Origin of the sequence: Marinobacter sp. LM1, assembly GCF_042763285.1 — a bacterium.
Taxonomy (GTDB): domain Bacteria; phylum Pseudomonadota; class Gammaproteobacteria; order Pseudomonadales; family Oleiphilaceae; genus Marinobacter; species Marinobacter nauticus.
This window is the reverse complement of record NZ_CP114373.1, coordinates 1-230,686: the sequence shown is the minus strand read 5'-3', so window position 1 is coordinate 230,686 and position 230,686 is coordinate 1. Positions and strand designations below refer to the sequence as shown.

At 59.1% G+C, this 230,686-nt stretch carries 201 protein-coding genes, 2 tRNA genes and 2 pseudogenes (1 of these 205 cut by a window edge); 90 read left to right on the top strand and 115 right to left on the bottom strand.

Going from position 1 to position 230,686, the window contains the following annotated elements:
• Window positions 1–239: the 5' portion of an adenosylcobinamide-phosphate synthase CbiB gene (gene cbiB / locus OZ656_RS01025; RefSeq protein WP_278349790.1), read on the bottom strand. The gene continues 721 nt to the left of window position 1, outside the view; the window shows 239 of its 960 coding nt (coding positions 1–239); the start codon lies at window positions 237–239; its stop codon lies off the left edge, out of view.
• A gap of 114 nt (window positions 240–353) precedes the next feature.
• Here cbiB and cobT point away from each other — a divergent pair, with 114 nt between their 5' ends.
• Both cobT and OZ656_RS01015 read left to right on the top strand, forming a co-directional pair.
• Window positions 354–1,412 carry a nicotinate-nucleotide--dimethylbenzimidazole phosphoribosyltransferase gene (cobT, locus tag OZ656_RS01020; RefSeq protein WP_278349789.1) on the top strand — a complete coding sequence of 353 codons (1,059 nt, stop codon included), beginning with the start codon at window positions 354–356 and terminating at the stop codon, window positions 1,410–1,412.
• Window positions 1,413–1,416: 4 nt separating this feature from the next.
• Window positions 1,417–2,016, top strand: a complete 600-nt coding sequence (locus OZ656_RS01015) for a histidine phosphatase family protein (protein ID WP_278349788.1) — start codon at window positions 1,417–1,419, stop codon at window positions 2,014–2,016.
• Here the strand turns inward: OZ656_RS01015 and cobU are convergent.
• Window positions 2,000–2,530 carry a bifunctional adenosylcobinamide kinase/adenosylcobinamide-phosphate guanylyltransferase gene (gene cobU, locus OZ656_RS01010; protein ID WP_014420182.1) on the bottom strand — a complete coding sequence of 177 codons (531 nt, stop codon included), beginning with the start codon at window positions 2,528–2,530 and terminating at the stop codon, window positions 2,000–2,002. The genes OZ656_RS01015 and cobU overlap by 17 nt on opposite strands.
• Before the next feature lie 140 nt (window positions 2,531–2,670).
• Between cobU and OZ656_RS01005 the strand changes: the two genes are divergently transcribed.
• From OZ656_RS01005 to OZ656_RS00990, 4 genes are all read left to right on the top strand, one after another.
• Window positions 2,671–4,548 (top strand): putative nucleotidyltransferase substrate binding domain-containing protein, encoded by a 1,878-nt coding sequence (locus OZ656_RS01005; protein WP_011783821.1) that lies wholly within the window; start codon window positions 2,671–2,673, stop codon window positions 4,546–4,548.
• Entirely contained in the window at window positions 4,541–5,263 is a 723-nt protein-coding gene (locus tag OZ656_RS01000) for a 3'-5' exonuclease (RefSeq protein ID WP_153739778.1), read from the top strand. Before OZ656_RS01005 ends, OZ656_RS01000 begins: the two co-directional genes overlap by 8 nt.
• Before the next feature lie 61 nt (window positions 5,264–5,324).
• Window positions 5,325–5,903 (top strand): QsdR family transcriptional regulator, encoded by a 579-nt coding sequence (locus OZ656_RS00995; protein ID WP_011783819.1) that lies wholly within the window; start codon window positions 5,325–5,327, stop codon window positions 5,901–5,903.
• Window positions 5,904–5,986: 83 nt separating this feature from the next.
• Entirely contained in the window at window positions 5,987–6,610 is a 624-nt protein-coding gene (locus tag OZ656_RS00990) for a hypothetical protein (RefSeq protein WP_011783818.1), read from the top strand.
• Window positions 6,611–6,686: 76 nt separating this feature from the next.
• On the opposite strand, the gene OZ656_RS00985 is transcribed toward OZ656_RS00990, so the two are convergent.
• A complete protein-coding gene (locus OZ656_RS00985) occupies window positions 6,687–8,081 on the bottom strand; it encodes a sodium-dependent transporter (RefSeq protein WP_153739777.1) in 1,395 nt (464 codons plus the stop codon).
• A gap of 412 nt (window positions 8,082–8,493) precedes the next feature.
• A complete protein-coding gene (locus OZ656_RS00980; RefSeq protein ID WP_153739776.1) occupies window positions 8,494–9,366 on the bottom strand; it encodes a carboxylate/amino acid/amine transporter in 873 nt (290 codons plus the stop codon).
• Between the two features lie 168 nt (window positions 9,367–9,534).
• On the opposite strand from OZ656_RS00980, the gene OZ656_RS00975 reads away from it, so the two are divergent.
• A complete protein-coding gene (locus OZ656_RS00975) occupies window positions 9,535–10,974 on the top strand; it encodes an MATE family efflux transporter (protein WP_153739775.1) in 1,440 nt (479 codons plus the stop codon).
• Between the two features lie 145 nt (window positions 10,975–11,119).
• Here OZ656_RS00975 and OZ656_RS00970 read toward each other — a convergent pair.
• Window positions 11,120–11,347: pseudogene (locus tag OZ656_RS00970) on the bottom strand (diguanylate cyclase domain-containing protein); the annotation flags it as partial.
• Window positions 11,348–12,133: 786 nt separating this feature from the next.
• On the opposite strand from OZ656_RS00970, the gene OZ656_RS00965 reads away from it, so the two are divergent.
• Window positions 12,134–13,261 carry an HD-GYP domain-containing protein gene (locus tag OZ656_RS00965; protein ID WP_153739774.1) on the top strand — a complete coding sequence of 376 codons (1,128 nt, stop codon included), beginning with the start codon at window positions 12,134–12,136 and terminating at the stop codon, window positions 13,259–13,261.
• A 1-nt stretch (window position 13,262) separates the two neighbouring features.
• Here OZ656_RS00965 and fghA read toward each other — a convergent pair whose 3' ends face one another.
• Together fghA and OZ656_RS00955 are read right to left on the bottom strand one after the other, a co-directional pair.
• Complete coding sequence (gene fghA / locus OZ656_RS00960; RefSeq protein ID WP_153739773.1) at window positions 13,263–14,108, bottom strand: S-formylglutathione hydrolase; 846 nt, start codon at window positions 14,106–14,108, stop codon at window positions 13,263–13,265.
• Window positions 14,109–14,141: 33 nt separating this feature from the next.
• Window positions 14,142–14,573: a CBS domain-containing protein gene (locus OZ656_RS00955; RefSeq protein ID WP_153739772.1), complete on the bottom strand. Its 432-nt coding sequence runs from the start codon at window positions 14,571–14,573 to the stop codon at window positions 14,142–14,144.
• Window positions 14,574–14,771: 198 nt separating this feature from the next.
• On the opposite strand from OZ656_RS00955, the gene OZ656_RS00950 reads away from it, so the two are divergent.
• Together OZ656_RS00950 and OZ656_RS00945 are read left to right on the top strand one after the other, a co-directional pair.
• On the top strand, window positions 14,772–16,133 hold the full coding sequence (locus OZ656_RS00950) for a sodium:alanine symporter family protein (protein ID WP_022993418.1): 1,362 nt from the start codon (window positions 14,772–14,774) through the stop codon (window positions 16,131–16,133).
• 184 nt (window positions 16,134–16,317) lie between these two features.
• A complete protein-coding gene (locus OZ656_RS00945) occupies window positions 16,318–16,971 on the top strand; it encodes a peroxiredoxin (RefSeq protein ID WP_022993419.1) in 654 nt (217 codons plus the stop codon).
• A gap of 61 nt (window positions 16,972–17,032) precedes the next feature.
• Here OZ656_RS00945 and OZ656_RS00940 read toward each other — a convergent pair whose 3' ends face one another.
• The 5 genes from OZ656_RS00940 to OZ656_RS00920 all read right to left on the bottom strand — a co-directional run bounded on the left by OZ656_RS00940 (window position 17,033) and on the right by OZ656_RS00920 (window position 21,116).
• A complete protein-coding gene (locus OZ656_RS00940) occupies window positions 17,033–18,259 on the bottom strand; it encodes a YncE family protein (RefSeq protein ID WP_206854073.1) in 1,227 nt (408 codons plus the stop codon).
• 179 nt (window positions 18,260–18,438) lie between these two features.
• Window positions 18,439–19,221, bottom strand: coding sequence for a MetQ/NlpA family ABC transporter substrate-binding protein (locus tag OZ656_RS00935; RefSeq protein ID WP_011783807.1), 783 nt, complete (start codon window positions 19,219–19,221; stop codon window positions 18,439–18,441).
• 19 nt (window positions 19,222–19,240) lie between these two features.
• Window positions 19,241–19,918, bottom strand: coding sequence for a methionine ABC transporter permease (locus tag OZ656_RS00930; protein ID WP_014420171.1), 678 nt, complete (start codon window positions 19,916–19,918; stop codon window positions 19,241–19,243).
• Window positions 19,918–20,925, bottom strand: a complete 1,008-nt coding sequence (locus tag OZ656_RS00925) for a methionine ABC transporter ATP-binding protein (protein ID WP_014420170.1) — start codon at window positions 20,923–20,925, stop codon at window positions 19,918–19,920. The genes OZ656_RS00930 and OZ656_RS00925 overlap by 1 nt, the downstream gene beginning before the upstream one ends.
• A gap of 44 nt (window positions 20,926–20,969) precedes the next feature.
• On the bottom strand, window positions 20,970–21,116 hold the full coding sequence (locus tag OZ656_RS00920; RefSeq protein WP_286714157.1) for a hypothetical protein: 147 nt from the start codon (window positions 21,114–21,116) through the stop codon (window positions 20,970–20,972).
• On the opposite strand from OZ656_RS00920, the gene OZ656_RS00915 reads away from it, so the two are divergent.
• Both OZ656_RS00915 and OZ656_RS00910 read left to right on the top strand, forming a co-directional pair.
• Complete coding sequence (locus OZ656_RS00915) at window positions 21,106–21,336, top strand: hypothetical protein (RefSeq protein WP_286714158.1); 231 nt, start codon at window positions 21,106–21,108, stop codon at window positions 21,334–21,336. The two genes, OZ656_RS00920 and OZ656_RS00915, sit on opposite strands and share 11 nt — an antisense overlap.
• 12 nt (window positions 21,337–21,348) lie before the next feature.
• Window positions 21,349–21,930, top strand: coding sequence for a hypothetical protein (locus OZ656_RS00910; protein WP_273030788.1), 582 nt, complete (start codon window positions 21,349–21,351; stop codon window positions 21,928–21,930).
• A 25-nt stretch (window positions 21,931–21,955) separates the two neighbouring features.
• Here OZ656_RS00910 and OZ656_RS00905 read toward each other — a convergent pair whose 3' ends face one another.
• Together OZ656_RS00905 and OZ656_RS00900 are read right to left on the bottom strand one after the other, a co-directional pair.
• Window positions 21,956–22,567, bottom strand: a complete 612-nt coding sequence (locus OZ656_RS00905) for a hypothetical protein (RefSeq protein ID WP_011783800.1) — start codon at window positions 22,565–22,567, stop codon at window positions 21,956–21,958.
• 142 nt (window positions 22,568–22,709) lie between these two features.
• Window positions 22,710–24,197, bottom strand: a complete 1,488-nt coding sequence (locus tag OZ656_RS00900; protein WP_278349787.1) for an amidase — start codon at window positions 24,195–24,197, stop codon at window positions 22,710–22,712.
• 97 nt (window positions 24,198–24,294) lie between these two features.
• On the opposite strand from OZ656_RS00900, the gene OZ656_RS00895 reads away from it, so the two are divergent.
• On the top strand, window positions 24,295–25,062 hold the full coding sequence (locus OZ656_RS00895) for a sulfite exporter TauE/SafE family protein (protein WP_278349786.1): 768 nt from the start codon (window positions 24,295–24,297) through the stop codon (window positions 25,060–25,062).
• On the opposite strand, the gene OZ656_RS00890 is transcribed toward OZ656_RS00895, so the two are convergent.
• Window positions 25,059–27,413: a GGDEF domain-containing protein gene (locus tag OZ656_RS00890; RefSeq protein WP_379944887.1), complete on the bottom strand. Its 2,355-nt coding sequence runs from the start codon at window positions 27,411–27,413 to the stop codon at window positions 25,059–25,061. The genes OZ656_RS00895 and OZ656_RS00890 overlap by 4 nt on opposite strands.
• A 177-nt stretch (window positions 27,414–27,590) precedes the next feature.
• On the opposite strand from OZ656_RS00890, the gene OZ656_RS00885 reads away from it, so the two are divergent.
• The 11 genes from OZ656_RS00885 (at window position 27,591) to OZ656_RS00835 (ending at window position 35,698) form a co-directional block, all read left to right on the top strand.
• Entirely contained in the window at window positions 27,591–28,388 is a 798-nt protein-coding gene (locus OZ656_RS00885; protein WP_141066763.1) for a MotA/TolQ/ExbB proton channel family protein, read from the top strand.
• Window positions 28,375–28,770, top strand: a complete 396-nt coding sequence (locus tag OZ656_RS00880) for a biopolymer transporter ExbD (RefSeq protein ID WP_014420161.1) — start codon at window positions 28,375–28,377, stop codon at window positions 28,768–28,770. Before OZ656_RS00885 ends, OZ656_RS00880 begins: the two co-directional genes overlap by 14 nt.
• On the top strand, window positions 28,767–29,177 hold the full coding sequence (locus OZ656_RS00875) for a biopolymer transporter ExbD (RefSeq protein ID WP_022993429.1): 411 nt from the start codon (window positions 28,767–28,769) through the stop codon (window positions 29,175–29,177). Before OZ656_RS00880 ends, OZ656_RS00875 begins: the two co-directional genes overlap by 4 nt.
• Complete coding sequence (locus OZ656_RS00870) at window positions 29,174–29,929, top strand: TonB family protein (RefSeq protein ID WP_199451568.1); 756 nt, start codon at window positions 29,174–29,176, stop codon at window positions 29,927–29,929. Before OZ656_RS00875 ends, OZ656_RS00870 begins: the two co-directional genes overlap by 4 nt.
• Before the next feature lie 315 nt (window positions 29,930–30,244).
• Window positions 30,245–31,093: a formate/nitrite transporter family protein gene (locus OZ656_RS00865; protein WP_113879592.1), complete on the top strand. Its 849-nt coding sequence runs from the start codon at window positions 30,245–30,247 to the stop codon at window positions 31,091–31,093.
• Window positions 31,094–31,151: 58 nt separating this feature from the next.
• The gene (locus OZ656_RS00860; protein ID WP_141066760.1) at window positions 31,152–32,891 is read left to right on the top strand and encodes a bifunctional protein-serine/threonine kinase/phosphatase; all 1,740 of its coding nucleotides are present in this window, start codon (window positions 31,152–31,154) and stop codon (window positions 32,889–32,891) included.
• A 207-nt stretch (window positions 32,892–33,098) separates the two neighbouring features.
• Window positions 33,099–33,617, top strand: a complete 519-nt coding sequence (locus tag OZ656_RS00855; RefSeq protein WP_199451567.1) for an Hcp family type VI secretion system effector — start codon at window positions 33,099–33,101, stop codon at window positions 33,615–33,617.
• A 320-nt stretch (window positions 33,618–33,937) separates the two neighbouring features.
• Window positions 33,938–34,447 (top strand): hypothetical protein, encoded by a 510-nt coding sequence (locus OZ656_RS00850; RefSeq protein ID WP_199451566.1) that lies wholly within the window; start codon window positions 33,938–33,940, stop codon window positions 34,445–34,447.
• 1 nt (window position 34,448) lies between these two features.
• Window positions 34,449–34,784, top strand: a complete 336-nt coding sequence (locus OZ656_RS00845) for a hypothetical protein (RefSeq protein WP_199451565.1) — start codon at window positions 34,449–34,451, stop codon at window positions 34,782–34,784.
• A gap of 180 nt (window positions 34,785–34,964) precedes the next feature.
• Window positions 34,965–35,423, top strand: a complete 459-nt coding sequence (locus OZ656_RS00840) for a hypothetical protein (RefSeq protein ID WP_228285423.1) — start codon at window positions 34,965–34,967, stop codon at window positions 35,421–35,423.
• Complete coding sequence (locus OZ656_RS00835) at window positions 35,420–35,698, top strand: type II toxin-antitoxin system HicB family antitoxin (protein ID WP_199451564.1); 279 nt, start codon at window positions 35,420–35,422, stop codon at window positions 35,696–35,698. The genes OZ656_RS00840 and OZ656_RS00835 overlap by 4 nt, the downstream gene beginning before the upstream one ends.
• Here the strand turns inward: OZ656_RS00835 and OZ656_RS00830 are convergent.
• From OZ656_RS00830 to OZ656_RS00795, 8 genes are all read right to left on the bottom strand, one after another.
• Entirely contained in the window at window positions 35,673–38,942 is a 3,270-nt protein-coding gene (locus tag OZ656_RS00830; RefSeq protein WP_379944886.1) for a type I restriction endonuclease subunit R, read from the bottom strand. The genes OZ656_RS00835 and OZ656_RS00830 overlap by 26 nt on opposite strands.
• Before the next feature lie 54 nt (window positions 38,943–38,996).
• Window positions 38,997–39,266 carry a type II toxin-antitoxin system BrnA family antitoxin gene (gene brnA / locus OZ656_RS00825; protein ID WP_199451562.1) on the bottom strand — a complete coding sequence of 90 codons (270 nt, stop codon included), beginning with the start codon at window positions 39,264–39,266 and terminating at the stop codon, window positions 38,997–38,999.
• On the bottom strand, window positions 39,256–39,519 hold the full coding sequence (locus OZ656_RS00820; protein ID WP_199451561.1) for a BrnT family toxin: 264 nt from the start codon (window positions 39,517–39,519) through the stop codon (window positions 39,256–39,258). The genes brnA and OZ656_RS00820 overlap by 11 nt, the downstream gene beginning before the upstream one ends.
• Window positions 39,520–39,561: 42 nt before the next feature.
• Window positions 39,562–40,203, bottom strand: a complete 642-nt coding sequence (locus tag OZ656_RS00815; RefSeq protein WP_228285422.1) for a type IV toxin-antitoxin system AbiEi family antitoxin domain-containing protein — start codon at window positions 40,201–40,203, stop codon at window positions 39,562–39,564.
• Between the two features lie 54 nt (window positions 40,204–40,257).
• A complete protein-coding gene (locus OZ656_RS00810) occupies window positions 40,258–41,316 on the bottom strand; it encodes a restriction endonuclease subunit S (RefSeq protein WP_379944885.1) in 1,059 nt (352 codons plus the stop codon).
• A gap of 88 nt (window positions 41,317–41,404) precedes the next feature.
• Entirely contained in the window at window positions 41,405–42,349 is a 945-nt protein-coding gene (locus tag OZ656_RS00805; protein ID WP_153741791.1) for an IS5 family transposase, read from the bottom strand.
• Window positions 42,350–42,386: 37 nt separating this feature from the next.
• Complete coding sequence (locus OZ656_RS00800) at window positions 42,387–42,761, bottom strand: hypothetical protein (protein ID WP_379944884.1); 375 nt, start codon at window positions 42,759–42,761, stop codon at window positions 42,387–42,389.
• Complete coding sequence (locus OZ656_RS00795) at window positions 42,758–44,866, bottom strand: N-6 DNA methylase (protein ID WP_278351346.1); 2,109 nt, start codon at window positions 44,864–44,866, stop codon at window positions 42,758–42,760. The genes OZ656_RS00800 and OZ656_RS00795 overlap by 4 nt, the downstream gene beginning before the upstream one ends.
• A gap of 190 nt (window positions 44,867–45,056) precedes the next feature.
• Here OZ656_RS00795 and OZ656_RS00790 point away from each other — a divergent pair, with 190 nt between their 5' ends.
• Complete coding sequence (locus OZ656_RS00790; protein ID WP_199452017.1) at window positions 45,057–45,719, top strand: hypothetical protein; 663 nt, start codon at window positions 45,057–45,059, stop codon at window positions 45,717–45,719.
• A gap of 1 nt (window position 45,720) precedes the next feature.
• Here the strand turns inward: OZ656_RS00790 and OZ656_RS00785 are convergent, their stop codons facing one another.
• A complete protein-coding gene (locus OZ656_RS00785) occupies window positions 45,721–48,396 on the bottom strand; it encodes a nitrate reductase (RefSeq protein ID WP_278351347.1) in 2,676 nt (891 codons plus the stop codon).
• A 476-nt stretch (window positions 48,397–48,872) separates the two neighbouring features.
• On the opposite strand from OZ656_RS00785, the gene OZ656_RS00780 reads away from it, so the two are divergent.
• The 3 genes from OZ656_RS00780 to OZ656_RS00770 all read left to right on the top strand — a co-directional run bounded on the left by OZ656_RS00780 (window position 48,873) and on the right by OZ656_RS00770 (window position 52,256).
• On the top strand, window positions 48,873–50,237 hold the full coding sequence (locus OZ656_RS00780; RefSeq protein ID WP_278351348.1) for a CmpA/NrtA family ABC transporter substrate-binding protein: 1,365 nt from the start codon (window positions 48,873–48,875) through the stop codon (window positions 50,235–50,237).
• 13 nt (window positions 50,238–50,250) lie between these two features.
• On the top strand, window positions 50,251–51,243 hold the full coding sequence (locus tag OZ656_RS00775) for an ABC transporter permease (RefSeq protein WP_278351349.1): 993 nt from the start codon (window positions 50,251–50,253) through the stop codon (window positions 51,241–51,243).
• A 152-nt stretch (window positions 51,244–51,395) separates the two neighbouring features.
• On the top strand, window positions 51,396–52,256 hold the full coding sequence (locus OZ656_RS00770; protein WP_278351350.1) for an ABC transporter ATP-binding protein: 861 nt from the start codon (window positions 51,396–51,398) through the stop codon (window positions 52,254–52,256).
• Window positions 52,257–52,300: 44 nt separating this feature from the next.
• On the opposite strand, the gene OZ656_RS00765 is transcribed toward OZ656_RS00770, so the two are convergent.
• Entirely contained in the window at window positions 52,301–53,599 is a 1,299-nt protein-coding gene (locus OZ656_RS00765; protein ID WP_278351351.1) for a nitrate regulatory protein, read from the bottom strand.
• A 346-nt stretch (window positions 53,600–53,945) separates the two neighbouring features.
• Here OZ656_RS00765 and OZ656_RS00760 point away from each other — a divergent pair, with 346 nt between their 5' ends.
• From OZ656_RS00760 to nirD, 3 genes are all read left to right on the top strand, one after another.
• Complete coding sequence (locus tag OZ656_RS00760) at window positions 53,946–55,175, top strand: NAD(P)/FAD-dependent oxidoreductase (protein ID WP_278351352.1); 1,230 nt, start codon at window positions 53,946–53,948, stop codon at window positions 55,173–55,175.
• A 27-nt stretch (window positions 55,176–55,202) separates the two neighbouring features.
• Window positions 55,203–57,716: a nitrite reductase large subunit NirB gene (gene nirB / locus OZ656_RS00755; RefSeq protein ID WP_286893584.1), complete on the top strand. Its 2,514-nt coding sequence runs from the start codon at window positions 55,203–55,205 to the stop codon at window positions 57,714–57,716.
• 169 nt (window positions 57,717–57,885) lie between these two features.
• A complete protein-coding gene (gene nirD / locus OZ656_RS00750) occupies window positions 57,886–58,254 on the top strand; it encodes a nitrite reductase small subunit NirD (RefSeq protein ID WP_022993440.1) in 369 nt (122 codons plus the stop codon).
• A gap of 10 nt (window positions 58,255–58,264) precedes the next feature.
• Here nirD and OZ656_RS00745 read toward each other — a convergent pair whose 3' ends face one another.
• Entirely contained in the window at window positions 58,265–58,930 is a 666-nt protein-coding gene (locus OZ656_RS00745; protein ID WP_153739757.1) for a nitroreductase, read from the bottom strand.
• 136 nt (window positions 58,931–59,066) lie between these two features.
• On the opposite strand from OZ656_RS00745, the gene OZ656_RS00740 reads away from it, so the two are divergent.
• A complete protein-coding gene (locus tag OZ656_RS00740) occupies window positions 59,067–60,944 on the top strand; it encodes an MFS transporter (protein WP_023011991.1) in 1,878 nt (625 codons plus the stop codon).
• A gap of 101 nt (window positions 60,945–61,045) precedes the next feature.
• Window positions 61,046–62,413, top strand: a complete 1,368-nt coding sequence (locus tag OZ656_RS00735) for a wax ester/triacylglycerol synthase family O-acyltransferase (RefSeq protein WP_011783747.1) — start codon at window positions 61,046–61,048, stop codon at window positions 62,411–62,413.
• On the opposite strand, the gene OZ656_RS00730 is transcribed toward OZ656_RS00735, so the two are convergent.
• Both OZ656_RS00730 and OZ656_RS00725 read right to left on the bottom strand, forming a co-directional pair.
• A complete protein-coding gene (locus OZ656_RS00730) occupies window positions 62,414–62,821 on the bottom strand; it encodes a TM2 domain-containing protein (RefSeq protein WP_022993443.1) in 408 nt (135 codons plus the stop codon).
• Window positions 62,822–62,928: 107 nt separating this feature from the next.
• Window positions 62,929–64,035 carry an AraC family transcriptional regulator gene (locus OZ656_RS00725; protein ID WP_011783745.1) on the bottom strand — a complete coding sequence of 369 codons (1,107 nt, stop codon included), beginning with the start codon at window positions 64,033–64,035 and terminating at the stop codon, window positions 62,929–62,931.
• A gap of 219 nt (window positions 64,036–64,254) precedes the next feature.
• Here OZ656_RS00725 and OZ656_RS00720 point away from each other — a divergent pair, with 219 nt between their 5' ends.
• Complete coding sequence (locus OZ656_RS00720; RefSeq protein ID WP_114434371.1) at window positions 64,255–65,148, top strand: metal-dependent hydrolase; 894 nt, start codon at window positions 64,255–64,257, stop codon at window positions 65,146–65,148.
• Window positions 65,149–65,161: 13 nt separating this feature from the next.
• Here OZ656_RS00720 and OZ656_RS00715 read toward each other — a convergent pair whose 3' ends face one another.
• The 7 genes from OZ656_RS00715 to OZ656_RS00685 all read right to left on the bottom strand — a co-directional run bounded on the left by OZ656_RS00715 (window position 65,162) and on the right by OZ656_RS00685 (window position 75,820).
• On the bottom strand, window positions 65,162–67,909 hold the full coding sequence (locus OZ656_RS00715; protein ID WP_278351355.1) for a LuxR C-terminal-related transcriptional regulator: 2,748 nt from the start codon (window positions 67,907–67,909) through the stop codon (window positions 65,162–65,164).
• Window positions 67,906–68,976 (bottom strand): DUF2156 domain-containing protein, encoded by a 1,071-nt coding sequence (locus OZ656_RS00710; protein WP_278351356.1) that lies wholly within the window; start codon window positions 68,974–68,976, stop codon window positions 67,906–67,908. Before OZ656_RS00710 ends, OZ656_RS00715 begins: the two co-directional genes overlap by 4 nt.
• Window positions 68,977–69,096: 120 nt before the next feature.
• A complete protein-coding gene (locus tag OZ656_RS00705) occupies window positions 69,097–69,873 on the bottom strand; it encodes a class II glutamine amidotransferase (RefSeq protein ID WP_278351357.1) in 777 nt (258 codons plus the stop codon).
• Between the two features lie 319 nt (window positions 69,874–70,192).
• Window positions 70,193–71,299 (bottom strand): GGDEF domain-containing protein, encoded by a 1,107-nt coding sequence (locus OZ656_RS00700; protein WP_278351358.1) that lies wholly within the window; start codon window positions 71,297–71,299, stop codon window positions 70,193–70,195.
• 91 nt (window positions 71,300–71,390) lie between these two features.
• Window positions 71,391–72,206, bottom strand: coding sequence for an SDR family oxidoreductase (locus tag OZ656_RS00695; protein WP_272998959.1), 816 nt, complete (start codon window positions 72,204–72,206; stop codon window positions 71,391–71,393).
• A gap of 129 nt (window positions 72,207–72,335) precedes the next feature.
• Window positions 72,336–72,941: a 5'-deoxynucleotidase gene (gene yfbR, locus OZ656_RS00690; RefSeq protein WP_278351359.1), complete on the bottom strand. Its 606-nt coding sequence runs from the start codon at window positions 72,939–72,941 to the stop codon at window positions 72,336–72,338.
• Between the two features lie 26 nt (window positions 72,942–72,967).
• The gene (locus OZ656_RS00685; RefSeq protein WP_286714168.1) at window positions 72,968–75,820 is read right to left on the bottom strand and encodes a DUF748 domain-containing protein; all 2,853 of its coding nucleotides are present in this window, start codon (window positions 75,818–75,820) and stop codon (window positions 72,968–72,970) included.
• Between the two features lie 178 nt (window positions 75,821–75,998).
• Here OZ656_RS00685 and pdxH point away from each other — a divergent pair, with 178 nt between their 5' ends.
• From pdxH to OZ656_RS00660, 5 genes are read left to right on the top strand one after another with little or no spacing between them, the layout of a single operon-like run.
• Complete coding sequence (gene pdxH, locus OZ656_RS00680) at window positions 75,999–76,634, top strand: pyridoxamine 5'-phosphate oxidase (RefSeq protein ID WP_153739752.1); 636 nt, start codon at window positions 75,999–76,001, stop codon at window positions 76,632–76,634.
• A complete protein-coding gene (locus tag OZ656_RS00675; protein WP_278351362.1) occupies window positions 76,603–77,367 on the top strand; it encodes a 4'-phosphopantetheinyl transferase superfamily protein in 765 nt (254 codons plus the stop codon). Before pdxH ends, OZ656_RS00675 begins: the two co-directional genes overlap by 32 nt.
• A 10-nt stretch (window positions 77,368–77,377) precedes the next feature.
• The gene (locus OZ656_RS00670) at window positions 77,378–77,962 is read left to right on the top strand and encodes a DNA-3-methyladenine glycosylase I (protein WP_206854126.1); all 585 of its coding nucleotides are present in this window, start codon (window positions 77,378–77,380) and stop codon (window positions 77,960–77,962) included.
• A 57-nt stretch (window positions 77,963–78,019) separates the two neighbouring features.
• Window positions 78,020–78,325, top strand: a complete 306-nt coding sequence (locus tag OZ656_RS00665; protein WP_023011984.1) for a DUF6482 family protein — start codon at window positions 78,020–78,022, stop codon at window positions 78,323–78,325.
• Window positions 78,322–78,777 (top strand): DUF3429 domain-containing protein, encoded by a 456-nt coding sequence (locus tag OZ656_RS00660; RefSeq protein ID WP_011783731.1) that lies wholly within the window; start codon window positions 78,322–78,324, stop codon window positions 78,775–78,777. Before OZ656_RS00665 ends, OZ656_RS00660 begins: the two co-directional genes overlap by 4 nt.
• 1 nt (window position 78,778) lies before the next feature.
• Here the strand turns inward: OZ656_RS00660 and OZ656_RS00655 are convergent, their stop codons facing one another.
• The 8 genes from OZ656_RS00655 to OZ656_RS00620 all read right to left on the bottom strand — a co-directional run bounded on the left by OZ656_RS00655 (window position 78,779) and on the right by OZ656_RS00620 (window position 89,195).
• Complete coding sequence (locus OZ656_RS00655; protein WP_114434377.1) at window positions 78,779–79,771, bottom strand: RNA polymerase sigma factor RpoD/SigA; 993 nt, start codon at window positions 79,769–79,771, stop codon at window positions 78,779–78,781.
• Between the two features lie 240 nt (window positions 79,772–80,011).
• Window positions 80,012–81,469: an aspartate kinase gene (locus tag OZ656_RS00650; RefSeq protein ID WP_023007837.1), complete on the bottom strand. Its 1,458-nt coding sequence runs from the start codon at window positions 81,467–81,469 to the stop codon at window positions 80,012–80,014.
• A 50-nt stretch (window positions 81,470–81,519) separates the two neighbouring features.
• A complete protein-coding gene (gene ectB / locus OZ656_RS00645) occupies window positions 81,520–82,788 on the bottom strand; it encodes a diaminobutyrate--2-oxoglutarate transaminase (protein ID WP_014420132.1) in 1,269 nt (422 codons plus the stop codon).
• A gap of 181 nt (window positions 82,789–82,969) precedes the next feature.
• The gene (ectA, locus tag OZ656_RS00640; protein WP_153739748.1) at window positions 82,970–83,485 is read right to left on the bottom strand and encodes a diaminobutyrate acetyltransferase; all 516 of its coding nucleotides are present in this window, start codon (window positions 83,483–83,485) and stop codon (window positions 82,970–82,972) included.
• A gap of 149 nt (window positions 83,486–83,634) precedes the next feature.
• The gene (locus OZ656_RS00635) at window positions 83,635–84,591 is read right to left on the bottom strand and encodes a hypothetical protein (RefSeq protein ID WP_278351363.1); all 957 of its coding nucleotides are present in this window, start codon (window positions 84,589–84,591) and stop codon (window positions 83,635–83,637) included.
• Between the two features lie 21 nt (window positions 84,592–84,612).
• Window positions 84,613–86,016 carry a sodium:solute symporter gene (locus tag OZ656_RS00630; protein WP_278351364.1) on the bottom strand — a complete coding sequence of 468 codons (1,404 nt, stop codon included), beginning with the start codon at window positions 86,014–86,016 and terminating at the stop codon, window positions 84,613–84,615.
• Window positions 86,017–86,047: 31 nt separating this feature from the next.
• Window positions 86,048–87,019: a radical SAM protein gene (locus OZ656_RS00625; RefSeq protein WP_278351365.1), complete on the bottom strand. Its 972-nt coding sequence runs from the start codon at window positions 87,017–87,019 to the stop codon at window positions 86,048–86,050.
• A complete protein-coding gene (locus OZ656_RS00620; RefSeq protein ID WP_278351366.1) occupies window positions 86,985–89,195 on the bottom strand; it encodes an FAD-dependent oxidoreductase in 2,211 nt (736 codons plus the stop codon). Before OZ656_RS00620 ends, OZ656_RS00625 begins: the two co-directional genes overlap by 35 nt.
• Window positions 89,196–89,444: 249 nt before the next feature.
• Between OZ656_RS00620 and OZ656_RS00615 the strand changes: the two genes are divergently transcribed.
• From OZ656_RS00615 to OZ656_RS00605, 3 genes are all read left to right on the top strand, one after another.
• Window positions 89,445–90,062 (top strand): RNA polymerase sigma factor, encoded by a 618-nt coding sequence (locus OZ656_RS00615; RefSeq protein ID WP_273030847.1) that lies wholly within the window; start codon window positions 89,445–89,447, stop codon window positions 90,060–90,062.
• Window positions 90,056–90,316 (top strand): zf-HC2 domain-containing protein, encoded by a 261-nt coding sequence (locus tag OZ656_RS00610; RefSeq protein ID WP_228224465.1) that lies wholly within the window; start codon window positions 90,056–90,058, stop codon window positions 90,314–90,316. The genes OZ656_RS00615 and OZ656_RS00610 overlap by 7 nt, the downstream gene beginning before the upstream one ends.
• A 94-nt stretch (window positions 90,317–90,410) precedes the next feature.
• Complete coding sequence (locus tag OZ656_RS00605) at window positions 90,411–91,019, top strand: TetR/AcrR family transcriptional regulator (RefSeq protein ID WP_273030848.1); 609 nt, start codon at window positions 90,411–90,413, stop codon at window positions 91,017–91,019.
• A 1-nt stretch (window position 91,020) separates the two neighbouring features.
• On the opposite strand, the gene OZ656_RS00600 is transcribed toward OZ656_RS00605, so the two are convergent.
• Window positions 91,021–91,872: a UDP-2,3-diacylglucosamine diphosphatase gene (locus tag OZ656_RS00600; RefSeq protein ID WP_206854141.1), complete on the bottom strand. Its 852-nt coding sequence runs from the start codon at window positions 91,870–91,872 to the stop codon at window positions 91,021–91,023.
• A 133-nt stretch (window positions 91,873–92,005) separates the two neighbouring features.
• Window positions 92,006–92,632 carry a YbhB/YbcL family Raf kinase inhibitor-like protein gene (locus OZ656_RS00595; protein WP_121208084.1) on the bottom strand — a complete coding sequence of 209 codons (627 nt, stop codon included), beginning with the start codon at window positions 92,630–92,632 and terminating at the stop codon, window positions 92,006–92,008.
• Between the two features lie 248 nt (window positions 92,633–92,880).
• Between OZ656_RS00595 and OZ656_RS00590 the strand changes: the two genes are divergently transcribed.
• Complete coding sequence (locus tag OZ656_RS00590; RefSeq protein WP_014420117.1) at window positions 92,881–94,191, top strand: NAD(P)/FAD-dependent oxidoreductase; 1,311 nt, start codon at window positions 92,881–92,883, stop codon at window positions 94,189–94,191.
• Window position 94,192: 1 nt separating this feature from the next.
• Here OZ656_RS00590 and OZ656_RS00585 read toward each other — a convergent pair whose 3' ends face one another.
• Complete coding sequence (locus OZ656_RS00585; protein ID WP_278351367.1) at window positions 94,193–94,993, bottom strand: class III extradiol ring-cleavage dioxygenase; 801 nt, start codon at window positions 94,991–94,993, stop codon at window positions 94,193–94,195.
• A 15-nt stretch (window positions 94,994–95,008) separates the two neighbouring features.
• Window positions 95,009–95,452 (bottom strand): DoxX family protein, encoded by a 444-nt coding sequence (locus tag OZ656_RS00580; protein ID WP_153739739.1) that lies wholly within the window; start codon window positions 95,450–95,452, stop codon window positions 95,009–95,011.
• A 165-nt stretch (window positions 95,453–95,617) separates the two neighbouring features.
• Here OZ656_RS00580 and OZ656_RS00575 point away from each other — a divergent pair, with 165 nt between their 5' ends.
• Window positions 95,618–96,526: a LysR family transcriptional regulator gene (locus OZ656_RS00575; RefSeq protein WP_278351368.1), complete on the top strand. Its 909-nt coding sequence runs from the start codon at window positions 95,618–95,620 to the stop codon at window positions 96,524–96,526.
• A gap of 122 nt (window positions 96,527–96,648) precedes the next feature.
• On the opposite strand, the gene OZ656_RS00570 is transcribed toward OZ656_RS00575, so the two are convergent.
• Window positions 96,649–96,722: transfer RNA gene (locus OZ656_RS00570), tRNA-Gly, on the bottom strand.
• A 72-nt stretch (window positions 96,723–96,794) separates the two neighbouring features.
• Here OZ656_RS00570 and OZ656_RS00565 point away from each other — a divergent pair.
• The 3 genes from OZ656_RS00565 (at window position 96,795) to OZ656_RS00555 (ending at window position 99,678) form a co-directional block, all read left to right on the top strand.
• Window positions 96,795–98,507, top strand: a complete 1,713-nt coding sequence (locus OZ656_RS00565) for a potassium/proton antiporter (RefSeq protein ID WP_011783702.1) — start codon at window positions 96,795–96,797, stop codon at window positions 98,505–98,507.
• A 119-nt stretch (window positions 98,508–98,626) separates the two neighbouring features.
• A complete protein-coding gene (locus OZ656_RS00560) occupies window positions 98,627–99,184 on the top strand; it encodes a murein L,D-transpeptidase family protein (protein ID WP_153739736.1) in 558 nt (185 codons plus the stop codon).
• 212 nt (window positions 99,185–99,396) lie between these two features.
• The gene (locus tag OZ656_RS00555) at window positions 99,397–99,678 is read left to right on the top strand and encodes an Lpp/OprI family alanine-zipper lipoprotein (RefSeq protein WP_011783700.1); all 282 of its coding nucleotides are present in this window, start codon (window positions 99,397–99,399) and stop codon (window positions 99,676–99,678) included.
• 65 nt (window positions 99,679–99,743) lie between these two features.
• On the opposite strand, the gene OZ656_RS00550 is transcribed toward OZ656_RS00555, so the two are convergent.
• The 8 genes from OZ656_RS00550 to OZ656_RS00515 all read right to left on the bottom strand — a co-directional run bounded on the left by OZ656_RS00550 (window position 99,744) and on the right by OZ656_RS00515 (window position 107,993).
• Window positions 99,744–100,532, bottom strand: coding sequence for a slipin family protein (locus tag OZ656_RS00550; protein ID WP_153739735.1), 789 nt, complete (start codon window positions 100,530–100,532; stop codon window positions 99,744–99,746).
• Between the two features lie 27 nt (window positions 100,533–100,559).
• Window positions 100,560–102,026: a nodulation protein NfeD gene (locus tag OZ656_RS00545; RefSeq protein WP_379944883.1), complete on the bottom strand. Its 1,467-nt coding sequence runs from the start codon at window positions 102,024–102,026 to the stop codon at window positions 100,560–100,562.
• A 21-nt stretch (window positions 102,027–102,047) separates the two neighbouring features.
• Window positions 102,048–102,800 carry an SDR family oxidoreductase gene (locus OZ656_RS00540; protein WP_041654424.1) on the bottom strand — a complete coding sequence of 251 codons (753 nt, stop codon included), beginning with the start codon at window positions 102,798–102,800 and terminating at the stop codon, window positions 102,048–102,050.
• Between the two features lie 24 nt (window positions 102,801–102,824).
• A complete protein-coding gene (locus tag OZ656_RS00535; protein ID WP_153739733.1) occupies window positions 102,825–103,874 on the bottom strand; it encodes a L,D-transpeptidase family protein in 1,050 nt (349 codons plus the stop codon).
• A 52-nt stretch (window positions 103,875–103,926) separates the two neighbouring features.
• The gene (locus OZ656_RS00530; RefSeq protein WP_011783695.1) at window positions 103,927–104,496 is read right to left on the bottom strand and encodes a TMEM165/GDT1 family protein; all 570 of its coding nucleotides are present in this window, start codon (window positions 104,494–104,496) and stop codon (window positions 103,927–103,929) included.
• Between the two features lie 230 nt (window positions 104,497–104,726).
• The gene (locus OZ656_RS00525) at window positions 104,727–106,118 is read right to left on the bottom strand and encodes a DHA2 family efflux MFS transporter permease subunit (RefSeq protein ID WP_278351372.1); all 1,392 of its coding nucleotides are present in this window, start codon (window positions 106,116–106,118) and stop codon (window positions 104,727–104,729) included.
• A gap of 3 nt (window positions 106,119–106,121) precedes the next feature.
• On the bottom strand, window positions 106,122–106,547 hold the full coding sequence (locus OZ656_RS00520) for a MarR family transcriptional regulator (RefSeq protein ID WP_278351373.1): 426 nt from the start codon (window positions 106,545–106,547) through the stop codon (window positions 106,122–106,124).
• 162 nt (window positions 106,548–106,709) lie between these two features.
• Window positions 106,710–107,993 (bottom strand): MFS transporter, encoded by a 1,284-nt coding sequence (locus OZ656_RS00515; protein ID WP_278351374.1) that lies wholly within the window; start codon window positions 107,991–107,993, stop codon window positions 106,710–106,712.
• Between the two features lie 245 nt (window positions 107,994–108,238).
• Between OZ656_RS00515 and OZ656_RS00510 the strand changes: the two genes are divergently transcribed.
• The 4 genes from OZ656_RS00510 to OZ656_RS00495 all read left to right on the top strand — a co-directional run bounded on the left by OZ656_RS00510 (window position 108,239) and on the right by OZ656_RS00495 (window position 113,066).
• Complete coding sequence (locus tag OZ656_RS00510; protein ID WP_278351418.1) at window positions 108,239–109,141, top strand: YafY family protein; 903 nt, start codon at window positions 108,239–108,241, stop codon at window positions 109,139–109,141.
• A gap of 9 nt (window positions 109,142–109,150) precedes the next feature.
• A complete protein-coding gene (locus OZ656_RS00505; protein ID WP_278351375.1) occupies window positions 109,151–110,911 on the top strand; it encodes an ExeM/NucH family extracellular endonuclease in 1,761 nt (586 codons plus the stop codon).
• 96 nt (window positions 110,912–111,007) lie between these two features.
• The gene (locus OZ656_RS00500; protein WP_379944881.1) at window positions 111,008–111,898 is read left to right on the top strand and encodes an alpha/beta fold hydrolase; all 891 of its coding nucleotides are present in this window, start codon (window positions 111,008–111,010) and stop codon (window positions 111,896–111,898) included.
• Window positions 111,899–112,022: 124 nt separating this feature from the next.
• Complete coding sequence (locus tag OZ656_RS00495) at window positions 112,023–113,066, top strand: AraC family transcriptional regulator (RefSeq protein WP_022991831.1); 1,044 nt, start codon at window positions 112,023–112,025, stop codon at window positions 113,064–113,066.
• 1 nt (window position 113,067) lies between these two features.
• On the opposite strand, the gene queE is transcribed toward OZ656_RS00495, so the two are convergent.
• On the bottom strand, window positions 113,068–113,724 hold the full coding sequence (queE, locus tag OZ656_RS00490) for a 7-carboxy-7-deazaguanine synthase (protein WP_278351376.1): 657 nt from the start codon (window positions 113,722–113,724) through the stop codon (window positions 113,068–113,070).
• On the bottom strand, window positions 113,724–114,389 hold the full coding sequence (gene queC, locus OZ656_RS00485; protein WP_379944880.1) for a 7-cyano-7-deazaguanine synthase QueC: 666 nt from the start codon (window positions 114,387–114,389) through the stop codon (window positions 113,724–113,726). The genes queE and queC overlap by 1 nt, the downstream gene beginning before the upstream one ends.
• Before the next feature lie 152 nt (window positions 114,390–114,541).
• Between queC and OZ656_RS00480 the strand changes: the two genes are divergently transcribed.
• Window positions 114,542–115,054, top strand: coding sequence for a hypothetical protein (locus OZ656_RS00480; protein ID WP_022991828.1), 513 nt, complete (start codon window positions 114,542–114,544; stop codon window positions 115,052–115,054).
• Here the strand turns inward: OZ656_RS00480 and OZ656_RS00475 are convergent.
• Window positions 115,023–115,259 (bottom strand): hypothetical protein, encoded by a 237-nt coding sequence (locus OZ656_RS00475; RefSeq protein ID WP_014420082.1) that lies wholly within the window; start codon window positions 115,257–115,259, stop codon window positions 115,023–115,025. The genes OZ656_RS00480 and OZ656_RS00475 overlap by 32 nt on opposite strands.
• A 551-nt stretch (window positions 115,260–115,810) precedes the next feature.
• On the opposite strand from OZ656_RS00475, the gene OZ656_RS00470 reads away from it, so the two are divergent.
• Entirely contained in the window at window positions 115,811–116,083 is a 273-nt protein-coding gene (locus tag OZ656_RS00470; protein WP_031209774.1) for a hypothetical protein, read from the top strand.
• A 34-nt stretch (window positions 116,084–116,117) separates the two neighbouring features.
• Here OZ656_RS00470 and OZ656_RS00465 read toward each other — a convergent pair whose 3' ends face one another.
• Genes OZ656_RS00465 through OZ656_RS00455 form a run of 3 tightly spaced genes read right to left on the bottom strand, consistent with a single transcriptional unit; the run spans window position 116,118 to window position 120,641 of the window.
• Window positions 116,118–116,531 carry a response regulator gene (locus tag OZ656_RS00465; RefSeq protein ID WP_011783682.1) on the bottom strand — a complete coding sequence of 138 codons (414 nt, stop codon included), beginning with the start codon at window positions 116,529–116,531 and terminating at the stop codon, window positions 116,118–116,120.
• Between the two features lie 26 nt (window positions 116,532–116,557).
• Window positions 116,558–117,103 carry a hypothetical protein gene (locus OZ656_RS00460; protein ID WP_222534168.1) on the bottom strand — a complete coding sequence of 182 codons (546 nt, stop codon included), beginning with the start codon at window positions 117,101–117,103 and terminating at the stop codon, window positions 116,558–116,560.
• Window positions 117,093–120,641 carry a 7TM diverse intracellular signaling domain-containing protein gene (locus OZ656_RS00455; RefSeq protein WP_278351377.1) on the bottom strand — a complete coding sequence of 1,183 codons (3,549 nt, stop codon included), beginning with the start codon at window positions 120,639–120,641 and terminating at the stop codon, window positions 117,093–117,095. The genes OZ656_RS00460 and OZ656_RS00455 overlap by 11 nt, the downstream gene beginning before the upstream one ends.
• A gap of 101 nt (window positions 120,642–120,742) precedes the next feature.
• Between OZ656_RS00455 and OZ656_RS00450 the strand changes: the two genes are divergently transcribed.
• Window positions 120,743–121,747 carry a hypothetical protein gene (locus tag OZ656_RS00450; protein ID WP_278351378.1) on the top strand — a complete coding sequence of 335 codons (1,005 nt, stop codon included), beginning with the start codon at window positions 120,743–120,745 and terminating at the stop codon, window positions 121,745–121,747.
• A gap of 4 nt (window positions 121,748–121,751) precedes the next feature.
• Here the strand turns inward: OZ656_RS00450 and OZ656_RS00445 are convergent, their stop codons facing one another.
• The 3 genes from OZ656_RS00445 to OZ656_RS00435 form a co-directional block, all read right to left on the bottom strand.
• Window positions 121,752–121,982, bottom strand: a complete 231-nt coding sequence (locus OZ656_RS00445) for a hypothetical protein (RefSeq protein ID WP_041656059.1) — start codon at window positions 121,980–121,982, stop codon at window positions 121,752–121,754.
• A gap of 162 nt (window positions 121,983–122,144) precedes the next feature.
• A complete protein-coding gene (locus OZ656_RS00440) occupies window positions 122,145–123,431 on the bottom strand; it encodes a serine hydrolase (RefSeq protein ID WP_278351379.1) in 1,287 nt (428 codons plus the stop codon).
• Window positions 123,432–123,502: 71 nt separating this feature from the next.
• Window positions 123,503–124,726: a sensor domain-containing diguanylate cyclase gene (locus OZ656_RS00435; RefSeq protein WP_153739727.1), complete on the bottom strand. Its 1,224-nt coding sequence runs from the start codon at window positions 124,724–124,726 to the stop codon at window positions 123,503–123,505.
• A gap of 135 nt (window positions 124,727–124,861) precedes the next feature.
• On the opposite strand from OZ656_RS00435, the gene OZ656_RS00430 reads away from it, so the two are divergent.
• The 5 genes from OZ656_RS00430 to OZ656_RS00410 are packed head-to-tail and all read left to right on the top strand — an operon-like array spanning window position 124,862 to window position 129,690.
• A complete protein-coding gene (locus OZ656_RS00430; protein WP_227548776.1) occupies window positions 124,862–125,242 on the top strand; it encodes a cytochrome c5 family protein in 381 nt (126 codons plus the stop codon).
• A 2-nt stretch (window positions 125,243–125,244) separates the two neighbouring features.
• Entirely contained in the window at window positions 125,245–126,654 is a 1,410-nt protein-coding gene (locus OZ656_RS00425) for a D-arabinono-1,4-lactone oxidase (protein ID WP_379944878.1), read from the top strand.
• Between the two features lie 2 nt (window positions 126,655–126,656).
• Window positions 126,657–127,961, top strand: a complete 1,305-nt coding sequence (locus OZ656_RS00420) for a DSD1 family PLP-dependent enzyme (protein WP_199452046.1) — start codon at window positions 126,657–126,659, stop codon at window positions 127,959–127,961.
• Between the two features lie 60 nt (window positions 127,962–128,021).
• On the top strand, window positions 128,022–128,492 hold the full coding sequence (gene ybaK / locus OZ656_RS00415) for a Cys-tRNA(Pro) deacylase (protein WP_199452047.1): 471 nt from the start codon (window positions 128,022–128,024) through the stop codon (window positions 128,490–128,492).
• 4 nt (window positions 128,493–128,496) lie between these two features.
• Window positions 128,497–129,690 carry a cation:proton antiporter gene (locus OZ656_RS00410; protein ID WP_121208062.1) on the top strand — a complete coding sequence of 398 codons (1,194 nt, stop codon included), beginning with the start codon at window positions 128,497–128,499 and terminating at the stop codon, window positions 129,688–129,690.
• A 75-nt stretch (window positions 129,691–129,765) separates the two neighbouring features.
• Here the strand turns inward: OZ656_RS00410 and OZ656_RS00405 are convergent, their stop codons facing one another.
• From OZ656_RS00405 to OZ656_RS00350, 12 genes and pseudogenes are all read right to left on the bottom strand, one after another.
• The gene (locus OZ656_RS00405) at window positions 129,766–132,009 is read right to left on the bottom strand and encodes an NADP-dependent isocitrate dehydrogenase (protein ID WP_011783670.1); all 2,244 of its coding nucleotides are present in this window, start codon (window positions 132,007–132,009) and stop codon (window positions 129,766–129,768) included.
• A gap of 465 nt (window positions 132,010–132,474) precedes the next feature.
• Window positions 132,475–132,732: pseudogene (locus OZ656_RS00400) on the bottom strand (acetoacetate--CoA ligase); the annotation flags it as partial.
• 77 nt (window positions 132,733–132,809) lie between these two features.
• A complete protein-coding gene (locus OZ656_RS00395) occupies window positions 132,810–133,067 on the bottom strand; it encodes a bacteriocin immunity protein (protein WP_106694168.1) in 258 nt (85 codons plus the stop codon).
• Window positions 133,067–134,626 (bottom strand): S-type pyocin domain-containing protein, encoded by a 1,560-nt coding sequence (locus tag OZ656_RS00390; RefSeq protein WP_278351381.1) that lies wholly within the window; start codon window positions 134,624–134,626, stop codon window positions 133,067–133,069. Before OZ656_RS00390 ends, OZ656_RS00395 begins: the two co-directional genes overlap by 1 nt.
• 174 nt (window positions 134,627–134,800) lie before the next feature.
• Window positions 134,801–136,789 (bottom strand): acetoacetate--CoA ligase, encoded by a 1,989-nt coding sequence (locus OZ656_RS00385; protein WP_278351382.1) that lies wholly within the window; start codon window positions 136,787–136,789, stop codon window positions 134,801–134,803.
• A 16-nt stretch (window positions 136,790–136,805) separates the two neighbouring features.
• Window positions 136,806–137,585 (bottom strand): 3-hydroxybutyrate dehydrogenase, encoded by a 780-nt coding sequence (locus OZ656_RS00380; protein ID WP_022991813.1) that lies wholly within the window; start codon window positions 137,583–137,585, stop codon window positions 136,806–136,808.
• 56 nt (window positions 137,586–137,641) lie between these two features.
• On the bottom strand, window positions 137,642–139,012 hold the full coding sequence (locus OZ656_RS00375; RefSeq protein WP_022991812.1) for a TRAP transporter large permease subunit: 1,371 nt from the start codon (window positions 139,010–139,012) through the stop codon (window positions 137,642–137,644).
• 17 nt (window positions 139,013–139,029) lie between these two features.
• Window positions 139,030–139,647, bottom strand: coding sequence for a TRAP transporter small permease subunit (locus OZ656_RS00370; RefSeq protein WP_014420064.1), 618 nt, complete (start codon window positions 139,645–139,647; stop codon window positions 139,030–139,032).
• A 78-nt stretch (window positions 139,648–139,725) separates the two neighbouring features.
• Window positions 139,726–140,811, bottom strand: coding sequence for a TRAP transporter substrate-binding protein (locus OZ656_RS00365; RefSeq protein WP_014420063.1), 1,086 nt, complete (start codon window positions 140,809–140,811; stop codon window positions 139,726–139,728).
• A gap of 322 nt (window positions 140,812–141,133) precedes the next feature.
• Window positions 141,134–142,579, bottom strand: a complete 1,446-nt coding sequence (locus tag OZ656_RS00360; RefSeq protein ID WP_379944875.1) for a sigma-54 interaction domain-containing protein — start codon at window positions 142,577–142,579, stop codon at window positions 141,134–141,136.
• 103 nt (window positions 142,580–142,682) lie between these two features.
• Window positions 142,683–144,785, bottom strand: coding sequence for a 3-hydroxybutyrate oligomer hydrolase family protein (locus OZ656_RS00355; protein WP_278351383.1), 2,103 nt, complete (start codon window positions 144,783–144,785; stop codon window positions 142,683–142,685).
• Between the two features lie 253 nt (window positions 144,786–145,038).
• Entirely contained in the window at window positions 145,039–145,401 is a 363-nt protein-coding gene (locus tag OZ656_RS00350) for a DUF6164 family protein (protein ID WP_273030880.1), read from the bottom strand.
• A gap of 87 nt (window positions 145,402–145,488) precedes the next feature.
• Here OZ656_RS00350 and OZ656_RS00345 point away from each other — a divergent pair, with 87 nt between their 5' ends.
• From OZ656_RS00345 to OZ656_RS00330, 4 genes are read left to right on the top strand one after another with little or no spacing between them, the layout of a single operon-like run.
• A complete protein-coding gene (locus tag OZ656_RS00345) occupies window positions 145,489–146,901 on the top strand; it encodes a DUF2868 domain-containing protein (RefSeq protein ID WP_278351384.1) in 1,413 nt (470 codons plus the stop codon).
• The gene (locus OZ656_RS00340) at window positions 146,898–148,328 is read left to right on the top strand and encodes a GTPase/DUF3482 domain-containing protein (RefSeq protein WP_278351385.1); all 1,431 of its coding nucleotides are present in this window, start codon (window positions 146,898–146,900) and stop codon (window positions 148,326–148,328) included. Before OZ656_RS00345 ends, OZ656_RS00340 begins: the two co-directional genes overlap by 4 nt.
• 50 nt (window positions 148,329–148,378) lie before the next feature.
• The gene (locus OZ656_RS00335) at window positions 148,379–148,774 is read left to right on the top strand and encodes an ectoine synthase (RefSeq protein ID WP_224850686.1); all 396 of its coding nucleotides are present in this window, start codon (window positions 148,379–148,381) and stop codon (window positions 148,772–148,774) included.
• 11 nt (window positions 148,775–148,785) lie between these two features.
• Window positions 148,786–149,988, top strand: coding sequence for a CynX/NimT family MFS transporter (locus tag OZ656_RS00330; RefSeq protein WP_278351386.1), 1,203 nt, complete (start codon window positions 148,786–148,788; stop codon window positions 149,986–149,988).
• Window positions 149,989–150,018: 30 nt separating this feature from the next.
• On the opposite strand, the gene OZ656_RS00325 is transcribed toward OZ656_RS00330, so the two are convergent.
• A complete protein-coding gene (locus OZ656_RS00325) occupies window positions 150,019–151,194 on the bottom strand; it encodes a type III PLP-dependent enzyme (protein WP_278351387.1) in 1,176 nt (391 codons plus the stop codon).
• Between the two features lie 170 nt (window positions 151,195–151,364).
• On the bottom strand, window positions 151,365–152,183 hold the full coding sequence (locus OZ656_RS00320) for a RimK family alpha-L-glutamate ligase (RefSeq protein WP_199452055.1): 819 nt from the start codon (window positions 152,181–152,183) through the stop codon (window positions 151,365–151,367).
• 153 nt (window positions 152,184–152,336) lie between these two features.
• Here OZ656_RS00320 and OZ656_RS00315 point away from each other — a divergent pair, with 153 nt between their 5' ends.
• The gene (locus OZ656_RS00315) at window positions 152,337–152,702 is read left to right on the top strand and encodes a DUF6746 family protein (protein ID WP_113879427.1); all 366 of its coding nucleotides are present in this window, start codon (window positions 152,337–152,339) and stop codon (window positions 152,700–152,702) included.
• Between the two features lie 63 nt (window positions 152,703–152,765).
• Here OZ656_RS00315 and hrpB read toward each other — a convergent pair whose 3' ends face one another.
• The 7 genes from hrpB to OZ656_RS00280 form a co-directional block, all read right to left on the bottom strand.
• Window positions 152,766–155,240 carry an ATP-dependent helicase HrpB gene (gene hrpB, locus OZ656_RS00310; RefSeq protein WP_278351388.1) on the bottom strand — a complete coding sequence of 825 codons (2,475 nt, stop codon included), beginning with the start codon at window positions 155,238–155,240 and terminating at the stop codon, window positions 152,766–152,768.
• Window positions 155,241–155,283: 43 nt separating this feature from the next.
• Window positions 155,284–156,486 (bottom strand): YbfB/YjiJ family MFS transporter, encoded by a 1,203-nt coding sequence (locus OZ656_RS00305; RefSeq protein WP_121208049.1) that lies wholly within the window; start codon window positions 156,484–156,486, stop codon window positions 155,284–155,286.
• Between the two features lie 82 nt (window positions 156,487–156,568).
• Window positions 156,569–157,225, bottom strand: a complete 657-nt coding sequence (locus OZ656_RS00300) for an SCO family protein (RefSeq protein WP_141066722.1) — start codon at window positions 157,223–157,225, stop codon at window positions 156,569–156,571.
• A gap of 32 nt (window positions 157,226–157,257) precedes the next feature.
• A complete protein-coding gene (cyoE, locus tag OZ656_RS00295; protein WP_014420047.1) occupies window positions 157,258–158,178 on the bottom strand; it encodes a heme o synthase in 921 nt (306 codons plus the stop codon).
• On the bottom strand, window positions 158,175–159,281 hold the full coding sequence (locus tag OZ656_RS00290) for a heme A synthase (RefSeq protein ID WP_278351389.1): 1,107 nt from the start codon (window positions 159,279–159,281) through the stop codon (window positions 158,175–158,177). The genes cyoE and OZ656_RS00290 overlap by 4 nt, the downstream gene beginning before the upstream one ends.
• Window positions 159,282–159,296: 15 nt before the next feature.
• Window positions 159,297–159,938: a hypothetical protein gene (locus tag OZ656_RS00285; protein ID WP_273030897.1), complete on the bottom strand. Its 642-nt coding sequence runs from the start codon at window positions 159,936–159,938 to the stop codon at window positions 159,297–159,299.
• Window positions 159,919–160,668 carry an SURF1 family protein gene (locus OZ656_RS00280; protein ID WP_011783647.1) on the bottom strand — a complete coding sequence of 250 codons (750 nt, stop codon included), beginning with the start codon at window positions 160,666–160,668 and terminating at the stop codon, window positions 159,919–159,921. The genes OZ656_RS00285 and OZ656_RS00280 overlap by 20 nt, the downstream gene beginning before the upstream one ends.
• Window positions 160,669–160,765: 97 nt before the next feature.
• Between OZ656_RS00280 and OZ656_RS00275 the strand changes: the two genes are divergently transcribed.
• Entirely contained in the window at window positions 160,766–160,969 is a 204-nt protein-coding gene (locus OZ656_RS00275; RefSeq protein WP_011783646.1) for a twin transmembrane helix small protein, read from the top strand.
• 11 nt (window positions 160,970–160,980) lie between these two features.
• Here OZ656_RS00275 and OZ656_RS00270 read toward each other — a convergent pair whose 3' ends face one another.
• The 4 genes from OZ656_RS00270 to coxB are packed head-to-tail and all read right to left on the bottom strand — an operon-like array spanning window position 160,981 to window position 165,260.
• Entirely contained in the window at window positions 160,981–161,868 is an 888-nt protein-coding gene (locus OZ656_RS00270) for a cytochrome c oxidase subunit 3 (RefSeq protein WP_023011942.1), read from the bottom strand.
• 16 nt (window positions 161,869–161,884) lie between these two features.
• Window positions 161,885–162,481: a cytochrome c oxidase assembly protein gene (locus tag OZ656_RS00265; RefSeq protein ID WP_141066718.1), complete on the bottom strand. Its 597-nt coding sequence runs from the start codon at window positions 162,479–162,481 to the stop codon at window positions 161,885–161,887.
• A gap of 13 nt (window positions 162,482–162,494) precedes the next feature.
• Entirely contained in the window at window positions 162,495–164,078 is a 1,584-nt protein-coding gene (ctaD, locus tag OZ656_RS00260) for a cytochrome c oxidase subunit I (RefSeq protein ID WP_014420041.1), read from the bottom strand.
• Between the two features lie 57 nt (window positions 164,079–164,135).
• Complete coding sequence (gene coxB / locus OZ656_RS00255; protein WP_014420040.1) at window positions 164,136–165,260, bottom strand: cytochrome c oxidase subunit II; 1,125 nt, start codon at window positions 165,258–165,260, stop codon at window positions 164,136–164,138.
• Between the two features lie 188 nt (window positions 165,261–165,448).
• Between coxB and OZ656_RS00250 the strand changes: the two genes are divergently transcribed.
• From OZ656_RS00250 to OZ656_RS00240, 3 genes are all read left to right on the top strand, one after another.
• Window positions 165,449–166,795, top strand: coding sequence for an MATE family efflux transporter (locus OZ656_RS00250; protein WP_141066717.1), 1,347 nt, complete (start codon window positions 165,449–165,451; stop codon window positions 166,793–166,795).
• A gap of 191 nt (window positions 166,796–166,986) precedes the next feature.
• Window positions 166,987–167,634 carry a hypothetical protein gene (locus tag OZ656_RS00245; protein ID WP_031211724.1) on the top strand — a complete coding sequence of 216 codons (648 nt, stop codon included), beginning with the start codon at window positions 166,987–166,989 and terminating at the stop codon, window positions 167,632–167,634.
• A gap of 80 nt (window positions 167,635–167,714) precedes the next feature.
• Window positions 167,715–168,101: a DoxX family protein gene (locus OZ656_RS00240; RefSeq protein WP_014420036.1), complete on the top strand. Its 387-nt coding sequence runs from the start codon at window positions 167,715–167,717 to the stop codon at window positions 168,099–168,101.
• 2 nt (window positions 168,102–168,103) lie between these two features.
• Here the strand turns inward: OZ656_RS00240 and OZ656_RS00235 are convergent, their stop codons facing one another.
• Window positions 168,104–169,900: a diguanylate cyclase gene (locus tag OZ656_RS00235; RefSeq protein WP_228285480.1), complete on the bottom strand. Its 1,797-nt coding sequence runs from the start codon at window positions 169,898–169,900 to the stop codon at window positions 168,104–168,106.
• Between the two features lie 159 nt (window positions 169,901–170,059).
• Between OZ656_RS00235 and OZ656_RS00230 the strand changes: the two genes are divergently transcribed.
• Complete coding sequence (locus tag OZ656_RS00230) at window positions 170,060–170,290, top strand: DUF1653 domain-containing protein (protein WP_153739718.1); 231 nt, start codon at window positions 170,060–170,062, stop codon at window positions 170,288–170,290.
• A gap of 114 nt (window positions 170,291–170,404) precedes the next feature.
• Window positions 170,405–171,727 carry a Na+/H+ antiporter family protein gene (locus OZ656_RS00225; protein ID WP_278351390.1) on the top strand — a complete coding sequence of 441 codons (1,323 nt, stop codon included), beginning with the start codon at window positions 170,405–170,407 and terminating at the stop codon, window positions 171,725–171,727.
• A 58-nt stretch (window positions 171,728–171,785) separates the two neighbouring features.
• Here the strand turns inward: OZ656_RS00225 and OZ656_RS00220 are convergent, their stop codons facing one another.
• Both OZ656_RS00220 and prlC read right to left on the bottom strand, forming a co-directional pair.
• Window positions 171,786–172,037 carry a YheV family putative zinc ribbon protein gene (locus tag OZ656_RS00220; RefSeq protein ID WP_153739716.1) on the bottom strand — a complete coding sequence of 84 codons (252 nt, stop codon included), beginning with the start codon at window positions 172,035–172,037 and terminating at the stop codon, window positions 171,786–171,788.
• A 56-nt stretch (window positions 172,038–172,093) separates the two neighbouring features.
• Complete coding sequence (prlC, locus tag OZ656_RS00215; protein WP_153739715.1) at window positions 172,094–174,139, bottom strand: oligopeptidase A; 2,046 nt, start codon at window positions 174,137–174,139, stop codon at window positions 172,094–172,096.
• A 201-nt stretch (window positions 174,140–174,340) separates the two neighbouring features.
• Between prlC and OZ656_RS00210 the strand changes: the two genes are divergently transcribed.
• Window positions 174,341–174,880 carry a gamma carbonic anhydrase family protein gene (locus OZ656_RS00210; RefSeq protein ID WP_014420031.1) on the top strand — a complete coding sequence of 180 codons (540 nt, stop codon included), beginning with the start codon at window positions 174,341–174,343 and terminating at the stop codon, window positions 174,878–174,880.
• A 30-nt stretch (window positions 174,881–174,910) separates the two neighbouring features.
• Here the strand turns inward: OZ656_RS00210 and OZ656_RS00205 are convergent, their stop codons facing one another.
• From OZ656_RS00205 to OZ656_RS00170, 8 genes are all read right to left on the bottom strand, one after another.
• Window positions 174,911–175,228: a PA4642 family protein gene (locus OZ656_RS00205; protein ID WP_011783631.1), complete on the bottom strand. Its 318-nt coding sequence runs from the start codon at window positions 175,226–175,228 to the stop codon at window positions 174,911–174,913.
• Between the two features lie 124 nt (window positions 175,229–175,352).
• Window positions 175,353–176,186, bottom strand: a complete 834-nt coding sequence (locus OZ656_RS00200) for a flagellar motor protein MotB (protein WP_153739714.1) — start codon at window positions 176,184–176,186, stop codon at window positions 175,353–175,355.
• A 3-nt stretch (window positions 176,187–176,189) separates the two neighbouring features.
• Window positions 176,190–176,963 (bottom strand): motility protein A, encoded by a 774-nt coding sequence (locus tag OZ656_RS00195; protein ID WP_014420028.1) that lies wholly within the window; start codon window positions 176,961–176,963, stop codon window positions 176,190–176,192.
• A gap of 38 nt (window positions 176,964–177,001) precedes the next feature.
• Window positions 177,002–177,829, bottom strand: coding sequence for a shikimate dehydrogenase (aroE, locus tag OZ656_RS00190; protein ID WP_278351391.1), 828 nt, complete (start codon window positions 177,827–177,829; stop codon window positions 177,002–177,004).
• Window positions 177,822–178,748 (bottom strand): oxygen-dependent coproporphyrinogen oxidase, encoded by a 927-nt coding sequence (gene hemF, locus OZ656_RS00185; RefSeq protein ID WP_011783627.1) that lies wholly within the window; start codon window positions 178,746–178,748, stop codon window positions 177,822–177,824. The genes aroE and hemF overlap by 8 nt, the downstream gene beginning before the upstream one ends.
• Window positions 178,749–178,756: 8 nt before the next feature.
• Entirely contained in the window at window positions 178,757–179,329 is a 573-nt protein-coding gene (locus OZ656_RS00180) for an L-threonylcarbamoyladenylate synthase (protein WP_114434652.1), read from the bottom strand.
• A gap of 15 nt (window positions 179,330–179,344) precedes the next feature.
• Window positions 179,345–180,562: a DNA-processing protein DprA gene (gene dprA / locus OZ656_RS00175; protein WP_141066716.1), complete on the bottom strand. Its 1,218-nt coding sequence runs from the start codon at window positions 180,560–180,562 to the stop codon at window positions 179,345–179,347.
• A gap of 33 nt (window positions 180,563–180,595) precedes the next feature.
• Window positions 180,596–181,612, bottom strand: coding sequence for a LysM peptidoglycan-binding domain-containing protein (locus OZ656_RS00170; protein ID WP_011783624.1), 1,017 nt, complete (start codon window positions 181,610–181,612; stop codon window positions 180,596–180,598).
• Between the two features lie 464 nt (window positions 181,613–182,076).
• Here OZ656_RS00170 and def point away from each other — a divergent pair, with 464 nt between their 5' ends.
• The 6 genes from def (at window position 182,077) to glyS (ending at window position 189,544) form a co-directional block, all read left to right on the top strand.
• Window positions 182,077–182,583, top strand: coding sequence for a peptide deformylase (gene def / locus OZ656_RS00165; protein ID WP_198324811.1), 507 nt, complete (start codon window positions 182,077–182,079; stop codon window positions 182,581–182,583).
• A gap of 80 nt (window positions 182,584–182,663) precedes the next feature.
• Entirely contained in the window at window positions 182,664–183,599 is a 936-nt protein-coding gene (gene fmt / locus OZ656_RS00160) for a methionyl-tRNA formyltransferase (RefSeq protein ID WP_011783622.1), read from the top strand.
• Between the two features lie 2 nt (window positions 183,600–183,601).
• Window positions 183,602–184,903 (top strand): 16S rRNA (cytosine(967)-C(5))-methyltransferase RsmB, encoded by a 1,302-nt coding sequence (rsmB, locus tag OZ656_RS00155; RefSeq protein WP_141066715.1) that lies wholly within the window; start codon window positions 183,602–183,604, stop codon window positions 184,901–184,903.
• Window positions 184,900–186,303, top strand: a complete 1,404-nt coding sequence (gene trkA / locus OZ656_RS00150) for a Trk system potassium transporter TrkA (protein WP_014420019.1) — start codon at window positions 184,900–184,902, stop codon at window positions 186,301–186,303. Before rsmB ends, trkA begins: the two co-directional genes overlap by 4 nt.
• Window positions 186,304–186,437: 134 nt before the next feature.
• The gene (gene glyQ / locus OZ656_RS00145) at window positions 186,438–187,460 is read left to right on the top strand and encodes a glycine--tRNA ligase subunit alpha (protein WP_036149746.1); all 1,023 of its coding nucleotides are present in this window, start codon (window positions 186,438–186,440) and stop codon (window positions 187,458–187,460) included.
• A gap of 2 nt (window positions 187,461–187,462) precedes the next feature.
• A complete protein-coding gene (glyS, locus tag OZ656_RS00140) occupies window positions 187,463–189,544 on the top strand; it encodes a glycine--tRNA ligase subunit beta (RefSeq protein ID WP_379944873.1) in 2,082 nt (693 codons plus the stop codon).
• A 57-nt stretch (window positions 189,545–189,601) separates the two neighbouring features.
• Here the strand turns inward: glyS and OZ656_RS00135 are convergent, their stop codons facing one another.
• Window positions 189,602–191,047 carry a TrkH family potassium uptake protein gene (locus OZ656_RS00135; RefSeq protein ID WP_189383312.1) on the bottom strand — a complete coding sequence of 482 codons (1,446 nt, stop codon included), beginning with the start codon at window positions 191,045–191,047 and terminating at the stop codon, window positions 189,602–189,604.
• A 223-nt stretch (window positions 191,048–191,270) separates the two neighbouring features.
• On the opposite strand from OZ656_RS00135, the gene OZ656_RS00130 reads away from it, so the two are divergent.
• The 5 genes from OZ656_RS00130 to OZ656_RS00110 all read left to right on the top strand — a co-directional run bounded on the left by OZ656_RS00130 (window position 191,271) and on the right by OZ656_RS00110 (window position 195,781).
• Window positions 191,271–191,347 (top strand) — tRNA-Pro (locus tag OZ656_RS00130).
• A gap of 128 nt (window positions 191,348–191,475) precedes the next feature.
• Complete coding sequence (locus tag OZ656_RS00125; protein WP_141066713.1) at window positions 191,476–191,796, top strand: nucleotide pyrophosphohydrolase; 321 nt, start codon at window positions 191,476–191,478, stop codon at window positions 191,794–191,796.
• Between the two features lie 11 nt (window positions 191,797–191,807).
• Complete coding sequence (locus OZ656_RS00120; RefSeq protein WP_227548773.1) at window positions 191,808–194,003, top strand: DNA/RNA helicase domain-containing protein; 2,196 nt, start codon at window positions 191,808–191,810, stop codon at window positions 194,001–194,003.
• A 150-nt stretch (window positions 194,004–194,153) separates the two neighbouring features.
• On the top strand, window positions 194,154–195,293 hold the full coding sequence (locus tag OZ656_RS00115) for an ImmA/IrrE family metallo-endopeptidase (protein WP_141066711.1): 1,140 nt from the start codon (window positions 194,154–194,156) through the stop codon (window positions 195,291–195,293).
• Entirely contained in the window at window positions 195,290–195,781 is a 492-nt protein-coding gene (locus tag OZ656_RS00110) for a DUF4411 family protein (RefSeq protein WP_141066710.1), read from the top strand. Before OZ656_RS00115 ends, OZ656_RS00110 begins: the two co-directional genes overlap by 4 nt.
• 42 nt (window positions 195,782–195,823) lie before the next feature.
• Here the strand turns inward: OZ656_RS00110 and OZ656_RS00105 are convergent, their stop codons facing one another.
• Entirely contained in the window at window positions 195,824–196,342 is a 519-nt protein-coding gene (locus OZ656_RS00105) for a lipocalin family protein (protein ID WP_272998779.1), read from the bottom strand.
• 125 nt (window positions 196,343–196,467) lie between these two features.
• Here OZ656_RS00105 and OZ656_RS00100 point away from each other — a divergent pair, with 125 nt between their 5' ends.
• On the top strand, window positions 196,468–196,839 hold the full coding sequence (locus OZ656_RS00100; RefSeq protein WP_141066708.1) for a VOC family protein: 372 nt from the start codon (window positions 196,468–196,470) through the stop codon (window positions 196,837–196,839).
• A 42-nt stretch (window positions 196,840–196,881) separates the two neighbouring features.
• On the opposite strand, the gene OZ656_RS00095 is transcribed toward OZ656_RS00100, so the two are convergent.
• From OZ656_RS00095 to OZ656_RS00070, 6 genes are all read right to left on the bottom strand, one after another.
• Entirely contained in the window at window positions 196,882–198,003 is a 1,122-nt protein-coding gene (locus OZ656_RS00095; RefSeq protein WP_379944872.1) for an ABC transporter permease, read from the bottom strand.
• A 1-nt stretch (window position 198,004) separates the two neighbouring features.
• Window positions 198,005–200,734, bottom strand: a complete 2,730-nt coding sequence (gene rbbA, locus OZ656_RS00090; RefSeq protein WP_153739709.1) for a ribosome-associated ATPase/putative transporter RbbA — start codon at window positions 200,732–200,734, stop codon at window positions 198,005–198,007.
• Window positions 200,727–201,725, bottom strand: coding sequence for an HlyD family secretion protein (locus OZ656_RS00085; protein ID WP_022992636.1), 999 nt, complete (start codon window positions 201,723–201,725; stop codon window positions 200,727–200,729). Before OZ656_RS00085 ends, rbbA begins: the two co-directional genes overlap by 8 nt.
• 121 nt (window positions 201,726–201,846) lie before the next feature.
• A complete protein-coding gene (locus tag OZ656_RS00080; RefSeq protein WP_011783597.1) occupies window positions 201,847–202,239 on the bottom strand; it encodes a globin domain-containing protein in 393 nt (130 codons plus the stop codon).
• A 129-nt stretch (window positions 202,240–202,368) separates the two neighbouring features.
• On the bottom strand, window positions 202,369–204,621 hold the full coding sequence (locus OZ656_RS00075; RefSeq protein ID WP_379944871.1) for a helicase C-terminal domain-containing protein: 2,253 nt from the start codon (window positions 204,619–204,621) through the stop codon (window positions 202,369–202,371).
• Complete coding sequence (locus OZ656_RS00070; protein WP_379944870.1) at window positions 204,618–206,318, bottom strand: VRR-NUC domain-containing protein; 1,701 nt, start codon at window positions 206,316–206,318, stop codon at window positions 204,618–204,620. Before OZ656_RS00070 ends, OZ656_RS00075 begins: the two co-directional genes overlap by 4 nt.
• 156 nt (window positions 206,319–206,474) lie before the next feature.
• Between OZ656_RS00070 and OZ656_RS00065 the strand changes: the two genes are divergently transcribed.
• From OZ656_RS00065 to recD, 4 genes are all read left to right on the top strand, one after another.
• Window positions 206,475–206,942: a hypothetical protein gene (locus OZ656_RS00065; RefSeq protein ID WP_379944869.1), complete on the top strand. Its 468-nt coding sequence runs from the start codon at window positions 206,475–206,477 to the stop codon at window positions 206,940–206,942.
• A gap of 407 nt (window positions 206,943–207,349) precedes the next feature.
• On the top strand, window positions 207,350–210,943 hold the full coding sequence (gene recC, locus OZ656_RS00060; protein WP_379944868.1) for an exodeoxyribonuclease V subunit gamma: 3,594 nt from the start codon (window positions 207,350–207,352) through the stop codon (window positions 210,941–210,943).
• Window positions 210,940–214,665 carry an exodeoxyribonuclease V subunit beta gene (gene recB, locus OZ656_RS00055; RefSeq protein ID WP_278351400.1) on the top strand — a complete coding sequence of 1,242 codons (3,726 nt, stop codon included), beginning with the start codon at window positions 210,940–210,942 and terminating at the stop codon, window positions 214,663–214,665. The genes recC and recB overlap by 4 nt, the downstream gene beginning before the upstream one ends.
• The gene (gene recD, locus OZ656_RS00050) at window positions 214,662–216,914 is read left to right on the top strand and encodes an exodeoxyribonuclease V subunit alpha (protein ID WP_278351401.1); all 2,253 of its coding nucleotides are present in this window, start codon (window positions 214,662–214,664) and stop codon (window positions 216,912–216,914) included. The genes recB and recD overlap by 4 nt, the downstream gene beginning before the upstream one ends.
• Window positions 216,915–216,923: 9 nt before the next feature.
• On the opposite strand, the gene OZ656_RS00045 is transcribed toward recD, so the two are convergent.
• Window positions 216,924–218,717: an ABC transporter ATP-binding protein/permease gene (locus OZ656_RS00045; protein ID WP_278351402.1), complete on the bottom strand. Its 1,794-nt coding sequence runs from the start codon at window positions 218,715–218,717 to the stop codon at window positions 216,924–216,926.
• Between the two features lie 226 nt (window positions 218,718–218,943).
• Between OZ656_RS00045 and OZ656_RS00040 the strand changes: the two genes are divergently transcribed.
• The 3 genes from OZ656_RS00040 (at window position 218,944) to OZ656_RS00030 (ending at window position 222,956) form a co-directional block, all read left to right on the top strand.
• Window positions 218,944–220,716, top strand: coding sequence for an ABC transporter transmembrane domain-containing protein (locus tag OZ656_RS00040; RefSeq protein ID WP_141066698.1), 1,773 nt, complete (start codon window positions 218,944–218,946; stop codon window positions 220,714–220,716).
• 88 nt (window positions 220,717–220,804) lie between these two features.
• On the top strand, window positions 220,805–222,082 hold the full coding sequence (gene gabT / locus OZ656_RS00035; RefSeq protein ID WP_226596967.1) for a 4-aminobutyrate--2-oxoglutarate transaminase: 1,278 nt from the start codon (window positions 220,805–220,807) through the stop codon (window positions 222,080–222,082).
• A gap of 106 nt (window positions 222,083–222,188) precedes the next feature.
• Window positions 222,189–222,956, top strand: a complete 768-nt coding sequence (locus tag OZ656_RS00030) for a VC0807 family protein (protein ID WP_011783587.1) — start codon at window positions 222,189–222,191, stop codon at window positions 222,954–222,956.
• A gap of 100 nt (window positions 222,957–223,056) precedes the next feature.
• Here OZ656_RS00030 and gyrB read toward each other — a convergent pair whose 3' ends face one another.
• From gyrB to dnaA, 5 genes are all read right to left on the bottom strand, one after another.
• The gene (gyrB, locus tag OZ656_RS00025) at window positions 223,057–225,471 is read right to left on the bottom strand and encodes a DNA topoisomerase (ATP-hydrolyzing) subunit B (protein WP_153739698.1); all 2,415 of its coding nucleotides are present in this window, start codon (window positions 225,469–225,471) and stop codon (window positions 223,057–223,059) included.
• A 71-nt stretch (window positions 225,472–225,542) separates the two neighbouring features.
• Window positions 225,543–226,664: a DNA replication/repair protein RecF gene (gene recF / locus OZ656_RS00020; RefSeq protein ID WP_199452075.1), complete on the bottom strand. Its 1,122-nt coding sequence runs from the start codon at window positions 226,662–226,664 to the stop codon at window positions 225,543–225,545.
• Between the two features lie 104 nt (window positions 226,665–226,768).
• On the bottom strand, window positions 226,769–228,040 hold the full coding sequence (locus OZ656_RS00015) for an AarF/ABC1/UbiB kinase family protein (protein WP_278351406.1): 1,272 nt from the start codon (window positions 228,038–228,040) through the stop codon (window positions 226,769–226,771).
• Window positions 228,041–228,058: 18 nt separating this feature from the next.
• A complete protein-coding gene (gene dnaN / locus OZ656_RS00010; protein ID WP_278351407.1) occupies window positions 228,059–229,162 on the bottom strand; it encodes a DNA polymerase III subunit beta in 1,104 nt (367 codons plus the stop codon).
• 60 nt (window positions 229,163–229,222) lie between these two features.
• A complete protein-coding gene (gene dnaA, locus OZ656_RS00005) occupies window positions 229,223–230,686 on the bottom strand; it encodes a chromosomal replication initiator protein DnaA (RefSeq protein ID WP_031211714.1) in 1,464 nt (487 codons plus the stop codon).

The following is a 230,686-nucleotide window of genomic DNA, read 5'->3' as shown; positions in this document are numbered from 1 at the left end:
AGGAGGAATTGCAGAAAAATTGCCAGTACGACGGCTGGCATGACCGCTACCAGAGTTGCCAGCAGCCCCCGCAACCAACTATTCAGAGCGACCGTTTGCTGACCATTCAGGCTATGTTCCAGCAGCGACGCCCACCGGCCGAAACCCACCAGCGGATGCCATCGCCGGGGCTCACCAAGCAGGCTGTCCAACAAAACCGCAGCAGCGCACACCAGCACTGCAACCAAAAACGTATCCAACGCAGGTCTCCCTTAATGAATTGCCGGCAAGTCTAACCGACCGGTCACGAAACTTGACAGCCTTGCCTCCCGGTTAGACCATCCTCGGTTTTCCGCCCACAAGGACCCATCGCCATGGCACTGCCCGACAGCTGGCTCACGTCTCCCCCACGGCCCTCGGTTCAGCACACAGCGCTTGCCGCCGAGCGCCAGCAGGTGCTCACAAAGCCACCCGGCTCTCTCGGGCAGCTGGAACAGCTCGCCATCAGTCTGGCGGGCCTGCACGGCACCGACAGACCCAGCGTTGATCCGGTGCGAATGGTGGTGTTTGCCGGCGATCACGGCGTTTGCGCTGAAGGCGTTTCCGCCTTTCCTCAGGCTGTCACCGCCCAGATGATCGCCAATTTTGCCAGCGGCGGCGCCGCCATCAGCGTGATGGCCGAGGAACTCGGTGCCAGTCTGGAAGTGGTCAACCTGGGTACCGTTGGCGAAGTACCGGAATTACCGGGCGTCATAGATCAGATTATCGCCCCTTCCACGGCCAACATGGCAGAATCACCGGCCATGTCCTCTCACCAGGTTGAATCCGCGCTATCCAGTGGCGACGAAGCCGCCAGGCGTGCCGCAAACGTTGGCTGCCGCCTGTTTATTGGTGGCGACATGGGCATAGGCAACACAACCAGTGCTGCAGCACTGGCCTGTGCCCTGCTGGGGCAGCAGCCCACCACCCTCGTTGGCCCGGGCACAGGACTGAACTCCGAGGGCGTTGCCCGCAAGGCCCGCGTGGTTGAGAAGGCCTTGCACCGACATGGCCCCGACCGGGACCCGCTGACGGTACTGGCCTCTCTGGGAGGCTTCGAAATAGCCGCACTGACCGGCGCCATCCTGGGCTGTGCCGCGCGCCGGATCCCGGTGCTGGTGGATGGCTTTATTGTCTCTGTCGCCGCGCTGGTGGCCGTGCATCAACAACCGGGGGCACGGGAGTGGCTTCTGTTTGCGCATCGGTCAGCCGAACCCGGCCACAGTGCCGTGCTGGAGGCCCTCGATGCTTCGCCCCTGCTGAACCTTGGCATGCGCCTGGGCGAAGGCAGTGGCGCCGCCGTCGCCGTGCCTTTGCTGCGCGCCGCCTGCGCCCTGCATAACCGGATGGCCAGCTTTACCGACGCCGGTGTCAGCGGCAAAGCGGGAGAATAGCCCCATGACCACCACAGTGATCGACCTGATACGCCATGGCGAACCAGAAGGTGGCCAGATGTTCCGGGGCAGTAAAGACGACCCTCTGAGCAACAAGGGATGGCGACAGATGATAGCCGCCATCGCCGAGGATGATCAGTGGGATGCCATCGTCAGTTCACCCATGCAACGATGCCGACGCTTTGCCCAGCAACTGGCCGAGGAACACAGCATTCCACTGCACATCGAAGAAGATCTCCGGGAGATCGGCTTCGGTGAGTGGGAAGGGTTGACCGCAGAGCAGATCCAGGAGCGTTATGGGGATCACCTCAACCACTTCTGGCAGGATCCCATCAACTGCCTCCCCCCCGGCGGTGAAGCTGTGACAGATTTCTACCAGCGCACCATCGATGGCTTTAATCGATGGCAGCAAACACTTGCCAGCAAACGGGTCTTGGTGGTCTGCCACGGAGGCGTGATCCGCATGGTGCTGGCCAATGTATTGGGCATTCCGCTGGAGAGATCATTCACCGGCTTTGCCGTGCCTTACGCCTGCCGCAGCCGGATACAGGTGGACCAGTCCGAATTCGGTGTGTTTCGCAGCCTGATCAGCCACCAGCCTTGAGGGTAAGTGGCAAACCCGCCACGGCCATCACCACCTCATCACAACGCTGGGCCAGGGCCTGATTGAGCCAGCCCAGCTCATCCGCAAAGCGACGGGTCAGCGGATCCATGCCGATGGTCCCGAGCCCCACTTCGTTGGTCACAATGACCAGGGAGCCAGGATAGACCTCAACCGCCTCCAGAAAGGCCGCCCGTTCGGGCTGGAACAAGGCGCCGTCGGCAAACAGCAGATTGCTCAGCCACAGGCTCATACAGTCCACCAACAGCAACGGCGGTTCTCCCGGGCCGCTGGCATACTCTGATAATACCTGACCCAGGCGCAGCGGCTCTTCAGCAAGCTGCCAGTGGTCCGGCCGCAGTTCCTGGTGACGCTGGATACGCAGTGCCATTTCATCATCGCCTGCCGTCGCGGTCGCCACATAAACCACGTCGTCACCGGTCGCTTTGGCCCTCTGCTCAGCCAGCCCGGTCTTACCGGAGCGAATCCCGCCGGTTACCAGTAACTTGTTGACCATAAACCTTTCTCCAGCCCGCCCCATTCCGGTGCCAAGGTACACCAACCGGACAGACAACTGCTATAGTTTGGCCAGACTCCGGAAACGGCGGCACCGCAATCGCCGGCTTCAGAACAAGACCGATTAACCCTGGAGAACCCATGCAGGCCGAGCTGCTCGACATCCGCAACCACATCGCCCAACACGCTCCCTTCGACGAAATGCCCGAAGAACTGCTCGACCGCATCGTCACTGGCATCGAAGTGGCCTATTACCGGGCCGGCACCCAGATCCTTGAGCTGGGCCAGCAGAACTACTGGTTGCACTACATCCGCAGCGGTGCGGTGGAAATCTTCCGGCGCTCCGGCGAGCTATACAACCGCATCGGTGAGGGCGAAATCTTTGGCCAGTTTGGCCTGCTGCGCAATCAGAAAGTGCGCTTTCCGGCCAAAGCCATCGAAGACTGCCTGATCTACAAAATCCCCTACGAGACCTTCCAGCATCTGTGGGAAAACGACGAGAACTTCGCGGATTTTGTCGAGATTGAAGACCACAGCCGTCTGCGTTCGGCGGTCTCGCGCCGGCACAAATCCAACGAACTGATGTCCGCCAAGGTCACCCGGCTAATCGCCCGCGAGCCAGTCTCTGCCCCAACCACCGTGCGCCTTCAGGAAGCCGCCCGGATCATGACCGACAACGGCGTGTCGGCACTGCTGCTGATGGACGAAAGTGGGGATTCGCCCCGGCTCAAGGGCATCATCACCGACCGGGATCTGCGCACCCGGGCGGTCACCAACGCCCTGCCATCAGAAACCCCCATCAGCGAGATCATGTCCGAAGGGCTGATTACCATCAGCGCCCGCAGCTACATCTTCGAAGCCATGCTTACCATGCTGCACAATAACGTGCACCATCTGCCAGTCATGGAAGACCATGAAGTGCGCGGCGTTATCGCGCTGTCCGACATCGTCAAATACGAGAGCCAAAGCAGCCTGTACCTGGTGAGCAACATCTACCACCAGAACGACGTCAAAGGCCTGAAGAAAATCAGCCGCGAAGTGCGCGACAGCTTCGTGCGCATGGTGAATGAAGACGCCAACTCCCACATGATCGGCAGCGCCATGGCTGGCATCGGTCGAAGCTTCAGTCAGCGCCTGCTGGAGCTGGGCGAAGAAAAACTCGGCCCGCCACCCATCCCGTATTGCTTTATGGCTCTCGGCTCCATGGCCCGGGATGAACAGCTGGTGGTTACCGACCAGGACAACGCCATGGTGCTGGACGACAGCTTCATTCCGGAAGAGCACGACGAATACTTCCTGGCCCTGGCCAAATTTGTCTCAGACGGCCTGGCTGAATGCGGCTACACCTACTGCACCGGTGACATCATGGCCACCAATCCGAAATGGCGACAACCGCTGAGCGTGTGGAAGGATTACTTCACCGACTGGATCGACAACCCCAAAGCCGAAGCCCTGCTCAACAGCAACATCTTCTTCGACCTGGACGGCATCTACGGCGAAACTGACTATGCCGAACAGCTGAAAACCCTGATCGTGAACAAGGCCAGCAACAGCCAGCGCTTCCTTACCTTCCTGGCCCGCAATGCCCTGAACCGCACGCCGCCCCTGGGTTTCTTCCGCACCTTCGTCCTGGAAGAGGACGGCAAGCACCAGAAAACCTTCAACCTCAAACGCCGCGGCACCGCACCGGTTTCTGATCTCATCCGGGTGCACGCCCTGGCCTGCGGTTCCCGCTCCCAGAACTCCTTCGAGCGCCTGCGCGACATTGCCAAAACCAAACTCATGCTGGACGACGACGCCGGCAACCTGCGGGATGCCCTGGAATTCATCTCCATCGTCCGCATCCGCCATCAGGCCCTGGCCATCGAAGAGGGCCGCGACCCGGACAACAACGTGCGCCCGGAGGACCTGTCGCCATTTGAACGCAGCCACCTGAAAGACGCCTTCCAGATCGTCAGCAACGCCCAGAAATTCCTGCGCTTCCGCTATAACGCCGGGGGAGCCACCCGGAATGTCTAGCGTGATCAAAAGCGGCAACAGCAAGCAGAATTGGCCAGAGAACTACCGCAAAGGCGCCGAACAGGCGAAAGACGCCAGAATCCGCGCCTTCTACGAAGCCGGCTGCCCCAGTCCGGACACGCCTGTCCGGGATGTCCCCTTAGTGGCCCTGGACTTCGAAACCACTGGCCTGGAAGCCGACCAGCATTCCATCGTCAGCATCGGCCTGGTGCCCTTTACCCTGACAGGCATCCAGCTCGGCCAATGCTGGCACCAGGTGGTTCGCCCCAGACTGCCCCTGCACAAAACCTCTGTGACCATCCACGGCATTACCCACAGCGAAATCGAAAACGCCCCGGACCTGGAAGACGTACTCGACCCGCTGTTCGAACACCTCAACGGCCGAATCCCCGTGGTGCACTACCGCAACATCGAACGCCCGTTCCTGAACACCGCCCTGCAGTGGCGCCTGAACGAACAACTCCGCTTCCCGGTCATCGACACCATGGCCATCGAAGCCCACCTTCACCCAAACCGCAACCCAGGCCGCTGGCAGCAACTGATGGGCAAAAAACCGATCTCCATCCGCCTGGCCGACAGCCGGCTCCGCTACGGCCTGCCCCACTATGCTTCCCACAACGCCCTGATCGACGCCATCGCCACCGCGGAACTGCTACAGGCCCAGATCCTGCACCACTTCAGCCCGGAGACCCCCATTGGCGATCTGTGGGTGTGATGCCATAGCCCCAAGCCCCAGCAACCGATAGAATGTCCCCAAACCAGCCAAAGGGACCGAAGTGACCACACCAACCGCCAAAACCACCCCCCTGGACGCCTTTCGCCGCGCCAGAAGAATGTGGCTAAAAGGGGAAAAAATCAGCCTGGCTGCCCTCGCCGACGACCTCCACATCGGCCGCGCCACCCTGTTCCGCTGGGTTGGCAACCGCGACCTGCTGATTGGTGAAATCCTGTGGTCCCTGTACGAGCCCCTGTACAAAGAAGCCCGCGCCGTTACTCCCGGCCATGGCGTAGATTACGTGGTGGGCGTGTTCCGCCACATCAACATGACCATCCTGCACTTCGCGCCGCTGCGAAAGTTCCTGCATCAGGACCCGGAATACGCCCTGAAAATGCTCACTTCCTCCCACTCCACACTGCACGCCCGCACCGTGGAAGTGAACACCCGCCTGCTCAAAGACGAAGTGCGCGCCGGCCATCTGAGCCCACCCATGAACATCCAGAGCTTGTCCTACTTCATGGTACGAATCGCCGAGTCCTGCCTGTACAGCGACATCATTGGCGGCCGCGAACCCCGCGATGAAGAGCTTGAGGATGCCTGCACTGCCGTGCGCATATTGCTGGGCGGAAAGGTCTGAGCTCCTGATACCGCTGGAAACCTGGCCAGCCTGGGATTACTCTTTGCTGACAGTCACAGGAAATCACCAGCAAGGAGTGCACCATGAACCACCGCAACACCCAACCGCGCCTCAACGTGCTGCAAGCCGGCCTGCTGCTACTCAGCCTGGCCCTGGCACCGTTAGCCCACAGCGAAAACCTCACCGAAGACGATGTCACTTCCTTCATCGCCAGCATGGAAGCCATGCAGCCCCTGATCGACAAGCATCAGGACTTCATCGAATCCATCGAAGATCCAGCCGACGATGAGCGGGAAGTGGATTTCGCCCGGATGATGTCTTCGATGGTGGACGAAGTGAAAGGGCACGAAATGTACGATGACCTGGACGACCTGGTCGATGACTTCGGATTCTCCAGCCCGGAAGCCTGGGCCCGCAAAGGCGACCGCATCGTCAGCGCCTGGTTTGCCATCGAAATGGAAGCCCAGCCCGACATGGCACCGGATATCGCGGAGATGGAGCGCGCCATTGCCGAGATGGAAAACAATCCCGACATGCCCGAAGCCGCCAAAGCCCAGATGCGCGAAATGATGGAACAGATGATGGTGACCGTCAAAAGCGCATCCAGTGCGGCGAAGCAAGTGAGCGATGCCGACAAACGTGCTGTCCGGCCCCACGTAGAACGACTCAAGGCTGTGATGGAGCAGGACGAGAGCGACTACGAATAACACGCTCCCCAAAAACAAAACCCCGGTACTGTCGCCAGCACCGGGGTTTCTTTTTGCTGCCTGAGCAGCGAGGCGATCAGGCCGTCAGGTTGTAAACAAACACGATCGCCACGGCAATCGGCGTCACAAACCGGATCAGGTTGTACCACAGGCTGAACGCGCCACCCTGCAGCGCCAGGTCGCTCTTCAGCGATTCCTTGGCCACAAACCAGCCTACGAAAATGGCGGTCAGCAGGCCAGACAGTGGTAGCATGATGTTGGCGGTGAAGTAGTCCAGCAGGTCGAACACCGTCTTGCCTTCAAAGGCGGCGAACATGCCCAGCGGCGTCACATCAGACCAGACGTTCAGGGACAGAATGGAAACAATGCCCAGCGCCCAGCACAGCACGCCCACCAGAATAGCGCTGCCGGTGCGGGCCAGGCTGGTTTTCTCTTCAACCCACTCAACCACCGGCTCCAGCAGGGAAATGCCAGAGGTCCAGGCAGCAAACAGCAACAGAACGAAGAACAGGGTGCCGAACAGGCCGCCCATGGGCATGTTACCGAACGCCAACGGCAGAGTCTGGAAGATCAGACCGGGGCCGGCACCGGCTTCCAGGCCGTTGGCAAACACCACCGGGAAAATGGCCAGGCCCGCCAGCAGTGCCACCACAGTATCCATGATCGCCACACTGACTGCGGTGCGGCCGATGGAGACATCACGGCCCAGGTAGGAACCGTAAGCCATCATGATGGCCATACCCAGGCTCAGTGTGAAGAAGGCGTGCCCCAGGGCAACCAGTACGCCTTTGACCGTCAATGCCTCAAAATTCGGGGTGAACAGGAAACTAACCGCCTCGCCGAAATGGCCGGTCGTCGTCGCATAACCAACCACCAGCAACAGCAACAGGAACAGCGCCGGCATCAGGATGGTGACTGCGCGCTCCAGGCCGCCTTTCAAGCCCCGGGAAACCACCAGCACCACCAGCGCCATGAACACCGTGTGCCAGGCCAACAGCTGAATCGGGCTGCCCAGCAGGCCACCGAACAGCTCGCCCACAGATTCTGCAGTACCACCGGTGAAATCGCCCATGGCCGCGTGGCCAATGTAGGAGGCCGCCCAGCCACCGATGACCGAGTAGAACGACAGAATGATAAATGCAGCCAGCATGCCGACAATGGCCGAGACTCGCCAGGCCGGCGACGCCAGGTTGCGCTCCGCCACCAGCCGAAAACTGGTAATGGGGTTATGACGACCATTCCGGCCGATAAACACTTCCGCCATCATGATAGGAATACCGATGATGGCAATACAGAGCAGGTACACCAGAACGAAGGCACCACCGCCGTTCTCGCCGGTGACATAGGGGAACTTCCAGATATTACCGAGACCAACCGCGGAACCGGTGGCTGCCAGAATAAACGCGAACTTGGAAGACCAGAGTCCGCGAGCCCCGTTCCCGCTGTCTGCTGCGGAGTTGGACTGAGTCATGTGTTTGCTTCCTGTGCTTTTGGCTGAGGAAAATACGAATTGTCAGATCGCCCGGCACACGGCGTGCGGGCTATTGGGGCGGGATTCTGCCAGCACTGGCGGCATGATGCCAGTGCTGAGGGGCGAGCGCCGGGACAATTCATTGTTCCCGGCGCGGCCCGGGAATGCTAATCAGCGGGTTTTACTGACAAATCGGACAATCAGGTCTTTCGGACCGCCTGCCACCTAGACACAAAAATCTTTAACTACCTCGTGTATGCGTACCGTCGACTACCGGGTCCATTGGCCCGATAAAATTTAACGGCGACAGCTTAGTTATATATATATATCAATGAAATAGCGAATGGGTTACGCCGTGTCCTATTCGTGTAACGACAACAGGCCACGGCGCTTTAGAAAAAATTCAGGGAACTCAGGAGGATGCAGCCAGCTTTGCCCTGGGGTGATAGCGAGCATTCACCCACAAAGAGAATCCGATCACCACACCACCAACGGCCAGGCGCAGCAGATCTGCATCACGATTCCAGATCAGCAGATTGACCAGCAAGCCAGCCGGTACGAGGGCATTGTTCATCACCGCCAGGGTGCCTGCATCGACCTTGCAGGCACCGCGATTCCACAGGTACAGCCCCAGACCGGACGCCGCCAGGCCCAGCCAGCCAAGAATGCCCCACTGCAACGGTGTTGAGGGCAACTTGTCCGGGTTACCAAAAATCAGGAACGAGGGTAGCGCGATAACCAGTGCGCCCATGAAGAAGTAACCGAAAGTGCGATACCCAGGCAGCGCCAGAGGGTAACGTTGCATCACGTGCTTGTAGCCAACCTGGCCGGCAGCGAAGGTAAAGTTGGCCACCTGCAGCAGCAGGAACCCGGTGATGAAATCCTCACTGAGGCCATCGTACCGGATGATGCCGGCACCGAGTGTGGCAATGGCCGCAGCCAGCAACGCCACCGGTGAAAACCGGCGGGCCAGGGCATCATCCACCAGAGTCACGTACAGAGGCGTAAAAATCGTGAACAGCAGAACTTCCGGTACCGTCAGGTAACTGAACGAGCGATACAGGCACAGATAGGTGATGCCGAACTGCAGCATACCAGTCACCAGGATGCCCAGCTTCATACCGGAGGGAACACCGCGCCAGCGGGTAAACGGCAGGAACACCAGGGCTGCCAGCAAGACCCGGCTCAATACCGCGAAGTCGCTGTCTACACGGCCAGCCAGGAACTCGCCGATCAGGCTGAACGAAAAGGCCCAGAGCACGGTTACCAGAACCAGTAAGACCATTGATTGCATCACCCCTGTTGTATGCCGGGCGCCTACTTTACTGCTTTACGGTGGGTTTTGCAGCGGTGGCAAGCGGGGAAACCCCTATAAGCGGGAGTCTGCTGGTTGAGGTACCATGGCCGGTCCTGCACGAGTGCCACGTTACTATCCCGGAAAGACCAGAGCGCCATGGACGAAACCCATCAGCCATTACCCGAAGCCCGCCAGCCGCTGATTCAGCGCACGCTGGCCGAGTGGAAAACCCTGGCTATTCTGGGCGGCCCGATTCTGATTGCCCAGGTGGCGCAGATGGCCAATGGTGTGATCGATACCGTGATGGCCGGCCACGCCAGTGCCGAAGATCTCGCGGCCGTGGGTATCGGCAGCAGCCTGTGGATGCCCCTTTTCCTGTTCTTCATGGGCATGCTCGGCGCCTTGCAGCCGATTATTTCCGGCTACAACGGTGCCCGTACCACCCACAAGATCATGCCCGCCACCTGGCAGGGCATCTACATTGCGGCGGCCGGCACGGTGGTAATGGCGCTGTTGCTGACCAATGTCCACCCCGTCCTGGCCCTGCTGAAACTCGACCCGCACACCGCCGGCATCACCCAGGGTTATCTGGACGCCTTTGCCTGGGGCATTCCCGCCCTGCTGCTGATTAACGCCCTCCGGGGACTGACCGATGGCCTGGGTCATACCCGGGTCATCATGGCGTTTTCCGTGCTCAGCACCCTGATTAATTTGCCTCTGAACTACATCTTCATTTACGGCAAACTCGGGCTTCCCGCCATGGGTGGCATCGGCTGTGGCTGGGCCACATCCATCTCCAACGGTGTCGCTGCCATCGCCATGCTGATCTACCTGAACCGCAGCGAGACCTTCCGCCAGTTTCATCTGATTGCCGATTGGGTGAAGCCCGACTGGGCCGGCATTCGCTACATCCTGCGCATCGGCGTGCCCATCGGCTTCACCATCTTCGTGGAAGCCAGCATGTTTGCGGTAATTGCACTGTTCCTGGCGCCGCTGGGGCCAGTGGTGGTCGCCGGGCATCAGATTGCCCTGAATGTGGTGTCGCTGCTGTTCATGCTGCCACTGAGCATCGGCATGGCGCTGACCCTGCGGGTCAGCTTTCTGGTGGGTGCGAGGGCCCCGGATTCCGCCCGGCTGATCTCCCGCAGTTCGCTGATTCTGGCCTCGGCCATCGCGCTGCTGTTTGCCACTCTGCTGTTCGTATTCTCCGGCGCCATTGCCAGCCTGTATTCCGGCGATGCTGAGGTTCAGGCGGTCACCATTCGGCTGCTCACCTTCGCCGCCATGTTCCAGATTGCCGATGTTATCCAGGTAACCTGTATCAGCGCCCTGCGCGGCTACAAGGACACGCGCATTCCCATGTTCATCATGCTGTTTTCATTCTGGGGAGTGGGCCTGCCGCTGGGATATGTGCTGACATTTACCGACTGGGTATGGCCGGCGCTGGGCGCTGCGGGTTTCTGGGTAGGACTGACGGCCGGGCTGACCTCCGCCAGCCTGTTACTCGGCTGGCGCCTGTTTCATTACCAGCCTTCCACACCCGTTGATGAAGACACTCAGCCTGCAGCCGTGGGAACCGGCTCTGGCATGGGCTGACCAATATCCTCGGCATAGACAATCCGGTCACGCCCGGTTTCCTTGGCGGTGTACAGCGCGTTATCGGCCCGCCGGGGTGTTTCATGTATTTTCGGAGCACCTGCTGAAGATTGTTCATCACCGCACGCAGATTCACGCCATCAACGCCTGGCAGCAGCAATACAAATTCCTCACCGCCATATCGGAACAACTGATCGGAACGGCGGGTATTGCTCTCCAGCAGGGCCACCAGCTCGGTGAGCACATCGTCGCCCACGCCGTGGCCATATTCGTCATTGATCTTCTTGAAGTGATCAAGGTCCAGCAACACCAGAGCGTAGGGCAGGCCGGAACGCTCGGCATTGGCAGCGGCCACATCCAGCTCTTCATCCATGGAACGGCGGTTCTTTACGCCGGTCAGCGGGTCAATGGTGGCCAGTTGCTCCAGGCGCCTGCGCTGGCTGTGGTTGCGATGAGCAAAGACATAAGCGCAGGCACTGACCACAACGGCGGTCGAAGAAAACGACCACATCTGCTCCTGGCTACTGAATGCCAGCCCCACCACCATCATCGCCAGGATAGCGGACAGGTTGATACCCACGGCGATTCTCGGACCAACCAGGAAGAAAGAAGTGACCAGGCAGGGGTACAACCAGAATAACCCCGGATCACCCACGATGCTGCCCACTACCACAGCACCGTAGGATGAAATAATTGCCATGACCAGGCCCGTCCTGCGGGTATCTCCCGTTAACCAGGCATAAGCCATACTCGTCGCAATGCCGCCCAGGATCGCGCTATCCACCACACCCGCCAACAGGTTTCCCTGCATAAACCGCAGCACCGCAAACGGCGTGATGCCCACCAGCCCGCTGATGCCCAGCAAGGTAATGATGGATAAACGAAAATCGTTTTTCAGACGGTGAAACATGCAGCTCTGGATCCGACAAAAGTCTTATTTAGCATCCAAGAATAGCGCAAGCTTCTCAAACGGTCGTTCCAGGGCAACGATTCTTAACAAATCTACCACCAAAGGCGACATAACGTGACCTGCATCACGCTTTGCTTTTCTCTAATATTCCAATGTAATCCACTTTATAATCGTCCAGGCAACGATCATTAGCTTCAAACCTATTGGCCAGCCATACTATCGCGTACCGCCGGCAGAACCAGGAACATTGTGTCTAACTCACTGATAAGAATAGCCCCCGGGGCACTGACTATTGGCAAACCCCTGCCCTGGGACGTTTTCGACGCAGAAGGCAATATTCTTCTGCGCCAGGGCTATGTGATTCAGACCAACAGCCAGCTCGAGCAGCTGTTTGAAAGAGGGCGCTTCAAGCCCCGGAAGATCGAGCGACCGAAAGAGGAAACCTTTGAAGACCTGCGCCAGCGGAATCCGTTTGCAGAATACGGAGACTTGCTGACCACGCTGGAAGTCACACTTAACGCCATTACCTCGGAAGATCCCACCGCCCAGAAACGCCTGCTGGGTCTGTGTCGAATGCTGGATAAAACCTGCCAGGAGGCACCCGACGCCAGCCTGGCACTGGTGCACCTGTATTCCATCAGCCCCACCATCCATGAACAGATCCTGTTCTACGGCATCCTGTGCCATTCTATCGCACGCCAGTTCGGGCTGGAGGAAAAGCGGGCAACTGTGCTCACCGCCGCCGCGCTCACCGCCAACCTCGCGCTGGTGCCTGTGGCAGACCAACTCAACGCCTCCAATACGGTGTTGACCGATGATCAGCGGGCGGTCATTCGCAAGCACCCAGCCCGAAGCATTCAGGCGCTGACGTCGGCCGGCATCAATAACAAGCTGCTGCTACGTATCATTGCCCAACACCACGAACAGGCCGATGGCTCGGGGTACCCTGAAGGGCTCAGCGGTAGCGATATCCTTCCGGAAGCAGAAATCCTGGCCCTGGCCGAGCGCTATGTGGCGATGATCACCAAGCGCGCTTACCGTAACCGGATGAATATCACTGAGGCCCGCAAGCTCATCGCCACCCTGGCGGACGGCAAGTTCCGGCCGGCGATTCCACGCTCATTGCTACAGATACTTGGCGATCATCCGCCGGGCATGCTGGTCCGGCTGGTCAACAATGAGGTTGGTGTGGTCACCCGCCGGGCGGATCGTACCCGGGGACCTTTCGTGAAGGCGATATTCGGCCCCCGAGGCAATCGCTACAGCGGCACCTTTGAGCGCGATACCAGCCTGCTGGAATACAACATTCGAGCGCCGGAAGAGCCCGAGATCATGCCAACCATGGATTTCAGCATGCTCTGGGGCTTCCGCTCCTGACTCAGATCAGCCCCAGCGCCCGGGCATGATGGTTCAAGTGATCGTCAATGAACGAGGCGATAAAGAAGTAGCTGTGGTCATAGCCCCGATGCATACGCAGGTTCAGGTGATGATGAAACTTCTCACACACATCGGCCAGGGCATCCGGATTCAGCTGGCTGTCCAGAAACTCATCGGCCGTACCCTGGTCCACCAGTAGCGGCAGCCGTTCCTTTGCCGTCGGAATCAACATGGTGGCATCCCAGGCTTCCCACGCCGATTGATCGTCACCCAGGTATCCGCTAAACGCCTTCTGGCCCCAGGGGCAGGCCATGGGGTTGGCAATTGGAGCAAAGGCCGATACCGACTTGTAATACCCCGGGTTCTTCAAAGCCGCAATCAGAGCCCCGTGCCCTCCCATGGAATGGCCACTGACCGAACGTTCGCCGTTCAGCGGCAACTCGTTTTCCACCAGCTGCGGCAGCTCCTTGACCACATAATCATACATCCGGTAATGCGGCGCCCAGGGCTGCTGGGTCGCGTTCACATAGAAACCGGCTCCGGAGCCAAAATCATAGCTGTCATCCTCGCCGGGCAGATTCACGCCTCGGGGACTGGTATCCGGGCAGACAATGGCCAGGCCCAGCTTTGCAGCGAGTTTCTGGGCGCCGGCTTTCTGCATGAAATTCTGATCGGTGCAGGTGAGGCCCGACAACCAGTACAGCACCGGCACCTCTTTGGCCCGAGCACCCAGCGCCGCAGGAGGAAGAAACACCGCAAATTCCATGTCGCACTCCAGGGTAGCGGAGGTATGGCGATAGCGGCGGTGTTCCCCGTCGAAACAGACGTTGGTGGATAACAGGTCCATAGATCCCCCCGGAGTTAAAGATGTGGTTAGCGATCAGTCCTCAGCCCCGGCATAGCTGGGTTTGTCGATACTGAAACCGGACTTGGCAAATTCCGCCAGAATGGCAGTACGCGTTACGATACCAACCAGTTTGCCATGATCAACCACCGGGTACACTTTTGGCTTACCGGCTCCCAGATTCTGGGCCAGATCCACCACCGACATCTCCGGCGATACCGTCATCGGCTGCCGGAACATCACGTCATCCACAATGGGATCACCTTCGTGGTGGTAGTTGCTGACCAGCAGCGAGTGTATACAGTCCTGCTCCGAGACAAAGCCCAGCACACGGCGATGATCATCCACCACCGGCAAACCGGTAACATGATTGGCCAGAAGGGCTTTCACCACCCTGGTGACCGGCGTACCACAGCGTATCGGTTCAATGTGGTTCCACATCACTTCAGATATTTTCAATGAGCGCATCGACAACTTCCTTTCAGACAGAATAACGGTGCCCGATTGAGCACTTCCATACCCTAAACATAGGCAAAGCACACAGAAATGAAAAACCGGCGTTATGAAAACGGTTTACATCGGATAATTGTCGACTAAACTCAATGGGTTATGCCCTTTCAGGGCTCAATAATCCTGATTCATCCGTGGTAAACAGTGGGAGAACCCATGGAAGCCATTTCCAATTTTGTAAGTGAAATCAACGGACTGGTATGGGGCCCTCCCATGCTGGTGATGATTCTGGGCGTCGGCCTGTTTCTGAGTATTGGCCTGAAATTGATGCCGATCATGAAACTGGGCGCCGGTTTCCGCCTGATGTGGAGCGGCCGGGCCCGCGGTGACGAGGATGACGGCGATATTCCCCCGTTCCAGGCCCTGATGACCGCACTGTCTGCCACCGTGGGTACCGGTAACATTGCCGGTGTTGCCACCGCAGTCTTCCTCGGCGGCCCCGGTGCGCTGTTCTGGATGTGGCTCACAGCCCTGGTGGGCATGGCCACCAAATATTCAGAAGCCGTTCTGGCGGTTCGCTTCCGGGAAGTGGACGAGCGCGGCAACCACGTGGGCGGCCCCATGTATTACATCCGTAACGGCCTCGGCAGCAAGTGGGCCTGGCTAGGCATCCTGTTTGCGGTGTTTGCCTCTGTGGCCGCCTTTGGCATCGGTAACACGGTTCAGGCCAACTCCGTCGCCGATGTGCTGGAAACCAATTTTGGCCTGCCCCACTGGGTAACCGGTGTGATCCTGATGGTACTGGTGGGCATGGTACTGATTGGCGGTATCAAGCGTATCGGCCAGGTAGCCAGTGCGCTGGTGCCGTTTATGGCTGTGTCCTATGTGCTGATTGGCCTGATCGTACTGGCCATTAACGCCAACCAGATTCCGGAAGCCATCAGCATGGTATTCAGCTATGCCTTCAGCCCGGCTGCAGCCGAGGGCGGGTTTGCCGGTGCTGCGGTCTGGGCAGCCATCCGCTTTGGTGTGGCCCGGGGCATCTTCTCTAACGAAGCAGGTCTCGGCTCTGCCCCCATCGCCCACGCGGCAGCGCAAACCAAGAACCCGGTCAAGCAGGGCATGGTGGCCATGCTGGGCACCTTCATCGACACCATCATTGTCTGTTCCATCACTGGTCTGGTGATCATCACCTCCGGTGCCTGGACGTCCGGTGAAACCGGTGCCGCACTCACGTCCCTGGCCTTTGAAACCGGCCTGCCGGGCTTTGGTAACTACGTGGTGGCGATTGCCCTGGCGATCTTCGCGTTCACCACCATCATTGGCTGGTCTTTCTACGGCGAGCGCTGTATTGAATTCCTGTTCGGTGTGAAGGCCATTCTGCCTTACCGGGTACTGTGGATTGTGGCCATTCCGGTGGGCGCCACCATCAACCTGGGCTTTATCTGGCTGGTGGCCGACACCCTGAACGCCATGATGGCACTGCCCAACCTGATCGCCCTGCTGCTGTTGAGCCCGGTAGTGTTCCGACTGACCAGGGAGCACTTCGAGAAGCAGAAGGCTCTGGGCGTGGAGTAATACCCTGTCTATGCAAGACGCTCACAAGGATGTGAGCGATCCGTTGGATGCGCCAGATCAAGTCCCCCTTGTAACTGGCGCATCCATCACCACAGTTACTCGTATACACTGATCAGACAACAACGGCGGGCAACGCCGGCGCAATACACGAATTTGCCAACAACCGTGTCGAAGGAGAGTAAGTATGAGTCTGCGTCTTGGAGATACTGCACCCGATTTTGAACAGGATTCCACCGAGGGCCGCATTCGCTTTCACGAGTGGCTAGGCAATAGCTGGGGCGTGCTGTTTTCCCACCCGGCCGACTTCACCCCGGTGTGCACCACCGAGCTGGGCCTGACTGCCAAGCTCAAAGACGAGTTTGCCAAGCGTAACGTCAAGGCCATTGCCTTGAGTGTCGACCCGGTCGATTCTCACCACGACTGGATCAAAGACATCAACGAAACTCAGGGCTGCACGGTCAACTTCCCGATCATTGCAGACCACGACCGCCAGGTGTCCGAGAAGTACGACATGATCCACCCGAACGCCAACGACAGCCTGACCGTGCGTTCGCTGTTTATCATCGACCCGAACAAGAAGGTTCGACTGATCATCACCTACCCGGCATCCACCGGTCGTAACTTCAATGAAGTGCTGCGGGTAATCGATTCCCTGCAACTGACCGACGAACACCGCGTGGCCACACCCGGCAACTGGGAGAGTGGCAGTGATGTGGTGATTGTGCCGTCCCTGCAGGATGAAGATGAGATCAAAAAGCGCTTCCCGAAAGGCTACAAAGCCGTGAAGTCCTACCTGCGGATGACACCAGACCCACGCGCTAACTGGAGTGGTGACTGATCCACTCTGTTGCGTTGAAGTTATCCGAGGGCAGGTTCAAACCTGCCCTCTTCACCGGCACTTACCAATGTGCCGGTACCTGCCCTTCCCGAATCCTCTGAGGATGATCTCCGACATCGACCCGCGCCAATTCAGTCGCAGTATCGATATCAATCACTGACATCTGGTCGGTACCACTCCAGGAGACGTAACAACGGTCGCCCGCTTCATTGGTCGTTACCCAATAAGGCTTCTCGCCGAGGCCAGTCAGTAACTGATAATCAAACGTTTCGCGGTCCACGATCGCCAGGTAATCACTCATCGTACCTGCCACACACAGAGCATCTCCGTCGCCATTCATGGCAATGCCGTGGTGAGCCGAATCATTGATGTAGAGTTCCCGGGGCAGGTCCGGCACAAGATTGGGTAACTCGGCCAATCGGGTGACCACGCCTTCTTCCATGTCGTACTCCACAAAGCCGTGCAGGAACGACAACTGAAAATAGAAGAAACGTTCATCCGGAGTATGAGCCATGGGCCGGATGGCCGGGCTCAGCTTGCCCAGGCCGGCCGCCTTCAGCTTATCGGCAAAATCGAACTGTTCAATGATCTCCAGTGAGTTGGCATCCACCACCTGAAAGCGGCGCTCACCCTTGGTGAAATCCAACAGATTCTTGTCCAGCGGTGTGAATACATGGCCAATGCTGGCGTGGTAGATCTTGCTGCCATCCCGGGAATAGACATTCTCATGGGGAGAATTCCCGGTGGGGAAGCGACCAATCTCGTTCCCGGTATTCACATCCAACACGTGAACCACATTGCCGGTAGAGGCCGAAACTGCGACCCGGTTACCATCCGGTGACAGAGCCATGTGGTCGGAACGGTAGCCCTCTACCTGAAAACGCCAGGCGATTTTCCCGGTCCCGGTCTCAATGGCAACCACATCGGCAAAACTCGGACGGGAGACAATCAGCAGCCGGCCATCCGGGGAGCTGTACATATCGTCCACATACTGATCGTTACCTTCGCCAATCAGGTAACGTACCGCTTTGAAGAACACCAGTCGTATCGGGTTGAAGAGAATTTCAGTCATACGCTGGCGCTTGTCGGGGATGCCATTGATGCGCCCCAGGCTGGTATAGGTCTCGGCATCAATCACATCGATCATGCCTTCCCAGTTATTGCCAACAAAAATGACATCACGTGTGTTCTCCTGGGCCAGTGCTGGTGTACCGGCCAGCGCAAGAGACGACGCAAGCAGCAATGTCTGAATACCGCGGCGGGCACGAGACTGTTTCATTCGTATCATGGTGAGTTCTCCGAACTATTGTTTTTGCTATTTATCAACTCGGCGAACACTTGTACCTTTTTTGACCAATCGCGCACATGACGCAAGCGACAGCAACTGCGTCATTTCGGTCAATTCCAGGTATAAAAAAAGGACAGGTTTTACCCTGTCCTTTCGTGAGTGAGGCCTAACTGCCGGTATCAGAACGCCGGAACAACCGCACCCTCATACTTCTCCTTGATAAAGTCTTTCACCGCATCGGATTTCAAGGCATTGGCCAGCTTCTGCATGGCTTCGCTGTCCTTGTTGTCCGGACGGGCGACCAGAATGTTCACGTAAGGAGATTCGGAGCCTTCAATCACCAGAGCATCTTCAGACGGGTTCAGGCCCGCTTCCAGCGCGTAGTTGGTGTTGATCAGCGCCAGGTCCACCTGGTTCAGGATACGCGGCAGGGTCGCCGCTTCCAGTTCCTTGAAGTCCAGGTCTTTGGGGTTGTCGGCAATATCACGCGGGGTCGCAGTGATCTTGCTTTCGTCCTTCAGGGTAATCAAGCCCGCTTTCTGCAGCAACAGCAGAGCACGGCCACCATTGGTGGGGTCGTTGGGGATGGCCACAACCGCACCTTCTTTCAGCTCGTCCAGAGACTCGATCTTGCTGGAGTAGGCGCCGAACGGCTCCACGTGAACGCCGGTCACAGTCACCAGATTGGTGCCACGGCCGTCGTTGAACTCATCCAGGTACGGCTGGTGCTGGAAGAAGTTGGCATCCATACGCTTCTGATCAACCTGGATGTTGGGTTGCACGTAGTCGGTGAACACCTTCACATCCAGCTCCACACCCTGTTCCGCCAGGGCCGGCTTCACGAATTCCAGCAGCTCGGCGTGGGGTACCGGAGTCGCGGCCACGGACAGTTGTTCTGCCGAAGCAGCGGTCGAGAAGGTTGCAACAGCGGCCAGAGCCACCAGAGTTTTCTTCAGGTTCATAACAAATCTCCTGCGTTAATTATTTACGGCTGAAATACAGAACCAGGCGATCGCCCGCCATCTGCAACACCTGCACAAAGATCACCAGCAGGGCCACAGTAATCACCATGACGTCGGTCTGGAACCGCTGGTAACCGAACCGGATCGCCAGGTCGCCAAGGCCGCCGCCACCAATAACGCCAGACATGGCTGCGTAAGACACCAGAGTAATGGCCGTTACCGTAATGCCCGCGATAATGCCGGGAAGTGCCTCCGGCAGCAAGGCACCAAAGATGATTTGCCGAACATTCGCACCCATGGCCTGGGTTGCTTCAATAATGCCCCGGTCCACCTCCCGCAAGGAGGTTTCCACCAGGCGGGCAAAGAACGGAGCACCACCGGCCACCAACGGGGGAATCGCGCCGGCCACCCCCAGGGAGGTGCCGATCAGCATTACCGTGAACGGGATCATCACAATCAGCAGGATGATGAAGGGCACAGAGCGCAGCACGTTCACAATAAACGACAGGATGGCGTAGGCCACCGGCTGTTCCAGCAACTGACGCTTGCCGGTCAGGAACAACAGCACACCTATGGGCAAGCCAATCAATACGCTGAACAACAGCGACATGCCCACCATCACCAGGGTATCCCAACTGGCCCAGCCAATTTCGGCCCAGTCCACGTTCCCCATAAGGCTTTCCATCAAGGCTTCCATCAGCGCACCACCTCCACATGAACTTCAGCGGCTTCCAGCGCTTTCATGGCGACCTCCAGATCGCCGCCCACCAACGACAGGGTCAACTGGCCGTAGGGCGTGTCCTTGATGTGATCAATCCTGCCCGAGAGAATACTGAAATCCACACCGGATTCCCGGGCAACACTACCAAGCAACGGTTTGTACGTGGATTCCCCCTTGAACGTCAGTCGCAGAATACGACCCTCGGCTTTCTGCAGATCTTCCTGCAACTCATCGCGATCGACGTTTTCGCTTTCGAACACAAAATCCCGGGTGGTCGGGTGCTGGGGGTGCAGAAAGACTTCACTGACCGGCCCCATTTCCACCACACGGCCGGCATCCATCACCGCCACCCGGTCACAGACACGGCGCACCACATCCATCTCGTGGGTAATCAGCACAATAGTCAGGCCCAGTTCCTTGTTGATGTCCGCCAGCAGCTTTAGTACCGACTGGGTGGTTTGTGGGTCCAGGGCGCTGGTGGCTTCATCGCACAGCAAAATAGTCGGTCTGCAGGCCAGAGCGCGGGCAATGCCTACCCGCTGTTTCTGCCCGCCGGATAACTGAGACGGATATTTGTTGGCATGATCGCTCAGGCTCACCCGTGCCAGCAGCTCATCCACCCGACTGCGAATTTCAGCCTTGGAATAAATGCCCGCCAGCTTCATCGGGAAGGCAATATTGTCAGCCACCGTCTTGGACGACAGCAGATTGAAATGCTGGAAAATCATGCCCACTTTGCGTCGGAAGGCCCGCAACTCTGCGGCGCTGTAGCGGGTGATGTCCTCGTCGTCGATCAGGATGCGACCGCCGGTGGAGGGTTCCAGTTTGTTGATCAGTCGGACAAGGGTCGATTTGCCCGCGCCGGAGTGGCCGACGATGCCGAACACCTCACCGGTCTCGATGGTCATACTGGTGGGATGCAGCGCGGGGATCGCCCGGCCAGCCACCTGGTACGACTTTTCTACCTGGTCAAATACAATCACGATCAGTGCCTTGCAGATGCGTCGTTAAAACCGGCGATTATAGCCTATTCAGGGGGCAAACCCGAATCCCGCCCGGTGGCCGGCAGGTGGGTAGTTGCCCTTACACCAAAAGGTACCTGACAGACCCGCACCCAGGTCAGCACGGTCAGCCGGGCCATCACGCTGATCGGCTTTGATGCCGTGAAGTCCATGGCGATTTCGTCTCTGATTGTCGATTCCCTGCTTAAACGCAATGATCGCCCCCACATGCTGCGATGCCTGGCCAGGGCGATTCACGCCACGGTACAGGCCCGCTGCCTGATGCTCAAACGTACCGAGCACGCCCTTGAAGAAGTCTTTATCGGCGCTTTGCTGATGAACATCGGCGAGACACCCGCCGCCATCCGTGACCAGCTCAAGGTGAATGCCTAGGAGGCCACCAAAGTGGCGGTTTCTCTCGGCATCCCGCAAGTGACGGCCCTGCTGCCGGGCAACCAGGAGTCAGCCCCCGATGCCCAGGCCCCGGCCATGGACTCCGATCTGCAACTGCAGATTCTGCGGGAGCTGACCCAGACCCTGGCGGAAAAACCGGACATCAATGAGGTCTGCCAGTTAGTGATTGAGGGGATTCACCGGGCCATCGGCATGCAGCGCGTAGCCCTGTTGATGACCGACCGCTCCGGCGAACTACTGGTACCGCGCAAGGTAGGTGGCCGCGGCACCGAAGAATGGCGTGAGCACTTCATCATCAAGAAAGATGGCACCGGCCCGCTCGGGTCACTGCTACCCCATGGCCCCTGCGCCGTCTATGAACCGCGAAAGCAGACCGAAGGGGTGCCCTACGATCGCTGGCTGGGGAAAGTACCGGCGCTGACAGGTTCGCTGAAAGCCAAGGGCCGGTTGGTAGGTTTGTTCTACGCGGACAATGCGGCAGCAGGCTATGTGCCATCAGAACAACAATTGGCAGCGTTTGGCCACTTTATCCAGAACGCCCAGTTGTGTCTGACCCTGATGTCAGTACGCTGACATCAGGGTCAGCCTGGTACAAACACTAGTGCAGCGAGCGCATCTGCCTCGGATAGAGGGCCGCACTGACTTCCGGTTCTTCCAGCAGATCTGCCAGTTCCCGATCCACGTCGGTTTCCTCGCCCTCATCCGGCAGCGGCTCAAACAGGGTGCTCAGCCAGGAGGCCACGGACGGCGCGTTATCTCGGTCGTAGTCGGTAGACAGCGCCTTGATCCGGCGGAAGCCGATAATGCGTTGGTGACGCGGGTCGCGGATCTGCTCGAAACCCCGCCAGTAGATGCGATCACGGGTGTGAAGTTGGACGAACAGGGTATCGATGGGGCCATTATCGTCATCCCGGGCGTCGTCATCAGTCGCCGCCTGCTCAGGCTCGGGCTGGCCTTCGGCCGGTTTGCGGCGGATGGTGGTCCAGGCCGGATAGAGCACCGCAACTGCGTCGGCCTCCACATGTTCCCTGGCTGCTCTCAGAATAAGCCCCCAGCGAGCCTTGTCGGCATCAGTCTCCAGTGAGTTGATAGGAAGGTCGTAGCTCTGATCACTGGACAGGACGATCGCCATCATCGGGGCGTCCAGTTCCCCCATGGCTTCAGCCTGCGCTACGGATACCAGATCGTCGATTGCCATCGATTGGTTCATAAGATGCTCGCCTCCTCGATGCCATCAGGGTGGTCAGGAACCGGTGTCCCTGACTAACAGCATAGCCTGTTCCACATGGAAAGATAAACGTGGAGTTGGTCACCGCGGATCACAACCCCCGGAGAAGGTTTTTTCTTCGACCTCAGAAAGCATCCTCAAGGCGCTCGTAGTTGCTGAACCACGGATTCGCCTCTTCCAGTTGAGCAGCAACCTGCAGCAGGCGGTCTTCACCACCGTGGGCCGCCCCGAACTGCACCCCCACAGGCAGCCCGTCACGGGTCCAGTGCAGGGGTACCGACATCGCCGGCGTTCCCGTCAGGTTGGCCAGCTGGGTGAATGGCGTCCTGGCCAGGCTTTCCAGAGCCATCTGGTCCACCTGTCCACTCTTGTGCACCAACTTTCCGGCTTTCAGACCGAGCATCAGCCGGGCCACCAGTTTCAGGTGAGCCGGTGTGTCCATTTGCCCGATCCGGGCCGGTAACTGGCCGGTGGTGGGACACAGATAAAGATCAAAACGGTCGAAATAGGCCCCCAGAGCCCGGGCGAAATCGTTCCACTGCTGGCGCAGGCGAACATAGTCTGGCAGCGGCATGGTGCGCCCGAGCATGCCCAGCAGCCGGGTTTCCAGCTCAAAGTCCCGATCGATGGCGCCGAATTCGGTTTTCGCGCGCTCCATGAGGGCAGACACCTCACCGAAATAAAGCGCCAGGTAGCAACGGGCAAGGGCGAGTCCATCGAATTCCGGGCGGGCGTATTCTACGTTGTGGCCCAGGGATTCCAGCAGGCGGGCCGTTTCTTCGACTGCGGCGACACATTCCGGCGCCACCTCGGTGTCATAGGGTGACGAGGTAAATACGCCGATTTTGAGGCGGCCCGGTGACTGCTGCATCAGGTCCGCCCAGGGGGCTGATGGCTCTGGAATGGTAAACGGGTCGCCACTGGCCGGGCCGGACAGCACATCCAGCATCGCGGCGCTGTCCCGGACCGTGCGGGACACCACATGATCGGTAGACGCTCCGGTCCAGGCCTCACCGGCGTATGGGCCAACGGAAATCCGGCCCCGGGACGGTTTCAGCCCGAACAAGCCATTGTAGGCTGCCGGAATACGAATGGAGCCGCCACCATCGTTGGCACCAGCCATGGGCACAATGCCAGCCGCCACCGCAGCGCCGGAACCGCCACTGGAGCCGCCCGGCGTGCGCTCGGTATCCCAGGGGTTACGGCTGGGGCCCCACAGCGCCGATTCGGTCACTGCCTTGAGGCCGAATTCCGGGGTTGCCGTGCGACCAAGAAAAACCAGCCCAGCCTCCCGGGCACGGCGCACAAACTGGGAATCCCGCGTAGCGACGTTCTTCAGCAGAGCCCGGCTGCCGTATGTACAGGGATGCCCGGCCTGCTCCTGTGCCAGATCCTTGAGCAACAAGGGCACCCCGGCGAAGGGGCCCTCTGCAGAAAAATCCTGATCCATGGCCTCCGCAAACTGCGGGTGGCAGATGGCATTCAGGCGCGGGTTCACGGCGCTGGCACGGTCGATAGCGGCCTCGGTCACTTCCCGGGAGGTGACTTCACCCCGGCGAATCAGATCGGCCAGGGCCGTGGCATCGTAACGGAGATATTCGGACGGTTTCATTGGCAACCCTGCTTGTTGTTCTTCGGCGAAAGTCCCCTGGACATTCCCGTTATAAACCGGAAACTCAGGAGCTTACGCCAATACCAGAGTGAGTTCCATGAGCCTGATCGTGTTTCCGGAAGCCCTGAGCACCAGCGTGATTGTGTTCCTGCTGATGGCGTCAGCGGTTACCTCCATGATAACCGCCACCCTGGGCGCCGGCGGCGGTGTCCTGCTGCTGGTACTGATGGCATCCTGGCTGCCACCGGCGGCGATCATTCCTGTTCACGGCATGATTCAGCTCGGTTCCAACAGTGGCCGGGCCATACTGACCTGGCATCATATCGACTGGAAGGTGATCGCCGCCTTCGCCCCGGGGGTGCTGGCCGGTGCCGGACTGGGTGCCTGGTTGCTGGTCGATCTACCGGCTCATCTGTGGCAACTGAGCATTGCCCTGTTCGTGCTTTACCTGTGCTGGGGCCCCGGGTTGCCCAAGGCCTCTTTTGGCCCGTTCGGCGTGTTTATCGCTTCTGCCATCACCAGTTTCGTGAGTCTGTTCGTGGGCGCTACCGGCCCCCTGGTGGCCGCGTTTATCAAGCAGATTCACACCGACCGCTTCCGCACCGTCGCCACCTTTGGCACCGCCATGACCCTGCAGCACGCCCCCAAGGCCCTGGTGTTCGGCGTAGCCGGTTTTGTGTTTTCGGAGTGGCTGCTCTTTATTCTGGTCATGATCGCCTGCGGCTTTGCCGGCACCTGGCTTGGATTGCACCTGCTTAAATCCATCAATAACCGGTGGTTCCACACCGCCTTCAACATGGTACTTACCCTGCTGGCGTTCCGCTTGCTCTGGCAGGCAGCGCGTTCTGCTGGCTGGCTTGGCTAATGCCGGTCACCCTCGTCCGGCAGGGCAATGGATACCACACAGTTCCGGCCCCGGGATTTGGCGATGTAGCAGCCTTCATCAGCTCGTGCCATCGCCTCTTTGGGGCCGTTGTCGTGAGCTGAAACCGGCGTCAGGCCAATACAGACGGTGACGCCGAACTGGCGACCGTCGTGTCTTATTTTCAACGCCTGGACCTTTGCCCGGATACTTTCAGCCAGAGCTTCGGCCCGCGCCATACCACAGGCTGGCAACAAAATAGCGAACTCATCCCCCCCGAGGCGGGCTACCGTATCCGACTGGCGTACGGCCTGTTTGAACACCTCCGCCAGCCGCTTCAGCAGATCATCGCCAACCAGGTGACCACCTTCATCGTTGACTGGCTTGAAGTGGTCCAGGTCGATCATCATCAGTACCGCAGGCACCGGTTGCCCGGGCGCATCCGCCAGCGCCTTGAGCAATGAAGCGGTAAACGCCCGCCGGTTCAGCAACTGGGTCAGCGCATCGTGGGTGGCCTCCCAGGACAATCGCTCTTCTTCGCGCCGGCGTTCGCTGTCATCCCTGAGCACAAACACCAGCCGTTCCTGCCGCTCTCCTTTGCGCATATGCAGCATGGTCAGATCGATGTCGTAGATCCGTCCGGCCAGGTTTTCGAGGGTTACGTAGCGATTGTCGATTTCGTCTCCGGCCAGAAAGGTGTCGTAAACCAGTTCTTCATTGTCGTGGCGGATGGTGACGGATTCGAAAAAGTTATGGCCCACACAGTCATCTTCCAGCGCCAGAAAACTGCAGGCGGCGCCGTTGGCGTAGCGGATAGCCCCTTCGGTATCCACCATGAGCACCCCTTCCTGAAGCACGTCAAGAATCGAATCCGCCCGCTGCTGTTCCTCGCGAATGGCCCGTTCAAAGCGCATTTCCTGAGTCACATCCCTGACGGCGGTAATGGTACCAATGGCCTGGTCCGGCAGGTCGATCACCGAGGTAATGACATCCACCCAGACATAACCGGGCAGACGATAGGTTAGCAACCTCAGCCGGCTCCTGAAAAAGCTGCGGCGTACCAGAACATTGCGCCACCCTTTCATGGCCTTGTCCCGGTCTTCGCTGGCGACGGTTTCAATCAGGTAGCGATGGCGGAGCCAGTCCTCGGGGCGACCGACAATATCCAGAAACGCCGGGTTCACGAACTCTATACGGCCCAGGATATCAGTGTGTACGATGCCGATCGGTGCATTGCTAGTGAGGGACCGGAAGAAGGCCTCGCGTTCGGCCAGTGACCGGAAAATCTCATCCCGTTCCTGCCGCACCTGGTTGAAGACTTTGGCAACGTTGCGGATCTCCGACCCGCCCACCTCGGAAACAGGCTCCTCCCGCTCACCAGTGTGCCGCTGATATATCTGAACCCCGAGATTGCGCAACGGCGCCAACAGCCGGTAAAAGATCCAGAAAGCCAGGGGCGCCAGTATTGATACTACCGCCAGCAACGCCCAGCTGAAGCCACCGGTCATCCTCAGTGCCGGAGCAAAGGCCTCACGCTCGGGCCAGACCGCGGCCACAAACCATGGTACCAGCGCCATTTGCGCATAGCCGGTTATGGTCCCGGTTTTCCGGCCCGGATGATCGTGGGATGTGCCCTCGAAACCGGACATCGCCTGCAGTAAAGAGGGGGACGATTTGCTTACGGGCACCATCACCTCTCCCGACAGACCATCAGCAAGCACGATGCCGTTTTGCGTTATCAGGCGCAGATAGCCGGTCTGGCCCACCCGGACACTGGCAAATTCACTCATGAAATTGTCGCCCTGCAACAGAATCAGCCCGCCAATCATGCCGATGAATCGCTGGTTTGCATCAAACAGGGGCGCGGCCACCATAACGCCGGGCTGCTCATCAATTACGGTAATGTAGGGAGCGCTAATAATGGGCGACATCCGGCTGACCAGATCGGTGAAGTAGGGGCGCTGCGAGGCATTGAAACCGGGTACGTAATACGACGCCGGGGAAGCTGCCAGTAACCGACCATCGGCATCGAGAATAAAGGTGGCATCGAAAAGCTGGAGCAGGGCATCCTGATTACGCAGCAGGACCCGGGCCCGGTTTTCCAGCACGATCTCGGTAGAGGGGAAGCCTTCGGCCACCAATGTCAGTACATCCAGTCTTTCCGACAGCTTCAGATCCAGTTCCCTGGCGACCATTCCGGCAATGGTTTCCACTTGACCATACGCCATGTCCTCCAGCTCGGCCCGACTGAGCAGCCACCCGATGGCCGCAATGACAACCGCGGATGTCGCCACAAACACCACTACCAGGGCGACGGCTCGGTTTACCAGGCTGCCGAACCATTTTCTGACCAAATCAATCACTCCCGCTGCTCAGGCTCTCAGGCTCTGGGCGCCCATCATGAACACCAGATAGTTGCAAACGTCACCGAAAGTCTAACAAAGGCGGGCGGATACGTCAGATCGAGACTTGAAATTCTACTGATAATCGTTATTATTTATGTCTATTTTCGTCTCGCCGGGAATATCTGTATGGATTCCATTACTGCCACTTCCGCATCGCTGTTCGACCACGGGCCACTCGGCCAACTGGTCGAAATGGGCGGTCCAGTCATGATCGTTCTGATCGCCATAGCCGCCATTGGCGTGATCACGTTCTTCTACCTGATGCTGTTCGGAACCTTCTACGCCCCGCGATTTACCCGGAAGTTGCGCTACCTGGTTCAGCAATGGCAGGCATCCCCGGCCCAGACTTCCCCGGAAAAGATCAGAGCCGACGCTGGCTTGCTCGGGCGTACCAATCCACTGATGCATCTGCTGGTCAACACCATGACAGCCAGCAAGTGCAATCCGAATATCAGTGCTGTAAGGGAAACCGCCGTAAGGGATGCGCAAGCGGCGCTGGAACCTTTCGAGGCACCGTTAAAAATCATCGAAGTGATTGCCGCCCTGGCCCCCTTGCTGGGCCTTCTGGGTACCGTAATGGGCATGATGGAAGCATTCAGCGCGATGGCGGCGACCGATGGTCGCGCCAACGCCAGCCAGCTGTCCGGTGGTATCTATGAAGCGTTGACCACGACGGCCGCAGGCCTGGTAGTGGCCATTCCTTTTGCGGCGCTGGCGGCCTGGATCGAGTTCCGTCTGCGCCGGATTCACAAAACCATCAACAGTGCCCTTGTCAGCGTCTTCAACGTGTTGCCTGGCGACGAAACGGCCACAGCGGCAGACGTGGCCACACCGGCAGCCGAGCCCCGCCCTGAGAGGGCAGCAGAGGCGGACCGGAGTTATTCGGTCGGCGATAATCAGCGGCTGGCACATGCAGCTGGTTGACCCCCGGCCAAACCGCCCGATCCCCATCCGGATAACACCACTGATCGATGTGGTGTTCATCCTGTTGGTGTTCTTTATGCTTACCACCCGGTTGTTACCGGTAGATTATCTGGAACTGGCGAACAATACCGGCCAGCAGAGCAGTGCCACAGGCGCCCCCCTGCCAGAGCTCAGGGTCAATGCCAATGGCACGGTACGCTGGAAGAAGAAAGACTTCGACCTGGCGCAGCTGCTGTCGACGCTGAACGCTGAAGGGGTAAGCGAAGCCAATCTCGCCACTACGCCCGATACCAGCCTGGCCCATTTCACCCGGACCCTCAGTGCGCTGGATAACGCCGGCATTGAACCTCACTGGAAGCGTACAAACACGCCTGACTCATGACAGACCTGGTTCCACCTCCATCAACCTCCGGCAAGGGCCTTCTGGAACGTGTTGAAGATGCGTTGCTGCCCTTGATCAATCTGGTGTTTCTGCTGCTGATGTTTTTCATTGTAGCGGGACAACTTACCAACGAACCGCTGCCAGAACTGCCTGGTACCGAGCAGAGTCCGGAACAGCAGGCACCCGAGGCCGACATGATGGTTCAGGCCGATGGCCAATGGCAGGTCGAAGGCAAGCACCAGACCCGCGAGAGTCTGCTTGCCGCGCTTCCGGCTCCGGATGAGAACGTACCCTTGAAGATTGCGGCGGATCAAAGCCTGACCATGACCGAGCTGGAGGACTTGCTCAGGATTCTGGAAGAGGGCGGTTATTCGGAAGTTCTGCTGCTCACGGAGCCTGCCACATGACAACAGCAGGTCGGCTACCCAAGGCCCTGTTCCTGATCATCGCCATGATCGCAACCGCCCTTGCAGCGGTCCTGGCCACGCCCGAGGAAATCCTGGAGATGCCGGTTCTGGGTGACAGTGCCGTGAACACCGCCCCCGCAATCAAGATCAATCTCGCCGGCAGGAAATCGGTAGAGCCAAAACCGGAGGTCGCGCCGGAACCCGAACCGGCTCCAGAGCCAGAACCGCAGCCCAAGCCAGAACCCAAACCAGAGCCCAAACCAGAGCCAAAGCCGGAACCGAAACCTGAACCCGTGCCAGAACCAGAACCTGAGCCAATACCAGAACCTGCCCCCACACCGCAGGAGCCAGAATCCAGTCCCACCGAGGCCGTGGCAGAAAGCCCAGAACAACCTCAGGGCGAAGAAGCGGACAGTAACACCAACCAAAGCGCGGTACCTTTACAGAATGCCGGTCAGTCATCACAGGTAGACAGCTACCTGAGCAAGCTCAGCCGGCACCTGGCGCGCTATTACGAGTATCCTCGCCGTGCCCGCCGGCTAGGCCAGGAGGGTACACCGGTGATTGTCTTCGAGTTCCGGCGCGATGGCTCGCTGGTGGAACACTCGCTGCGCGACAGTTCCGGGCACTCATTGCTGGACGATGCTGCTTTGGCCATGCTGGCGCAAGCTGCGCCACTGCCAGCCGTGCCGGACTCCATGCGCGGCAAGTCCTTCACCTACGCTCTGCCAGTCCGTTTTAATCTGCGCTGACTCACTCCCTGCCAGGCACCAAGGAAAGGCAGGGCGCACTCTGCCGGTGCGCTGGCCAGCAATGCAGGCACCAAACCGCAACCGACGCCCCACTCAACCTGTTGATTTTTAAATCAAACCCTGAAAGCTTCCAACACTGGCACACTCTCTGCTCAGACATCCTCAGCAGATAGCCTGTTCATCTTCATTCAGGCTGCCCGCGCACATTCTGTTCAGACGACGGCGTCTACTCATTCCTGTCCCTACCAGGCAGGCAATGAGGGCGCCGTTTTTTGTTGGCTCCAGATAACCAGAAAGCGATCAGGGGAACACACTATGTCTTACATCATGCCTTCGGAGTTCGTCACCAAGATGGTGGACGCCGGTGAATCGAAAATCTACATGGCCACCCGGGATGTCCTGATCCGGGCCTTTATGGCCGGGGCCATCCTGGCACTGGCGGCGGTATTCGCCATTACCGTCGGCGTACAGACCGGCAGCCCGCTGGTCGGCGCACTGCTGTTTCCGGTCGGGTTCTGCATGCTTTATCTGATGGGGTTCGACCTGCTCACCGGGGTGTTCATGCTGACCCCGCTGGCCCTTCTCGACCGACGCCCCGGGGTGGATACCCGCGGCATCCTTCGAAACTGGGGCTGGGTGTTCCTGGGTAACTTCGGCGGCGCCCTGACGGTTGCCACCATCATGGCCTTTGTTTTCACCTACGGTTTCAACACCGAAGCCGGAGTGGTCGGGGACAAAATTGCCTCTATCGGCAAGGCCCGTACCCTGGGTTATGCCGAACATGGTGTGGCTGGCTGGTTCACCATCTTCCTGCGGGGTGTACTGTGTAACTGGATGGTATCCATGGGCGTGGTGGGCGCGATGATCTCCACCACGGTCCAGGGCAAGGTACTGGCCATGTGGATGCCGATCATGCTGTTCTTCTACATGGGCTTTGAGCACTCCATCGTCAACATGTTCCTGTTCCCGTTTGCGCTGATGATGGGCGGCGAGTTCAGTATCATGGATTACTTCATCTGGAACGAGATCCCCACCGTTCTGGGCAACCTGGTAGGTGGCCTGTCCTTCACTGGGCTGACGCTTTACGCCACCCACGTTCGCACCGCACCCAAGCGCACCCTGACAACAGACTACCGCGAACCCGTCAGCGCCCGCAGCGCCTGATTACCACTAAGGCCCCGCCGGTGCCGCACACACCGGCGGGCTTCAGTGGCTCATATTCATGTCCAACTGCGAACAGCTCACGATAGAAGCCGGACAATTCAGCAGCGCCGGCCGGAAACCCGCCAATCAGGATTTCCATGGCCTGCTGATACCCGACAATCACCAGCGCCACAGCAAGGGAATTGCGGCAGGAATCGCCGATGGCATCAGCTCCAGCAATGTCAGCCAGATCGCCAGTGAAGCGGCGGTGGCCGGCTTCCTGAGCGACTACTACTCAACCCCCGAGAGCTGGTCGGTGAAACAATCGGCCGAACGGGTGCTGAGGGCAAGCAATGCCTGGCTGCACGCCCAGACCCGACAAAGCCGATATCGCTATGACCAGGACCGGGGCTACGTCTGCACCTTCAGTGCCCTGGTTCTGAAATCCGCAACGGCGCACCTGTTTCATGTGGGAGACGCCCGTATCTACCGGCTTCAGGGCAACACGCTGGAACAACTCACAACCGACCACCGGGTCTGGCTTTCGGCCGAGGAAAGCTGCCTGAACCGGGCTCTTGGACTGAGCCCGCAACTGGATATCGAGTATCGCAGTCTCGCCCTGCACCGGAACGACGTGTTTCTGATGATGACCGATGGTGTTTACGAACGGCTCTCGGCCGGTGATATCACCCTTTGCCTTGCCGACAACGGGGACGATCTGGATCACGCCGCCCGGTCGCTGGCCCAACTCGCCCTGGAAAGGGGAAGTGAGGATAACCTGACGGTCCAGGTATTGCGGGTAACCCGGTTACCCTCTCGGACACAGGACACCAGCGCCCAGAAAGCCTATCGCGAACTGCCATTCGCGCGCGAGCCCGCTCCCGGTGAGGTGCTGGACGGCTACCGAATCATCCGGGCCCTGCATATCAGCAGCCGAAGCCACGTTTACCTGGCCAGGGATGAGAGGTCCGGGAAGCAAGCCGCAATTAAGTTCCCGGCGATGGAGTTGCGGCAGTATCCGGATGAGCTGGAGCGATTCGTTACTGAACGCTGGATTGCCCAGCGCGTTCAGAGCCCCCATGTGGTTGCCATCTTTGCCCCGGAGCGTCCGCAAAGTTGCCTGTATCTGGCTACTGACTTTGTAGAAGGTTGTACCTTGCGGCAATGGATGCTTGATCACCCGCAGCCAGATCTGGAAACCGTGCGACAACTGGCCGAGCAGATTATCCGGGGGCTCAGGGCCTTCCACCGGCTGGAAATGGTGCACCAGGATCTGAAACCCGAAAATGTCCTGATCACACCGGATGGCCGCGCCATGCTGGTCGATTTCGGAGCCACCCGGGTCGCCGGTCTGGAAGAAGCGGGCAAGCCTGCCGCTTGCTATCCGGTTGGAGCCGCCCTCTACTCGGCGCCGGAGCTCTTTCTCGGCGAACCCGGCAGCTGGCAGTCGGACCAGTACGCCCTGGGCGTGATTATCTATCAACTATTAACCGGGCGCCTGCCCTACCATACCGATGTACCCCGCATCCGCACTCGCAAACAACTACAGGCTCTGACATACCGGCCCGCCAGGGCCTGGCGTGAAGACCTGCCGCCGTGGCTGGATGCCACCCTGGCCCGGGCTACCCATCCGGAGCCCCATCGCCGCTACCCGGCGTTATCGGAACTGCTCTACGAACTCCGACACCCCGGACGAGACTGGCGTGCCCGACACCATCCACCTCTCATGGAGCGGCACCCGGTGCGTTTCTGGCAAGGCGTCTCGGCCCTGCTCCTGCTGGCACTATTAACCTCCCTGGCCAGTGGCTCCTGGAACTGAGCCCCGGGCCATTTATTGCCCAGCCAGCAAAAGCTCGCCCGCCCGCCAAGCAACGCCTTGCCCGAAGACACTCAGACATTGCCCGAACTCCACGTAACTAGTTGTTATATCGCTACATTCAACAACTGGCACGGCGATTGTTATCTATTATGCCGTCCAGGGAACATCCTTGGGACACTCATTCACAACATTGTCATGGAGCAGACTATGCCAACTCCTTGTTATATCAGCATCGAAGGCCAAACCCAGGGTAACATCACCGCTGGCGCGTTCACTTCCGATTCCGTAGGCAACATCTACGTTGAAGGTCATGAAGACGAAGTGCTGGTCCAGGAATTCAGCCACACCGTCTTGGTCCCAACAGACCCTCAGTCTGGCCAGCCTTCTGGACAGCGCGTTCATAAGCCTTTTGAGTTTACTGCAGCCCTGAACAAAGCCACCCCGCTGATGTACAACGCCCTGGCTTCCGGCGAAATGCTGCCGAAGGTAGAGCTCAAGTGGTACCGCACTTCGGTAGAAGGCAAACAGGAGCACTTCTTCTCCACCATTCTGGAAGATGCCACTATCGTTAATATCGACTGCAAAATGCCTCACTGCCAAGATCCTGGCAGCGCAGACTTCACTCAGTTGGTCACCGTTGCTCTGTCCTACCGTAAAGTTACTTGGGAACACACCGTAGCTGGAACTTCTGGCGCTGATGATTGGCGCGCCCCAGTCGAAGCCTAACCAATTCGGCGTCACCCAAGGCCTTGATTCAGGGCCTTGGGATCCTCAACTCCGAAGTAACCAGAAATGCTGCAATACCTTTCGGTTCTTTATTTTACTACTGTGCGATAAGATCTTGGCGGAAAAGCAGTTTGTGTATTGCCCGTTCAAACACTCATTAATAATCCGAGTCTTCAACGGGTAATAGCTGACAGCTATTTCGCGAGCAGGAAAGAGGCACCCTCATATCGGACTAGGCTAACCAGACCGCCGCAGTACCACCGCTCGCAATCACGAACCTGCCATTTTCTTTTAACAGTTAACCCAAAAGGACGTACTCAATGAAATTTGGAGCGATTCTATCCTTAACTATACTATTGACTGGGTGTGCAACCTCTCAAACCACAATATCTTATAGTGGCGAATTTAACCTTCAGGTTCCAACAAAGTTGCTTTCAGGATCCACCGTTTTCACTGCTGACGGATTATCAGTAGGATGGCCCGAGGGCAATTTAATTTCTGGGATCGTAATAACAAAAGAGCTAGAGTCTCTACCAAGTGACTTCGACCTAAAAGATTATCCAAAGTATCTTTTTAATATAAAAGATAAAACTGATCTTGATAAAAAAACTGCCGACATACTCAAGAACTCAACCATCGAAATTGATCATTCTTTTGGAATTGATAACCTCACTATAATATCAAAATTTGACACTGAAATTTATAGCGCTTGCAAAGATGAGAAATGCATTGCATTTATAATAAAAAACAATGTAACTGACCACCTATTATCAATTTATTCCCAAGGAATTACTGAAATAGAGTTTATTAGCTTAGCAGAAGGAATTTGAGATGCTGACCACTAGCGAAAAGGATGCGCTTTATATTTTAATAGCGGCAACTCTGGGCGATGATCTTTCGATTCGATCCCGAAAGTCCCAGTTTAACAATAGGACCGTTAATGTAGTTGAAGACATGATAATTGCAAACATGGATTGCAATGCTAATATGAGGGAACTTATTGTCAACTTATTGGACGGATCGTCCATGCTAACAAGGGGCTGGTTGAAAAAAATCCTCAAGACATCAAAAAACAAAATTAAAGAGATGGATCTACATGGATATGGCTGCTTGGTTTCGACAAAATCCAGATGGAAAAGTGCCATTATAACATCAGTTTTCTGGTAGCGCCCCGAACCAATACACCGATTTTTGAGCGCAGTGTGAGCAGCGCCAACATCTACAATGGACCAGATGGGTGCCAAACTTTTCGTCAACGTACGCATTAACATGATGTGCAAGCGTTTTCGCGCGGTTCAATTCAAGCCTCCTATTCTCGACTCTTTGAACTGAACAGGGATCCGTTTGATGCAGAAAACTATCGCTTTAGGGTTTGTGTTGGTCAGCCTGCTCTCTGGTTGTGCTACTACTGGCCAGACACCCATTGAGTTTCACACCTCCAATCACCTGACTTTTGAACTCGGTAGTGGTCGATTTAATACGATTGATGTGCAACCTTTTGAAACCCAGCTTTGGCTTGGTTCCGCAATGGTTGGTTCGTTGATGACCATGGAAACCAGTCCAGATTTTGATACCGCTGTCGACGAGGTCAGGCAAGGATTTAATGAAGCGCAAGGATCCTCCGGCAAGGTCGTTCAGCTGGATTTGGGTAACAGCGCCTACGGCTTCTCAGTCGCTGTCAATGGATACACCACTGCATTTATCGCCACCTCAAAACATCCAACTTCGTGGATTACCATCAGTACTCAGGATGACATTTTCGAAGAAGTTCTGTCTTCATTGTCTGTTAGCAAAACACGCGAATGATTTACCCTGTTTATGTTTGTTTAGGCGATGAAACAACTGCCCATGGTGCAGAGATACCAGATATCCCCGGATGTTTTGCTGCATCTGATGAGTGGGATGACCTACCGGCTCATATGCTTGATGCCTTTCGTTTGAGCATGGAGGGTACAGCAGAAGAGCCACCTGCACCCTCCACCATATCCTCACTTGAGGCGCGCTACGATTTTGAAGGGGGCATTTGGATGCTCTTTAATACAGAATCCGGGGAACTCAGGCCACCCACTTCCGACCACTAGCCGCAAACTCCACGACCAGCTCGAAAACGTTGTCACACTTTTCTTTGAAAGCCACACGGTCGTAGCTTTCCGGCAAATCCTTATCCAGCACTTCCTCAATGGCAGCCTTTACAGCTCGCTGAGTCTGACCATCCTTCCACCAATCCTGAACCAACACTTTCGGATGGCCCACCAACAACCGGATGATCAAATCCTTTGCAGCCAGCTTTACCCTCTGCTCCTCGGCTTTGGTGAGCTTGTCCTTCTTCAACAGGTCGTATATCTCCAGCTCATTCTCGCTGAGACCTTCACGGATATGCCGTTCTGATTCTTCCCGTATGTTGCCAACGTACTGGACCAGATCTTCATAGTACGCATCTGCAGAGGAGCTGCCGGAGTTGTACTTGTCGATGATCTCTTGCAACCGTTGGGCAAAGTCGGTCCGGGTGTGATTCTGCTCCAGAAGCTGCTGCAGTTTGTCTTCGATAAAGGCACGCAACTCTGCGATCTCAATGTGCTTGTACTCGGCTTTCTTGAAATCTTCACGGAGCTTATCGTAGTTAATCTTGCTCAGATCCCAGCCCTGGCCCTTCTGGACGATCTCATATTCCGCCCTGTGTTCCTTGATGTTGAAAGCCTCGGCATTGTCCACCACCACGCTCTCGTCCAGCAGTTCCGAGATCTTTTGACTGACTTCATCAATATCAGCCTGCTCCACCAGCGCATCCACCACGCCACGGAGGTACTGGATTGCCGCAATCCGCTGATTATCATGCTGCTGGAAGATTTCCGGCTTGCATGCCTCATACAGCGCCGTCACGGTGTTTTCGTACACGTTAAACTGCTTGCGCCAGTCGTCGTTACTCAGGAGGGTATCGGCCGCCTGGTTAAAGAAATCGATATTCTTGAAGGTATCCTGCTTCTCAAACACTGAATTCAGCTCGATATCCCGCTCCCGGCAGAACTCAAGTGTTTGGGCAACCGCATCATCGAGTAGTTCGAAGAGCTCGGACTTCTCCTGAACCGGCGGCTCCTCGCCATCCGCGCCCTGCGCGTAATCTTTCAGTGCTTTGCGCATGTTGCGGAACACGTTGTAGTAATCAACGATTTCGCCGTTTTTCTTCTCGACCAGGTCACCGCTGTGGCCTTTGACGCGATAGGAAGCCACCCGGTTAGCCCGGGCAATGGTCTGCATCAGGGTATGGCCCTTCATGGGCTTGTCGAGATAAAGCGTGGATACGGTGGGCGCATCGAACCCGGTTAGCCACATGGCGCACACGAACACCAGTTGAAGAGGGTGCTCCGGGTCTTTGAAGTTATACTCAACATCGTGCATGTGCTCATCAAGCTGCTCCAGACGCTTGATGTGCGGCTTGATATCCAGGCCCTGCTTTTCGAATTTCTCCTCGTCCGCTTTCGGATCACTGATCACTAGGGCCATCTCGACCGTTTTCATGTAATCCCGGATCTTCTTATAACGGGCCTTTTCGACCTCGTTGGCTGATTCTTTGATCAGCTTCAGCAGGCGTTTCTGTTCGTCTTTCCAGCGCTGCTGCACCTTGTCGTACATGCGCACGGCGGTGAACTTGTCCAGCGTGATGACCATGCCTTTGCCAAGATAACCACGGCGGGGAAAGTGATACACGATGTCCCGGGCAATGGTATCCAGGCGGTCGTCCCGCTTGATCACTTCCAGTTCACGGGCGTACTTTTTCTCCAGTTTTTCCTGCTGGGCGTCATCGAGATCTTCGTCTTCGAGCAATTCGTAGAATTCATCGCCCAGATCGTCGTTCTGGATCAGAACCTTCGGCACCCGTTTCTCATAAAACAATGGCACCGTGGCGTTATCTTCCATCGCCTGCTGGAAGTTGTACTCGGACACATAATCGCCAAACCAGCTGTTGGTCTTGCGATCACGACCCAGCAGTGGCGTGCCGGTGAAGGCGAGGAAGTGGGCACCTTTCAGGCCTGCCCGCATGTTCTCGGCAAGGTTCTTGTACTGGGTGCGGTGCGCCTCATCCACCATCACAATGATTTCCCGGTTTTCCTTTTCCGGGTCAAACAACCGGGGGTACTTCCGCCCCTTGTCGTACCGGAATTTCTGGATCAGGGTGAAGACCACCTTTTTGTTCTGACCCAGGAACTTGCGCATTTCCTCGGCGTTGGCGGGTTGTGCGGCATCTGCTTTCTGCACCGTTTCGGTGTTAAGGAAATTCCGGTAGATCTGACCGTCCAGATCCTGACGATCAGTCACCACCACAAAACTGAAGTTGCCCGTGGCTTTCCGGAAAATCTTGCGGGCGTAGAAAATCATTGAAAAGCTCTTGCCCGATCCCTGGGTGTGCCAGAACACTCCCAGTTTGCCAACGTGTTCCCGACGATTCAGGAAACGCTCATAGGCGTTGTTCACACCCAGGAACTGGTGATTCTGGGCAATGATCTTGGTTTCGCCTTTGTGGAAGAGGATAAAGTTTTCGACGTAATCCAGCAGGCGGGACTTTTCGCACAAACCGTCCGCGACGTGCTCCAGGCTGGTGGCCTGCTCGGTAATCTCCTTACGGTTTACCGCCTCCTTCTCACTCTCCACCCGGAACCAGTTAAAGAAGTGTTCCCAGCCAGCCGTGAAGCTGCCCACCCGGGTTTCCAGGGCATTAGATAGCACACAGAATGCATTACAGTGGAACAATTGGGGAATGTCGTGGTGGTAACTGCGCAGGTTGTCTTCGAAGGCATTGCGCAGCCGCACATTGGAGTTCTTCAGCTCGATAAAGACCAGGGGTAGCCCGTTAACATACAAAATGACATCCGGGCGACGGTAGGCGGCCTTGGGGGCCTGACCCACGGATTTGATCCATAGCTGGGAGACCGCCAGCCAGCGGTTCTGTTTCGGATCGTCAAAATGAACCAGCCGGACTTTCTGGTGCTGTTTGATGCCCCGCTCATCATCAAACTGGACGGGCACGCCATCCCGGATCAGGTCATACAGCTCCCGGTTGGCAGCAATCGGAGACATGGCCGCACGCCGGTTCATCACTCGTTCAATGGCTTCGTCGATCTTGCTTTCAGGGATATCGGGATTCAATGCCAGGCAGGCGGTTTTTAACTCAACCGGGAAAATCACATCCCGCTTATCGGCACGGTGAGAGCCATCGTTCAGTTCTTCCGGCTTTGCGGTATAGCAATCCAGCACATTGAAGCCATGAATGTGCTGAAGGCGCTGCAACAGCGCCTGCTCGATATTGTCTTCCGAAATAAAACTAGCCATCGGCCTGCCGACTCCATGGACCGGGTGGGTATTCTCCGGAGTTCTGCCGCTCCGTTAGTGGGCACCGCCTGCATTGTCCTGATTGAGTGGCTTGTTGGCTGCCTCCGCCTGCAAACGCTCAACCAACCAGACCTTGATGATAGATTGACGGGTAACGCCAATACGCGCGGCCTCCCGATCCAGAGACTCTACGACCCAGGCCGGAAAATCAACATTGATTCGCTTTTGTTCCTGATTCACGCGCCGTGCAGAAGACAGATCAAGATCCTCAACAACGTCCTGCTGGGCGTCATCAAACTTCTTGTCGAAATCTTTAGCTTTCATAAAGCTCAACCTCTTTTTTGCGGGAACGCCTGACCGAAATCAGGCGAATACGCCCTTCCCGGTATGTCACAACGGCCGACCAGTGCTTGCCCCCAATCTTGCCAATCAGAAGATAACGGAGCTCATCCACACACTTTGCTTTTATCTCCAGCAAATATGGGTCTTTCCACAACTGCTGAGCATCCACGAAATCAATGCCGTGCTTGTCCAGATTGGCCTGGCTTTTGGTTCCGTCAAATTCAAACACGTCCATGAGTACAAATTATTCCTTTTTTACTCAATCGACAAGAGAGTACTACAAGACCTTCACCGGCATCTCTCGTTTGGCTTCCAGATAGGGCGCCATCACATTGGCGACCCGGCAGATTCTGGCGTATTCCATCAGCTTGCCCGGTAGAAAGGTTTTACGAGTACGATAAAGCTCCAGCGCCTCCAGCACCACATCCATGCCGATGCGGTTGCGGAACTTGAAACAGTCCGCCAGGGTTTTCTCCGGGTCGTAGACGTGCAGGCTCATGCCGTCCACCTCTACCTGTTCAATGCCGGCACTAAAGGCCTGGCCGGAGAATCGGTAGCCGGCCACCGGCGGATAATCCAGAACCGGCAGGCGGGCATCACGCTCCACCGCCAGATGCACCTGATGGGGAATCTGGGTGGTGATGCCATGCCAGTCCAGCGCAGAAATCAGGCAAATCACGGCATTGGGGAAACGGGTAGCGGCGGCCACCAGATCCGGGTTTTCAATAGGAGGCAGGGCCGCCAGCCGGTACAGGCCGCGGCTGACCGGCTCAATCACCCCTTCGTCCCGAAGCTGATAGAACTGGTACCGACTATAGCCCCGGGCCAGCGCTTCGCTCAGGCGAAGCTGGCCGCCGTGCTGTCGGAACAGGGTTTGAAGTTGTGCCCGGGAGGATCGGGCAGAGTCGGAGTCAGACAAACTGTCACCACTTATTAATATCTGGTGACAGTTTGTCTGATTGCCATTGAGGGTTCAAGCGGCGGCTTCGGCGGCGTTGTCTGACTTATCACTCTGCATGGAAGGCGGAAACTGGATATTCAGGTTTTCCACGGAGAGTTTGCCGGAGATCAGGCGGGGGAGGAGCTGGTTTTTCGTATACTCCAACATATCGATTTGCTGTTCTAATTTCTCTATTTGCTCATAAAACGGTTCAACCAGCTTTACGAACTCTTCCACTGTCGGCGTATCTGGAACAAGATATTTCTGTTTTCCAATGAGATCGGGCTTCAGGTGCAGAACATTCGCACCATTGGCCAACTCCTTCAACGCTTCGGATATTCCGGAATAGCGCAGGTGGGCGTAGGTAAAAAGATCAGGCCAGGAAAATGCCGATATTTTCACAACATCCAGAGAGATGATGCCGTCGGTTTCTCCCAAATATGGAACACGGGCCGCTCGACCAATAACCTCACGGTTCTGAGTCATGTCGGTCACCGCCATAACAACATCACCACGATTCACCTGCTGCCGATCTCGGAACTCACCCCGGAAATATTTCAAACCGTTGCTTCTGTATCCACCACCACGATTGAAATTCTTGAGGTTGATGAAAGGCCGGCCACCATTCAAATGATCGGATATTTCTTCGCTGGAGTAGGACTTGCCCTTAACGACTTCAAACAAATCATCGCCCTGTGCCACCGCCCATGAGGCAGGAAGCCCCTTCTCAAATTCCGCCTCCTGCCACCCCGGAAATCGGAACCGCACAAACCACTCGCGGTAGATTTCCTCGGCCATGTTTTCCAGCAGGGTGATGCGGCGTTTGTTGTTTTCGATCAGGTCGTCATAGGCAGAGAGCAATCCCACGATCTTATTCTGAATATCAATCGGCGGAACCGGGACATTAATTAGTTTCACGATGTCCTGATTCAAGGAGGCCATGGTCGCCCCGAATGCACAAACCGCCATCATCCAGTCCTGATGGGCCTGCGTTCGTAAGAAATAGGAAATGAATTTAGGGTTTATTCTAGGGAGGGTCTGATTAACGCCTGATTTATCGCTGAATCGCTTTTCAACTCGAAAAAAAGCCATTCAAGCGCGATTTTGGCGTTATCACCCTCTGTTTTGTTCGATTTTTGCCTATTTCCCGCCGTTTTGGCGGAAAACAGGCGAACTGACCCTACGACAGCAGGTATTTTTCACCCATCAGCAGGTTGCTGAACGCAGCCAGCAAGTGCAATCGGTTACTGTTTTTGGCCAAGCCGCGATAGCGAACTTTGCTATAGCCAAAGACCTGCTTGATGTACCGGAATGGGTGTTCCACTTTGGCCCGGGCGCTGGCTTTGAGCTTCTCGGCCTTTAGCTTTCGGTCGTCCAGTTTTTTACGAGAACCGGGGCGCTTGGCAATGAACCAGGATACATTTTGGCGATCTTTATGCTCATCCCGCTTTTGAATGCCAAGATAACCGGCATCACCGAACACGCGCAGCTCGTCACCGTGAAGAAGGTTGCCGGCGGACACGATGTCGTGGACATTGGCAGCGGTGGTATCGATGCTGTGGATCAAGCCGAGCGTATCGTCCACGCCGATATGCATCTTCATGCCAAAGTACCACTGGTTGCCTTTTCTGGTTTGTCGCATCTCAGGGTCGCGCTGGCCGCTTTCATTCTTCGTGGAGCTTGGTGCAGAAATGATGGAAGCATCCACAATGCTGCCTTCACGCAGCATCAAACCATTTTTCTCCAGGTGCTTGTTCACCTCTTTGAACAACACCTTGCCAAGGCCATGGCGCTCCAGGAAATGACGAAACTTGAGAATGGTGGTTTCGTCCGGCAATCGGTCCAGCTTCAGGCCGGCGAACTGGCGCATGGATTCGATCTCATACAATGCGTCTTCCATGGCAGGATCACTGAGGTTATAGAACAATTGCATGCAGTGGACTCGCAGCATGGTCGGCAGCGGATACGGTGGCCGGCCAGTCTGGCCCTTGGGGTAATATAGGGCTACCTTCTTCTCCAACTGCTTCCACGGAATCAGCTTGTCCATCCGTTCCAGAAAAATCTCGCGGCGGGTTTTACGCTTCTTGGTCTGGTACTCGGCTTCGGAGAAGGTGATCTGATCCATGGTGGCAACGAATCCTGTGCAGTTGACGATGACCGTATTATCGCTGATTTTGAGACTTATTCAGAGCCTCCCTAGGTGAGTTGAACCTCAACCTCAGACAGTCAGAGCCCTGATACCAGCCTTCCTCCGCTTCAGTGATGAATCCATGTCTCTCTACAGCCCCTTTTCGACCGAACACAATGTCCTTCTGCATCAGTCTATGTGTGGGTAACTTCTCCGCAATCCGGTCATTAATAAACTCCAAATTCTCTTTGCGGAGATCTCCAAAACCGACATTTCGAACATTGATCACCGGATAACCATGATCAGAGTAATCACTCGCTTTAAGCTGAGTACCGAAAGGGCCGGTCTGAATTTCAGCTTCACCAGCGTTGATCAATTCACCTATTTTGACTATCGGGAAATCAATCATTTGCTCTCAACCAATGCCGCTATGTTCTTTCTGATCAAAGAGGCGAGAACCTCTGCGCTGGAATCCAATGACGTCAGCTCATCATTCATGTCTTCAATTCCAGTCAAAAACTCCTCTTCTGTTTTCCCATCCTCTTCAATCACCACCCCCACATACCGCCCCGGATTCAGGGAGTAATCCTGCTCTTTCACTTCCTCGGGTGTCGCCAATTTGCACAGCCCCGTCACATCCTCGTACTCGGCATTCGGAAAGCGCTCCTGCAGCCAGTGAATATGTTGGTAGTAGGCCTCGGCACTGCGAACTTCCTTGTGCAGCTCTTCCAGCGCCTCTTTCAGACGGCGAGCGTTGCGGTCGGAGGTGGCGCGCTTGCCGGCTTGTCTGGCTTCTTCGACTCTGGCCTTTTCGTGCTGGCGCACCACTTTGTCCAGTTGTTTCAGACCGGTGTGCAGTTGCTGGAAGAAGGGATCGAATGTCGCTCTCAATTGCTGCTGTTTGCGGTTGGCCGTTTCGATGGCCTCCGGCGTGGTCAGTTGCAGGTCAGCGGCTTGGATGTAGGCATCGCTGGCCTGCTGCAGGGCTTTCAGGCCCTGCCATTGGCTGACCAGTTCGCCCACGGCCTGTTTGCCCTGGGTGTCGTCCAGTACGTCCAGCAACTGCTGGCTGACCGGCTCCACTTTTTCACGGTTGGCCAGCAACTGCTCCATGCCTTTTCGGAAATAGCTGTCCACCAGCCGGATAAAGTCCGCCCGCTTGCCCTTGTGCAGCTTGCTGATGATGGCGATGTTCTGGACCTGTTCTTCGCTGAATTCCCGATGGGCCCGGTCGATCTGGGTGAAGATGTTGCGGGCATCGATGAACAGGATGCGGTCGTCCTGCTTGTTCTTGTCGAAGAACCAGAGGGTGGCGGGCAGGGTGACGGTGTAGAACATGTTGGACGGCAGGGTGAGCATGCCGTAGATCAGGTTGTTCTCGATCAGGGTCTGGCGAATGTCCGCCTCGCTGTGCCGGGCATCGGAGGCGGAATTGGCCATCACCAATGCCGCCCGGCCGCTGTCCGGGGTGTTGTTCTTCAGGGAGGTGGCGAACAGATTGATCCACAGGTAATTGGCGTTGGGGACGGTTTCCTTGCCCTTCTCGCTGGCTTTGGCCTTGGTTTTCTTTCGGGGCAGGCCGTAGGTATTGAAACGTGGATCGTCTTCCACCGAGGCCAGGGGCACGTCGTCCACGTTGAACGGCGGATTGGCCATCACGAAATCGAACTTTCCAAATCCGTCAAAGGGATTTTCGGTGTAGCTGTTGGCCTGGCGAATCTCGCCCCGCAGGCCGTTCACCGCCAGGTTCATCTTCGCCAGCTTGACGGTATCCAGGGTCTTTTCCTGGCCGTAGACGTAGAGCTGGTCTTCGTCGTGGGCTTCGCCCAGTTCGTCCAGTTTCCTGCGGTGGCGCTCCACAAATTGCTGGGACTGGACGAACATCCCGGCCGATCCGCAGGCTGGGTCGTATACCGTGCCATGGTGGGGTTCGATGATTTCCACCATCAGTTTGACCACCGAGGTAGGCGTGAAAAACTCGCCGCCTTTCTGGCCTTCGCTCAGGGCGAATTTGCCCAAGAAGAACTCGTAGATTTTGCCGAAAATGTCGCCATTGGCATCCGCCGGGATGTTGGAGAAGTTCTTAAGCAGTTCCGCCAGCAGGGTATTGCTGGTGCGGGTAAGAGCGAAGTATTCGTCCTTGGGCAGGATGCCATCCAGCTCGGGTTTGTATTTCTCGATGGCTTCCATGGCCTGTTTGATTTTTCTGGCCAGGTCTTCCTGCTCCGGCAGGCCCAGAAGGTAGTGGTAACGGGCATGGTCCGGAAGATAGAAACCGCATTTCTGAATGGCGATGTCGGAGATGGGTTTTTCCCGCCGGGTGCCCCTGAGTTCTGCGAACTCTTTGGTGATGTCCGGCTCGGCACGCTTGTACTTGTTGTCGGCGAATTTCAGGAAGATCAGGCCGAGTACCGGCGTGGCGTATTCGCTGGACTTGAGATCGGAGTTGGCCCGAAGGTTATCGGCGGCAGACCAGAGGTCGTCTTCAAGCTGTTTGAGCTGTTCGGCATTCATGGTGGAAAAACGTCTCCTGAAACTGCCACTACACAAAATGTGGAGAGACTCTAAACAACTCTGCCATCACGGGCCATAGCAATTTGTAAATTCGCTGGTTAGTCTATCCGTTCGAGCACGCTACTATTTTTTGACCCAGCCAGAATTCATGCCTCAACTATCTCCAAACTCACATGCCATCGGCACCCTCATGTGCCAGACCACCCGGGACATTCTCTGGACGCCGGCTGAAGGCTGGGTTCAGCAGGCAAATCCGGGCGCCGGGCTGGCATTGCGGGTCGGCTCGGGCCAGGCCACCTACCACCGTTTTGATCCTCGAAAGAAACAGCACCTGATTACCTACGGAGCCCGGATGATCGCCGCCAAGTATCAACCGGCCACCGCCCAGGGCTGGCTATCAACCCGTGAGATCCGTGGCCGGGGTTATTTCGGGGGCGAGGTAACTGTGCTGAACCTGTTGGCGCATACCTGCTGCCATGAGTTTGCCCATTTGCTGCAGCACAGTGCCGGGCAACGACATTACGGCTCCGTTCACAACCGGCATTTCTATGAAGCCCTGGACGAGCTGCATCATAGCGGTGCAGCAGACGCTACCCGACGGTACCTGTCCGGGCTGGCCAGCGACTGCGGGATAGCGCTAGCCAGTGCACCCTTTGAATTTCCGAGTCCCGCTGCGGAGAACCGGCACTGGCAGGTGGGGGATTCGGTGGTGTTCGGGGATGGCCGGCGCGAGAAGCGGGGCCAGGTGGTGCGCGTTAACCGCAAGACCTGCACGGTGACCGTCAGCCAGCATGCCCGGATCCTTCGCTACCGGGTGCCGCTGTCGCTGCTTAGGCGGGCGGCCGCGGCCTGACTCAGGCGGGTTCCCGAGCCCCGGTACGGGCCAGCAGGTCCTGGATCTCCGGCAGGCAGGAGCCACAGTTGGTGCCACACTTCAGGTGCTTACCCAGTGCTTCGGGGCTGGCCATGCCCTGTTCAATGGCCTGGGAAATCTGGTGCTCCCCCACGCCAAAACAACTGCAGATAATCGGTCCTGACGCTTCGCCTTCCACTGTGCCGGCCGCCAGTAACGACCGGCGTTTTTCCGGCGCCAGTTCACCGCTACCAAAACAACTGTCCAGCCAGTCCAGATCCGGCATGGTCTGGACACAGGGCTCAACCAGCAACACGGCATCCAGTCGATCGCCACTAAGCCAGGCAGCCCGATAACGCTGTCTCGCTCGGTCTTCCATGACCAGTTCCGGTTCGCGCGAAAAACACCGTTGCCCCCAGTCCCGCCAGTTCATGTCATGGCACCCGGCGAACCACCAGCTGTGACTGTGGGGCAAACGCTGGCGGCTCCAGTAGGCAAGAGCGGTGTGGTCCAACAAGGCATCGCCGGCATTACCCAACATCATCCTCGCCTGCCAGCGGGTCACCAGGGGCCGGATAGTCGCCACACCATGCTTGCCTTCTGGCTGACCGGAAATGGGATCGACAACCGGCCGGATCAGGCTGGACGCCAAAGCGGAGGAGGCAAACCGGCCATTCCAGTGGATGGGCACAAACACTTCACCAGTGCGCTGGCCGGTGCTGGCCCGGACCCGGCCAACGTAGCCCGCATTGCCCGGCCCACGCAGCACCGCCAGGGCACCTTCAATCAAACCAAAGCCGGCAATATCCGCCGGGTGCAACTCGATGAACGGCTCGCTGCGATGGGCAAACAGCCTGGGGGCCAGGGCCGTTCGGGTCATGGTATGCCATTGGTCACGGATTCGGCCGGTATTCACCACCAGCGGGTACCGGGGACCAGGTTGCTGCCCGGGCGGCAAACTGGACACGGGCACCAGTCGGGCCCGGCCATCCGGCGTGGGAAATCGCCCGTTCCCAAACAGCCGACGGGTTTGCAACCAGGCCCCGGGGCTTCCATCCGTGACCGGCCACTGCACCGGCGCCAGCTCGTCGTATTCCTGGTTGCTGAGTTGAGACAAGGCAGAGATATTGAACACCCGCTCGCCTCCATTACCATAGCCGGACAACACAGCATGTTCGCGAAAGATATCGGCAGGGCATGTGTAATCGAAAGCATGAGCATGGCCCAGCGAACAGGCAACGTCCCGAATAATCTGCCAGTCCGGCCGGACCTGCTCCGGCAGGGGCAGAAACCGGCGTTGGCGTGAAATGCGCCGTTCGGAATTGGTCACCGTTCCATCTTTCTCGCCCCAACCGGCAGCCGGCAAGAGAATATCGGCACACTGCGTGGTATCGGTCTGGGCCACACAATCCGAGACAATCAGAGTCTGGCAACGGGACAATGCCTGGTGAATACGTTCACTGCCCGGCAGGCTGACTGCGGGGTTGGTGCCCATCACCCAGAGGACCCGGATCTCTCCCCGATGGACTGCCTCGAACAGGTCCACCGCTTTATGGCCGGGACCACGGGCCATCTGCTCGCTGTGCCAGAAATCCGAAACCCGGAGCAAGGCGCCCGGGGTGTCATAATCCATATGGGCTGCCAGAGTATTGGCCAGCCCGCCAACTTCACGGCCACCCATGGCATTGGGTTGTCCCGTCAGCGAAAACGGGCTCGCTCCCGGTCGGCCCACCCGGCCAGTAGCCAGATGGCAGTTAATGATGGCGTTGGCCTTGTCGGTACCAGCAACCGACTGATTAATGCCTTGGGAAAACGCGGTCACTGTCCGTCCGGTGTCTGCAAACCATCGATAGAAACACTCCACCTCTTCTACTGCCAGATCGCAGCCCCTGGCTACCGCTTGCACGGAAGGCGCACAGGATCGGGCGATCGCCAGGGTTTCCTCGAAGCCGTTACAGTGCTCGGCAAGGTAGTCCTCCGCCAGGGCCCCGTGATCGTGCAGCCAGACCAACAGGCCATTGAACAACAGGGTGTCGGTTCCGGGGCGAAGCTGAAGGTGCAGATCAGCGAGATCCGCTGTCGCTGTCTTTCTGGGATCGATGACCACCACTCTCCGTCCCTGACGGCGCGCTGCACTCATTCGCTGGTACAGTACCGGGTGGGCCCAGGCGGCGTTGCTGCCCGCGAGCACCAGCAGGTCCGCCAGCTCAAGATCCTCGTAGCAACCGGGAACACAGTCCTCGCCAAAAGCACGCTTATGTGCCGCAACGGCCGAGGACATGCACAGTCTGGAATTGGTATCCACATGCGGTGTGCCGATAAACCCCTTTGCCAGCTTGTTGGCAATGTAATAATCCTCCGTGAGTAGCTGCCCGGAGAGATAGAAGGCCACGGATTCCGGGCCATACTCCCGCACAGAGTCGGAAATTGCCCCGGCGACCCGGTCAATGGCTTCCTCCCATGTCACCTCATAGCCTGCAACCTTTGGCACCAGCAACCGGTTGGCATCCTCCAGCGTCTCGTGTAAGGCAGAACCTTTGACGCAAAGCCGTCCGCCATTGGCCGGGTGCCGATGATCGCCTTCGACATGGCCAGGGGCTGCCAGAACACCGCAGCCAACACCACAGTAAGGGCAGGTGGTGGCAATAGAGTCCGCTGGCGTGTCGTGGTGTTTCATGGTGTTCCTCGCTCTTGAACCAAAAAAGCCCACCACCCGGTTTCCGTTTCCAGAGCCGGGGGGAGGGCTTCGTTGCCTGTGTTGTCTGCCATAAAAGAAAGCAATTAGGGGGCCAGCGCACGATTTGATGTCTCCAAGGGCCTTGAATGGCGCATGGTGCGCGTTTTGAAGCGACGTGCACCGTTAAACGACCTCCTTGAAAAGCCTATCGATGGGCGTTCACCTTGGTGCAAAGGGCGATTTTCTGCACCAAAACCACCCCCGCAAAGCACGGGCTTCCCCTGCTGGAACGACCAGGGCTCCCGCAACTTACTGAAATACATGAAGAGTCCTGGATGGCACGGCTTGTGCTGAGTGATTAGTGAACCATCACGACATCACAGCTCTCATTTACAGGCATCGGCGCCTGCTCTCCGGCAACGGAGGCAGGCGCTTTTTTTTGCGCGTCTGAAATGAGAGAACCGAGAGGCATCACGATGAAGACAGTGAACCATTATGTTCGACCTTTACTGACTGCCACCCTGATCGGCCTGAGTTCCCTGGCCCAGGCCGATATTGGCCCGGCGGAGAAACCCGATCTCAAGCTTGGCTTTATTAAACTCACGGATATGGCGCCCCTGGCGGTTGCCTGGGAACAGGGCTACTTCATGGACGAAGGGTTATTCGTAGAACTCGAAGCCCAGGCGAACTGGAAGGTGCTGCTGGACCGGGTCATCACCGGTGAACTGGATGGTGCCCACATGCTGGCCGGCCAACCTCTGGGGGCATCCATAGGCTATGGCACCCAGGCCGATATCATCACCGCCTTCAGTATGGACCTCAACGGTAACGGTATTACCGTGTCCAATGACGTCTGGGAAGCGATGAAACCAAACCTGGAAATGGAAGGCGATCATCCGGAACACCCGATTTCAGCCAGCGCGCTGAAGCCGGTGGTTGAGCAGACCCGCGCCAACGGCGAGCGCTTCCGCATGGGCATGGTGTTTCCGGTGTCCACTCACAATTACGAACTGCGTTACTGGTTGGCCGCCGGTGGCCTGAATCCCGGCTTCTACGCGCCCCAGCGCGGCGATACCAGCGGCACCATCCAGGCCGACGTGCACCTCTCCGTGACACCGCCGCCCCAGATGCCCGCCACCATGGAAGCAGGCACCATCCAGGGCTACTGCGTGGGCGAGCCCTGGAATCAGCAGGCGGTTTTCAAGGGCATCGGTGTACCGGTGATTACCGATTATGAAATCTGGCCCAACAACCCGGAAAAGGTGTTCGGAGTCACCGAAGCCTGGGCCGAGCAGAACCCCAATACCCACCTTCGGTTACTGCGGGCTCTGATCCGCGCAGCTTACTGGCTGGACGAAAACCAGAATGCCAACCGGGAGGCCGCCGTGGACATCCTTGCCCGCCCCAGCTACGTGGGGGCCGACAGGGAAGTGATTGCCAACTCCATGACCGGTACCTTCGAGTATGAAAAGGGCGATGTCCAGGAAGTACCGGATTTCAACGTCTTTTTCCGCTACCACGCTACCTATCCGTATCCGTCTGATGCGATCTGGTACCTGAGCCAGATGCGTCGCTGGGGCCAGATTCCCGAGGCCAAATCCGACGACTGGTATATGAAAACCGCAGCCCGGGTGTATCGGGGCGATCTTTACGCCGAAGCGGCCCAGTCACTGATCGAGGACGGCCTGATGACCGCCAGTGATTTCCCGGACTTCGCCCAGGAGAATTTCGAACGCCCCATGCAGGGTGAGCTGATTGACGGCGTCCCTTTCACTCCGCGCGAACCCAATGCCTACATCAACCGTTTCAGTATCGGCCTGAAAGGGTCGGAGACACCGTAAGGGAGGGCCTGACATGACGACGTTAAGCGCAAGAATCAGTCAGTCCATGGCCAGTGGCAGCCGCCAGCTACTTTCCGGTCTGCAACCGGGCGAGTGGCTCAGCCAGGGCAAGCAGCTGCTGTTACCACTGGTTGGTATTCTGGTCTTCCTGGGCTTCTGGCATCTGGCCGCGCCAAAGGTGGAAACCTCCCTGGGGGCCTTTCCCGGCCCGGTGCAGGTGTGGGAACAATCCGGACAACTGTGGCAGGAGCATATCAGCCAGCGGGAGCGGGCCGATAAGTTCATCGCCATGCAGGAGGAGCGTAATGCCCGCATTCTGGCTGACAACCCGGAGGCAGACGTCCGTATCCGGGCTTACCCCGGCACACCCACCTTTCTCGACCAGGTGCTCACCAGCCTGCTGACGGTGCTGGCCGGTTTCGCCCTGGCGTCGCTGATTGCGGTACCTCTGGGCATTGTGTTTGGCCTCAACCGGTATTTCCAGGCTGCGGTGAACCCATTGATACAGATCTTCAAACCGGTCTCTCCGCTGGCCTGGCTGCCGCTGGTGACCATGGTGGTATCGGCCACCTATGTCAGTGACGATCCAATGTTCGAAAAGTCGTTCCTGACCTCGATGATTACGGTCACTCTGTGCAGTCTCTGGCCAACACTGATCAACACCAGCGTTGGAGTGGCGGCGGTAAACCCCGACCTGCTGAACGTCTCCCGGGTACTTCGGCTGTCGTTCTGGACCCACGTGCGCAAGGTGGTGTTGCCTTCGTCGGTGCCGATGATCTTTACCGGCTTACGGGTGTCGCTGGGCATTGCCTGGATGGTGCTGATTGCCGCCGAGATGCTGGCGCAGAGCCCGGGGCTGGGCAAGTTTGTCTGGGATGAGTTCCAGAATGGCAGTAGCCAGTCTTTGAGTCGGATTATGGTGGCGGTGCTGGCCATCGGGTTTATCGGGTTCTTGCTGGATCGGGTCATGCTGTTGATTCAGCGGAAGGTGGCCTGGAATGAGTGATCCCGTTCTGGAGCATGCCGCACCGGGTGGGTTACGCCTCCCGAAACACGCGGCGAGTACATCCATGTACGCTCCGCAAAAACATCCATGTTTTTGAGGGTTTCGGGAGGCGTAACCCACCCGGCGCTCCGCTTGCTTTTGAGGTGAATTCCATGAGTAAACCACATTTAGAACTAACCGGTGTTGAAATGGCGTTTGATACGCCGAAAGGGCCTTTCATTGCCCTGGACAATGTGAACCTGAAGATCCAGAAAGGGGAGTTTGTTTCACTGATCGGCCATTCCGGCTGCGGAAAATCAACGGTGCTGAACATTGTTGCCGGGTTACTGCAGGCCTCCAGGGGTGGCTGTGTGCTGGATGGGCATGAGGTAAATTCCCCCGGTCCCGAGCGGGCGGTGGTGTTTCAGAATCATGCCCTGATGCCCTGGTTAACGGTGTATGAAAACGTGGAACTGGCGGTCCGGCAGGTGTTTCGCAAGTCGATGACCCGGCAGGAGCGCAAGGACTGGATTACCCATAACCTGGAACTGGTGAATATGGCCCACGCCGCCAACAAGCGGCCGGGCGAGATTTCCGGGGGGATGGCGCAACGGGTGGGCATCGCCCGGGCATTGGCCATGAAACCCAGTGTGTTGCTGATGGATGAGCCGTTCGGGGCGCTGGATGCCCTGACACGGGCCCATTTGCAGGATTCGCTGATGGAAATTCAGCAGGAGCTGAACAATACCGTGATCATGATTACCCACGATGTGGACGAGGCGGTGCTGTTGTCCGACCGCATTATCATGATGACCAACGGGCCTGCCGCCACGGTGGGGGAGGATCTGCACATTGATCTGCCAAGGCCTCGCAATCGTGTGGCCCTGGCGGATGATGCCAAATATGTGCATTACCGGCAGGAGGTGTTGTCGTTCCTGTACGAGAAGCAGCGCAAGCTGGAGTCTCTGAACAGTCGCCGCGGCAGCAGTGCAAAACCCGACGCCCCGGCAGCCAGGCATTCAGCTTCGGCCTGACTTTATGCCGGGGCGGGGCGCCCCGTCCCGGCCTGGTTCAAGTATCAGCTTAAGACCCCTGCCATGGATACCAGGGCCCGGGCGACTTCGGGCAGTCGTTTGCCCTGGTCCATGGCCAGTTTTCGCAGCAGGCGGTGGGCTTCGTCATTGCTGATGTTGCGGTGTTCCATCAACAGCAGGACGGCCTTTTCCTGGGTACGACGATCTTCCAGAGCTTCTTTGGCGCTCTGCAATTCTTCAGACATCTGGCGCAGGCGGCGGGTCTGTTCCTGGACCAGGTCAAAGATGGATCGGCCTGATTGCTGCCCGACACCTTCCCCGGCCCACGTATCGGCAGCTCCGGCCTCTACACCGTTATCGCAAACCACCAGCACGGGCGTTGTGGAGGCATGGCGTTGTTCCAGCGAGGCCAGCAGGGTCTCCTGATGTGCCAGGGAGTGGCGCGCTTCGGTATAGCGCTCCACACAGCGATGGTGGAAAGCGCTCTCAACCGAATCCTCAATCTTCTTCAGATCGTCCATGCGCTCTGTCATCAGATTGAACCAGCGGTCGGCCATGTCTTTATCCAGAGACTTATAGGGCCCGACCGAAACGGCCATCTGTCGCATCCGCTCAATTTCCAGTTCCCGCGGGTGAGCGCGCAGGGCTTGCCAGAGCGACAGGCTCTCCTCACTGGCGAAGCCGACAAAGACCTCAAAACACCGCTCCTGCGCTTCAACCAGGTGCATCATGCGCCGTGACAGTGCGTTATCGAAGTGTCCGCTGGAGAATCCCGCAGAACCTGCGGCCCGCTCCTGACCACAATATTCCTTGCCGTTCATGACATGCACCATGGCCACAAGCAGTCCCGCAATCGAAGGCTCTGCCACGGTTTCTGCCGCTTCGAAAACGACCGTAATCAGTTGATGAATACTGTCGCAGAACCACTCCGTGGCCTCCGAAACACTGGCCTCCTGGTCATTCACCCGCTGCCGCAACCCGGGCAGTTGGTCGAGGCTGTGCAGGGCGCTGGCGATGTGCCCGAGCAGTGGGCTGCTGACCGGATGGGTGGTGAGGTCCTCCTGAATGTCTGCCAATGCCTGCCGGAAGGTAGCGGCCAACTGGTCGTTTTCCTTGACCATGGCGGTACGTTCCCGGGCAAAGCGTTGGCAACCGGACCCCAGATACAGATTGGTGGCGCCTCGCTCCCGTTGCAGGCCATGGACCAGATTGCCCACACTCTGCACCAACCGCCCCATCTGCAGAAAGTACTCCAGATTACGGATCTCACACTGGCGGGAGGCCATCAGAAATTCCGCAGCGGTTGCCCTCGCGGTCATATGGGGATGGCGTTTGGTGTTCATGGTGCAGCTCCTGGTGTCGGTACACAGTTGGTTCCTGTCTACCCGGACTGCAGCAATTTACAGGCCAGTCATTCCGGCCCAATCATCGTGCGTTTCGCCCCATCCCGGGGCACTCTTTTGATGCCCACCAGCCGGCCTCCTTCAGCGGACTCGCCTAAGCTATTGAATAATAAAGCCTGAAAAAGTTGGCACGGAGATCGCAAACACTTAGGCAAGGACGACTGTCCCGGCCATGGAATCAGGCCGGACCATCAGATCATTGTTGTTGGCATTGGTGCCGGACCATCTGTTCTCTTCGGAGAGCATGATGCTCCGGCTTTTTTCGTTGCTGGAGGAGTTCAGTTCCATGGAACACACACAGGACAACCCGCTGGTGATCTGCGGCCACGGCATGGTCGCGCAGCGGCTGCTGGAGCAACTGGTAGCCCAGGGGCATCCGTTCAGCCGCATTGTGGTGTTTAACGGTGAGCCCTTCGCTGCCTACAACCGGATCCAGTTGTCGTCATTATTGGCCGATCAGATTCAGGAAACCGATCTGGAACTGAAACCCTGGCAGTGGTTCCACAAGCACCGAATACAGGTGTACCAGCATGAGCCTGTCACCCATATCAGTCCGGGCCAGCGCCAGGTAACAACCGCCTGTGGCCGCACCCAGTCCTATCACACGCTGGTGCTGGCTACCGGAGCACGGCCCTCCCGCCTTGGCCTCCCTGGTGAAGACCTTGACGGCGTGATGAACTTCCGGGATCTGGCCGACACCCGCACGCTGATCCGGCAGGCAAAGTCACACCGTCGGGCCGTGGTCATCGGCGGCGGCTTTCTCGGTCTGGAGGCGGCCGAAGGGCTCAGGACCAGGGGCTTGGACGTTACGGTGCTGCACCGCAGCGGCCACCTGCTCAACCGCCAGCTGAACCCGATCGCCGGCGATATCCTGAAGCAGAAGTTACAGCAGCGGGGGCTGAGTATCCGAACCGGCACCTCGCCGGTCTCCCTGCTCGGCCGAAATCAGGTCCGCGCCGTGGAACTGAGTGACGGCACGGTACTGGCCACGGACCTGGTGGTTATTGCTACCGGTATTGAACCCAACAAGGGATTGGCAGCTGACGCCGGCCTCAACTGTGACCGGGGTATTCGAGTCACTCCGAACCTGATGACGTCCAACCCGCATATCTACGCACTGGGTGAGTGCTGTCAGTTTCAGGAGCACACCTTTGGCCTGGTCGAACCCGGTTACGAGCAGGCCCGGATCCTGGCACAGCATCTTTGCCAGGTGCCGGGAGCCAGAGCATTTGAGCCCGGAGAAGTGGCCACCCGACTGAAAATCAGCGATCTGCCCATTTTTTCCTGTGGCCGGGTAATCCCCGGCGAGCATACCGAAATCATTGAATGGCAGGACCGAACCCACGCGGTCTACGGCCAACTGCTGCTGGATGGCAACCGGCTCGCCGGCGCCATCCTGCTGGGCGATACCGCCAACGGGCCCTGGTACAGCGAACTGATTCGCTCCGGCGCCGATGTCTCCCGCTACCGGGACACCATCGCTTTCGGCAAAACCTATTGCGACGCAGCAGCCTGATAGGCTGCCAAGAGAGAGGACAGCAAGATGAGTAAACAGACCCTGATCGTGATCGGCAACGGTATGGTTGGCCATCACTTCCTGGAACAGTTCAGCCAGTCCCCGGCGGCCGAGACCTACCGGGTGATCGTGTTCGGTGAAGAGAAGCAGCTGGCCTACGACCGGGTGCATCTGTCGGAATACTTCACCGGATCCACTCACGCTGACCTCGCCATGGGCACAGCAGACTGGTACGCGGAACAGGGCATCGATCTTCGCCTGAATGAGCCGGTCACCGCCATCGACCGGAACACCCGCGTGCTGACGACACCGAAAGGCGAGTACACCTACGATCAACTGGTGCTGGCCACCGGCTCCTACCCGTTCGTACCGCCCATTAAGGGCAACGATCAGGATGGCTGCTTTGTGTACCGAACCCTGGACGATCTGGATGCCATTCAGGCCAGCGCCCAGTCAGCGAAAACCGGTGTCGTGGTGGGCGGCGGTCTGCTGGGGCTGGAAGCGGCAAACGCCCTGAAAAGCCTGGGGCTGCAGGCCCATGTGGTGGAATTTGCCCCGCGCCTGATGCCTGTGCAGCTGGACGATCAGGGTGGCGCCCTTTTGCGCCAGAAGATCGAGGATCTGGGCGTGCAGGTGCACACCGAGAAAGCCACCACGGCCATTGTTCCGGGCAGCGACGCGCGGCTGAGGATGAACTTCGCCGACGACAGCCATCTGGAAACCGATCTGATTGTGTTTTCCGCCGGCATCCGTCCCCAGGATACCCTGGCCCGGGCCTGCGGCCTGGATGTGGGCGAACGCGGCGGGATTGTGGTCAACAATCAATGCACCACCTCAGACCCGAACATTCACGCTATCGGTGAATGCGCACTCTGGAACAATCGCATCTTCGGACTGGTGGCTCCGGGTTACACCATGGCGCGCACCCTGTCGGCCGCTTTGAACAAAGACACCGGTGCGGCCTTTACCGGTGCCGATATGAGCACCAAGCTCAAGCTGCTGGGGGTGGATGTGGGCTCCATCGGCGATGCCCACGGCCAGACCCCGGGTGCACGCAATATCCGTTTTCACGATGAGCAGGCCGGCCACTACCGGCGCATGGTGGTGAGCCAGGACGGCAAGACTCTGCTGGGCGCCATTCTGGTGGGCGACAACGGCCCCTACGACACCCTGCTGCAATACGCCCTCAATGGCATTGAGCTGCCCGCCAACCCGGAAGCGCTGATTCTGCCGGAAAGCGAAGGAGGCGCGCCTGCCCTGGGGGCCGACGCCCTGCCGGACACCGCCTCCATCTGTTCCTGCCACAACGTCACCAAGGGCGATATCTGCGGCGCCATTGACGCCGGCTGCACCGATCTTGGCGGCGTCAAGGCTGAAACCAAGGCCAGTACCGGTTGCGGCGGCTGTGCGGCTTTACTGAAGAAGGTGGTGGACAGCGAGCTGGAAAAGCGCGGCGTGGAGGTGTGTACCGACCTTTGCGAACACTTCCCCTACACCCGACAGGAACTGTTCCATCTGGTGAAGGTGAACGGTATCCGCACCTTCCGGGGTCTGCTCAAACAATACGGCAAGGGCCAGGGCTGTGACATCTGTAAGCCAACGGTGGGCTCCATTCTGGCCACCTGCTGGAACGAGCACATTCTGGCCACCGACCACGTACCCCTGCAGGACACCAACGACACCTTCATGGCCAACATGCAAAAGAACGGCACTTACTCGATTGTGCCGCGCATTCCCGGCGGTGAAATTACTCCGGACAAGCTGATTGTGCTGGGCGAGGTGGCCAGGGAGTACAACCTGTACACCAAGATCACCGGCGGCCAGCGTGTGGATCTGTTCGGCGCCACCCTGAGCGAGCTGCCGGAGATCTGGGAGAAGCTGATCGCCGCCGGTTTTGAGACCGGGCACGCCTATGGCAAGTCGCTGCGTACGGTGAAGTCCTGCGTCGGCAGCACCTGGTGCCGCTACGGCGTGCAGGACAGCGTGGGCATGGCGATTACCCTGGAGAACCGCTACAAGGGCCTGCGAGCGCCGCACAAGGTGAAGATGGCGGTGTCCGGCTGCACCCGTGAATGCGCGGAGGCCCAGAGCAAGGATTTCGGGGTAATTGCCACGGAGAAGGGCTGGAACCTGTATGTGTGTGGCAACGGCGGGATGCGGCCACGGCATGCGGATCTGTTTGCCACCGATCTGTCGGATGAGGAGCTGATCCGCACCATCGACCGGGTGGTGATGTTTTATGTGCGCACGGCGGACCGGCTGCAGCGGACGTCGGTCTGGATGGAAAATCTGGAAGGTGGCCTGGAGTATCTGAAGCAGGTGGTGCTGGAGGACAGCCTCGGCATTGGCGAGGAGCTGGAGCAGCATATGGCGGATCTGGTGGAGACCTATCAGTGCGAGTGGAAGTCCGCCGTTGAGGATCCGGAGAAGCGTAAGCGGTTCCGGGAGTTTGTGAATGCGCCGGAGCAGAAGGATCCGGTGCAGCAGTGGACTTCAGAGCGGGGGCAGCGTCGGCCTGTTTTGGAGGTGGCTTCTTCGTAGCCTTCTGGTTTGGGGGCGGAGCGCGGGAGCCGGATTCATTTTCTTCTGGAAAAAATAACTCGCTTTGCTCAGACATCTTTTTTCCTGCCAGAAAATGAATCCGGCTCCCACGCTCACAAACATCTGTGGGATAGGAAACTTAACGACCTTGGAATTTGGAGACTTTGCTATGAAAGCTCGGACTTGTTGGGAAGCAGTGTGCACCGTGGACGATCTGGTAGCTGATTCCGGTATTGCGGTTTGGACCGACGACGGGCCGGTGGCGGTGTTTTATCTGCCACACCGCCTGCCGGCATTGTTTGCCATCAGCCATACCGATCCGTTCAGTGGCTCGAACGTGCTGGCCCGAGGCATTACCGGGGATATCAACGGTGAGCCGGTGGTGGCGTCGCCGTTGTACAAGCAGCATTTCAGCCTGCGCAGCGGGCAATGTCTGGAAGACGAGAGCGTGCAGGTGAAGGTCTATCCGGTGTTGCTGGACGGCAACCGGATCCGGCTGGAAGTGCCGGTGGCTCAGGCGGCATCGATGGCCGCCTGAGGTTCGCCTGTCAGCTGATAAACTCGACGTTCTCCGACAGCGGTGCCCTTGGGCTGGTGAGCTGGTTCACCGGGCTGTCGGGGTTGGCGTAGCCGATGGCCATGCCGGCGAAGACTTTGCGGTGTTCAGGCAAGCCCAGGAATTCGCTGATGGTTTTCGGGTACACCGACCAGGATTCCTGGGCGCAGCTGTCGAGGCCCTGTTCTCGGAGTAAGAGCATGATGGTTTGCAGGATCATGCCCAGATCGGACCACTGGGGCGGGCCCATGTTGTCGTCGACGGTACAGAACAGGCCAACTGGTGCGCCGAAAAATTCGAAGTTGCGTTTGAACCATTCGAAGCGGGCAGCTTTGTCTTCCCTGGGGATGTCGAGCCGGCGGTACATGAGTTCGCCGATTTCGAAGCGGCGGTCGCGGTAGGGTGACTGAAGTTTCGGTGGGTAGATTTCGTATTCCGGCACTTCGTTGAAGCCTTTGCTGACCTTCTCCTGCATCAGGGCTTTGAGTCGGGCCAGAGCATCGCCGGTGACAACGTGCAGGTGCCAGGGTTGCAGGTTGCCGCCGGATGGCGACCGGGTCGCCGTTTCGATTACCGTTCGGAGCGTGGCTTCAAGCACCGGGGTATCCAGAAAGTCCCGCACCGAGCGGCGTGACACAACAGCCTGCTGAACATCCATAGGCAAGACTCCACATCATCCAGAACATTAAGTTGGGAACACTATCCGGCATCCAGTATGCGCACAACAGCCGCGCTTGACCACCTCCCGGGCGCCGTATAGTCTGCGGCGAACCCCACAGGGAGAGCCTCAGGTTATGGAAGATCACAGTCAGTTTCGCCTGCTGTCCGAGCGACGGTTCCTGCCATTCTTTGTTACCCAGTTTGCGGGTGCCTTCAACGACAACCTGTTCAAGAATGCCTTGTTGCTGCTGGTGACCTATAGCGCCGGGGGCCTGTTTGGCCTGTCGTCGGATGTGGTGGTCAATCTGGCCGCGATGCTGTTTATCCTGCCGTTTTTCCTGTTCTCCGCCATTGCCGGCCAGGTGGCGGACCGGTACGAGAAATCCACGGTTATCCGCTGGATCAAATTCGCCGAGGTGGTGATCATGGGCATTGCCGCGGTCGGGCTCTGGTTTGGCTGGTACGAGGTGTTGTTCCTTCTGCTGTTTCTCACCGGCGTGCAATCCGCGTTTTTCGGGCCGGTGAAGTACGCGATCCTGCCCCAGGCCCTGAAAGAATCCGAGCTGGTGGGTGGTAACGCGCTGGTAGAGATGGGCACCTTTGTGGCCATCCTGGTGGGTACCCTGATGGCCGGCGTGATGATGAAAGCTGCGGCTCCCGGCCCCGTGATTGCCATCGCCGTTGCGGTGCTGGCGGTGATTGGCCTGGTGGCCGCCTGGCGGATTCCCAGGGCCGAGGCAGCAGCGCCGGATCTGCGTATTCGTTTCCGGCCGCTGCAGGAAACCTGGAAACTGATGGCCATTGCCCGGGACAATCACAATGTATTCCTGAGCATCATGGCGATTTCCTGGTTCTGGTTTCTGGGTGCCGCCTATCTGACCCAGTTTCCGAACTTCGCCAAGACTCACCTGATGGGTGACGAAACGGTCGTCACCTTGCTGTTGGCGATTTTCACCATCGGCATCGCCGCCGGCTCCATTGCCTGTGAGCGGCTGTCCGGCCACAAGATTGAACTGGGGATCGTACCCATCGGCTCCATTGGCCTGAGCTTCTTCGGCATCGATCTGTTCTTCAATATGCCGGAGCAGCCGATTCCCTCAGACTGGTGGCTGATCATAACCGATCCCCATTATCGCCAGGTCGCCATTGACCTGTTGGCCATCGGTATCTTTGGCGGCCTGTTTATCGTGCCGCTGTATGCTTATGTCCAGCAGGAAACACCACCGGCCACCCGGGCCCGCGTGATCGCCGCCCTGAATATTTTCAACGCCCTGTTTATGGTGGTCAGCGCGCTGCTGGGCATGCTCATGCTCGGCCTGTTCGGGCTCACCATTCCCGAATTCTTCCTGGTGCTGTCGATCATGAACCTGATGGTGGCGGCCTACGTGTACCAGCAGGTACCGGACTTTGCCCTGCGCTTTGTGATCTGGGTCCTGTCCCACACGATTTATCGGGTCACGCACCACAACCTGGACCGGATACCCGAGCAGGGCCCCGTGCTGCTGGTGTGCAACCACGTCTCCTACATGGATGCCCTGGTGATCGCCGGCGCGGTACGGCGGCCCGTCCGATTCGTAATGGATCACAACATTTTCGCGACACCGGTCATGGGCGGTTTCTTCCGCCTGGCCAAGGCTATCCCCATTGGTCCGAAATCAAAGGTGCCGGAGATTTACGAAGCCGCTTTCGACCGCATTGATGAAGAACTCGCAGCCGGCCATGTGGTCTGTATTTTCCCGGAAGGCAAACTCACCAAAGACGGCGAGGTCGATACCTTCAAGCCCGGTGTCGACATGATTCTGGCCCGGCGACCGGTACCGGTGGTGCCAATGGCACTGCGCGGCCTCTGGGGCAGCTTTTTCAGCCATTGTGGCGGGCCGGCCTTCAGCCATTGGCCACGGCGGTTCTGGTCCCGGATTCATCTGCTGGCTGGTCTCCCGGTCTCGCCCCACGAGGCCAGTGCCGAGCGTCTGGAACAAAAGGTCAAAGCGCTGCGTGGAGATGCACAATAGTCTTTTCGCCGGGCTTTTTGGTGGTGCTGTTACCAAAGCCAATTTTTACCCGCTCGGAGTGGGGTAGTATCGGGGCATAAACCAAGAACAAGGATTGCCCCGTGACGCCCCTGAATCCCACTGACCAGCTCTTTCTCTGGCTGGAAAAACGCCAGCAGCCCATGCATGTGGGCGGCCTCCAGCTGTTTTCCTTCCCCGAAGGCGCGCCGGACGACTATGTCGCGCAGCTGGCAGATCAGCTTCGGCAGAAGACGGAGGTGACCGCCCCCTTTAACCAGCGCCTGAGCTATCGCCTGGGCCAGCCGGTATGGGTGGAGGATGAGCACCTGGACCTTGAGCATCATTTCCGCTTCGAGGCGCTGCCCACACCCGGGCGTATTCGGGAGCTGCTGTCGTTCGTATCGGCGGAGCATTCGCACCTGATGGACCGGGAGCGCCCCATGTGGGAGGTGCACCTGATCGAGGGCCTGAAAGACCGGCAGTTTGCGCTCTACACCAAGGTTCACCATTCCCTGGTGGACGGTGTCTCGGCCATGCGCATGGCCACCCGGATGCTGAGTGAAAACCCGGACGAACACGGCATGCCGCCAATCTGGGATCTGCCTTGCCTGTCACGGGATAGGGGCGAGTCGGATGGACACTCCCTCTGGCGCAGTGTCACCCATTTGCTGGGGCTTTCGGGCCGCCAGCTCGGCACCATTCCCACCGTGGCAAAGGAGTTACTGAAAACCATCAATCAGGCCCGGAAGGATCCGGCCTACGACTCCATTTTCCATGCCCCGCGCTGCATGCTGAACCAGAAAATCACCGGTTCCCGTCGTTTCGCCGCTCAGTCCTGGTGCCTGAAACGGATTCGCGCCGTGTGCGAGGCCTACGGCACCACGGTCAACGATGTCGTGACTGCCATGTGCGCAGCGGCTCTGCGTACCTATCTGATGAATCAGGATGCCTTGCCGGAGAAACCACTGGTGGCCTTTGTGCCGGTGTCGCTACGCCGGGACGACAGCTCCGGTGGCAACCAGGTAGGCGTCATCCTGGCGAGCCTTCACACCGATGTGCAGGAGGCCGGCGAACGACTGTTAAAAATTCACCACGGCATGGAAGAGGCCAAGCAGCGCTACCGGCATATGAGCCCGGAGGAAATCGTCAACTACACGGCCCTGACCCTGGCGCCGGCCGCCTTCCACTTGCTGACCGGGCTGGCGCCCAAGTGGCAGACCTTCAATGTGGTGATTTCCAATGTCCCCGGGCCATCCAGGCCCCTGTACTGGAACGGGGCGAAACTGGAAGGCATGTATCCGGTGTCTATCGATATGGACAGACTGGCCCTGAACATGACACTGACCAGCTATAACGACCAGGTGGAGTTCGGCCTGATTGGCTGTCGCCGGACCCTGCCCAGCCTGCAACGGATGCTGGACTACCTGGAACAAGGTCTGGCAGAGCTGGAGCTCAACGCCGGTCTGTAATCAGGCCAGCTGATCGGCCCGGTTACGCTCGGAAATCTGGCTGTTCAGGGTCCAGAAATCGTACAACACACCGATGAAAAACAGGCCGCCGGTGAGCAGGTACAGGATGCCGGTGAGCCATTTGCCCATATACATCCGGTGCACCCCGAAGACCCCCAGGAAGGTCAGCAGTATCCAGCCGATGTTGTAGCTGATCTGCCCATCCTGGAACCGGTAATCAGCTTCCTTGTCCATGGCCGGAATCAGGAACAGGTCAATAATCCAGCCGATAAACAGCAGTCCCAGAGTAAAGAACCAGATGGTGCCGGTCACCGGCTTGCCATAATAGAAACGGTGCGAACCCAGGAATCCGAAAATCCAGAGCAGGTAGCCGATCAGCTTGCTGTGGGTGTCGGGTCTTTCGATCATTGCGGCGTTCTTCCTGTTCACAGTTGGATTTGGTGTGTCACCACAGACGCAAAACGGACGCCTGATCAGATCAATATGGGGGCGAACGCTGGAATCACAAACGGCACTCAGGGCCCCAGATCCGGTGCCGGGTCCGGCCCGTCCTCGCGAAACTCACTGGCGGATTTACCCGTCCACTTGCGGAAAGCACGGCTGAAATTGGACAGATCGGCATAGCCCAGTTCATAGGCAATCTCGCTGACTGACTGATTGGTGTAGCGCAGCAACTGGATGGCCCGATCTTTCAGCACGGCCTCGACAATCTCCCGATAACTGGTGTCCCGGTCCGCCAACCGCCGCTTCAGGGTGCGGGAAGACACGCAGAAGCGCTCGGCCATGGCCTCCAGGGAGGGCAAGGGGCCTGGGGTCATCCGCAGCATATTGCGAATCGCCAGCACGATGTCGCCCTGCTCCTTGAGCGCCTTCTGCAACTCGAATTCACACTGGTCCCGGGCCATCCGGGAGGCTTCAGCATCCGCCAGACGCATGCGCACGTCCAGCAGCTTGCGGGGGAAAATCAGCATTTCCTCGGGCTGGCCAAACTCGAAACGGACCGGCAACTGGGCGGCAAACCGCCGGTAATAGGCTGGCTCAGGGCCCCGCAGGTGTACCGACACGCCCGGTAATTTACCCTCTTCCAGGGCAAAACCCCGGGCCTCGGCATCGCTCCGGTCGAGCAGTTGTTCAGTGAGCAGAATCAACGTGGCGCTGACCGTCTCGGCCAGAAACTCGGAGATAGGCGGCAACGCAAACTCCGCGCACAGCTGAACCAGCACCTTGTCACCGGCTATGGACTGTTTCATGCTCAGAAAGGGCGCCCGCAGCTGAAGATAACGACGGACAGAGTCCAGCGCACCCTCAAAGGTCGGGCTGGTAAGCGCGGCGAAGCCCAGGGTGCCATGGATGGTCAGCCGCAACTCTCTCGCCAGTATAAAACTCAGGCCATCTTTGCCCGCCACCTCGAGCGCGCGCTGCGCCATCAGAGTGGCGTCAGTGACGAAAACCCGACTGTCGTTGGCTTTCAGGTCTTCATGTGTGAAATCCAGGCCCTGATAAAGCTGGCGGTCGTTGTAACCCAGTTGACGAACGGTTTCAGCCAGTACCCGCAGGTACACCCCGGGCACCAGGAACAACCCCAACATTTGCCGCTCGTTGTCTGCACCGGTACCTGCCATAGTGTGTCCCTGATTGATATTTATCGTGTTTCTGACTCTATCAGAACCGGATTGCCGCCACAGTGGGGCCCGCTGCCCCGACTCCGCTGTCGCCCGGGCCAATCCCCTGTCCCATTGTGGACGATGCCCGTCCCCTTCGCGCATTCAGTATCCGGATTGACTCCGCCACACTGGCTCCATGACATCAGCCAAAGCGTTCCGTCGCAAAGGAGTAGAACCATGCTGACCACCACACAAACGAACAAACCGGGCAAGGCCTCCCATACCCCGGACAATGTCTCCATCAAACCCCAGCGCATGGGTTTCGAGTTTGGCGAACAGGTCCCCAGATACTGGGTGGATAACAACTATCTGATCAGTCATACCATGAACGCCCTGTCTGTTTTGTTTCCCGAGGGTGAGCAGTTTTTTGTGGACTCGGTCCGGGCGTTTCGAGACCAGATCCAGGACAAGAAGCTGAAAGAGGACGTGCGCGGTTTCATCGGCCAGGAAGCCATGCACTCGCTCGAGCACATCGCCATGAACCAGCATGTCCGCGACCAGGGCATGCCGGTAGAAGAGATGGAGCGGGATCTGAAAGTGATTCTGGACGTGGCACGGAAGCTGCCCAAACGCCACCAGCTGGCCATTACCTGCGCCCTGGAGCACATCACAGCCATGATGGCCGACATGCTGCTAGAGCGTGACGATATACGCGAAGACATGCACGAATCCATGCGCCCGCTGTGGGTGTGGCACGCCATTGAGGAAACCGAGCATAAGGCCGTTGCTTATGACGTTTTCCTCCAGGCTGGCGGTACCTACACCGAGCGGGCGTTTTACCAGGTCTTCAGTACCGTAGCCCTGGGTATTGTCAGCACCTGGTATACCGGCCGCATGGCCCTGAAGGACCGCAGCCATTTCTCCGTTAAGGACGCCGCCAAAGGTATGTGGCGCATGTGGGGCAAAAACGGCGCCTTCTCCAGTCTGATCCCGACCTGGCTGGAGTACTTCAAGCCCGGCTTCCATCCCTGGGACAAGGACAACAGTGAGCTGATCGGTCGTTTCAAGGAACAGATCCAGGACTACATCGCGCCCCAGTACAAGAACGGCAATCGGCGCACGCTGCAGTAATCGTGCACCCGCTCTATGACATCAGGCCGAGTTCCCGGGCGCGAGCAACCGCTTGCATCCGGTTCTCGGCCTGAAGCTTGCCGTAAATATTGCTCAAATGTGACTTTACCGTCGCCACTGAGATGCCGAGCTGTTTGCTGATGGCCTTGTTACTGAGTCCCTCTGCCAGCAGATCCAGCACCCCCTGTTCCCGATCACTTAACGGTTCATCAGGACCAGCGACTTCCGGGGTGCGGGCGCAGGTTTCGGCGTCCGGCTCCATCCGGGCCTGCCGGAGAGCCAGTATCCGGCTGGCTTCCACTTCCGACCAGCCGCGGGTAATACAGGCGTCGAGCAGACTATCCAGCCGGGGATCCGCATCCACAAAGGGGCACACCAGACCACGGGGTACCCAGAGCGCCAACAGTGCATCGAGCTTTTTCACCGCTCCCTCAGGATCCTGATCCCCGAAGGCCTGAACCATCAGACTGACCAGATCAAGACGACACACCAGCTGAAGCAACCCCGCCTCTTCCGCCTCAGTTCGCAGGGCTGCCAGTTCCCGGGCCACCGGCGACGCCGCCAGCAACTGACCGATCAGTTTCAACAAGGTTTCGTTCAGGGTACAAAAGCGATTACCTACAACCGGTTCCGGATCGCTCTGGGCCCATAGAATCAAAGGGAAGGCGTTACCCTCCGTCAATCGCGCCAACGCCTCCAGTACCTCCGGGCGCGGAATGTTATGGTGCCAGCGCAACTGGCCCATAACCTGGTGCAACTGCTCAATCCGGCTGAGTTCCTGCTGCCAGAGTTCGGAGTCTCGCAAAACCATGCCCAGGCGAAACCGCTCAAACGCCAGGTAAAGCTGATCCAGCGGCGTCAGATGCTGGTCGGCAATCAGACCGGCCTCGCCCAGCCGTTTTGCGGCGTATGCAAGATCATGATGCTCCAGCGCCAACAAGCCCTCCAGATAGGCCAGAAGGCAAACCTGCTCCTTACTCACGGGCCCGTTGACAAGCTTCAACCGGGTCTGTTCATAGCAGCGGCGGGCATCGCCAATGCGACCGCCCTGCACCAGAACCGGAACCAGCATGACCAGACAGCGCAGGGCACAGGGGTTATCGCCACTCTTCAGGGCCCCTGCCAGCGCATCGGTCAACAAGGTGCGCGCCGGCCCCAATCGTGCCTCCATAAAGGCTTCAGTACCGAGGGTATACAGCCCCCAGTGTTGCAGGCCGGCTGGAGCGCTGGCCAACCGGGCCTGTATCTGAGTCAGGGACTGCTCGGCCTCTGCACGGTGGCCGGCAAACCGTGCCGAGGGCCAGCCCAACAACATGGAGACAAACTGCAGAGCCTCGGTGTCCGGTGATGGGTCTGTCGACTGCAGAAGCCGGTCGGCCGCGGCCAGATGCTCAAGCACTGCTCCGTACTGACCATCCATGAAGGCAAACAGCGCCTGCAGCAGAAGCAGCGCGGGAGAACTCATCCGAACACTGTCCGGGAAGCGCGAAGGCAGTGACCGGTAGCCACTCAGGTCCTCCGCCTGCAACAGCAACGGTACCAGGGCTTCCGCCTGGTCATAGCAGCCTTCGGCCAGAAAAAGCTCAAGGGCCTCCACAATCTGGCCCCGCTGGCGGAATGCCTCGGCCGCCCTGATTCGTATGGAGCTTTCCCGTTCAGGCACCCGATCCTGCGCCTGAAGCCAGTCGATCAGCAGATCATGCAGGCGATACCAGTAGTGACCCTCACCGTAACTCTGGAACAGCAGATTGCGTTCGCGCATGGCTGCGATCCAGCCTTCAGCATCGGTCTCATTCCGGGCCGCGTCGGCAACCTCTTGTGAGAAAAGGGGAAGCAAGCTCATATCCTGGAGAAACGCCTGTAGCCCGGGCTCAAGGCCGGCGAACACTTCCTCCAGCAGATAGTCGCTCAGGGCTCTCTGGCCAGGACCGGGTACATGGCTTAACGGATTTTCCGACAATGCCGATAGCTGCAACGCTGCTGGCCATCCGCCGGTGCGCTGATGCAACTGCAACATCTGGTCTTCGGAGAGATCAGCCCGGCGGGCCTGGACGAATTTTCGAGTCAACGCCAGATCAAAACGGAGCACCTCTGGCCCCAGCCGGACCATCTGTTGCCGAGCCAGTAACTGCGCGGTGCGAATAGGGGGATCCAGCCTCGAGATACAGACAATGCGCAAAAAACCCGGAGCAAAGTCGATAAAGCGCCGGATCTGCTCCAGTAGTACTTGCTGGTCAAGCAGGTGAAAATCATCCAGCACCAGAACCAGGCGGCTGGGTGCCTGCCAGGTTCGGGAATAATCCGCCAGGCGGTTGATCAGCATGGTCACCGGGTCAACAGCGGCACCCGGTTCCAGCGCGGCTAACAAGGTGCTCTCGCGAATGGCAAATCGTGGGTTCACCCGCGCCAGGGCGCTGGCCACGGCATTCCAGAACAGGGCCGGCGCGTTATCCCTTTGGTCCAGCGTTAACCAGGCATGCACCGGTTTTTCCTGTTCCAGCCACTGACTGACCAATGTGGTTTTACCGAAACCGGCCGGCGCAGATACCAGTACAAACGGCACCTGTTCTATACAATCAAGGGCCTGCAACCGTGAGGGCTCAAGCAACAAGCCTGCAGGCAATCCGGGGCGGGTTAATTTGGTTTCGGCAACCATGGAGCTCACTACCGTTGGCAAATGAGCTTCAGCATAGTCAGTGCCGGTGTTATCAACCAGCCCCGGCACTCCAAACTGGGAGGCCTGTTCAGAAATCCGGGTCATGGCAGTGCGAGCAGACCCGTGCCCTTCATCAGCGTGGCAACCAGTCGGGTACTGCCCAGTTCCCGGGCACAGACAAACCAGGGAGTTTCCCGGCCACGGTAGCGTGATTTGTGGTACGCCAGAGGTTGGAAGGCGTAAAGGCGATTCCCATAGCGATACAGGATATTCTGAAGGCGGCGCAGGCCCGGCCGGTCACCCGGGCAGTGGCGGACGCCGTGCAGGGGCGCAATGCCCAGCGACAGCTCAGGCACGCCTTCCTCACGAAACTGACTGGCCGCCTGCAGAATAATGTGGTCGAGTACGCCGAGCCGGTTCATTTCCGGCGACGCCCGCAGAATATTGGCGCAATAGCCCGCCAGTTCATGGTGACGGTACCAAGGATCAAAGAACACGTATCCGGCCAGCTCGCCCTCCACATAGGCGTAGAACTTGCGCACTCCCCATTCATCTGCAAACACCGGTGGCCGCGTGAGCAAACCCAATTCCCGTTCCTTGACCGCCTTGCCCAGGCGCCAGCGCTCCGAGATACCCGCCACCTTGTGCCAGTTCACCTCATCTCCACATTGCTCCCGCACCTCGATTCGACACCGCCTGTCCAGATTGCGGGCATGGCGCAGCTGCTTCATCGCCTTGCCACGAAGCGAGAACCTCGTCAGATCAACCGAGAACTCCGTACCCATCACCGTGGCATCGTAACCAAGCTCGCCCAACGGCCCCAGGAGCGACTGATCGACGCCGACATACAGTGAGGGGCCGGGCACACTCTGCTCGAACGCCTGCAGTAGCCGGCCCATACTCTGAGCTCCCGCCAGGGGTCTTGTGGGCACCACGTTTACCCGCTGCCCCAACACTTTTACCGGGACATAAGGTACCAGCCCGAGACCGGGGCTGAGAAAGTGCCGGCAATCCGGCTGCAAGGCAAAGTAACTGCTGGACTGGCTCCCGTGCAGGCGGATCAGGTGCTCTGCGGTGCGTTCATGGCAGCGCCCGGGGTCCGGGAGAATCGAGTTGATATTCCGGTCATCGGCAGCGGGGGCCACCGCCGCAGACAGATGAGAGGCAGGCATGGGTCATTCCCTTTGTTGTTCTGATACCGCTTTCCTGTGTTCAGAACAAAATGCTAAAGGCCGTGCCTCGGCCGGCCATCGGTCAAAGGGTTGAGTGTCTGGCGCCCCACCGGAACTGGGTCACAATTCCGAGCCCTGCATCACCACAACCCCCTGTCGCCACAAACGCCACTCACCGGGCTTGTAGATATCCCAGGTTTCGTCGCTGGTCAGGGGTTCGGTCACGATTACGCTGACAATGTCGTTGGGTGTGGTTTCCGATTCAAAATCCACGGTAACGTCAGCATCCTTGAGTCGGGCGGGGCCGAAGGGTGCCCGGCGGGTAATACTGGCCATCTTGGTGGTGCAAAAGGTAAACAGCCAGTCGCCGTTGCTTAGCAGCAGGTTGAATACCCCCTGGCGGGCGTAGTTCCGGGACAGCTGAACCAGCCGTTCCACCACCTGCTCGGTGGCGGTGTCGCGATCGCAATGGCTGCGCAGGTGGTTCAGGATGTCACAGAACAGGGCTTCGCTGTCGGTGCTGCCAACGGCCTCGTAGAAGCCGGGCGCCGCTGTAAATTCTGACAGCTGGCCGTTATGGGCGAAGACCCAGTAGCGGCCCCAGAGCTCGCGAATGAACGGGTGGGTGTTGGCCAGGCAGATCTCACCCACATTGGCCTGGCGTATGTGGCATATGGCCACTTCACTCTTGATGGGATGGGTCTGCACCACTTCGGCAATGCGCGAGGAGGCACTGGCATCGGCATCGTGAAAACAGCGCACCCCTTTACCTTCGTAGAAAGCGACGCCCCAGCCATCCTTGTGTGGGCCGGTGTCACCGCCACGGCGGGTCAGGCCGGTAAAGCTGAAGCAGAGATCGGTCGGGGTGTTGGCGCTCATGGCCAGCAGTTCACACATGGTTGGCGGTATCCTCGGCCTTGCTTCCGGGTTTATTCGCTAGTGTCCCGTCTGGTTAATTCGTTGACCTACTGAGCACCTGAAAGCCTTGAGAGCAAGGCGCGGTGGCGAAGGTTTGGTGGTTCCAAATCGAGTCGCCGCAACACGGCTCTCAAGGCTTTCAGGCGCTCCCGCAGGGCGAGACGCTGGCGGCTCTGGACCTGTGTTGCCAGCCCTTGATGTGGAACCACCACACCTGCGGACTGGCGCCTTGGCCAGCGCCGCCAGCGTCTCGCAGTAGGTCAACGAATTAACCAGACGGGACACTAGGATACCCGAATCAACCGAGACCTCCAGCCATGGAACCGGCGGTTTTCGGAGGCTGTCCGGCACCGGCGGGCGCCACACGGTTCCGGCCTGCCCGCTTGCCGCTGTAGAGACAACGGTCTGCCACACAGAACAGGGTTTCCGCTTCCCTGCCGTGCTCCGGCCACTGGGCAATGCCAAACGAGGCGGTCACGCGGATACCCGCCTCGCCGTACTTCAGCTCACGCCGGGCAATGCGCTCCCGCAACTCGTCCATCAGTTCAAAGGCATCCCCGGGCTTGGCATCCCGCAGAATCAGGCCAAATTCCTCGCCGCCCAGCCGGCCGACAAAATCCGTCGTGCGCAGGCGCTCGGTCAGGCACTGGCCGATGTTCCTCAACACGTAATCACCGGCATCGTGGCCAAGGGTATCGTTCACCAGCTTGAAATGGTCGATGTCCATAATCACCAGGGCAAAACCGGTTCCACTGCGCTCACACTCGGCAATGGTGCGGGCCAGTGTTGACTGAAAGTTGGAGCGATTGGCCAACCCGGTCAGAGCATCGGTCTGGGCCATATCGACCAGCCGTTGCTCGGCCTCCTCCCGGCGCACCTCGTACATGTGCATGAATACCTGCATCAGGGCACCGCACAGAACCATGTTGAGCAGATCGATCATCCGGTGCGCAGAACCCACATCGCCGAGGAAGAAGTAGTAAACCACCCCACCCACCAACATGAACGGCACACTCAGGATCATGCCCTCGTGCTTGCCGAGCAACAGGTACGCCAGAACCGGCATCATCAGCACCCAGACAAAGGCCGCAATAGAGGCCTCCGGCAACAGCATGATGACGATGAAAAATGAAAACAGCGACACCAGATAGGCGTAGATCCACTGTTGCAGGTGAGCCGTGGTTTTCAGACAAAAAACGCCGTAGAACAGCAGCCCACTGGCCAACAGCTCGACCAGCGCCACCCATGGATAACCGTTGAAAAATTGCAGACAGGCAAAAACCACCAGCGCAGAGCCAGTCGCCAGAAACAACAGCCTGGTAAGCGAGCGACGGTGGTTATCCCGGAGTCCTGAGCGGCTTTGTTCCAATGCCGTCCCCAGATCCGGATGCTTTGACGTATTCATGCTGACTCTTCCCTGGATCAACCAGAGAGTATAGTCGGTCTCCGCTGGCTGTAAAACAACCAGCCAACGGAGATCAGGTTACCGCGAGCCCTCAGATATACAGGTTCTTGCGGGAGAACCGCTCCACCAACGGTTGATAGGCCGAGCCCAGCAACCGATTGATGGCGTCAATGCCCCAGGCATCCGGCCCCACCAGAATACGGGATTCGTTTTTGAGGATGCCTTTGACAATAATTTCAGCCGCCTTGTCCGGAGTGGTCATGGCCAGCTTGTCGAAGCCCTTGCGCTGGGCTTCGGCGTTTTCAGATTTGCCCATGCGCGCGGCATTGGCAATGTTGGTGCGAATACCACCGGGATGCACACAGCTAACCTGAACCGGCTGATTCTCCAGTTTCATTTCCTGGCGCAGGGACTCGGTAAACCCGCGCACCGCAAACTTGGCAGCATTGTAGGCGCTTTGCTTGGGCACACCGATCAGACCAAACACGCTGGAAATGTTCACCACGTGGCCATCGCCGGATTCGATCAGGTACGGCAGAAACGCCCGGGTACCGTGGGCAACACCCCAGAAATCAATGTCCATCACCCATTTGAAGTCGTCGTCGGTCATTTCCCGCACAGTGGCAGAGAGGGCAACACCGGCGTTGTTGATAATCAGGTTAACCTGGCCAAAATCCTTGCGGACCTGCGCGGCGTGGGCGTAGATGGCGTCCCGGTCGGAGACATCCAGGCGGTAGGTTTTCACCTCGGCACCGTCCAGGCCGGCAGCGGTTTCCGCCAGCCCCGCCTCGTTGACATCGGAGAGAGCCAGCCGACAGCCCCGGGCCGCGAGGGATTTGGCCAGGGATCGGCCGATACCGGAGCCAGCACCGGTGACGACAGCCACCTTGTTGTTCAGATCTTTCATGGCGGGAACCTCTTGTTGTGGTCTTTCAGTAAAGCAGCGCTTTGGTTATTCGCCACTTTAGTGAGCCACCAGAGGCAAACCTATGGCACTGGACTCCAGGCGAGCCCGGCACCAGAGCCAGTCCAGGATTCACCCCAGCAGGTTGTCCAGAGGCTGGTCATACCCGGGTGCAAACACGTCCAGAAAGTACTGCACTTCCGGCAGGCCATCCGCTTCCAGGCGCGCCCGGATCTGCTGCTCCGCGGGGCCGAACTCCGGGTTGCCGGCGCGCAGTTCAGCGCGGCATTTCAGCCAGGCCGAGAGCCGGTCCGCCGCCTTGATCAGTTCCTTTTCTTCCGGCCCCAGGCGGGATTCCCGCACATAGGGAGAGAAATCATCCCGAAGGTCTTCCGGCAACAGCGCCAGCAATTCAGCTTCGGCCTTGTGCTCGATATCGCCGAATGCCTCCCGCATCACCCGGGAATGGTATTTCACCGGGGTGGGCATATCCCCGGTAATCACTTCGGTAGCATCGTGGTAAAGCGCCGCGGCGGCAACACGGTCTGCATTGACCGTTCCGGCAAAATGCCGGTTGCGAATCAGGGCCAGGGCATGGGCGACCGTGGCCACCTCCCAGGAATGGGTGGCCACGTTTTCATCAATGGCGTTGCGCATCAGGCCCCAGCGTTTGATCCAGCGCAGGCGCGACACATAGGCAAAGAAATGGCTGGCCTTTCGGCCCGGGCTATCAATCATGGCTGGGGAACTCCGTGTATTCCGCTTCAACGAACGTCCAGGGTAAACCGGACCGTCACGTTGCCCTGGTCATCAACCGGCGCATCACGGGCCGGATCCAGCAGGAATAGCTGGCTGTCCGACACCTCGTGCGTCGCCGTCAGCACCTGACGAACCGTTACCCCTCGCTCCGAGGCCAGACGCCCGAGCGCTTCCGGGGGCAGGCTTCGCTCGCCATCACGCCAGGCCTGCTGCGCCTGCTCCCAGGCTTCACCGGTGACGGTCTCGCCACGGGCCTGCATCTGAGCTTTCAGCAACGCCAGGGCATCAGCCTCAGGGGCGACGGCACCACGGATGTTGAGCAGAAGCTCCGGACGTTCTCTTAACGCCTGGGCCAGCGCGGACAGTTTCTCGGCCTCGTTATCCGCCAGTTGCACACTGCCGGGGACAAAGCTGACCTGGCCCAGCTCTTCGCTGCTGAAGCCCGCCATTTCTGCCAGCGAGCCCAGCATACTGAACGGTGAGGCAGCCGCTTTCACCAACAGGTTCACGAACGCCCGCATGACAATCTGGCCAACGCTGAATTCCGGGTCTGACATATCACCCTGAATGGGCAGATTAACTTCGATCACGCCGTCACGATCTGTGAGCAGAGCCAGACCCAGCTTGACCGGGGCGTTAATGGCCTGTTCGCTGGCCACCGCAGAGCCCAGTTGCATCCGGTCCAGTACCACTTCGTTGGAAGCCTCAAGCCGGGTACCGGTTATCTGGTAGTCCAGCGCCAGTTCCAGTTTGCCGCTGTCCACCGAATACCCCAGATAGCGGCCAAAATAGGGTGACAGGACCGGCAACGCCATGTCTTTCATGGTGAGTTTCAGGTTGCTGGGCTCTTCGGTGCCCAGAGCGCCCAGGGTTCCGTCAAAACGAACCGGTGCCACACCGGCCAGCTGGCCGCTGATCGCCACCCGACCCTGTTGCGGAGGGACATTGCTGATGCCGGTCACCGACCCCGTGAGTTCCTGGAACGCAGTACTGAAGGGCGGCTCCAGCGTGCGGTCGGTGTAGGCCATGGAACCTTGCTCCACCACCAGTTCGCCAATGCGGAAAATAAAGCCTGCCTCCGAGCCTTCCGACGGCTCCGTTGCGCTGGCTTCTGCCTCGGAGGCCCCGCCATTCTGAATAATCTGCTGCAGATTATGCAGGCCGTCGGCGGCCCGGATGACATTAACCGCCGGGCTGTTCAGGGTCACGGTACCGATCTCCAGGCGGGCGGGATTAAGGTTGAACTCCACCGGCGCCAGGCGCAGCAACTCCCAGGACACCAGCTCCCCGCCATTGCCCGGTAGCCTCGTGGCTAGCCCAGCAATTTCTGCGGTGCCGCTGAAGGTGCCGGTCAGGGGTTCATCCTGGGCGTCCAGGTCCAGATTGCCATCGAAACCCAGGCGCCCGTCCACCAGCTCCAGGTTTGCGGCATCGGCAACATAGGGTTGGATAACGGGCAACAGGATGTCGCTGCCGGACAAGGCGCCCTCAAAGGTAAACGGCGCCGGAGTCAGCTGGCCAATGGCGGTCACCCGGCCACCGGTGCCGAGTTCCGCGGAGACATCGTAGGAAACCGGTTCATCCAGGCGGTGCGAGAGACCACCCATGGTAACGGCCAGATTATTCACGGCAATGTCCGCGTCTGTTTCCGGCACCTGATCCCGCCAGCGCACCTGGCCACCAGACAACTCGACACCCTGGACCGACCAGCGGAATGGCTCGCCCAAATCAGACGCCGGCTCCGAGGTTTCGGATTGATCGGTTCCGGCAGTTGCCAGAGATGCCTGCCAATCCACCTCACCCTCGGCATTCCGGGACGCAGCCAGCGACGGTTGCTCGATCGACACCATGCCAACGGTGGCCTCCCGGGCCGTCAGATCGAAGCCAATGCCCTGAACGGCAATGGTCTCGGTGGCCAGGGCAGGCTGGTCATCTGCAGCCGACAGCGCCAGCGCCAGTTGCTGGATGGTGAGATTGCCATCGGAAGTGATCAGTTCAAAGCGATCGCCACCGGCCAGTTCATAGCGGGATTCCAGGGTCACGGTGCCATCGCGCAGCTGCCACGGCAGATAGGGAGCCAGGAAGTGGGCGAGAGTATCATGGCGAAGCCCGGAAAGCCGGAGCCGCCCGGCGGAGTACAGCGGGGTAACGCTTAATTCCCCATCCCATTCAATCACCTGCTCACCCAGTGCGGCCATCACAGAATACTGGCTGTCGCTGCCTTCCCGGGGCCAGGTGGCCAGGTCGTTCAGGGTCAGATCCAGCGGCGCAACCCGGAACTCGGCAGGGTCGCCGCCCTGGGAGAAGTCGCGGAACAGCAGTTCACCGCCGTCAATGGTCACCTGTTGGAAATACAGCCTGGGCGGATTACCCTTCTCGGCGGTTTTAGTCTGGGTCGCGTCCTCACCCTCGGGATTGGCACTGCGCCAGTCCCGGGCATAATTGATGTCGTAGTCCTGCAGCAAATCCAGGCGAACGTCCGGCTCCACCAGACGGATTTCTTCAAACCCGATGATACCGCGGAGCAAATTGAGGAAACTGAGATTGACCCGCAGGTGGTCAAACGCCGTCACCGGCTCCCCATCTGCATCCTTTGCAGAAAAGGCGTCTGCTTCCAGGCTGAAGGAAAACGGGTTGAACCGGACGCGCTCCACCTCAGCCTGCCAGCCCATGCGCTGGTCCAGCTGTTCCGGCAGCGACCGCTCCAGCCACCAGGGCAGAGCCAGGAAGCCTGCCAGGGCATACAGGCCCAGCAACATTCCCAATGCGATCAGCAGGTTCCTGACCAGATGGCTCTTCCGGCGACTCACCACCCGGCGGCTTGCTACCTGGTTATTCTCCGCCTCTTTCTCTGCCACAAGTCTCTCCCTTTATCTGCCCACGGCACCGTAGCCGGCCATGGTGCAAGCATAGCGCCCGTGTACGGTGTTTGTCAGCGAATTCACCAGACCAGACACGAAACCTGACAGCGGCCACCGAACCCGATATGCTCCGCTGACGTATGACTCCCTGTGTTGATCAACGGAGACGAGCAGTATGGATATCGGCGATATGCGTCGGGATTTCGAAAGCGAAGGGCTGGACCGGGAACACCTGAACGAAGATCCGGTGCAGCAGTTCCAGACCTGGTTCGAGGATGCCAGAACGGCGGGCATTCTGGAGCCCAATGCCATGTCACTGGCCACCACCGGTGCCGATGGCATGCCCGATCTCAGAACCGTGCTGCTGAAGTATTTCGACAACCAGGGATTCGTGTTTTACACCAATTACGGCAGTCGCAAGGCTCAGGAGCTTCAGGAGAATCCCCGGGCCGCCCTGCTGTTCCCGTGGATTGGCCTGAACCGGCAGGTGCGTATTCAGGGTGCGGTCGAAAAGGTCAGCAAGGCGGAATCCCTGCGCTACTTTTCGTCCCGGCCCAGGGGCAGCCAGATTGGCGCCTGGGTTTCAGAGCAGAGTCAGGTCATTACGTCCCGAGGCCTGCTGGAGCAAAAAGTCGCGGAGATGAAGCGCAAATTCAGTTCCGGAGAAATTCCGCTTCCCAGTTTCTGGGGCGGGTACCGGGTGGTTCCGGAGCGAATCGAATTCTGGCAGGGAAGGCCGAGCCGGCTTCACGATCGATTTGAGTACGTGAGAGAAGGCGATGGCTGGACAATCCAACGACTGCAACCCTGACCGGCCGGCGATCTGGCTGTGCCACCAGATCAACCGGAACCTGTCCCAGGCCCCGGCCTGGATGACCGCCGATGAAGGCAAAGCCCTCGCGCGTCTGGAAGGGCCCAGACGCCAGGAATATCTGACCAGTCGATGGCTGATTCGTCAGGCTCTGGCCCGCGCCAGTGGGGAGGCTCCAACATGCTGTCACCCGGTACCGGGACGCCCCGTTGCCTCGGCCAGCCCGCAAGGCTGGCACCTGTCGCTGAGCCACAGCCAGGGGCTGGCAGCGTGCGCCACGGGTCGGGCGGCTCTGGGGATTGATCTTGAACCGAGCCAGCGCCGGCCAGACTGGGCCAGAGTGACGACACGCTGGTTCACGCCCGTTGAGCAGGAATGGCTGCTGAGGGCGAACAATGCGTTCAGCTTCCTTAAGGTCTGGACCCTGAAAGAAGCCTGGCTTAAAGCGACCGGGCGGGGCATTGCCGGCAATCTGCAAACCCTGGAAGTACGGAAGAATTTCGAGCTGTACGGGGACCAGCCAGACCGACACTGGCAGACCAGTTGTCTGTATGCCGAGGGCTTTCTGGTCACCCTGGTTTATCCCTGCGATGGCCACCCGGACAACGCCAGCCCCTGGCCGGAGATCACCTTGCTGGAACCACCGCCGGATGACTACAATCTGGAGCCGGCTCCCAGCCTCGACCTTACCTGGGAGCCACTGTTTCACCGGCTGATCAGAGCCCGACCCTAGCGAGGCCACCATGCCCCAGACGACCGGCCGCTGCCCCTGGTGCGGCACCGACCCACTGTACGTGCACTACCACGATACCGTCTGGGGGCGCCCGGAATATGACGACCAGGCGCTGTTCGAAAAGCTCTGCCTGGACGGACAGCAAGCCGGTTTGAGCTGGATTACCATCCTTCGCAAGCAGGAAAGCTACCGCCAGGCCTACGCCGGCTTTGACCCGGAGCAGATTGTCCGCTTTGATGAGGACGATATCGCCCGCCTGATGGCAGACCCGGGCATTATCCGGAATCGTCTGAAAGTCCATTCCATCATCCGCAATGCCCGGGGGTTCCTCGCTCTGCGGGATCAGGGCATCTCGTTTTCGGAGTTTCTCTGGCAATTCGTCGACGGCCGGCCGATACAGAATCGGTGGCAGACACTGGCCGAGGTCCCCGTCACCACGCCGGAATCTGAAGCCATGTCCAAGGCCCTGAAGAAAGCAGGCTTTAATTTTGTGGGCCCCACCATCGTCTACGCCTTCATGCAGGCCACCGGCATGGTCAATGATCATCTGGTGTCCTGCCATGCCCACACGGAGTGCCGGCAACTGGCACAATGATCTTACCGGGCCGGTTGATCGTAAGTTCCCCTGACACATCATTTCGGGAGCTTCACGGTGCGCATTACCCTCGACGAACTCAAAAACCTGGAACAACCGGTGATCGACCTTCTGGAGATCCTCTCTCTGGAGGGCCAACAGTACATGGCTCGTCTGCATGGCCCTGGAGGCATGAAGGTACTGTCGGACCATAAAGGGCAGACCCGGCTGTTCCGCAGCGCCTGGCAGATTCAGGACACCCTCTCCAGCTACACCATTCGCGAAACCCAGGTGGTGCATCCCTCCGCGTACCATGAAATGGTCGGGATGGCGCCGGCAGACATTGAACCCATGCGGATACAGGTACAGAGGCAGAAGTCGTGATTTCAGTTGCTCGCCTCGCGGTTCTCGTCGGCATTGCCGGCCTGATTCCATTCATTCTAGGCACCGCTGGCCTGTTTCTGATGCCAGCCAACAGCGTTGCCATTCTGGCGTGGTTCTATATCTACAGTGCCGGTATTCTCGCTTTTATGGGCGGAATCTACTGGACCATTGCCATGCAGCTGGAAAACCGCTCCTACCCGCAATCGCCCCTGGTGACCATGCTGCTGAGCCAGTTGTTCTTCGTTGCCGCCGGTATCGGACTGTTGCTGCAGACGCCGCAGAAAATCCCGCTCTACATCGTCGCGTTCCTGTTGCTGTATCTGGTAGACGCCCGCTGGATGCGAAGCTACTGGCCGGCCTGGTATCTGAAGATGCGATTGGTGCTGACCACCGTGGTACTGGCTTGCCAGCTAACGGTGGCCGGCTGGTTCTTCCTGCTGCACGGTGCCTGATTCAGGCACCGTCAGGATCGGTCCCAAACAGGGTCTGCAGTTTTCGCAGAGCGCCTTTCTCGATCTGTCGCACACGCTCCCGGCTGAGACCCAGCTGTTCCGAAATCGTTTGCAGGGTCTCCGGTTCAATCAAGCCAAGCCCGTAACGCCGGGTCAGAATATCCCGCTCCCGGTCCGACAACGCCCCCATCATGCGCTCCAGCCGAATCATCCGGTCCCGCGCCCGAAACGGTTGATCCGGGCGGGTATCGGCACCCGCATCAAGACTGTCGGCCAGGGTCACCGATCCATCTTCGACCAGTGGTACATCCGTTGAAACTTCCCGGGCCGCCAGGGCTCTCAGTTCGCCAATCCTGGAGGGTGTGGCCTCCATTTCCCGGGCCAGCTCGGACTGGGTGGGCTCCCGGCCGAGGGATTGATGCAAACGCATGGATACCTTCTGCAACTGGCGGATCTCCTCAACCACGTTTTCCGGCGTATGCACCACACGCACACCCCGCTGCAGGCAGCGGCGCACTTCCTCGCTGATCCACCAGTAAGCGTAGGTGGAAAACCGGAAACCCTTGCCGGGGTCGTAGCGCTCTACGGCCTTGATCAGCCCGACGTTGGCGTCCTGGATCAGGTCCGACATGGCAATGCCATGATGGCCGTAGCGGCGGGCGATATGTACCGCCAGCCTCAGATTGCTCTGAATCAGGCGGTGACGGCAGGCCAGGGCAAGGTGGTAAGCCCGGCGACAGCGGGCCGAAAAAGCACAGGCATCACCGAGGCTGCCCATCACATCCCGCAGGGTTTGTGGGGTGTCCTCGGGTAATGCCAGTTCGGTGTGAATCACCCGTAGCGACCGGATCAGCTTTCTGGCCAGACGCCGTTCATCGGTTTCGCTGAGGAGGTCATGTCGGGACGCATCCCTGAAATACAACCCGACCAGGGAATCCCTTTCACCATCGTTGGGCAGCGTCGGAAGCGGTCCCGGCCGGCTCTGTATCTGCATGGCTCGGTACCCATTTGATATTTATTGAGAATACGCAGATCAGGCAGGCATGGATTCCCCGGCAGCGAGGGGAAAACCGAAATACAGGAATACAGAAATGAGGATGAGCGGGGGAGGGATCGGTCACGCCCGGCCATGAAACCTCACAGGTTGTGAGACGGCCGACCGGGCGCCCGATCTGGAGGCAAGACTCCTCCATTACCCACAGACGAAGCGACCGGTTCCGCCTGTGGGTAATTCCTAGCCCGCGGTGGTTGATGCCGCCACGATGGCATATTCGTGGTTATGGGGTTCAATCAGCGCCCCGTGCAGGGCCACAATCGCCTGGTCGTATTTGTCTTCATCAACCACGAACTGGATATCCACCTGGCGCATGCACTGGTGGATCGCCAGCACGCTGATGTCCTTGTCAGCCAGTGATTTTACCGAACGGGCAAGAATGCCCGGCACCTTCATATCACTGCCAATGGCAGACACCAGGGCCACTTTGCGTGTACTGATTTCGGCATTGGGGAACTCTTCCTCCAGTGCCTTGACCACCCGCTTCACGTGCTTGAGCGTGGTATCCACGTAGTGGGTAATGGTATTGGCATTGGTGTCCTTGGACATGAACCGCACTTTGAAACGGCTCAGTACATCCAGGATACGGCGGTCGGAACCCGGCTCGCCCTGCATGTCCTGGTCGAACACCTCAATGGCAAATACGCCTTTGGCACCTGCCACGATCTCCACCTGGGGTTTTTCACTGACGTAGTCACCAGTGATCAGCGTACCAGTGTGCTCCGGCTCGAAGGTGTTCATCACCCGCAGCGGAATCTCGTTCTGGCGCAGACCTTTACCCGCACGGGGGTGAATCGCTTCCATCCCCAGGTTGGCCAACTGGTCGGCTACGTCGTAGTTGGTACGCCCTAACGGAACCACCTTGTCTTCGCCAACAATGTTCGGATCGGCAGAGCTCAGATGGTATTCCTTATGGATGATCGCTTCCCGGGCGTTGGTGATTACCGCCGTGCGGCTGAACGTCATCTCACTGTAGCCACGGTCGAAGGTACGCATCAGACCTTCCTTGCACTGGGCATAACCGGTCACAATTGGCAGTTCCCGGCTCAGGTCGATGGCATCGAAGGCCTGCTTGAGCTTTTCATCCAGCGGCAGCAATTCACTGTCGCGCCAGCCGGTGAGATCGACAAAGCGGGCGTTAATACCTTCCTGCTGCAGCTTCAGGGCGGTATTGAAAGCACTGTGGGCCTCGCCAATCCCCGCCAGCATCTCCCGCACGGTAAGCAGGTGCTCTTCAAGCTGGAACTGGCCGTAGGAACACAGGCGCTGCAGGTCGATCAGGCAGCCCCGGACCCCCTCAATGCGATCAGTAATGAACTGGTCCGCCTGCTGCTTGAGCATCGGATCGGCAAACAGCTCACCGTTGATGTCCGTCAGCAGTTGAATCAGCTTGGTAAGGTCGTCGCCCCAAGCCCAGTCGGATTCGGCATCGGCAAACAGGGCATAGACCCCCGGCTCGCCGGTTTTCTTGTGCTCCAGCAGTTCATTGGTCACGCCACCGTAGGCAGAGACCACAAAAATCCGCTGGTAGAGGTCGCTCTTCTTGCGCTTACCAATAATGATATTGTCGCGCACGGCCTCATAGTTACTCATGGAAGTACCGCCGATTTTCTCGACGGTATGTTGTGCCGTTGTCATGTCGTTGCCTTTGCTATCCTGCGGAATGTAAGTGTGGGATGGCGGGCGTCTTACGACGCCTCGCTAACACCTTCCTGCATGATCTCATCGACACTCTCGGCCAGGATTTTCACACCCAGGCGCAGATCGTCTTCGCTGGTGGTCAGCGGCATCAGGCACTTGATCACCTCATCGTTCGGACCACTGGTCTCGATGATCAGGCCGTGCTCAAAGGCACGCTTGGTGATCGGGCCGGTCAGATCTGCATGCTTGGCCTCGATGCCGCGCATCAGGCCCCGGCCTTTCATCTTGAACTCACCCGGGTACTTGTCGCAGATGGCCTGCAGGGCATCACCCAGCACCTTGGTCTTGGCCTTCACTTCGTTGGCAAAGGTGTCGTCCTTCCAGTAGGTTTCAATGGCCGCACGCGCAGTGACAAACGCCATGTTGTTACCACGGAAGGTACCGTTGTGCTCACCGGATTCCCACACGTCCAGTTCCGGCTTGAACAGCACCAGTGCCATCGGCAGACCATAGCCGCTCAGGGACTTGGACACGGTCACAATGTCCGGCTTGATGCCGGCGAACTCAAAGCTGAAGAACTCGCCGGTACGGCCGTTGCCCGCCTGGATATCATCCACAATCAGCAGAATATCGTGCTTCTGGCACAGCTCGGACAGGCCTTTGAGCCACTCGGCACGGGCGGCGTTCAGACCACCCTCGCCCTGTACGGCTTCAACAATGACGGCAGCCGGCAGCTCAACGCCGGAAGAGCTGTCTGACAGCACCTTGTCCATGATAGCCAGGGTATCAACGTCTTCGCCCAGGTAGCCGTCGTAGAACATGAAGTCGACATGCCCCAGGGGAATACCTACGCCACCACGGTGATGCTCGTTACCAGTGGCTGCTACCGCACCGGTAGTGACACCGTGAAAACCGTTGGTGAAGGAAATGATGTTGGTACGGCCTTTCACCTTACGGGCCAGCTTCATGGCCGCTTCCACACAGTTGGTACCGGTGGGACCGGTGAACTGCATCTTGTAGTCCAGACCACGGGGATCGAGGATGTGCTTTTTGTACGATTCCATGAAGTCGTGCTTGGCGGTGGTGAACAGGTCCAGGCCCTGGCTCACGCCGTCCGCTTCAATGTACTCAAGCAGCGCTTTCTTCAGGATGTCGTTATTGTGGCCGTAGTTCAGGGAACCGGCACCGGCCAGAAAGTCCAGGTACTCCTTGCCATCTTCGGTGTACAGATGCGCGTTCTTGGCGCGGTTGAAAATCACCGGAAAAGCACGGGAATAAACGCGAACTTCAGATTCAGTAGACTTGAAAATTTCCATTGTCTTGCCTCTTAGCATGTCAGGTTCGAGGTAAATGCGCGGGAGCCTGTCGGTAAAACGTGTCGGTCGCAACAGACCCGCCGAGCGTTGCTTTAAGCCGAATGGCAGGCCCACCCCGGGCGGCCTGCCGGCTACTACAATCTCGTCAGTGGTTCACGCCTGAAGGCGTGAACACAGGCTCTCAGACAGGGTTCGTGAAAGGCCCGATGCGCAGCAGAAATTCGGAATCGTGCTTGCCGCCAAAATGGGTATCTTTCTCGAAATGCTCGTGGTAGGTGAGCTCGGCTCCCAGATCACGGGCGAAAGAGCGGAACAGCGCCCACGAGGCCTCGTTGTCTTCGGTAATCGTGGTTTCCAGGTGCGTGACGTTGCTGCACGCGTCCCGGCCAACGATTTCCTTCAGCATCCGCTTGGCGAGGCCCTGTCCACGACCTTTCTCGTGAACCGCCACCTGCCAGACAAACACGGTCTCGGGCTGTTGGGGAGGGATGTATCCGGAGATAAAGCCGACCAGATCGCCTTCCTTCTCCGCGGCCACGCCGGTCTCGGCAAAGTGGCTGCACTGCAACAGGTTGCAGTAAATCGAGTTGGGGTCCAGCGGGGGGCATTCCGCAACCAGCTGGTGAAGCCTGTAGCCATCATCCTTTGTCGGTTTACGCAGGGTGATGGCGGTGGTATTCGATCCTTCTGATGTCATAACGTGATCAATTCGCTGCCAAAAGTTAGTGTTGAATTATATAGACCACAAAATATATTTCAAGTCGACCCCGGCCAGCCACTCAACACGGCCCGGGCCCGATCGTTTCAGAATAGACCGGATTGAAGCATTTGCCAGTGACAAATTGGTTACCGGAAAGACGGAAAAATGATGCCCTCCGGCACAAGATGGGTGCCGTCAGTCAGGCGTCTTCGATAGGACACAGCGGCAGGAGATCCTTCGGGCCACAGCCTGTCAAACTGAGCCAGCCAGGCATCGATATCGTAAGCCACCGGCATCAGGGAAACATGCAGACCGGGCCGCGCAATTGCCGCCAACGGCTCCATAAAAGGGCTTGTAAAGCCAATGCGGGTAACGAGCCCCCGGGAGTCGGCACGCAGATTACCCATGCCGGCCGCACCGTTATTGGCCACGATCCGTTGTTTTTCATCCACTTTACCGGACCAGATCACCGGCAGACAGGTATGGGTGCAGGCAATCAGGTTGGCACCGGTGGCGCGAAACCAGTACGCCAGCTTTTCCTCGCTGCCCGAGGCAATGGATTCGTGAGCCAGCCCCCACCCGGCCAGAGACTCCGGATCACCATGCAAGACCAAAACCTTTAGGCCTCCAAATATCAGGCAACGGTATCGTGGCAATAATGAGAGTTTCTTTTGAATATCGGGGTGTCGGTCCGCCACCACCTGCAGCCGCCCCATCATCTGATTGGACCGCTCCACCACTCCCTGATCCACATACTCCGGGTACGCGCAGCCACAGCCGGCGCCGGCGTTGGGAATCGAGAGCTCATAATCCACGTTGCCGAGAATCGCTGTGTGGTCCAGGATCCGGCTGTTGATCTCCCGGAACAAAGTGTCGTCAGCGTTAAACCAGTTGAAATCGCCATTGAAGACCAGCTTCACCCGGTGGCCGTGGCGCTCCTCTGCGCGCACCATGGCCTCGATTTCATCAAGGGCGAAGGCATTGCCGTAAAGACCACCGACGATGTACAGCACATCCTCAGAAACATGCGCCGGCTCTCTGCAAAGAGACTCTGGCTTGTAGCGGTATGCCAGCGGGCAGCTGCGCCCTTCCTTATCAGCCATGATCTGGCCCCTCCGTTCTGGTCAGGCACCTTCGGCGGCCACCGGCTTTCCAGCCAAACGCTTTAACAGCAAGGGCAGAAAGAAACACGCCGTACAGATCAGGAAACCGTAGGCATTCACACCCAGCAACATCGCATAGGCGCCGTCACCAATCGCCCAGCTTGATGGGATGAGGCCCACCGCCAACAGAACACCAAGACCGAGCCCGGCCCAGAAGCTGAGATGGAAGCTCCAGGGCGACCACTGGGTAAAGCCATAGAAAAGAAAAACCGGCGCCAGCCCCATGACCATAGTGCCCGAGATGGTCGTCGCCTTGAGGATGTCAGTGCCGGCGAACATGGGCAGGTTACCCAGGAAGGCAAAAATCACCATCACCACGGCCCCCACCTTCATGCTCGGCAGCTTGTCCGACGCACGCCGCGCCAGGCGAGGCAGATCCACCGCAAGGGACTTGGCCAGCGAGGTAAAGGTGGAATCGAGAGTAGAACCGGCCGAGGTCATCATCACCACGCTCATGAAGAACAACGCCGCCAGCCCCAGGGACTGGCCCACTGCTGCGGGCGCGTTACCCATGGCCTCAATGCCGTTAAGCCGGGCGTGAACGCCCACCAGACTGAAAATAAACACCGCCACAAAGCCCAACAATCCGGCGACCACAAAGCTCTTGAGCATGGTCTTTTCCTTGTTCACAAAGCCCCGGTCAGTCAGCACCGGATCGTGGAATGGATAACTGAACAGTTGCAACAGAGCCACCAACAGCAAGTCGAAACCAGCATTGAGCCGGAACTCACCATTAGTCAACAGGGCGCTGGTGTCGTTGGCAGGGATGATCAGGAACAATACCGCCCCCACAAAGAACACAAACACGAAGGCCTGAATCACATCGGTGAAGATCGAGGACCGGAGACCGCCCTTCAGACTGTAAGCCAGGGTAAACACCGTAAACAGCATCGCCGCCGCGTAATACTCCCACTCACCGGGCAACCCGAAGTAACCGCCCACCACCGCGGTGTTACTCCAGACCTCGTTATAGAGCCGGATAAGAACCGCCGCGGCAAACGCCAGACTGGCCAGCCGCCCGAAACGCGAGGTCAGAAAATCCTGCAGACTCCGGGCCCCGGTCTGGGTCCGGATCAGGTAAATCACATAGCCTGCCACCGGGATGGACAGCCAGTAACTGGCATAAGCCAGACCGCCCACCACACCATAAGCCGCCCCCAGATTCGCCGCATTAGTCACCGACTTGGCAAAGATCCAGCTGATAAAAATACTCGCCGTCAGCGACCACTGACCCACCGGGTTGCCCTGATCATCAGCGCCCTTGTAAAAAGAGTTTGCGTTCTTGCTCTTGGGCGACAGCGCATACATAACCACGCCGTAGACCAGCAGGAATCCCCAGAACAGGGATACTTCGGTAAAATTCATTGTCTTGTTCCTGGTTTACGGTTTAACGGATCTACGCAGGCGCCGAACAACTCGCCCCAAAGCGGTAGCACGAGAAACACCGGTGATGCCGCAGCATGATCCGCTCGTCCATACTCTCCGCCAGCGTGCCGCCAAGGTCATACTGCGGATCATCGTCCACCAGCGTGCAGGCATACACCCGCACCTGTTCGCCCTTCTTCACCAGCATCCGCGTATAGGTGCACATAAAGTGCGACCGGGATTCCTTCGTCGGATACTTCTCCATGCAGGTCTCGGTAATCTCCGGGCTGCCATCTTCCGAACCAGGCGTGCCCAGGTCCGGAAACGCGGTGAACGCCAGGCCCTCCGGAATGCCCCATTCCCGGAAGATTCCACGGAACGCGGCTTCGATATCAGCCGGAATTTCCTTCGGATCGGTCTGGCGGGCAATGGATACCTTGAAACCCTGTTCGATCAGCCAGCGGATGCCCTGCAAGGCCTCATCAAAGCTGCCCTCGCCGCGGTCCTTGTCATGCCGGGCGCGGTCGGGAAAATCCAGGCTTACCCGGAAGTGGATCGGATAGGGGTTATCCAATAAGGGCAGCACCTGATGCTGGCGCCTGTGCAGCGGCTCAGTGGCGTTGGTGAGCACAAAGCAGGGGCGGTACTGGCTCGCGTAGTCCAGGATATTGACGAAATCCCGGATCACGAAGGGCTCACCACCGGTGAAGGAAAACTGCTCCACGCCCATGTCAATGGCTTCGTGGATAAACGGTTTCACGTCAATGAGCTTCATGCCCGGGATGCGGCCATCACCGGGTTGGGAACCCTCCAGGCAAAAAGGGCAGGCCAGGTTGCAGGCGGTACCGGTGTGTATCCACAGCTCTTTTAGCCTGTTGGCATCAATGTATCCCCGGGGATCACCGTTGCGGGTGTGGGTCCAGCTATCACGGGCCCGGGGTTCCAGAACTTCCACGGCCGGAATGCGTTTAGCGCGGGCCGGTCGGGTTTTGGTCAGGGGCATAGTGGCTCCTTGGTGTATTCGTCTTTTTCCCACGGCGCCAGCCATGGAGCTTCTCCAGCAGCTTCAGAATGCCTTCAGGGGCATGAGAGCGCTTCCATTCACCGGCCGCGTACTTGGCCGACTCGTTCCAGGTCGGGTAGGGGTGAATGGTGCCCAGGATCTTGTTCAGGCCCAGACCGTGTTTCATGGCCAGGGTGAACTCGGCCAGGATTTCCCCGGCGTGCGTGCCCACCACCACAGCGCCAAGAATCTTGTCTTTGCCCGGCGCTGTCAGCACCTTGATAAAGCCATGGTCCTCGCTTTCGGCAATGGCCCGGTCCAGGTCATCCAGGCCGTAACGAGTGACCTCGTAGGCCACACCCTTTTCCTTAGCCTCAATCTCACTCAACCCAACCCTGGCCACTTCCGGCGAGGTAAAGGTGACCCAGGGCATTACCCGATAATCCACCTTGAAGCGCCTGAACTGCCCGAACAGTCCGTTAACGGCCGCGTACCAGGCCTGGTGGGCCGCAGCGTGAGTGAACTGGTACGGGCCGGCCACATCGCCACAGGCAAACACATTCGGGTACCTCAGGCTCATGTCCTCTTCCACCGGTACCGTTCCGTTTGGCAGGGTTTCCACACCAATACGCTCCAGATTCAGGCCGGCGGTGTTGGCTGCGCGGCCAACCGCCACGAGAACCTGATCGAAAGGAATGCGTACCCGCTCACCTTCATGCTTACAGTAGGCAACCTTCTCTCCTTCCTCTATACGAAACTCGGCGGCAGAATGTTTCAACCGAACGTCCACGCCGTCTGCCCGAAACTGTTTCAACACCAGTTCAGAGACATCGGCATCCTCTTTCGCCAGCAGGCGCTCACCCATTTCCACCTGCGTCACCTGACTACCCAGCCGCGCAAACGCATGGGCCAGTTCCGAGCCAATCGGGCCACCGCCGAGCACCAGCAGACGGTCAGGCTGTTCTTCCAGTTGCCACAGGTTGTCCGAGGTCAGCGGCTCCATGTCTTCCAGACCAGGAATTGAAGGTACCGCCGGCTTGCCACCGGTGGCCACGACGATGCTGCGGGCGGTGAGGCGCTCGGTGCGGCCATCGTTGTGCCTTACTTCCAGTTCCCAGGGCGACACAAAGCTGGCTTCACCAGTAATGCAGTCCACACCCAGTTTTCGGTAACGCTCGGGAGAATCGTGGGGCTCAACTTTCGCAATCACCTCCCTGACGCGGTTCATGATGTTTTTGAACGAGCCTTTGACCGGCACCGATTCCAGCCCGTACCGATTGGCATGGCGCAGCGTATCCGCGGCCCTGGCGCTGCGAATCAGGGCTTTGGAGGGCACGCAGCCGGTATTGAGGCAATCGCCGCCCATCTTGTGCTTTTCTATCAGGGCAACCTTCGCTTTCACCGCCGCCGCTATATAGGCAGAGACCAGACCGGCGGAACCACCGCCAATGACCAGCAGGTTGTAGTCGAAATGCGCGGGTTTCTGCCAGCCGGCATACACCTTGCGGCGGCGGATGAAGCCCACCACAAACTTGGCAATCAAGGGAAAGAGACCCAACAATGCAAAGGACAGCAGCAGGTCAGCCGAGACAATGTCGCCGGTGGACTGAATCTGCCCCAACTGGGTGCCGGCGTTTACGTAAACAAACGTGCCAGGCAACATGGCAACCCAGCTCACCACGGCATAGGTGCGCAGCTTCATGGCGGTCAGGCCCATGGCCAGGTTGATCAGGAAAAAAGGGAACACCGGTACAAGCCTCAGGGTGGCCAAGTAGAAGGCACCATCTTTTTCGATGCCACGGTCCATTTTCGCCACTGTGTCTCCGTAACGTTTACGCAACGAATCCCGCACCAGGAAACGAGCAGCCAGGAACGCCAAAGAGGCTCCAACGGTCGAGGCTAAAGACACCGCAGCAAATCCGTACAGGTTTCCGAAGAAAGCCCCTCCTGCCAGAGTCATGACCGTTGCCCCCGGCAAAGACAATGCGGTAACCAGTACATAAACCACCACAAAAGCGGAAAGCGCAATCAGTAGATTCGAATCAATCCAGTCGCCAAGACTCTGCTGATGTCTCTTCAGGTTTTCCAGTGTCAGAAGTTCATTTCCGCCAGCTGCGATAAAGCCGATCACAACAATCGCAATGGCGAAAACAAGAATCCACTTTTTCAATGTCATGAAAGAAACCCTTTAAACACTTGTCGTTTACCTTTGAGACACATCAACTCTACACCTGTTACACCTCGCCCACCTTTTAAACATGCCTATTGGGTTTTACGTCATCGTGCCCTGCCAGATGTCATCAAATACACACGATTGTTTAACAATTCAGTCACAAGTTGTTAGTGCATACAGTCAGGGAAACTTCTCGACACATCGGGCGCCTTGCCGCTATTCTTGAACAACCGCTCACGAAAGAGAATAACCATGACTCACACAGCCCCTCCACACGAGCAGGCGCTAGTATGCGGGCTGCGTGACGGAGACAACCTCGCCTTTCAGGAAGCTGTGCGCAGCTTCACGCCCGGTATGCTCGCGGTCGCCAGGTTTTACCTTGATGAGGCGGCCGCCGAAGACGTCGTGCAGGACTGCTGGGTCGCCGTCATCGATGCCATTCAGAAATTTGAGGGCCGTTCGGGGCTAAAAACCTGGTTGCACCGCATTGTCGCCAACCGTTGCAAGAATCGGCTGCGGGCAAGCAAACGGGAAGTCCCTCTCGACGACTCAGACGGCCTTGAGCCTGATCTGGCGGAACGCTTCAACGCCAGAGGCCACTGGCAATTACCCCCCAGGCTGAAGTTTCATGAATCTGCCGATACGCTGATGGAAAATGGCGCCCTTAACCAGTGCCTGGACAAACATCTCTCTGCGTTGCCGGAAACCCAACGATCCGCCCTGATTCTCTACGAGGCGCACCAGCACAAATCAGACGACCTCTGTAACATTCTCGGGGTCAGCGCGTCCAATCTTCGGGTGTTGTTACATCGTGCCAGGCAGAAGATCTTTCTGATGGTAGAAACCTTCCAGGAGACCGGCGAATGCTGAAATGCAGCGAGCTGGCCAGGATCGCCAGTGACTACATCGACGGCGAGTTGGACACCCGGCGGAATCTGTCGGTGAAAACACATTTGATGATGTGCAAACACTGCCGAACCTTTATCGGTAACCTGCGCGCCAGCAATGAGTTGCTGGGTGCCCACGCCTCGGCACGAACCGAGGAAGCGTTTCTGCGCAAGATTGATGAACGGGTAGCCGAAGCCTTGAACGCCCGAAGAGGCAAAGATGTAGATGGCGACTGACAGCCCACCCTGCAATTCAATCGCAGCTATTTTTGAGCGAACACTCACGTTATGATTGCCCGAATATTCATTGAAAGACCCAGCGGGGAAACAGATGCCCAGACCTCCAAGCTATGATCGGGAAACTGCCCTTGCCAGCGCGGTCGGCCTGTTCTGGCACAAGGGCTACCATGGCAGCTCCATGAAGCAGATTGAGCGGGCTCTGGACATGCGCCCGGGCAGCATCTACGCAACATTCGGCAGTAAAGACGGGCTGTTTTCGGAAGCGCTGGCAAGGTATGCGCACCAGGCAGGCGAAGATCTTGCCTGCCACATGGCCGGCTACAACAACGTGCTGGATGGCCTGCAGGCTTTTCTGGTCAAGATCGCCAGGAGCTGTTCAGAGCCAGACAGCAGCACCCCGGCGCGGGCCTGCCTGATTGTGAAAACGCTGCTTGAATCCAGCAACACCAACACCGCGCTCCATCAAGAGGCAAAGGCCTTACTGACCGCCATTGAAAATGCCTTTACCGAGTTACTGGAAGCCGCCAGAAAGCAGGGCGAGCTGGCGCCCGACACAGATTGCCGACGCCTGGCCAGACTGTATCAAAGTCAGATCATGGGGCTTCGTTCCATCGCCGAACGGGAGCTATCTCGGACCGAACTCGAACAGTTGGGTCAGGATATGGCCGCTATCCTGGAGCCCTATCGGGTCCGGAACTGAATCACCGGGCGGGACCGTTGATTTGCTCCAGAAACGCCGCCGGTAACGCATCAATCACGGGCCGGGCGTCACCGGCCAGCTCCGGGTTCGGCGTCTCCGGTTCCTGACTCAGGGTCACAGGCGATTCGGACCAGTGCAACAGTTCCAGCCGACCGTTTTCCCGCTCCACCAGTGCGGTGCAGTGTTCCACCCAGTCGCCATCGTTACAGTAGAGACCCTCTTCGCTGCGCAGGAAGCCCGCCGAGTGGATATGGCCGCAGATAAAACCGTGATAGTGGCCTTTTTCCGCCGCGGTCAGCGCTGCCAACTCGAAACGGCGGATAAAGGTTCTGGCCTTGCCAATCCGGCTTTTGATCCAGGCCGCCAGCGACCAGTAGGGCTTGCCCTGTAATCGCCGCAGGGCGTTGAACCAGCGGTTCAGACGCAGCAACAACCCATGGGCGCGGTCTCCGACCAGCAGCATCAAAGGGCTGCAGCGCACCACCTGGTCAAACTGGTCGCCATGGCAGACCAGAAACTGACGGTCGTCGGCGGTGGTATGCACGGCCTTGTACTGCAATTCGATGCCGGAAAACGTCTGGCCACAGAAACGCCGGAAAAATTCATCGTGATTGCCCGGGATGTACACCACCCGGGTTCCCGTTGCGGCCAGCCCCAGCAGCTTGTGGATAACCTGTCGGTGGCTGTCTGGGAAATGAGCCCGTCGCTGCATGGCAATCAGGTCGACGATGTCGCCTACCAGGTAAAGTGTCTGGCACTGAATGTTATTCAGGAAATCCAGCAGATAGTCCGCCTGGCAATCGGCGGTACCCAGATGGACGTCGGATATGAATACGCTTCGATACTGTCGCATGGTGCCTCCGGTGAGAACAGGCCTGCTTTCAGGATCCTGACATCACCTTGGCAACACCCGGTGACACCGGGGTGACAGCACCAAGACAATTTGATGAAAGCGGAGCCGATGTGGCCGGCTCCGCTGGCTGCAACTACTGGCGAAGGGCAGGATTAAGCGTGTAGGTGCCGGTTACCCGGGCACTGGCCAGCACATGTCCGGCCATGGCCTGACGCACGTCGTTGCCGTCAAATTCACCCTCCAGGCCCAGGGTGTCCACATCCAGAGCATGCACTTCAAAGTGGTAGTGATGGATGATTTCATCATTCCAGGGCGGGCAGGGGCCGTCATAACCGGCATAGGTGCCGGCCATGTCCGGATTGCCGGCCAGAAACTGGGTGTAATTGTTCACACCACGGACACCAATCGGACCAGGTCCATAATCCTTGCCCTTGGGACTGACACCGTCGCTGTCTTCACCTTCCGGGATCCGCTTTGTGCCAGCGGGAATATCCACCAGCAGCCAATGGAAGAAATCGACGCGTGGCAGGTCGGCCGGCACGGTCTTGCCTTCCTGATTGACGTCGTCGGCGACGCTGGGCACATCCGGGTCAAACATCATTACCACAAAGCTTTTGGTGCCCTCCGGTGCACCATCCCAGACCAGCTCCGGATTCCGGTTGGGACCAAAGCTCATGTGGTCCTGCTCACTGAACACACCGAAGGCAAACTTTTCCGGTACCGGCTGGCCTTCCTCAACACCTCGAACCTGCAGTTTCACGTCGCTTTCTCCTGTCTGTTCTTCAAGTGGATGAGAAGTTTGTAGCAGCGCCAACGGCTCTGTGTCCAGCCCGACAATACTAACGATGGAGCCAATAGGTACTTGGGCTCAATTGTCTCGCTCCAACATCGGCGGTAGTATACGCCCCTGTATTAGCTCCCTAATCATAGACATTCAGGCCAGTGACGACAGCCAAGCGCTTTCATCCGAGAGCGTTTGGCTCTCATCACTTAAAGGTCTGAAACGTTATGGAAAACCTTCATCACATAGTCGTGGTCGGCGGCGGAGCCGGCGGTCTGGAACTGGTCACCAGTCTGGGCAACAAGCTTGGCAAAAAAGGCAAAGCCCGTATTTCCCTGGTCGACGCCGGTCTTACCCATGTTTGGAAACCCCTGCTGCATGAAGTGGCCTCCGGCTCGCTGGACGCCAGCGCCAACGAAATCAATTACCGCGCCCACGCCCGCAAGCACCATTACGAGTTTCAGCTCGGCCGCATGAGCGGTCTGGACCGGACCAATAAAGCGATCGTGATTGCCCCGTTCCGGGATGAAGAAGGCCAAGAAGTAGTGCCGGAACGGCGCCTTCATTACGACACCTTGGTGATTGCTGTTGGCAGCACCGCGAACGACTTCGGCACCCCCGGCGCACAGGACCACTGCCTGTTCCTGGACAGTCTGAAGCAGGCTCGCCGCTTTCATAACCTGATGCTCAATGCCTTCCTGCGCAAAAACCACGAAGCCCTTCAGGGCCAGCCCCATGCCCTGAACATCAGCATCATTGGTGCCGGAGCCACGGGCGTGGAACTGGCCGCCGAACTGAGACTGGCATCCCGCGAATTGCCCATCTACGGCATGAACCACCTCAAATCTTCCGATGTTTCCATCAGCGTGATCGAGGCGGCCGACCGCATATTGCCTGCGCTGCCCGGGCGCCTTTCCGCCGCAGCCACCCGGGAACTGGAACGCCAGAAGGTCAAGGTATTGACCGGACAACCTGTAAGCGAGGTGCGCGAGAACAGTCTGATCATGAAGGACGGCACTGAACTGCCCTCGGAAATGACCATCTGGGCCGCTGGCATCAAAGCACCGCCGTTCCTGGCGGAACTGGACGGCCTGGAGACCAATCGCGGCAATCAGCTGCTGGTGGAACAGACCCTGAAAACCACCAAAGATGCGGATATCTTCGCGTTTGGTGACTGCGCCGCCTGCCCGCAGCCGGAATCCGACCGGCCGGTGCCACCACGTGCCCAGGCCGCACACCAGCAGGCCGATGCCCTGTTCAAAACCCTCTGCAACCGGCTGGAAGGAAAAGAAGCCGTTCCCTTCGTGTACAACGACCATGGCTCACTGATCAACTTCAGCAAATACACCACCGTCGGCAACCTGATGGGTAACCTGTCCGGCCGCAGTATGTATATCGAAGGGAAAGTGGCCAGGCTGTTCTACGTGTCGCTATACCGGATGCACCAGGTGGCCTTGCACGGTTTCCTGCGAACCGGCGTGATCTGGCTGATGGACAAGATCAGTCGGGCCATGCAGCCACGGTTGAAGCTGCACTGATTCAGCCCCAGTAAAACATCCCGGACTGTTTCCCGAGGATGGTTGCGGCAATGTGCCGGTCGCTGGCTTTGTTGGCGAGGCCATAGCACACGTGCAAGGGCAGCAGGTGCTCTTCCCGGGGGTGACAGAACCGGGCATGGGGCGCTTGCTCCCAATCTGCCAGGCGCTTCGCCCGCTCCGGCTCCGACAGGGAGCTGTCGCCGCAGGTCTGTTCCAGCCAGTCCTCAAAGGCCAGGTTACGGGCCTGGATTTCCGGTGTCTGTGCAGCAAAGAAGGCCCGCATGTTGTGGAACGAGAAGCCGGAGCCAAGCACCAGCAGGTTATCGTAATCCAGTGCCTGCAATGCCCGGCCAATCGCAAGGTGCGTACTGGCGTCCAGAGTGTTGACCAGCGAAAGCTGAATGCAGGGAATCGTTGCGTCCGGATACATCAGTTTAAGCGGTACAAACGCGCCGTGATCCAGGCCCCGCTGGTCATCCAGACGGGGCTGGATGCCAGCCTGATCCAGCGCCTGGGCGACCTGCTGCGCCAACACCGGCTCACCCGGGCAGGGGTATTCGATCTTGTAGGCTTCCGAAGGAAAACCGTAATAATCGTAAATCAGCGACGGCGTAGTACCTGAGGTAATTGTCGGGATCGCCTCCTCCCAGTGGGCGCTGATTACCAGTATCGCAGAGGGTTTGCGCAGGTCAGCCGCTAGCTCTGTTAACCGGTCCACCATGTCCTGGTGCCCGGGATCTCCCAGCAGCGGCATGGGGCCGCCACCGTGGGAAACAAACAGTACATCGGTCGCTTTGCTCATGGCGTTCTCCCCGGTTCAGCTTTCTTTATGCAACAGATTATCGACAGCGAACCGGCCTGCGCCCTGAATCGCCAGAGCGACGGTGGCGGCAAACAGCGTGAGTGCATACTCGTAACCATTATTGGCCATAAACAAGCCATTACCGATATGCACCGCGAAAATGGCCACCAACATGGTAAAAGCCGCAACCACCGCCGCCGGACGTGTCAGTAGCCCGAGCACCAGTGCCAGACCGCCAAAGAATTCGGCACCACCTGCCAGCAAGGCCATCAGGTAGCCAGGCTCCAGGCCAATACTGGCCAGCCATTGTCCGGTACCTTCCAGCCCGTATCCGCCAAACCAGCCGAACAGTTTCTGGGCACCATGAGCGGCCAGGATCAGCCCCACCGGAACCCTCAGTACCAGTGCGGCAAAGCCACCATTGGATTGGAGTAATGCCTTTGTGAATTGAGCGTTCATATTCGTCACCTTAAGTCTTTCTCTGATTGGTTTATCCCGAAGCCCTGGCTTCAGGCTATGGGCTCACTTTACTATCACCAATCTCAAAGACTAAGATGACTCTTGTTGCTATATTATCGTCATTTTATTGATAATCATCAGCACAACTCAGATCAGGACACCGCCATGGATCGTATTGAAGCCATGCGCACCTTCGCGACAGTGGTCAACGAAGGCAGCTTCACCCGAGCCGCTGACCGCCTGGACACCTCGCCACAACTGGTCAGCAAATACGTGTCTCAGCTGGAGACGCACCTGGGCGTTCGGTTGCTGAACCGCACCACGCGCAGGCTCCACCTGACCGAAGCAGGCAGGCAATATTACCCGCGGGCCCAGCAGGTGCTCAGCGATATTGATGATCTGGAAAATCAGCTCGGCGACCTGCAAACCGAGGCCCAGGGCCTGCTGCGCATCAGTGCCCCGGTTTCTTTCGCCATTCGCCACATGCCGGCCCTGCTGACCGAGTTCCAGCGAATGCACCCCGCCGTGGGTATTGACCTGCAACTCAATGACCGGAAGGTCGACATAGTCGAGGAAGGCTTCGACATCGCGCTGCGCATCGGCCGCCTGCAAAGCTCTTCCCTGATCGCCAAGCGGGTGGCGCCGGTGCGGCTGGTGCTGTGTGCCTCTCCAGCTTATCTGGCACGATACGGCACCCCCGGCAAACCGGAAGACCTCCGGGACCATCAGTACCTGCGCTACAGCTACATGGACCCGGATTCCAACCATCCCCCGCAGAAGTGGCTCCAGGACAACCGCAGTGACAACCTGCAGGGAATGGTCAGCAACAACGGCGACGTGCTTGTCGAGGCAGCCATTGCCGGGGCCGGGATTGCCCTGCAACCGACCTTTATCGCGGGCCCCGCCATTCAGGAAGGCAAGTTAATGATCGTCCTGCCGGAACATGAACCGGAGCCGCTGGGGCTATACGCCGTCTACGCTCACCGCCAGTTACTGGCAAGCAAGGTCCGCAGCTTCATCGACTTCATCGACGGCTATTTTGGTGATCCGCCCTATTGGGACAGGTTTGAGTAGCTGCAATGCACCGTCAATCAAAAGACGCGCGGATATACACCGAGCACAACGTCATTGGACATTTTCAAGTTGTTGGAAAGCGGATATTTAAGGAGATTCTGAGATATTTGCGGGGATCAACCTGGAGCGGGCGATGGGAATCGAACCCACGTCGTAGGCTTGGGAAGCCTCTGCTCTACCATTGAGCTACGCCCGCCTGCATAATGATTGCCACAGCAATATAAGCCCGGGCCCTGCGTTCGGGCAAGCCCCTTTGGTCTGGAGTCTGATGGATCCCACACTTACCCTGATTGGCGCCTTGATGCTGGTGATCAGCATCGTTCTCAGCCCGCTTTCCAGCCGCGTTGGCATGCCCGTGCTGCTGATCTTCCTGGTCGTGGGCATGATGATGGGGGAGGACGGCCCGGGTGGTATCGAATTCGACAACTTCGAGCTGGCCTTCCTGATCGCCAATCTGGCGCTGGGTGTGATTCTGCTGGATGGCGGCATGCGTACCCGGGTGGAAACGTTCCGGGTAGGTCTGCGGCCGGCACTGGTACTGGCCACCCTTGGCGTTGGCCTGACCGCCGGTGGCGCCGCACTGGTTGCCTGGTGGGTGTTCGACCTGCACTGGCTGATGGCTTTGTTGGTCGGCGCCATTATTTCCTCCACCGATGCCGCCGCCGTCTTCTCACTGCTCCAGGGCCGGGGCCTGCATCTGAACGAGCGGGTCAGCGCCACGCTGGAAATCGAATCCGGCAGTAACGACCCCATGGCCATTTTCCTGACTCTGCTGCTGGTTACCCTGATTGGCAGTTACGAAGAGGGGGCATTGGCCAAAGGCCTGATGATGCTGGTACAGCAGTTCGGCATCGGCACGGTGGCCGGCCTCCTTGGTGGCTTTGCCGTGGTTCAGCTGGTCAACCGGATACGACTGACCCCGTCGCTTTACCCGCTGCTGGTAGCCGCTGCCGGCATCGCCGTGTTCTCCGCAACCAACGCCATCGGCGGCAGTGGCTTTCTGGCGATTTACCTCACCGGGGTGGTGATTGGTAACCGGCATGTTCGGATGATGCCGATGATTCTTCAGGTGCATGATGGCCTGGCCTGGCTGGCACAGCTTTGCCTGTTCCTGATGCTGGGCCTGCTGGTTAATCCATCGGATCTGGTGCCGCTGGCCGGTGGCGGTCTGATTCTGGCACTGGCGCTGATTTTCGTGATCCGGCCGGCCACCGTGCTACTCACGCTTTGGCCTTTCGCGTTCAATCGGCGGGAGTTGGGGTTTATCAGTTGGGTGGGCCTGCGTGGCGCAGTGCCGATCGTGCTCGCCCTGTTTCCGATTATTGCAGACCTTCCGGATGCCCAACTGGTGTTCCATGCCGCCTTCTTTATTGTGCTGGTATCGCTGCTGGTACAGGGCACCACCATGGCACCATTGGCGCGCAAACTGAAACTGGAGGTGCCTGCAGGGGAAGATCCGTACCGCAGGCTACCTCTGGATGTGCCTGCCGCAGGTGATCACGAACTGATGCTGTTTCCGCTGCGCGGCAAGAATTGGGAAAGCCCCCGGGCCCTCGGCCAGCTCAGGCTACCCGACAATACCGCCGTTGCCGGTATCTTCCGGGATCGCAAATGCCTGCAACCGACCCGGGAACTGGAAGTTGCCTCAGGCGATGTGGTGGCCATGTTTGCCACGCCAGCCTTGCTGCCGGATCTTGGCAAGGCCCTTAGCGGCAGGCAGGCGCCGAAGCATCTGGCAGAACGGGCATTCTTCGGGGATTTTGTGCTCAATGGCGATGCCCTGCTGGGGGATGTTGAACAGGTGTACGGCATCGAATTTGACGAGCTGCCGCCCGAACTCTCCCTGGCTGAGTGTTTTGCCAGGCGTACCAAGGGCCACCCGGTGGTTGGTGACAAGGTTGTGCTGGGGCCCGTTACCCTGGTCGCCAGGGCCACCGACGCTGACCGGGTGACCAAAGTAGGCATGAAAATGGATTCCTGAATGGGATCCCGGTCAAGAAAAGCCAAACTCTGTAACAGAACCCCTTATCACCCCGTTACCAGGCTATGGTATAAACAGCATGAACAAAGTTTAACCATTTACCGATTTGTGCGAGTTTCATGATTGTTCGAGTTCTACTGACCATCGCCCTGATTGCCTCCCCTCTGATGGCGTCAACCTCTGAGCTTCTGGCCCGGGCCGACACCCGCATGATGCCGAGCCCACCGGAACCGGCGTTAATGGAAGGCCTGCTGGAGATTACCCAGGTACTGGTCAACAAAGGAGAACGTCGCCTTTACCTGCTCAGCGGTGATGAAACCGTACGCCAGTACCGGATCTCCCTCGGCGACAATCCCGTCGGCCACAAGCTGTACGAGGGGGATGAACGCACACCCGAGGGTGACTATGTACTGGACTGGCGCAATGCCAGCAGCGACTTCTATAAATCCATCCACATTTCCTACCCCAGCCCCCGCGACCGGGAACTGGCTGAAGCCTGGGGTCTTGATCCCGGCGGCAGCATCATGATCCATGGCCTGCCCAACAATGCCGGCGACATGGCCTTTGCCTACACCGGGCTGGACTGGACCAATGGCTGCATTGCAGTGAGCAACGAAGCCATGGATGAAATCTGGCAACTGGTCCAGAATGGAACCCCCATCCGCATCGTTCCGTGATTCGTTCTGCTTGGTGACAACGCCATGAAAGCCGGATTAAGTTGTTGTCATAAGCTAAGAAAATTTACGTATCCTTAGTTAACATTTTGTCTCTGAGTGTTTTACACTGTTTAACGACTCCGGTAGTCACTGCCTATCGGGCCTAGCAGAAGGGAGCTGTCTGACCGGCTTCCGGATCACAGGAAATAAAACGACCAATAAGGGGATTTACAATGCGTAAACTGACGATCGCCGGGTTTGCACTGGCTACTGCTCTGACTGCAGGTTGTGCCACTACTGAACAAGCTGCTATCGACGAAGCAAATGCAACTGCCAGCTCCGCTGAGCAGACTGCCAACAACGCCCTGAACACAGCTAACAGCGCCGCCAGCAGTGCACGCACTGCCCAGCAGACTGCTGAAGAAGCTCTGGCTGCAGCCCGTGCTGCCCAGAAAGCTGCTGACGAAGCAAACGAGCGCGCCAAGCGTATGCTCGAGCGTGCCAGCCAGAAGTAAGGCTGTCAGCTAGCAAAAAAGGCCGGTTAATCCGGCCTTTTTTGTGGCTGTCTGCCCCCCCGGCTTTACTGGTCTGGTTTGTCCGGCCCTTTGTTAGCCGACTGGTTGTCCAGGAAGTTCTTGATCATATCCATCGGCAGTGGGAAAACAATGGTCGATGAGTTGGTGTTGCTCATATCCGCCAAGGTCTGCAGATAACGCAACTGCATAGCCCCCGAGTTCGCCGACATGACTTCTGCTGCCTCCACCAGTTTCTTCGACGCCTGAAGCTCGCCTTCAGCGTGGATAACCTTGGCCCGGCGCTCCCGCTCGGCTTCCGCCTGACGGGCGATGGCGCGGATCATGGATTCGTTCAGATCCACATGCTTGATTTCCACATTCGCCACCTTGATACCCCATTCTTCGGTCTGGGCATCAATGATCTCCTGAATGTCGGCGTTCAGCTTGTCCCGTTCGGATAACATCTCGTCCAGGTCGTGCTTGCCCAGTACAGATCGCAGTGTCGTCTGGGCCAACTGGCTGGTAGCGGCACCATAATCTTCAACCCGGATGATGGCTTTTTCCGGATCCACCACCCGGAAGTACAGCACCGCATTTACCCGCACGGTAACGTTGTCTTTGGAGATCACGTCCTGGCTGGGGACATCCAGGGTGATCACCCGAAGGTCAACTCGCACTATCTGCTGGATACCGGGAATGACGATGATCAGTCCCGGGCCTTTCACGCCCTGGAACCGACCCAGAAAGAAGACCACGCCACGCTCGTATTCCGGCAGGATCTTGATTGCTGACCCCAGGATCAGCAGCAGCACCACCGTCGGTGCAATATAGGGAATAATGTCACCGAGATTCATACGGCCTCCTTGATTTGCCGTTGATGTTTAATCTGTGCGCTCTGCCGGTTCGTCGTTGCCGGGCTCCACCAGCAGAGTCAGGCCGTCCATACCATTTACCCGCACTTGCGATCGGGCGGCAATGGCCACCTGACTCCGGGCGTTCCAGCGTTCGCCGCTGACCCGTACATGGCCCGCGTAGGCATCATACGTGGGGACAAAATCATCCAGTGCCATACCGTGCTCGTGGACCAGCTGCTCACTACCCGAGACCGGGTGGCGCCGCCGAAGACCGATGAACCGGGTAACGGTCCAGAGAATAAAGCCCCCAGCCACCACCGCCGTGCCACCAATCGTGGGCAGCGAAATCTCCTGATGGCTGCCGTCCATCAGGATGACGGAGCCAGTGACAAACGCCACGATGCCACCGATGCCGAGGATGCCGAAACTGGGCACAAACGCCTCGCCGACAATGAAGGCCAGCCCCAACAGGATCAGCGCCAGGCCCGCGTAATTCACCGACAATACCTGGAAGGCGAACAGGGCCAGAATCAGACTGATTGCGCCAATCACCCCAGGCACTACGGCGCCGGGATTGGCCAGTTCGAAAAGAATGCCGTAAAAACCGATGATCATCAGAAAATAGGCCACATTCGGGTCAGTAATCACCGACAGCAGTTTGGTGCGCCAGTCCGGCTCGGCCCGCACCAATTCCAGTTGCGCGGTTTCCAGTACCCGATCACCGGCGGCCATGCGCACAGTGCGACCATCAATTTCGCTTAACAACGCCCGGAGGTTCGGCACCACCACGTTCACCACGTTACGCTCAAGGGCTTCGGTAGCCCCGAGATTGACCGCCTCCCGAACCGCCTCTTCCGCCCAGTCGGCATTACGACCGTGGCGCTCTGCCAGGCCGCGGATGTAGCTCACGGCATCTTCCAGTACCTTGCGCTCCATAGCAGTGTTGCCACGACGTTTGTCGGCCGATTCGCTCTGGTCGGTGTCCTCCGAAGATTCTTCAGGGGCAGATTCAGAAGGGGACTCAGGTTCTGTGGAGCCGGGCAGGCCACCCATTTGCACGGGTGTGGCTGAGCCAAGGTTGGTGGCCGGAGCCATGGCGGCAATGTGGCTGCCGTAGAGGATATAGGTACCGGCACTGGCCGCCCGGGCACCCTGGGGTGAAACGTAGGTCGCCACCGGCACATCGGAAGCGAGAATGGTCTTGATGATTTCCCGCATGGAATCCATCAAACCGCCCGGGGTGTCCATTTCAATCACCACCAGGCCGGCGCTTTCCCGCTCCGCCCGGCGAATACCGCGGGTCACATAATCCATGGTGGCCGGGCCAATCGCACCTTCAACCGAAAGCACCAGGGCCTGACGGGGCGATTCCTGTTGCGCAAAGACTTTCAGGGAAAGACTGAACAGGGCCAGCAAGGCTCCGGCTACAAACACCAGCGCCCAGAGCTTTACTCTGGGGGTGAGTGTCGATGTCCTGAAGTGGCTTGCACGCATCTCAACCTCCCACGGGAGTGATCAGAACAGCTTTGCCAGAACCGACTCCGGTAACCGCCTTAGCACAAAACCGATCGGGGCCCAGGGCCAGGCGGGCACAAAATGCTCGGCTTTTCCGGCTTCTATGGCTTTCACCATAGCACGACAGCCGGTTTGTGCGTCGACGATGAACGGTGTGTTTTTCACCTTCTCATTGATTTCAGTGCGAATATAGCCCGGATACAGGGTAGTCACACGGATCGGGGACCGGCGTTTTTTCAACTCGATGCGCAGTCCTTCACAGAGTGCTGCCAACCCGGCCTTGGTGGCGGCATAGGTGGTAACGTTGCCCGGCATACCGCGCACTGCCGTTACCGATGATACGGCCACCAGGTGGCCCCGGTTCTGTTCCCTGAAAATTTCCATCGCCGCTTCAATCTGGGCGAGGGCGGCGACAAAGTTGGTTTCTGCGGTCTGCCGGTTAGCATCAAAGCGCCCGGTTCCGAGTGGCTGGCCCTTACCGATACCGGCATTCACAATAATCCGGTCCAGTGCTCCAAAGTGCGCCTGAAAAGCCCGGAACACCTCCTGCACCTGAACATGATCATTCACGTCGAGTGCCATCACCTGAATCCGGATACCCGGATACTGCTGTTCAAGCTCCGCTTTCAGCACCTCGAGCCGCTCAGTTCTTCGGGCGCAGAGCGCCAGGTTATCTCCGCGGGCGGCAAACTCTCGGGCCATGCCCTCGCCAAGGCCAGAACTGGCGCCGGTGATCAGAATGCTCCTGCTCATTGCGGTGTTCCTTTACCAGGGGGACTAGAAATACAGGGTCTGTTCCGGATTGCCCTGTTTCTCGGATTCTGCCGGTTCAACCGAATCCTCGGATGCCATCCGGGTCAGCTTCTCGCCGATCATGGTGGGCAGACCATCGGCCTGATCCACCGCCAGCTCAATGGAACGGCGGCGAAGATCCACATCCGGATGCTGCTGGCGGAAGCTCTCTACTTTTTCAAATACCTGAGCCCACAAGCGCTCCCGGTCGCGGGCCGAATAGTCCTCATGGGGCCGATGCACTTCCAGCCACACCTCACCACCGGCCATACCGATCTTGACCGGCTCACGAATCACCTGAACCGGCGTGCCTTTCTCCACCTGATAGACAAACCGTGAAATATCTTCGTTGTACATGCGGAAACAGCCGTGACTGACCGGCATACCGACACCGAACTGTTTGTTGGTGCCGTGAATGAGATAGCCTTTCTCACTCAGCATGAGGGCATGGGTACCCAGGGGATTGCCCGGGCCTGGCGGGATCATTTTCGGCAGATAGTCTCCCGACGCCTCATATTCGGCACGAATGCTCGCTGGCGGGTACCAGGCCGGGGACTCCAGTGGCATGGTTACTTTGGCATTGGTCAGCGGCGACGGGTTTTCCTCAGTGCCCACACCAACCGGGTACACCTGCACCCCGCCATCAGGTGTAAAGTAATACAGCCGGTATTCAGCCAGATTAATCACGATGCCCTCGCGCTCAACATCGGGCAACACATACATGCGGGGCAGAGTGATCATGGTGCCTTCGCCCGGCAGCCAGGGATCAATACCGGGATTGGCCTTCACCAACTCCAGGTACCCCAGGGCCAACTTGTTACCAATGCCGGCAAAGGTGTCCTCATAGACGGTATTGAACACCTGCAGCTCTCCCGCCAGGTCACCGTCGGGCTGAAAGGTAGGAACCCGCGGGGAGCGGTCCGGCGCCCGTTCTGATGCCTCCGGCCCGTTTGTGTCCCGGGCGGCCTGCACTGAGGAAAACGGCCACAGCAGACTGACACCAATGACAACAAGCAACCAGCTTTTCCACCGCATAAGATTGGGTTCCCGTAACAACATTTCTCACACTCAATGACCGGCGTCCGGCTCAGGAGTTCATTACCGTGGCCCAGACCGTCACCACGGCCAGGGCCACAAACAGAATACTCGCACTGATTCGCGCCATGGCCAGCGGCAGGCGTTCCATCAGCCAGCGACCCGCCATGATAACCGGCACATTGGCCAACAGCATACCCACCGTTGTACCCATGATAACCCAGAACGTGTCGGTATACCGTGCGGCCAGGACCACCGTGGCAATCTGGGTTTTATCACCAATTTCCGCCAGGAAGAACATGATGGTCGTGGCCATGAAGGCACCCATACCCAGGAATTTCGAGTCCTCCGAATCATCCTTGTCTGGAATCAACAGCCACAGGGCAATGGCAACAAAGCTGACGGCCAGGATCCAGGGCAGCCAGGCCTCCGGAATCCATTGCGCAACCCAGGCGCCCAGCCAGGCGGACAGGGCATGGTTAAGCACGGTAGCAATCAGAATCCCGAGGATGATAGGGGTACGTTTGGCGTATCTGGCAACCAGAAAGAGAGACAACAGCTGGGTTTTATCGCCAATTTCAGCGATGGCAACGGCAAGCGTCGAAGCGAGAAAAGCATCCATTCAGCAGAACCTCAGGGCGGAGACAATTCAGACATGAGACAGCCCACCTTCCGCCCATTGGAGGTGATCTGCCTCAGGTCTTGCCAATTCCTGTTCAGGAACACGATGGCCATGCAGATTGAGCTGCAAGTATGTTGACCACCGTCTGCCCCGGATCACCGGTGCAGAGGCTACTCCCCCGAAGGTGCGGCCATAGTAATGAATAGCGGCAAACAAGGCAACTCCCGGCCTCAGGCCCGCATTTTCCAGATCGGCACCGCCGCCAGCGCCACGCATACCGCAACCAGCCACCAGGCCGAGGCAAAGGCTGAAACGGTTGGCAGCCCGCCTTCGTGTTCGCCGAACTCGATGGTGAGGGCAACGATATTCACTCCGAGCGCACCACCCAGCTGACGGGCGAAATTGATCGTACTGGAACCTGCACCCAGCTGTTCCGGCGCGAGCGGGTTCAGAGCTCCCGTCGACAGCGCCGGCAACATAAAGCCTATACCGATTCGGCCCACAACTGCCCACAATGCCAGCCAGACAAACCCGACCAGCGCCCCGGTAGCGGCAAACAACACCGCCGAACAGGCAAACATGGCAATGCCAAACAACACCAGCCCACGGGCACTGCGTTTGTCGGCAAGCCGGCCGGCGACGGGGAACACCATGCCCAGTACGACGCCTGCGGGTAACATCAGCAAGCCCGCTTCTGTGGCCGAGAAGCCCAGCGAAGTCTGCACAAATAACGGGATCAGATAGGTAGAGCCGAACAGCGCCAGACCCAGTGCCATGGCGCCCAGGGTTGCGTACAGAAACACCGGCTCTCGCAGTAACGCCAATCGGACAAGCGGATGGGCGGCACGACGTTCACGTACGATAAATCCAATAATCAGAATCGCAGCCAACGCGCCCTGCCAGGCAATACGCACAGAGTCTCCGGGCCAGTCCTGCAGACGGTTAAGCGTTTCCAGGGTGACAGCAACCGCGGCCCCCAGCAGAACCATACCGGACAGATCGAACATGTAGGGAGCCGGACGGGACCGTGGTGACGGCAGAAAGCGCAAGGCCATCCACACACCCAGCAGGGTGACCGGAGCCGGGGCAAACATCACCCAGCGCCAGTGGAACTGATCCACCAGAAAACCACCGAGGACCGGGCCCAGAGCCGGCGCGAGAATCACACCCATGCCATAGATGCCCATGGCGCGGCCGCGCTGGTCCGCCGGAAAAATCCGGAACACCAGATACATGCCCATGGGCTGCATCAACCCGGCCATGGCCCCTTGCCCAATCCGGGCGGCAATCAACAATTCTGGCGTGGGCGCCAAGCCACCGGCGAGGGAAATCAGCGTGAACATGGCCATGGCGGCACTGAGGGTCTTGCGGACTCCGAAGCGGTCCAGCAGCCAGGCCGAAGCCAGCATGGTGGTGGTCATGGCGGCAATGAAGCCGGTCGCCAGCCAGTGAACCTGGCCCTGCCGGATACCGAACTCCAACATGATGTCGTGCAGTGCAACGTTGACCACCGTGGCACTGAGCACCGTGGCCATGGTGCCGAGCACAACGGTAAGCACCGCCAGCCAGCGCCAGCGGTCACCATATCGGGCCCGCAGGCCCTCTACGGATTGATCAGCCAAGGCTCACTTCTGCTTCTCGGCATTTTCCATGATTTTGTGGAAAACCTTGAGCGATGACTCAATGTCTTTATCGGAAATGCCTTCAAGCATCTCTTCACGGAGTGTGGCCGCACGCTCTGACAATTCATCCATGAACTCGACACCGGCCTTGGTCAGGTGCAGGCGACGGGCGCGACGATCGTTAGGGCACGGGCGTCGCTCAATCAATCCCTGTTGCTCCAGACTGTCCAGCAAACGTACCAGCGTCGGGTTCTCAATGGCCATCAGGCTGGCCAGTTCGCGCTGGGTCAGGCCTTCACCACCTTGCTGCAGGTACACCATGGTGCTCCAGCGAGCCTGGGTAACGCCCAGGTCCTTCAGGCGCTCGTCCAGCATTTTGCGCCAGCGGCGGGTAACCCGGGCAACGGCAAACGGAAACTGATCTCTCATGGTTCAATACTCCTGATGGTGATCCGGCATGGGACAAGCAAACGCCACCCCGAAAACCGACAAAAGACTTACCTTATTGGAAATTCACCAATAGTATGCTAACCATTGAAATAAAAACAGATGTGAAAGTAAAAATATAATTGGGGAAAACCGAAAGCTGCGTCAACCGGCCTGACGCAGCTCCTCCTGCATTTCTTCCACTTCCGGTGATTCGTGGAACTCGGTGTTCCGGGGATCCATCTCGGTCAGCACCGGTGAGGTTTCCGGCATGGCCGGAACGAAATGCTCCTGCTCTTCCACCGGAACATCTTCGGTGTGGCTGATGCGGTAGCTGGTAATCACCGCCAACACCAGAAGGAACCCCGCATTGCCATAGAACAGGCCAGCCGGACCCAACAGGCTGATCAGCTCTGCCATGGCAATGGGGCCGATGACACTGCCAATACCGTAACTCAGCAGCAAGGTCGCACTGGCCGAGACTATCCGGTTGCTGTCCATACGGTCGTTGGTGATCGCCACGGCAATCGGATAGATAGTGGCCGACAGGCCGGTGAACAGCCCTACCAGAAGCGTGAGTAAGGCCAGGTTACCGGCGCCAAGCACCGCCACACCGCCCGCGGAAGCCGACGCGGCCACCGCCACCCAGAACATGACCCTGCGCCGGTCAAAACGGTCGCACAGCCGTCCCAGCGGCCAGGCCAGAAGCATGGCCGCCACAATCGCGCTGGCCATAAAGGTAGAGGTGCGCGCCACATCCAGGCCAACCAGCGTGGCGTAAACCGGCCCAAGGGCATAGAAGCCACCGATCATCACCCCACAGATCAGCGCCCCGGCAACGCCCGAAAACGATTCGCGCGCCAGCTTGAACACCGACATGCGGCTGGCCTGTTCAATAACCGGCGCCTCCATCCGGGTCAAAGACAACGGAATCAATGCCAGCGTCAGCAACATGGCCGCCAGCGAGAACGGCAGGAAGTTGGCCGGGTCACCGACATTGACAATCAACTGGCCGCCGGCGGCAGAAAGATAGAAGACAATCTGATAGACCGCGAAGAGTGCGCCGCGATTCGCGTTGGTGGCCCGACTGGAAAACCAGCTCTCAATGACCACCAGCACCCCGGCAATGCTGAAGCCGGACAGCACCCGCAGCACGGCCCAGAACACCATGGAAATAGCCATCGGATACATCAGTGCGGTGACCGCCGCCATGGCTGCGAACACCGCAAAGGCACGGATGTGACCCACCCGGCCAATAATCTTGTGCACATACAAGGTGCCAAGCACAAAACCGATGGAGTAACACACCAGCACCCAGCCGATCACATCTGGCGAAATCTCTTCAATACTCAGGCGAATGCCCAACAGAGTCATCAGAAAGGCGTTGCCACTGACCAGAAGGACAATACTGAGTATCAGCGCTGATAAAGACGCAACCATTCGGGTCATCGGAATTCTGCCTGTCGCGATTACAGTGGGTAACAAAAAGAAAAGATAGCAACATTATAGATTGTCTGCTGGCGAGCATTTAACCAACCTCTTTATAGCCGCGCCACTAGGGAGTTGCCGAGACCCCGAGCCCGCACTGGCAGGCCATTTGACAATGTTTTACATTAATGGGTCGTAACAGACCCGATTGGCGGGAGCAGGTAACATATTTGCCATGCAATCTACTGGACCGTGAGCGCCTGGTTATGAAGAAAACGGACTGGCCCATTCGTTGGGATTTACTGCTTCGCTATCGCCTGATCGAGATTATCGCCCTGTGGGAGGGTCGGCTGACCACCAACCATATCTGTCACAGCTTTGGTATCGGTCGACAGCAGGCTTCCAAGGACATCAATACTTATCTTCGTGAACTGGCTCCCGGCAATCTGGTCTACGACCGGCACCTGAAAGGCTATGTCCCCTCTGACAATTTCAAGCCGGTGGTCACCCGGGGCGCCGTATCCGAGTATCAGGATCTTCTGGCCCGCCAGCAGAATCTGAGTGACACCTTCTCCGATCTTGAACTGGGCCTGCCCGGCAACGCCGTCATCCCGGAGGCCGCCCGCCATATAGAACCGGAAGTTATGCGGGCCGTGGTGACCGCTACCCGTTATCATCGCCAGCTGAAGGCGAGCTACGTGTCACTGAGTCGCCCGGAAGCCGCCGAAAGTGTGCTGGAACCCCACGCTCTGGTCTGTGCCGGCAACAGCTGGCACGTTCGGGCATGGTGCAGCGCCAACCGGGAATTCCGGGATTTTGCCCTGAGTCGCTTCCATGGCCGTATTGAAGCCCTGCGTCAGAAAGCCCGGCACAACGCCCAGCAGGATGAAGACTGGCAGCGGCAGGTGACACTGGAGATCACCCCGGACCAGCGCCTGACCGAAGCCCAGCAGAAGATCATCGCCCGCGACTACGGCATGACCAATGGCCTGCTGCACATCGAAACCCGAGCAGCCCTGGCACCCTATGTGCTGTCCCGACTGGGCATCACCTACGAAAACAGCCACCCAGACCCATTGGTTCAGCAGCTAGAACTGGCCAACCCGGACCAGCTCGGTTTTGGCAGCAAACGCGAACGGGCACTCAAGGCGGTGGCCGGTCTCTGCTAGACTGGCCCCGTGACCAGACCGCTCCAGACCTTTACTGCCCTTTTTTACCTGGGGCTCGTGTTATCGGCGACGCCACTCCAGGCGCATGCCGATAACCGCTGTGGAGCTTCCGCCACGCCCATCCATCAGGTACAGGGCACCGGCAACCAATCCCCACTGATCGGCCAAACCGTGACCGTAGAAGGCATTCTTGTACTGGATGCCCGAAAACCTGGCGGCTTTTCCGGATTCTACCTGCAGCAGGCCGATCACCAGACCGATGACAATCCAGCCACCTCAGAAGCACTGTTTGTCTATACCCGCAAAGCCGCTGGCACCGTGGGTCAGCGGGTGCGGGTTACCGGCACCGTCAAGGAGTTTCACGGCCTGACCGAACTGGCACCGGTGCACCGCCTTTCAGTCTGCGGCCAGGCACCCCTGCCAGCGCCGATCAACGTATCGCTACCCTGGTCGCAACCACCCGAAAGCCTGGAAAACATGCGGGTGCGTTTCGACGAGCCCCTGACGGTCATCGATAATTACAACCTGGCCAGGTACGGCGAGCTGGCATTGGCGGCCAGCGATCAGGTGATTGCCACAGAACAGTTAGCGCCAGGTCCGGCTGCCCGCACACTGAAACAGCAAAACCTGGCGCAACGGATAACCCTGGACGACGGCCTGGGCAAGCAAAACCCGACGCCGGTGCCCTGGCTATCAGAACGCGATACCGTTCGGGCCGGCGATATCGTGTCAGAACTGGAGGGCGTACTGGATTACCGCTTTGGCCAGTGGCGGGTTCAACCGGGCGCTGTACCACGTTTCCAGGCCCGTAACCCCAGGCCACAAGCGCCGACCAAATCAACGGACAGTATCCGGATCATGACCCTGAACCTGCAGAACTACTTCAATGGCGACGGGCAGGGCAAGGGCTTTCCCACGCCACGGGGCGCATCATCGCTCGAGCAGTTTCAGACCCAGAACCGTAAACTCGCCCGAACCATCCAGGACGCGCACCCAGACATCCTTGCCGTGACCGAACTGGAAAATGACGGCTACGGCCCAGACAGTGCGGCGGCTGGCCTGGCCCGGACGCTCGGCGCTGATTGGGCAGTCGTACAGACGCCGGGCCGGGACGGCAACGATGCCATCCGCACTGCTTTGCTCTATCGGGAATCCCGGGTCCGCCCCACTGGCCCGGCTTACAGGCCCGGACCAGGCGAACTTCCAGGCGCGTCCCGCCCGCCACTCGCCCAGGCATTCCGTGCCCGGGGAAGCGAGCTGACGTTCTGGGTGGTGGTACCACATCTGAAATCAAAATCCTGCCGGCATGCAGCGGCCCGAGAGCAGGATCAGGGCGACGGGCAGGGCTGCTGCAACCGGCAGCGGACCCTCAGCGCCAACGCTATCGTGATCTGGCTCCAGGCGCTGGCCGGAGATCCCGAAACCACACCCGTACTGATTACTGGCGATCTCAACAGCTATGCCCGCGAGGCGCCGGTCGAACGGTTCCAGGAAGCCGGTTTCACCAGCCTGGTACACCAGTATTACCCTTGCCTGCCAATGCAGTGCGAGCACTATACCTACCGGTACCAGGGCCAGAAAGGTACCCTTGATTACGCTCTTGCCAGCCCGGCACTGATGCCTTGGATTGAGCAGGCGCAAATCTGGAACATCAACGCTGATGAGCCCCGGGCGCTGAGCTACCGTCAGACCCCGGATCAGTCGGGCCCGTGGCGATCGTCTGACCACAATCCCGTGCTGACCGATCTGAAACTCACTCCCACCCGCTGACTTGCTGCACCGCCTCCGGAGTCCGGCAGCCGGGCAATAGCGCACGGCCCGCGCCGCGTTAAACTGACAAGGCATTCACAGTAATGAGGTATGCCCGTGGCATCGATCCCTGTACCCGATCTCTGGCCCATGGCCCGAACCGGACAACGCTGGCTGCTCAGAGCCAAACGCCGGGAAGCCGGTGTGGACGGTCATCGCATGATTTTTCTGGAACGCGGCCGGCCCGGCCCCGGGCGTCCGACCCTGGTGCTTATCCATGGCTTTGCCTCCATGAAGGAGAACTGGGCGCTCTGGATGCAGAAGCTGCCTTCGGACTGGCATCTGCTGATTCCGGACCTGCCGGGGCTGGGCGAAAGCCAGTATCAGCCCGCGGCCAGCTATCGCTACGAACGCCAGGCAGAGCGGCTGAGGGATTGGCTGGCTGAATACCCGGGCGACAACCTGCATCTGGCGGGCAGTTCCATGGGCGGTGCCATTGCCGCAATCCTCGCCCATAAACTGGACCGGCCACCCCGCTCGGTCACACTGCTCAACAGCGCCGGCATCCCGGAACACCCGGATGTGGATATCAACGCGCCCTTCAAGTCTGATCGCGATGCCATTCTTATTCCTGGCGACTGGGCCGGCGTTTACCGCATGTTCAACAGCGTCGGGAATGGCAAGCCCACGGTACCCGGACTGGCCATGACCGGCCTGCTGGGGCCTGACCTGCTCAAACGGCAAGCGTCGCTGCGGCACATTTTCAACGATATGCTGGCCGATGCCCTGGCCCCCGCGCGATTTCTTGGCCCAGACACTCCACCCCTGCAAGTGCAATGGGGTGATCGCGACGTGATAACACCAACCCGTTGCGTAGACTGGTTTCGTACCGCCACACCCAATGCGGAAGTTCACGTGTTCCCGGGTGTCGGCCACCTGCCCATGCTGGAACGCCCGGGCCAATCCGCCAGGGTGTTGCAGGAGTTTGTTCAACGACAGGCGAGATAAAGCAATTGGCCTCTCTGGCCCATTGACCCGTCAGCGAAGTCATGGGGCTCAACCGTGCAAAGCGCCATAATCGGTTCCAACGAGCTCCCTTACATAACAACAACACACGCTGACGAGGAACATCATGCGCGCCTCTGTTTCCAATTCTCAGGATCTGGGCATGCCGGCCATCTACCTGCATACCCTGGCCGAGCTGCTTCATACCATTGGTGTTGATGAGCGGGACCTGATTCTGAGAGTCGGGCTGGATCCCACCCGGCTCAATTCCACCGAACTTCGGGTCAGCCAGGCCCAGGCCAGCGAGTTTGTGACCCGGGCCATCATTGAAAGTGGTGAGCCGGGGCTTGGCATTCTGCTGGCAAGGGAACTCAAGCTGCCCCTGCACGGTGCACTGGGTACCGCTGTCATGAGCAGCCGCACGCTGGCCGAGGCTCTGGAGCTGATGACCCGTTATCTCACCTTGCGGGCACCGCATCTGAAGGTAGAGAAGCGAGTCGCAGGCAGCAATGTCTGGTACGCGGTCAAATGCGATATCGAGCTGGGCCCATTGCAGGGATTCGTTCTGGATGCTGTGCTGTTCGGCTGCGTTTCCATGGGGGCACAACTCACTGGCAGCCCGGTGCCCGGAACGCAGGTTTTGCGCCGCGGCCCGGAACCCAATCACTTTCACCGGTTCCGACGCTCCATCGGGGTGCCGGTGGACTATGGTGCCAGTGAAGATGCTCTGGTGATTCCTGCCAGCCAGCTCAATCTGCCGGTGCAGTTCAGTAACGATCAGTTGGCGGTCAGTTCGCGGGAACAATGCGAAACGGCACTGAAACAGCTAAAAGAAGATGCCGGGTTTGCCTGCCGTGTTCGACGGGTGATCGAAACCAGCCACCCGTTTCCGCCAAAACTGGCCCGGGTGGCCTCCACCCTGTATGTTTCAGAGCGCACCCTGAAACGCCGGCTGCAGGAAGAAGAAGCCAGCTTCCAGGCCCTGGTGGACCAGGTGCGCCTGGAGCGCGCGCGGGATCTGCTGGCCAGCACCACCATGAATCTGAGCCAGATTGCCGACAGCCTGGGCTATGCCGACGCCGCCAATTTTACCCGGGCGTTCAAACGCTGGACGGGGCTGAGCCCCAGCCACTTTCGCAACCGGGAACTGCAGACCGCGGAAACCGCCTGACTCAGTCGATGCCCAGAATCTTGTGCATCTGCAAGGTTAACCGCCATTGCGGATGCGCCAGGCAGTAGTCCGTGGCTTTGCGGGTATTGCTTTGCTTGATGGCATCCGGCCCACCCTCCGGCACAGACGGTGAGGCCATGGGTGACAGGAAGTAATGCCTCGCCTGGATGTGCAGAAATCGCTCCGGTGGCGCCAGCGGCTGCGGGTAGACCAGCTTCAGCTCATCACACTCGGCAATGACCACCTCGGCATCGGCTTTCGGGCTGACACACAGCCAGTCGATACCTTCGGGCGCAGGCAATGTGCCATTGGTTTCCACCCCAACCTCAAACCCGGCCCGGTGAAAGGCCCTGATCAAAGGCTCATCCAGTTGCAGCAGAGGCTCACCACCGGTACAGACCACATAGGGCCGGCCAGGAACATCGGGCCACAGTGACCGGATATGGGCGGCCAGGGCCTCCGGGGTGTCGAAGCGGCCGCCATTCTGGCCATCGGTACCGACAAAATCTGTGTCGCAGAAATTGCACACCGCATTCGCCCGGTCTTTCTCACGCCCCGTCCAGAGATTGCATTTGCTGAACCGGCAGAACACCGCCGCGCGTCCAGCCTGGGCGCCCTCACCCTGGAGCGTGTAAAAGGCTTCCTTGACGCGGTACATCAGGCAAGACGCTCGTAGGTCAGTGGATCGGTGACGCCGTTGGCGGCAAAGGCCTCCAGCCGCTCGACGCAGGAACCACAACGTCCGCACGCCTTGTCGCGGCCGTTGTAGCAGGTCCAGGTCTGGCTGTAATCGAGGCCCAGCTTGAGCCCTTCAGCCAGGATCTGGCCCTTGTCCATGGCCATAAAGGGTGCCTCAATGCCCACGGGCTCGTAGTTGGCCACCCGGCACACAGCATCCATTTTTTCAACAAACTCCGGCCGGCAATCCGGGTAAATGGCGTGGTCCCCGCCATGGGCTCCATACCAGACCGCGCCCGCCCCGGTAGTCACCGCATACCCGGTCGCCAGCGATAACAGGATCATGTTGCGATTGGGCACAACCGTGGCTTTCATGGTGTCTTCTTCATAATGGCCTTCAGGCACTTCGATGTCGGACGTCAGAGAAGAGCCGGACATCACCTCACTCATGCCACGGATATCAATCACTTTGTGGGGGATACCTTCAGCCCGGCAAACATCGGCGGCCACATCCAGTTCCCGCACGTGGCGCTGGCCATAGTTGAAGGACAGGGCATGTACCTTGAGCCCCCTGGCGCGGGCCAGGTGCAACAGTGTGAAAGAATCCATACCACCGGAATAGATAACGACAACGGAGTCAGTCATGAGGGGTCAGCACCAGTTTTTCAGAAGGGTGTGTCATCGGGCTTTTACAAAGCGTGGCCATATTGTAACAGTGACAAACCGAGTTGGGTTCGCGTCCTGGCAAGATCAGGGGTAAACTCGAAAGAAAACGACAAAGCACCAGCACCGATTCAATGAGCTCAGATTTCAGCCCGGCCTTTATTGACTTTGAGGCGTCCAGCCTCGACCTGATCGCCAGCTACCCGATTGAGGTAGGCATCTGCATGCCCGACGGGGCACTGCACAGCTGGCTGATTCAGCCCCATGTGCTCTGGCAGGACTGGTCTGAAAGCGCGGAAACCATTCACGGAATTTCACGGCAACGGCTGTTGCAGGAAGGCATGCCGGTTAGCGAGGTGGCTCAGCAATTAAACAAGTTGTTGCCGGAGCAGGTATTCTGTGACGCCTGGACTTTCGACAGCTTCTGGCTACACAGGCTATTCCGGGCCGCCGGTGAAGTTCCGGCGTTTCAACTGGAATCCATTTCCATGCTGCTCGACCCGGGCCAGGTACGCCACTGGTCAGGCATCCGCCAGCAGGTGATTGCCGAACTCGGGCTGCCCGTGCATCGGGCAGCCAACGATGCACTCATCCTGCACAAAACCTGGGAACGGGTTATTTGCCGGGGCGAAGCCGCAGTGCAATAACTTCCAGGCCATCTCGGATGGTATGGAGTGTCCAGTAGGTGGCCAGTGCCATCAGCGCGGCACCAGTAACCGTAAAGGACAGGTTCTCACCCACCACTTGCCCCTGCGCCATCACCAGATAAACGGCAACCGCGACAATCAGGGCAATCTCGACAATAAAATCAGAACGGAACTTGTTACGGGCAGGTCCGGGTTCTTCGGGCATTTTCTTCGGTTTCAACCTCTGGATATCAATTGGATAACTGGATGTATTGAGTGGTTGAATTATCGCCAAAGCCGCCATAAATGGCTGTACGAAGTAGTGGCTACGAACTTACCGAGATGGCAAAAAAAACGCAGCCCATCGGGCTGCGTAGAAAGGAGAGATCCATTCGATACCTGCCAGGCAGGTACCGCGGATTGCACAACGTAAAAACACGTGACAGGGAGAAGTATGAGGATTTCCCGCCGGTGCGTCTGTACGGGTTTGCCGAATGGGCTGGGCTATTGCAAACCGTCCAATTGCCTATACACTGATGACTGAACCGAATCCACAGAGCCGATATGACCAGGATGATTTCAAAGCACACCGTATACTCAGCCGCCGGTTGCCAGATTGGGCAGGCCGTGCGTGCCATGGTGAAAGACAGCTAACGGCTTTCGGTCAGTCCCGGGAGCCGTTGCGGCAACCGGGGCAGCTTCTCCGCCAGACCCCGGTTGCCTGTGAGGCTCCGGGGTTTTCTGTTTTTGCAGCCGCAAAACGACAAGGAGAACATCATGAGAAGACATCCGACATCACGTGCAGCGAACCAGCCCATGGCCAATCGTCAGGCTCCGATCAAGCGCCCGGAGAAGCTGCCGCTGCTGGATGCAATCTGCAAGAAACTCAATCAACGAGTCAACCTGGATGACGAGCAGCGGGTGCTGGGTCTGTACGAGCGGGGCTGGATTTTCAAAGGCGTACTCAGCAATCTGGACGGCGCCGAAGCCCGATATGTCCGGGCTCTTGCGACCCGCTACAACTCCTGGATTGCCCGCCAGGTAGCCTGATCAGGCTTGCCGTCACGACCGCAGGCTGGACCGGTCAATGATGCCGGTTCAGCCCATCCATCATCGACAGATCACCGCCATGGACCATGGCGTAGTTGTTCACCACATCGTAAATCTTTTCCTGGGAATAGGGCTTCACTACATAGCCATTGGCGCCGGCACTGATGGCACGTTGAATACTCTCAATGGAATCGTCTGCCGTGACCAGCACAATATGCTGGTTCTCCCGAACCTGTTTGAAACGGGTCATCAGTTCGTGACCGTTACCATCCGGCAGTCCCAGATCCAGCAGAATGATCTGGAACTCACTGGCCTCGAACGCCGCCCTGGCAGACGCAGCGTCCGCACATTCAGACACGCTGGTAGCACCGGCTTTGTAAAGCATGTCGACCAGACGCTCCCGCATCACCGGCTCATCTTCGACCACCAGTACTCTGAGATCACTCATTACACTCTCCTGTTCTGTGCCCTGGCTCAGTAGGTATCGTTGCCGGTTCGGCGCGGCAAGTCCAGAGGTGCGGGCCCGGGGCGGACATCAACCGGTTCATCACCGGTGGGCCCACCATGGTCACCGAAGGACGGTGGCGCGGTCACCCGGGTGAGAATATTGGCAATGCTAACTGCCGTTGTATAGAGGGAAATGGAGACAATCAGCAGTACCGGCTGCACAAAGGCCACAAAGCCCGGAATCTCCGCGTTCCCGGTCATACTCAGGATCAGGATGATGGCCGGCCCAAGGACCACGAACAGCGTCAGGGCAATAAAAAACACAATCCGCTCTTTGTAGCGCCCCAGATCGCGATTGGTCACCAACCCCAGCACAAATTTGCCGATAGCCAGGCCGGCCAGAATCGCCGCAGCAATACTCAGGTCGGGCCGCATCAGGGACTGGTACAGGTTGCCATCCCAGAGCCGCTGCATGGCAATGACAAGAAACGGAAACAGTACGAACAGTATGTCGGCGTATGTGCCATACATCATGCTCAGGGAATAATGTTCCTGTTTTTGGTTATCGCTCATTGGCCTGTTCCTTTGTGGTTTTCGACGACCTCTGGTGGCCCTCAAGGGCCCGTTCAATCATGGCGTTCAGGGTGGTCAGTTCCTGCCGAATCATCCCCCTCTCTCCGGGGCTTGAGCGTACACATCGCTCAAGTATCCCTGCCTGTTCTGTCATCAACGGATAGCCCATGGCACCGGCGGTGCCCTTGATCTGATGGCTCTCGGACTGCAATTGCTGCAACTGTCCCTGGGCCAGCGCGGCTTCCATGCGCCGCTTTCGCTCAGCCAGGCTATCGAGGAAACGGTTCACCAGCGGACCAATGTCATCGTCAACCGCCTCGCCGACCCATTGTTCCACCGGCAGATAGCGATCCAGCAGGGCCTGCAGGTGGGCATGGTCAATGGGCTTGTTCAGCACCCCGTCGCAACCGGCCTCCAGCAAGGCTTCATTCTCTGCCTGATCACCAGCGGTAAAGGCAATGATCGGCCGCCGGAAGCCCGCCTGGCGCAAAAGCCGGGTGGCCGCAACGCCGTCCATGCCGGGCATGTGGCGATCCATAAGCACCAGTTTCACGGTTTCCGACAGGGCCCGGCGAACCGCCTCTTCCCCATTGGTCACCAGCAAGGGCTCTGCGCCGGTGCGGCGGAGCATCCGCTCCACCAGCCCACGGTTATCATCGTTGTCTTCGGCCACCAGCACCTTGCCGCTGTACCGGTGCCCCGAACCCACCGCCGTTTCCGCCGACAACGCCAGGTAACGGGCCAATACCTCGTAAAAGCGCTGCTTGTCGATGGGTTTGGCCAGGTGATCATTGCATCCCGCCAGACGATATTCAGCGATATCCTCGGCCATGACATTGGCCGTAAGCGCAACCACCGGGGTGTTAACACCTGCTTCCCGCAACGCCAGGGTGGCATCCCGGCCATTCATCACCGGCATCTGGATGTCCATCAGAATCAGATCGAAGTGCTCGCGGGTGGCGCGCTCCAGGGCTTCCGCGCCATTACTGACATGCACCAGCTCGGCACCGGTGCGCCCCACCAGCAACGACACCAGCCGGCGGTTTACATCGTTATCCTCGGCACAGAGGATGCGGCCCGACAACCGGGGCGCCATGACCATGGCAATGGCCCGGCGCCGCTGGCTGAATTCCGAGGCATCCCGCAGGAAATGAACCTGCGCGAGTTCACCGGTGCTGATGCACACTTCAAATTCACTGCCTTCACCATAGGTGCTGGACACCCGGATATCGCCGCCCAGCAGTTCCGCCAGCCTCCGGGATATACTGAGGCCGAGCCCCGTGCCGCCATACTGGCGGGAAATGGCGGTGCTGCCCTGGGCAAAGGGGTCAAACAGACGGTCCAGCTGTTCCGGCTTCATGCCAATCCCGGTATCTACCACCCGGGCGTAAAGCTTCTCGGCGTCGCGGTCACAGCGAACAATCAGGGAGATAGACCCATTTTCCGTGAACTTCAGGGCATTTCCGCACAAATTAATGATAATTTGCCGGTAACGGGTTGGGTCGGTCCGGATCTTCTCGGGCAGGGGATAATCGCAGATGATACTGAAATCCAGGCCCTTTTCCCGGGCCCGGGGGGCGAAGAAGGCGCGGATTTCATCCAGCAACTCCGGCAGATTGACCGGCACCACATCAACATCCAGCTTGTTGGCGTCGATCTTTGAGTGGTCGAGGATATCGTTCACCAGCTCCAGCAGGTGTCGCCCGCTGCGAACCACCGTTTCAGCGCTGCTGCGTTTCTCGGTTTCGTTCAGATCCGGGTCCAGAAGGGTTTCACCATAACCGATGATGGCCGCCAGCGGGGTCCGGATTTCATGACTCATATTGGCCAGGAACTGGCTCTTGGCCTGAGCGGAATTCCGCGCCAGCTCTTTCTCCAGCCGTTCCTGCTCCCGCTCCCGTTCAATCTGCAGGCGCTGATGGCTTTCTGTGGCGTCAATACAGGTGCCTTCGAGATGCATGGGCAGGCCCTCGGCATCATACACCGTGTGCAGGGAGATAGTGGCCCAGCGCTCCTCGCCCTGACGGGTCAGGTAACGGGCCTCAATCCCCTTGACCGTGCCCCGGGCTTCCAGTTGCTCAACCACCAGGCGCCGCAACCGCTCATCGGCAATGCAGGTTTCCAGCACATCCGGGTTTCGCACCAGCAGCTCGCGGCTGCTGCTGTAGCCCAGCAACTCGGCCATGGCCGGGTTGGCGGTCACAAACCGACGTTCCGGTGACATCTGGAACACGCCTTCAATGGCGTTATCAAACAGCGACTGGTAACGCCTCAGGTTTGCCAGAGCGCGCTGGTTCCAGGCCAGGGCCTCGCCCTGAACCTGCTTGATTCGGTCAGCCAGGGCAAAGGAAAACAGGATGATCTGGGCCGTCAGGCCGAACTGTGGCGAATAGCTGGTAAAGGTATTCAGCGGCAGGTAACCCATCACCGTCAGCGCATAGATACCAAACCCGATCAGGGCCAGGGTCCAGGCAAAGAAATAGGAGCGTGCTGCCGGGTTGTAATAGCGCCAGGACAGATAACTGACCACAATCAGAATGATACTGAGCAGAATCGAGCCGACCACAATCCATTCCATGGCCACCGAATAGGGCATGAAAAACGACAAACCAAAGGTGGTGACGACAGAGGTCAGACATAACCGGAGTACATGATCCAGATCGGGCGAGCGTTGCCGGGTTTCCAGCAGCGAACGGGCCATCAACAGGCCAAAGAACCAGGTCAGGATAATCTGGAAATGGAGGTATTCCTTGTTGAGCAAGGCTGGCCGGCTATCCAGCAACTGAACCCCGTGCACCTGTTCGGTACCGATGAAGACCGCCGCACATACCAGGTAGAGCACGTAGTAGATGTTGCTGCGCTCCCGCACCGATACCGCCACAAACAGGTTGTAAGCCAGGATAGCCAGGATGGCACCCAGCAGCAGCCCGCGTACGGCTTCGTCGATGGAGACCTTTTCTATGTAACTGTCCGGGTGCCAGAGGGTAATCGGCAGGCGGAAGGTGTTGGTGTTGGTAATGCGCAGGAAAACCGTGGTGACGGTGTCTGGCGACAATCTGAGCCGGAAGGTCGGGTTTGGCACGGCCAGATCCCGGTCGTCCCAGCTGTCCAGATACCCGGTCTGGCGCTGTTCCACCAGTTGCCCATCCCGAACCAGATACAGCCGAACGTCGTCCACCAGTGGCAGCGCCAGCTCCAGTATCCAGTCCGAGCGGGAGGTTAAACGGCGGGTGCTCAGGTCGAAGCGGGTCCAGTAGGCGGAGCCGGTATAACCGAAGTTAAGCACGCCACCCTGGTGACGGGTCAGCGTGTCCTCGCCTGCGGCGCGAACCTCATCAATCGTCAGTGACTGCTGCGGATCTTCCAGATACCAGAGGCACTCGCCCAGATCCGGAATGCTATCGGTGTTGTGATCCAGCATGATCTGCCCATCCCGGCAGGCATTCTGGGCCTTCGCCACAGATGGCAAAACCAGAACGGCCAGAAACAGGAGCAGAACCACCGTCCGCACCGGGATATGGGCAAACCGTTGCTGCAAAATGTGATCTCCGCGCGGGTAGCTGCGTGCTTTATCGTTTATTGTCAGCACTCGTCACTTTAGCCGTTCACACGTTTTTTCGCACCCCGGGGTCACCTGAAATGAGACATTCCTGCCTTTTTGCTGCTGTTTCACTCACGTTACTGACACTCAGCGGTTGCCGGATAGAGAGCAGTGGCGATTCCTCATCGACGTTGAATCCGGCCAGTAATGTTGATCTCACCTTTTCCAGCTTTACCTTGACGGAGCAGACCAGCAACACTCTGTTTGCCGACCTTGTCCGGGCCGTGGAGCCGGATGCCAGCATCCCCGATGCGACGGAAGCGGAAAACGTGGCCACCAGCATTCGCAGTCAGCTAGCCCTGTTTGCCGGGCTGGACTACACCAGCGATGCACCGCCCCGCATAAACTCTGTCAGAAATCCGCTGGATCTTATTCGTCGCGTAATCGGTGAAAACGAGGTCGCTAATTTCCAGGAGGGGCGGCAATACATGGTTCGGCGCATAGAAAAGGAAGAGGCCGGGGAATACAACAACCGCACTAATCGGGTACAGGTTCGCTTTACCGACCAGACTGCTGCTCTGGAAGGCAAGCCGGTGCAGGAATACAACTGGCAGTACCCGATCGTGAAGTGGGTTTATACACCGGATTCTTCTAACCGGGTAACACGTGTGCTTACCTGGGCAGCTTCCGGCACTTTTCCCGAGGAATCCACACGGCCCAGTGCGACCCTGGCGACCCAGTTCACTCCCGCCAGCTTTTCCTCAACCGGATACAATGACGGTGCCAGAACACAAACCGAGGGTTCAATCGTCATTGAAGGTGAGCGTGAGCTGTCTTTCACCCGAACCTATGAGGGGCTCGATTCAGACACCCTGATTATTGACGGCACCACGATAGGCACCAAAGACAACAGTGAAGGCGGGCCGGAATTCGAATTTGCTGGCGAACTCGTCGACTGCGTGAAAATCCGCATGGATTACGATGCCCCGAAAGTAATGGTATTCACCTCATATAATGAGGCGCCCGGCTCCAGCAATTACTGTTCTGAGAAAACGGAGGCGGACTACCAATATGCCACCATGCACACCGGCCTGAGGCCCTGATTGTTTACTGCAGATCCCAATTCTGCAGAAAGCCCTTTTTTCGGCAGATCATCCGTTCATACGTGGAAATCATGATGGCTGCGTGGGGGGCTTTGGTCAGGCGCAGGGTTTCAATCCGGCGTTCCAGGCGCTGCACTTCATCGCAGATCTGTTGCTGTACGTGGGAACGGACGCTGTCATGCTGATCAAGCTTGACGCTACGCTGCTCAGGCGGGGGAAATTGCGGCTTTTCCATAGTTAACCTCGTCCAATGAGTGTGGAAAACATCCTTATTGACTAATGCCAAGTGTGCCGAACTGTCAGACAAAGTGCAATTGCAATGAACAAGCTTTCACTTTTTTTGACAGATTCTGGCGTCAGGTCTTGGGCGCCAGGGCCTGACGCCTTAATGAAACGCTCAGGCCGCCACCAGTCTCCGCTGGTTTTCCGGCAACACCGGGAACTGCTTGCAGACAGTGTAGACGAAACGGGCCAGGGCCGGTAAGTGATGGCCCACAATCGGAAAACCGGTGTTCAACAGGCTGACGGAAATGTCCCGGGCCGGGTCCGCCCAGCACAGTTTATTGATCAGCCCGACATGGCCAAACGCATAGCGGCTTTGCTGGCCCCAAAGGCCAACAGGATTGCTGCCCAGCATCATGCCGGCACTGAATCGCATGGGCACCAGCATGGTCCTGTCCATCTGCAGTGAGCCAAATTGCTGGATGGCACGGCGAACCGTGAGTTCACTGCAGATGCGCGTGCCATCCCAACTGCCACCATTGAGCATCATCTGAAAGAAGCGCCCCATTTCTTCGGCCGTGCCGCACAGATTTCCGGCGGGGATCACCGCCTCCTGGAAGCGGGGGTCGTTGGTGACTTTCTCCACCGTCCGGATATCACCGCCCAAGGCGCGGTTCACCACCCAGGACACCGGAAACCGGGGTGTCGGCCCGGTCGCATAATTGCTGGCCAGCTCGTGCAGATGTTCGGGAGCTATGCCATAGGTAAACCATTTCATACCCATGGGTCGGCGCAGGTAACGATCCAGGTAGCTTTCGATAGTGTCGCCGGTCACCTTTTCCAGAACCCGCTGCAACACAAAGCCACCGGTAATGGCATGGTAGGCCACCTTGGCGCCGTCCACTTCGACTGGCTTTGCGGCGCACAGAAGCCGCCAGATTTCGTCGCGGTCCCAAAGCACGTCGATCGGCGTTTCCCGGGGTATCGCGGGGATACCGCCCCGGTGGGAGAGAATCTGATGCACGGTAATCGTGCGCTTGCCGTTACGCGCAAATTCCGGGCAATAGTAGGACACCGGGTCCATCAGGTTGACCAGCCCCTGCTCGGACAACATATGCATCAGTAACGCGGTGACTGCTTTGGAGGCGGAAAAGAAACAGATCGGGGTGTCGGTGGTCATGGGAATGCGCGGCAACGAGGCCGGATCGTCGGGACCATTACCCCGGGCGTGCCCGATCGACCGGTGCAATACCTGCTCACCCCGATAACGCAGTGACAACTGAATACCGGGATGCACGCCCGTTCTGTAAAGGGCCTCAACACTGCGCCAGACGGCTTCGGCGGCATTGCTGTCGAGCCCGACCCGATCCGGATATTCACCGCCGGTGTCGCAAAATGTCACCGGGTTCAGGTCCCGAGGCACATTACAGGTATGCAGGGCACGGCGGGCGAGTGAATGCATGATAAACGCCTTATCAGTCTTGTTATTGGTTGGTGCGCCAGAGGTTTTTCGAACGGGGCCGGAAAACGTGACTATCTGAAACCATTATGGACTGGCTGAACCGCCTGTGCCATGGCGATACAGTTCCGACCCTGTTTTTTGGCCCGATACATCGCCTTGTCGGCGGCAGCGCAAAGTGCATCCAGGGTATCGCCATGGTCGGGAAAGACCGCCACGCCAATACTGATGGTCAATCGAATGTTGTGGCCGGATTCCAGGGCCACCGGCTGATTACAGACACGCTGGCGCAACCGCTCTGCCGTTTCCTCCGCTTCCGCAACGTCCATTTCTGGCAGAATAAGGACAAACTCCTCGCCCCCGAAACGGCCCAGGGTATCAACACTGCGGACGCTGTCCTCGAGCAGACTGCTGATGGAACAGAGCACGGAATCCCCTGCAGCGTGACCCCAGGTATCGTTGATTTCCTTGAAGTGGTCAAAGTCGATCCACAATAACGCGAGGGGACGGTTGTACCGACGCGCCCGCTCCAGCTCTTCGATCAGCACCCGTGAGCACTCCCGGCGGTTGAGCACGCCGGTCAGTGAGTCCCGCGTCGCCAGTGCTTCGAGCTCGTTTTCCAGTTGCTTGCGGTCGGAAATATCCAGAATAATGCCCTCAAGCACCATGGTGCCGTCATCATCCAGCACACCGCAGCCCCGCTCCCAGACCCATATCTTCCGGCCGTCCTTGCGGGTAATGGCGTACTCGACGGAAAAGGACTCATCTTTGCGGACCGCCGCTTCCACTTCCTGCGCGACCTGTCCGGCATCTTCCTCATCCATCAGGGCCGCGTAGCTGGTGGTTCGATTACGAATCAACTCATTAGGTTGATACCCCGTGAGATCGGCACACCCGGCCGATACGAACAACATGGTCCAGTCTTCGTCGGGCAGGCAGCGGTAGGCCATACCCGGCAGGTTATCCATCAGCACCGTCAGCTGTCGTTCACGGCGGCGGAGTGCGCGGCGCTGGTCGGCTTGCAGGGACAGCAGCAGGCGATCCTTGTGGAGCTGGCGCAGAATCACTGTGAACAGCACCAGGCCGGTCACCACGACAAACAGAAATCCTTTCCACGTCTGTACCAACGACAACATGCGGGCATCTGGAAACCAGAGCTCGACGATACGATCCGAGAAGGTAATCCAGATAAGCCCGGCCACCAGATACACCAGTGTTGTCCAAAGCGCCCGTCTTCGCGGACTGTGTCTTTCCTTCAGTCGGGTCAGCCCCGAATAATCCGGCCGTTCTGGCTGCATGCCAATTTCCTTGTCGCCTCAAGCTTCCTATACAAAAAATAGACAGTTACGACTCATGAGTCGAGAAGGATTTGCAGTTTCAGTCGGGATCGATGACACTAAACGTGACACATAATCGCGTTATGGATAACAAGAATGAGATTGCACCAGCATCTGACTCGGGCCTTTGTGGCCACTATTACCATCGGCCTGGCTGCCTGTAATGGCGGTCACAGCCCATCCGCTGCCATTCAGGCCCATGCTGCCAACAGCAGCCCGGCGAGCCCGGAACTGGCCGCGGTTTACCAGCGATCCTGCCAGACCTGTCACGCCCGCGGCACCTCGGATGCTCCCTTGACCGGCCACGGCGAGGCCTGGCAGCCAAGGCTGGCCAAAGGTATGGAAACCCTCGTGGATAACGTGTTCTCTGGCATCGGTGGCATGCCACCCTACGGGCTCTGTATGGACTGCAACGCAGAGCAGTTCCGCCAGCTGATTCGCTTTATGGCCACACCCGCCGAAGCGGAGGACCACTGACGATGCAACGGCGTCATTTCCTGCAGTTACTGGTCAGCACTGCCATCGCCAGCCATCTGACCGGTGCCAACGCCAGGGAGAGCGCCTTACCGGCTGCGGGCGAGCTATCACAAAGTCCTTTGCCGTGGCGAAACTGGTCCGGCTCCCAGACCTGCCTGCCCGAAAACCGGATTGCTCCGGCCAACATTGACGAGCTCCGGCATCTGCTGCAGAACCCTGACCATGTGGGGACTACCATAAGGCCCGTGGGGTCCGGGCACTCATTCTCGGCCCTGGTACCCACCGACGGCATTCTGGTCTCATTGGCGCGCATGACCGGTGTTCTGAGCCACGATGATCAGCAGTGCCAGGCCCGCATCGCTGCCGGAACCCTGCTCGGGCAGGTGGGCCGGCCGCTGGACGCCATCAACCAGGCATTGTTCAACATGCCGGACATTGATCAACAGGCATTGGGCGGGCTGTTGGCCACCGCGACCCACGGCACCGGCGCCGGGTTGATGAGCCTGTCCGGCTATGTCGAAGCCCTCACGCTGATGACCGCCGGGGGCGAACTGCTGGAATGCAGCCGGCACCAGCACCCGGAGATTTTCCACGCCGCCCGGGTTGGCCTCGGCTGCTTGGGCATTGTGACCGACGTGACCCTGCAGAACACCCGACCTTACCGGTTGCGCAAGACCACCGAGTGGCTACCGCTGGAGGATATTCTGGATTCTGCCGATGCCCGCACCGACCAGCATCGCAACTACGAATTCTATTACATTCCGTTCTCCGGCATGGGTTTTACCAGTCAACATGATCTGACCGACGAACCGGTATCGGCCACCACCCAGCTGGACCAGAACGACGGCGCCCGGGATCTTCAACGGGCGCGGGACTACCTGGCCTGGTCGCCCCGGTTACGCCGGCTGATCCTGGGCGGCTATATCCGCTCCCTGGACAAAGAAGTGAAAGTGGCCGCGTCCTGGCAGAACTACACCAGCGACCGCAATGTCCGTTTCAATGAAATGGAATACCATTTGCCGCGGGAAAACTGGCAGGCGGCCTTCCGGGAGATTGTGTCTGTAGTGGAAGCACAGTTTCCCGAGGTGTTCTTTCCCTTCGAGGTTCGCTTTGTGAAGGCCGACGATGCCTGGCTCAGCCCGTTTTACCAGCGTGATTCCGTTTCCATTGCGGTACACCGGTTCTTCGAGGAAGACTATCAACCCATGTTCGCAGCGCTGGAGCCCATTTTGCTGCGGCACGGCGGCCGGCCCCACTGGGGCAAACTCAACACCCTCAAGTCCGGCGATTTCCGGGCCCTGTATCCCAGGTGGCAGGATTTTCTGGACGTGCGGCGCAGCCTGGACCCGGGCGGACGGTTTCTCAACCCTTACCTGGCCGGCCTGTTCGAGACGACCGGAGGGAGAGCGTAACCATGGCCCACAGTGATGCCTTTGTTCGACAACGCCGCCGGCTTCTGCTTGGCGCCACCGCCCTGGGTGCCGCCGGCGCCCTGGCCTGGTTGCGACCAGAAGCCCGCCGGGACGGTCATCACCCCTATTTCCGGGCTCTGGACGCCGCCCTTACTGAAGCCGGCCTGGCAACCCCCACACTGGTGCTGGATCAGGCCAGACTGGAGCACAACCTGTCGGCCCTGAACAGCCATCTGAACGGCGAATACCATTACCGCATTGTGGTCAAATCACTGCCGTCACTGCCGCTTCTGCAACGGATCATGGTGGCTACCGGCAGTAACCGGCTGATGGTATTCCACCAACCCTTTCTCAACACCGTGGCCGAGGCCCTGCCTCAGGCGGATGTGCTGATGGGCAAGCCGCTTCCGGTGGCCGCCGTTGACCGTTTCTACCAGCAGCTGACATCCAGCACCAACGGTTTCCGGCCAGAACAGCAACTGCAATGGCTGGTGGATTCCCGGCAGCGGCTTGAAGCCTATGAAGGTTTTGCCCGGTCACAGCAACGCCGGCTGCGTATCAATCTCGAGATCGATATTGGCCTGCATCGGGGCGGATTCACCGATACCGGCGAACTGGCCCGGGCCCTGACCACGATTGACCACTCGCCCTGGCTCAGTTTCAGCGGATTCATGGGCTACGAACCTCATATCATGAAGGCACCGGGGCCAGCAGCATGGCTGCGGGACCGGGCCATGGCTCGGTATCGGGACTATGTGGCCACCGCCGAGCAACATCTGGGGCGTTCCCTGGCAGGCCTCACGTTCAACAGCGGCGGCTCCACCACCTATCAGCTCTATCGCGGCCTGTCCGGAGAGCTGCCCGTGAATGAGCTCTCCGCCGGGTCCGGCCTGGTAATGCCCACGGATTTCGACCTGCCGACGCTGGCCGGTCATCTGCCCGCCGCGTTCATTGCCACACCGGTCCTCAAACTGCTGGAAACCACCCGGATTCCCGGCGCACCCGGGCTGGGCCGGCTGCAGGCGCTGTGGAACCCGAACCGGGCCCGCACGGCCTTCATCTACGGCGGCAACTGGCCGGCAACGCCGGTGTCACCGGCAGGATTAACCGATAATCCGGTCTACGGCCGATCCAGTAATCAGGAAATGCTGAATTTCGCCGATGGGCTCGATCTGGCAGAGGGCGACCGGGTGTTCCTGCGGCCGCACCAGAGCGAATCGGTCTTCCTGCAGTTTGGAGACCTGGCCGTCTTCGATCCGACCCGGGGAGCGATTACCGACCGCTGGCCGGTGTTCCGGGAAGGATGAACTCGTTGGCGGCACATGCTTTAATCGGTGCTACGTTCGATCCAACCAACAGGAACCGTCATGACCCCTGCAATCAACGCCGCCAAACAAGCCCGGGTGAACTACACCATCCACGAGTACGAGCACGATCCGGCTGCGGAAAGTTATGGGGAGGAAGCGGCGGAAAAAATCGGTGCGAACCCGGCCCAGGTGTTCAAGACCCTGGTAGTCAGCCTCGATGGTAAGAATCTGGCGGTGGGCATCGTACCGGTCACCGCCATGCTCGGTTTGAAACAGATTGCCAAGGCTGCCGGCGCCAAGAAAGCCGTCATGGCCGACAAACAGCTGGTGCAGCGCACCACCGGCTACGTCTTGGGTGGGGTCAGTCCCCTGGGCCAGAAAAAACCTCTGAAAACCTTCATCGACCAGTCTGCCGAGGGCTTCGAAACGATCTTTGTCAGTGCCGGCAAACGGGGCCTGGAAATCGAACTGGCACCCGCCGATCTGGCCCGACTGACCCAGGCCCGGTTCGCTCCGCTGCAACAGGAGTAAGGGGGTGAATCACGCCAGCGACCTGATCCTTATCGGTAGCACCCTGCTGCTGGCACTCGCTGCGCACGCCGTGGGCCAGAAGGTACACGTGCCCCGGGTGACCCTGCTGCTGTTGCTGGGCGCCCTGGCTGGACCGGATCTTCTTGACCTGCTGCCGGATAACGCAGACCAGAGCTTCAGCCTGATTACCCAGTTAACCCTGGCGATGGTGGGGTTTCTGCTGGGTGAACGGATGTCGGCACGGGATCTCAGGCAGGGAAAAGAAGCGCTGATTGTCAGCCTGGCCGTCACGTTGCTGACCGCCATGGCCGTCATCCTGGCGGTCTGGGCCGTCACCGGCAACCTGCCGGCAGCTCTGCTGCTGGGCGGCATCGCCACCGCCACGGCACCGGCAGCGACCCTGGATGTCCTGCGCGAAGCGGGCGCCAACGGTCCGCTCACCCGGCTGGTGTTTCAGGTGGTCGCCATCGACGATGCCTGGGGCGCCATACTGTTCAGTGTTCTGTTGGTGGCGGCCGGTCTGTTGCTGGGCAACGGCGACCTGAGCGGCCCCACGGCCATGTTGCACGGGCTCTGGGAAGTGGCAGGCTCGGTGCTGCTGGGTATGGTACTGGGGTTTCCCATGGCCTGGCTGACAGGGCGGCTACGGCCGGGTGAACCCATGCTGCTGGAATCCGCCGGGTTTGTCTTTGTCGCGGCGGGGCTGGCCAGCTGGTTTGGCCTGTCGTACCTGCTGACCTGCATGACTCTGGGCATTGTGGTGGCGAACCGAGCCCGACATCACGTTCGGCCGTTCCGTTCCATCGAAGGCATTTCCGAGCCCTTCCTGGCACTGTTTTTCTTCATGGCCGGCTACCAGCTCGACTGGCTGGCGCTACCCACCCTCGGTGCGCTTGGCCTGGCCTATGTACTGGCCCGCATTGGCGGCCGGCTGGCCGGTGGCTACCTGGGCGGCCTGCTCGCCGGCTCCGCTCCGGAAACCCGGCAACGTATCGGTGCCTGCCTGATGCCCCAGGCCGGCGTTGCCCTTGGCCTCGCCCTGGTGGCCACCGAACGGCTGCCGGAGCTTGGCTACATTCTGCCTCTGGTGATTGGCGCTACGGTGGTATTCGAGTTGATCGGCCCGCCAATGACGCTGCTTCAGCTACGCAAGGCCGGTGAAACCGGACAGGGCTACCAGGAAGAGCCAGACCAATAAAAAACCCGGTGAGCTTCAAGCGCACCGGGTTTCGGGGATTCATGCCGGGCCCATGGCCCGGCTGAAACACTGGCCTTACTTCACGGAATCCCGTGCCTCGGCCAGGATCTTGTTGAAAGTGGCGCTCGGCTGCATAACCTCGCACACCTTCTCCATGGGCGGATGGTAGTAACCACCGATATCGGCCGGATGGCCCTGCACCACGGTCATTTCTTCCAGGATCTTGTCCTTGTTCTCCTCCAACTGGGCAGACAGCTTGGTGAAGAATTCTTTCAATTCCTTGTCTTCATCCTGTTTGGAGAGCTCTTCCGCCCAGTAGCGGGCCAGGTGGAAGTGTGAACCACGGTTATCCAGCTCGCCGGTTACCCGCGACGGAGACTGGTTGTTTTCCAGCAGTCGCTCGGTGGCCTTGTCCATAGTCTGGCCCAGCAGGCGGGCACGCTCGTTGTTCTGCTTCTCGCCCAGCTCGTCCAGAGACACCGCGGTGGCCAGGAACTCACCCAGGGAATCCCAGCGCAGGTGGTTTTCCTGAATCAGCTGCTGTACGTGCTTGGGTGCGGAACCGCCGGCACCGGTCTCATACAGACCACCGCCGTTCAGCAGCGGCACGATGGACAGCATCTTGGCGCTGGTGCCCAGCTCCAGGATCGGGAACAGGTCGGTCAGGTAGTCACGCAGCACGTTGCCGGTGACAGAGATGGTGTCCAGGCCGCGAATCAGACGCTCCATGGTCCAGCGAATGGCGCGAACCGGAGACATGATGCGAATGTCCAGACCTTCGGTGTCCAGTTCAGCCAGGTAGGTTTTGACCTTCTTGATCAGCTGGGCATCGTGGGCACGCTCATCGTCCAGCCAGAATACAGCCGGCATGCCGCTGGAGCGGGAACGGTTAACCGCCAGCTTGACCCAGTCGCGGATCGGCAGATCCTTGGTCTGGCAGGCACGCCAGATATCGCCTTCCTCAACCTTGTGCTCGGTCAGGACAGTGCCGTCTTCGGCCACAACGCGCACGACACCGTCTTCCTTCATTTCGAAGGTCTTGTCGTGAGAGCCGTACTCTTCGGCTTTCTGCGCCATCAGGCCCACGTTCGGAACGGTACCCATGGTGGTGGGATCAAACGCGCCGTGGGTCTTACAGAAGTTGATCACTTCCTGGTAGATGGTGGCGTAGGTGGACTCCGGCATCACCGCCTTGGTGTCCTTCAGCTTGCCATCACGGGCCCACATCTTGCCGGAGTTACGGATCATCGCCGGCATGGAGGCGTCGACAATGACGTCACTCGGCACGTGCAGGTTGGTGATCCCTTTAACAGAATCGACCATGGCGATTTCCGGACGGTGCTCGTAGCACGCGTGCAGGTCTTCCTGAATCTGCTCCTGCTTGGATTCCGGCAATTGCTTGATCTTCTCGATCACGGACGACAGGCCGTTGTTCGGGTTAACACCGATTTCCTGGAACAGCTCACCGTACTTGTCGAACAGTTCCTTGTAGAAAACCTTCACCGCGTGACCGAACACGATCGGGTGGGAGATTTTCATCATGGTGGCTTTCACGTGCAGGGAGAACATCACGCCGGTGTTCTCACAGTCGGCGATGGCGTCCTCAAAGAACTTCACCAGCGCCTTCTTGCTCATGAACATGCCGTCGAGCACTTCGCCTTCCTGCAGCGGCAGGTCGGATTTCAGAACGGTCTGCTCGCCCTTTTTGTTCTCGAACACGATGCGGGCGTTGGTGGCCTTGTCCAGGGTCACGGACTGCTCGCTGGAGTAAAAGTCACCACCGCGCATGTGCGCCACGTGGGTACGCGAAGCCGGGCTCCATTCGCCCATGGTGTGCGGGTACTTACGTGCGAAGGCCTTGACCGCGGCCGGCGCGCGACGATCGGAGTTACCTTCACGCAGTACCGGGTTAACGGCACTGCCCAGCACCTTGCTGTAACGGGCGTGGATTTCTTTCTCTTCGTCGGTCTCCGGGTGCTCCTTGTACTCGGGCACCTTGTAGCCTTGCTCGTTCAGTTCTTTGATGGCGGCACGCAGCTGGGGGATGGAGGCAGAGATGTTCGGCAGTTTGATGATGTTGGCGTCCGGATCCTTGGTGTACTCACCCAATTCAGCCAGGGCATCCGGAACCCGCTGGTCTTCCTCAAGGTAGTCCGGGAAGCCTGCCAGAATACGCGCCGCGAGAGAGATGTCGCTGGTTTCGAAGTCGATGCCAGCCGGCTTGGCGAAGGTTTCCAGGATGGGAAGCAGTGACCGGGTCGCGAGGGCGGGGGCCTCGTCGGTCAACGTGTAGACAATCTTGGCTTTGGATGATGTCATTTTCGTCCTCAGGCTATTGGGTGGGTTCAGGACGGTCATGGCGCGGTCGGGCGTCTTGTGAACGTCCGGTCGGGCCAGTGACTGATTCGGAACTTTTGATAGACCTACTAAGATAGCATTTTTTACAAAATTTTGGTTACGATCTTAGTATAAGAACGGACTTAAAATGCCTGATCTTCCGTGACAGGACGATGAAATGGCGGGAATTTACGAAACTTTCTAACATTTATCAGGTATGGGGTAAGCGTGACAGGGGGAGAGCTTTCCAAAACACGCTGTGAATACCTCCCTGTACGCTCTGCTCCGCCATCCATGGCTCCGCAAGGTTTTGGAAAGCTCTCCCCCTGCCACGCCCAAACGCTGTACGGGTAGTCCAATTTCATCGTCGCAGAGTTCGCAAATATGGGCTTTTTTGTCGACAAAACAGCCCATATCGGCACACTTCACATTCCCCTTTATTCAGAATCAGCCAGGCAACAACCCTGCTTGCGCCAAACGTTCCCGAATCCGGTCCAGCGCTTCCGGGTTGCCCAGCGCATCCCGGTTGTCGGCTTTGCTGGAGCCGTTGATCAGCCGGGCCACCGCGAGTTCCACCTTTTTGCCACTGCGGGTGTAGGGAATGTCGGGCACTTCCACGATGTGTTTGGGTACGTGCCGGGGGCTGGCGCCTTCGCGGATTCGGGTTTTCAGGGTTTTGATCAGGTCGTCGGTGACAGTCTGGCCGGCGACGTTGATGACGGGGGGCCATACCTAGTTGGAATGTTACCCAGATTTATTGACAGGCTCTGATACTTTGATCCCTACTCACGAAAACAGACTCTTCCCTTTTCGTGGTACCACCTCTTGATCTCATTAACGATGCCTTGGGGAGAATCCTCGCGGTCAGTCTCTGGATAGAAAATCAAATCGCTTTTTGCAGGGTGCTCAACCAGCTCATTGAATTGGTCAACAAACTGACTTTCCTCATCTTCAGTAATATCCTCATTCCAAAACCAGTTTAGAGCAGCAATGAACTCTTCTTCGGTATAGTCACTCAATCGTTTTTTTTGCAGTTTCATTATGTCCTCCGGTGGACCTGAATATGCCTGAAGGGGGTTACCACTCTCAAATTTTCAACGTCGTATACGGCGCCCCCGTTTCCTATTTCTTCTACATGGTGAATTTCAAACCGGTTCCTTTTTCCGGCTTGATCATTAAGCCTTGTAAAAGGAGCTCTGCCGGCCCTGATGGTTTTTTGATTTCGAGAACTGAACTGCCCCATGAGTTCCGTATCCTTTGCCACCTCAAGCCAAAAGGCCTCACGGAACCGGTCAAAATTCGCAAATTCACGCCCCCTGAGCCGATCCGCAATCTGCGCAGGTATCGGCGCTCCAAGATCTCTTGAGGCATTCTCTAACCAGATTCCGGTAATTTCTTCTCCACTTCCAGTGACCACCCCTCGTTCATCGCGAGCAGTCTTCCGGAAAACCAAATACAACGGCTCAATCCCGCTGTCCGCCGGAAAGCTCACGATCAGCTCAACCTGATCCTCAAAGGGCTGCTGGTAGCCGGGTGGCGAATGTTCCTGGCCATCATCCTGGATGGGTGTCACCAGAATGCTGTAGGGATCAATACCGGAATCCGCCGGGTATTCGATGCTCACTACCGGGCGGTGGCCGCTGTCATCCGGGTACCATACAAGGGTGAAGTCGTCATCAACCACCACTTCAAAATTCTCGCCCACGAGCTCTGCGTGAGCAACCGGAACCCGGTCTTTGTATCCGGTGCTGTCGTTAACGTGATAGCCAGCCACCCGGAGGTTCCCGGTGGCATCCACGTGCAGATGAAAGCGTACCCGAATGGCCGCCTCGGTCATTTCTCGGAGTTCTTCCTCCGTGTAAAGGGTGCCGTCTCCGAGCTTGGATGGCCAGAGAGCCAAAAGCACTGAACTGGCAGCAGTACTCAGCACACTGGCCCCGACGCGGGCGGCCATGGCCCAGCCTTTTGCCAGTCTCATTGCCGAGCCGGAGATCAGGCCCAGCGGCCGCAAACCGTTTGCACCAGGGCTGGTGACCGTGGCGGGGGCGAGCATCGCTAATGTGCCGAAGTTGCTGGCCTTTTCCTCGCCCTCATTACTGTCGGTATCCCCGGAGGGGCGGGTGCAGGACTTGGCAAACACCTTGGGACCCAGGGGCGGGAGCCCGAAGTTTTCTGAGATCACCACAGGCGGAGGTAAAGGCGCGGTGGCCGGTTCAATCACCGGAGCTTCCGGCGTATAGTCGAGCTTCGTCGGTGGCGACAAGCTATCGGCGTGGGCTTGCCCAGCGGCGCCTGAACGAAATGGCTGCTTGTTTTCGAATCGTGTTGTTAAGGCGGTGAGCGCACTTTCGGCAATGGCTCCAGAGGCACTTTCCGCGGGAACAATACTCCCGGAAATCAGCCTGAAGACGGGAACCGCCGGGATTTCTTTCAGCAACACCAGCTCGCCACTGGCAAGCTGGTCTCGTATACGGGCAGGGGTATAACTGGAACTCGGGAGATAGCTGGCCAGTTCCTTATCGGAGTACTGGTCCCAGCCACCCTCGATCATCAACGCTTCGTGAAGCGCAAGCGAGTGCGGGTCTGCTATTTTGGTCACGTCCGTGTTTCCACAAAGTATTAATCGGCACAATCCATGCCTGTAGTGTTGGCAAATGTACCTGAATCACCGAGCGAGTCCAAGCCTACATCCGGAACTCTCGTGGTACTAAGTCGTAAGCCGGCCCTCGCTAACCAGAAGCATTGCATTCATGGCCATCCCTGGCAGATCAAATCACCTTGCGAGCAAACCAGTCTCCACCAACCGCTCACGTATCCGGTCCAAGGCTTCCGGATTGCCAAGGGCATCCCGGTTGTCCGCTTTACTTGAGCCATTGACCAGCCGGGCCACCGCGAGTTCCACCTTTTTGCCACTGCGGGTGTAGGGAATGTCGGGCACTTCCACGATGTGTTTGGGTACGTGCCGGGGGCTGGCGCCTTCGCGGATTCGGGTTTTCAGGGTTTTGATTAGGTCGTCGGTTACAGTCTGGCCGTCGGCCGGGACTACGAACAGGACCACTTCCACGTCGCCGTCGATCTGGCGTCCGACAACCAGGCTGTCTTTGACCGCGTCAACGGTTTCCACCTGGCGGTAGATTTCAGCGGTGCCGATTCTGACGCCGCCGGGGTTGAGGGTGGCGTCGGAGCGGCCGTAGATGATGGCGCCGCCGTGTTCGGTGAATTCGATGAAGTCGCCGTGGGCCCAGACGCCGGGGAAGGTGTTGAAGTAGGCATCGCGGTAGCGTTCACCGTCCGGGTCCTGCCAGAAGCTGACGGGCATCGAGGGCAACGGTTGGCGGCAGACCAGTTCGCCCCGGCCTTCGCTGACCGGCTGGCCGTCGTCGCCGTAGGCGACCGCGTCCACGCCCAGGAAGCGGCACTGGATTTCGCCTCTTCGTACCGGTAACAGTGGTGTTGATCCCACAAAGCAGCCGCAGATGTCGGTGCCACCGGCGATGGAGCCCAGCAATACGTTGGGAGCACCGTCGGTATAGATCCAGTCGTAGTCTTCGGGCAACAGCGGGGAGCCGGTGGAGAACACCACGCGCAGGTGGCTCTGGTCCAGGGTTTTCGCCGGTTGCAGTTCAGCTTTGCGGCAGCCGGCGATGAAGCGGGCGCTGGTGCCGTAGTGGGTGACCCGTTCTTTGGCCACGGTTTCCCACAGGAAGTTCAGGTTCGGGTAACCCGGGGAGCCATCCACGGTGATCACGGCGGCGCCGGTCATCAGGGCAGAGGCCTGCCAGTTCCACATCATCCAGCCGCAGGTGGTGAAGTACAGGAAGCGGTCTTCCGGGCCAACATCGCCATGGAGCATGAGTTCCTTGGCGTGGTTGACCAACAAGCCGGCGGTGCCGTGCACGATGCACTTGGGTTTGCCGGTGGTGCCGGAGGAGTAGAGGATGTACACCGGGTGATCCGGATCGACCGGAGTGAACGAGGGCGCCTGGCCTTCGCCGGCCTTGAGGGCATCCTCCCAGGTGGTAACCAGTTCGCCGGGGATCGGTGCCTCATCGGGCAGTTGAGCAATGCTGACCACCACCTTCAGGGACGGCAGGCCGGCGATCAGCTGTGCGAAGTCGTCCTGGCGCGCGAACACTTTGCCGCCATAACCGTAGCCGTTCACCACAATCAGGGCTGAGGGCTCGATCTGGCCAAAGCGGTCGTTGATGGCGCCGATGCCAAAGTCCGGTGATGCGGAGCTCCAGATCGCGCCCAGGCTGGTAGCCGCCAGCATACCGACCAGGGCTTCGTAGCCGTTAGTGACCACACCCGCCACGCGGTCGCCCTTCTGGATGCCTTTGCTGCGCAGAAAGGCTTCCAGGGCACCGGCGTCGGCTTTCAGCTCGGCGTAGGTCCGGCGCAGTACCGGGCGGGTTTCGCAGTAGGCCACCACCGCTTCTTTATCAGCATGGTCGCCGTCCGCCAGCCGTAGCAGGTTGGCGGCGAAGTTCAGCTTCATACCCGGGAACCATTCCGTACCGGGCATTTCCCGGTTGCCAAGTACCCGTTTGGCCGGTGTCTCGCAGACCAGGCCGCAGTAGTCCCAAACCTTCTGCCAGAAGGTGTCCAGTTCGGTAATCGACCACTGGTGCAGGGCGTGGTAATCATCAAAGGGGCCAAAGCCCTGTTGCTCCAGCCAGGCCTTGAACTGGCCCATGCGGGAACGGGTGAGGGTGTCCTGGTCCGGGGTCCAGACAACCGGTGATTGTTCTGTGTTGCTCATCCGTCTCTCCAGAAAATTACTGCATATGCCAGCCGTGGCTGACCACGATCGACTGGCCGGTCAGGGCAGCGGACGGGAAGGCGGCCAGATGCACCGCCAGTTCTGATACGTCTTCCAGGGTGGTGAACTTCCCGTCCACGGTGTTCTTGAGCATGACCTTGCTGATCACTTCTTCTTCGGAAATGCCCAGCTCTTTGGCCTGCTCCGGTATCTGCTTGTCCACCAGCGGTGTGCGCACAAAGCCGGGGCAGATGATGTTGCTGCGCACCCCGTGCTCCGCACCTTCTTTCGCCACCGCCCGGCACAGGCCCAGCATGCCGTGCTTGGCGGCGACGTAGGGCGCTTTCAGGGGCGACGCTTCCACCGAGTGTACCGAGCCCATATAGAGCATAGTACCCCCACCTTGGGCGTACATCTGGCGCAGGGCCGCCCGGGTCACCAGGAAGGCCCCGTCCAGGTGCACGTTCATCACCTTGCTCCAGTCGGCGTAGGCCAGCTTGTGCACCGGGTCGATATGTTGGATACCGGCATTGGCCAGGGCGACATCGAGCCTGCCCCAGTGTTGAACGATGGTAGCCACGCCCTGGTCGACCGCCTGTTCGTCGGTGACATCCATGGCCAGGGCCAGGGCCGTGCCGCCGGCCTGTTCAATGGCTGCCACGGTGTCGGCGGCGCTTTCGAGGGTCAGGTCTGCCACCGCCACCCGGGCCCCTTCGCGGGCGTAATGTTCAGCAATGGCGCGGCCAATGCCCCGGCCGGCGCCGGTAATCAGGGCAACTTGATTGTGAAGACGCATGGTCACAGTCTCCTTTCAGGATTGGAATTGTTATTGGAATCCGCAAGGAGGGCCGGTCAGCCCCCTCCGTATACCTCGTTGGGCAGCCAGGTGGCCAGCGGCTCGAACCAGAACACCAGGGCCAGCGCCAGCAACTGCAGAGCAATAAACGGAAGCACGCCCAGATAGATATGCCGTGTGGTGATGCCCGGCGGGCACACGCCCTTGATATAGAACAGTGAGAAACCCACCGGTGGCGTCAGGAACGAGGTCTGCAGGCAGATGGCGAACATGATGGCAAACCACACCGGCTCCACGCCCATCTTGAACAGCACCGGCGCCACCAGCGGCAGAATGATCAGGGTGATTTCCACCCAGTCCAGGAAGAAACCGAGCAGGAAGGTGATGAACAGCACCGTCAGCAGGACCCCGGTGGTACCGAAAGGCAGCCCGGTAATGGCGCTTTCAATCACCTCGTCACCACCCAGGCCACGCAGCACCGAGGCAAACACCGTGGCACCGATAAAGATGCCGAAGATGAAGGCCGAGGTGCGGCTGGTCTGGTACAGGGATTCTTTCAGGGTGGCCATGTCCAGGCGCTTGCTGACAAAGGCCATCAACATGGCGCCACCGGCACCCACGGCCGAGGCTTCTGTGGTAGTGGCAATGCCGAAGAAAATCGAGCCCAATACGGCAATGATCAGGGCCATCGGTGGCAGCACCGCCTTCAGCACATCCAGCCAGGCCCGAGCATCCAGCGGCTCCCGGTTCTTCGGCGCAGGCGCCAGGTCTTTTTTCAGGAACGACGCTATCAGAATGTACAGGATGTACATGGCCCCGAGCATGATGCCCGGAATCAGCGCCCCCATGAACAGTTTGCCAACCGAGGCATCTGAGGTACCCAGGCGATCCGCCATCAGCACCAGCATGATACTGGGTGGCACCAGGATACCCAGGGTACCCACGGAACAGGCCGTGCCCACGGCCAGGGATTTGTTGTAGTTGGCCTGCATCATCGGCCCCAGGGACAACATGCCCAGCAAGACCACGGAGGCCCCGACAATACCGGTGGAGGCGGCCAGCAGCACGCCGACAATCACCACGGTGATGGCATAACCGCCACGCAGCGGGCCAAGCACCCGCACCAGGCTGTGCATCAGTTTCTCGGCAATGCCGGAGCGGTCCAGCATGATGCCCATGAAAATGAACATCGGCAGCGCCACCATCAATTCATTGGCGACAATGCCGTAGATTCTGGCATCCAGCACCCCCATGGTGCCTTGCCAGGTAAACCAGAGCGGGGAGTCGAAATACTCCACCATCACGTGTCCGACAATGGCGAACACAAGACCAATACCCGCCAGTGACCAGGCTACCGGGAACCCCAGCAGCAGGAGCACCATGAAGCTGGCGAACATGGCGATAACAAGAATCGCTTCTACACCCATGACGTCTGCCTCGTGATTCAGGGATTGGGATGGCCGGTAGACCGGCGATCGTCTTCAGGGGGCGTTACGGCCCGGGGGAACCCGAACAGGAACGTGGCGCAACGCAGGAACCGGGAGAACAGCGCGATCATCACGAAGATCAGTCCCAGCGGCAGCATGCTTTTGAAAATGAACCGGTACGGCAGACCACTCGGGGCCTGGGAACGCTCGCTGTAGGTCCAGGCTTTCCAGGCGTAGGGCACCAGCACTTCCACCATCAGGTAGATCACCGGCAGCGCAAGCAGGGCAATGCCCAGCAATTCAATGACGGCCTGGGCCCGGGGCGGGAACTTTTCTTTCAGCACGTCGACCCGCACATGGTCGTCACGCACCACGGCGTAGCCCAGGGTCAGCATGGTGGCAGTGCCGAACAGGTGCCAGGACAGCTCTTCCAGTGCAATGGAACCCTGAGACAGCACGTATCGTGAAAACACGTTGATAAGCACCACCACCAGTACACCGATCCACAGCCAGGAAGCAAAACGGCCGACCGCCACCACCAGGCGATCCAGGCGCCAGGCCAGGGCGTTGGTGGGCAGAAAATCCTCGCCCGGTGCCGGGGACTGCTCACCCCCGGAGACATTGGTATCAGTCACAACAACCTCGAATAGTCCGGATGCAGAGAGGGAATGCAGGCGGCATCAACGCCGCCTGCCATGATCATCATCCGCTGATCAGTCGTACTGGTAGAAATCCCGGGGCAGGTAGCCCTTGGAGTGCCAGATTGAATGATGTTCCATGAACTCACGCTGGCTGGTGAGAACGCGCTTGAACATTTCGTCCTTGGCGGCGATTTCATCCAGCACCTCGTTGGTGACCTTCTGCAGTTCCCGCAGGACAGGCTCCGGCAGGGTCTGGGCGGTTACGCCTTCTTTCTCATAGTCACGCAGGGCGGTTGGCTGGGCCCACTCGCTCTCGGCAAACCCCTTGAGAGTGGCCGACTCACAGCCCATTTCGATGAGGGCACGGGTTTGTGGCTCCAGCTTGTCCCAGGTGTCCTTATTGACCAGCAGGTGCGAGGTGGTCAGGGTCTGGTGCCAGCCAGGCATGATGTAGTTCTTGATGATCTGATCCAGGCCCAGCATCTTGTCGATGGCCGGCTGGGAGAACTCGGTGGCATCAATGGTCTTGCGCTCCAGGGCCTGGTAGATCTCGCCACCCGGCACCATGGTTACCGATGCGCCCAGCTTCTCCAGAACCTTGCCGCCAATGCCGGCAAAGCGGATCTTCAGGCCGTCAAAGTCGTCCATGCCCTCGATGGGCTGCGCGAACCAGCCAGCGCCTTCCGGGCCGATGATGGAACACAGCATCGGGTGGATGTTGCGCTCCGCGTAGATTTCTTCCAGCAGCTCGCGGCCATCGCCCTCGTAGTACCAGGCCAGATACGCCGGTGGCTCCATGTTGAAGGGTGCGCCGGAATACAGCGGCAACGAAGCAATGGTGCCCTGGTCATAGCCGACCCAGGTGTAACCGGCGGGGTATTTGCCACTGCCAACGGCGTCCATGATTTCGAACGGCGGCACCAGTTCGCCCGGCTCGTAATAACGCAGCTGGATATCGCCACCGGAGATATTCTTGAGATTCTCGGTAAGGTGCTTGACCGGTGTGGTCAGACCCACGAGATGGGATGGAAACGCCAGAGGAACCTGCCAGCGAACCTTCTCTGCGGCCACGGCGTCCGCACTGGCCAGACCACCGGTGATAACCGCGGCGGCGGTAATGCCATAGGTCAGTTTTGAAAGCTTATGCTTGATCGACATGAAATGGATCCTTTTTGTTGTTGTCGTACAGCCACCGGTTCTTGCCGGCGGGCTACGTCTGAAATTGATCAGACAACGCAGGAAACCATAGCTGACTTTGGGTCGGGTCCAACGAGTTTGCGCCAGCTTTGTTTTCTTACGTTGTTCTGACGTCCTGCAAACAGGCTATAGCAGACACCGTGCCACAGCCGATAATGCCTTTTATTTCATGCAGATAGATATTTTAGGCGGTTCTGGAGTCAAGGCAGCTGTCCGGCAATCCGGACACTCATCGACAATGGTCGTAGGTGATTGTACGGATAACGGGACAGCCGTCCGGAAATCAGGACAATCTGGCCAACTTCTCGTAGAGCACGGAACGGGAAATCCCCAGCAGCCGGGCGGCCTTGGTCCGGTTGCCACGGCAGGTCACCAGGGCCTCTTCAATGGCCTGGGCTTCAGCCTCAGCCACAATGCGGGCCAGCGGGCGCACAGAGCGAGCGGGCACCGGCGAGACCAGGCGCTGGCCAGCACGGGGCAGCACTTTAAAGATCGCGTCCGCATCCAGTAAATCGCCATCCTCACTCATGGTCAGGGCCCGCTCCAGCACGTTGCGCAATTCCCGGATGTTGCCCGGCCAGTCGTAACTGCCCAGCGCCGCGACGCCGGCATCGGTAATCTCGCCACGCATGTCCTGGCCCTCGCAGATTTCACCCAGCAGGGCTTCGCACAGCACACCCAGATCGGCCAATCGGTCCCGCAGGGGTGGGATATTGATCTCCAGCACATTCAGCCGGTAATAGAGGTCCGAACGAAAGCTGCCTTCGGCAATCATGGCCTCCAGGTTGCGACTGGTGGCCGCAATCACCCGCACATCCACCGTCGTCACCTTGTTCGAACCCAGGGCCTCGATCTCGCCTTCCTGCAGTGCCCGCAACAGCTTGGCCTGCAACGGCAGCGGCATATCCCCCACCTCATCCAGAAACAGCGTGCCGCCGTTGGCCAATTGGAACTTGCCCTCCCGGGTACGACGGTCTGCACCGGTGTAAGCGCCCGGGGCGACACCGAAGAATTCCGCCTCCAGCAGGTTTTCCGGCACCGCAGCCACGTTCACACCAACAAAGGGCTTATCTGCCCGGGGAGAGACCGCATGGATAGCCTGGGCTAAAACCTCTTTGCCGGTGCCTGTTTCCCCCAGCAGCAGTACCGTCATGTCCCGGCCTGCCGCCAGTCGCGCCCGGCGCTTGACCTCGAGGGCCGCCGGACTGCCACCGACAAAATCGCCCAGACTGTAGCGGGTGCCACGGCTTTTCTTCGCGAGGGCCTTGCGGGCAGCGGCCAGATCCCGGTGCAGGCGCCGGTATTTGGACACCAGCGGTGTCAGCGGTTGCAGGTCATCGTAGAGCACGAAGGCAACAGCACCGACAATGCCGCCCTGATCGTCGTAATACGGCAACCGAGTGACCACCAGTTGCTGCTTATTGTGTTCCATGATGTCCAGCAGCAAGGGCTTCCCGGTTTCCACCACCTCGGGCATGCGGGTCTGCGGAATCACCTTTCGTACCGGTTTGCCAATGGCGTGGGAGGGGTCCACCAGACCCAGCAGCTGAGAATAACTGCTGTTGATCCAGGTGATATTGGCATCCCGGTCAACCGCAATGGCACCGGCGCTGGCTTCCTCAAACATCGGGAACAGGGCTTCGATCAGATCACGGGTCAGGCCGCTCTTGTTCTTGTTGGTAAACAACTCGCTCATAGTCCGCGTGCTCACGGGTGGGGATGATTTCATGGGCAATCCTTGGGCGTCCGGATTTCCGGACGCCGTCACGGGAGTATAGGAAGCCCCCGGTTCGGGGGCAAACCTCCAAAGGTGGCATTTCAACCGTCGGTAATCAGTTCGGGATCTGCAACTGGTTACCGGTGAATACAATCCGGTCCGCTTCCGCCGGTTCGGATTGAATCGGCGGCAGGTTCGCCAGGGTCAGGGGCGTGGTCAGGCTGCCCCGGGGCACCGTGCGCACCACCTGACTGGGCGGCAGCGGCTGTTTGTCGGTGAGATGGGCCCACACCAGATCCAGCGCCTGGAAGTAGTAGTGGTGCAACGGCACATAGCGGTCACCGATGCCCGGAAAGCCGTTGAGCACGTCCAGGTGATGGGCGTTGAGGATTTCGTAATAACGCAGATTGCTGTGCCGGCCTTCCACTGCCTGGTTCAGGCCGACATAGGGTCGGGAGGTGTGGTTGATGGGCAGGATGGCATCGGCCCGTCCGGTGACAAACACCGTCGGCTTGCGCTGCAGGTCTCCGCTGGCCCGCACCGCTGAAATGCCACGGCTAATGGCTTCGTGCAGCTCAGCCTGAGCGCCCTCGAGGGGCTCGCCGGTCACCACATCCCTGCCTTCGGCAAGACTTCTCAGGCACAGCAGGGCGTCCAGACCGTAATCCACCTGGCTGGAACTGGGCGAAGCGCTAACGGCGAGGTTCGTGGGCTGGCCCTCGGCGTTGTCGTAGACCAGATTGACACCAGCGGAGGGCGGAATGCCGTTACTCGCTGCAAACAGCGCCGCCTCGGCCGCAGGCGCCAGTGGCACCACCGCACCGGCACTGCCGGTCGCTGCGAGGCTCAGGCCACACACCCGGTCTTCAACACCCGCGCGGCCGTAAGCATTGGCGTAGGTCATGGCAATGCTCTGGGCGACCGCCAGGCCAAAATGCACTGGCGCCAGCAGGTTCTGCTCCGGCTGCACGCCGAAGTCCTCGTTCAGGATCCGTTGCGCATCGAGCGCCCAGTCATCCGGGGTAGCACCCGACACCAGCCCCTTGTTGAACAAGGAGTGGCAGATGTTCTGGCCAGTCACCGGCGGGTTGAACACGCCGTTCAGGGGGGCGAGATCGCGGATGCCGGGGGCCTGGTTGGCACAACCCTGGTACACCGCCAGCGCGGTGGTGTAATCCAGCAGGCTGCGGCTGTGTTCCGTCAGTGCAGGGCCATTGCCCTGACGAATGCTGAAACTCCGGTCCACAGCCGGATTCACATTGGGCTCAGACACCGCCACACCATCAATCAGGCCTTTCTCGTCCTGTTCCGCCGCCCGCACCGAGGCTCCGCCGCCGTTGGAAACACTGGAGGCAATCACCAGGGTGTTCCTCGGGTTGATAGTTCGGAGAGTTTCACCATTACCCAGTTCCCGGCCATGGAGTGTGTTCAGCACATAGAAGCCGAACTCAATGGATTGCAACACATGCCGGCCCCAGTCTGCCTCCGGGTTCTGTTTGGAATGGGCGTGTTTCCAGGCGAAGCGATCCGGCCACTGGCTATTGAAATCATCCCGGCTCTGAGCGTCCAGATCCGCCCGGAACAAGGCTTCTTCAGGTTCCGTGGTAAGTGTTCCGTTCACGGACTGGGCGGTGTTTGTGGCGAGGTTATGGGCACCGGTACCGGTGCCTTTATCGGTATAAACCACCGCGCAGCCCTTTTTCAGGCCCCACTCCCCGGCGGTGCCAATGGCGCCGTAGATCCCGCGGGAACCAGAGGAGGGTGCGGTTACCATGCACGGAAAATCCGGATCAAAGCTGTCGGGCACCTGGGCCATTACCGTCACCGGCACAGTGGCGCCCGGCACCTGCATCAGGGCAATGAATTCCTGGCCCGGAATTCGGCCACTGGCGTTACCCACGGCCGGGCCAAACAGGCTGCCATAACCTCCGCCGGGTGCGGTATCCACCAGCGCCCGGTAATTGTTGTAGATGGCCAGCCGGCGCAACTCTGCCGGTGTCGGATTCAGGGCATCGACAAACGCCGGTGGTGAGGCACTGGCCAAACCCTCCGGCCCCAGGCCAGCGGTAAGAAGATCATCGGTATTGCCATCGTAAGCAAACTGCTGGACATCGCTCACCAGGAAATCAGGCAAGGAGTTGAACACCTCGTCCTTCTTGCAGGCAGTGAGCGTTACCGTGGCAGCACCTATCAGGGTGCAGAGCATCATTCGTTTCATGGTCGGTCCTTGTTTGTTGTTGTTGAATCGGCCCCATGGGCGCCACGGCCCATGCGGATCCTGTGCCAACCGGACAAGACCATGAATATATTTAGAAAAATGAAAAATTACTGGCACTTGAGAGGGGGCTATTCCGGAATTCCGGACAGCGGTTGCGCGTGCAATGGCATGGCACGCGCGCAGGACCGCCGCTGGCCGCAGACTGTCCGGCAGACCGAACACTGTCTGAAAAACCAGACAACGGGCAGTGAAACTAGCCTATTCGAACAAAGGGCAGCAAGCTGATTGCCGCAATTGCAGCGATGGCCAGGCAGGCCGCCAGAGTCCGCAGCGGATAACGTCGAAACATGGAGCCGATGCCACCGATTTCGCCGCGGGCCAGGCCTTGCTCATAGGCCTGGCGCTGCCTCTCGAAACGCTGACGCTGATACTCATCCAGCAACGCCTTGGCTCGCTCCGCCTCTTCCGCATCGTGAACCCAGAAGCCGCCCATGCTGATGCCCCAGCGGCTGGGCGGGGTCTCGTAGTAGCGCACCTCATGCTCCTCGAACAGAGCCCGGATCTCGTCGGCCTCGTCGTCGGGTACATGGCGCAGATTCATCAGGTGATGGGGCATGGCGCGTCCATTGGCTGGTATCAGGATCGTAATTGCCTATATGCTAACAGCAAAGCACCCACGACCGAACTTGCATCAGGACACTGCATGAGCCCGAACCCCCTTCGTCTGCTGCTGGATTTTGACGACCGCGTCCAGCGGGACAGGGATCAGCCCCCCGCCTTTCTCCACCGCCGGGACCGGCGCTTTGCTCTGGACTGCGAACAGCAGGGAATAAAGCCCAGCCCTTCGCGCTGGCTGGCACACATGGATCGACTGTCCGGCCCCGGCGGCACCGTGACGGTTGGCCGTCGGGAACTGAAACTCTGGCGCCGGGCAACCAGCGGCTTCACAGGTGCCGGCTGCCTGATGGGCATCGTGACCATGCTGGGTCTACTGTTCTATGACGGCGGCCAGCGCATCAACATCACCGTGATTCTGGCCTTTGTGCTGTTCCAGCTGCTGCTGGCACTGGCCACCACGGTACAGGCCATAGTCGGCTGGCAGCCCTGGCGCTGGTTGCTGAAACGGCTGCACCTGGACCACGCCAGCCCGACCCGGGCCCGGCTCCAGCCACTACTGATGGCGCGGGCGGCCCATGCCGGCGGCGTTGCTTTTGGTCTTGCCGGCCTGGCCACGCTGCTGATCATGGTGGTGGTCCAGGACCTGGCCTTTGGCTGGAGCACCACTCTGGATACCGCCGCTTCCGGCTACCACCATCTGGTCAGCGCCCTGGCGGCGCCCTGGTCCTGGCTGTGGCCTTCCGCGGTGCCCTCTCTGGAGCTGGTGGAGGCAACCCGGTTCTTTCGCGCCGCTCCCGTCACAACCGGAGTCGAGCCTTCACGCTGGGGCCTATGGTGGCCCTTCGTGGTCATGTTATGGCTGACCTGGACGGTGATACCGCGTGTGCTGCTGCTGATTCTCAGCCAAAGCCTGCTGCGCCGCCGTGCCACTCGGCTGATGGCGGGCCATCCCGGCATGAAGGCCCTGTTATACCGGATGGAAACTGCCACCCTGGATACCGGCAGCAGCCACAACGATGCCGGCGACCTGCCAGACACCCGCACCCGGGCCCAGCCAGACCAACTGCCGGACACCCCGCTGATGATCTGCTGGGCCGGTGCCGGCGAACCGGAGTTGCCCCAACGCCTGCTGGCTCCGGATTGCCGAATTTTCCGGGCCGGGGGCCGGGCCAGTCTGGCCCAGGATGAAGACGTACTGGCACAAGTAGGCATCCTCCTGGCCGGCCAGGAACATCCGGCAGTCATTGTCGTCACCCGCAGTTGGGAGCCGCCCACCGGCGAGCTGCACGATTTTCTGGAGACCGCCCGGGAGCGCTGGCCCTCGAATAGCCGGGTAACCCTGCTTCCGCTGGCAAGCGATCCGAACCAGCCATCGCAGGCCCACCTGGTTCAGCCCTGGCTTCGGTTTACAGAACGCCTGGCTCCGGGCTTTGCCTCGGTGGCCTTGCCACCTGTCGACGAGCCCAACCCTTATCTGGCCGGGAGCGCACAACCATGACCAACGCTCCGGTATTCGCCGTGGTCGGCCACCCGAACAAGGGCAAATCCAGTGTCGTCGCCACCCTGTCCCAGAACGACGCTATCGCCATTGCCCTGGAACCCGGCACCACCCGGGCCCGGCAGGATTATCCACTGAGCGTTGATGGCCAGAAACTCTATACCCTGGTGGACACCCCTGGTTTCCAGCGCCCACGGCGGGTATTACAGTGGCTGGAAGCCCACAGCATTTCCGCCTCGGATCACCCGGAAACCGTGCGGGCTTTTGTGCTCCAGCACCGCGGCGATGACCGGTTTGTCGATGAATGTGAATTGCTGGCACCGATCGTGGAAGGCGCCGGGATCATCTACGTAGTGGATGGCTCGGTGCCCTACAGTGCCGAGCACGAGGCTGAAATGACCATCTTGCGCTGGACCGGGCGTCCGAGCCTGGCGCTGATCAACAGTATCGGTGAGGACGATTACAGCGACACCTGGCAGGCCGCACTGGGCCAGTTCTTCCAGGTTGTCCGCAAGTTCGACGCTGTTCGCACCCCGTTTGAGCAACATCTAAGCCTGTTACGAGCGTTCGGCCAGCTGGAACCGGACTGGGAGGCGCCGCTGGAACGGGCCACCCGGCTCCTGTCCGAACAGCGCCGCCAGCGTCGGCGCCAGGCGGCAGGCCTGGTTGCCCGAGCCCTGGAAGACCTGATGTCATATCAGGAACGACGCACACTGACGCTCAACCAGATCGCCGAAACCAGCGATGCCAGCCTCGCCGAGACCCTGCGGGATCGCTGGTACCGGCACCAACGCCAACGGGAACAGGCCCTCAGAATCGACATCGAGCACCTGTACCAGCATCAGCGCATCCGGCGCCAGGAAGCGGAACTGCAGTGGCACAGCCAGCACGATCTGTTTTCCGAGGACACCCGCAAGCACTGGGCGGTCAGCAAGCGCTATCTGGCCACCGCGGGCTTTGGCGCCGGAGCGGTGAGTGGTGCCGGCATTGATGCCGTAACGTTTGGCTCATCGCTGGGCACCGGTGCCCTGCTCGGAGGGTTGATTGGTGCTACCGGCAGTTACTTCTACGGGGATCGCCTGGTTTTGCCGGCACTGAGCATCGGGCCCATGAAGGACGGCCTGAAAACCGCCAGCTTCGGGCCTGTACAGGACAGCCAGTTTGGCTATGTTGTGTTAGGGCGGGCGGTGGATCACTGGTGGCATATCAGCCAGCGAAACCACGCCGGGCGGGATTTGCTGGAACTGGAACCGGCCGACCATCACTGGCTGGAACAGCTCGACAAAGCCAGCCGGCGGGAAATCCAGAAAGCCTTCGAACGGTGCCGGAAACAACGAGCTCTGACCCATCAGCAGAGGGAACAATTTGCCGCCGCCATCGAGCACGCCCTGGCGGCATACGACGACTGGCGGTTGAATCGAGCCTGAGCCGCATGTTTATACTGTATGGCTATTCCATCACAAAATGAGGAATGCGAATGAAAATCGTACGAGTGCAAGACATTATCGGTACCGAGCGTGAAGTCAGCGACAAGCAGTGGACCAGCCGCCGCCTGTTGCTGAAGAAGGATGGCATGGGCTTCTCCTTCCACGAAACCATTATCAAGGCCGGCTCCGAGCACACCTTCTGGTACAAGCACCACTTGGAAGCGGTTTACTGCGTGGCGGGTAACGGCCGCATCAAGGACCTCGCCACCGGCGAAGTGCACGAAATCACCGATGGCACTCTGTACGCCCTCGACAAGCACGACCGTCACACCCTGTACGGCGGCACTGAAGACATGCGCCTGATCTGCGCCTTCAACCCGCCGGTAACCGGCCAGGAAGTGCACGACGAAGACGGTGCTTACCTGCCGGATACCAGCGAAGACTGATTCGCTCCGCCGTGGCATTTCAAACCGCCGCGACCACACCGCCACCGCCAGCCCGATTGCTGCCGGTGGCGGTGTTGCTTTGGCTGGCCGGTGTTTACCTGCGCATACCCGTGCTGGTGGCCCCGCCCCTGGCGCCCTTCATTGGCGATGAGCTGGCCCTGACCCAGGCATTGACCGGCGCCCTGACCACACTGCCCATCCTGATGCTGGCCATTGGCGCCATGCCCGGTTCGCTGGCCATTTCCCGCATCGGCCCAAGGAACACCCTGGCACTGGCCATGGTGATCATGGTCATAGGCTCCGCCGGCCGTGGTCTGGTGCCCGATACCGTCACCCTGATGATAGCCAGCGCCGTCATGGGCCTGGGTGTGGCGATGATGCAACCAGCGCTGCCAGCCTTGCTGCCGCGTTGGCTGGAACCCCATCACATTGCTCTGGGCTCAGCCATCTACATGAACGGCATGCTCATGGGTGAGTTCATCGGCGCCGGCATTACCCTGCCGGTTCTTATGCCGTTGCTGGACAACAGCTGGCGCGCCACCATGCTGGCCTGGTCGCTGCCGGCCCTGCTGGTAGTCGCCGCCCTGTTTCTGCCCAAACGGGACCTGGCCCGGCCCGCACGCAAAGCCGCCTGGCTGCCCGACTGGAAAAACCCACTCACCTTGCGCCTGGGCCTGCTGCTGGGGCTTTCCGGCTCCATGTTCTTCGGCCTCAACGCCTACATGGGTAACCTGCTGGAACAACAGGGGCGTATCGGCCTGCTGTCCGAGGCCCTGTTCTGGTACAACATCGCCCAGGTCTTTGCCTCGCTGGTGATGCTGAAAATGGCGCGGGCCTGGGTCGGCCGCCGTACCTTCATTGTCGCCATGGCGGTTCTCAGCATTGCCGGCACCGCCGGCACTCTGGTGCTCGAAGGCTGGTGGTTCATTGCCAGCGCCACGCTGATGAGCTTCGTGGCCGGCATTCTGCTGATCCTGCTGGTGGCTCTGCCGCCTTTGCTGGTGAGCTCCGCCGAAACCGGACGGCTGTCTGCCGGCACCTTCCTGGTGGGCTATACCATGGCCTTCTCGGTACCCATGCTCGGCGGCCTGCTCGCCGACTGGACTGGCGACACCCGTCATGCCGTGATGGCCATGGTGGCCTATAGCCTGCTGGTGTTACCCCTGGCGTTCACCCTGGACCTGAAACGAAAAAAGGATCAGCCCGCAAGCTGATCCTTTCAGAGATACCTCACTGCCCTTCGGTCAGATGTAGTAATCCTTCAACGGAGGAAAGCCGTTGAATTCAATGGCACTGTAGGTGGTGGTATAGGCCCCGGTCGACAGCCAGTACATCCGGTCTCCGATCGCCAGATTCAGCGGCAGCGGGTACTTGTGATGCTCGTACATGATATCGGCACTGTCACAGGTCGGTCCGGCGATCACACAATCCTCACCTTCACCGCTTTTCTCGGTCCAGATCGGAAACTTGATGGACTCATCCAGGGTCTCGATCAGGCCGGAAAACTTGCCGACATCGGTGAACACCCAGCGGTGCAGGGCAGTGCGGGATTTCCGTGAAATCAACACCACCTCACTCACCAACACACCGGCATTGGAAATCAGCGATCGCCCCGGCTCGATGATGATCTCGGGCAGGTCGTCACCAAAATCCTCGTGCAGGAAACGGGCAATCTCCTCCGCGTACACCCCCAGTTCATTGGTTCGGGTAATGTAGTTGGCCGGGAAACCACCGCCCATGTTGATCATCTTCAGCTCAATGCCGTCTTCTTCCTTAAGGCGCTCGAAAATCACCTTCACCTTGTTCAGGGCAGCGTCCCAGGCACCGATTTCGCGCTGCTGGGAACCTACGTGAAACGACACACCATAAGGTACCAGGCCCAGATCACGAGCCAGTATCAGCAGATCCATGGCCATATCGGTCTGGCAGCCAAACTTGCGGGACAAAGGCCAGTCGGCGGTCAGGGTGCCTTCAGTCAGAATACGCACATACACTTTTGAGCCCGGGGCAGCCTTGGCAATGTTGCGCAGGTCTGCCTCGGAATCCGTGGCATACAGGCGCACACCCTTTTCGTAAAAAGTGCGAATGTCTTTCGCCTTCTTGATGGTGTTGCCGTAACTGATGCGGTCGCCGGTCACACCGAGGGCCATCACCTTGTCCAGTTCATACACCGAAGCGATATCAAAATTCGCACCTTTGTCCCGCAGCATGGTCAGAATCTGCGGGGCCGGGTTGGCTTTCACCGCATAATAGACCTTGGCGTAAGGAAACCCTTCCACCAGCTCTTCGTACTGACGGTCAATGGTCTGGGTGTCGATCACCACAAACGGGGTTTCCTTGCCGTCGGCAAAGTCCTTGATCCGCTTGAAAGTCTCGGCACTGTAGTAGTCGGAGATATCAGCGTTAGGCGTCTGGATCATGGGTGGTGTGTCCCTCCACAGGGTAAACGGGCATAAAAAAAGGGTAGCACAGACTGGCTGTGTTACCCGTGAATGGCGCGATCATCGGGCCTTTTCCCGATCACCGCAAATGCGCAGTTATACCCATAAATCCGGCGACCGAAACCGGACCTATGGCACAGTATTCTGTGTCACACCGCCACTGGCCACAGCGGCGTTGGCTCGGTGGGACCATCCGGGTCCTGGGGCCGACTCTGGCGCTGCAGATAATCCAAGATGGCGTCTTTCAGATCACTGCCCTGACCCAGGCCCTGATTGCCGAACAGGCGGTTGAATTCCAGCACATAGGGATAGCCTTCCACCAGGGCGATATCAAAGCCGGCATGGTCTACTTCCAGCTCCCGGGCCAGGCGCAGGGCCAGATCGGTAGCCACCGCCGGCACATCACCAGCCACAATCTGGCCGCCTCTGGCGACGTTGTTGTAGAACCCCTGCTCCGCCTGGGTACGCCAGTAGGCGGTCACCACCCGATCACCCACCACAACCACCCGCACATCCCGGTCAATCGGAAGGTATTCCTGCACGTAGAGAACGTCTGTGCGATCACAATACTTCAGCCATTCGGCCCGGGACTCGATCAACCACACACCTTCGCCCATGCTGGCCTTGGGGAGTTTGGCCACGAAAGGCAGGGCCATGGTGTCCCACAGCATGTCACGTTCCTGTGGACCATTGGCTTCAATCAAGGTCCAGGGTGTGTGTTCCGGTGCCACGGTCTGAAAGGCGCGGGTCATTTCCACTTTGTCGTGACCAATGCGATAACTGGCGATACTGGGGAACACCCGGCACTTCAAGCCATGCACCAGGGCGTTGATCTGCCAGTATTCCGGGAACAGCACCCAGTCCGCCTCCTGCAGCAGCGGCTTGTGGCGCAGGAAATGCTCGGGCTTCAGTACAGTGGTGTCGGGAAAGCCAAGGGTACGGAACACGTTGAATGAGACAAGGTGCATGGTGACAGCCGCACAGAGTGAAAATTGGCTGCATTTTATCCAGCTTTGGAACCCTGGCAAGGGTTATTTTGTCCGTAAATTGACCGATCTCATGGCGATAGTTAATGCTACTGACAATAATTCGCATTAGTTATCACTAATGAGGAACCGACCATGACAAAACACCTGATGCTGGCCACTGCCACCCTGCTGTTCACCCTTCCGGCCTTCGCCGATGATGAGTACGATCACTACAAAGGCGAACCCTCGAAAACCCTGGAGCAGGCGGTGGCCAATTTCTCCGAGTACAACAACCGGCTTGAGCAGGTGTTGGCCGGTGATCTGACACCAGAGGCGATGAGCGAAGTCCATCAGCTCACCTACACTCTGGAAAATGCCCTGGGCAAACTGGACCATGAGCTGGAAGACATTGCCGAGCGGCTGGAGAAAGTACACAAGGCTTCCGAGCACGCAGCCCCGGATACCGTGAAAGAGCAAGGCGCGGTGTATCTGGAAAAGAGCCGGTCCATCATCCGGTAACGGCCACGGGCTGCTAAGCTCCGGTTACTACTCGCTAATTTACCGGAGCCTGCCATGGGCGCGTTAGCCTGCGGAGCGTTTTTTTGTTCCCTGCTGAGCCTGGGCCGTGAGCGGATCTTCCGGCCAGGGGTGTTTCGGGTAGCGGCCCCGGAGTTCTTTTCGTACCTGTGGATAGGCGTTCTGCCAGAAGCTGGCGAGATCTGCCGTGACCGCCAGCGGGCGCTGGGCCGGGGACAGGAGGTGGGTTACCACTGGCACCCGGCCGGCCGCCACCGTCGGTGTTTCAGTCCAGCCAAACAGGGCCTGCAGCTTGGCAGCCAGCACCGGGCCGTTGTCGGCAGTGTAATCCAGCATCACCTTCTGGCCAGTGGGAATGGCCAGGGCTTTCGGAGCCAGTTCATCCAGTTGTTGTTGCTGTGGATAATCGAGCAGGCTGTTCAGGGCGGATACCAGATCTAGCCGGGCCAGATCCGACCACCGCTGCATGCCGACCATAAACGGCGCCAACCAGCTTTCCACACCGGCGAGCAGGGCAGAATCCGTCACATCCGGCCAGTGACCGGGGAACTGTGTGGCCAGTAACTGCACCCGGGCCTGCCACTGGCGGGCGGCCTCATTCCAGGGCAGCCGGTCCAGTCCTTTGCGACGGACGGCATCCAGCAAACCCTGCTGGATCAGTTCGGGGTCCACCGCTTGCAATGGTCTTTCCGCCAGTATCAGGGCGCCAAGCATGCGTACGTGACGCGCCACCACCGTGCCCCGTTTGTCGTCCCAGAGGGCTTCTTCCCGTTCTTGTATGTGCGCAGCCAGGTCCTGCTCCAGATCCCCCAGATCCACTGGCGCCGCCAGATAAATCGTCGCCTCACGGGCCTTACCGTCCAGGTCCGCAGCCACCAGCCAGTCCTCCCGGGCCAGCGGATCATCGTTCCTCAGGCTCGCCCCCTTGCCATTACTGAGCTGGTAGCGCGGCGCCTCGCCCGAACGGCGGCGAGCAATGCGGTCCGGATAAGCCTGGGCTAAAACCCGGCCCACCTCGGTAGCAACGGGTTCGCCCCGTGACCCCGGCTCCCGGCACAACCGTTTCGCCGCCTGCCGCACCGCCTGTAACCGGGTCGTCTCCAGACCCAGGGGTGGCCGTTCTCCCCGAACCGTCCGGATCCGTTCGTGCAAATCCGCACCGGAGCCCGGCCCCAGCAAATCACGCTCTTCCAGCAATGCCGCCAGTTCCGCTGCCAGCTGGCCAAACCCCAGGGCCCTGCCCCGGAGAACCATATGGGCCAGACGAGGGTGCATCCCCAGATCCCGGGCGGCCTTGCCGTGATCGGTAATAGCACCGTCAGCATCCAGCAAATCCAGCCACTGCAATACCTCCACTGCCTGCTGCCAGTGGGCTTGTGGCGGCGCATCAATCCAGGCCACCTGATCCGGTGAACGAGCCCCCCACTGGGCCATCTCCAGTACCAGCGGCGCCAGGTCCGCCTCCTGAATCTCCGCTGGCGTGAACTCAGCCAGCCCAAACTGCTCCGACTCGCTCCATAACCGGTAGCACACCCCCGGTTCGACCCGTCCGGCCCGGCCTTTACGCTGCTCGGCAGAGGCTTTGGACACCCGGCCGGTGATCAGGCGGGTCATGCCACTGTTGGGATCAAACACGGCCCGGCGCTGCTGGCCGGCATCAACCACTACCCGAACACCTTCAATGGTGAGGCTGGTCTCAGCAATGGCGGTCGCCAGCACCACCTTGCGAGAACCGTCCGGGGCCGGCGCAATGGCCCGATCCTGTTCTTCAGACTTGAGGTTGCCATACAAGGGTGCCAACACCACGTTTTCCGGTAATTGCCCCGCCAGCTGTTGCGCCACCCGGCGAATTTCACCGGCCCCGGGCAGGAACACCAGCACCGAGCCAGCCTGGTCTCCCAGGACCTCCAGCACCACCGCCGTTACGTGATCCACCATCCGGGCACTGCGGGACAGGGGCCGATAAAGGACATCCACCGGAAACGCCCGGCCTTCACTGGAAATCACCGGCACGTCCCCCAGCATCTTGGCAATCGGCGCGGTATCCAGTGTCGCGGACATCACCAGAAGGCGCAGGTCTTCTCGCAGGGCCTGCTGGCTCTCACGCACCAGTGCCAGCCCCAGATCGGCCTGCAGGGAACGTTCATGGAATTCGTCAAACAGAACAGCGGCATAGTCTTCCAGCATGGGGTCGGTCTGGATCAGGCGGGTGAGTATACCCTCGGTCACTACTTCGATCCGGGTGGTGCCGGAGACCCTGGTATCCAGTCGGGTGCGATAGCCCACCGTCTGCCCGGGCGCCTCTCCCAGTTGCCGGGCCATATACCGCGCTGCCGACCGGGCCGCCAGTCGGCGGGGTTCGAGCATCAGGATTTTGCGGCCATCGCGCCAGGGTGCATCCAGCAGGGCCAACGGTACCCGGGTGGTTTTACCGGCGCCGGGCGGCGCCTGGAGCAAAGCGGTGGTGGTCTTTGCCAGTGTGCGGGTCAGTTCTGGGAGGATGCCATCAATCGGGAGCATGGTACTGGGTGCTTGCCGGAATGTGGCCGCAGTTTACCATGCCTCAGGAGCGGGCATGCCAGGCTTCAGGCCGGGGCACGAAGAACGCGAATACCAGGCCAAACGCCAGCGCTGCCACCCCGATGCCGAAAGCCGACACCAGGGTACCGCCGGCATCCAGCCACTGTTTGGTCAGCCAGGGGCCGACCATCTGGGTAAAGCCATACAGTGCCACCATCGCTGCCGACAGGCGCGGGCCCTGATGCGGATGCAGCGCGCGCCCGATGCGCTGGGTCAGCAATACCGTGCCCAGGAAGGTGCTGCCGACCAGGGCGGCACATAACACCAAGCCCAAGGCGCCAGGCCAGACCACGGTGGCCAGCACACCGGCCAGCTGAATCAGAAAATTCAGGCGAAGGGCGGGCAAGTCTCCCATCAGGGCCCCCAGTTTGTTCCACAGCCAGGGCGCCGGGATGGTGAACAGGGCGACGATCACCCAGGTGCCGTCCAGCAAGGCGTGGCCCTCAGGCAGTTCCAGTTTTGCCAACAGGGGCAGGAAGGTCATGGGCAGGATGTAACCCAGGCCCGCCCCGGCATAGGACAGAAACAGCGGGATGCTGGCGCGATCCAGCAACGGGGTATTGACCACCGCCTTACCGGCGTCATCATGCTGGCGCACCGGTACCTCCAGTTGCCGTAACTGCATGGCACCCCACCAGGCCAGGGGAATCGACAACAGGGCAGCCGGCCACCAGCGCTCCGCGCCCTCCAGCAGGCTGGCGGTTCCGGTAACCAGGCCGCTGGACACCAGCAGCCCTACACCAACACCGATATAGACCAGACCGCTGAGAGAGGCCCGGTTGCGCAGTACCAGCCACTCCAGAATCAGAGCTGGCGCCTGGACGAATACCACGCCGTTAGCCACACCGTTCAGCCAGCGGGTGACAGAAATCACCGTCAGCTGGTCGGTCTGGGTCACGATCAGCGTGGTCACCACATGAACCGCCAGGAAAAGAGGCAACATCAGCCGGATCTGGTCGATTCTGTGCCAACGGATGGCCAGCATTGCCCCCATCAGATAGCCGAGGTAGTTCCAGGTGGCCACCGCAGCTCCGTCCGGCGCGTTGAACTGGTTATCGGCCACCAGGTAGGGCAACAACGGGGTGTAGATGAATCGGCCAAGGCCGTGGACAACCAGCAAAACCAGGCTACCGGCGAGCAGAACCGTAAACAGTTGCCTGGGGGTGGGGGTGTTTGCAGAAGTCATGGCAGAGGCCCGGTCGTCAGGTTATCAACGGAAACCGGGTAGTGTAGGTGACTAACCAATGCTTGTCAGTGAGACCTTCGCCTCAGCCTGGCTGGCGATTGGCGTTGGCCCACTGGTAGATGCGCTCAAAGGCTTCGGCCAGCTGGTCCGGCTTGTGGGGTGGCTGGATCAGCGCCTGAACGTCTCCGTCCGGATTGAGCAAGGCAAAATGCCCGCTGTGGTCCACCAGCAACTCACCATTCACCTGTCGGTGCACAAATACTGCGCTCACGCTCTTGGCGACCTGTCTCAGGGTGTCCAGATCGCCGGTCAGGCCGTGGAAATGCTCACCAAAGAAATCGGTATAGGCCTTCAGTTTCGCCGGGGTATCGTGCTCCGGGTCTGCCGAGACCAGCAGATAGTCCGGTTGGGGTAATTCCGGAGACAGCAACTGGTCGGTACGGCGCAGATTGGCCATGGCAGCGGGGCAGATGTCCGGGCAATTGGTGTAGCCCACGAACACGAAGGTCCACCGGCCCCGGAGGTCTTCCCGGGTGACCGTCTCACCTTCCTCGTTGGTCAGAGAGAACTCCACCAGGGGCCGTGGCTGGTCGTAGACATAGGCGTTGTACTGGCTGAGATCCGGCGCCGGTGCCGGTTCGCCCCCCACCAGAAAGACCTGCCGTCCCACTGTCAGGCCGAACACCAGCACCACCAGCAACAACAGAACAAACAACGTGATCCGAATCGACCGCCCCATAGGGTCTCCCAACCAGGCTTAACCCCGGCCAGTCAGGCCGGGACAAAGACAAAATGATCCACCAGCAACACCACAAACAACGCCATCAGATAGGTGATGGAATATTTGAAGGTGTTCAGCGCTACCCGCCGGTCGTCGCCGCGCAGCAGGCGAACAGCATATTGCAGGAACCTCAAGCCTAGCGCCAGGGCGCCCACCAGGTAAATACCGCCGGACATGCCTGTGACAAACGGTAGCAGACTGACGGCCAGCAGCATCAGGGTATAGAGCAGAATATGCAGTTCGGTGTAACGATTGCCGTGGGTCACCGGCAGCATGGGAATACCAGCCTTGGCGTATTCCTCCTTGCGGTGGATGGCCAGAGCCCAGAAATGCGGTGGCGTCCAGGCGAAGATGATCAGCACCAGCAGCAACGCATGGCCTTCCACCTGGCCAGTGACCGCGGTCCAGCCCAGCAGTGGCGGCATGGCACCGGCCAGCCCGCCGATGACAATGTTCTGTGGCGTCGCCCGTTTCAGGAACAGGGTGTAAACACCGGCGTAACCCACGAGGGAGGCCAACGTCAGCCAGGCGGTCAGCTCGTTCACCTGCCACACCAGCACGACCATACCCAGGGCCGCCAGTACGGTAGCAAACAGCAGGGCGTCCAGCGGCGCAATCCGGCCAGTCGCCACCGGCCGTTTGCGAGTGCGGGCCATCACGGTATCAATCTTCTGATCCACCACGTGGTTCACCACCGCAGCCGCGCCGGCCAGCAGGGCGATTCCCAGGTTGCCGAACAGCAGCACGCTCCATCCGGGAACGCCTGGTGCTGCCAGCAGCATGCCGATCACCGAGGTAAGAATCATCAATGCCACTACCCGGGGCTTGGTCAGTTCCAGGTAATCGCGCCAGGAAATAGGGCTCGCATGCGTTGAATTCTGGATCGGCAGCGCCTTCACTTGCTCGCTCATGCCGTAACCTCCCGGTTTATGGTTGTTGTATGAGGTGCGGGGGATAGTGCTGGCAGGGCCAGCTGATGATGCCGCCAGATCAGGTGCACCATCGACAGTAACAGGCCGGCGCCCATGGCGTTATGGGCAACGGCGACGATCAGGGGAATGTGCAGCCAGACGTTGGTCAGCCCCAGACAGAACTGGAGCACCAGGGCACCGCCCACCAGAGCGATGGCCCTGTCGAGACCGCTCTGGGCTCGCTGGCGCCACAGCAGCCCCAGCAATATGGCCAGATAACCCAACACAAGAACCGCGCCCAGGCGATGGCTGACGTGAATAGCAACCCGGCCATCGCTGGTCAACTGGCCGCCCAGATAGTTGGGACCAACATGTTGGGTGATATCAAATCCATGCTGAAAATCCATGCCCTCGGGCCACCACTGACCCTGACAGGTAGGCAGATCGGTACAGGCAACGGCGGCGTAGTTGGCTGCCGTCCAGGCCCCCAGGGCAATCTGGGCAATGACCAGCAGCAAACCGCCGTACAGCCAGGGTCGGAGTCTTGCCAGGGATGCCGCCATCGCCGGTCGCGGCGCCTCACTTTCCCGTGCCCGCCGCCGGAGCCGCAGGGTCAGCAACAACAACAGGCTCAGGGTGGTAAATCCACCCAGCAGATGCAGGGCCACCACCTGGGGCCAGAGCTTGAGGGTAACCGTCCACATGCCGAACGCGGCCTGCAACACGATAAAGCCGGCAATGAACAGCGGCAGTTTGACCGGAAGCCCCGCTCTGCGATTGCGCACCGAGGCAATGGCCAGCCCGAATACCAGTAGTCCCAGGGTACCGGCGGCGTAGCGATGGATCATTTCCGGCCAGCCCTTGGAGACATCCACCGGGGTCTCCGGGAAACGGGCATTGGCAATGGCGATGCGGGTTTCATCCTGGGGTACGGTCAGAAAGCCATAACAGCCAGGCCAGTCCGGGCATCCCAGGCCGGCGTGAACCAGCCGTGTCCAGGCACCGAGCATGATCACCACCACCGCCAGCAAACAGGCCAGGGTGGCCCAGAACGCCAGTTTCTTTGCTGTTGTCCGGGATTGCTCCGGAGACATCGCCGTCATACCGCAGGCCTCCCGTTAGCCAATCTGTGACAGTTTCAGCAGGTGCTTCAGATCTTTCAGCAGCTGTTTGCCGGTGTGTTCGCTGCCATAGTGCATCATCACATTGCCAAACGGGTCGATCAGCAGGATTCTCGGTTGCTGCTCCGGGTTGATCCCGGCGGGCCATGCCGATGTCTTACCAGGGGCCGGTTGCAGGCGCTCCATCAACTGGTACTCATCGGACCAGCGCCGCTCCAGATCCGCCGGTACCGTGCCCAGATAGGCGGCACGACCAACACGCGGCGCGTTCTTGCCAAGCGCAACGTTAACCTGGCGAGCCAGATACAGCAGCTGCTCGCAGTCTTCCGCGCAACGCTCCGAGGCCACCAGCATCAGCCATTTCGGGTCGGCGACATCAACACCAAAGCGTGCCTGCAGGGGGTTCCCCGCAGCGGTTTGCAGATTCAGCTCTGCCACCGGCACCGGCGGTTGCACCAACTGCCCCTGATTGCTCTGACCGGTCGGGTTAAGCCAGCCGGTGTAAAACATGACCGTCGCCACCAGCATGGGGCCGAACCCCACCGCAAAGAGCAACATGGCGGTGCGCCGGCCCCGCCTGACCTGAGCCGGGCTCGGGCCATCAGAATGAGAGAGAGAGTCAGCCGTTGTCGTTGTCATTGTCGGCTCCTGCCTTGGGTCTTTCGCTGTCTTTTTTATAACTCGCCACCAGAGTCAATATAGTCAGTGCTACCGCCAGTGCAAACCATTGGGCGGCGTATCCGTAGTGCGTCTGCGGGCCCATCACATCCGGCGCCCGGTCCGCCCGGTATGCACCCGGCTGCTGGCTGTCGGCAAGGTGAACAATCATCGGGGCCGGCGTCTTACCCAACGCCCGGACACGGCTCTCAGGCAACGCCTGAATCCGTCTCGGCCAGCCGGGTGTATCGGGCTCCTGCGCCCCCAGCACCGGCGGTTCCGGATAGGCCGCCAGCCGGCCCTGAAGGGTGAACAGAGGCTCAGGCGTCAGCACTTCCGGTAGTTGCTCACGACTGGCCGGTGCCGGCACCCAGCCCCGGTTGACCACCACCAAAGGGCCTGAGAGCGGCTCAAAAAGCGTCAGGACTTCGTAACCGGCGCGGCCGTCCCGGGTCCGATTGTCCAGCAACCAGGTCTGCTCCCGGTACCAACCGGTCAGGGTGACCGGTTGGCCCTCCTGCCATCCATCTGCAGCCGCCACATCCTGCCAGTCCCACCCGGCGCTTTCTGAATTCCAGGTCCGCAGCAGACTGGTTTTTTCCGCGGCGCGGTTCAGCTGCCAGACGCCCAGACTGATCAGCAGAGGCAGAAAGACACCGCTGAAGACCAGCAGGCGCCAGTCGAACTGCCAGCGGCGGGAGCTGAAACCCACTTAGCGCCGCTCTGCTATAGTGAAGTAACAAACCGGGGCGTTGTTCCCGGCACCAGAATGCTCAACAGGCTGCGGACCTGAAACAACCGGATTCCTCATGTTAAAACTTGCCATTGTCGTACTGCTGTTCGCCGTCATTATCAGCCTGTTCAGCGGGCTGTTTTTCCTGATTCGGGACGGCGGTAAAACCAACCGTGTGGTGAACTCACTGGCGGTGCGGGTCTCGCTCAGCGTGCTATTACTGGCCGTGGTGCTGATCGCGCTCTGGACCGGCGATCTCACCCTGAACCCGACGCCCTGACTTCACCTGCCTCAGAGCACATACACGAACACAAACAGACCCAGCCAGACCACGTCCACAAAATGCCAGTACCAGGCTGCCGCTTCAAAGCCGAAATGATTGTCGGCGGTGAAATGGCCTTTGATGATCCGGACCAGCATGATGGCGAGCATCAACGTACCCAGCATCACGTGGGCCCCGTGGAAACCCGTTAACATAAAGAACGTGCTGCCATAGATGCCGGACTGCAGGGTCAGGTCCAGGTCCTGATAGGCGTGCATGTACTCGTACCCCTGTACGAACATGAACACCACCGCCAACGCAATGGTGGCTCCCAGCCACAGCTTCACCTTGGCCCGGTGACCCGCTTTCAGGGCATGGTGGGCAATGGTCACGGTGAACGACGAGGTTACCAGCAGGATGGTGTTGATCAGCGGCAGGCCCCAGGGCCCGATCACTTCCTTCGGGCCCGGGTAGGCCTCAGGGTTAGGGTTGCTGACCAGAGGCCAACTGGCCTGAAAGCCTTCCCACAGCATGTTGCTACTGCCTTTATCACCCTCGCCCCCCAGCCAGGGCACCACGAACATCCGAACGTAGAAGAGCGCACCGAAGAAAGCCGCAAAAAACATGACTTCCGAGAAAATGAACCAGCTCATCCCCCAGCGGAAAGATCGGTCCATCTGGTCGCTGTATAGTCCGGCCCGGCTCTCGCGGATAACGCTGCCGAACCAGCCGAACAGCATGTACGCCATGATCAGGGCACCAATCCAGAACATGATCCAGGAACCGGTGGTGCTTTCACCCTGGTTGCCGTTCACCATGATGGCTGCCGCGCCATACAGGGTGACCCCCAGGCCAACGGTAGCGACAATGGGCCACTTGCTCTGTTCGGGAACGTAGTAGGTCTGGTGATCCGCCATAGCTGTCTCCGATGGCTTAGCCGTTATTGTTGGTTGTTTTTGCTGCCCCGGCGGCACCCGATACTTCGGCCTTCTGGCTCTGGTCGTAAAGGGTGTAGGACAGTGTCAGCTTGGTGATGTGTTCCGGCAGTTCCGGATCCACGATAAACACCAGAGGCATTTCTGTGCTTTCGCCGGCTTCCAGGGGCTGCTGGTTGAAACAGAAACACTCGGTCTTGTGGAAGTACAGGGTGCCCTCAGCCGGGGACAGGCTCGGAACTGCCTGTCCGATCATGGCCTGGTCGCTGCCATTTTCGGCGTAGAAATTGACGGTCACCGGCTCACCGGGATGCACCTTGATGCTGCGGGTCACCGGCCGGAATTCCCAGGACATACCCGGGCCATTACTGGCCAGGAACTGGACCGTCACGGTGCGGTTGGCATCCACCTGGTTGGTGACCTGCGCTTCGTACCGGCCGCCGGTCTTGCCGTTGATACCGGTGATTTCGCAGAACACGTCGTACAGGGGCACCAGGGCAAAGCCGAAGGCAAACATACCGACCACGCCGGCCATGCACCAGGCAATCACCCGACCGTTGCTGCGTTTGCCGTGTTGCGGTTGTGGCTCTGCCATGGCGACCTCCCGGTTATTTCACTTCCGGCGGTGTCGAGAAAGTGTGATACGGCGCTGGTGAGGGCACCGTCCACTCCAGCCCTTCGGCACCATCCCAGGGTTTGGCGGTGGCCTTCTCGCCCCCTCGCACACACTTCACCACGATGAACAGGAACAGCAACTGACTGACGCCGAACATAAAGGCCCCGATGCTCGATACCATGTTGAAGTCAGCAAACTGCAGCGCGTAGTCCGGAATCCGCCGGGGCATGCCCGCCAGCCCCAGGAAGTGCATGGGGAAGAAAGCCAGGTTCATGCCGATGAACGACAGCCAGAAGTGGGTCTTGGCCAGGGTTTCGTCGTACATGTGGCCGGTCCACTTGGGCAGCCAGAAGTAGGCGGAAGCGAAGATGCCGAAGATGGCACCGGGCACCAGCACATAATGGAAATGCGCGACCACAAAGTAGGTATCGTGGTACTGGAAGTCCGCAGGCGCGATGGCCAGCATCAGCCCGGAGAAACCACCGATAGTGAACAGAATGATAAAGGCCACGGCGAACAGCATGGGCGCCTCGAAACTCAGGGAGCCCCGGAACATGGTGGTGACCCAGTTGAACACCTTCACCCCGGTGGGCACGGCAATCAGCATGGTGGCGTACATGAAGAACAACTGCCCGGCCAGTGGAATACCCACGGTAAACATATGGTGCGCCCAGACCACGAACGACAACAGGGCAATGGCACCCACCGCATACACCATGGAGGCATAGCCAAACAGCGGCTTGCGGGAGAAGGCCGCAACAATGTGGGAGATGGCCCCGAACGCCGGCAGGATCATGATGTAAACCTCCGGATGCCCGAAGAACCAGAACACATGCTGGAACAGCACCGGATCGCCACCACCGGAGGCATCAAAGAAACTGGTACCGAAGTTGATGTCCATCAGCATCATGGTCACCACGCCGGCCAGCACCGGCATGACCGCAATCAACAGGAACGCGGTGATCAGCCAGGTCCAGACGAACAGGGGCATTTTCATCAGGGTCATGCCCGGCGCCCGCATGTTCAGAATGGTGGCAATGACATTGATGGCGCCCATGATCGAGGACACCCCCATGATATGCACCGCGAAGATGAAGAACGTGGTGCTGGGTGGCCCATAGGTGGTGGAAAGCGGCGCATAGAAGGTCCAGCCGAAGTTGGGGGCGCCGCCCTGCATGAACAGGGTGGAGACCAGAATCAGGAAGGCGCAGGGCAGCAGCCAGAAACTCCAGTTATTCATGCGCGGCAGTGCCATGTCGGGAGCGCCGATCATCAAGGGCAGCATCCAGTTGGCTAATCCGACAAAGGCCGGCATGACCGCCCCGAACACCATGATCAGACCGTGCATGGTGGTCATCTGGTTAAAAAACTCCGGCTGCACAATCTGCAGGCCGGGCTGGAACAGTTCGGCCCGGATGACCATGGCCATGCTGCCGCCGAGCAGGAACATGGCAAAACTGAACATCAGGTACATGGACCCGATGTCCTTATGGTTTGTGGTCAGCAGCCAGCGGCTGATGCCTTTGGCCGGGCCGTGGTGATGTTCCTGGCTGTGGGTATCTGCAACCGCACTCATGAAAACCCCCGTTACCGCCTTCTGATGTGGCTGGTGATTGTTGTTATCTGGCGTTGATTACTGCTGGTTCTTGTAATCAAAAATTTCCTTGGGCGTGACCATATCGCCGGTGTTGTTACCCCAGGCATTACGCTCATAGGTAATCACCGCGGCCAGGTCCACTTCGCTCAGCTGGTTGCCGAACGCCTGCATCGCCGTCCCGGACTTGCCGTTCACCACAATGTCGATGTGAGCCGTCATATCCCCGGTCGCAATCGGGCTACCCTTGAGCGCGGGGAACGCCGGGGGGGCCCCGCTGCCATCCGCCTGGTGGCAGGCCGCACAGGCTGTGGCGTAGGCCTTCTCACCACGCTCCATCAGTTCTTCCAGAGTCCAGTCTTTCTGGGTCAGCTGGCGCTCTTTCTCGGCTGCCTCGCGCTGCTCCGCCACCCAGGCGTTGTATTCCTCTTCCGGCACCGCCTCAACCACCACCGGCATGAAGCCGTGGTCCTTGCCACACAGCTCGGTGCACTGGCCACGGTAAATGCCCGGCTCATCCACCCGAGTCCAGGTTTCATTGATAAATCCGGGGATGGCATCTTTCTTCACACCAAACTCCGGCACCCACCAGGAGTGGATTACATCATTGGCGGTCAACAGAAAACGCACTTTCTTGCCGACTGGAATCACCAGCGGGTTGTCCACTTCCAGGAGGTAGTTTTCACCCTTGGCCTGGCGGTTCTCGATCTGGTCCCGGGGTGTGGACAGGCTGGAGAAATAACCGAAATCTTCATTGATGTACTCATACTGCCAGCGCCACTGATAGCCGGTAATCTTGATATCCACTTCGGATTCGGTGGTGTCGTACATCTCCACCAGCGTTGCCGTGGCGGGAATGGCCATGGCCACGAGAATGGCAAAGGGAATAATGGTCCAGAGAATTTCGACCACCGTGTTCTCATGGAAATTGGCCGGTTTGGCGCCCTGGGATTTGCGATGGGCGAAAATGGACCAGAACATGACCCCGAACACCACCACACCGATGGCGACGCAGATCCAGAGAATGGTCATGTGAAGGCTGAAAATCTGATTACTGGTGCCGGTTACACCGGGCGTCATGTTCATGGTCCAGTCGGCCACGACCACAGCCGGTGACAACAGACCAGCGGCTAGGGCTACTGCCCGCTTGGCATGCACGCGCATACTGTGTCTCCACAGAGTGTTATTCTTGTCGGATTTTGCGTCATCCCTCCGAAATTTACCGATGGCACTCGCAACCGTCGGAAATCCCCGAGTGAAAGCCTGCTTATGGATACATCAAAATTGAGTATAGACACAGATCAAAAAAAGACTAAAAAATCCTTAAATCCAAATAAGATAAGTGCAGAGTTTTGAGAAGCATAAAGAATAAGCAGCGTGCGCCCGGCATCATTGACCGACGCCTGTGGGCACTGGCCTGGCCACTGATGCTGACCAATCTCACCGTGCCCCTGCTGGGCCTGGTGGACACCGCCGTGCTCGGCCATCTGCACAGTCCGGAATACCTGGGCGCGGTCGCCGTGGGCGCCAATCTGTTCAGCATTCTGTACTGGACCTTCGGTTTCATGCGCATGGGCACCACCGGTCTGGCGGCCCAGGCCTGGGGCAAACGGGATGCCTTTGCCCAGGTCGCGCTACTATTGCGCTCAATCCTGCTGGCCATCGGTATCGGGCTGTTACTGATCCTGTTCCACCAACCGCTGATCCGGATTGGTCTGGAGCTGATGAATCCCAGCCCCGAGGTGGCCGCTCTGGCGGCAGAATACGCGGCCATCCGCATCTGGAGCGCACCGGCGGTGCTGTGCCAGTACACCCTGGTGGGCTGGCTGATCGGCACCCAGTTCCCCCGCGGCCCCATGGTGATGCTGATCATCGCCAACGGTATCAACATTGCGCTGGACGTGTTCTTCGTCACGGTACTGGGCTGGAACAGCCGGGGCGTGGCCATGGCTACCGTGATGGCCGAATACGGCGCCGCCCTGATCGGGTTTGCCATCGTGCTCCGGAGGATGCCGGAAGGCCAGCGACTGACCCGCGCGCTGTTCGGGCAGCTGGCAGACTACCTGACCATTCTGCGGGTGAACCGTTACATCATGGTTCGCACCATTGCCCTGCTGCTGGTACTGGCGTTTTTCACCGCTCAGGGTGCCCGGCAGGGCGATGTCATCCTGGCCGCCAACGCCGTGCTGATCACCTTTTTGCTGGTGATTTCCAATGCCCTGGACGGTTTCGCCAATGCTGCCGAAGCTTTGGTGGGTGAGGCCATTGGCCAGAACAGCCGGCGCCGGTTCCGCATGGTCTTCCTGAGCGCCCTGCGCTGGTCGATCTGGGGCGCGTTGTTGCTGACCGTTGCGTTCGTGCTCGGCGGCCGCTGGCTGATCAGCCTGCTGACCGGTCTGGAGGAGGTGCGAACTACCGCCTGGCAATACCTGCCCTGGCTCTGGCTACTGCCATTTGCCTCGGTCTGGGGTTTTCTGCTTGATGGTGTGTTCATCGGCGCCACCCGCACCCGGGAAATGCAGAACACCATGCTGTTTTCAGCGCTGGCTGTGTTTCTGCCGGTCTGGTGGCTGACCACCGGGTGGGGGAACCACGGACTCTGGTTTTCGCTCATCACGCTGATGCTGGCGCGAGCCGGAAGCATGGGCTGGTTGTGCTGGCGCTATACCCGCGAGGGTCGGTGGTTTGATACACGCTGACGCCAGCTATACACATCGTAACCGTTAAATTTGCCAGTACAGGCAGCAAGGCAACAAATCTTGGCTACACTAGTCAGAAACGGCAGGCATGTTGCGGTAGCCAGCCCCTGCTTTCCTGCCTCCGGTTACTCCTTGATAGAACGGGAGGCGCCTTGCGACCTCAAATTGTTCAGACTTCGGCATCTCCTGAAATGACACCACAGGCCGTCCTTGAAATCATCGATCAGGCAAGGCGCCAGGAAGCACGATCCGGCGCCTTCTTACGCCAGATGAAAGAGAAAGCCGCCCGGCTGCCGGGTTCGGTGGTGGTGGATGGCTATCAACCGGCAACGTCCCTGTTCCAGTTCGCGGTGGAATACATCGAGATGGCGCCCAGGCTGGTGGAATGTGTTGACGCCTGTGCCCGGGAAGCCGGTATAACCGAACTGTTCCAACCCTTCATTGATGCCGCTACCCGCTACTTCACCCAGCCCTCGGTACTGCTGGTCCGCTACGATGGCCTCGACGGGCTGCTCATACGCGCTTACCTTTGCCACCGGTTGATGGAAGAAATGCACGATAACAACCGCTCTACCCGCGCCAGCGAACTGATTGACCTGGAAGCCACCCGGGCCAACCTGTTGGTGCACGAGCTCATTGGTGAACCCTTCGCCAATGAGCTGGACGATGCCATTACCGTTACCGTACTCCAGATTGCCGGCACCCCGGATTACTACGACCTGGACCTGGAACCCTTCATCGACCAGGTCAATAACCAGGCCTGGGACTGGATGCGACAGTACTGGGAAAACCTGCTGGAGCGGAACCACATCCGCTTCGCCCTCGGGCCGTCGTGCTGAGTTTAATAACAACACGTCACTGAATTGCCTCCGGAAAAACAGTATTCTTGCCCTCCCGAACAACACTGAGGAGGCCAAACGTGCTGGATAATGCCGATCTTGGAAAACTGATTGTACGGCTGACACTGGGCGGGTTACTGCTGTTCCACGGCATCGCCAAACTGCTCAATGGCATTGGCTTTATCGAAGGCCAGCTGGCCAGCCATGGCCTGCCCACGATCCTGGCCTACGGCGTCTATATCGGGGAAGTCATTGCACCGCTGATGGTGATTCTCGGATACCAGACCCGCATTGGCGCCCTGATCATTGTCTTCAACATGATCGTTGCCATCGCCCTGGTGCATGGCCATCAGCTGTTGACTCTGAGCAGCAATGGCGGCTGGGCGCTGGAACTTCAGGGCTTCTTCCTGTTCACCGCACTGGCGCTGATTTTCCTGGGGCCGGGCCGGTACAAGCTCAAGAACTGAGGTCAGCCGGTGGTGGGCGCAACCGCTTTCGGGTGCCAGACCACCACCCGGTTACGCCCATCAGCCTTGGCGGCGTAGAGCGCCTCATCGGCGCGGCGAATCAGTTCCTGACAATCGGATTGCCGGTTGGGGGTGAGTGTCGCCACACCGAGACTGATGGTCAGGCTGACCGGCGACATATGCTCGCCACTGTTGACCGGCGTTCGGGCGACCGACAGCCGCATCCGTTCCGCCACTTGCTGCGCGCCGGCCACATCGGTAGCGGGCAGCAGAATGGCGAACTCCTCACCGCCGTAACGCGCCACCAGGTCCCCAGAGCGCTGGACTTCATCGGACAGAATCGAGGCCAGCGCCACCAGGCAATCGTCCCCCACCAGATGACCGAAGCGGTCGTTCACCTGCTTGAAGTGGTCAATATCCAGCAGAATCAGGCTCAGTTCATGCTCGTGACGCAACGCCCGATTCCACTCGGTTTCCAGTTTCTCATCAAACCGGCGCCGGTTGGCGACGTGAGTCAGGCCATCGGTCAGACTGATGGCCCGCAACTGCTCGTTTGCCTGCTCCAGCTCCTCGGTGCGTTCCCGAACCCGGGATTCCAGGGTCAGGTTGGCCTGGCGCTGTATGTCCAGGGCATGCTCCTGGGCCTGTTGCCGGCGCCGGCGCTCCATGTTGATCCGGTAGGCCAGGGCAAACGACAGCAGAATCACCTCAACCGCCACCCCGGCCTGGGGCGCCAACTCGGTAAACGGACTGCGCGGAATCCATCCCAGCTTGCTGACCGCGAGCACCAGATGCCCCAGCAGCAAGGGCGTCCAGGCAAGTACATAAAAGCCGCCCAGGATCTGGCCCCTGCGCCAGACATTGATACCAATCAGCCAGGCCACCGGGGTCGCGAACGCGGCCAGGCTGCTTATCCAGATAATACCTACCTGGTAAGAGCCAACGAAACCGTAGATCAGGCCCAACAGATTGACCGCCAGTAGTGTCTGGAGGACCCGATAACCCCAGCGAGAGTAACTCTTGACCAACAGGAATTTCATGGTGAAAACGATGGCCGCAATCAGCGCGGCACTGACCACGGGCACAGTGAAGTAACGGTTGATCCACGGCACGTCTGGCCAGAACCACTGGAACAGCAGGCCATTGAAGTTGAGCTGCACGGCACCGGAACAGACAACCGTCAGCACATACCAGAGGTAGGTCTGGTGGCGGACAATCAGGAACAGAAACAGGTTATACAGGGCCAGGGCGACCACGATTCCCAGGAACATGGTCTGCCAGCCATAGGAAATCTGCTCGTTGGCAAGAAATTCGGCGGACGGTGTGACCGCGACGGGAACCTGAACCGAGCCCTGGGTCTGCACACGAATCCAGGCGGTGACCGGCTCGGTATTGGACGGCACCAGAAAGACGAAATTGCGGTGCACAATTGGCCGGCTGTCGAACGGCCGGGTATCCCCGGTGTGATGGGATTCGATAATCCGGCCATCCAGTTCCCAATACACCGACACTTCATCGAGCAGGGGATAACCCACTTCCAGAACCCGGTTAGCGGGTTCCGCCGGCACCGGTACCTGCAACCAGAATTCATCGTCACTGAACCCCTGGTTCAGGGTCTGGCCAGCCGGAACCGTCTGCCACTGGTCAGGCCCGATGGCACGGACTGCCTCGACATCCCTGGCCCCCTGAGGTACTGACAACCATTGAAAGGACACGGGCTCGGCGTGGGCAGCAGTGAAGGCCAAGCACAGCAGCAAGGTAACGAATATGCCTGTTATGCGGGAAATGCGCCCGTTCATTCTTGTCTGTAATTTCCGGCCCGAGGTGCTTGAACTACACTGTTGTGTTCTGATGGGGAACACCATAACCCTAGTGCTTCACAAACAGTGTAGACGGATATCCCGCTCAAGTCCGGCAAAATTAAGGGGTAAGGCCCCGCTACCACCAGAGAGGAAGACATGCCCGAACGCAGACACACGGTTCAGCCCGGCCGCTACCGGCATTACAAGGGGAAGGACTACGAAGTGATCGGCGTGGCCCGCCACAGCGAAACCGAAGAGCCGCTGGTGGTCTATCGTTGCCTGTATGGCGACTATAGTTTGTGGGTTCGCCCCCTCCCCATGTTCCAGGAAACCGTCGACGTCGCCGGCGAACAGGTTCCCCGTTTCATGCGGGTTGAGGACGAGTAACGGTTACACAACCGTTTTGACTGCGGCGGCCATTTCCTGCACATTAGCGCACTTTTCGTGCTGCCGGCGCCCAAAAGGTGCCGGTATACCCTCGATTCCTATCCGGAGTTTGCCATGAATGCCGTAGTTGCCGCGGTACTGATCATGCTCGTACTGAGCCTGTGCCGCATTCACGTTGTTGTTGCCCTGATCATCGGCGCCATTTCCGGTGGCCTGGTGGCGGGCATGTCCCTTGAAGAGACCATCAATGCCTTCAATACCGGCCTGGGCGGTGGTGCCACCGTGGCCTTGTCCTATGCCACCCTGGGCGCGTTTGCCGTCGCAATCGGAAAATCGGGGCTGGCCCACGCCCTGGCCGACAAGGCCCTGGCCATGGTGGGCCGGCAGGATGAAGGGGGCGCTGCCACCGGCATCCGGTTCATGATCATCGGTCTGCTGCTGGCCATTGCCGTATCGTCCCAGAACATCCTGCCGATTCACATCGCCTTCATTCCGCTGGTCGTGCCGCCACTGCTGTACGTGATGGCGAAGTTGAACATGGACCGCCGGCTGGTGGCCTGCGTGCTGACCTTCGGCCTGATCACGCCTTACATGTTCCTGCCGGTAGGCTTCGGCGGTATCTATCTGAACGAGATCCTGCTGGCCAATGTGGCCCTCAACGGCGTTGATGCCAGCAACCTGAACGTCATGTCTGCCATGGCGCTGCCGGCCCTGGGCATGCTCCTGGGCCTGCTGGTTGCGGTCTTCTTCAGCTACCGGGGCGGTCGCGGCTATGACCTCAAGCGTATCGAACAGACCGAGCGTGTGGATGTGAAATACAGCCCCAGAACGCTGGTGATGGCGCTGGTCGCCATTGCTGTGGCGTTCGTGGTGCAACTCTGGCTGGGCTCCATGATCCTGGGCGCCCTGGCCGGCTTCGTGCTGTTCAATGTCTCTGGCGTGGTGAAATGGAAAGAAGCCGACGACCTGTTCACCGAAGGCATGAAAATGCTGGCCATGATCGGCTTCATCATGATTGCCGCCAACGGCTTTGCGGAAGTGATGCGGGAAACCGGCGAAATCGCCACTCTGGTGGAAGGTTCGGTCGCCGCCATAGGCGAGAACAAGGCGCTGGCAGCATTGCTGATGCTGGTGGTGGGCCTGTTGATCACCATGGGCATCGGGTCATCGTTCTCGACCATCCCCATTATCGCCGCCCTGTATGTGCCACTGGCGCTGCAACTGGGCTTCAGCCCCCTGGCCATCGTGGCCCTGGTGGGTACGGCGGGTGCTCTGGGTGATGCCGGCTCTCCGGCATCAGACTCCACTCTTGGCCCCACCGCCGGCCTGAATGTGGATGGCCAGCACAACCATATCTGGGACACCGTGGTGCCCACGTTCCTGCACTACAACCTGCCACTGCTGGCCTTCGGCTGGCTGGCCGCCATGGTGCTCTGAGGCACCGGCAACACCCTCGGTTTGCCACCGGCCAAAGACGGCCAGGCAAGCCGGGGGATCAGTCTTCTGAACCGGACTTGAAGAACACCACCTGTTTTACCGTGTGATCATCCTTGTTGTCGCGCTTGTTCACCCGGGTCTCGATCTCCGGTGCCGCCGGCTGCTCCTGATCGGACATGGCATCGGTAAAACCGCATGCCACGCATTCGCGCACCTGCTCACCGTCGTCATCGGTAAACATCATGATCTTGTCCATCTCCGCACAACGGGGACAGACAGCACCGGCGATAAAGCGTTTCGGACTCGTCATAACTCAACTCCAGATAAGTCACCCGATGGCCAGTACGACCACCGGGCGTGATTGTATCAGGCCGCTTCGTCCGTAATGCCGGTCTGCTTCAGCAAGGCATCCACCTCGGGCTCCCGGCCCCGGAACGCCTTGAACAGCTCCATGGGCTCCTGCGAACCGCCTTTCTCCAGAATGTTGTGCAGGAAGGCCTTGCCGGTTTCCGGATCAAAAATACCATTCTCCTCAAACAGCGAGAACGCATCGGCCGCCAGCACTTCCGCCCACTTGTAGCTGTAATAGCCCGCCGCGTAGCCCCCGGCGAAAATGTGGGAGAAAGCATTCGGAAAACGATTGAACTCCGGCGCCTGAACCACGGCAATCTCTTCCCGCACTGTCCGGTGCATGTCGAGCGGATTGGTCGGCGCCTGCTCGCTGAATTCCGCATGCAACCGGAAATCGAACAGCGAGAACTCCAGCTGCCGCACCATGGCCATCCCGGACTGGAAGTTCTTGGCCGCCAACAGTTTCTGCAGCAGATCTTCCGGCAGCGGTTCTCCGGTTTCATGGTGACTGGCAATCAGTGCCAGCGACTCCGGATTCCAGCACCAGTTCTCCAGGAACTGGCTGGGCAACTCCACCGCATCCCAGGCCACACCGTTAATGCCCGACACATCCATCACCTCCACCTGGGTCAGCATGTGATGCAGGCCATGGCCAAACTCGTGGAACAGGGTGGTGACTTCGTCGTGGGTCAGCAGCGACGGCTTGCCGTCCACCGGCGGCGTGAAGTTGCAGGTCAGGAACGCTACTGGCAACTGCAACCGGCCGCGCAGATCGCGCCAGCGCACCCGGCAGTCCGCCATCCAGGCACCACCACGTTTGCCCTGGCGGGCATAGAGGTCCAGGTAGAACCAGGCAATCGGCTCGCCGTGGCGACTGATGCAGTAGGCCTGGGCATCTGCGTGCCAGGTTTCCACCTCCGGATGGGCTTCGATCTGAACATCAAACAGCTTCTCTGCCACCCGGAACAGGCCCGGCACCACCTTGTCCACCGGGAACCAGGGGCGCAGGGTTTCCGGAGAAATGTCATAACGCTTCTGGCGCAGCTTCTCGCTGTAATAGCCGACATCCCAGGCCTGAAGATCCTCGACGCCGTATTCGTCTTTCACAAACGCCTTCAGCTCGGCGAACTCCTTCTCCGCCTGGGGCTTGGATTTCGCCGCCAACTGATTCAGGAATTCCATCACCTCATCGACACTGCGGGCCATCTTGGTGGCCAGCGAACGCTCGGCGTAGTTGTCGAATCCGAGCAACTGGGCGAGGGCATGGCGACGCTTGAGAATCTCAGCCATCACCGGGGTATTGTCCCACTTCGCGGCATCCGGGCCCTGATCTGACGCCCGGGTAACAAACGCCTCGTACACTTCCCGGCGCAGGCTGCGGTTGTCACCGTAGGTCATCACCGGATAGAAACTCGGGAAATCCAGGGTAATCACATAGCCGTCCAGCTCCTTCTGCCGGGCCGCCTGCCTGGCGCCTTCAATGGCCGTTTCCGGCAGACCGGACAGCTCGTCCACATCGGTGATGTGCTTGTACCAGTGCTGAGTGGCGTCCAGCACGTTATCGCTGAACTTGTTGGACAGTTCCGCCAGCTCCCGGGACAGTTCCGCGTAACGCTTTTTCTTGTCCTCAGGCAGATCCACACCACCGAGCCGGAAATCCCGCAGGATGTTCTCGATGGACTTGCGCTGGGATTCGCTCAGATTGTGGAAATCATCGCGGGCGGCCAGTTTTTTATAGGCCTCACACAAGGCACTGTTCTGGCTGACTTCCGTACTGTATTCGGTCAGTTTTTCCAGGCAGTTCTTGTACACTTTGCGCAGGTCATCGTTGTTCATGACACCGTTCAGGTGGGAGATCACCGACCAGGCATTGCTTAGCTTGTTTTCCAGCTCCTGCATGGGCTGAGCCAGAGTTTCCCAACTGGGATCCTCCTGCTGGGCCAGCGTCTGGATCTTCATCCGGTTCTCGCTGAGAATCTGGTCTATGGCCGTTTCCATGTGCTCGGTACGGATATGACCGAACTTCGGCAACAGATCGTCAGTCAGTAGCGGGTTATTCATAGGTCCCCTTCTCAGCTGTTCGTTTATGAGATAGCTTGCACCAACTTACGGGGTGCCGGTGGGGGATGGCTTTCAGAAACTGTGTGGAGCCAGGGATGGCGGAACTCAAGCGTCACAGGGATGTGCCGAAGGAGCGTGTTTCTGAAAGCCATCCCCCACCGGCACCTTGCACCGCACTTGGACAGCATTGAGGTATATGTAATGGCGAATGTACGAACTCACAAGGGTATCACACCACAATTTGGCGAACGCACCTGGGTAGACGACAGCGCCGTGGTCATCGGAGATGTACAAATGGGGGAGGATTGCTCGGTCTGGCCCATGACCGTAATCCGAGGCGACATGCACAAGATCCGCATCGGCGACCGTTGCAGCATCCAGGACGGCTCGGTGCTGCACATCACCCACGCCAGCGACTACAACCCCGGCGGCTGGCCGCTGATCCTGGGCGACGACGTGACCGTTGGCCACAAAGCCCTGCTGCATGGCTGCACCATTGGCAGCCGGGTTCTGGTCGGCATGGGCTGTACCGTAATGGACGGCGCCGTGGTGGAAGACGAAGTCATTATCGGCGCCGGCACCCTGGTACCGCCAGGCAAACGCCTGGAATCCGGCTACCTGTACGTGGGCTCCCCGTGCAAGCAGGCCCGGGCCCTGAGCGACAAGGAAAAAACGTTCTTCAAATACACTGCCGCCAACTACGTCAAACTGAAAGACGAATACCTGAATCCCTCAGAATAAAAAGCAGCGGCAAGGCAGCCTTGCCGGGAATCAATTCCCGGCCGCTGCCTTTTTTTGTGCGCCGGCGTTTTCCAGGACGCGGGCATACTCTGCACTACGCCGGTGAAGAGCAACCCGATCCAGAATGGTTGCTCCGTGTTCGTCTTCAGCATTCAGGTCACGACCGGCTTCAACAAAAAAGCTGATAAAGCGCTCGAAGTCTTCGGCCCGCATAGATTCATAAGCCCGACTCAGCACGAAATAATCGGCATTGATGCTTCGGTCCCAGGGGGTCAGGTCGAGATAGCTCTTTACCCGCTCGTCACTCCATTCCTCACCAATGACTTTCGGTTTGTCCGGTCCGCTCATGCTGGCATCTCCTGCTGTGTGCAATTCAGGGCGCACAGTATAAGGCTTTGAATGGGCAGAGGTTATATGAATCCACTATGAGTATCTGCGCTGCGAGCATAAGGAGAGCGGAGATACCGGCGGCTCAGGGCAGGATTTCCACCGGCAGGTCTGCGGTGGGCACTTCATCACTGCATTCGGGGTTACGGATGGCGATTTCCACCCGGCGATTGATAGCGCGGTTTTCCGGGCTGGTGTTGGGGGCCAGTGGCCGGGTCTCGGCACGGCCCGCGGCAACGACCCGCTCGGCGGGGATATCCCGGTTGAGTACCAGTTCATGCACCACCGAGACCGCCCGGGCAGCAGACAGGTCCCAGTTTGAGCGGTACTGACTGCTGGAAATCGGTCGATCGTCGGAATGCCCGGAAACCACCACATCCCCGCTACAGGCGGACAGGACGCTCACCACACGCTCGATGATCGGGATCATTTCCGGCTTGATGGTGGCGTCGCCAGAGCGGAAGGTCGCTTCCTCCGAGAACCGGATAACCACCTGATCCTCGTCGTAGTTCACATGCAGGGCTTCGGAAGCCACTTCCTCTTCCAGTTCCCGAACCAGACGCCCGGCCAGGTCCAGCACACCGCCGGGTATCTGCCGGGTTTCCGAGCGCTCGGTACGCTCATCAATAAACTCAGGTTGTTGTTGCAACGACTCCGACGGTTCGGGCAGCGAGACGGTATCCGATTCAACCAGGGTAATAGGGGAGCCACCCACGTCCTCCGCCACCACGTTGCTGGAGCCAAAGGCCAGCGACATGGAGTTGGCCATGGCCCGGTACTTTTCCACATCCATTTCGGCGAAGGACAGCAGCAGAATAAAAAACGTCAGCAGCAATGTGGCCAGATCGGCAAACGTCACGATCCAGTCCGGGGTGCCTTTCTTGCCCCGGTTCTTTTTCAGTGGCCGTGCCGGTTGCAAACCTCAGGCCTCCCGCTCGGGTTCGAGGTTGGTGCGGTGTTCCGGAGACACGTAGGAAGACAGCAGTTCGGTCATAACCCTGGGGTTTTCACCGCGCATGATGCTCTTGATGGAGGTAATGATCAGCATCTGGTTACGGGCATCGTCTTCCGCCTTCAGCTGCAACTTGTCGGCCAGGGGTAACGCCATCAGCTGGGCAATGAATGCGCCGTACAGGGTGGTCAGCAGGGCAATGGCCATGGCCGGACCAATAGAGGAAGGATCATCAAGGGTATTGAGCATTTGCACCAGCCCCACCAGGGTACCGAGCATGCCGATGGCCGGTGCCGATTCGCCAATACCGCGGAACACCCGTTCCGCCACTTCGTAGCGTTCGGCGGTCTGCTGGCTATCCTGCAACAGGGCCTCTTCCACCAGTTCCGGCGGGTGGCCATCGACACAGAGGTTGATGGCTTTCTGCAGGAACTCGTCCTTGGTGTCATGGTTCTCCAGACCCAGAATGCCCTCCTTGCGAACCACCCGGGCCAGCACGCCCACTTCCCGAATCAGTTCCGCCGGGCGCGCCAACCGGTCCGTAAAGGCTGCGCGGAAAGCCAGTCGGAAAGCACTCAGCACGGAGGGCATCCGGAATTTGATCAGGGTTACGGCAAACGTACCCCCGAGTACGATGGCCAGGCCTGGCAGGTTCAGAAAGGTAAGCACGGTTGCATTCGCCAACATGGCGAGCAACACAATCAGGGTTCCGGCTAGCAACCCGACAAGCGTAAGAATATCCATAACTGACCCTTATCGACGGCTCGGCTGCATCGCCTGCCTCAGTCTGTTCTCAGTTCCTCGATGACGGCCGAGGTTTCCGGGCGTACGCCCCGCCACACGAAAAAAGCTTCGGCAGCCTGTTCCACCAACATACCCAGACCGTCAAACACGTGTACGGCGCCATGATCCAGGGCCCACTGGTTAAACGTGGTGGTCTGCAGAGAATACATCATGTCGTAGACCACGGTATCTGCGCCGATCACATCTGCCGTAATGGCTGGCAAATCGCCCTTCAGGCTGGCGCTGGTGCCGTTGATCACCAGATCAAACGGTCCTTCGACCTGCTCAAAACCACAGGCCGAGAGTTCAATGCCACTGTGTTCCCGGCCGAACAGCCGGGCCAGCGCTTCGGCCCTGGCGACAGTACGATTGGCCACAACCACACTGGCGGGCTGCTCGTCCAGCAGAGGCCCGAGCACACCGCGCACCGCACCACCAGCGCCCAGCACCAGCACACGCGCGCCCTTCAGAGGCACGCCATGGTTGTCCCGGAGGTCGCGAACAATACCCACACCATCTGTGTTATCGGCCACCAGCTGGTCTTCTTGATCCAGATAGAGAGTATTGGCGGCACCTGCCAGCTCGGCCCGGTGAGTCCGGTGCTCAGCCAGGGTCCAGGCCTGTTCCTTGAACGGCACCGTAATGTTCAGACCCTTGCCGCCGTGGTCAAAGAAGTGATGAACGGTGCCGGCGAAATCCTCCAGCGGCGCCTGAATCGCGGTGTATTCCACAGCCTCACCGGTCTGTTGGGCAAACAGGCTGTGGATACGGGGTGATTTGCTGTGGCTGATGGGGTTGCCCACCACGGCATACAGATCGTTAGTCATTACGTTCCTCCAACCAGTCACGGCCGGTCAGAAAATACTCGGTCAGCCGGGCTTCCTCAGTGCCTGGCTCCGGACGGCGGTCGTAATCCCAGCGCACCAACGGGGGCAGGGACATCAGGATAGACTCGGTCCGGCCGCCCGACTGCAGTCCAAACAGCGTGCCCCGGTCGTACACCAGGTTAAACTCGACATAGCGGCCCCGGCGGTAGAGCTGGAATTCCCGCTCCCGTTCCCCCCAGGGCTGATCCATACGCCGGCGCACAATCGGCTCGTAGGCCTCAATGTAACTGTCGCCCACGGCCTGCATAAAGGCAAAGTCACGGTCGAAATCGCCGGTGTTGTAGTCATCGAAGAACAGCCCGCCAACGCCCCGTGGCTCCTGCCGGTGTTTGAGGTAGAAATAGTCGTCGCACCAGCGCTTGTAGTCCGCGTAGACGGAGTCACCGAATGGCTGGCAGGCTGCCTTTGCGGTGCGGTGCCAGTGCACGCAGTCTTCCTCAAATCCGTAATAGGGCGTGAGGTCATAGCCACCACCGAACCAGTACACCGGAGCGCTGTCCTCCGGCGTAGCGATGAAAAAGCGCACGTTGGCATGAGAGGTGGGCACGTATGGATTGTTCGGATGAATCACCAGCGACACCCCCATGGCCTGCCAGGGTGCGCCCGCCAGGTGAGGGCGGTGAGCCGTGGCAGACGCTGGCATGGTCTCGCCCATCACGTGGGAAAAGTTAACGCCGCCCTTCTCGATAACACCACCGTCGGCCAGTACGCGGCTGATACCGCCACCGCCTTCCGGCCGCTGCCAACTGTCACGGATAAACGATGCCTGGCCATCGACCGCTTCCAGCCGCTGACAAATGCGCTCCTGAAGACCGATGAGGTAGTCCTTGACGGCCTGGATATCCGGCTGCTGTGACATGAATTCTCCTAGCGAAACTGTTGACCGGTAACAATATCAATAATGCGACTGGGCTTGCGATTGCCGCCCAGCGCACCGGGGACAATACGATCTATGCGGTCGCCGAAATAGCGCCGCACCTGCCAGATGGCACGGGCCGGCTGACGCCCCGCCGGATTGCATGAGGTACTGACCAGCGGCATACCCGTCGCCTCACACAGGGCCCGCACCACCGGATGATCACTGACTCGAACGGCGATGGAACTGTGTTTGCCGCGGACCCACTCCGGCACCTGCTGGTTTACGTCCGGCAACAGACAGGTGACCGGCCCTGGCCAGTGGCGCAGAGCCTCGCTCTGAACGGCGTCGGGCAACGGATCCAGCAGGAAACGCACCTGTTCAACCGAGGCTGCCACCAGTATCACGCCCTTCTCCATGGGCCGCTGCTTGAGCTCAAGGATGTATTCGACCGCCTCCCGGTTCCAGGGATCGCACCCCAGTCCCCACACCGCTTCCGTGGGATAGGCGATTACCCCGCCTGCCAGTACCGTCTGGCGGGCAAGAGCCAGTTGAAGAAAACTCGGAGAAGATGTATTCGCCATCAGATATCGGCGCCCTCATGCAGAACAATGAACAAGGTCCCGACCGGTGCGCTGATAACCACCCGGGCAGGCATGGGCGAGGCCCTCAAGCTCCAGGATCAGTAGTGACTGCAGCAACTGATCCGCGGGCAAACCCGTGGCAAGGCTCAGTGCATCGGTAGACTGCGGATCATACCCCAAAGCCTCGAATACCGCGATTTCCCGGCTGTCCAGAAACGACAGGTCTGACGAATTCTCCGTTGCTTCCGGTTCTGCGGGCTGCGCCTGCATGGACCACCAGGTACCCAGTTCTTCCATCACGTCGTTGGCGGTCTCCACCAGCCGGGCGCCCTGGCGAATCAGTTGGTGACAGCCCCGGGCCACCGGGCTGTGCACCGAACCGGGAATGGCAAACACCTCCCGCCCCTGCTCGAGGGCGGTTCGAGCGGTAATCAGTGAACCGCTCCGGAGGCTGGCCTCCACCACCAGCACGCCCCGGGCGAGGCCACTGATAATGCGGTTACGCTGGGGGAAATAGGCGGCCCGAGCCTGGGTGCCCGGCGGGTACTCAGAAACAATCAAGCCGTTCTCAATGATGCGGTGAGCCAGGTTACGATGTTGGGCCGGATACAACCGGTCGAGACCACAACCCACCACCGCCAGTGTCGGATAGCCAGCATCCAGGGCGCCGGCGTGGGCTGCACCATCTATTCCCAGGGCCAGACCACTGGTGATCAGCAGCCCCCGCCGGCTGAGTTCGGCAGAAAACTGGCGGGCATGGTCCAGCCCCGCCCGGGTGGCGTTGCGACTGCCGACCACGCCCAGTTGGTCCCGTTGCAATAACTCAACGTTACCCAGTGTGTAGAGCACCAGAGGGGCATTGTGGATATGGCGCAGGCATTCCGGGTAGGGCGACTGGCCCTGTCCGAGCACGCCAATACCCCGTTCCCGACATTGGCGATAGATATCCAGTGCCCGGGCAATGACGCCCTGGCTGAGCTCCCCCGCCTGCCAGGCGACAATCGCCTCCACGGCATCGCCGCCAAGCCCCATGGCGCGAAGCGTGGCTGCATTCAGGGGCAGGATGTCGGTGAGCGTATCAACAGAACCCAGAATCCGCTCCCTGAGGGGGATTCCGAACCGGGGCAGCAGTGACAGCAGCAGCCACTGGCCTGCCGGTGTTTGCAGAAATTCCTGGTCTGACATTTTCTCTTCCTTGAAAACAACAATGGCCGGGCATTCCGGCCCGGCCATGTCTTATTCCATCAACTCATCAAACGCGCGGCCTCAGGGATTGGTGACCTTGTCACCTACCGAGAGGGGCCGCGTTGCCTGCAGCACCAGACCGTAGCTCATTTTCTCATAGGCCTGGAACACCATCAGCAGGCCAGCCCGCTCAGACGGCAATTCAATGGTTTCGCCAGTGACCGGATCACGAACCATGTTGCCCGCCTTCAGCACCGCCAGCACATTACCGGGCGCCAGGCCTTCGCGCTCACCACGGTTAATGGCGACCACATCGTACTGACCGATCTGGCTGACACCGCCATCGACAGAAATCATCTTGCCTTCGATCTCACTATCCGGCGAGCTGGGCACGAAGCTGGTGGTCAGCCGGCGATCTTCATTCACCAGCAACCGGTCGCCAATACGCACTTCTTCACTGGACTTGGTAATGCCTACGGTCAGCACATCACCATTTTCGGCATTAACGTTGCCGCGAGCAATGCTCCGGGCTTCCAGGCCAAGGAACTCGCCGGTGTCCGGATCCACAAATTCCTTGCTGCGACGGAAAATACCCACGCGATCGGCCGGCTTCTCGCCGCGAGCGTAAATACGGTCACCGGCACCGGTGATGATGCGTCCGTCCTCACCTTCAAGCACATAGGGCGCACCGTTAATTTCTTCCGGGCTGACAATACGGGTTTCGGTCAGGAAACTGGCGATGGCATCCAGGGGGATGGCCGGTATTGGTGTGTCGATGGCCTCGGAACGAACCTGAGGCGAGAGCTTCACCACATCGCTGGTCGCGACCTTGGTAATCCGGGGCTTGCCATCGATGTACACCAGTGCCAGGCGGTCACCGGGATAGATCAGGTGTGGGTTGGCAACCTGCGGGTTCACGTGCCAGATTTCCGGCCAGTACCACGGGTTGTTCAGGAATCGCGCTGAAATGTCCCAGAGGGTGTCCCCTTTGACGACAGTGTAACGCTCAGGATGATCAGACCTCAGCTCCGGCTGTGCCTGGGCCCAGGAGGTAAACAGCAGCGCAGAGGCTGCCAGAGCGTACAACAGTTTCCTCATTGTTTATGTCCTTGATCGCGTGCCTTGAATCTTTGCGTTCGGTAATGTCGCCGCAGAATCCCCGCAGCATATTACGTTGTTATTCCCGTTACTATAGAAGAAGTCCCGGAATTTGTGATGTTATCTTTTGTTCTTCGAGTGATTTCTGCAGCCATCGAAGCGCATTCGTGAAAGATTTTAACTATTAACTGATCAGTTTGTACTCAATCGGCGAATTATTGGATAATAGGCACCGTCAGGCGGACGTTATTACCTTGAACCCGGGAACTCTGCCAGCATTAACGGTTCATACTGTCGGAATCTCTGGATTCATCATAGGCAGACCAAGAAAATTTGCGCAGTACGCTGTCGCATTTCGGCAATCGGTTTCACAGCGTTACAAATGGTAAAATTCTGCGCTGGGCAGCCCGTCAAACAGGCTGACATTAGAGATTGCCCGATACACACAGGCCAGAAGCAAGAGCATTATGATTCGAGAAATTCTTGAGTATCCGGACCCACGACTTCGCACCATCGCCAAGCCGGTGGAGGAAGTGACCGATGACATCCGTACGCTGATCGACGACATGTTCGAGACCATGTACGATGCCCGCGGCATTGGCCTGGCCGCGACCCAGGTGGATGTGCACAAGCAGATCATCGTAATGGATCTGTCCGAAGATAAAACCGAGCCGCGGGTGTTCATCAACCCGAAAGTGGAAGTGCTGGATGGCGAGCTCGAAGCCATGCAGGAAGGCTGCCTGTCGGTACCGGGGTTCTATGAAGATGTGAAGCGCATCGAGCACTGCCGGATTACCGCCAAGGATCGCGACGGCAAGGAGTTTGTCCTGGAGGCTGAAGGCCTGCTGGCAGTTTGCATCCAGCATGAAATGGACCACCTGAATGGCAAGCTGTTTGTCGATTACCTGAGCCAGCTCAAACGTAATCGCATTCGCAAGAAGCTGGAAAAGCTGCACAAGCAGAGCGCCTGAGGCGCTGCCAGCATAGACCGAATTCAGGACCGGGTTACGACCCGGTTTTTTCGTATCAACGACACAGAGAAGCAACCAACGTGCGCATTGTGTTTGCCGGCACGCCGGATTTCGCCGCCACCGCCCTGAAAACCCTGCTGAATGCCGGTTACGACATCGTCGGCGTTTACACCCAGCCTGATCGCCCCGCCGGCCGCGGCCGCAAACTGATGCCCAGCCCGGTTAAACAGGTGGCACTGGATACTGGTATTCCCGTGTATCAACCGGTCAGTCTGAAGCCAGAAGAGGCCCAACAGGAACTGGCGTCACTGCAACCGGATGTGATGATCGTGGCTGCCTATGGCCTGATTCTGCCCAAGGCAGTGCTGAACATACCAACCCATGGCTGCCTGAACATTCACGCCTCCCTGCTGCCGCGATGGCGTGGCGCCGCCCCTATCCAGCGGGCGATTGCCGCCGGCGATGCCGAAACCGGAATCACCATCATGCAGATGGACGAGGGCCTGGATACCGGCGACATGTTGCTGAAACTGGACACCCCCATCAGCGCCGACGATACCGGCGGCAGCCTGCATGACCGGCTGGCCGAGATGGGCGGCAAGGCTATTGTGCAGGCCATGGAGCGGCTGGCCAAGGGCGATCTGACCGGCGAAGTCCAGAATGAGGCAGAGGCCAACTACGCCCATAAGCTGTCGAAGGAAGAGGGCCACATCGACTGGAGCCGAAGCGCGCAGGAAATCGAACGACTGATTCGCGCGTTCAACCCCTGGCCCGGTACCTTTACCGATCTTGGCGAGCAACGTATCCGTATTCATCAGGCCAGCGCCCTGAAGCAGGGCAGCGACAAGGGTCCCGGTACCGTGATTGCCCGGGAGCGGGACGGTGTAGACGTTGCCTGCGGCACCGGCACGCTCAGAATCACTTCCGCGCAGTTACCAGGCAGCAAGGCCCAGAGCATCAACGATCTGATCAACGGTGGTAAGCAGGTATTGCTGCCCGGCCAGGAGCTGAACTGACCATGGCCTACCAGCCCCTGCCATTCCGCGCCATTGCCGCCAACGTATTGCTGGCGGTGGAACAGGGCCAGTCGTTATCCCAATGCCTGCCCCCCGCCCTGAACCAGTTACCACCGGAACAACGGCCACAGCTGCAAGCTATCTGTTATGGCACCTGCCGCTGGTTTCACCGACTTGAGAGCGAGCTGAACCAGCGCCTGAAAAAGCCCCTGCGCAAGCCGGACCGGATCATTCACCACCTGATGCTGGTGGCCCTGTTCCAGTTGCGTTACAGCGAACAGGCCACCTACGCGGTACTGAACGAAACCGTGGAGGCTTGCCGGGCACTGGACAAGCCCCACCTGACCGGTCTGGTCAACGGAGTGCTGCGGGCCGCCGAAAGGGAAGGGGCGCCAGCGCCGAAAGACGATAGTGGCCGCTTCAGTCATCCGGTGTGGATGGTGGAGAAGCTTCGCCACAACTGGCCGGACGATTGGCAGGCCATCCTTGAAGCCAACAACCAGCAGGCACCCATGACCCTGCGGGTCAATGCCCTGCGCTTCAAACGCGACGAGTACCTGAACCTGTTGTCGGAAGCCGGCATCGAGGCCCACGCCACGCGCTTTGCCCCCAGCGGCATCCAGCTCCAACGGCCGGTGCCGGTGGACCGACTGCCCTGGTTCGAGGACGGCGCGGTCAGTGTTCAGGATGAAGCCGCCCAATTGTGTACGACTCTAATGGATCTGCAGCCAGGCCAGCGGGTACTGGATGCCTGCGCCGCGCCCGGAGGCAAGAGCTGCGCCATCCTTGAAGCCTGTGGCGAACTGGACGAAGTGGTGGCCATCGACGAATCCGCCGAGCGCCTGCCCCGGGTCCAGGAAAACCTGGACCGGCTCGACCTGCACGCCACCCTGACCCAGGCCGATGCCGCCGATATCGACAGCTGGTGGGACGGCACGCCCTTCGACCGCATCCTGCTGGACGTTCCCTGCAGCGCTACCGGCGTGATCCGCCGGCACCCGGACATCAAACTGTTGCGCCGGGAGTCCGACATCGTGCCTCTGGCCAGTATCCAGCTTGGCCTGCTGGAGGCCATGTGGTCTATCCTGAAGCCCGGTGGGCGACTGGTGTATGCCACCTGTTCGGTGTTTCCACAGGAGAACCACCGTATAATCCAGCGGTTCCTGAAGCAGCAGAATCAGGCAACGCTGAAGACCATCGACGCAGACTGGGGCCGGGACATGAACACCGGGCGTCAGCTGTTCCCAGACCCGGACAGCCATGACGGCTTTTTCTACGCCGTGCTGGAGAAACCTGAACCATGAAAATCCTGATTCTCGGCGCCGGCCAGGTCGGCGGCACCCTGGCGGAAAACCTGGCAAACGAAGCCAACGACATCACCGTGGTGGACAACGACAGCGCCCGCCTTCGCGAACTGCAGGACCGGCTCGACATCCGCACCATGCATGGCCGCGCCTCCTATCCCACGGTATTGCGACAGGCCGGTGCCGAAGATGCCGACATGATCATCGCGGTAACCAACAGCGATGAAACCAACATGGTGGCGTGCCAGGTCTCCAAGCTGCTGTACAAGACCCCCACTACCATCTGCCGTGTGCGTGCCGGCGCCTATCTGGCCAAGCCGGAACTGTTCTACAACCGGGATACGGTCAAGGACCTGGACAGCCTGAGAGGCTTCCCCCTGGACGTTCTGATCAGTCCCGAACATCTGGTAACCCAGCACATTACCCGGCTGATTGAATACCCCGGTGCCCTGCAGGTACTGGAGTTCTCCAAGGGCCTGACCCGACTGGTCGCCATTCGCGCCACCGAGGGCGGCCCACTGGTGGGGCACGAACTGTCCTACCTTCGCACCCACATGCCCAAGATCGATACCCGGGTGGCGGCGATTTTCCGCAAGGACCGGGCGATCATGCCCCAGGGCGATACCGTAATTGAAGACGGCGACGAGGTGTTCTTTATCGCCGCCGCCGACCATATCCGCTCGGTGATGAGCGAACTGCAACCGCTGGAGAAGCCCTACAAACGCATCTTCATCTGCGGCGGTGGCAACATCGGCTACCGGCTGGCCAACACCCTGGAAGACCGCTATCAGGTGAAACTCCTGGAACGGGACCATGAACGCTGCGTGATGCTGTCCGAGCGCCTGCGCAAGACCGTGGTACTGGAAGGTAATGCAGCCAACAAGGACATCCTGCTGGAAGAGAACATCGAGAATACCGATGTGTTCTGCGCCGTCACCAACGACGACGAAGCCAACATCATGGCCTCGTTGCTGGCCAAGCGACTGGGTGCCCGCAAGGTCCTGACCCTGATCAACAACCCCGATTACGTGGACCTGATCCAGGGCGGCGATATCGACGTGGCCATCTCACCCCAGCAGACCACCATCGGCAGCCTGCTTACCCACGTGCGCCGTGGTGATGTGGTGAACGTGCACGCCCTGCGCCGGGGCGCGGCCGAAGCCATTGAGGCCATCGCCCACGGCGACCACCGTTCCTCCAAGGTGGTTGGCAAACGCCTGGACGAAATCAATCTGCCATCCGGAACGACCATTGGTGCCATTGTCCGGCACAACGAAGTGCTCATCGCCCACGACCACCTTCGGGTGCAACCAGACGACCACGTGATCCTGTTCCTGGTGGACAAGTCGCGCATACGGGACGTCGAGAAACTGTTCCAGGTGGGCCTCACGTTCTTCTGATTGATCTCAGGCAAAACAACACCCTGGCTGGCACTTAGAAATGCGGCGCCGGCCAGCGTATAATGCGCGTTTTCAAATTTTCGGAGTGCCCCGGAACCGGGGCCCACACACAGACTGACCAGCAGGCAAACGTCGTGACAGACAAGGCAACCAACAACTCCGCGCCGGACATCAAGACCTTCCAGGGTCTGATCCTGGCATTGCAGAATTTCTGGGCGCAGCACGGCTGCGTGGTTCTCCAGCCCCTGGATATGGAAGTGGGCGCCGGTACCTTCCACCCGGCCACCTTCCTGCGATCCATCGGTCCGGAAACCTGGAACTCCGCCTACGTCCAGCCCAGCCGCCGCCCCACCGACGGCCGTTACGGCGAGAACCCCAACCGCCTGCAGCACTACTACCAGTTCCAGGTGGTTCTGAAGCCGTCTCCGGACAACATTCAGGAGCTGTACCTGGATTCTCTGCGCGCCCTGGGCCTGGACCCGTTGGTGCACGACATCCGCTTTGTCGAAGACAACTGGGAATCGCCGACCCTGGGCGCCTGGGGCCTGGGCTGGGAAATCTGGCTGAACGGTATGGAAGTGACCCAGTTCACTTACTTCCAGCAGGTAGGCGGCCTGGAATGCTATCCGGTCACCGGCGAGCTGACCTACGGCCTTGAGCGTATCGCCATGTACCTGCAGGGTGTGGACAGCGTGTATGACCTGGTCTGGACCAATGGCCCGGATGGCGTGGTTACCTACGGCGACGTGTTCCATCAGCAAGAGGTGGAAATGTCCACCTACAACTTCGAACATGCCGACACCGAGTTCCTGTTCCACAGCTTCGATGTCTATGAGCGGGAAAGCGCCCGCCTGATCGACGCAGGTCTGCCACTGCCGGCCTATGAGCAGGTGCTCAAGGCCTCCCACACATTCAACCTGCTGGACGCCCGTCACGCCATCTCCGTGACCGAGCGCCAGCGTTTCATCCTGCGTGTACGTACCCTGGCTCGCTCCGTGGCCCAGGCCTACTTCGAGAGCCGTCGCAAGCTGGGCTTCCCGCTGGCCCCGGAACACCTCCGCAAGGAAGTGCTGGCCGCCGCTGAAGCCGCCGACGCCAAGGCCAGTAAAAAGGGCAAGAAAGCCAACAAGGCACCGCAGGAACAGGGGAACGCATAATCATGGCAACTCAGGATTTTCTGGTCGAACTGGGCACCGAGGAGCTGCCTCCGAAAGCTCTCAAGCCCCTCTCTGACGCTTTCACCCAGGGCATTGTCAAAGGCCTGGAAGAAGCCGGCGTAGCCTTTGGTGCGGTGGAAAGCTTCGCAGCACCCCGTCGTCTGGCGGTACGTATCCGGGACCTGGCCGATGCCCAGCCGGACAAATCGGTCGAGAAGCGCGGCCCGGCCGTGAAAGCAGCGTTTGATGATTCCGGTAACCCCACCCGGGCGTTGACCGGCTTCGCCACCTCCCTGGGGATTACCCCGGATCAGCTCGACACCATGGAGACCGACAAGGGTGCCTGGCTGGTGTACCGTACCGTTGAGAAGGGCAAGCCCACCGTAGAACTGATGCCGGATCTGGTGGACAAATCCCTGGCCGCCCTGCCCATTCCCAAACGCATGCGCTGGGGTGCCTGGAAGACGGAATTCGTGCGCCCGGTACACTGGCTGATTCTGTTGTACGGCAACAAGGTGATTGAAGCACCGGTGATGAACCTCAAGCCCGGCAACAAGACCCGTGGCCACAGGTTCCACTGCCCGAAAGAGCTGATTGTGCCCACCCCGGCCGACTACGAAGTGGTGCTCAAGCAGGAAGGCTACGTGCTGGCAGACTTCGCCGAGCGTCGTGAGCAGATCCGCGCCGGCGTGGCCGCGCTGGCGGAGAAAGAAGCCGGCGGCAAGGCCGTGATCGACGAAGACCTGCTGGACGAAGTGACGGCCCTGAACGAATGGCCGGTACCCTTGATGGGGCGCTTCGAGGAGCGCTTCCTGGATGTACCCGCGGAAGCCCTGATCTCCTCCATGAAGGAACATCAGAAGTACTTCCACGTGGTGGATGCCGGCGGGAAGATGCTGCCGCTGTTCATCACCGTGGCCAACCTGGAGAGTAAAGACCCGGCCCAGGTGATTTCCGGTAACGAGAAAGTGATTCGCCCGCGCCTGTCCGACGCCGCCTTCTTCTACGACACCGACCGCAAGACCAGACTGGAAGACCGCGTCGAGGCACTCAAGCCCATCGTGTTCCAGGACAAGCTGGGCAGCATCTACGACAAATCTGTACGGGTAGCAGCCCTGGCCAAAAAGATTGCCGAAGCCATCAACAGCGACCCGGCCCTGGCCGAGCGTGCTGCCATGCTCGCCAAGACCGATCTGGTCACCGAAATGGTGCTGGAGTTCACCGACCTGCAGGGCATTATGGGTCAGTACTACGCGGCCAATGACGGCGAACATGCCGATGTCGCCAAGGCCCTGAACGAGCAGTACATGCCGCGCTTTGCCGGCGACGACCTGCCCACCACCCTGACCGGTTGTGCGGTGGCCATTGCTGACCGCATCGATTCCCTGGTCGGCCTGTTCGGCATCAACCAGCCGCCGTCCGGCACCCGGGATCCGTTTGCCCTGCGCCGTGCTTCTCTCGGTGTGCTGCGCATCATCATCGAACGTGAACTGCCGCTGGACCTGCAGACAGTCTGCGAGTGGGCGGAAGAAAACTTCTCCGTGCTGACCGAGAAGAACACCGCCAGCACCGTGGTGGACTACATGCTGGAGCGTTTCCGTGCCCACTATGATGAGCAGGGCATCGGCGCCGAAGTGTACCTGGCGGTGCACGCCCGCCGCCCAACCCGCCCGCTGGACTTCGACCGCCGGGTAAAAGCCGTGGAAGCCTTCCGCCAGCTGCCAGAGGCACAGGCCCTGGCCGGCGCCAACAAGCGGGTTTCCAACATCCTCACCAAACAGGGTGGTGACAGCATCGGCGAGACCGTAGACACCTCTCTGTTGCAGGATGCTGCCGAGAAAACCCTGGCTACGAAGGTGGAAGAGCAGGCACAGAAAGTACTGCCGATGTTCGAGCAGGGTGACTACGCCAGTGCGCTGACGTCGCTGGCCAGCCTGCGTGAGCCGGTCGACACCTTCTTTGACGAAGTGATGGTGATGGCCGACGACGACGCCGTGCGCAACAATCGTCTGGCACTACTGAACCGCCTGCGCAACCTGTTCTTGCGAGTGGCCGACATCTCCCTGCTGCCCACGGCAGGCTGAGGCACACAGGCCGCTGGTTCACAATAAACCAGCGGCCTGCATATCCTGCTTTTCCACTCAGCTGCGCCAGAAGTCCGGCGACAACATCACAAACACACTCAACAGCTCCAACCGGCCCAGAATCATGGCGCCCATCAGAACCCATTTGGCCGCATCCGGCAACGTCTGGAAATTGCCTGCCGGGCCGATGGTATCGCCCAGTCCTGGCCCGACATTCGTCAAAGCCGTAGCGGCTCCGGAAAGACTGGTCACCAGATCCAGCCCCAGCGCCCCCAGAATCGCCGTCACCAGCGCCAGCGTCGCCAGAAAAATGAAAGAGAAGGCGACACTGGAGGCCACGATATCGTCACCAATCACCCGCCCGTTGTAGTTGCGGGCAAACACCGCGTGAGGGTGCAGCAAACGACGTACCTGCTCCCTGAGCAATAGCATGGACAGCTGGAACCGGAAGATTTTCATGCCGCCAGACGTGGACCCGGAACACCCGCCGACAAAGGTAATGAACAGGAATACCACCACCGCAAACGGGCCCCACAAAGAGTAATCCGTGGAGGCGAAGCCGGTTGTGGTTACCACAGACGTGACATTGAACAGCGCTGAAACAAAGGTCTCAAACGGATCTACCGGCTCCCTCAGAACCCGGTAAATGGTCAGCAACGCAGCGACAATCACCAGGAACCGGAGAAAGAAACGAACCTGCTGATCCCGCAACAGTGGCTGTCGCTGTCCGTGAATAAACCGTACAAACAGAAAGAACGGCATGGCGCCCATGGCCATGAAAACCGTCGACGCCAGTAGAATGGACGGCGAATCAAACTGCCCCATGGAGCTGTCCGAGGTGGAATAGCCCCCGGTCGATACTGTAGTCAACGCGTGATTCAGCGCCTGAAAGAAACTCATCCCCAGCAGCCAGTAGGTGAGCACGCAACCGAGCGTCAAGCCCAGATAGATGAGTACCAGGCTGCGGGCCAGGTGGCTGGTGCGGGGCACCGCTTTCTCGTTCCATTCGGACGATTCGGTCGCAAACAGCCGCATACCGCCAATCCGGAGAAACGGCAGGATGGCAACCGCCATACCGATGATCCCGATACCGCCCATCCATTGCATGATCGAACGCCAGAGCAGAATGTCGTCCGGCAGATGATCCAGGCCGGTAAGAACGGTGGAACCCGTAGTGGTCACGCCGGAAATGCTCTCAAAGAAAGCATCGGTCATGCTCAGCTTCATGTCACTCAGCAGCAGCGGCAAACTGGAGAATAACGGAATCACAACCCACGCCGACACCGTCAGCATGAACATCTGCTGCTGGCGTAGCGCGTGTTTCCGCCGCCCCGCCAAAGCCAGAGCCGCGGCACCAATGCTGAAACAGACCACCGAGGATTTCACGAACGCCAGCCAATCCGGCGTATCACCGAATACCAGCAGGTTAACCGGAAGGGTCATGAGGAAACTGAGCAGGATGAGCAGAAAACCGAGGATCTGAACAATGGGGATAATGTTCACAGGGCAGGGGGCTCCGATGTCCGGACACAGGCCAGTCGCAACGCCTTACAAGGCAAGGCGGCATCCACGCCGCTGTTATACGCCCATTCAACCGGGTTTACCACTGCCAGGGCGAGGCTTCTGCTTGCCACCGATCCGGACAATCCACGACAGAATTTTTGAATTCCAGCCCGGGGAAGGGGTAGCAAAACCGCCGCCAATGCGTATAATACCGGCCGTTGATCGGCGTGTGGCGCAGCTTGGTAGCGCACTTCGTTCGGGACGAAGGGGTCGCAGGTTCGAATCCTGCCACGCCGACCACTTTCCCTTCTTGATTTATCTTTCCCTATTTCAGTTTTCCAATAATATTTCATTCTGGGTTGTTACACCCCAGCCCAATGAATTTCTGTATCCTTAGTCAATCTGCTCATGATTAAAGGGGTGTTTTGATGAATGAGGCGATCGCCCGGCTGCGTCAATTCCGGGATGACAGAGACTGGAAGCAGTTCCACAACCCGAAAGATCTATCGCTGGCCCTGAGTATCGAGGCTTCGGAACTGCTGGAGTTATTTCTATGGAAATCTCCCGAACAGGCCGATGTCAGCAAAGTAAAAGAAGAACTCGCCGATGTGATTGCCTATGCGTTACTGCTGGCAGACAGCTATGAGCTGGATGTGGAGCAGATTGTGCTCGACAAGATTGCCCTGAACGAAAAGAAATACCCGGTCAGCAAAGCCAGGGGAACCGCGAAGAAGTACACCGAGCTATGAGCCAATCGCCGATGGCTGAGATTCAGCGCTACCCCTTCAGCAAGGACGCCCTGAACGATTTGCGCGACAATGCCTTTGCTGCGGGTAACTGGCCCTTGGTCTACGTACTCAGTGACGAAAAGCACGGGCGTGCCTACATCGGCGAAACCACCGACACGCTCACCCGCATGAGCACCCACCTCAAACACGACGAAAAGCAGCTGCTGACCGCGGTTCACCTGATCACCAGCGAGTATTTCAACAAATCCGCAACGCTGGATGTGGAATCCCTGCTGATCAAGTACATGGCCGCCGATGGCAAGTACACCCTGCTCAACGGCAACCTGGGGCTGGCCGACCACAACTATTACCAGCGCAGCGCCTTGTATGAAGAAGTCTTCCGGGAAGTCTGGAACCGGTTAATAGCCAAGGGCGTTGTGTCCCGCACCCTGGACCACCTTGATAACTCCGATGTCTTCAAATACTCGCCCTACAAATCCCTGTCCTTCGATCAGCGTCAGGGACTTCTCACCATACTGCATGAACTGACCAACCCCGGTGTCCAGAATATTGTGGTGGAAGGGGGAGCCGGAACCGGCAAGTCGGTCCTGGCCATTTTTCTGTTCAAACTACTAACCTCCGAAGATCACCAGATCAGCCTGCGGGAATTTTCCGACGAGGAGGCTGAGATCCACGCTCTGCTAAAATCCCTCAGAGAAACACTGCCCAAACCCAAAATGGCGCTGGTGGTGCCCATGACCTCCTTCCGAACCACCCTGAAGAATGCGTTCAAGCACGTTGCCGGGCTTAGCTCCGACATGGTGATCAGCCCGTCCGAGCTGACCAAACAGCGCTACGATATTGTTCTGGTTGACGAATCCCACCGTCTGCGCAAGCGCAAGAATCTGGGTGCCTATTTCGGCAGTTTCGACAAAGCCTGTCAGGCTCTGGATATGGACAAGCATACCTGCAGCGAAGTGGACTGGGTGTGCCAGCAAGCCAACAAGGCGATTTTCTTCTACGACGAAGGCCAGTCCATCAAACCCTCCGACGCCGATGTCGAAGTGTTCCAGCTCCTTAAAGCTGCCAAGGGCTCGGTGACCCACCGGTTACTCTCCCAGTTCCGGGTCAAGGCCGGGCAACCCTATGTGGAGTTTGTGGATAAGTTACTGAAAGGCGGTGTTGATGACGGCGTGGTGTTCACCGCCAAAAACTACGAATTTGAAGTATTTGATTCGCTCAGTGACATGGTCAGTACAATTCACGAGAAAGAGCAGCAGGTCGGACTGTCCAGACTGATCGCCGGCTACTCCTGGCCCTGGGCCTCGAAGAAGGATTGTGAGGCCTACGACATCGTGATCGATGACGTTCAGCTCCGCTGGAACAGCACCAATACCGACTGGATCAACAAGGCAGGATCGCACCGGGAAGTCGGCTGCATTCACACCACCCAGGGTTACGACCTGAACTACGCCGGCATTATCTTCGGCGAGGAGATCCGGTACGACCCGGAAAGCCAAGTCATTGTCATAGAGAAAGGCAACTACCACGACCGCACCGGCGGCCAGGGCATCAAAGACCCAGAAGAACTGAAGCAGTACATCATCAACATCTACCGTACCATCATGCTCCGAGGTATTCGCGGCACTTTTGTCTACGCATGTGATGATGCGCTAAGGGATTACCTGAAACAGCACATTCCCGTTCATAGTTCTGGCCAACCAGAGCCTGAAAACACCAACGTGGTGGAGCTTGAACCTTACGTAAACGCTGTGCCGCTGTTCGATCTGCAAGCGGCTGCGGGAGGGTTCGGAGAACTTAGTGAGGTTAGCGAGCTTGACCCCAATAGGCACTTAGACTGGGTTGCTGTGCCCGAAGGAGTCCGGGTGCGCAAAGACATGTTTGCCTGCCGGGTGTTCGGCGAATCCATGAACCGGGTTATTCCGAATGGTGCCGTGTGCCTGTTCCGAACCGACCGTGGTGGTTCCAGAAACGGGAAGACCGTACTGGTTGAATGTATCGACAGTGTTGATGCCGAGTCAGGTTCACGCTACACCGTGAAAGTCTATGAAAGCTATAAGGTTGATGACGAACAAGGCTGGCGTCATACCCGTATTCAACTGAGCCCCAACTCTTACGATGACAATTTTCAGCCCCTTGAGCTGACAGATGAAGAAGCACTTAAATATCGGGTGGTTGGGGAATTTGTTGGCGTCATTGATGATTAGCATTCAACTCGATGGTGTTTGACAACCCAACTCCGCCATATCAGACTTCAAATCACATCCGCCCCTTGGCAGTAAGCCTCCCTCAACTATCCCGAGGGTGTGCCGAGCCCTTGGGGCTTTTTCTTTTTTTGAGTATTCCGGAACGCCACAATGACCACGGCAAACATCAACACAGACATGTTGACCTGGGCGCGGGAGCGCTCTGGTATCTCTGTGCCTGATTTTGCCCGGCGCTGCGGTATTTCTGAGGAGCGACTTCGGGAATGGGAGTCCGGCGAACGAAAACTGACGTTCAACCAGGCAATGCGATTCGCTGAAAAAGCGCATGTGCCGTTTGGCTATCTGTTCTTGGCAAAGCCACCTGAGGAAGTCTTACCCATTCCGGACCTGCGCACCCTCGAAGGCCAAGGTGTACAGCGCCCGAGCGCAGAATTGCTAGACCTGGTCAAACTGATGATGCAACGCCAGGAATGGTACCGGGAGTACCTTCAACAGCATTTTGCCGAGGCCAACCCCTATGTCGGCCGCGCTTCCTATTCTGACTCCGTGGAGTCCATTGTCGAAGACATCCGCGCGTGCCTGGGTGTTGAGCCCCACCCAACCAGAGGTAAATGGGATGATTACTATCGGGATTTAGTCCAGCGTATTGAATCCTTGGGGATTCTCGTTATGCGTCAGGGTAATCTTGGGCACCATAGCCGTCCGCTCAACGTTGATGAATTCCGTGGGTTCGCGATTGTTGATGAGTATGCTCCGATCATTTTTGTGAATCACAGCGACGCGCTGGGTGCGCGCCTTTTCACACTGATTCATGAACTTTGCCATATCTGGATTGGCCAATCCGGGATCTCTGACGGCAACACCAACACCCATCGTCAGGAAGAGGTTCTGTGTAACGCTGTTGCTGCAGAATTTCTGGTGCCTGCCCAGGAGTTCAGGGCACTCTGGCAACACGATTCTGAAAGCTGGGAAGACAACCTGCCGCCGCTTGAGGCTCATTTCCACGTAAGTACCTGGGCGCTAGCCAGGCGTGCTTTAACGCTCAATTTTATATCCCAGCAAGAGTATGGCCGCTACATTTTTGAGCAGAAAATGCGCCACGAACAGCGGAAAGGAAGCGGTGGCCCGACTTACTACCAAACCAAAAAGGCACAGATTAGTCGCCAATTCTCCCAGGCCGTTGTCGGTGAAGCCTTGAGTGGCCAACTGTTGCTGCGGGAAGCAGGTGAACTTCTGGGTGGAATCAAACCGGGGAAAATTGAGACGTTCGCTAGGGAGTTAGGCGTTTGAGATATTTGCTGGATGCGAATACCTACATACAAGCCAAGAATCAATACTACGGCATGGATATCTGCCCCGCGTACTGGGACTGGCTGGACTTACAGTTCGAGCAAGGCCTGATCGGCAGTGTGGATATGATCGGCCGGGAGCTGCGGGACGGCAACGATGACCTGGCAGACTGGGTGCGAGAAAGACCTGGGCATTTCATCAGCAATGACGACGAAGCAACCCAAAGTGCCTTTGCCGCCATTGTGCAATCCGTCATGGAAGGTGATTACAACGCCGGTAATCGTGATAGTTTTCTGGCAAAAGCCGATCCCTGGATTATTGCTAAAGCACAATGCCTCGGGGCTACTGTCGTCACTCATGAATCGGTAGTTGCACCAAACGCCCGGAAGGTAAAAGTTCCAAATATATGTCAGCAGTTTGACGTTACCTGCATCAATACGTTTCAGTTCCTTCGAGAGTTAAATGCCCGATTTGTGCTGGGGACATAAGGAACTCAAACGATTTCAGGCTTTGCCTGGCAGCCACCACGGTCAACGCGACTGCTCCACCACAATCAACTCCCCAAGCTCAAATCCCTCTGCCTCAGCCCGCTCCTTGAACGCGTCCAGCACCTCATCGCTCACCTCCGGCGTGCGCGACATCAGCCACAGGTAATCCCGGTCATACCCGGTGATATACGCGGTGGTGTATTGGTCATCCAGCTCAAACACCACGTAGGACGCATAGAAAGGTCCAAAGAACGATACTTTCAGGTGGCCTACATCGCTGTCGCCCACAAACACCGCGCGGCCTTCGGCTTCTTTCCACTCACCGGCTTCGGCGTTGTAGCCCCGGTTGATCACTTTGATACTGCCGTCATTGTTTAGACTGTATTCGGCGGTAACCTGGCTCAGGCCCTCTTCGAACGAGTGATCTAACCGGGCGATCTCGTACCAGGTGCCCAGGTAACGCTGCTGGTCAAAACCGGTCACTGGTTCAATGCCCTTGGGCACACCGGTGCAGCCCGTCATCAGAAACAGTAACACGATTACAGCCAATCCAGTCTTCATGACAAACTCCCAAAGAACAGTCGTGAACCAACGCAAAGCCACAGGCAAAGATCGTCAAACAGGTGTTAAGCTCTGAAACACCCTGGCGCTCGTATACCCAGCGCTAACCAACCAAGGAGTCGAATATGATCGGATACGTCACACTCGGAGTCAGCGATATGGGCCGGGCCAAGCAGTTCTACACGGATCTGCTGGCAGATCTGGGCGCCAAGGTGCTGATGGACATGGACCGAATTGCGTTTATTGGCAAGAGCATGGGAGCCCCCATGCTGGCCGTCTGCACCCCGTTCAACGGTGAACCTAACCATCCCGGCAACGGCAATATGGTGGCCATTCCGGCGGGCTCCAAAGAAGCCGTGGATAAGTTGTACCACAAGGCCATTGAACTGGGCGCCACCTGCGATGGCGAACCGGGGCAGCGTATTCCGGAGATGTTCTACGGCGCCTATGTGCGCGACCCGGATGGCAACAAGCTGGCGTTCTTCGAATTCGGCTAAGCGTCGACCGCCACCACCCCGGTTGGGTGGTGGCTTACTGACTTACACCGAGAGATGGCGACGGAAGAGCAACAACGCCGCCGTGAAGAACACCCCGCCAATGGCCATCAGAGCCAGCATCTGTGGCCACACCACCTCCAGCCCCGCACCGCGGTACAGAATGGCCTGGGCCATGCTGACAAAGTGGGTGGTGGGCGACGCCAGCATCAGATCCTGCACCAGCTCGGGCATGCTTTCCCGGGGCGTGATTCCGCCCGACAGCAACTGCAAGGGCAGAATGGTGAGAATCAGCAGCAGGCCAAACTGGGGCATGGTTCGGGCCACGGTGCCGATCAGAATGCCGATGGCGGTGGTGGAAAACAGGTGAATCAGGGCGCCGAGCAGAAACAGCAACACCGACCCTGCCACCGGCACCTGTAGCCAACCCTGGATCACCAGCGTTACCGACAGCGCCGCGGCCAGTAACACCACCAGACCATTGGCCCACACCTTGGACGCCATGATTTCGAAAGGCCGCAACGGCATCACCATCAGATGCTCCACAGTCCCGTGCTCCCGCTCCCGGATCAGTGCTGCCCCGGTAAGAATGATGCTGATCAGGGTCACCTGGGTGATCAGCTCCATGACACCGCCAAACCAGGTTCCGTCCAGATTGGGGTTGTAACTCACCCGGGTGACCAGCTCGATCGGTAGCCCGGTGCTGGCAGAGCTACCCGGTTGCAGAAACTCCGCCACTTCTGCCATCGCAAAGCGCTGAATGTAATTGGTGCCTATAAAGGCCTGGCTCATGCGGGTGGCGTCGATGTTCAGCTGCAACGCTACCGGGTTGCCCTGCCGGACATCCCGCTCAAAGCTTTCGGGGATCACCAGGGCAAAGGTATGGCTGCCCTTGTCCAGCAAGTCGTCAATGTCACCGTAGGCCACCAGATCCGGCGTCAGGAACCATGGCTGCTGGAGCGAATTGATGATGCGACCAGACAACACCGTCTGATCTTCGTCCACCACGGCGATCGGTGCGTTGTGAAGCTCCATGGAGCCAGCGGAACCTGCGGTGTAGATCATCACCGTAAACGCCACCAGCACAAACACCATCAATGCCTTGTCCTGCCACAGACTGCGCAGTTCCTTGATACCCAGGTGCCAGATGTTGCGTAAGGAATTCATGTCAGCGCCCCTGTTTTCTGAGCAGCGCCACCGCCATTACGGTCAGCACCGGAACGAACGCCGCCAGGGCCAGGAACGCGCCCTGCATATCTGCCAGCGACAGGCCTTTGGTAAACACGCCACGGCTGATCTGCAGGAACCAGGTCGCCGGCCAGACCGGACCGATCAACGCGCCGGCACCGCTCAGGGACGACACCGGTTCGGTCAGGCCGGAGAACTGCACGGTCGGCAGGATGGTGAGAATCGCAGTGGCCGCCAGGGCGGCAATCTGGGTCGAGGCAAAGGTCGACATCACCTGACCCAGGGCCGTGGTGGCGGTCACAAAGAGCAGGGCGCCGAAGGTGAGCGTCAGCAGGCTGCCTTTGATCTCGACATCAAACACGTACACCGCCAGCAAGACCAGGCTCACGTAGCTGATCATACTGAACGCGATGTAGGGCAGCTGTTTGCCCAGCAAGAACTCCACCCGGGTGACCGGAGTGACGTACAGGTTGGTGATGGAGCCCAGTTCCTTTTCCCGGACGATGCCCAGGGCCATCAGAATGGCCGGAATAAAGATCAGCAAAATGGGGATAACCGCTGGCACCATCGCATCCAGGCTCCGGAAGTCCTGGTTGTAGCGATACCGGTCCTCCAGCGTGACCAGTGTCAGTGTGGGTACCACGCCCAGAGTGCGCTGGGCCAGCTCCGTCAGGTAACTGATGTGCATGCCTTCAACGTAACCCAGGATGGTCTCGCCCCGGAAAGGCATGGCACCATCCACCCAAACCGCCATTTCAGTCGGTCGCCCCCGTTTCAGGTCTTTGCCGAAGCCCGGCGGAATCTCAATAGCCAGGCTTAGCTCGCCGGAGCGCATGCGTTGTTCCAGCTCCTGGATATTCTGCAACTCCGGTTGTTGCAGGAAATATCGGGAGCCGGACACCGCCGCGATGTAATCCCGGCTCTGGGGTGTCTGGTCCCGATCCAGCACGGCGAACGACAGGTCTTCTACATCCAGGGTAATGCCGTAACCCAGGATCAGCATCAACAACGCGGAACCGATAAAGGCGAAGGCCATTCGAATGGGATCCCGCAACAGTTCCCTCGCTTCCCGGGTGGCGTAAGCCAGCAAGCGCCGGGGACTGAACACGGTCGGCCGGTCACCATGACTGGCGGGCTCCAGAGCCAGTTGGTCGGCGCCGGTCTCCGGCTCTTTATCCACCGCTTCCAGGGTTTTCATGAACGCGCCTTCCAGGCTGTCGGTGCCAGAGGCTTCAACCAGTCGATCGGGCGTATCGCAAGCCAATACTTCGCCCGCGTGCATGAGCGAAATCCGGTCGCAGCGCTCACCCTCGTTCATGAAATGAGTGGAGATAAAAATGGTCACGCCATCTTCCCGCGACAGGCGCATCAACAATTGCCAGAACCGGTTGCGGGCCCCCGGGTCGACGCCTGAGGTAGGTTCATCCAGGATCAGCAATTCGGGCTCGTGCACCACAGCCACGGCCAGGGACAGCCGCTGGCGAACCCCAAGTGGCAGGGCGCCTGCTCGCTGGTCCAGTACATCTTCAAGACCGAACTCCCGAACCAGCACCGAAATACGCTCCGGGATTTTGGTGTCCGGCAGGTGAAACAGCCGGGCATGCAGATCCAGATTCTGGCGCACGGTGAGCTCACCATAGAGCGAGAAGGCCTGGGACATGTAGCCCACCTTCTGCCGGGTGGCCAGGTCTTTGGCATCCAGTGGTTCACCGAACAGCCGGACTTCGCCTTCTGTTGGGGTCAGCAATCCGGTGAGCATTTTCATGGTGGTGGTCTTGCCACAACCGTTGGATCCCAGAAAACCGAAGATTTCGCCTTTCGGGATGGAAAAGCTGACGTTACGAACCGCCGTAAAGCTGCCAAACCGCAGGGTCAGATGCTCAGCCTCAATGGCCGGCGTCTGGTTTTCCCCGGTTGGCTCTCGCTGCGCAGCAATAGCCGTATCGCCGCTTTCCTGCACCTGTCGGTTTTCGGGTAACAGCGCGATGAAGGCATCGTCCAGCGTCTCGGTATTGGTCTGCTCACGGAGTTCGGCCGGTGAGCCTGTGGCCAGTACCTTGCCCTCGTCCATGGCCACCAGCCAGTCGTAACGTTCGGCTTCTTCCATGTAGGCCGTGGCCACCAACACGCTCATACCGCTGCGTTGTCGGCGAATGGTATCGATCAGATCCCAGAAACGCTTGCGGGAGAGCGGGTCCACGCCGGTGGTGGGTTCATCCAGAATCAGCAGATCGGGGCTGTGGATAAGGGCACAGCACAGCCCCAGCTTCTGTTTCATACCGCCGGACAGCTTGCCGGCGGGACGGTCCCGGAAAGACAACAACCCGGTAGCTTCAAGCAACCGGTCAATCTGATCCTTCCTGGAGGGGCCTCGCAAACCAAACAGATCGGCGAAGAAGGCGATGTTCTCGTCCACCGTCAGCGTATGGTAGAGATTACCGCCCAGTCCCTGGGGCATATAGGCAATGCGGGGGGCGACCCGGTTACGAAACCTCTGGCTGCGCATATCGCCGCCAAGCACCTGCAACTCGCCGGTCTGCAACTCACGGGCACCGGCAAGCAGGCCCAACAGTGTGGATTTGCCCACCCCGTCCGGGCCGATCAGCCCAACCATGCAGCCAGACGGAAACGTCAGGGATAGTTCAGACAGCGCATCGGTTTCCCCGTAGCGATGGCTGACTCCTTCCAGCCGGGCCACGGTCTCAGTCATTGGGCAAAGCCACTTTCAGGCTCTCGGGCCAGGGCTGGCCCTCATCCAGTCTTACGTAGGCTTCGCCCGGTACGCCGGTTTTCACCCGGTCCCGATAGGCTTTTAGCAACTCCGGATCAATCCGGATACGAACCCGGAACATCAGCTTCTCCCGCTCGCTGCGGGTTTCCACTGACTTCGGCGTGAACTGGGCTTCGGCGGCGACGAAGCTGACTTCCGCTGGCACCACATAGTCCGGCAGGGCATCAAGAACGATCCGGGCTTCAGAGCCAACCCGGACTTTGCCCGCCTGGGCTGTGGGCAGGAAGATGGTCATGTACACATCGGTGACATCCAGTACCGTGGCTACCTTGCCACCGGCGGCCAGCACCTCGCCCGGCTCCGCCAGCCGATACAGAACCCGGCCACCCACCGGCGTGGTCAACTGACTGTCATCAATATTGGTCTGGATACGGCGGGCACTGGCTTTGGCAGCTTCGATACTGGCATCGGCAGACGCCACTTGTACTCTGGCGGCCTGCAATGCCGCCTCGGCGGTTTCCGCCGCGGTACGGGCGCGGTCCAACTGCTCCTGAGAGGCATGGCCCCGATCGGCCAGCGATTCAATACGGGCCAGTTCGGCTTGGGCATACCGACGCTCGCTTTCCCGTTGGGCCACCACTGCCTCGGCCAGTCGCCGGCTCTGCTCGGCCTGGTGCAAACTGGCTTGCGCCGCTGCCAGGCTGGCCTCAAGTTCGTCGGTATCCATCACAGCCAGCAACATGCCGGCTTCAACCATGTCGCCCTCGCGGACTTCGAAAGATTCCAGGCGTCCGGGTATTCGGGTGGCAATATCGACTTCGGTGGCTTCAATACGACCGTTACCAGAGCCAATATGCTCCGGCACCTGATCGCCTTTCGGCATCAGGTACCAGGCTGCAACGGCAATCAGGGCCACGATCAGCACAACGAGAAAAAGTTTGGGAGCGGTGTTGGTGCTTTTCTGGGCCATGTGTCGTCCTTGAGGGGAAGAATAGGTATGACAGGGTAAGTATAGAGCAGAAGTGTGACGTTCAGGCTGACGGGAATCAAGATAGCTTCCAATCTATCCCGCCCGTCAGCTTGCCACGAACTCAGTAAGCGCCGCGGATCAGGTCGATACCGGGCTTGAGCACGCTACGCCACGCCTCTCGGAGTTCGGGCGTGTATTCCGGATCGTGAGCGCGAACCGTTTTCAGCAATGCCTCCTGCCAGAGGTCGTACCACTCAGGCTGAATATTGTAATTGTGGCGATTATGGCTTTCTCCCAGATCCCGCAATTTGCGGTCGGACATACCCCGGGCAACCAGAATGATCTGCATCACACCGTTACGCAGCAGATGGCGCTGAGCAGACATATCCGTGTTCAGAAACCGATTGCGGATGGCATCGGAGCTGGACATAAAGAAGTCGTAGAAATCCACAAAGAATTCATCCTTGCGGCAGCAGCGACCATAGCTCTGGAAAACAAGATCGGTCGGGTTCATTTGCAATCAGTGTCCTTGATCATCGGAGGGGTTGTCATTAAGGGCCACGAATTCTAAGCAAGCGAACAGGTTTTTCCATAGTGATATGTAACAACTGACGTCGATCGCGACAATTTGACGCTCTCTGAATCAGGTGTTGGTGAACCACCAGGTCGGCAACAGGCCCCGCACCGGTCGTTTCAGAAAACGGTCATCAATCAGCCAGATGACCCCCCGGTCTTCCGGAGTGCGGATCACCCGGCCAGCGGCCTGGGCCACTTTCTGCAGGCCGGGGATCAGGTAAGTGTAGTTATAGCCTTCGCCAAATCGTTGTTGCAGACGGTCTTTGAGGATTTCATGCCAGGCATCAAACGGTGGCAGGCCAAGGGTAGCCACAAAGGCGCCAATCAGCTGGTCACCAGGCAGATCGATGCCTTCGCTGAACACGCCGCCGAGTACCGCGAAAGCGATGCTGCCTTCAGGCTTCCGAAAGCCAGCCAGGAACTGCCGACGCTGCTCCGCACTCATCCCCGGTTGCTGTGAACGCTGGGGAATATCAGGTGCCTGTTTTGCCAACGCATCGCTCACCTCTTTAGCGTATTTAAAGCTGCTGAAGAACGCCAGGTAGTGGCCCGGCCGTGTCCGGTACTGTTTGGCGATCAGTTCGGCGACGGGCTGCAGGCTGGCTTCACGATGCACCTGCCGGGTGCTGATGCCGGGTGTGAACTCAACCTTCAGTTGTCCGGCGCTGAAAGGGCTGGGCAGGGACGTGAAGCGGGCGTCTTCCGGCAAACCAAGCAAATCCCGGTAATACACGCCGGGGCTGAGGGTTGCGGAGAACAGCAGCACCGAGTGAGCGGCTTTGAAGCGCTCAATGAGGAAATCCGCCGGGATCAGGTTCTGGATGGTCAGGCTGGCCCGGCCACGGCCGCTGCGCTGGAATTCGCACAGGGAATGATCACCAAAGCTGTCTGCCAGTTTCATGAAGGCCACACTTTCGAACATCACTTCCTGCAGGGCCAGGTCCGGGGGGTTGTCAGCCAGGTAGTCGGTGATCACCGAGACCATGGCCTGCAGGGCACCCAGCAATTGCGACGGCAGAATCGGGAGGAACACCGGCTGGGCCTGTTCGCCGTGATCCCGGATCAGCGCCTGCCAGGCCCGAGCGGTGCGATCCAGGGCGGCTTTCACCGGTTTCGGGGCGGTTTTTTTCAGCTTCAACAAGCGCTGCTGTTCCAGCTGCACCGAGTACATGCCCCGGGCCCGGTCTACCAGATTGTGGGCTTCGTCCACCAGCACGCTGGCCTGCCAGTGGTTCTGGCGAATCAGGCCGTGCAGCAGGGCCGACTGATCGAACAGCCGGTTCACATCACCAATCACCAGGTCGCTCCAGCGGACCATTTCCTGGGCGAGGAAGTAGGGGCAAATATCATGACCGGCGGCGATGTTCGCCAATGTCTCTTGAGTTAACGGCTCCTTGCTCTGTACCGCCTCGGCCCGGGCATCGGGCAGGCGGTCGAAGAAGCCCTTGGCCAGCGGGCAGGAGTCGCCGTGGCAGGCTTTGTCCGGGTGTTCGCAGGCGTCGTCCTTCGATACCAGTTCCAGGGTGCGCAGAGGCCAGGGCTGCAACTCATCCTGTGCATGCTGCAGCTTATCCACAGCATCCAGCGCCAGCTGCCGGGCGGTGTTGCGGCAGGTGAGGTAGAACAGCCGGTCCTGCCTCGCGGCAGGCATCGCCATCAGGGCCGGGAACAGGGTACCCAGGGTTTTGCCCAGGCCGGTAGGCGCTTCCAGCAGCAGGGTGCCGGCTTTGACCGAGTTCTTGTACACGGTTTCCGCCAGCTGCCGTTGCCGGGGGCGAAAGTCCGGGAAGGGAAAGCGCAGGTTGGCCAGCAGGGCGTCTCGTTGTTCCCGATGGTGTTCTTCCTGCTCGGCCCAGGCTTTGTACAGACCACACAGGGTTTCCAGCTCCTGCCAGAGCTCGTCGGCTTTGGCGGTTTCGGTGAGCAACGTTTCCTTGTCCCGGCCGATGTCGTAGTAGACCAGCGCCAGTTCCACGCTCTTGCGGTTTTCCTGCCGGCACAGCAAAGCGCCATAGGCCCGTAACTGGGCCCGGTGCAAAGCCTGCTGGTGAGGGCGGATGCGGGACACATCGCCCCGGTGGGTCTTGATTTCTTCCAGCCGGTTCTTGTGCGGATGGTAACCATCAACCCGGCCGGACAGCTCCATTCCGAGAACGAGACCGGTCACTGAAAACTCGCTTTTGTAGCCGTAGCCACGCTTTGACTGGATGGCCTGATGGCCGGCTATGCCCTCCTCGGCGGTGGGTGCAGGGGTGTAGCGGAAATCCAGGTCGCCGTGGCGGGCGGCGAACTCACACAGGGTGCGGACAGCAACTTTCACACAATGGCCTCATCATCCTGCCAGCGCACATAGCACACGCTGGCCGGGATGCCTTGCCGGGCGAAGAACTGCAACCAGCGCACCTGATGGTCCTGCAGGCGGTCGCCAGGGCCTTTCACCTCAATCATTTCATAGCGTTGTTCCGGGTGGTCTGCTTCTGGCACCAGACGGATCAGGTCCGGGAAGCCGCTGCGGTGTTCCTTGATGTTGTTGAGCAGGCGTCGGAACAGGGCCTCCAGGTGGCCCGAGGGAATGCAGTGCAGGGCCAGCTCCAAAAGAGCTTCATCCAAAACCGGCCAGAACACGAAGGGATTGGCGATACCCTGCTTGTTCTTGAAGGTGTCGAGGATTTCCCGGCGATAGGCGCCAGTGCCCAGCAAACGGAACCTTTGCTCGAACGCCTGCTGGCGACGGGCAACGAAGTCTTCCCGGGGCAGGTCTGCCGGACCAATATGAAAAGGATGGAAGAAGGCGCCAGGCAGGGGCTGGAAGATCACCGGCCAGCACAGCAGACCGAACAGGGCGTTTATCAGGGTGTTTTCCACATAGAACACCGGGGCGTCATCCGTGGCCAGATGTTGCAGCGCTGCCCACTCCACCGTACCCGTGTCCGGCTTCGGCAATGTGAGGGTGAATTCCTGCAGTGGGGGGTTATCCACAGGCTTGGGCTGGTCGGCCCCGACCCTGGGCGCCAGCCGCTTCAGCAACCGGGCCAGGCCCTGGGCTTCGGCGTCGCTCAGCTCACTGGTTCGCCACTGACAGGCTATGGCCCAGGCCTCCTGAAAACGCTTCATCCGTTCCAGTAAGCGAAGCTGTTTCAGCCGCGCTTCCCGGTGTCCACTGTTTTCCCAGACCTCAAGCGCCAGTTCCCGTTCGCCCTGTCGCTCCGCCTGCCGGCCCAGTTCCAGCAATAAACGGTCCCGTCGGCTGGCAAGCCAGGGATTATCCACAGGGCCCGGGACATCGGGCCAGACGTCCACCGCCGGTTCGCCATTTTCGAGCCGTTCCCGGCATTGGTGCATCTGCAGGTAGCAATCCACCTCGGCCCGCTGCTGGAAGGCCCGGGATGCCGGGGTAAATGGCACAGACTCGAACTGCTGAACGCCCAGTTCCACCAGCACAAAGTCGGTCCAGCTCTGGCGCAGATTGCCGAAGAACATCAGGCGGATGCGATCGAACAAGGCCATGTCCTGCAACCGGACCACAGTCGAAGCCTCACCGCCACCAGGCAGCCAAGCCCCCAGGGCTCTTGGTGCATTGAACGGTTCCGCCAGCAGCTCCCGCATCCGGGCCTTACCCAGCGTTTTCGGGTGACCCTGCTGTTGCAACCAATCGGCGAACTCCGGCCGTAATTCTGCCAGGGTAAACAGCCGGAACAGGTCGTCCACGCTTAGCTCCGGCGCAGGATCCAGCCAGCCCGCCTGCACCAGTGTCCTGAGTGCTTCCGATTCCGGCACCGGCAGTTCGGGATAACGCAGCTTGTCGGCCCGGAACAGCTCTCCGGTACGCATTACCATGCGGGTCAGCAGCGCCCGGGGCCCGGTGGCCAGGCCGCTGAAGGCCGCCAGCCGGTTTCGCTCCTGTTCCGTTAACAGGTCCGCGTGGTGGTTCGCGACCCAGGCCACCAGAATATCCATGTTCTCCAGATAATAGAGCGGATCATCCAGGCTGGCGGGAACCGGTCGGTGCTTGATCATAGGAATGCAGACGTTGGATTGGCAGAGAGGCACAAACTTTACGCCGGAAGGCGGGCAGGCTCAAACCTGTTCCATGCACAAAAATTAATCATCACGAGCCTTGCCAATTTATTTAATGATAACTATTATCATTTGCATCAAGACAAGGAGGACGCCATGAAATTTCTCTGCCCACGCCACCGCCGGATGTTTGCCAGTCTTTCCCTGAACGAGAAAAATGATCTATGGCTGCTCTGGATGGAATATGCCTTTACCTTCAGCGAAAACCAGGATTCCGACAAGCTGGTGGCCGCCACCGGCAGTGCTTTCGATCTGGCGTGCCTGGCCCGCAAACATCACCCGGACTGCATGCAGGTAGAGCTGACCCTGGCGGCGATACTGGTATGCCGGGCGCTGCGCGACCGTGGCGACATCAGCGCCGCCGAGCATGTGCTTTTCCGGGCTCTGGACAGCCTGCAATCCAGCGAGCCTTGCCCGGGTATAACCGGTCGATGCAGCACCGATGAGTGTCTGGAGGTATTGCTGGATCATCGTCGCCATTCGGCCTTCTTTGCCGAGTACCTCAACTGGCCCTCGTTCCCGTTCACAACGCCGGAAATACGTACAGCAATGGCCATGCACTGACAGGTTCCGGAGGAGCTATGGGTATGCCCTTCACACGCCCGAACCCCGTTCAGGCGCACAGAATTACAGATCTGAACTGGCAGCAAAACCCACATCATGACCGGGTCTGCATCAGTATTGATGCCGGGAGCCTGGTCAGGCTGATGCAAAACAGGCAGTTGCACGCCGAGGATTTCTCCTGTCTGGATGCGTCCTCCCAGAGCCTGGTTCGCAATCTGCTTTTGACTTGTCTGCGGCACTCCTGACCCGGCCGCCCTCCGGATTCGCAACGCCTGTCTTTTGAACAATCACGACTGCCCGTGTCGCTACGTCAGGTTACGATGGAGTGCGCCTGACGGTCCGTATTCGGAGTCACTTGCGGTAAGCTGTGGCCCGAGGATTGAATTGTTCATCAGACAAGGAAAACCATGGCCGACTCCACCGCCATCGAACCCGGCTTTCATGCCATCCACGCCAACCACCTGGAAGACCTGCGCCGCGCCGTGGTCTATATCTGCCGGCAGAATCCCATGCCGCCGCTGCAGAGCGAAACCTTTCTGGTGCAGAGTAACGGCATTGCCCAGTGGCTGAAGCTGGCGCTGGCGGAGAAGCGTACCGAGGATGGCGTGGAAGGCGGCCTCGGCATTGCCGCCGGCATGGATTTCCTGTTTCCCGCCCGGTTTATCTGGCAGGCCTACCGGGCGGTGCTGCCCGATGGCGAAGTGCCGGAACAATCTCCCTTCGACAAGCACCGGCTGGTGTGGCGCCTGTACCGGTTGTTGCCGCAACTGGTCGGGCAGGATGAGGCCTTCACGCCGCTGGCGCGATTCCTGGATGGCCGCGATACCGACCTGCGCAACTTCCAGCTGGCCGAGAAAGTGGCCGACCTGTTCGACCAGTACCAGGTGTTCCGGGCCGACTGGCTGGCAGCCTGGGAGCAGGGCAGGGATGTGGTAATCACCGCCCGGGGCGAAGAAAAGGCCCTGGATGCGGAAACCCTATGGCAGCCTCTGCTCTGGCGCAAGCTGGTCGAAGACACCGGCAGCGAGGCCCACACCAGCCGCTCGCAGATCCACACCCGTTTCATGGAACAGGGCCAGCGCATCAGCGAACCGGCCAATGCCAGTCGCTTGCCCAAACGCATCGTAGTGTTCGGGGTGTCATCCCTGCCCCGGCAGGCACTGGAAGCCCTGTACGTGTTAAGCCGGTTCAGCCAGGTGGTGCTGTGCGTGCACAACCCCTGCCAGTTCTACTGGGCCGACATCATCAGCGACCGGGAGCTGCTGAAAGCCGAGCGTAAACGGGGCGCCGCGCATCCGGTACTGTCACAGATCGACGATCCGGACCAGCTGCACCAGCACGCCAACCCGCTGCTGGCGGCGTGGGGCAAGCAGGGCCGGGATTACATCCGGCTGCTGGATGAATTCGACAACCCGGACGACTACCGCGCCAGCTTCCAGACCCCGGGCCAGAAAATCGACATCTTCACCGACCACGGCGCTGTCGATAACCCCTGCCTGCTGCATCAGTTGCAGAACGATATCCACAACCTGACACCGCTGCAGGAAATCCGCGAACAACAGCGCACCGTTGACCTGGCCCGGGACCATTCCGTGGTTTTCCACGACGCCCACGGCCCCCAGCGGGAAGTGGAAATCCTGCACGACCAGCTGCTGGCCGCGTTCAATGCCGACGAATCGCTCAGACCCCGGGATGTGATCGTGATGGTGCCCGATATCAACGTGTACGCGCCCCATATCCAGGCGGTGTTTGGCCGCTATTCACCCGGCCGCAAGCGCCACATTCCGTTCACCATTTCCGACCAGGGACAGCGCCACCACGAACCGGTGCTTATTGCCCTGGAAACCCTGATGTCGCTGCCCCGCAGCCGCTTTGGCGTAAGCGAAATCATCAGCCTGCTGGAAGTGCCCGGCATTCGCGACCGCTTTGACATCGGCGAAGACGAAATCCCCCTGGCCCGGCGCTGGGTGGAAGGCGCCAACATTCGCTGGGGCCTGCACGGCCAGCACCGGGAAAGCCTGGATTTGCCGGCACAACTGGAGCGCAACACCTGGCAGGCGGGCCTGCGGTCGATGCTGCTGGGCTATGGTATGGGCGAAGACGAGCCCTGGGGTGGGGTGGAGCCCTATGGCGAAATTGGCGGCCTGCAAGCCAGCCTGGCGGGGCGTCTGGGCGAGTTCGTACACCAGCTGGAAACCCTTTGGCAGGCACTGCAAACCACCCGCACTCCGGAGCAATGGGAAGCCCTGTTTTCCGCCATGCTCGAGCAGTTTTTCCACAAGGTGGAAGGCCAGGATTTGCTATTGCTGAACCGCTTTCGCCGCCAGCTGGAGCAGTGGCTGGACAACACCCTGGCCGCCGGCCTTGAGCAGCAGCCGCTGCCGCTGAACATTGTTAAAGACGTGCTGTTGCAGGGCCTGGACGAAGGCGGCCTGAACCAGCGGTTCCTGGCCGGCAAGGTGAACTTCGCCACGCTGATGCCGATGCGCGCCATTCCGTTCCGCAAGGTGTGCCTGCTGGGCATGAACGACGGCGACTACCCCCGTTCCCGGCCGCCGGTGGATTTCGACCTGATGGCCCAGGACTATCGCCCCGGGGACCGTTCCCGCCGTGAAGACGACCGCTATTTGTTCCTGGAAGCCCTGCTGTCGGCCCGGGAACAGCTGTACATCAGCTGGGTGGGCCGCAGCATCAAAGACGACTCCGAGCGACCACCCTCGGTGCTCATCGGCCAGCTGCAGGACCACCTGGACAGTCTGTGGACCGTGGCCGGGCAACCGGAACTGGCGGTTACCCGGGCCCTGACCACCCGGCACCCGCTGCAACCGTTCAGCCGGGATTACTTCCCGAAAACCAACGGCGTGGGCGCAGGCGAAGAGGCCCAACCCAAACCGCTGGCCGAGGTGCTGCAGGCCCGGGGCCTGTTTACCTATGAACGGGAATGGCGCAGCGCCCATGCTGTGGATAATCCGGAGCGGAGCCGGGAAGCGCTGCCGTACCAGGCCCCGGAAGAACCGATCAGCCTGGGTGAGCTGGCGAACTTCCTGAAAAAGCCCATCGATACCTTTTACCAGCGCCGGCTGCAGGTGCGCTTTGAGGACGTGGAAGATGACGACACCGACAACGAAAACTTCGACCTGAACGGCCTGGACCGCTGGCGCCTGGATAACGAGTTGATTCAGGAAGGCGTGGTCAAAGCCGCTACCGAGGAAGAATTGCACGAACGGCTGGAATCCACTCTGGACCGCATGGCCCGGCGCGGTGACCTGGGCATGGGGGTGACCGAACACCGGCTGCGCACGGAACTGGCGGGCCGGCTGCCGGACCTGTTTGACCGCTATCGAGGCGCCCTGGCGGAATGGCCGGAAGTGGTGGCCGAACCTTTACCCTTCGAGATTCGCTATTCAGGAGATTCTGGCTCGGTTGAGGTGGCGGATTTAATCGACCACCTGCGCTGTAATCCTCAAGGGCAGTTGTGCCGGCTGGTGATTGCCAGTTCCGGCCTGCTCACCGGCTCCGGTTACTCAAAGAAAGTGCGCTACGCCAACCTGCTGCGGGACTGGCTGATCCACCTGGCCGGGCAACTCAGCGGCCAGCCCTTTGAAACGCTGATTCTGGCTAAAGAGGAAGGCCGCAAGTTCCACTTCCCGATGCTGGCGCCCGAGCAGGCACGGCAATACTTTGAGGCCATTCTAAGCCGCTGGATGGACGCCACCACCCGGGCCCTGCCCATTCACTGCGAAGCCGGCTTTGCCTGGATCACCAGTTTCTATGGCGGCAAGAAATACGTGGGCGACCACGAACGGGCCATCAGTGAGGCAGAACAGGCCTACGCCACCGCCCTGGACCGGGACACCGGCTACCTGCTGGGCGCCTTCGAGAGCCCCGAGGCGCTGATGGCCAGCGGCGAGTTTGAAGCCCTGCTGCACCAGCTTTATGTCCCCTTGTGGGAAGCCGAGCAGGGCAAGTCGGCGGCGGAGCAAATCGGGAGCATGGAATGACCGACCAGATGACCAACCGAAACCCGAACCTGGACCCCTTGGCCCTGCCCCTGAACGGCAGTGCGCTGATCGAGGCCAGCGCCGGCACCGGCAAAACCTTCACCATCGCCATCCTGTATGTGCGTCTGGTGCTGGGCCATGGCCAGGCAGAAGACAGCCCGCTGCAGAACCTGCTGCCGCCCAACCTGCTGGTGGTGACCTTTACCGACGCCGCCACCAAGGAGCTACGGGACCGCATCCGCACCCGGCTGACCCAGGCCGCCGAGGTATTTTCCGAAGCCGCTGACCACCTCGAACCCACCCCGGAAACCGCACTTATCCACAAGCTGCGGGATAACAGTTACCCGGACCGGGTCAGCTGGCCCGACTGCCGCAAGAAGCTGCTGCTGGCCGCCGAATGGATGGACGAAGCCGCGGTATCCACCATTCACGGTTTCTGCAATCGTATGCTCAGCGAACACGCCTTCGACAGCGGCAGCCTGTTCAAGCTGACCCTGGAAACGGACCAGAGCGAACTGCTGGACGACGTCGCCCGGGACTACTGGCGCACCTTTGTTTATCCGTTGCCGCCGGCGTTGATGGACGAAGCCCTGAGCCACTGGAAAACCCCCACCGACCTGCGCAAGGCGGTGCGTAACCTGATTGACGACCCGGCCGCCCTGGGCACACCGCCAGAGAGTGTCCACCAGGCCATCAACCAGGTAGTCAGCGAACGGCTGACACGGGCCGATGAATTGAAGGCACACCCCTGGGCCCAGTGGCAGCGGGAAGTCATCGACTTGCTGAACGCCCTGAACAAAGGCAAACGCCTGCACGGCGGCAGCAAGAACGCCATGCTCAAGGTGTGGGAATTCCTGGTCACCTGGGCCGAATCCGATGACCTGCTGCCGGAGAAGCTGGACAGCGCCGCCGGTTACAAGAACCAGACCCCCGAGGGCCTGGACAACATCCTGAAAGGCGACGACCCGGCGCCCCATCACCCGGCTTTTGACGCCATCGAAGCCTTGCTGGAATTCGGCCAGAACCAGCCCAGCGCCAAGTCCGACATCCTGCGCCACGCCAGCCACTGGATTGCCGAGCGGCTGGAAGCAGAAAAGCAGCAGCGCTCGGAGATGGGCTTTGATGACCTGCTTACCCGCCTGGACGACGCCCTGCACGGCCCCCGGGGCGACCAGTTGGCCGCCACCATCCGCCGGCAGTTTCCGGTGGCGTTGATCGACGAATTCCAGGACACCGACCCGGTGCAGTACCGCATCTTTAACCGGATCTACGCGGTGCAGGACAACAGCGCCAACACCTGCCTGCTGATGATCGGTGACCCGAAACAGGCCATCTACGGCTTCCGGGGCGCCGATATCCACACCTACCTGCAGGCCCGGCTGGGTGTGCAGGCCCGCACTTACACCCTGGGCACAAACTTCCGCTCCGCCGAGACCATGGTCAGCGCCGTCAACCGGGTGTTCGAGTACAGCGACCAGCACAGCCCGAAAGGCGCCTTCCTGTTCGGCAAAGGGGACAGCACGCCACTGCCGTTCCAGGGCGTGGATGCCAACGGCACCAAACGCCTGTGGGCGGTACAGGGTGAAATCCAACCCAGCCTGATGTTCTGGACCCACGAATCCGATGAAACCGACAAGGATGGCAACCCCAAAGGCCTCGCCAAAGGCACCGCCACCGCCGATGTAGCCGAAACCTGCGCCAGCGAGATTGCCCGCTTGCTAACCCTGGGCCAGGCCGGGCAGGCAGGCTTTGTCCTGCCAGATAACCCGACTGACCTGGAGCCCGTCGAACCCAAAGACATCGCCGTGCTGGTGAACAACCGCAACGAAGCCGCTGCGGTGCGCGATGCCCTTGGCCGCCGGCGCATCAAGAGCGTGTACCTGTCGGACCGGGATTCGGTGCTGACTTCCCGGGAAGCCAAGGAAGTGTTGTGCTGGCTGCGTGCCTTCGCCGAGCCCCGGCAACTGGCCTTCATCCGCGCCGCGCTGGCGACGCCGACCCTGGGCCAGAGCTGGCAAGCGCTGGATCGGCTGCTGACCGACGAGCTGGTGCTGGAGCGGGAGATCGAGCGCTTTCAGGGTTACCAGCAGCAATGGCAAAGCCAGGGCGTGTTGCCCATGCTGCGCAGCTTTCTGATGGACTTCGAGGTGCCTGGCCGCCTGCTGCAGCGCCCGGATGGTGAGCGAAGACTGACTGACATCCTGCACATTGCCGAACTGCTGCAGCAGGACAGCCTGCAACTGGACGGCGAACATGCGCTGGTGCACCACTTCACCCAGATCCTGCGGGCAGCGGATGAAGAGGACGAACACCGCACCCTGCGCCTGGAAAGCGACGCCGGGCTGGTGAAGGTGATCACCGTGCACAAATCCAAGGGCCTGGAATATCCACTGGTGTTCCTGCCCTTCGGCACCGCCTTCCGGGCAGAGAACCCGAAGCAGGCGTATGTTCGCTACCACGACGACACCGGCAAGCTGGTGACCGTGTTCGATCCGACTCCGGAAGACATTGAAAGGGCCGACCAGGAACGCCTGGGCGAAGACATCCGTAAACTCTATGTGGCCCTGACGCGGGCCCGGTTTGCCACCTGGGTGGGCGCGGCGGCTGTGGATAACTGGTATCAGAGCGGCCTGGGCTATGCGATTGCCGGAACACCGGAGCAGTCCATCAGCCAGGCTCTGGCCTCACTGGCCCAGGGCCGCCCGGACATCCGGATTTCCCCGCTGCCGGAAGCCGGAAACACAATATTCACCGAAATGGCCCCGGACGCCCTGGGCCCGGCGCTGATCTCCACGCGGGAAGCGAAGGAAGACTGGTGGATCGCCAGCTACTCCACCATCGAATACACCGGCATGGCAGGCACCGGCATTACCTTCACCGGAGAGGTGGAAGACGCCCAGACCCAGAACCTGCTGGAAGAAAGTGCCCAGAGCGACACCGATGAGGCACCCGCCGTGCCCGCCGCACGCGACCACCATCACTTCCCCAAGGGCGCCGGCCCCGGCACCTTCCTGCACGAATTGCTGGAGTGGTGCACGGCCCAGGGCTTCCAGCGGGTTGTGGATAACCCCGAGCTTCTACACGAGCAGCTGGCCCGCCGTTGTGGCACCCGGGGCTGGGGCGACTGGGTGGAACCCCTGCAACAGTGGCTGCTGGCGCTGATCCGGAAACCGCTAAAGCTCGACCGGGAAGGGCAACAAAGCGCCAGCCTGGCGCAACTGGACAGCCTGCGCCCGGAACTGGAATTCTGGTTTGAAAGCCGCAACGTCAGCATCCAGCAACTGGATGCGCTGGTCACCCGTTATACTCTGAACGGTGCCGACCGGCCCCGGGCCGAGGCCAACCGCTTCAATGGCATGCTCAAGGGCTTTATCGACCTGGTGTTTGAACACAAGGGGCAGTATTACGTGCTGGACTACAAATCCAATGCTCTGGGCGAGGACGACGACGCCTACACCGACCAGGCCATGGGCCAGGCGATTCTGGACAAACGCTACGACCTGCAATACATCCTCTACCTGCTGGCCCTGCACCGGTTGCTGAAGGCCCGTTTACCGGGATACGACTACGACCAGCACATTGGCGGCGCGGTGTACCTGTTCCTGCGAGGGGTGAACTCCGCCAGCGGCGGCGCCTTTACCGACAAGCCCCCCAGGGTGCTGATCGAACAACTGGACGCCCTGTTCGATGGCGAGCCGGTGTCCGGGGAGGTGGCTGCATGAGCCGTACCCGCCATACCGAAAACCAGTTTGCCCTGGACCTGGGTGACGACACGCCAGTGAACCGGGCGGCCACAGAATCACCGGAGGCTGTGGATAACTCCCAGCTGCTGGCCCATCCTGACGACACCGAGGCGCTGTTAGGGCAATGGCAACAGGCCGGCTGGATTCGCCCGCTGGATACCGGCTTTGCCCGGCTGATCAGGGAACTCAGCGAAGAGCAGGGCGAACGCCCGCAACCACTGGTGCTGCTGTTGGCGGCACTGACCTCGCACCAGGTGGGCCGGGGGCACGTATGCATCGATCTGGCCACGCTACTCGACGATGCCGGCCAGACCCTGGCGCTGCCGCCGGAAGAACCGGCCAATACCGGCCTGTCTGAGAGCGAGGTGGCCAACCTGCAAGGGCGTTATCCACAGGAACTGCTGTCACGGGTACAGCTAACCGATTGCCTCGCAGCCCTGCAGGGTTCTCTGGCCGTGAGCGATGGCTCCGTGCCGGCACCGCTGGTACTGAACGGCACCCGACTGTACCTGCGCCGGTTCTGGCGTTACGAACAACGCATTGCCGAGGGCATTCAGCAACGACTGGCCTTGCCATCGCCGCTGGCCGACCCGCAATCGGTGGCCTCGCAAACCTTATCCACAGCGCTCAGCAAACTGTTCCGGTCCACAGAGCCGGTGGATTATCAGAAACTGGCCTGCGCCCTGGCCGCCCGTAACCGCTTTACCGTGATCACCGGTGGCCCGGGTACCGGCAAGACCACCACCGTGGTGAATCTTCTGGCAGCCCTGCAGGCCGTGGCCGGGGAAAGCCCGGAGCGGGCAGGGCGCAAGTACCGTATCCGCCTGGCCGCACCCACCGGCAAGGCCGCCGCCCGGCTGAACGAATCCATTGGCGGTGCGGTCAGCAAGCTGCCACTGGCCGACCTGCCCGGCTACGTGCAACTGGAGGACATTCCCACCAAGGTCACCACCCTGCACCGGCTACTCGGTAGCCGGCCAGACACCCGCCAGTTCCGACATCACCGAGACAATCCGTTGCTGGTGGATATCCTGGTCATCGATGAGGCCTCCATGGTGGATGTCGACCTGATGGCCTCGGTATTCGATGCCCTGCCCGCCAGCGCTCAGCTGATCCTGCTGGGCGACAAGGACCAGCTGGCCTCAGTGGACGCCGGTGCGGTGCTGGGGGAACTTTGCCAACGGGCCCTGGACTCCCACTACACGCCGGATACTGCCCGTTGGCTGGCCGCCATCACCGGCGCGCAGGTACCGGATAGCCTTGTGGATAACTCCGGCCAGCCACTCGACCAGGCGGTGGCGATGTTGCGCAAGAGCTACCGCTTCGGACAGGACAGTGGTATCCGTCAACTGGCAGAAGCCGTAAACACCAGCGAGCTCACCAGCCAGGTACTGGGGCAGATCCGGGACGCCGGGTTTGACGATGTGATCTGGCTGAACGGCCAAACACCAAAACCCGATCCGGATCAGACACTTGAGCTGATCTGCCACCACGCCATCTCCGGCTCACCGGAGGCTTTCCGCAACGCCGGCCAGGGCCGGGTGGTGAATAGCCAGGCGCTGCCAACACCGGTGGGCTATCGCCATTATCTGGAAGTTATCCACAGCTGTGATTTGACCGCCGGCAGTCCCCGGGAAGCCTGGGATGCCCACGCCGCTGAGGTGCTGGAAGCCTTCAACGATTTCCAGGTGCTGTGTGCGTTACGCAAAGGCCCCTGGGGCGTGGAGGGCTTGAACCAGCGTATCGCCCAGAAGCTGCTGGCTGAAAAACTGATCGACAAAACCGACGGCTGGTACGCCGGCCGGCCGGTGCTGGTCACCGGCAACGACTACAACCTCGGCCTGATGAACGGGGATATCGGCCTCACCTTCAGTGTACCCTGGGATAAGACCGAAACCGGCGAGCCAAAAGCGACCCTTCGGGTAGCCTTCCCGAGCGGTGACAGCACCAGCGGCATTCGCTGGATTTCCCCCAGCCGTTTGCAACAGCTGGAAACGGTATACGCCATGACGGTGCATAAGTCCCAGGGCTCGGAGTTCAACCACACCTGCCTGGTGCTACCCGATAGACTCAGCCCGGTACTCACCAAGGAACTGGTCTATACCGGCATCACCCGGGCCAAGAACTGGTTCAGCCTGATTACCGGCGATGCGCAGGTGTTCAAAGACAGCGTAAGCCAACAGGTGGTGCGGGCTTCAGGACTGGCGCTTCGGCTAGGGGAGCAATAGCCCCGGGCATCAGTTATCCTCACTCCGATGTTGCTGTTCCCAAAGACGGGCGTAATGACCATCGCGGGCCAGCAACTCGTGATGGCTGCCACTTTCGACAATCCGGCCCCCGTCCATCACCAGAATGCTATTGGCATCGCGAACTGTGGATAACCTGTGGGCAATCACCAGGGTAGTACGCTGGTGGCTGACCTCTTTCAGGGCACCGAGGATGGCCTGTTCGGACAAGGAGTCCAGGGAGGAGGTTGCCTCGTCCAGAATCAGTATTGGCGGGTTTTTCAGGATAACCCGGGCAATGGCCACCCGCTGTTTTTCGCCGCCAGACAACTTAAGGCCGCGCTCGCCGACTTTCGTTTCGTAGCCTTCTGGAAGGCTGTGGATAAAATCTTCCAAGTGGGCCATGCGCGCGGCCCGGTAGACTTCTTCCTCGGTCGCTTCGGGGCGGCCATACGCCAGGTTACGGTAAAGGGTATCGTTGAACAGTACGGTGTCCTGCGGTACCACCCCGATGGCAGAACGCAGACTGTCTTGGGTGACCGATCGAATATCCTGGCCATCAATCCGGATAGCGCCGTTATCGACCTCGTAGAAGCGGAACAGCAGCCGGGCGAGGGTAGACTTGCCGGCACCGCTGGCGCCCACCACCGCCACGGTATGGCCGGCAGGGATAGTGAAGCTAACGTCTTGCAGGATCAACCGGTCCGGGCGGTAGGCAAAGTGGATATGTTCGAAGCGTACCTCTCCGTTATCCACAACCAGGGGCCTGGCATCCGGCGCGTCCTGGACTGCCGGTTGGTCACCGAGTAGTTTGAACAGACGCTCCACATTCACCAGGGCCTGGCGGATTTCCCGGTAGACAAAGCCCAGGGCATTCAGGGGAATGAACAGCTGGATCAGGTAGGCGTTGATCATGGTGAAATCACCCAGGGTGATTTCGCCGCTGGCCACTTCGCCCACCGCCATGGCCATAATGACGATCAGCGCCACGCCGATGATCAATGCCTGGCCAGCGTTCAGGGTGGCCAGCGACAGGCGGTTCTTCAACCGAGCCTTTTCCCACTCATCCAGGTCCTGATCGTAAAGCTCGGCTTCATAACGTTCGTTGTTGAAGTATTTGACGGTTTCATAGTTCAGCAGGCTGTCGATGGCCCGCGAGTTGGACTGGTTGTCCCGGGCATTGGCTTCCCGCACGAACCTGGTTCGCCACTCGGTGATCCTGATAGAGAACACCACATACACAACCACCGCCACCAGAATAGCGACGACATACCCGACGTTGAACACCACCAGCAGGATGCCCGCCACCAGCAGGATTTCCAGGATGGTAGGCACAATGTTGAACAGGGTGAAGCGCAGCAGAAAGCTGATGCCGTTGGTGCCGCGTTCAATATCCCGGGCCAGGCCACCGGTTTTACGGTCCAGGTGAAAGCCCAGCTCGCGCTGATGCAGGTGTTCAAACACCCGCAATGACACCCGCCGCATGGCCCGTTCCGCCACCCGGGCAAACACGGCATCCCGCAGTTCGCTGAACAGGGTGGCGCCAAAGCGCAGGCTACCGTAGGCCACCACCAGCACGACCGGAATCCACAGCAGCATGTCGGCACCGCGGTTCTGGTCCAGGTAGTCGACAATGTATTTCAGTGCCACCGGGGTGGCGACGGTGGCCAGCTTTGCCAAGACCAGCATCGCCATAGCCAACGCGACCCGCCCCCTGAATTCCAGAAGATACGGCCACAGCCCGGAAATAATCGACCAGTCTGGCTTATGATCGGCGGGGTAGTCGTTGTCGGCGTAGGCTCTCAATGCAATATCCTTGAACTTTTGGAGATGTCGAGCGCCCGAGATGGGGAGCCTTTCCGGGACACGCTGTAAATACATCCCTGTACGCTCGACAAAAGCCATCCCTGGCTTTTGACGGTCCCGGAAAGGCTCCCCATCCCGTGCACTCTTGCTAACAGCTATGATACGTCTTCATCTGAGGACAAATCGTAAAAGAAACGGCTTAATTAAACTTTGATCGATCAGGAGAGTGACCATCAGCCCCAACCATCGTAAAGCTCTAAGACTTGTCATCGAGTTTATCAGTCCCTATCGACGCGCGGTTGTAGGGGCACTGGTGGCACTGGTTATTACTGCCGGCATCACTCTTGGTCTGGGCCAGGGCCTGCGCATTCTGGTCGATCAGGGCCTGGCCACGCAGTCTCCGGAAAACCTCGCCAAAGCCATCGGCCTGTTTTTCGTGCTGGTACTCGGCCTGGCCTTTGGTTCGTTTGCCCGATTCTACCTGGTGTCCTGGATTGGCGAACGGGTGGTGGCAGATATTCGAAAACGGGTATTCAATCACCTGATCGATCTCACGCCCAGCTTCTTTGAACAGAACCGGGCCCTGGAGATTCAGTCCCGGTTTACGGCTGACACCACCGTACTGCAATCGGTGATTGGCTCCACCGTCTCCATCGCCCTGCGCAACACGCTGATGCTTATCGGCGGGCTCATTCTTCTGTTTGTCACCAACGCCAAGCTGGCCAGCATCATCCTGCTCGGTTTTCCGCTGGTGATTGCGCCGATCCTGTTTTACGGCCGCCGGGTGCGGGCGCTGTCCCGACTGAGTCAGGATCGGGTGGCGGATGTTGGCAGTTATGTCGGGGAGAATCTCAGCCAGATCAAAACCGTACAGGCCTTCAATCATCAGCCCCACGACCGCCGCTACTTCGCCGAGGTCTCTGAAAAAGCCTTCGATATTGCCCGGCAACGGATTCGGCAGCGCGCCTGGCTGACCACACTGGCCATTTCCCTGGTGATGGGCGCCGTCGGTATTGTCATCTGGATTGGCGGGCTGGACGTGATTCATGGCCGAATCTCACCGGGGGAGCTGGCAGCCTTTGTGTTCTATAGCCTTCTGGTTGGCGTGGCGGCTGGAGCCATCAGTGAGGTGATTGGCGAATTGCAGCGCGCCGCCGGTTCCGCAGCTCGCCTGTTTGAGCTGCTGCAAACCGAGCCGGAGCGGCGTCCCGAGACAGGAACGGACCGGCTTCCGGGCACAGTGACCGGTGCAATTACTCTGGATAACCTGAGCTTCAGCTACAGCGGGCGCACGGAACGGCCAGCGCTTGCCAGGGTCTCTCTGGAGATCCAGCCGGGTGAAACCCTTGCCCTGGTCGGTCCGTCCGGTGCCGGTAAATCCACGTTGTTTGATCTGCTACTGGGTTTCTATCCGCTACAGGCCGGTTCTATCCGGTTGGAGGGCATAGACACCGCCAAGGTGCCACTGGCTGACCTGCGACGGTGTTTCGCTCTGGTGCCGCAGAATCCCGCCCTGTTTCATGGCACTGTCGCCGATAATCTGCGCTACGCCCGGCCCGAGGCCAATCAGGCTGAGATCGAGCAGGCCGCCCGTATTGCCCACGCCCACGAATTTATTCAGGCCCTGCCACAGGGTTACGACACGCCCCTGGGTGATGCCGGCCAGGGCCTTTCCGGTGGCCAGAAACAACGCCTGGCGATTGCCCGTGCGCTGTTGGCCAACGCTCCGATTCTGCTGCTTGATGAAGCCACCAGCGCCCTGGATGCGGAAAGCGAGCATCTGATTCAGCGGGCCATGCCGGCGCTCACGGAGGGCCGGACTACCCTGGTGATTGCTCACCGGCTTGCAACGGTGCGGGATGCCGACAGGATCGCGGTATTTGACGAGGGCCGACTGCTGGCAGTGGGCAGTCACGACCAGTTGATCCGCGATAACGCGCTGTACCGGCGCCTGGCCAGCCTGCAATTCCGGGACACCGGGAGCCAGACAGAACACTGAGTGCCCCGTTGGTCGGTTTGTGTGTTGGGTGCGTACTCCCTACACTGGTGCTAGAAATTCCTAATCCTGACACAGGGAGACACGCAAAGTGAGCAACAAAGAATTGCAGGCACTCAAAGAGCGATACGTCGCCGCGGGCGCAGCAAGCCCCAATGATCAATTTGCAGATCACGCCCTGAACGCAGAAGTCTGGGACGCCGACGGTAAACGCATGATCGACTTCGCCGGCGGTATCGGCGTGCTGAATATCGGCCATCGACATCCCAAGGTAGTTGAGGCCGTGAAAGCCCAGCTCGACAAACTGATGCACACCTGCCAGACGGTGATGCCCTACGAGGGCTACGTGAAGCTGGCCCAGAAGCTGAGCGAAGTGGTGCCGGTGAAAGGACACGGCAAGGTCATGCTGGCCAACTCCGGCGCCGAGGCGCTGGAAAACGCGGTCAAGATTGCCCGCGCAGCCACCGGCAAAAACAACGTTATCTGTTTTGACGGCGGCTACCACGGCCGCACCTTCTTCACCATGGCCATGAACGGCAAGGCCGCCCCTTACCAGACCTCCTTCGGCCCCATGCCCGGCCTGGTGTACCGCGCGCCTTACCCGGTGCCTTACCATGGCATTTCCGAAGAAGAGGCTCTGCGGGGCCTGGCGATGACCATGAAAGCCGATTCCCCGGCCCACGAAACCGCCGCCATCGTACTGGAGCCGGTTCTGGGTGAGGGTGGTTTCTACCCGGCACCGACAAGTTTTCTGAAAGCCATCCGCAAGATCTGCGATGACAACGACATCATGATGATCGTGGATGAAGTGCAAAGTGGCTTTGGCCGCACCGGCAAGCTGTTCGCCATCGAGCACAGTGGTGTTGAGCCGGACATCATGACCATGGCCAAGTCCATGGCCGATGGTATGCCGATCTCTGCCATTGTCGGCACCGACAAGGTGATGGACTCCTCCGGCCCGAACTCCCTGGGCGGCACCTACACCGGCAGCCCCACTGCCTGTGCCGCAGCTCTGGCGGTGTTTGATGTCATCAAGGAAGAAGATATCCTTGGCAGGAGCCAGCGCCTGGGCGAGAAACTCAGAGCCCGGTTCGACCAGTGGCAGGAGCAGTTCACCCATGTGGACAACGCTCGCAATCTAGGCCCCATGGCGGCCTTTGAACTGGTGGAAAGCAAGGATACTCACAAGCCCATGCCGGAACTGGCCGGTGCCATCACCAAGAAGGCAAAGGAGAAAGGGCTGATCCTGCTGAGTTGCGGTATGCACGGCAACACACTGCGGTTCCTGATGCCGGTGACCATCGAAGACGAAGTGCTGGAAGAAGGGCTGAATATTGTTGAGGAATGCCTGAAGGAAGTGGGCGCCTGAACCAGGCGGTTACGTCTGACTTCCTATTCGTCGTATACTGCCGGAAGCTCTTTCCGGCAGTGCCCTCCTCGGGTTCTGCCGTTGATTCACCGATCAGGCGGTAACCATGACGTCCCAGAGTAATTCTCCCACTCCCGACCACCAACCCAGACCTTGGATCGATCTGCTGGTCAGTATCATCATTCCCTCGGTGATTCTGATGAAGTTCAGTGGTGACGAACACCTCGGCAGCGTCAATGCGCTGATCATCGGCCTGGCGTTTCCCCTGGGCTGGGGCCTGTTCGAGCTGGTGCGCTACCACAAGAAAAACTTCATCGCCTTGCTGGGCCTGATCAGTGTCGGCCTCACCGGCGGCATTGGTTTGCTGGAACTGGATGCGGGCTGGCTCGCCATCAAGGAAGCGGCCGTGCCCGCCGTCATTGGTCTGGCGGTACTGGTGTCTACGCGCACCAGGTACCCCCTGGTTCGTACTCTGCTTTATAACCCGAATGTGCTGGACGTGGACAAGATTCAGGCCTCACTGGAAGAAAAGAACTGCGTGGAGGAGTTTGAAGGGCGCCTACTTAAGGCCAGCTATTTCTTTGCCGGCACCTTCCTGTTCTCGTCCATCATGAATTATGTGCTGGCGAAATGGATTGTGGTGAGCCCTTCGGGCACCCAGGCTTTCAATGAGGAACTGGGCCGCATGACCCTGGTGAGCTATCCGATGATTGCCATCCCCTCCATGGTGATGATGATGCTGATTTTCTATTATCTCTGGCGCACCATCCGGCGCCTGACGGGGTATACCCTGGAAGAGGTGATGGCGCCACACCTGATTGAAAAGGAAAAAGAAAAGGAGCGGAAGAGGGCAGAGTCCGGCTCCTCCAAATAGGTTATTACAACACCGGTTTCCGGGTTCCCCGGACACCCATAAAAAAACGGTGGCATCCACAAGGAGCCACCGTTTTTTATTGCCAACAAGGTTTGTCTGATCAGATATCCAGGTTGGTTACTTCCAGCGCGTTGCTCTGGATGAAGTCCCGCCGTGGCTCCACATCATCCCCCATCAGTGTGGTGAAGATCTGGTCGGCAGCAATCGCATCCTCAATGGTAACCTTCATCATCCGGCGGGTTTCCGGATCCATGGTGGTTTCCCAGAGCTGATCCGGGTTCATTTCACCCAGCCCCTTGTATCGCTGGATGTTCAGGCCACGCTGGGCTTCCTTCATCAGCCACTCCAGGGCGCCCTCGAAGGACAGCACAGACTGCTTGCGCTCGCCACGCTGGATGTAGGCGCCATCCTCAATCAGCCCCTCCAGGGTCTCGCCCAGACGGGCAATGGCCCCGTAGGACGAAGACTCGAAGAAGTCATGACTGAACACATGCTCATGGGGAATGCCATGCACAAAGATGGTGACTTTGGGCAGGTACAGGCCCCGTTCCTCATCGCGGGTAACGGAGAAGGTGTACTTGGTGCCCGTGCGGGTATCCAGATCCAGACCTTCACCCAGGCGCGCCACCCAACGGGCCACTTCAGCCTCTTCCTTCAGGTGTTCCGGCTTGAGCGTACTGTTGTAGACCATCTGCTGCAGTACCTTGGCCGGATAGGCCCGGGACAGGCGATCGATCATCGCCATCACTGCCTGATAATCCTTCACCATGGTTTCCAGGGCGGAATCCTTGATGGCCGGTGCTTCCGGGTTCACATAGAGCTGGGCGCCTTCCAGGGCCGCCTGGGTCAGATAGGCTTCCTTCGCCTTCTCGTCCTTCAGGTATTGCTCCTGTTTGCCACGCTTGACCTTGTACAGTGGCGGCATGGCAATGAACACATGGCCGCGCTCGATGATTTCCCGCATCTGGCGGAACAGGAAGGTCAGCAGCAGGGTACGGATGTGTGAACCGTCCACATCGGCATCGGTCATGATGATGATGGAGTGATAACGGAGTTTGTCCGGGTTGAACTCTTCGCGGCCGATGCCACAACCCAGTGCCGTGATCAGAGTGCCAACTTCCGCGGAAGACAGCATCTTGTCAAAACGGGCTTTCTCGACGTTCAGGATCTTACCTTTCAGGGGCAGGATGGCCTGGGTCTTACGATCACGGCCCTGCTTGGCACTACCACCCGCAGAATCACCCTCCACAATGAACAGTTCAGAGAGGGCAGGGTCTTTTTCCTGGCAGTCCGCCAGCTTGCCGGGCAGGCCGGCAATGTCCAGGGCGCCCTTACGGCGGGTCATATCCCGTGCCTTACGGGCTGCTTCCCGGGCACGGGCCGCTTCGATCATCTTGTTAACGATCTGCTTGGCTTCGTTGGGTTGCTCCTGCAGGTACTCCGCAAAGCTCTGATACAGTTCCTGCTCCACCGCCGTCTTCACTTCCGAGGACACCAGCTTGTCCTTGGTCTGGGAGGAGAACTTGGGATCGGGCACTTTCACACTGATGATAGCGGTCAGGCCTTCCCGGGCATCATCACCGGAGGTCGCTACCTTGGCTTTCTTGCCCAGGCCTTCATGATCAATGTAGTTGTTCAGAGAGCGGGTCAGTGCTGCCCGGAAACCGGCCAGGTGAGTACCACCATCCCGCTGGGGAATATTGTTGGTGAAGCAGTAGATGTTTTCCTGGAAGGCATCGTTCCACTGCATGGCCACTTCTACCGCAATGCCATCTTCCCGCTCACGGTTGAAATGGAAGACACGGTTGATGGCCGTCTTGTTGGTATTCAGGTGCTCAACAAAGGCCCGCAGACCACCTTCATATTCAAAAATCTCCTCCTTGCCTGAACGCTCATCCGTCAGGCGGATACGCACACCACTGTTCAGGAAAGCGAGTTCCCGCAGGCGCTTGGCCAGGATGTCGTAATGGAACTGGATATGAGTGAAGGTTTCCGGAGAGGGAATAAAGTGAACCTTGGTACCGGAGGCATCGGTTTCACCGACTTCGCCCAGGGGCGCATTAGGTACACCGTGGGTGTAGCTCTGCTCATAGACCTTGCCATCCCGGCGGATGGTGAGGGTCAGCGAAGAAGACAGGGCGTTGACCACAGACACACCCACGCCGTGCAGACCGCCGGAGACCTTGTAGGAGTTGTCGTCGAACTTACCACCAGCGTGCAACACGGTCATGATGACCTCGGCGGCCGAAACACCTTCCTCTTCATGAAGATCGACAGGAATACCGCGACCGTTATCTTTTACGGTAATGGATTCGTCGGGGTGGATGATAATGCCGATTTCAGAACAGTAACCAGCCAGAGCCTCATCGATGGAGTTATCCACCAACTCAAAGACCATGTGATGCAGGCCGGTGCCATCGTCGGTATCACCGATGTACATACCGGGCCGTTTACGCACCGCGTCGAGTCCTTTGAGGACTTTGATACTGGAGGAATTGTAGTTCGATTCACTCATTAAAAGAGACTCCTGGAGGTGAGCCCAGCCCTGGCGACAGACACGATCATTCGCGAACCCGCCCGGCTCAGCTATTCTTCCGTCAATTGTCCATGTTCCACGTGGAACATTCTGTATTCAGGTGTATCCCCATCGTGCCACAACGTGTCCGGTTCCGGATGCTCAATGGAGGTGATAAACACCTGACAACGCAGTTCCTGTAAGTTGCGAGCCAGCATAACGCGATGACGAACATCCAACTCGGCGTTGATATCGTCCAACAGAAACGTCACCTGTTTGCCAAGTTCACTCAACACCTTGCCCTGAGCAATCTTCATCAGGATGACCAGTGTCTTTTGCTGACCCCGCGAGAAGGTTTCCGCCACCGGACGACCCCCAAACTTCAGGCGGATATCCGCCCGGTTCGGGCCGTACAAGGTGTGGCCCATCCGGCGTTCCTGCTCGCGATGGTTGACCAGTACTTCGGTCAACGCAATGCTTCGATCCCAGCCCGGATAGAAGTCCATCTTCAGACCTTCCACCCAGGGCGCATCCAGCTCCGCCAACACCGATTCAAAAGCGATCTTGAAGCGTTGGAAAACAGTTTGCCGGATGTCACTCAACGACTCCGCCAAGGCGCCGTACTGGGAATCCCAGACCCGCATCAACGATTCGTCCAGTCTACCATTTCTCAGCATTTGATTCCGCTGTGACGTGACTCTCTGAACCTGTTGCCACAGGGAAGAAAAGGAAGGTTCCACGTGGAACACTAACCAATCCAGAAACTGTCGGCGTTTGCCCGGACCACCGGCAACAATGTCGAACACACCGGGATCAATCACCGAGACCGGCAAATGCATGGCCAGAAACGACAGACTGCGGACCGCCTCACCATCTACCCGCAACTGGGTTTCTTTCAGGCTGACGTCCCGGGAAATGCCAATCCTGTGCTCAACCGTTTCTGAAGACGCTTGCGCCAACAGACCTGAATCCAGTGCCCCGAAGACAGTCAGCTTTGACTGCCCGTGGGCCACTACTGCCTGATGCCGGCTGACCCGAAACGACCGACCAAGACCAAGATAGCCAATCGCTTCCAGAACACTGGTTTTACCGCTGCCATTGGCGCCGTAAAGAAGATTGAAGGACGGTGAAAATTCTACAGGCGCAGATAACAGGTTTCGGAAATGCTGTGTCTGGAGTTTGACTAGCGCCATAGGTTAACGGAGTGCTCAGGCTGAAAATTCGGACGACCAAAAACGAGAAAGGGCGATACCGTTTCCGATATCGCCCTAGTGTACTAGAAACCCCGATAGACCGGTTAATGAAGCATGGTTAGCCGTTCATCCATGAACACATCCATCTCTGGCGCCAGGATGTGAACATAGCGGTCGAAATACAAGAACTGCTTGAGCAGCAAGGCGAACTCACGGGGGAAGTGCAAACCGTGGCTTTCGCCGACCTTCACCATATCCATCAGGATATTGTTCACATCGTCCTCAGCCTGTTCCATTTCATAGGGCACATCATCCGGCACCATGCGATCCATCTGACGATACAGACGCTGAAGATCAGCAGACAGATCGTCCACCCGCACGGTGTGCCGGGTAACACCAATCCGGATCATGGCGTCGGCCATACCGTCGAAATTGCCCACCATAATCGCCGAAATGAAATCACTCACGGCTTGCCAGGTGTCAGGTCTGATACGACCAACAATACCGAAATCGATAAAACCAACCCGGCCATCCTCAAGCACCATCAGGTTGCCAGCATGAACGTCGGCATGAAAAAACTCGCATTGGGTCAGGCTGGCAAACCAGGTGTTCATGGCGGTTATCAATGTCCGCTCCGGATCCCGGGAAAAGCCTCGAATACTCTCCAGATCCGTCAATGGAACCCCATGGAACCGCTCCATGGTCAGAATCCGGCGAGTACTGCAATGCTCGTACACCCGCGGCACGGTCGCATCTTCATTGTGGGTGTTCTGCAGAAATTCCCGGAACACTTTCAGGTTGTTGGCCTCTTTGATGAAATCGCATTCTTCCATCATGGTTTTCTGGATTTCATCAACAATGCCAGACATGGAGGTCCAGGACAGTTTCGGGGCCAGCGTCTCGAGCATTCGGGCAGACAGGTAAAGGAAGTTGAGGTCCGTCAGCAGAATGTTTTCCACACCCGGCTTCTGAACCTTGATCACCACTTCTTCACCCGTTACCAGGCGAGCAGCATGAACCTGGGCAATGGATGCCGAGGCCAGTGCAACCGGATCAATTTCCGAATACACCTGATCAATAGGGCGACCAAGCTCGTCCCGGATGATCTTCTTGATCACACTGAACGGCAGGCTCGGCGTCTTGTCGAGGCAGAACTGGAACTCCTCCACATATTCCTTGGGGAAAAAGGTCGGCGAGCTGGCAATAAATTGTCCCAGCTTGATGTAGGTTGCGCCCAGGCTTTCGAAGGTCTGCCTCAACAGTTTCGGGGCAGGGGGCCGATCGCCCCGAACCCAGTTTACCCCGGTGCGGCCAAGCACAGACAGGGTCTGGCCGATCCTGAACGCGCCTTTGATTCCATTCGTTACAGCACCCATAGAGCCCTCCAAACCTGATTACAGTCGCATCGGCATGACAACATACAGGCAGCGGTTGTCGGTCTGAGCCTCAATCAGCGCACTGCTGTTGGGATTCGACAACGTAATCTTCACCTGGTCATCATCCAGTGCATTCATGACATCTACCAGATAGCCTACATTAAACCCGATCTGCAGTGATTCGCCCTGATACTCCACCGGCAACGCATCTTCAGCCTGTTCCTGGTCAGGGTTATTGGCGAACACCTGCAACTGGTTGGGAGAAAGGTTCAGGCGCACACCACGGATGTTCTCGTGCGACAGAATGCCCGCCCGCTGCAGGGTACTTTTCAGCGTTGAACGATCCGCCAGTACGGTTTTGTCACCGCCTCGCGGGATCACCCGGTTGTAATCCGGGAACTTTCCTTCAATCAACTTGGAGGTAAAGGTATAGCTGCCCACCGTCGCCCGCAGATGATTGTCACCGATGACCAGCGTAACCGGCGATTCTTCATCATCCAGAAGCCGGGCCAGTTCCAGTACACCTTTACGAGGCACAATAACCTGCCGCAACTCCGGGCAACCGGTATCCAGATCGAACTGGGCCATGGCCAGACGATGACCATCGGTAGCCACAACCCGGGCATGATTAACATCCACTTCCAGCAACAACCCGTTCAGGTAATAACGCACATCCTGCTGGGCCATAGCGAACGCAGTAGCATCCAGCATGCGACCGAGCTCTTTCTGGGGCAATGCCAGGCGGAAGCTTTCCGGCTCATCTTCGACATTGGGAAAGTGCTCCGCTGGCAGCGTCGACAGGGTGAAGTGGGAATTGCCAGAACGCAGATGCAGACGATCGCCTTCCAGTGCCAGATCGATAGGCGCCTCATCCCCCAGAGCCCGGCAGATATCCGCCAACTTCCGCGCCGGAACCGTGATACGACCAGGCTGATCCACATGGACTGGTGCTACCCGAGCCACCAGCTCCACTTCCATATTGGTACCGGTCAGTGTCAGCGTATTGTCTTCCGCTTCCAGCAGGACGTTGGACAACACCGGCATGGTCTGTTTCTTTTCCACAACGCCCGCGATGCTTTGCAGCGGGGTGATCAGTGATTCACGGCTGATGGTCAGTTTCATGGCACTCGGCTTCAGTTATCGGAAGTGAATGTATGTGTTGTTCGTACAAGCCACCTTCAATCAGGTGGTCAGCAATCTCATAAAATTCTGATAATCCTCACGGATACCGGGATCGGTTTCCTGCAATTCAACAATCTTTTTACAGGCATGCAGAACGGTGGTGTGGTCACGCCCACCGAACGCGTCGCCAATCTCCGGCAGGCTATGGTTGGTCAGTTCCTTGGCCAGGGACATAGCCACCTGGCGCGGCCGGGTGACTGTGCGAGTGCGGCGTTTGGACAGCAGATCCGCCACCTTGATCTTGTAGTACTCAGCCACCGTTCGCTGGATATTATCGATGCTCACCTGCTTTTCATGCAGGGCCAGGAGATCCTTGAGGCTCTCACGGATAAACGGCGGGGTAATCTCCGAGCCAGTGAAGTGAGCATTCGCTATCACCAGACGCAGCGCCCCTTCAAGCTCACGAACGTTTGACCGGATTTTCTGTGCAATAAAGAACGCGGCCTCGCTGCTGAGTTTCACATTGGCCTGTTCCGCCTTCTTCATCAGGATCGCCACCCGTGTTTCCAGTTCCGGAGGCTCGACCATCACCGTCAGGCCCCAGCCAAAGCGGGATTTCAGCCGCTCCTCCATATCAGAGATTTCTTTCGGGAAACGGTCACAGGTCACGATCACCTGCTGGCCACCTTCAAGCAACGCATTAAAGGTGTGGAAAAACTCCTCCTGAGAGCGTTCCTTGCGGGCAAAAAACTGGATATCGTCGATCAGCAACGCGTCCACCGACCGGTAATACCGCTTGAATTCATTGATCGCGTTCAGCTGCAGTGCCTTGACCATATCGGCCACAAACCGTTCAGAACGCAGATAGGCCACCTTCGCGCGCGGGTTGCGGCGCACAATCTCGTTGCCAATGGCGTGCATCAGGTGGGTTTTACCCAGGCCCACGCCGCCATAGAGGAACAGCGGGTTATAGGCGCCACCGGGGTTTTCCGCCACCTGCATGGACGCAGCCCGGGCCAGCTGGTTCGATTTACCCTCGACAAAGGTATCGAAGGTGAAGGTTTCGTTGAGAAAACTCTGGTGTTTGATATCACCTTCTACCTGCACCGGACGGCGCTCGGTCTGGGCCTTGGGTGCCGGAGCGGCCATCGCTCTTGGCGCCGAATCGGAAACGGTAGCGGCAACACTTCTTTCTTCTTCAGTAACGGTCTGCTCAGTTTCTTCCGAGACCCGGACCGGCGGTGCCACTTCAGAGCGAACCACCGGGTCCGCAGGCTTGGGCGCAGAGCCCACTTTCATCATGACTCGTGGCGCCTGACCACCATTCAGATCCTTCAAGACTTCTTCTATACGGTGGAGGTATTTCTCGTTGACCCAGTCCATCACAAACCGGTTTGGAGCGAACAGCATGAGCTGCCCCTCCCGATGATCAGACTGAAGAGGTCTCAACCAGGTATTGAACTGCTGTGCGGGAAACTCATCCCGGAGTACTTCAAGACATTGATGCCACATACTGTTCGGCAC

Coding starts and splice junctions, on each gene's coding strand:
- cobT (WP_278349789.1), top strand. CDS start 354: ATGGCACTGCCCGACAGCTGGCTCACGTCTCCCCCACGGCCCTCGGTT.
- OZ656_RS01015 (WP_278349788.1), top strand. CDS start 1,417: ATGACCACCACAGTGATCGACCTGATACGCCATGGCGAACCAGAAGGT.
- cobU (WP_014420182.1), bottom strand. CDS start 2,530: ATGGTCAACAAGTTACTGGTAACCGGCGGGATTCGCTCCGGTAAGACC.
- OZ656_RS01005 (WP_011783821.1), top strand. CDS start 2,671: ATGCAGGCCGAGCTGCTCGACATCCGCAACCACATCGCCCAACACGCT.
- OZ656_RS01000 (WP_153739778.1), top strand. CDS start 4,541: ATGTCTAGCGTGATCAAAAGCGGCAACAGCAAGCAGAATTGGCCAGAG.
- OZ656_RS00990 (WP_011783818.1), top strand. CDS start 5,987: ATGAACCACCGCAACACCCAACCGCGCCTCAACGTGCTGCAAGCCGGC.
- OZ656_RS00985 (WP_153739777.1), bottom strand. CDS start 8,081: ATGACTCAGTCCAACTCCGCAGCAGACAGCGGGAACGGGGCTCGCGGA.
- OZ656_RS00980 (WP_153739776.1), bottom strand. CDS start 9,366: ATGGTCTTACTGGTTCTGGTAACCGTGCTCTGGGCCTTTTCGTTCAGC.
- OZ656_RS00975 (WP_153739775.1), top strand. CDS start 9,535: ATGGACGAAACCCATCAGCCATTACCCGAAGCCCGCCAGCCGCTGATT.
- fghA (WP_153739773.1), bottom strand. CDS start 14,108: ATGGACCTGTTATCCACCAACGTCTGTTTCGACGGGGAACACCGCCGC.
- OZ656_RS00955 (WP_153739772.1), bottom strand. CDS start 14,573: ATGCGCTCATTGAAAATATCTGAAGTGATGTGGAACCACATTGAACCG.
- OZ656_RS00950 (WP_022993418.1), top strand. CDS start 14,772: ATGGAAGCCATTTCCAATTTTGTAAGTGAAATCAACGGACTGGTATGG.
- OZ656_RS00945 (WP_022993419.1), top strand. CDS start 16,318: ATGAGTCTGCGTCTTGGAGATACTGCACCCGATTTTGAACAGGATTCC.
- OZ656_RS00940 (WP_206854073.1), bottom strand. CDS start 18,259: ATGATACGAATGAAACAGTCTCGTGCCCGCCGCGGTATTCAGACATTG.
- OZ656_RS00935 (WP_011783807.1), bottom strand. CDS start 19,221: ATGAACCTGAAGAAAACTCTGGTGGCTCTGGCCGCTGTTGCAACCTTC.
- OZ656_RS00930 (WP_014420171.1), bottom strand. CDS start 19,918: ATGGAAGCCTTGATGGAAAGCCTTATGGGGAACGTGGACTGGGCCGAA.
- OZ656_RS00920 (WP_286714157.1), bottom strand. CDS start 21,116: ATGGACTTCACGGCATCAAAGCCGATCAGCGTGATGGCCCGGCTGACC.
- OZ656_RS00905 (WP_011783800.1), bottom strand. CDS start 22,567: ATGAACCAATCGATGGCAATCGACGATCTGGTATCCGTAGCGCAGGCT.
- OZ656_RS00900 (WP_278349787.1), bottom strand. CDS start 24,197: ATGAAACCGTCCGAATATCTCCGTTACGATGCCACGGCCCTGGCCGAT.
- OZ656_RS00895 (WP_278349786.1), top strand. CDS start 24,295: ATGAGCCTGATCGTGTTTCCGGAAGCCCTGAGCACCAGCGTGATTGTG.
- OZ656_RS00885 (WP_141066763.1), top strand. CDS start 27,591: ATGGATTCCATTACTGCCACTTCCGCATCGCTGTTCGACCACGGGCCA.
- OZ656_RS00880 (WP_014420161.1), top strand. CDS start 28,375: ATGCAGCTGGTTGACCCCCGGCCAAACCGCCCGATCCCCATCCGGATA.
- OZ656_RS00875 (WP_022993429.1), top strand. CDS start 28,767: ATGACAGACCTGGTTCCACCTCCATCAACCTCCGGCAAGGGCCTTCTG.
- OZ656_RS00870 (WP_199451568.1), top strand. CDS start 29,174: ATGACAACAGCAGGTCGGCTACCCAAGGCCCTGTTCCTGATCATCGCC.
- OZ656_RS00865 (WP_113879592.1), top strand. CDS start 30,245: ATGTCTTACATCATGCCTTCGGAGTTCGTCACCAAGATGGTGGACGCC.
- OZ656_RS00860 (WP_141066760.1), top strand. CDS start 31,152: ATGTCCAACTGCGAACAGCTCACGATAGAAGCCGGACAATTCAGCAGC.
- OZ656_RS00855 (WP_199451567.1), top strand. CDS start 33,099: ATGCCAACTCCTTGTTATATCAGCATCGAAGGCCAAACCCAGGGTAAC.
- OZ656_RS00850 (WP_199451566.1), top strand. CDS start 33,938: ATGAAATTTGGAGCGATTCTATCCTTAACTATACTATTGACTGGGTGT.
- OZ656_RS00845 (WP_199451565.1), top strand. CDS start 34,449: ATGCTGACCACTAGCGAAAAGGATGCGCTTTATATTTTAATAGCGGCA.
- OZ656_RS00840 (WP_228285423.1), top strand. CDS start 34,965: ATGCAGAAAACTATCGCTTTAGGGTTTGTGTTGGTCAGCCTGCTCTCT.
- OZ656_RS00835 (WP_199451564.1), top strand. CDS start 35,420: ATGATTTACCCTGTTTATGTTTGTTTAGGCGATGAAACAACTGCCCAT.
- OZ656_RS00830 (WP_379944886.1), bottom strand. CDS start 38,942: ATGGCTAGTTTTATTTCGGAAGACAATATCGAGCAGGCGCTGTTGCAG.
- brnA (WP_199451562.1), bottom strand. CDS start 39,266: ATGAAAGCTAAAGATTTCGACAAGAAGTTTGATGACGCCCAGCAGGAC.
- OZ656_RS00820 (WP_199451561.1), bottom strand. CDS start 39,519: ATGGACGTGTTTGAATTTGACGGAACCAAAAGCCAGGCCAATCTGGAC.
- OZ656_RS00810 (WP_379944885.1), bottom strand. CDS start 41,316: ATGGCTTTTTTTCGAGTTGAAAAGCGATTCAGCGATAAATCAGGCGTT.
- OZ656_RS00805 (WP_153741791.1), bottom strand. CDS start 42,349: ATGGATCAGATCACCTTCTCCGAAGCCGAGTACCAGACCAAGAAGCGT.
- OZ656_RS00800 (WP_379944884.1), bottom strand. CDS start 42,761: ATGATTGATTTCCCGATAGTCAAAATAGGTGAATTGATCAACGCTGGT.
- OZ656_RS00795 (WP_278351346.1), bottom strand. CDS start 44,866: ATGAATGCCGAACAGCTCAAACAGCTTGAAGACGACCTCTGGTCTGCC.
- OZ656_RS00790 (WP_199452017.1), top strand. CDS start 45,057: ATGTGCCAGACCACCCGGGACATTCTCTGGACGCCGGCTGAAGGCTGG.
- OZ656_RS00785 (WP_278351347.1), bottom strand. CDS start 48,396: ATGAAACACCACGACACGCCAGCGGACTCTATTGCCACCACCTGCCCT.
- OZ656_RS00780 (WP_278351348.1), top strand. CDS start 48,873: ATGAAGACAGTGAACCATTATGTTCGACCTTTACTGACTGCCACCCTG.
- OZ656_RS00775 (WP_278351349.1), top strand. CDS start 50,251: ATGACGACGTTAAGCGCAAGAATCAGTCAGTCCATGGCCAGTGGCAGC.
- OZ656_RS00770 (WP_278351350.1), top strand. CDS start 51,396: ATGAGTAAACCACATTTAGAACTAACCGGTGTTGAAATGGCGTTTGAT.
- OZ656_RS00765 (WP_278351351.1), bottom strand. CDS start 53,599: ATGAACACCAAACGCCATCCCCATATGACCGCGAGGGCAACCGCTGCG.
- OZ656_RS00760 (WP_278351352.1), top strand. CDS start 53,946: ATGGAACACACACAGGACAACCCGCTGGTGATCTGCGGCCACGGCATG.
- nirB (WP_286893584.1), top strand. CDS start 55,203: ATGAGTAAACAGACCCTGATCGTGATCGGCAACGGTATGGTTGGCCAT.
- nirD (WP_022993440.1), top strand. CDS start 57,886: ATGAAAGCTCGGACTTGTTGGGAAGCAGTGTGCACCGTGGACGATCTG.
- OZ656_RS00745 (WP_153739757.1), bottom strand. CDS start 58,930: ATGGATGTTCAGCAGGCTGTTGTGTCACGCCGCTCGGTGCGGGACTTT.
- OZ656_RS00740 (WP_023011991.1), top strand. CDS start 59,067: ATGGAAGATCACAGTCAGTTTCGCCTGCTGTCCGAGCGACGGTTCCTG.
- OZ656_RS00730 (WP_022993443.1), bottom strand. CDS start 62,821: ATGATCGAAAGACCCGACACCCACAGCAAGCTGATCGGCTACCTGCTC.
- OZ656_RS00725 (WP_011783745.1), bottom strand. CDS start 64,035: ATGGCAGGTACCGGTGCAGACAACGAGCGGCAAATGTTGGGGTTGTTC.
- OZ656_RS00720 (WP_114434371.1), top strand. CDS start 64,255: ATGCTGACCACCACACAAACGAACAAACCGGGCAAGGCCTCCCATACC.
- OZ656_RS00715 (WP_278351355.1), bottom strand. CDS start 67,909: ATGACCCGGATTTCTGAACAGGCCTCCCAGTTTGGAGTGCCGGGGCTG.
- OZ656_RS00710 (WP_278351356.1), bottom strand. CDS start 68,976: ATGCCTGCCTCTCATCTGTCTGCGGCGGTGGCCCCCGCTGCCGATGAC.
- OZ656_RS00705 (WP_278351357.1), bottom strand. CDS start 69,873: ATGTGTGAACTGCTGGCCATGAGCGCCAACACCCCGACCGATCTCTGC.
- OZ656_RS00700 (WP_278351358.1), bottom strand. CDS start 71,299: ATGAATACGTCAAAGCATCCGGATCTGGGGACGGCATTGGAACAAAGC.
- OZ656_RS00695 (WP_272998959.1), bottom strand. CDS start 72,206: ATGAAAGATCTGAACAACAAGGTGGCTGTCGTCACCGGTGCTGGCTCC.
- yfbR (WP_278351359.1), bottom strand. CDS start 72,941: ATGATTGATAGCCCGGGCCGAAAGGCCAGCCATTTCTTTGCCTATGTG.
- pdxH (WP_153739752.1), top strand. CDS start 75,999: ATGGATATCGGCGATATGCGTCGGGATTTCGAAAGCGAAGGGCTGGAC.
- OZ656_RS00675 (WP_278351362.1), top strand. CDS start 76,603: ATGGCTGGACAATCCAACGACTGCAACCCTGACCGGCCGGCGATCTGG.
- OZ656_RS00670 (WP_206854126.1), top strand. CDS start 77,378: ATGCCCCAGACGACCGGCCGCTGCCCCTGGTGCGGCACCGACCCACTG.
- OZ656_RS00655 (WP_114434377.1), bottom strand. CDS start 79,771: ATGCAGATACAGAGCCGGCCGGGACCGCTTCCGACGCTGCCCAACGAT.
- OZ656_RS00650 (WP_023007837.1), bottom strand. CDS start 81,469: ATGACAACGGCACAACATACCGTCGAGAAAATCGGCGGTACTTCCATG.
- ectB (WP_014420132.1), bottom strand. CDS start 82,788: ATGGAAATTTTCAAGTCTACTGAATCTGAAGTTCGCGTTTATTCCCGT.
- ectA (WP_153739748.1), bottom strand. CDS start 83,485: ATGACATCAGAAGGATCGAATACCACCGCCATCACCCTGCGTAAACCG.
- OZ656_RS00635 (WP_278351363.1), bottom strand. CDS start 84,591: ATGGCTGATAAGGAAGGGCGCAGCTGCCCGCTGGCATACCGCTACAAG.
- OZ656_RS00630 (WP_278351364.1), bottom strand. CDS start 86,016: ATGAATTTTACCGAAGTATCCCTGTTCTGGGGATTCCTGCTGGTCTAC.
- OZ656_RS00625 (WP_278351365.1), bottom strand. CDS start 87,019: ATGCCCCTGACCAAAACCCGACCGGCCCGCGCTAAACGCATTCCGGCC.
- OZ656_RS00620 (WP_278351366.1), bottom strand. CDS start 89,195: ATGACATTGAAAAAGTGGATTCTTGTTTTCGCCATTGCGATTGTTGTG.
- OZ656_RS00615 (WP_273030847.1), top strand. CDS start 89,445: ATGACTCACACAGCCCCTCCACACGAGCAGGCGCTAGTATGCGGGCTG.
- OZ656_RS00610 (WP_228224465.1), top strand. CDS start 90,056: ATGCTGAAATGCAGCGAGCTGGCCAGGATCGCCAGTGACTACATCGAC.
- OZ656_RS00605 (WP_273030848.1), top strand. CDS start 90,411: ATGCCCAGACCTCCAAGCTATGATCGGGAAACTGCCCTTGCCAGCGCG.
- OZ656_RS00600 (WP_206854141.1), bottom strand. CDS start 91,872: ATGCGACAGTATCGAAGCGTATTCATATCCGACGTCCATCTGGGTACC.
- OZ656_RS00590 (WP_014420117.1), top strand. CDS start 92,881: ATGGAAAACCTTCATCACATAGTCGTGGTCGGCGGCGGAGCCGGCGGT.
- OZ656_RS00585 (WP_278351367.1), bottom strand. CDS start 94,993: ATGAGCAAAGCGACCGATGTACTGTTTGTTTCCCACGGTGGCGGCCCC.
- OZ656_RS00580 (WP_153739739.1), bottom strand. CDS start 95,452: ATGAACGCTCAATTCACAAAGGCATTACTCCAATCCAATGGTGGCTTT.
- OZ656_RS00575 (WP_278351368.1), top strand. CDS start 95,618: ATGGATCGTATTGAAGCCATGCGCACCTTCGCGACAGTGGTCAACGAA.
- OZ656_RS00565 (WP_011783702.1), top strand. CDS start 96,795: ATGGATCCCACACTTACCCTGATTGGCGCCTTGATGCTGGTGATCAGC.
- OZ656_RS00560 (WP_153739736.1), top strand. CDS start 98,627: ATGATTGTTCGAGTTCTACTGACCATCGCCCTGATTGCCTCCCCTCTG.
- OZ656_RS00555 (WP_011783700.1), top strand. CDS start 99,397: ATGCGTAAACTGACGATCGCCGGGTTTGCACTGGCTACTGCTCTGACT.
- OZ656_RS00550 (WP_153739735.1), bottom strand. CDS start 100,532: ATGAATCTCGGTGACATTATTCCCTATATTGCACCGACGGTGGTGCTG.
- OZ656_RS00545 (WP_379944883.1), bottom strand. CDS start 102,026: ATGCGTGCAAGCCACTTCAGGACATCGACACTCACCCCCAGAGTAAAG.
- OZ656_RS00540 (WP_041654424.1), bottom strand. CDS start 102,800: ATGAGCAGGAGCATTCTGATCACCGGCGCCAGTTCTGGCCTTGGCGAG.
- OZ656_RS00535 (WP_153739733.1), bottom strand. CDS start 103,874: ATGCGGTGGAAAAGCTGGTTGCTTGTTGTCATTGGTGTCAGTCTGCTG.
- OZ656_RS00530 (WP_011783695.1), bottom strand. CDS start 104,496: ATGGATGCTTTTCTCGCTTCGACGCTTGCCGTTGCCATCGCTGAAATT.
- OZ656_RS00520 (WP_278351373.1), bottom strand. CDS start 106,547: ATGAGAGATCAGTTTCCGTTTGCCGTTGCCCGGGTTACCCGCCGCTGG.
- OZ656_RS00515 (WP_278351374.1), bottom strand. CDS start 107,993: ATGACCCGAATGGTTGCGTCTTTATCAGCGCTGATACTCAGTATTGTC.
- OZ656_RS00510 (WP_278351418.1), top strand. CDS start 108,239: ATGAAGAAAACGGACTGGCCCATTCGTTGGGATTTACTGCTTCGCTAT.
- OZ656_RS00495 (WP_022991831.1), top strand. CDS start 112,023: ATGCGCGCCTCTGTTTCCAATTCTCAGGATCTGGGCATGCCGGCCATC.
- queE (WP_278351376.1), bottom strand. CDS start 113,724: ATGTACCGCGTCAAGGAAGCCTTTTACACGCTCCAGGGTGAGGGCGCC.
- queC (WP_379944880.1), bottom strand. CDS start 114,389: ATGACTGACTCCGTTGTCGTTATCTATTCCGGTGGTATGGATTCTTTC.
- OZ656_RS00480 (WP_022991828.1), top strand. CDS start 114,542: ATGAGCTCAGATTTCAGCCCGGCCTTTATTGACTTTGAGGCGTCCAGC.
- OZ656_RS00475 (WP_014420082.1), bottom strand. CDS start 115,259: ATGCCCGAAGAACCCGGACCTGCCCGTAACAAGTTCCGTTCTGATTTT.
- OZ656_RS00470 (WP_031209774.1), top strand. CDS start 115,811: ATGAGAAGACATCCGACATCACGTGCAGCGAACCAGCCCATGGCCAAT.
- OZ656_RS00465 (WP_011783682.1), bottom strand. CDS start 116,531: ATGAGTGATCTCAGAGTACTGGTGGTCGAAGATGAGCCGGTGATGCGG.
- OZ656_RS00460 (WP_222534168.1), bottom strand. CDS start 117,103: ATGAGCGATAACCAAAAACAGGAACATTATTCCCTGAGCATGATGTAT.
- OZ656_RS00450 (WP_278351378.1), top strand. CDS start 120,743: ATGAGACATTCCTGCCTTTTTGCTGCTGTTTCACTCACGTTACTGACA.
- OZ656_RS00445 (WP_041656059.1), bottom strand. CDS start 121,982: ATGGAAAAGCCGCAATTTCCCCCGCCTGAGCAGCGTAGCGTCAAGCTT.
- OZ656_RS00440 (WP_278351379.1), bottom strand. CDS start 123,431: ATGCATTCACTCGCCCGCCGTGCCCTGCATACCTGTAATGTGCCTCGG.
- OZ656_RS00435 (WP_153739727.1), bottom strand. CDS start 124,726: ATGCAGCCAGAACGGCCGGATTATTCGGGGCTGACCCGACTGAAGGAA.
- OZ656_RS00430 (WP_227548776.1), top strand. CDS start 124,862: ATGAGATTGCACCAGCATCTGACTCGGGCCTTTGTGGCCACTATTACC.
- OZ656_RS00425 (WP_379944878.1), top strand. CDS start 125,245: ATGCAACGGCGTCATTTCCTGCAGTTACTGGTCAGCACTGCCATCGCC.
- OZ656_RS00420 (WP_199452046.1), top strand. CDS start 126,657: ATGGCCCACAGTGATGCCTTTGTTCGACAACGCCGCCGGCTTCTGCTT.
- ybaK (WP_199452047.1), top strand. CDS start 128,022: ATGACCCCTGCAATCAACGCCGCCAAACAAGCCCGGGTGAACTACACC.
- OZ656_RS00405 (WP_011783670.1), bottom strand. CDS start 132,009: ATGACATCATCCAAAGCCAAGATTGTCTACACGTTGACCGACGAGGCC.
- OZ656_RS00395 (WP_106694168.1), bottom strand. CDS start 133,067: ATGAAACTGCAAAAAAAACGATTGAGTGACTATACCGAAGAAGAGTTC.
- OZ656_RS00385 (WP_278351382.1), bottom strand. CDS start 136,789: ATGAGCAACACAGAACAATCACCGGTTGTCTGGACCCCGGACCAGGAC.
- OZ656_RS00380 (WP_022991813.1), bottom strand. CDS start 137,585: ATGCGTCTTCACAATCAAGTTGCCCTGATTACCGGCGCCGGCCGGGGC.
- OZ656_RS00375 (WP_022991812.1), bottom strand. CDS start 139,012: ATGGGTGTAGAAGCGATTCTTGTTATCGCCATGTTCGCCAGCTTCATG.
- OZ656_RS00365 (WP_014420063.1), bottom strand. CDS start 140,811: ATGTCGATCAAGCATAAGCTTTCAAAACTGACCTATGGCATTACCGCC.
- OZ656_RS00360 (WP_379944875.1), bottom strand. CDS start 142,579: ATGAAATCATCCCCACCCGTGAGCACGCGGACTATGAGCGAGTTGTTT.
- OZ656_RS00355 (WP_278351383.1), bottom strand. CDS start 144,785: ATGAAACGAATGATGCTCTGCACCCTGATAGGTGCTGCCACGGTAACG.
- OZ656_RS00350 (WP_273030880.1), bottom strand. CDS start 145,401: ATGCCCCATCACCTGATGAATCTGCGCCATGTACCCGACGACGAGGCC.
- OZ656_RS00345 (WP_278351384.1), top strand. CDS start 145,489: ATGAGCCCGAACCCCCTTCGTCTGCTGCTGGATTTTGACGACCGCGTC.
- OZ656_RS00340 (WP_278351385.1), top strand. CDS start 146,898: ATGACCAACGCTCCGGTATTCGCCGTGGTCGGCCACCCGAACAAGGGC.
- OZ656_RS00335 (WP_224850686.1), top strand. CDS start 148,379: ATGAAAATCGTACGAGTGCAAGACATTATCGGTACCGAGCGTGAAGTC.
- OZ656_RS00325 (WP_278351387.1), bottom strand. CDS start 151,194: ATGATCCAGACGCCTAACGCTGATATCTCCGACTACTACAGTGCCGAG.
- OZ656_RS00320 (WP_199452055.1), bottom strand. CDS start 152,183: ATGCACCTTGTCTCATTCAACGTGTTCCGTACCCTTGGCTTTCCCGAC.
- OZ656_RS00315 (WP_113879427.1), top strand. CDS start 152,337: ATGACAAAACACCTGATGCTGGCCACTGCCACCCTGCTGTTCACCCTT.
- hrpB (WP_278351388.1), bottom strand. CDS start 155,240: ATGCTCCCGATTGATGGCATCCTCCCAGAACTGACCCGCACACTGGCA.
- OZ656_RS00305 (WP_121208049.1), bottom strand. CDS start 156,486: ATGACTTCTGCAAACACCCCCACCCCCAGGCAACTGTTTACGGTTCTG.
- OZ656_RS00300 (WP_141066722.1), bottom strand. CDS start 157,225: ATGGGGCGGTCGATTCGGATCACGTTGTTTGTTCTGTTGTTGCTGGTG.
- cyoE (WP_014420047.1), bottom strand. CDS start 158,178: ATGAGCGAGCAAGTGAAGGCGCTGCCGATCCAGAATTCAACGCATGCG.
- OZ656_RS00290 (WP_278351389.1), bottom strand. CDS start 159,281: ATGACGGCGATGTCTCCGGAGCAATCCCGGACAACAGCAAAGAAACTG.
- OZ656_RS00285 (WP_273030897.1), bottom strand. CDS start 159,938: ATGACAACGACAACGGCTGACTCTCTCTCTCATTCTGATGGCCCGAGC.
- OZ656_RS00275 (WP_011783646.1), top strand. CDS start 160,766: ATGTTAAAACTTGCCATTGTCGTACTGCTGTTCGCCGTCATTATCAGC.
- OZ656_RS00270 (WP_023011942.1), bottom strand. CDS start 161,868: ATGGCGGATCACCAGACCTACTACGTTCCCGAACAGAGCAAGTGGCCC.
- OZ656_RS00265 (WP_141066718.1), bottom strand. CDS start 162,481: ATGGCAGAGCCACAACCGCAACACGGCAAACGCAGCAACGGTCGGGTG.
- ctaD (WP_014420041.1), bottom strand. CDS start 164,078: ATGAGTGCGGTTGCAGATACCCACAGCCAGGAACATCACCACGGCCCG.
- coxB (WP_014420040.1), bottom strand. CDS start 165,260: ATGCGCGTGCATGCCAAGCGGGCAGTAGCCCTAGCCGCTGGTCTGTTG.
- OZ656_RS00245 (WP_031211724.1), top strand. CDS start 166,987: ATGACACCACAGGCCGTCCTTGAAATCATCGATCAGGCAAGGCGCCAG.
- OZ656_RS00235 (WP_228285480.1), bottom strand. CDS start 169,900: ATGAACGGGCGCATTTCCCGCATAACAGGCATATTCGTTACCTTGCTG.
- OZ656_RS00230 (WP_153739718.1), top strand. CDS start 170,060: ATGCCCGAACGCAGACACACGGTTCAGCCCGGCCGCTACCGGCATTAC.
- OZ656_RS00225 (WP_278351390.1), top strand. CDS start 170,405: ATGAATGCCGTAGTTGCCGCGGTACTGATCATGCTCGTACTGAGCCTG.
- OZ656_RS00220 (WP_153739716.1), bottom strand. CDS start 172,037: ATGACGAGTCCGAAACGCTTTATCGCCGGTGCTGTCTGTCCCCGTTGT.
- prlC (WP_153739715.1), bottom strand. CDS start 174,139: ATGAATAACCCGCTACTGACTGACGATCTGTTGCCGAAGTTCGGTCAT.
- OZ656_RS00210 (WP_014420031.1), top strand. CDS start 174,341: ATGGCGAATGTACGAACTCACAAGGGTATCACACCACAATTTGGCGAA.
- OZ656_RS00205 (WP_011783631.1), bottom strand. CDS start 175,228: ATGAGCGGACCGGACAAACCGAAAGTCATTGGTGAGGAATGGAGTGAC.
- OZ656_RS00195 (WP_014420028.1), bottom strand. CDS start 176,963: ATGGATATTCTTACGCTTGTCGGGTTGCTAGCCGGAACCCTGATTGTG.
- aroE (WP_278351391.1), bottom strand. CDS start 177,829: ATGACTAACGATCTGTATGCCGTGGTGGGCAACCCCATCAGCCACAGC.
- hemF (WP_011783627.1), bottom strand. CDS start 178,748: ATGTCACAGCAGCCGGATATCCAGGCCGTCAAGGACTACCTCATCGGT.
- OZ656_RS00180 (WP_114434652.1), bottom strand. CDS start 179,329: ATGGCGAATACATCTTCTCCGAGTTTTCTTCAACTGGCTCTTGCCCGC.
- dprA (WP_141066716.1), bottom strand. CDS start 180,562: ATGGCCGGGCCGGAATGCCCGGCCATTGTTGTTTTCAAGGAAGAGAAA.
- OZ656_RS00170 (WP_011783624.1), bottom strand. CDS start 181,612: ATGAGGAAACTGTTGTACGCTCTGGCAGCCTCTGCGCTGCTGTTTACC.
- rsmB (WP_141066715.1), top strand. CDS start 183,602: ATGGCCTACCAGCCCCTGCCATTCCGCGCCATTGCCGCCAACGTATTG.
- trkA (WP_014420019.1), top strand. CDS start 184,900: ATGAAAATCCTGATTCTCGGCGCCGGCCAGGTCGGCGGCACCCTGGCG.
- glyS (WP_379944873.1), top strand. CDS start 187,463: ATGGCAACTCAGGATTTTCTGGTCGAACTGGGCACCGAGGAGCTGCCT.
- OZ656_RS00125 (WP_141066713.1), top strand. CDS start 191,476: ATGAATGAGGCGATCGCCCGGCTGCGTCAATTCCGGGATGACAGAGAC.
- OZ656_RS00120 (WP_227548773.1), top strand. CDS start 191,808: ATGGCTGAGATTCAGCGCTACCCCTTCAGCAAGGACGCCCTGAACGAT.
- OZ656_RS00115 (WP_141066711.1), top strand. CDS start 194,154: ATGACCACGGCAAACATCAACACAGACATGTTGACCTGGGCGCGGGAG.
- OZ656_RS00105 (WP_272998779.1), bottom strand. CDS start 196,342: ATGAAGACTGGATTGGCTGTAATCGTGTTACTGTTTCTGATGACGGGC.
- OZ656_RS00100 (WP_141066708.1), top strand. CDS start 196,468: ATGATCGGATACGTCACACTCGGAGTCAGCGATATGGGCCGGGCCAAG.
- OZ656_RS00095 (WP_379944872.1), bottom strand. CDS start 198,003: ATGAATTCCTTACGCAACATCTGGCACCTGGGTATCAAGGAACTGCGC.
- rbbA (WP_153739709.1), bottom strand. CDS start 200,734: ATGACTGAGACCGTGGCCCGGCTGGAAGGAGTCAGCCATCGCTACGGG.
- OZ656_RS00085 (WP_022992636.1), bottom strand. CDS start 201,725: ATGGCCCAGAAAAGCACCAACACCGCTCCCAAACTTTTTCTCGTTGTG.
- OZ656_RS00080 (WP_011783597.1), bottom strand. CDS start 202,239: ATGAACCCGACCGATCTTGTTTTCCAGAGCTATGGTCGCTGCTGCCGC.
- OZ656_RS00070 (WP_379944870.1), bottom strand. CDS start 206,318: ATGATCAAGCACCGACCGGTTCCCGCCAGCCTGGATGATCCGCTCTAT.
- OZ656_RS00065 (WP_379944869.1), top strand. CDS start 206,475: ATGAAATTTCTCTGCCCACGCCACCGCCGGATGTTTGCCAGTCTTTCC.
- recC (WP_379944868.1), top strand. CDS start 207,350: ATGGCCGACTCCACCGCCATCGAACCCGGCTTTCATGCCATCCACGCC.
- recB (WP_278351400.1), top strand. CDS start 210,940: ATGACCGACCAGATGACCAACCGAAACCCGAACCTGGACCCCTTGGCC.
- recD (WP_278351401.1), top strand. CDS start 214,662: ATGAGCCGTACCCGCCATACCGAAAACCAGTTTGCCCTGGACCTGGGT.
- OZ656_RS00030 (WP_011783587.1), top strand. CDS start 222,189: ATGACGTCCCAGAGTAATTCTCCCACTCCCGACCACCAACCCAGACCT.
- gyrB (WP_153739698.1), bottom strand. CDS start 225,471: ATGAGTGAATCGAACTACAATTCCTCCAGTATCAAAGTCCTCAAAGGA.
- recF (WP_199452075.1), bottom strand. CDS start 226,664: ATGGCGCTAGTCAAACTCCAGACACAGCATTTCCGAAACCTGTTATCT.
- OZ656_RS00015 (WP_278351406.1), bottom strand. CDS start 228,040: ATGGGTGCTGTAACGAATGGAATCAAAGGCGCGTTCAGGATCGGCCAG.
- dnaN (WP_278351407.1), bottom strand. CDS start 229,162: ATGAAACTGACCATCAGCCGTGAATCACTGATCACCCCGCTGCAAAGC.